191 protein-coding genes, 2 tRNA genes, 1 other RNA gene and 3 pseudogenes are annotated in these 214,303 nt (G+C 69.5%); 115 read left to right on the forward strand and 82 right to left on the reverse strand.

The genetic code is table 11. From position 1 onward, the window contains the following. Positions 1-16: 16 nt before the first annotated feature. Both CEG14_RS26775 and CEG14_RS26235 read right to left on the reverse strand, forming a co-directional pair. Positions 17-133 (reverse strand): annotated as a pseudogene (locus CEG14_RS26775) (tyrosine-type recombinase/integrase); the annotation flags it as partial. 18 nt (positions 134-151) lie between these two features. Then, entirely contained in the window at positions 152-310 is a 159-nt protein-coding gene (locus CEG14_RS26235; protein ID WP_179280530.1) for a hypothetical protein, read from the reverse strand. A 939-nt stretch (positions 311-1,249) separates the two neighbouring features. On the opposite strand from CEG14_RS26235, the gene CEG14_RS04120 reads away from it, so the two are divergent. Together CEG14_RS04120 and CEG14_RS25625 are read left to right on the forward strand one after the other, a co-directional pair. Further along, on the forward strand, positions 1,250-2,386 hold the full coding sequence (locus tag CEG14_RS04120) for a hypothetical protein (RefSeq protein ID WP_143277165.1): 1,137 nt from the start codon (positions 1,250-1,252) through the stop codon (positions 2,384-2,386). Between the two features lie 68 nt (positions 2,387-2,454). Continuing rightward, on the forward strand, positions 2,455-2,769 hold the full coding sequence (locus CEG14_RS25625; protein ID WP_373454174.1) for a glycoside hydrolase family protein: 315 nt from the start codon (positions 2,455-2,457) through the stop codon (positions 2,767-2,769). A 146-nt stretch (positions 2,770-2,915) separates the two neighbouring features. On the opposite strand, the gene CEG14_RS04125 is transcribed toward CEG14_RS25625, so the two are convergent. From CEG14_RS04125 to CEG14_RS04135, 3 genes are all read right to left on the reverse strand, one after another. Then, positions 2,916-3,245 (reverse strand): Imm58 family immunity protein, encoded by a 330-nt coding sequence (locus CEG14_RS04125; RefSeq protein WP_094825055.1) that lies wholly within the window; start codon positions 3,243-3,245, stop codon positions 2,916-2,918. A gap of 423 nt (positions 3,246-3,668) precedes the next feature. Further along, complete coding sequence (locus CEG14_RS04130; RefSeq protein ID WP_094825056.1) at positions 3,669-4,097, reverse strand: hypothetical protein; 429 nt, start codon at positions 4,095-4,097, stop codon at positions 3,669-3,671. Positions 4,098-4,110: 13 nt separating this feature from the next. Further along, a complete protein-coding gene (locus CEG14_RS04135; protein WP_094825057.1) occupies positions 4,111-4,428 on the reverse strand; it encodes a hypothetical protein in 318 nt (105 codons plus the stop codon). Positions 4,429-4,626: 198 nt separating this feature from the next. Between CEG14_RS04135 and CEG14_RS04140 the strand changes: the two genes are divergently transcribed. Next, positions 4,627-5,268: a FecR domain-containing protein gene (locus tag CEG14_RS04140; RefSeq protein WP_094825058.1), complete on the forward strand. Its 642-nt coding sequence runs from the start codon at positions 4,627-4,629 to the stop codon at positions 5,266-5,268. Here CEG14_RS04140 and CEG14_RS04145 read toward each other — a convergent pair. Next, positions 5,257-5,706: a RidA family protein gene (locus tag CEG14_RS04145; RefSeq protein ID WP_094825059.1), complete on the reverse strand. Its 450-nt coding sequence runs from the start codon at positions 5,704-5,706 to the stop codon at positions 5,257-5,259. The genes CEG14_RS04140 and CEG14_RS04145 overlap by 12 nt on opposite strands. 151 nt (positions 5,707-5,857) lie before the next feature. Beyond that, positions 5,858-6,340, reverse strand: coding sequence for a YkgJ family cysteine cluster protein (locus CEG14_RS04150; protein WP_094825060.1), 483 nt, complete (start codon positions 6,338-6,340; stop codon positions 5,858-5,860). Positions 6,341-6,549: 209 nt separating this feature from the next. Between CEG14_RS04150 and CEG14_RS04155 the strand changes: the two genes are divergently transcribed. The 3 genes from CEG14_RS04155 to CEG14_RS04165 all read left to right on the forward strand — a co-directional run bounded on the left by CEG14_RS04155 (position 6,550) and on the right by CEG14_RS04165 (position 9,689). After that, a complete protein-coding gene (locus tag CEG14_RS04155; protein ID WP_094825061.1) occupies positions 6,550-7,161 on the forward strand; it encodes a DNA-3-methyladenine glycosylase I in 612 nt (203 codons plus the stop codon). 140 nt (positions 7,162-7,301) lie between these two features. Next, on the forward strand, positions 7,302-9,392 hold the full coding sequence (locus CEG14_RS04160; RefSeq protein ID WP_143277167.1) for an AsmA family protein: 2,091 nt from the start codon (positions 7,302-7,304) through the stop codon (positions 9,390-9,392). A 221-nt stretch (positions 9,393-9,613) separates the two neighbouring features. Then, positions 9,614-9,689 (forward strand) — tRNA-Lys (locus CEG14_RS04165). Between the two features lie 101 nt (positions 9,690-9,790). On the opposite strand, the gene CEG14_RS04170 is transcribed toward CEG14_RS04165, so the two are convergent. Continuing rightward, the gene (locus CEG14_RS04170) at positions 9,791-10,246 is read right to left on the reverse strand and encodes a hypothetical protein (RefSeq protein WP_094825062.1); all 456 of its coding nucleotides are present in this window, start codon (positions 10,244-10,246) and stop codon (positions 9,791-9,793) included. 559 nt (positions 10,247-10,805) lie between these two features. On the opposite strand from CEG14_RS04170, the gene CEG14_RS04175 reads away from it, so the two are divergent. The 8 genes from CEG14_RS04175 (at position 10,806) to CEG14_RS04210 (ending at position 19,551) form a co-directional block, all read left to right on the forward strand. Next, a complete protein-coding gene (locus CEG14_RS04175; protein WP_094825063.1) occupies positions 10,806-12,047 on the forward strand; it encodes an ABC transporter substrate-binding protein in 1,242 nt (413 codons plus the stop codon). Positions 12,048-12,069: 22 nt separating this feature from the next. Beyond that, positions 12,070-12,969, forward strand: a complete 900-nt coding sequence (locus CEG14_RS04180; RefSeq protein ID WP_094825064.1) for a carbohydrate ABC transporter permease — start codon at positions 12,070-12,072, stop codon at positions 12,967-12,969. Continuing rightward, entirely contained in the window at positions 12,966-13,793 is an 828-nt protein-coding gene (locus CEG14_RS04185) for a carbohydrate ABC transporter permease (RefSeq protein WP_094825065.1), read from the forward strand. Before CEG14_RS04180 ends, CEG14_RS04185 begins: the two co-directional genes overlap by 4 nt. A gap of 11 nt (positions 13,794-13,804) precedes the next feature. Beyond that, positions 13,805-14,572, forward strand: coding sequence for an SDR family oxidoreductase (locus CEG14_RS04190; protein ID WP_094825066.1), 768 nt, complete (start codon positions 13,805-13,807; stop codon positions 14,570-14,572). Between the two features lie 6 nt (positions 14,573-14,578). Continuing rightward, the gene (locus CEG14_RS04195) at positions 14,579-15,673 is read left to right on the forward strand and encodes an ABC transporter ATP-binding protein (RefSeq protein ID WP_094825067.1); all 1,095 of its coding nucleotides are present in this window, start codon (positions 14,579-14,581) and stop codon (positions 15,671-15,673) included. A 188-nt stretch (positions 15,674-15,861) separates the two neighbouring features. Further along, the gene (locus CEG14_RS04200) at positions 15,862-16,473 is read left to right on the forward strand and encodes a glutathione S-transferase family protein (protein WP_094825068.1); all 612 of its coding nucleotides are present in this window, start codon (positions 15,862-15,864) and stop codon (positions 16,471-16,473) included. A 33-nt stretch (positions 16,474-16,506) separates the two neighbouring features. Next, on the forward strand, positions 16,507-18,594 hold the full coding sequence (locus CEG14_RS04205; protein ID WP_256985574.1) for a 2Fe-2S iron-sulfur cluster-binding protein: 2,088 nt from the start codon (positions 16,507-16,509) through the stop codon (positions 18,592-18,594). Positions 18,595-18,645: 51 nt separating this feature from the next. Next, the gene (locus CEG14_RS04210) at positions 18,646-19,551 is read left to right on the forward strand and encodes a LysR family transcriptional regulator (protein WP_094825069.1); all 906 of its coding nucleotides are present in this window, start codon (positions 18,646-18,648) and stop codon (positions 19,549-19,551) included. Positions 19,552-19,615: 64 nt separating this feature from the next. On the opposite strand, the gene CEG14_RS04215 is transcribed toward CEG14_RS04210, so the two are convergent. Beyond that, entirely contained in the window at positions 19,616-21,499 is a 1,884-nt protein-coding gene (locus tag CEG14_RS04215; RefSeq protein WP_094825070.1) for a methyl-accepting chemotaxis protein, read from the reverse strand. Positions 21,500-21,834: 335 nt separating this feature from the next. Next, on the reverse strand, positions 21,835-22,884 hold the full coding sequence (locus CEG14_RS04220; protein ID WP_094825071.1) for an NADP(H)-dependent aldo-keto reductase: 1,050 nt from the start codon (positions 22,882-22,884) through the stop codon (positions 21,835-21,837). Positions 22,885-23,143: 259 nt separating this feature from the next. On the opposite strand from CEG14_RS04220, the gene CEG14_RS04225 reads away from it, so the two are divergent. Continuing rightward, positions 23,144-23,806, forward strand: a complete 663-nt coding sequence (locus tag CEG14_RS04225; protein WP_094825072.1) for an OmpA family protein — start codon at positions 23,144-23,146, stop codon at positions 23,804-23,806. A 129-nt stretch (positions 23,807-23,935) separates the two neighbouring features. Further along, positions 23,936-24,259 carry a 4a-hydroxytetrahydrobiopterin dehydratase gene (locus CEG14_RS04230; RefSeq protein WP_094825073.1) on the forward strand — a complete coding sequence of 108 codons (324 nt, stop codon included), beginning with the start codon at positions 23,936-23,938 and terminating at the stop codon, positions 24,257-24,259. 193 nt (positions 24,260-24,452) lie between these two features. Here the strand turns inward: CEG14_RS04230 and CEG14_RS04235 are convergent, their stop codons facing one another. The 3 genes from CEG14_RS04235 to CEG14_RS04245 all read right to left on the reverse strand — a co-directional run bounded on the left by CEG14_RS04235 (position 24,453) and on the right by CEG14_RS04245 (position 27,092). Continuing rightward, the gene (locus CEG14_RS04235) at positions 24,453-25,148 is read right to left on the reverse strand and encodes a DUF6776 family protein (protein WP_179280539.1); all 696 of its coding nucleotides are present in this window, start codon (positions 25,146-25,148) and stop codon (positions 24,453-24,455) included. Between the two features lie 194 nt (positions 25,149-25,342). Further along, entirely contained in the window at positions 25,343-26,044 is a 702-nt protein-coding gene (murU, locus tag CEG14_RS04240) for an N-acetylmuramate alpha-1-phosphate uridylyltransferase MurU (RefSeq protein ID WP_094825075.1), read from the reverse strand. Between the two features lie 7 nt (positions 26,045-26,051). Continuing rightward, positions 26,052-27,092: an aminoglycoside phosphotransferase family protein gene (locus CEG14_RS04245; protein WP_256985575.1), complete on the reverse strand. Its 1,041-nt coding sequence runs from the start codon at positions 27,090-27,092 to the stop codon at positions 26,052-26,054. A gap of 153 nt (positions 27,093-27,245) precedes the next feature. Here CEG14_RS04245 and CEG14_RS04250 point away from each other — a divergent pair, with 153 nt between their 5' ends. From CEG14_RS04250 to rsmA, 3 genes are read left to right on the forward strand one after another with little or no spacing between them, the layout of a single operon-like run. After that, the gene (locus tag CEG14_RS04250) at positions 27,246-29,627 is read left to right on the forward strand and encodes an LPS-assembly protein LptD (RefSeq protein WP_094825077.1); all 2,382 of its coding nucleotides are present in this window, start codon (positions 27,246-27,248) and stop codon (positions 29,625-29,627) included. Beyond that, positions 29,624-31,180 carry a peptidylprolyl isomerase gene (locus CEG14_RS04255; RefSeq protein ID WP_094825078.1) on the forward strand — a complete coding sequence of 519 codons (1,557 nt, stop codon included), beginning with the start codon at positions 29,624-29,626 and terminating at the stop codon, positions 31,178-31,180. The genes CEG14_RS04250 and CEG14_RS04255 overlap by 4 nt, the downstream gene beginning before the upstream one ends. A 14-nt stretch (positions 31,181-31,194) precedes the next feature. Then, complete coding sequence (gene rsmA / locus CEG14_RS04260) at positions 31,195-31,983, forward strand: 16S rRNA (adenine(1518)-N(6)/adenine(1519)-N(6))-dimethyltransferase RsmA (protein WP_094825079.1); 789 nt, start codon at positions 31,195-31,197, stop codon at positions 31,981-31,983. A gap of 65 nt (positions 31,984-32,048) precedes the next feature. Here rsmA and CEG14_RS04265 read toward each other — a convergent pair whose 3' ends face one another. Continuing rightward, positions 32,049-33,191, reverse strand: a complete 1,143-nt coding sequence (locus CEG14_RS04265; protein ID WP_094825080.1) for a glycerate kinase — start codon at positions 33,189-33,191, stop codon at positions 32,049-32,051. Between the two features lie 115 nt (positions 33,192-33,306). Here CEG14_RS04265 and pyk point away from each other — a divergent pair, with 115 nt between their 5' ends. After that, a complete protein-coding gene (gene pyk, locus CEG14_RS04270; protein ID WP_094825081.1) occupies positions 33,307-34,749 on the forward strand; it encodes a pyruvate kinase in 1,443 nt (480 codons plus the stop codon). A gap of 75 nt (positions 34,750-34,824) precedes the next feature. Here the strand turns inward: pyk and CEG14_RS04275 are convergent, their stop codons facing one another. Then, the gene (locus CEG14_RS04275) at positions 34,825-36,054 is read right to left on the reverse strand and encodes a nucleoside recognition domain-containing protein (RefSeq protein ID WP_094825082.1); all 1,230 of its coding nucleotides are present in this window, start codon (positions 36,052-36,054) and stop codon (positions 34,825-34,827) included. Positions 36,055-36,189: 135 nt separating this feature from the next. On the opposite strand from CEG14_RS04275, the gene CEG14_RS04280 reads away from it, so the two are divergent. Further along, on the forward strand, positions 36,190-38,457 hold the full coding sequence (locus CEG14_RS04280) for an acyl-CoA dehydrogenase (RefSeq protein WP_094825083.1): 2,268 nt from the start codon (positions 36,190-36,192) through the stop codon (positions 38,455-38,457). Here CEG14_RS04280 and def read toward each other — a convergent pair. The 11 genes from def to glyQ all read right to left on the reverse strand — a co-directional run bounded on the left by def (position 38,411) and on the right by glyQ (position 49,431). Next, a complete protein-coding gene (def, locus tag CEG14_RS04285) occupies positions 38,411-38,944 on the reverse strand; it encodes a peptide deformylase (RefSeq protein ID WP_094825084.1) in 534 nt (177 codons plus the stop codon). The two genes, CEG14_RS04280 and def, sit on opposite strands and share 47 nt — an antisense overlap. Positions 38,945-38,961: 17 nt before the next feature. Next, positions 38,962-39,357: a lactoylglutathione lyase gene (gene gloA, locus CEG14_RS04290; RefSeq protein WP_094825085.1), complete on the reverse strand. Its 396-nt coding sequence runs from the start codon at positions 39,355-39,357 to the stop codon at positions 38,962-38,964. Between the two features lie 91 nt (positions 39,358-39,448). Further along, the gene (locus tag CEG14_RS04295; protein ID WP_255032093.1) at positions 39,449-40,447 is read right to left on the reverse strand and encodes a Bug family tripartite tricarboxylate transporter substrate binding protein; all 999 of its coding nucleotides are present in this window, start codon (positions 40,445-40,447) and stop codon (positions 39,449-39,451) included. A gap of 78 nt (positions 40,448-40,525) precedes the next feature. Then, the gene (tcuB, locus tag CEG14_RS04300; RefSeq protein WP_094825086.1) at positions 40,526-41,731 is read right to left on the reverse strand and encodes a tricarballylate utilization 4Fe-4S protein TcuB; all 1,206 of its coding nucleotides are present in this window, start codon (positions 41,729-41,731) and stop codon (positions 40,526-40,528) included. After that, positions 41,718-43,130, reverse strand: a complete 1,413-nt coding sequence (tcuA, locus tag CEG14_RS04305) for an FAD-dependent tricarballylate dehydrogenase TcuA (protein WP_094825282.1) — start codon at positions 43,128-43,130, stop codon at positions 41,718-41,720. Before tcuA ends, tcuB begins: the two co-directional genes overlap by 14 nt. 76 nt (positions 43,131-43,206) lie before the next feature. Continuing rightward, entirely contained in the window at positions 43,207-44,133 is a 927-nt protein-coding gene (locus CEG14_RS04310) for a LysR family transcriptional regulator (protein ID WP_094825087.1), read from the reverse strand. A 13-nt stretch (positions 44,134-44,146) separates the two neighbouring features. Next, positions 44,147-45,124 (reverse strand): M48 family metallopeptidase, encoded by a 978-nt coding sequence (locus tag CEG14_RS04315; RefSeq protein WP_094825088.1) that lies wholly within the window; start codon positions 45,122-45,124, stop codon positions 44,147-44,149. After that, positions 45,108-45,839: a lysophospholipid acyltransferase family protein gene (locus tag CEG14_RS04320; RefSeq protein ID WP_094825089.1), complete on the reverse strand. Its 732-nt coding sequence runs from the start codon at positions 45,837-45,839 to the stop codon at positions 45,108-45,110. Before CEG14_RS04320 ends, CEG14_RS04315 begins: the two co-directional genes overlap by 17 nt. A 4-nt stretch (positions 45,840-45,843) precedes the next feature. Continuing rightward, positions 45,844-46,383, reverse strand: coding sequence for a D-glycero-beta-D-manno-heptose 1,7-bisphosphate 7-phosphatase (gene gmhB / locus CEG14_RS04325; protein ID WP_094825090.1), 540 nt, complete (start codon positions 46,381-46,383; stop codon positions 45,844-45,846). Then, positions 46,380-48,518, reverse strand: coding sequence for a glycine--tRNA ligase subunit beta (gene glyS / locus CEG14_RS04330; protein WP_094825091.1), 2,139 nt, complete (start codon positions 48,516-48,518; stop codon positions 46,380-46,382). Before glyS ends, gmhB begins: the two co-directional genes overlap by 4 nt. Before the next feature lies 1 nt (position 48,519). After that, positions 48,520-49,431 (reverse strand): glycine--tRNA ligase subunit alpha, encoded by a 912-nt coding sequence (gene glyQ, locus CEG14_RS04335; protein ID WP_094825092.1) that lies wholly within the window; start codon positions 49,429-49,431, stop codon positions 48,520-48,522. 309 nt (positions 49,432-49,740) lie between these two features. Between glyQ and CEG14_RS04340 the strand changes: the two genes are divergently transcribed. The 6 genes from CEG14_RS04340 (at position 49,741) to CEG14_RS04365 (ending at position 56,091) form a co-directional block, all read left to right on the forward strand. Next, the gene (locus CEG14_RS04340; RefSeq protein ID WP_094825093.1) at positions 49,741-50,508 is read left to right on the forward strand and encodes a crotonase/enoyl-CoA hydratase family protein; all 768 of its coding nucleotides are present in this window, start codon (positions 49,741-49,743) and stop codon (positions 50,506-50,508) included. Between the two features lie 71 nt (positions 50,509-50,579). Further along, a complete protein-coding gene (locus tag CEG14_RS04345; RefSeq protein ID WP_094825283.1) occupies positions 50,580-52,103 on the forward strand; it encodes a fumarate hydratase in 1,524 nt (507 codons plus the stop codon). Positions 52,104-52,272: 169 nt separating this feature from the next. Then, positions 52,273-53,103, forward strand: a complete 831-nt coding sequence (locus CEG14_RS04350) for an FAS1-like dehydratase domain-containing protein (protein WP_094825094.1) — start codon at positions 52,273-52,275, stop codon at positions 53,101-53,103. Then, the gene (locus CEG14_RS04355) at positions 53,100-54,296 is read left to right on the forward strand and encodes a CaiB/BaiF CoA transferase family protein (RefSeq protein ID WP_094825095.1); all 1,197 of its coding nucleotides are present in this window, start codon (positions 53,100-53,102) and stop codon (positions 54,294-54,296) included. Before CEG14_RS04350 ends, CEG14_RS04355 begins: the two co-directional genes overlap by 4 nt. Further along, positions 54,293-55,189 carry an HpcH/HpaI aldolase/citrate lyase family protein gene (locus CEG14_RS04360; RefSeq protein ID WP_094825096.1) on the forward strand — a complete coding sequence of 299 codons (897 nt, stop codon included), beginning with the start codon at positions 54,293-54,295 and terminating at the stop codon, positions 55,187-55,189. The genes CEG14_RS04355 and CEG14_RS04360 overlap by 4 nt, the downstream gene beginning before the upstream one ends. Beyond that, positions 55,186-56,091 (forward strand): sugar kinase, encoded by a 906-nt coding sequence (locus tag CEG14_RS04365; protein WP_094825097.1) that lies wholly within the window; start codon positions 55,186-55,188, stop codon positions 56,089-56,091. The genes CEG14_RS04360 and CEG14_RS04365 overlap by 4 nt, the downstream gene beginning before the upstream one ends. 42 nt (positions 56,092-56,133) lie before the next feature. On the opposite strand, the gene CEG14_RS04370 is transcribed toward CEG14_RS04365, so the two are convergent. The 4 genes from CEG14_RS04370 to hda are packed head-to-tail and all read right to left on the reverse strand — an operon-like array spanning position 56,134 to position 59,364. Beyond that, on the reverse strand, positions 56,134-56,607 hold the full coding sequence (locus CEG14_RS04370; protein WP_094825098.1) for a 2-amino-4-hydroxy-6-hydroxymethyldihydropteridine diphosphokinase: 474 nt from the start codon (positions 56,605-56,607) through the stop codon (positions 56,134-56,136). After that, positions 56,604-57,968, reverse strand: coding sequence for a polynucleotide adenylyltransferase PcnB (pcnB, locus tag CEG14_RS04375; RefSeq protein WP_094825099.1), 1,365 nt, complete (start codon positions 57,966-57,968; stop codon positions 56,604-56,606). The genes CEG14_RS04370 and pcnB overlap by 4 nt, the downstream gene beginning before the upstream one ends. Next, positions 57,968-58,666 carry an HAD family hydrolase gene (locus CEG14_RS04380; RefSeq protein WP_094825100.1) on the reverse strand — a complete coding sequence of 233 codons (699 nt, stop codon included), beginning with the start codon at positions 58,664-58,666 and terminating at the stop codon, positions 57,968-57,970. Before CEG14_RS04380 ends, pcnB begins: the two co-directional genes overlap by 1 nt. After that, a complete protein-coding gene (gene hda, locus CEG14_RS04385) occupies positions 58,663-59,364 on the reverse strand; it encodes a DnaA regulatory inactivator Hda (protein WP_094825101.1) in 702 nt (233 codons plus the stop codon). Before hda ends, CEG14_RS04380 begins: the two co-directional genes overlap by 4 nt. 278 nt (positions 59,365-59,642) lie before the next feature. Here hda and purM point away from each other — a divergent pair, with 278 nt between their 5' ends. Next, a complete protein-coding gene (gene purM, locus CEG14_RS04390; protein ID WP_094825102.1) occupies positions 59,643-60,692 on the forward strand; it encodes a phosphoribosylformylglycinamidine cyclo-ligase in 1,050 nt (349 codons plus the stop codon). Between the two features lie 72 nt (positions 60,693-60,764). Here purM and miaA read toward each other — a convergent pair whose 3' ends face one another. Together miaA and mutL are read right to left on the reverse strand one after the other, a co-directional pair. Beyond that, complete coding sequence (miaA, locus tag CEG14_RS04395) at positions 60,765-61,703, reverse strand: tRNA (adenosine(37)-N6)-dimethylallyltransferase MiaA (RefSeq protein ID WP_094825103.1); 939 nt, start codon at positions 61,701-61,703, stop codon at positions 60,765-60,767. Positions 61,704-61,714: 11 nt separating this feature from the next. Beyond that, entirely contained in the window at positions 61,715-63,631 is a 1,917-nt protein-coding gene (mutL, locus tag CEG14_RS04400; RefSeq protein ID WP_094825104.1) for a DNA mismatch repair endonuclease MutL, read from the reverse strand. Positions 63,632-63,769: 138 nt separating this feature from the next. Between mutL and CEG14_RS04405 the strand changes: the two genes are divergently transcribed. After that, the gene (locus tag CEG14_RS04405; RefSeq protein ID WP_255032094.1) at positions 63,770-64,414 is read left to right on the forward strand and encodes a VTT domain-containing protein; all 645 of its coding nucleotides are present in this window, start codon (positions 63,770-63,772) and stop codon (positions 64,412-64,414) included. Positions 64,415-64,471: 57 nt separating this feature from the next. On the opposite strand, the gene CEG14_RS04410 is transcribed toward CEG14_RS04405, so the two are convergent. Together CEG14_RS04410 and CEG14_RS04415 are read right to left on the reverse strand one after the other, a co-directional pair. Next, positions 64,472-65,209 carry a FadR/GntR family transcriptional regulator gene (locus tag CEG14_RS04410; RefSeq protein WP_094825105.1) on the reverse strand — a complete coding sequence of 246 codons (738 nt, stop codon included), beginning with the start codon at positions 65,207-65,209 and terminating at the stop codon, positions 64,472-64,474. A 17-nt stretch (positions 65,210-65,226) separates the two neighbouring features. Next, positions 65,227-65,964, reverse strand: a complete 738-nt coding sequence (locus CEG14_RS04415; protein WP_094825106.1) for an SDR family NAD(P)-dependent oxidoreductase — start codon at positions 65,962-65,964, stop codon at positions 65,227-65,229. 187 nt (positions 65,965-66,151) lie between these two features. Between CEG14_RS04415 and CEG14_RS04420 the strand changes: the two genes are divergently transcribed. From CEG14_RS04420 to CEG14_RS04480, 13 genes are all read left to right on the forward strand, one after another. Further along, positions 66,152-66,937 (forward strand): SDR family NAD(P)-dependent oxidoreductase, encoded by a 786-nt coding sequence (locus CEG14_RS04420; protein ID WP_094825107.1) that lies wholly within the window; start codon positions 66,152-66,154, stop codon positions 66,935-66,937. A gap of 22 nt (positions 66,938-66,959) precedes the next feature. After that, the gene (locus CEG14_RS04425; RefSeq protein WP_094825108.1) at positions 66,960-69,140 is read left to right on the forward strand and encodes an alpha-ketoacid dehydrogenase subunit alpha/beta; all 2,181 of its coding nucleotides are present in this window, start codon (positions 66,960-66,962) and stop codon (positions 69,138-69,140) included. Between the two features lie 48 nt (positions 69,141-69,188). After that, on the forward strand, positions 69,189-70,481 hold the full coding sequence (locus tag CEG14_RS04430; RefSeq protein WP_094825109.1) for a pyruvate dehydrogenase complex dihydrolipoamide acetyltransferase: 1,293 nt from the start codon (positions 69,189-69,191) through the stop codon (positions 70,479-70,481). Positions 70,482-70,488: 7 nt separating this feature from the next. Then, positions 70,489-71,886 (forward strand): dihydrolipoyl dehydrogenase, encoded by a 1,398-nt coding sequence (gene lpdA / locus CEG14_RS04435; protein WP_094825110.1) that lies wholly within the window; start codon positions 70,489-70,491, stop codon positions 71,884-71,886. A 156-nt stretch (positions 71,887-72,042) separates the two neighbouring features. After that, a complete protein-coding gene (locus CEG14_RS04440; RefSeq protein ID WP_094825111.1) occupies positions 72,043-73,242 on the forward strand; it encodes an ABC transporter substrate-binding protein in 1,200 nt (399 codons plus the stop codon). A gap of 72 nt (positions 73,243-73,314) precedes the next feature. Beyond that, a complete protein-coding gene (locus tag CEG14_RS04445; protein WP_094825112.1) occupies positions 73,315-74,181 on the forward strand; it encodes a branched-chain amino acid ABC transporter permease in 867 nt (288 codons plus the stop codon). A 13-nt stretch (positions 74,182-74,194) separates the two neighbouring features. Continuing rightward, the gene (locus CEG14_RS04450) at positions 74,195-75,976 is read left to right on the forward strand and encodes a branched-chain amino acid ABC transporter ATP-binding protein/permease (RefSeq protein WP_094825113.1); all 1,782 of its coding nucleotides are present in this window, start codon (positions 74,195-74,197) and stop codon (positions 75,974-75,976) included. Beyond that, positions 75,969-76,673, forward strand: coding sequence for an ABC transporter ATP-binding protein (locus tag CEG14_RS04455; protein ID WP_094825114.1), 705 nt, complete (start codon positions 75,969-75,971; stop codon positions 76,671-76,673). The genes CEG14_RS04450 and CEG14_RS04455 overlap by 8 nt, the downstream gene beginning before the upstream one ends. A 29-nt stretch (positions 76,674-76,702) precedes the next feature. After that, positions 76,703-77,698 (forward strand): NAD(P)H-quinone oxidoreductase, encoded by a 996-nt coding sequence (locus CEG14_RS04460; protein ID WP_094825115.1) that lies wholly within the window; start codon positions 76,703-76,705, stop codon positions 77,696-77,698. Continuing rightward, entirely contained in the window at positions 77,695-78,459 is a 765-nt protein-coding gene (locus CEG14_RS04465) for an SDR family oxidoreductase (RefSeq protein ID WP_094825116.1), read from the forward strand. The genes CEG14_RS04460 and CEG14_RS04465 overlap by 4 nt, the downstream gene beginning before the upstream one ends. 51 nt (positions 78,460-78,510) lie before the next feature. Beyond that, the gene (locus CEG14_RS04470; RefSeq protein ID WP_094825117.1) at positions 78,511-79,293 is read left to right on the forward strand and encodes an SDR family oxidoreductase; all 783 of its coding nucleotides are present in this window, start codon (positions 78,511-78,513) and stop codon (positions 79,291-79,293) included. Between the two features lie 11 nt (positions 79,294-79,304). Next, entirely contained in the window at positions 79,305-80,234 is a 930-nt protein-coding gene (locus tag CEG14_RS04475; RefSeq protein WP_094825118.1) for a 3-hydroxyacyl-CoA dehydrogenase, read from the forward strand. Continuing rightward, entirely contained in the window at positions 80,234-81,169 is a 936-nt protein-coding gene (locus tag CEG14_RS04480) for a 3-keto-5-aminohexanoate cleavage protein (RefSeq protein WP_094825119.1), read from the forward strand. Before CEG14_RS04475 ends, CEG14_RS04480 begins: the two co-directional genes overlap by 1 nt. Before the next feature lie 15 nt (positions 81,170-81,184). On the opposite strand, the gene CEG14_RS04485 is transcribed toward CEG14_RS04480, so the two are convergent. Both CEG14_RS04485 and CEG14_RS04490 read right to left on the reverse strand, forming a co-directional pair. Next, the gene (locus tag CEG14_RS04485) at positions 81,185-82,258 is read right to left on the reverse strand and encodes a glycerol dehydrogenase (RefSeq protein ID WP_094825120.1); all 1,074 of its coding nucleotides are present in this window, start codon (positions 82,256-82,258) and stop codon (positions 81,185-81,187) included. A gap of 9 nt (positions 82,259-82,267) precedes the next feature. Next, entirely contained in the window at positions 82,268-82,993 is a 726-nt protein-coding gene (locus CEG14_RS04490; protein ID WP_094825121.1) for a GntR family transcriptional regulator, read from the reverse strand. Between the two features lie 124 nt (positions 82,994-83,117). Between CEG14_RS04490 and CEG14_RS04495 the strand changes: the two genes are divergently transcribed. Genes CEG14_RS04495 through CEG14_RS04510 form a run of 4 tightly spaced genes read left to right on the forward strand, consistent with a single transcriptional unit; the run spans position 83,118 to position 87,395 of the window. Further along, the gene (locus CEG14_RS04495; protein ID WP_094825122.1) at positions 83,118-83,975 is read left to right on the forward strand and encodes a transketolase; all 858 of its coding nucleotides are present in this window, start codon (positions 83,118-83,120) and stop codon (positions 83,973-83,975) included. Position 83,976: 1 nt separating this feature from the next. Beyond that, positions 83,977-84,975 (forward strand): transketolase family protein, encoded by a 999-nt coding sequence (locus tag CEG14_RS04500; protein WP_094825123.1) that lies wholly within the window; start codon positions 83,977-83,979, stop codon positions 84,973-84,975. Then, entirely contained in the window at positions 84,972-85,775 is an 804-nt protein-coding gene (locus CEG14_RS04505) for a shikimate dehydrogenase family protein (protein ID WP_094825124.1), read from the forward strand. Before CEG14_RS04500 ends, CEG14_RS04505 begins: the two co-directional genes overlap by 4 nt. A 9-nt stretch (positions 85,776-85,784) precedes the next feature. Further along, positions 85,785-87,395 (forward strand): GMC family oxidoreductase, encoded by a 1,611-nt coding sequence (locus tag CEG14_RS04510; protein WP_094825125.1) that lies wholly within the window; start codon positions 85,785-85,787, stop codon positions 87,393-87,395. 498 nt (positions 87,396-87,893) lie between these two features. Here CEG14_RS04510 and CEG14_RS04515 read toward each other — a convergent pair whose 3' ends face one another. Beyond that, positions 87,894-89,300: an N-acetylmuramoyl-L-alanine amidase gene (locus tag CEG14_RS04515; RefSeq protein ID WP_141243281.1), complete on the reverse strand. Its 1,407-nt coding sequence runs from the start codon at positions 89,298-89,300 to the stop codon at positions 87,894-87,896. Further along, a complete protein-coding gene (gene tsaE, locus CEG14_RS04520; RefSeq protein WP_094825127.1) occupies positions 89,231-89,770 on the reverse strand; it encodes a tRNA (adenosine(37)-N6)-threonylcarbamoyltransferase complex ATPase subunit type 1 TsaE in 540 nt (179 codons plus the stop codon). Before tsaE ends, CEG14_RS04515 begins: the two co-directional genes overlap by 70 nt. A 136-nt stretch (positions 89,771-89,906) precedes the next feature. On the opposite strand from tsaE, the gene fumC reads away from it, so the two are divergent. Further along, positions 89,907-91,298: a class II fumarate hydratase gene (gene fumC / locus CEG14_RS04525; protein WP_094825128.1), complete on the forward strand. Its 1,392-nt coding sequence runs from the start codon at positions 89,907-89,909 to the stop codon at positions 91,296-91,298. Between the two features lie 103 nt (positions 91,299-91,401). Here fumC and CEG14_RS04530 read toward each other — a convergent pair whose 3' ends face one another. Then, the gene (locus CEG14_RS04530) at positions 91,402-92,295 is read right to left on the reverse strand and encodes an AEC family transporter (protein WP_094825129.1); all 894 of its coding nucleotides are present in this window, start codon (positions 92,293-92,295) and stop codon (positions 91,402-91,404) included. Between the two features lie 234 nt (positions 92,296-92,529). Between CEG14_RS04530 and CEG14_RS04535 the strand changes: the two genes are divergently transcribed. Further along, on the forward strand, positions 92,530-93,510 hold the full coding sequence (locus tag CEG14_RS04535) for a tripartite tricarboxylate transporter substrate binding protein BugE (RefSeq protein ID WP_094825130.1): 981 nt from the start codon (positions 92,530-92,532) through the stop codon (positions 93,508-93,510). Positions 93,511-93,601: 91 nt separating this feature from the next. Here the strand turns inward: CEG14_RS04535 and CEG14_RS04540 are convergent, their stop codons facing one another. Then, positions 93,602-94,492, reverse strand: a complete 891-nt coding sequence (locus CEG14_RS04540) for a LysR family transcriptional regulator (RefSeq protein WP_094825131.1) — start codon at positions 94,490-94,492, stop codon at positions 93,602-93,604. Positions 94,493-94,583: 91 nt separating this feature from the next. Here CEG14_RS04540 and ggt point away from each other — a divergent pair, with 91 nt between their 5' ends. Further along, entirely contained in the window at positions 94,584-96,329 is a 1,746-nt protein-coding gene (gene ggt / locus CEG14_RS04545; protein ID WP_094825132.1) for a gamma-glutamyltransferase, read from the forward strand. 6 nt (positions 96,330-96,335) lie between these two features. Here ggt and CEG14_RS04550 read toward each other — a convergent pair whose 3' ends face one another. The 3 genes from CEG14_RS04550 to CEG14_RS04560 all read right to left on the reverse strand — a co-directional run bounded on the left by CEG14_RS04550 (position 96,336) and on the right by CEG14_RS04560 (position 100,278). Continuing rightward, entirely contained in the window at positions 96,336-97,499 is a 1,164-nt protein-coding gene (locus CEG14_RS04550) for a CaiB/BaiF CoA transferase family protein (protein ID WP_094825133.1), read from the reverse strand. A gap of 4 nt (positions 97,500-97,503) precedes the next feature. After that, positions 97,504-98,493 carry a Bug family tripartite tricarboxylate transporter substrate binding protein gene (locus CEG14_RS04555; RefSeq protein WP_094825134.1) on the reverse strand — a complete coding sequence of 330 codons (990 nt, stop codon included), beginning with the start codon at positions 98,491-98,493 and terminating at the stop codon, positions 97,504-97,506. 90 nt (positions 98,494-98,583) lie between these two features. After that, a complete protein-coding gene (locus CEG14_RS04560; RefSeq protein WP_094825135.1) occupies positions 98,584-100,278 on the reverse strand; it encodes an acyl-CoA dehydrogenase family protein in 1,695 nt (564 codons plus the stop codon). 108 nt (positions 100,279-100,386) lie between these two features. On the opposite strand from CEG14_RS04560, the gene CEG14_RS04565 reads away from it, so the two are divergent. Beyond that, complete coding sequence (locus tag CEG14_RS04565; RefSeq protein WP_094825136.1) at positions 100,387-101,286, forward strand: LysR family transcriptional regulator; 900 nt, start codon at positions 100,387-100,389, stop codon at positions 101,284-101,286. Positions 101,287-101,291: 5 nt separating this feature from the next. Here CEG14_RS04565 and purU read toward each other — a convergent pair whose 3' ends face one another. The 6 genes from purU to CEG14_RS04595 form a co-directional block, all read right to left on the reverse strand. Beyond that, positions 101,292-102,146 carry a formyltetrahydrofolate deformylase gene (gene purU, locus CEG14_RS04570; protein WP_094825137.1) on the reverse strand — a complete coding sequence of 285 codons (855 nt, stop codon included), beginning with the start codon at positions 102,144-102,146 and terminating at the stop codon, positions 101,292-101,294. Positions 102,147-102,197: 51 nt separating this feature from the next. Beyond that, positions 102,198-103,316, reverse strand: a complete 1,119-nt coding sequence (locus CEG14_RS04575) for an NAD(P)/FAD-dependent oxidoreductase (protein ID WP_094825138.1) — start codon at positions 103,314-103,316, stop codon at positions 102,198-102,200. A 13-nt stretch (positions 103,317-103,329) separates the two neighbouring features. Next, positions 103,330-103,842 (reverse strand): flavin reductase family protein, encoded by a 513-nt coding sequence (locus CEG14_RS04580; RefSeq protein WP_094825139.1) that lies wholly within the window; start codon positions 103,840-103,842, stop codon positions 103,330-103,332. 25 nt (positions 103,843-103,867) lie between these two features. Next, positions 103,868-104,503, reverse strand: coding sequence for a pyridoxamine 5'-phosphate oxidase (pdxH, locus tag CEG14_RS04585; RefSeq protein ID WP_179280540.1), 636 nt, complete (start codon positions 104,501-104,503; stop codon positions 103,868-103,870). 67 nt (positions 104,504-104,570) lie between these two features. Next, complete coding sequence (locus tag CEG14_RS04590) at positions 104,571-105,239, reverse strand: gamma-glutamylcyclotransferase (protein ID WP_373454175.1); 669 nt, start codon at positions 105,237-105,239, stop codon at positions 104,571-104,573. Next, positions 105,236-106,369, reverse strand: coding sequence for an MFS transporter (locus CEG14_RS04595; protein WP_094825285.1), 1,134 nt, complete (start codon positions 106,367-106,369; stop codon positions 105,236-105,238). The genes CEG14_RS04590 and CEG14_RS04595 overlap by 4 nt, the downstream gene beginning before the upstream one ends. 436 nt (positions 106,370-106,805) lie before the next feature. Here CEG14_RS04595 and macA point away from each other — a divergent pair, with 436 nt between their 5' ends. The 4 genes from macA to CEG14_RS04615 are packed head-to-tail and all read left to right on the forward strand — an operon-like array spanning position 106,806 to position 112,298. Next, positions 106,806-108,023 (forward strand): macrolide transporter subunit MacA, encoded by a 1,218-nt coding sequence (gene macA / locus CEG14_RS04600; RefSeq protein ID WP_094825142.1) that lies wholly within the window; start codon positions 106,806-106,808, stop codon positions 108,021-108,023. Beyond that, positions 108,020-110,017, forward strand: coding sequence for a MacB family efflux pump subunit (locus CEG14_RS04605; RefSeq protein WP_094825143.1), 1,998 nt, complete (start codon positions 108,020-108,022; stop codon positions 110,015-110,017). The genes macA and CEG14_RS04605 overlap by 4 nt, the downstream gene beginning before the upstream one ends. Beyond that, the gene (locus tag CEG14_RS04610; RefSeq protein WP_373454176.1) at positions 110,014-111,417 is read left to right on the forward strand and encodes an efflux transporter outer membrane subunit; all 1,404 of its coding nucleotides are present in this window, start codon (positions 110,014-110,016) and stop codon (positions 111,415-111,417) included. Before CEG14_RS04605 ends, CEG14_RS04610 begins: the two co-directional genes overlap by 4 nt. A gap of 5 nt (positions 111,418-111,422) precedes the next feature. Continuing rightward, a complete protein-coding gene (locus CEG14_RS04615; RefSeq protein ID WP_094825145.1) occupies positions 111,423-112,298 on the forward strand; it encodes a tRNA threonylcarbamoyladenosine dehydratase in 876 nt (291 codons plus the stop codon). Between the two features lie 16 nt (positions 112,299-112,314). On the opposite strand, the gene CEG14_RS04620 is transcribed toward CEG14_RS04615, so the two are convergent. Further along, the gene (locus CEG14_RS04620) at positions 112,315-112,947 is read right to left on the reverse strand and encodes an aminotransferase class IV family protein (RefSeq protein WP_094825146.1); all 633 of its coding nucleotides are present in this window, start codon (positions 112,945-112,947) and stop codon (positions 112,315-112,317) included. A gap of 18 nt (positions 112,948-112,965) precedes the next feature. Here CEG14_RS04620 and CEG14_RS26780 point away from each other — a divergent pair. Next, positions 112,966-113,031 (forward strand): annotated as a pseudogene (locus tag CEG14_RS26780) (hypothetical protein); the annotation flags it as partial. Between the two features lie 73 nt (positions 113,032-113,104). Here the strand turns inward: CEG14_RS26780 and CEG14_RS04625 are convergent. Together CEG14_RS04625 and uvrA are read right to left on the reverse strand one after the other, a co-directional pair. Continuing rightward, a pseudogene (locus tag CEG14_RS04625) lies at positions 113,105-114,232 on the reverse strand (aminodeoxychorismate synthase component I); the annotation flags it as partial. Next, complete coding sequence (uvrA, locus tag CEG14_RS04630) at positions 114,232-120,012, reverse strand: excinuclease ABC subunit UvrA (protein ID WP_094825148.1); 5,781 nt, start codon at positions 120,010-120,012, stop codon at positions 114,232-114,234. The pseudogene CEG14_RS04625 and the gene uvrA, both read right to left, overlap by 1 nt. 268 nt (positions 120,013-120,280) lie before the next feature. Here uvrA and CEG14_RS04635 point away from each other — a divergent pair, with 268 nt between their 5' ends. From CEG14_RS04635 to CEG14_RS26560, 4 genes are all read left to right on the forward strand, one after another. Next, positions 120,281-121,048, forward strand: a complete 768-nt coding sequence (locus CEG14_RS04635; protein ID WP_094825149.1) for an IclR family transcriptional regulator — start codon at positions 120,281-120,283, stop codon at positions 121,046-121,048. 61 nt (positions 121,049-121,109) lie between these two features. Continuing rightward, the gene (locus CEG14_RS04640; RefSeq protein WP_094825150.1) at positions 121,110-121,754 is read left to right on the forward strand and encodes a bifunctional 4-hydroxy-2-oxoglutarate aldolase/2-dehydro-3-deoxy-phosphogluconate aldolase; all 645 of its coding nucleotides are present in this window, start codon (positions 121,110-121,112) and stop codon (positions 121,752-121,754) included. Next, a complete protein-coding gene (locus CEG14_RS04645; RefSeq protein ID WP_094825151.1) occupies positions 121,747-122,679 on the forward strand; it encodes a sugar kinase in 933 nt (310 codons plus the stop codon). Before CEG14_RS04640 ends, CEG14_RS04645 begins: the two co-directional genes overlap by 8 nt. 183 nt (positions 122,680-122,862) lie before the next feature. Next, complete coding sequence (locus CEG14_RS26560) at positions 122,863-122,991, forward strand: hypothetical protein (RefSeq protein ID WP_255032095.1); 129 nt, start codon at positions 122,863-122,865, stop codon at positions 122,989-122,991. 151 nt (positions 122,992-123,142) lie between these two features. Here CEG14_RS26560 and CEG14_RS04650 read toward each other — a convergent pair whose 3' ends face one another. Next, entirely contained in the window at positions 123,143-124,147 is a 1,005-nt protein-coding gene (locus tag CEG14_RS04650) for a LysR family transcriptional regulator (protein ID WP_094825152.1), read from the reverse strand. A 222-nt stretch (positions 124,148-124,369) separates the two neighbouring features. Between CEG14_RS04650 and CEG14_RS04655 the strand changes: the two genes are divergently transcribed. Further along, positions 124,370-125,305, forward strand: coding sequence for a glycosyltransferase family 2 protein (locus tag CEG14_RS04655; protein WP_094825153.1), 936 nt, complete (start codon positions 124,370-124,372; stop codon positions 125,303-125,305). A gap of 22 nt (positions 125,306-125,327) precedes the next feature. Here the strand turns inward: CEG14_RS04655 and CEG14_RS04660 are convergent, their stop codons facing one another. The 14 genes from CEG14_RS04660 to CEG14_RS04725 form a co-directional block, all read right to left on the reverse strand. Next, entirely contained in the window at positions 125,328-126,065 is a 738-nt protein-coding gene (locus CEG14_RS04660) for an ABC transporter ATP-binding protein (RefSeq protein ID WP_094825154.1), read from the reverse strand. Beyond that, on the reverse strand, positions 126,062-127,882 hold the full coding sequence (locus CEG14_RS04665; RefSeq protein ID WP_094825155.1) for a branched-chain amino acid ABC transporter ATP-binding protein/permease: 1,821 nt from the start codon (positions 127,880-127,882) through the stop codon (positions 126,062-126,064). The genes CEG14_RS04660 and CEG14_RS04665 overlap by 4 nt, the downstream gene beginning before the upstream one ends. Continuing rightward, on the reverse strand, positions 127,879-128,925 hold the full coding sequence (locus tag CEG14_RS04670; RefSeq protein ID WP_094825156.1) for a branched-chain amino acid ABC transporter permease: 1,047 nt from the start codon (positions 128,923-128,925) through the stop codon (positions 127,879-127,881). The genes CEG14_RS04665 and CEG14_RS04670 overlap by 4 nt, the downstream gene beginning before the upstream one ends. Positions 128,926-128,949: 24 nt before the next feature. After that, entirely contained in the window at positions 128,950-130,098 is a 1,149-nt protein-coding gene (locus tag CEG14_RS04675; RefSeq protein WP_094825157.1) for an ABC transporter substrate-binding protein, read from the reverse strand. Positions 130,099-130,201: 103 nt separating this feature from the next. After that, the gene (locus tag CEG14_RS04680; protein WP_094825158.1) at positions 130,202-130,930 is read right to left on the reverse strand and encodes an SDR family NAD(P)-dependent oxidoreductase; all 729 of its coding nucleotides are present in this window, start codon (positions 130,928-130,930) and stop codon (positions 130,202-130,204) included. Positions 130,931-130,960: 30 nt separating this feature from the next. After that, positions 130,961-131,743 carry a cyclase family protein gene (locus CEG14_RS04685; protein WP_094825159.1) on the reverse strand — a complete coding sequence of 261 codons (783 nt, stop codon included), beginning with the start codon at positions 131,741-131,743 and terminating at the stop codon, positions 130,961-130,963. Between the two features lie 30 nt (positions 131,744-131,773). Continuing rightward, entirely contained in the window at positions 131,774-133,015 is a 1,242-nt protein-coding gene (locus CEG14_RS04690) for an SDR family NAD(P)-dependent oxidoreductase (RefSeq protein ID WP_094825160.1), read from the reverse strand. Next, positions 133,012-134,178 (reverse strand): thiolase family protein, encoded by a 1,167-nt coding sequence (locus tag CEG14_RS04695; protein ID WP_094825161.1) that lies wholly within the window; start codon positions 134,176-134,178, stop codon positions 133,012-133,014. The genes CEG14_RS04690 and CEG14_RS04695 overlap by 4 nt, the downstream gene beginning before the upstream one ends. Continuing rightward, positions 134,175-135,809 (reverse strand): AMP-binding protein, encoded by a 1,635-nt coding sequence (locus tag CEG14_RS04700; protein ID WP_094825162.1) that lies wholly within the window; start codon positions 135,807-135,809, stop codon positions 134,175-134,177. The genes CEG14_RS04695 and CEG14_RS04700 overlap by 4 nt, the downstream gene beginning before the upstream one ends. Positions 135,810-135,819: 10 nt before the next feature. After that, entirely contained in the window at positions 135,820-136,314 is a 495-nt protein-coding gene (locus tag CEG14_RS04705; protein WP_094825163.1) for an aromatic-ring-hydroxylating dioxygenase subunit beta, read from the reverse strand. After that, positions 136,311-137,642, reverse strand: coding sequence for an aromatic ring-hydroxylating dioxygenase subunit alpha (locus CEG14_RS04710; protein ID WP_094825164.1), 1,332 nt, complete (start codon positions 137,640-137,642; stop codon positions 136,311-136,313). Before CEG14_RS04710 ends, CEG14_RS04705 begins: the two co-directional genes overlap by 4 nt. Positions 137,643-137,650: 8 nt before the next feature. Beyond that, positions 137,651-138,625 (reverse strand): PDR/VanB family oxidoreductase, encoded by a 975-nt coding sequence (locus CEG14_RS04715; RefSeq protein WP_094825165.1) that lies wholly within the window; start codon positions 138,623-138,625, stop codon positions 137,651-137,653. 21 nt (positions 138,626-138,646) lie between these two features. Continuing rightward, on the reverse strand, positions 138,647-140,191 hold the full coding sequence (locus CEG14_RS04720) for an indolepyruvate oxidoreductase subunit beta family protein (protein WP_094825166.1): 1,545 nt from the start codon (positions 140,189-140,191) through the stop codon (positions 138,647-138,649). A 7-nt stretch (positions 140,192-140,198) separates the two neighbouring features. Next, on the reverse strand, positions 140,199-142,421 hold the full coding sequence (locus CEG14_RS04725) for an indolepyruvate ferredoxin oxidoreductase subunit alpha (RefSeq protein ID WP_094825167.1): 2,223 nt from the start codon (positions 142,419-142,421) through the stop codon (positions 140,199-140,201). Here CEG14_RS04725 and CEG14_RS26840 point away from each other — a divergent pair. From CEG14_RS26840 to CEG14_RS04755, 7 genes are all read left to right on the forward strand, one after another. Next, entirely contained in the window at positions 142,402-142,665 is a 264-nt protein-coding gene (locus CEG14_RS26840; protein WP_176461366.1) for a hypothetical protein, read from the forward strand. The two genes, CEG14_RS04725 and CEG14_RS26840, sit on opposite strands and share 20 nt — an antisense overlap. A gap of 160 nt (positions 142,666-142,825) precedes the next feature. After that, positions 142,826-143,344, forward strand: a complete 519-nt coding sequence (locus tag CEG14_RS04730) for a MarR family winged helix-turn-helix transcriptional regulator (RefSeq protein ID WP_094825168.1) — start codon at positions 142,826-142,828, stop codon at positions 143,342-143,344. 211 nt (positions 143,345-143,555) lie between these two features. Further along, on the forward strand, positions 143,556-145,127 hold the full coding sequence (locus CEG14_RS04735) for an ABC transporter substrate-binding protein (RefSeq protein ID WP_094825286.1): 1,572 nt from the start codon (positions 143,556-143,558) through the stop codon (positions 145,125-145,127). A gap of 67 nt (positions 145,128-145,194) precedes the next feature. Beyond that, positions 145,195-146,184 (forward strand): ABC transporter permease, encoded by a 990-nt coding sequence (locus CEG14_RS04740; protein WP_094825169.1) that lies wholly within the window; start codon positions 145,195-145,197, stop codon positions 146,182-146,184. Continuing rightward, a complete protein-coding gene (locus tag CEG14_RS04745; protein WP_094825170.1) occupies positions 146,184-147,098 on the forward strand; it encodes an ABC transporter permease in 915 nt (304 codons plus the stop codon). Before CEG14_RS04740 ends, CEG14_RS04745 begins: the two co-directional genes overlap by 1 nt. 7 nt (positions 147,099-147,105) lie before the next feature. Continuing rightward, positions 147,106-148,080 carry an ABC transporter ATP-binding protein gene (locus CEG14_RS04750; RefSeq protein ID WP_094825287.1) on the forward strand — a complete coding sequence of 325 codons (975 nt, stop codon included), beginning with the start codon at positions 147,106-147,108 and terminating at the stop codon, positions 148,078-148,080. Beyond that, the gene (locus CEG14_RS04755; RefSeq protein WP_094825171.1) at positions 148,077-149,066 is read left to right on the forward strand and encodes an ABC transporter ATP-binding protein; all 990 of its coding nucleotides are present in this window, start codon (positions 148,077-148,079) and stop codon (positions 149,064-149,066) included. Before CEG14_RS04750 ends, CEG14_RS04755 begins: the two co-directional genes overlap by 4 nt. 286 nt (positions 149,067-149,352) lie before the next feature. Here the strand turns inward: CEG14_RS04755 and CEG14_RS04760 are convergent, their stop codons facing one another. Further along, a complete protein-coding gene (locus tag CEG14_RS04760) occupies positions 149,353-149,886 on the reverse strand; it encodes a hypothetical protein (RefSeq protein WP_094825172.1) in 534 nt (177 codons plus the stop codon). Positions 149,887-150,029: 143 nt separating this feature from the next. Between CEG14_RS04760 and CEG14_RS04765 the strand changes: the two genes are divergently transcribed. From CEG14_RS04765 to CEG14_RS04780, 4 genes are all read left to right on the forward strand, one after another. Beyond that, a complete protein-coding gene (locus CEG14_RS04765) occupies positions 150,030-150,890 on the forward strand; it encodes a DMT family transporter (RefSeq protein ID WP_094825288.1) in 861 nt (286 codons plus the stop codon). A gap of 78 nt (positions 150,891-150,968) precedes the next feature. Beyond that, entirely contained in the window at positions 150,969-152,642 is a 1,674-nt protein-coding gene (gene ettA / locus CEG14_RS04770) for an energy-dependent translational throttle protein EttA (RefSeq protein WP_094825173.1), read from the forward strand. A 126-nt stretch (positions 152,643-152,768) separates the two neighbouring features. Next, positions 152,769-153,308 (forward strand): isochorismatase family protein, encoded by a 540-nt coding sequence (locus CEG14_RS04775; protein ID WP_094825174.1) that lies wholly within the window; start codon positions 152,769-152,771, stop codon positions 153,306-153,308. A gap of 244 nt (positions 153,309-153,552) precedes the next feature. Continuing rightward, positions 153,553-153,774, forward strand: coding sequence for a glycine zipper 2TM domain-containing protein (locus CEG14_RS04780; protein ID WP_094825175.1), 222 nt, complete (start codon positions 153,553-153,555; stop codon positions 153,772-153,774). A 107-nt stretch (positions 153,775-153,881) separates the two neighbouring features. Here the strand turns inward: CEG14_RS04780 and CEG14_RS04785 are convergent, their stop codons facing one another. The 3 genes from CEG14_RS04785 to CEG14_RS04795 all read right to left on the reverse strand — a co-directional run bounded on the left by CEG14_RS04785 (position 153,882) and on the right by CEG14_RS04795 (position 155,444). Then, positions 153,882-154,220 carry a hypothetical protein gene (locus CEG14_RS04785; RefSeq protein WP_256985577.1) on the reverse strand — a complete coding sequence of 113 codons (339 nt, stop codon included), beginning with the start codon at positions 154,218-154,220 and terminating at the stop codon, positions 153,882-153,884. 74 nt (positions 154,221-154,294) lie between these two features. Further along, on the reverse strand, positions 154,295-154,561 hold the full coding sequence (infA, locus tag CEG14_RS04790) for a translation initiation factor IF-1 (RefSeq protein WP_094825176.1): 267 nt from the start codon (positions 154,559-154,561) through the stop codon (positions 154,295-154,297). 484 nt (positions 154,562-155,045) lie between these two features. Then, the gene (locus CEG14_RS04795; protein WP_094825177.1) at positions 155,046-155,444 is read right to left on the reverse strand and encodes a GFA family protein; all 399 of its coding nucleotides are present in this window, start codon (positions 155,442-155,444) and stop codon (positions 155,046-155,048) included. A gap of 215 nt (positions 155,445-155,659) precedes the next feature. Between CEG14_RS04795 and phnC the strand changes: the two genes are divergently transcribed. Genes phnC through phnE form a run of 3 tightly spaced genes read left to right on the forward strand, consistent with a single transcriptional unit; the run spans position 155,660 to position 158,380 of the window. Further along, positions 155,660-156,487, forward strand: coding sequence for a phosphonate ABC transporter ATP-binding protein (phnC, locus tag CEG14_RS04800; RefSeq protein ID WP_094825178.1), 828 nt, complete (start codon positions 155,660-155,662; stop codon positions 156,485-156,487). Positions 156,488-156,538: 51 nt separating this feature from the next. Beyond that, positions 156,539-157,522, forward strand: coding sequence for a phosphonate ABC transporter substrate-binding protein (gene phnD / locus CEG14_RS04805; protein ID WP_094825179.1), 984 nt, complete (start codon positions 156,539-156,541; stop codon positions 157,520-157,522). A 60-nt stretch (positions 157,523-157,582) separates the two neighbouring features. Continuing rightward, the gene (gene phnE / locus CEG14_RS04810) at positions 157,583-158,380 is read left to right on the forward strand and encodes a phosphonate ABC transporter, permease protein PhnE (protein ID WP_094825180.1); all 798 of its coding nucleotides are present in this window, start codon (positions 157,583-157,585) and stop codon (positions 158,378-158,380) included. A 349-nt stretch (positions 158,381-158,729) separates the two neighbouring features. Here phnE and phnN read toward each other — a convergent pair whose 3' ends face one another. From phnN to phnF, 4 genes are read right to left on the reverse strand one after another with little or no spacing between them, the layout of a single operon-like run. Beyond that, a complete protein-coding gene (gene phnN, locus CEG14_RS04815; RefSeq protein ID WP_094825181.1) occupies positions 158,730-159,278 on the reverse strand; it encodes a phosphonate metabolism protein/1,5-bisphosphokinase (PRPP-forming) PhnN in 549 nt (182 codons plus the stop codon). Next, positions 159,275-160,009: a DUF1045 domain-containing protein gene (locus tag CEG14_RS04820; protein ID WP_094825182.1), complete on the reverse strand. Its 735-nt coding sequence runs from the start codon at positions 160,007-160,009 to the stop codon at positions 159,275-159,277. The genes phnN and CEG14_RS04820 overlap by 4 nt, the downstream gene beginning before the upstream one ends. A gap of 5 nt (positions 160,010-160,014) precedes the next feature. Further along, positions 160,015-161,214 (reverse strand): alpha-D-ribose 1-methylphosphonate 5-triphosphate diphosphatase, encoded by a 1,200-nt coding sequence (locus CEG14_RS04825; RefSeq protein WP_094825183.1) that lies wholly within the window; start codon positions 161,212-161,214, stop codon positions 160,015-160,017. A gap of 56 nt (positions 161,215-161,270) precedes the next feature. After that, the gene (gene phnF, locus CEG14_RS04830) at positions 161,271-162,002 is read right to left on the reverse strand and encodes a phosphonate metabolism transcriptional regulator PhnF (protein ID WP_094825184.1); all 732 of its coding nucleotides are present in this window, start codon (positions 162,000-162,002) and stop codon (positions 161,271-161,273) included. A gap of 183 nt (positions 162,003-162,185) precedes the next feature. Between phnF and phnG the strand changes: the two genes are divergently transcribed. The 7 genes from phnG to CEG14_RS04865 are packed head-to-tail and all read left to right on the forward strand — an operon-like array spanning position 162,186 to position 168,010. Beyond that, positions 162,186-162,650, forward strand: a complete 465-nt coding sequence (gene phnG / locus CEG14_RS04835; protein WP_094825185.1) for a phosphonate C-P lyase system protein PhnG — start codon at positions 162,186-162,188, stop codon at positions 162,648-162,650. After that, complete coding sequence (phnH, locus tag CEG14_RS04840; RefSeq protein WP_094825186.1) at positions 162,650-163,258, forward strand: phosphonate C-P lyase system protein PhnH; 609 nt, start codon at positions 162,650-162,652, stop codon at positions 163,256-163,258. The genes phnG and phnH overlap by 1 nt, the downstream gene beginning before the upstream one ends. A 1-nt stretch (position 163,259) precedes the next feature. Further along, positions 163,260-164,402 carry a carbon-phosphorus lyase complex subunit PhnI gene (locus tag CEG14_RS04845; RefSeq protein ID WP_094825187.1) on the forward strand — a complete coding sequence of 381 codons (1,143 nt, stop codon included), beginning with the start codon at positions 163,260-163,262 and terminating at the stop codon, positions 164,400-164,402. Further along, positions 164,399-165,298 (forward strand): alpha-D-ribose 1-methylphosphonate 5-phosphate C-P-lyase PhnJ, encoded by a 900-nt coding sequence (locus CEG14_RS04850; RefSeq protein WP_094825188.1) that lies wholly within the window; start codon positions 164,399-164,401, stop codon positions 165,296-165,298. The genes CEG14_RS04845 and CEG14_RS04850 overlap by 4 nt, the downstream gene beginning before the upstream one ends. Then, positions 165,295-166,071: a phosphonate C-P lyase system protein PhnK gene (phnK, locus tag CEG14_RS04855; protein WP_094825189.1), complete on the forward strand. Its 777-nt coding sequence runs from the start codon at positions 165,295-165,297 to the stop codon at positions 166,069-166,071. The genes CEG14_RS04850 and phnK overlap by 4 nt, the downstream gene beginning before the upstream one ends. Positions 166,072-166,073: 2 nt before the next feature. Further along, complete coding sequence (gene phnL, locus CEG14_RS04860) at positions 166,074-166,793, forward strand: phosphonate C-P lyase system protein PhnL (protein WP_094825190.1); 720 nt, start codon at positions 166,074-166,076, stop codon at positions 166,791-166,793. Positions 166,794-166,813: 20 nt separating this feature from the next. After that, a complete protein-coding gene (locus CEG14_RS04865; RefSeq protein ID WP_094825191.1) occupies positions 166,814-168,010 on the forward strand; it encodes an alpha-D-ribose 1-methylphosphonate 5-triphosphate diphosphatase in 1,197 nt (398 codons plus the stop codon). Between the two features lie 84 nt (positions 168,011-168,094). Here the strand turns inward: CEG14_RS04865 and CEG14_RS04870 are convergent, their stop codons facing one another. Beyond that, entirely contained in the window at positions 168,095-169,411 is a 1,317-nt protein-coding gene (locus tag CEG14_RS04870; protein WP_094825192.1) for a dicarboxylate/amino acid:cation symporter, read from the reverse strand. 565 nt (positions 169,412-169,976) lie between these two features. On the opposite strand from CEG14_RS04870, the gene fba reads away from it, so the two are divergent. From fba to CEG14_RS04940, 15 genes are all read left to right on the forward strand, one after another. After that, positions 169,977-171,041 (forward strand): class II fructose-bisphosphate aldolase, encoded by a 1,065-nt coding sequence (fba, locus tag CEG14_RS04875; RefSeq protein WP_094825193.1) that lies wholly within the window; start codon positions 169,977-169,979, stop codon positions 171,039-171,041. Between the two features lie 339 nt (positions 171,042-171,380). Then, complete coding sequence (locus tag CEG14_RS04880; protein WP_094825194.1) at positions 171,381-172,262, forward strand: phosphoribosylaminoimidazolesuccinocarboxamide synthase; 882 nt, start codon at positions 171,381-171,383, stop codon at positions 172,260-172,262. A gap of 182 nt (positions 172,263-172,444) precedes the next feature. Further along, on the forward strand, positions 172,445-172,597 hold the full coding sequence (locus CEG14_RS26250; RefSeq protein ID WP_176461318.1) for a DUF5993 family protein: 153 nt from the start codon (positions 172,445-172,447) through the stop codon (positions 172,595-172,597). A 15-nt stretch (positions 172,598-172,612) separates the two neighbouring features. Continuing rightward, positions 172,613-173,236: a hypothetical protein gene (locus CEG14_RS04885; RefSeq protein WP_094825195.1), complete on the forward strand. Its 624-nt coding sequence runs from the start codon at positions 172,613-172,615 to the stop codon at positions 173,234-173,236. Between the two features lie 87 nt (positions 173,237-173,323). Continuing rightward, positions 173,324-173,839: a 5-(carboxyamino)imidazole ribonucleotide mutase gene (purE, locus tag CEG14_RS04890; protein WP_094825196.1), complete on the forward strand. Its 516-nt coding sequence runs from the start codon at positions 173,324-173,326 to the stop codon at positions 173,837-173,839. Positions 173,840-173,928: 89 nt separating this feature from the next. After that, the gene (locus CEG14_RS04895; protein WP_094825197.1) at positions 173,929-175,119 is read left to right on the forward strand and encodes a 5-(carboxyamino)imidazole ribonucleotide synthase; all 1,191 of its coding nucleotides are present in this window, start codon (positions 173,929-173,931) and stop codon (positions 175,117-175,119) included. Next, positions 175,116-176,156, forward strand: a complete 1,041-nt coding sequence (locus CEG14_RS04900; protein ID WP_094825198.1) for an L-threonylcarbamoyladenylate synthase — start codon at positions 175,116-175,118, stop codon at positions 176,154-176,156. Before CEG14_RS04895 ends, CEG14_RS04900 begins: the two co-directional genes overlap by 4 nt. Before the next feature lie 175 nt (positions 176,157-176,331). Next, the gene (locus CEG14_RS04905; RefSeq protein ID WP_094825199.1) at positions 176,332-177,354 is read left to right on the forward strand and encodes an amino acid ABC transporter substrate-binding protein; all 1,023 of its coding nucleotides are present in this window, start codon (positions 176,332-176,334) and stop codon (positions 177,352-177,354) included. 102 nt (positions 177,355-177,456) lie between these two features. Next, a complete protein-coding gene (locus CEG14_RS04910) occupies positions 177,457-178,275 on the forward strand; it encodes an IclR family transcriptional regulator (RefSeq protein WP_094825200.1) in 819 nt (272 codons plus the stop codon). Positions 178,276-178,546: 271 nt separating this feature from the next. Then, positions 178,547-179,452 (forward strand): arginase family protein, encoded by a 906-nt coding sequence (locus CEG14_RS04915; protein ID WP_094825290.1) that lies wholly within the window; start codon positions 178,547-178,549, stop codon positions 179,450-179,452. Between the two features lie 28 nt (positions 179,453-179,480). Further along, positions 179,481-180,275 (forward strand): ABC transporter substrate-binding protein, encoded by a 795-nt coding sequence (locus tag CEG14_RS04920; protein WP_094825201.1) that lies wholly within the window; start codon positions 179,481-179,483, stop codon positions 180,273-180,275. Between the two features lie 16 nt (positions 180,276-180,291). Beyond that, positions 180,292-180,984, forward strand: coding sequence for an amino acid ABC transporter permease (locus CEG14_RS04925; RefSeq protein ID WP_094825202.1), 693 nt, complete (start codon positions 180,292-180,294; stop codon positions 180,982-180,984). Positions 180,985-180,986: 2 nt separating this feature from the next. After that, positions 180,987-181,742: an amino acid ABC transporter ATP-binding protein gene (locus tag CEG14_RS04930; protein ID WP_094825203.1), complete on the forward strand. Its 756-nt coding sequence runs from the start codon at positions 180,987-180,989 to the stop codon at positions 181,740-181,742. A gap of 197 nt (positions 181,743-181,939) precedes the next feature. After that, complete coding sequence (locus CEG14_RS04935; RefSeq protein ID WP_094825204.1) at positions 181,940-183,499, forward strand: acetolactate synthase large subunit; 1,560 nt, start codon at positions 181,940-181,942, stop codon at positions 183,497-183,499. Positions 183,500-183,593: 94 nt separating this feature from the next. Continuing rightward, on the forward strand, positions 183,594-184,037 hold the full coding sequence (locus CEG14_RS04940; protein WP_094825205.1) for a MaoC family dehydratase: 444 nt from the start codon (positions 183,594-183,596) through the stop codon (positions 184,035-184,037). 94 nt (positions 184,038-184,131) lie between these two features. Here CEG14_RS04940 and CEG14_RS04945 read toward each other — a convergent pair whose 3' ends face one another. Further along, entirely contained in the window at positions 184,132-185,325 is a 1,194-nt protein-coding gene (locus CEG14_RS04945) for an acyl-CoA dehydrogenase (protein ID WP_094825206.1), read from the reverse strand. Positions 185,326-185,409: 84 nt separating this feature from the next. Next, entirely contained in the window at positions 185,410-187,110 is a 1,701-nt protein-coding gene (locus CEG14_RS04950; protein WP_094825207.1) for a thiamine pyrophosphate-binding protein, read from the reverse strand. Between the two features lie 198 nt (positions 187,111-187,308). Here CEG14_RS04950 and CEG14_RS04955 point away from each other — a divergent pair, with 198 nt between their 5' ends. The 3 genes from CEG14_RS04955 (at position 187,309) to ybaK (ending at position 189,747) form a co-directional block, all read left to right on the forward strand. After that, positions 187,309-188,202, forward strand: a complete 894-nt coding sequence (locus tag CEG14_RS04955) for a LysR substrate-binding domain-containing protein (RefSeq protein WP_094825208.1) — start codon at positions 187,309-187,311, stop codon at positions 188,200-188,202. A gap of 100 nt (positions 188,203-188,302) precedes the next feature. Beyond that, positions 188,303-189,235 (forward strand): site-specific tyrosine recombinase XerD, encoded by a 933-nt coding sequence (gene xerD, locus CEG14_RS04960; protein WP_094825209.1) that lies wholly within the window; start codon positions 188,303-188,305, stop codon positions 189,233-189,235. Between the two features lie 20 nt (positions 189,236-189,255). Beyond that, positions 189,256-189,747 carry a Cys-tRNA(Pro) deacylase gene (gene ybaK, locus CEG14_RS04965; protein WP_094825210.1) on the forward strand — a complete coding sequence of 164 codons (492 nt, stop codon included), beginning with the start codon at positions 189,256-189,258 and terminating at the stop codon, positions 189,745-189,747. 3 nt (positions 189,748-189,750) lie between these two features. Here the strand turns inward: ybaK and CEG14_RS04970 are convergent, their stop codons facing one another. Then, positions 189,751-190,431: a GNAT family N-acetyltransferase gene (locus tag CEG14_RS04970; protein WP_094825211.1), complete on the reverse strand. Its 681-nt coding sequence runs from the start codon at positions 190,429-190,431 to the stop codon at positions 189,751-189,753. 243 nt (positions 190,432-190,674) lie between these two features. Here CEG14_RS04970 and CEG14_RS04975 point away from each other — a divergent pair, with 243 nt between their 5' ends. Both CEG14_RS04975 and CEG14_RS04980 read left to right on the forward strand, forming a co-directional pair. Continuing rightward, positions 190,675-191,253 carry a DJ-1/PfpI family protein gene (locus CEG14_RS04975; RefSeq protein ID WP_094825212.1) on the forward strand — a complete coding sequence of 193 codons (579 nt, stop codon included), beginning with the start codon at positions 190,675-190,677 and terminating at the stop codon, positions 191,251-191,253. A 99-nt stretch (positions 191,254-191,352) separates the two neighbouring features. After that, on the forward strand, positions 191,353-191,736 hold the full coding sequence (locus tag CEG14_RS04980; protein ID WP_094825213.1) for a ribbon-helix-helix domain-containing protein: 384 nt from the start codon (positions 191,353-191,355) through the stop codon (positions 191,734-191,736). A 68-nt stretch (positions 191,737-191,804) separates the two neighbouring features. On the opposite strand, the gene pbpG is transcribed toward CEG14_RS04980, so the two are convergent. After that, positions 191,805-192,917, reverse strand: coding sequence for a D-alanyl-D-alanine endopeptidase (gene pbpG / locus CEG14_RS04985; protein WP_255032098.1), 1,113 nt, complete (start codon positions 192,915-192,917; stop codon positions 191,805-191,807). A gap of 550 nt (positions 192,918-193,467) precedes the next feature. Here pbpG and CEG14_RS04995 point away from each other — a divergent pair. Continuing rightward, positions 193,468-193,542, forward strand: a tRNA-Arg gene (locus tag CEG14_RS04995). Positions 193,543-193,694: 152 nt separating this feature from the next. Here CEG14_RS04995 and CEG14_RS05000 read toward each other — a convergent pair. Then, positions 193,695-194,627 carry a response regulator transcription factor gene (locus tag CEG14_RS05000; protein ID WP_094825215.1) on the reverse strand — a complete coding sequence of 311 codons (933 nt, stop codon included), beginning with the start codon at positions 194,625-194,627 and terminating at the stop codon, positions 193,695-193,697. Beyond that, a complete protein-coding gene (locus tag CEG14_RS05005; RefSeq protein ID WP_094825216.1) occupies positions 194,593-198,000 on the reverse strand; it encodes an ATP-binding protein in 3,408 nt (1,135 codons plus the stop codon). Before CEG14_RS05005 ends, CEG14_RS05000 begins: the two co-directional genes overlap by 35 nt. Before the next feature lie 231 nt (positions 198,001-198,231). Here CEG14_RS05005 and urtA point away from each other — a divergent pair, with 231 nt between their 5' ends. The 13 genes from urtA to dnaX all read left to right on the forward strand — a co-directional run. Beyond that, the gene (gene urtA, locus CEG14_RS05010) at positions 198,232-199,503 is read left to right on the forward strand and encodes an urea ABC transporter substrate-binding protein (protein ID WP_094825217.1); all 1,272 of its coding nucleotides are present in this window, start codon (positions 198,232-198,234) and stop codon (positions 199,501-199,503) included. 69 nt (positions 199,504-199,572) lie between these two features. Further along, on the forward strand, positions 199,573-200,490 hold the full coding sequence (gene urtB / locus CEG14_RS05015) for an urea ABC transporter permease subunit UrtB (RefSeq protein WP_094825218.1): 918 nt from the start codon (positions 199,573-199,575) through the stop codon (positions 200,488-200,490). 16 nt (positions 200,491-200,506) lie between these two features. Beyond that, the gene (urtC, locus tag CEG14_RS05020) at positions 200,507-201,628 is read left to right on the forward strand and encodes an urea ABC transporter permease subunit UrtC (protein ID WP_094825219.1); all 1,122 of its coding nucleotides are present in this window, start codon (positions 200,507-200,509) and stop codon (positions 201,626-201,628) included. After that, positions 201,625-202,368, forward strand: a complete 744-nt coding sequence (urtD, locus tag CEG14_RS05025) for an urea ABC transporter ATP-binding protein UrtD (protein WP_094825220.1) — start codon at positions 201,625-201,627, stop codon at positions 202,366-202,368. Before urtC ends, urtD begins: the two co-directional genes overlap by 4 nt. Positions 202,369-202,385: 17 nt before the next feature. After that, a complete protein-coding gene (gene urtE, locus CEG14_RS05030; protein WP_094825221.1) occupies positions 202,386-203,078 on the forward strand; it encodes an urea ABC transporter ATP-binding subunit UrtE in 693 nt (230 codons plus the stop codon). 32 nt (positions 203,079-203,110) lie between these two features. Next, positions 203,111-204,340 (forward strand): formamidase, encoded by a 1,230-nt coding sequence (gene fmdA / locus CEG14_RS05035; protein ID WP_094825222.1) that lies wholly within the window; start codon positions 203,111-203,113, stop codon positions 204,338-204,340. Positions 204,341-204,350: 10 nt separating this feature from the next. Beyond that, the gene (locus CEG14_RS05040; RefSeq protein WP_094825223.1) at positions 204,351-204,683 is read left to right on the forward strand and encodes a zinc ribbon domain-containing protein; all 333 of its coding nucleotides are present in this window, start codon (positions 204,351-204,353) and stop codon (positions 204,681-204,683) included. A 268-nt stretch (positions 204,684-204,951) separates the two neighbouring features. Next, the gene (locus CEG14_RS05045; RefSeq protein WP_094825224.1) at positions 204,952-206,163 is read left to right on the forward strand and encodes an MFS transporter; all 1,212 of its coding nucleotides are present in this window, start codon (positions 204,952-204,954) and stop codon (positions 206,161-206,163) included. Next, positions 206,160-206,324: a hypothetical protein gene (locus CEG14_RS26255; protein WP_176461368.1), complete on the forward strand. Its 165-nt coding sequence runs from the start codon at positions 206,160-206,162 to the stop codon at positions 206,322-206,324. The genes CEG14_RS05045 and CEG14_RS26255 overlap by 4 nt, the downstream gene beginning before the upstream one ends. A 93-nt stretch (positions 206,325-206,417) precedes the next feature. Continuing rightward, positions 206,418-209,087, forward strand: a complete 2,670-nt coding sequence (locus CEG14_RS05050; RefSeq protein WP_094825225.1) for a PD-(D/E)XK nuclease family protein — start codon at positions 206,418-206,420, stop codon at positions 209,085-209,087. Between the two features lie 4 nt (positions 209,088-209,091). Beyond that, a complete protein-coding gene (locus CEG14_RS05055) occupies positions 209,092-212,514 on the forward strand; it encodes a UvrD-helicase domain-containing protein (protein ID WP_094825226.1) in 3,423 nt (1,140 codons plus the stop codon). Between the two features lie 328 nt (positions 212,515-212,842). After that, an RNA gene (ffs, locus tag CEG14_RS05060) (signal recognition particle sRNA small type) lies at positions 212,843-212,940 on the forward strand. A gap of 165 nt (positions 212,941-213,105) precedes the next feature. Then, on the forward strand, positions 213,106-214,303 hold a 1,198-nt coding region (gene dnaX / locus CEG14_RS05065; RefSeq protein ID WP_094825227.1), incomplete at its 3' end, for a DNA polymerase III subunit gamma/tau.

Raw genomic sequence — 214,303 nt, forward strand, 5'->3', positions numbered from 1 at the left:
CGGTCGCCAAGTGCTCGTAGCGTTCGGTATTCACCGCCGACTTATGCACCAGCACCGACTCGACCGTGTGCAAGTCGACGCCTGCGGTAATCATTGCGCTGGCAGCGCTGTGGCCCAAGTCGTGAAAGCGCAAATGGCCGAGCCCGGAGGCTCAAGCAGCCTCCTTGAATTGCTTGGACGTCCAATACTTGTCCTTCATCGGCACGCCAAGTGAGTACCAGATTTTCGGATGGACTGGCGCATGACGCGGCTCGCCGTTCTTGGTATACGCCACGACACACATTTCGTCCTTCACCACGGCGCCCAACATCGTCCATCCGCATGCCGCCGCTATAGAACGCGGGGAGGATCGCCGCTCGAGCAGACCGGCACCGACATGCGCGAGCGACGCGTACCATATCCTCTCGACTCGGAAGTTGCCGGTGCTCGTTGAGCAGAACGGGATGTGACCTTCTCTGCCGTCTCGGTATATCGGCATGATGCCAGGTACTCCGCCAGGTCTTCCTGGGTGAACACGATCCGAGTCCGATCCGGTGACAGGGGAGCGGCCCGCTTGGGGCGGCCGGATCACACTCTCGGTTTGGGTGAAGGCGCCCATCGCTGGGGATTGCAACGTGGCTTGCTTGAACGGACGCAACCCTTCGTTCCGTTCTTACGTGACCACGTTCAAGGCAACGAGGCGGGGGGACGTAGGAACAGGAGCGCATCACGCTGCCGATCGCCCAATAAATCGTCGTCAACTGGGATTGCAGTACCGGCCTGGGCTGCTCGTGGTCTTTGACTTTGGCAGCGGCACCGCCTCCGAGGCGCAAAGGATATCTGGCTGCGGACCGAATCCAAGCGAGTGAGCGGTACTGTTCGGATGGTTGGCACAAACGGCGCGACCTTCGAATTGGGCGGGTCCCGGCTCGAGCGTTGGGGGGCAGGCCACGCCATTTGAGAACAGGCCTACACTGTCGAGCTTTCTCTTTGTCAGCGGTACTGCCAATCGGGGCGCCTTTTGTTCAGATGCGCGGCATGCGCGGCACCCCGACCGTTATATTCCCGGGTGCGATTACGATTCGAGATCTCGTGGCCCGCTCAAACTTCACCGCGATGACTCCGAGCGCGGTTGGCTCCCTCATACTGAGCGCCAACGGCGGCTTTGTGGTGGCTTTCATGGGTTTCACTGGCCTGGCGATGAACCGAGGATGCGCTGCGGCGGCCTCCAACCCCCCTGGCCTCTGATTCTGTAATTTAGGAAATGAGTATGAACCTACTTAAGATATTGGTGCGGTGTTGGCTGCTGGTGGCCGCTTCCGCTGCGGTGGCGGGCGATGAGTTCTACCTGAATGTTTGCTGTCAGAATGGCAACTATCGCTTGGCACGCTTCGGGGCTGACGGCCTGCAAAATCCTCCGACACCGGTCGTGGATGGCTCCAACATCGGCAGCGGCATGATTAGTGCTGCGTGGCCCTCGGCGCTTAAAGTGGGCTCCGAGACGTGGCTTTATTCCAGCCGTCACAATGGCAGGCAATGGCACGATGTGGGACTATGGAAATCGGCCGACGGTGGGCTTACGTTCAAGTTGCACGGCTCCGTGTTTGCGCCGAATGCTTCAGAGCCTCAGGGGATTGGCCCGGCGCAGGTGTTCTATGACGGCAGTTCCGCGCGCCCGTTCAAGATGATTTATCTGGTTCGCGGCACTCCGGTGGGTACGACACTGCGCCTCGCCGATAGCACCGATGGGCAGAACTGGACGCGCGTGGGCGACGTTCTTACCTCCACCGAGCCATTCGAGGCCACGGGCGTATCCCCTAGCTGGGTATTCCAGAACGAGAACGGAGAGTGGGTGCTGCTTTACCATGCCTACGAGTCTCTGGATAAAGCTCACGCCGCAATTGCCTACGCTCCGAGCCTTGGGACTCCCTTCGCCAACAAGAAGATTATCTACAGTCCGGACGGCAAGCAGCATGCCGTAAGCGGTGCACTGAAATCGTCCAATGTCGCCACGGTGTCGGGAACTGTTCTTATCGGTCAACCGCATGTTCTGCGTGCCAACGATGGCAGCGCAATGGAACCGGTTATCCCTGTGAAGCAGGTGGGAACGACCGTCTACTTCGACCGCCCACTGTTGGCGGCATACCCGTCGGGCACGATGGCGAGTGTGCTGAGAAATAAGGTGGATCCATCCTACGTCGTAAAGGAAGCGGACGGCACGTACATGGCGTACTTCACCGGCTATGGGCAATTCCCCGGCGTGCTGAGCGAATATACAGCGCGGTTCAGGTCGCCCGCCCTGACCGGGCCATGGACGGCCGCCAAGGACGGATTCGGCTTCCAGCCTTGGGCGCCGGACTCCATCCTCAGTACCGAGAATCCTGCTGCAGTAATCCAGGCGCAATAAGGCGCCCCGACTACCTGCTTCGGCAGGTTTTTTTAAGCCCCAAGAACGGTGGGGCCGAAGCTGAGCGGATGCGGGTTTCCCGGCGGGTCCGGGAGTTCGAGCCGGGTGTTCGGTCAGTATTGCGAGCGCCAGTCACGCAGTGGCAATTCGTTGCGATGGTTTCGTTGGCCGACAACCTCGGTGTGAAGGCTTTTTCACTGTCGAAACTGACGCGGCCGGTGAATGCCGGTCAAGCTTCGGAAGGGACTGATCAGTTTCCAAGTTGGGACAAAGCCGCGGGCAAGTCCATGCGTGGGCGTCGGCGCCGCCGTGCTTCAGAACAGGCGCTGTTTCTCGGTTTCGGAATTGCCCAGGCGCTTCAGATTGAAGACAAGACCGCATGATCGCCGCCATTATTACCCACTGCCATTCGAGTACTGGACCTGGATCGCGGGCAGCATCGGCATTGTGGCCGTCGTCCTCGGCGTCCGCCGTTATCTCGATGTGAGTAGTGGGCTTTGGTCAGCCCAAGTGCGATTTCGCAGAGCTCTTAGCCCGAGCCTACGCTCACCAACTTGCCATCCTCAAATTTGAACGGTACTTGATCAAACCAGATCACGTTCTCTTCCTTCTTGATAAACGAGTGCTCAGTGCCGAGTCTTACAGAGGCTGCCTGAAGCTTCTGAAAGACTTCGCTCTCCGGCATTCCCACCCAAGCGACCTCCAAAAGCGTATTGAGCTGTCGTATTACGGAGGCATCTAGTTCGGTGCCCGCGGAAACATATGTCAATGTGATTGACCGGTCGATCCACAGGTACGCAAACAGGGTGCAGGCGCACAGAGATAACGCCAACGCGATAGCTAGAATCTTAGTTTTCATACAGGTCACCGTCCCGCATCAAACGCGTCTCTCGCAAAAGTCCGGAAATGATTGGCGCTCCACGGCTTCCGGCTGTAGCTGCCCCGGTTTCGGTCGTTCGCAACTCTCTCCGCAAGTTCGTAAACTGCGTTTTCGTCGGCATCGGGATCGCATGTCAGTTGGGGGGTGTGTGCCGTGGCCGACTTGCCGCGACAACGCCTCGTGCAGCGCATCCATCGAACGAGGAGTGGGCTGGCCGACCTTTCCGATCGCCAGGTCCGGAATCTCTACTCGGCGCACGTTACCTTCGTCTGTCGCCAGTCGAGTGCCTACTATATAGCGGACCGTCGGATCTCACCGTCCGTATTCGTAGTACCTGGTCGCGGCCGTGGAGCAATCCGATGGTGCTTGTTCGCCTGCACCGTCGGAGTTGCCGATGGGACGTCAGGGCAGGCTGCGCGCGGCGCAGTGGCTGCGGTGCGCGGCATCGGTGGCGCAGCTCATCGAATAGGCGCCGTCGCCGTCGATGTGAATGCCGGCGCTGCCCGAGGGCAGTGCCGATTGCGGCGCGCCCGCACCCGTGCCTTCGGACAGCGCGCGCCGGCGGGCTTCGGCATCGGCCGACTGCCGCAGGTGTTGCAGGCGCTGGGTTTCGCGCCGCTGCGCGTCGTCTTGCAGGGCCTTGCGCAACGCGGGGCCGAAGGCTTCCTGCGCGGGCGATGCGGGTGATGCGCCCGGGGTGTGCGGGGCTTCGACCGGTGGCCGCAACGCGCGCAACTGATCGGCATCGATCTGGACGTAGGGCGGTTGTGCGCGGGGCACGGGGCCGATGGCGCCCGCGAGCAGGATCAGGGCCAGGGTGGTAGGGGGCATCGCGGCTCCGGGGCTACATGCAACGAAAAGGGGTGGCCGTGGCGACGGCGGCGAAGCGCGACGCCGCTGCACTGCGCGGCCGGCCGCGCAGCGCCTGCCGGGCGCCGCGCGGGGCCCTGTCGGCGTCGGCGGGGCGATCCGCGCCGGGTGCCGCAGGGGATCGCCCGACGCGGTCGCCGACGCGGTCGCCGACGTGGCCGGCGGCGTGGTCACCGACCCCGGCGCGCGTATCCGTGCGGTCGGTGCCGCCGTGGTGGCGGGTGCCGGCCCGGCCGGACGGGGCGTCGCGGGTGATGCCGGCGAGCGGCAGCGTGAGGGTGCGCATGATCATGTGCTCTGAAGCTGAGAACACTCGAGCATAGGGACCGCCTCGCACGAAAGGCTCGCACAAACGCGCATCGCAAATCCGATCCCGGCCCGCGGCCGGGCCGCGCCGCAAGCGCCAGGGCTGGCGTTCCGTTGCGCGCTCGATAAAATCAGTCAGCACTGTTCGTCTTTTCAGACGTACGGGCGCCTACACGGGAAGCGCATGTCCACCATCGATCCGAACCGCTCCAACGTCGTCAAGCTGGACCGTCGCGCGCGCATCCGGCGCCGCACGATCCCGGCCGTGGTGGTCGCGGGCGTGGTGCTCGCCGTGATCGTGCTCACCTTCCTGATCGCGGGCACGATGCGCGAGCGCACGCCCAACTGGCGCGAGCGCGTGACCACCGCCACCGGGCAGCACAGCGCCGTCTACATGCCCGATGGCTCGTTCATCGCCGCCAACGGCAACACCGCGTTGCTGGCGCAGGTCTATCCGCGCCGGCGCGAGATCACGCTCTCGCAGGGCGAGGCCTGGTTCCAGGTGAGCTACGAATACATGGCGACCTTCGTGGTGCGCACCGGTCTCGAAGGGGTGGAGATCACGCCCGCCTCGAGCGCCCACGAGGACTATGCGTTCAACGTGCAGTACGTGCCCGACACGACGCTGTCGGTGCAGGTCGAGCGCGGCCCGGTAAGGGTGCGCACGCGCACGGCCGGCGCGCGCGAGTTCATCGAGCTCAAGACGGGCGAGGGCATCACGGTGGACCTGCCGGGACGCAGGCACCAGATCGGCCGCATCGATCCCGACCACGTGGGCGGCTGGCGCGACGCGAGCGCCACGCCGGCCGCGACCTCAGCGCGGTAGCGGCAGCACGGCCGTCGCCTCGATCTCCACCAGCATGCCGTCGAGCGCGAGGCGCGGCACCGGGATCAAGGTGCAGGCCGGCGCGAGCCGCTGCTCGCCCCAACGCCGCAGGACCTCCGCGCTGTAGTGCGCGAGCTTGGCCTCGTCGTGATCCACCACCAGCAGTTGCAGGCGCACGATGTCGCCCAGGCCCGCGTGCACGCCGCGCAGCGCGGTCTCGACGTTGTCGAACGCCTGGCGCAACTGCACCGCGAAGTCGGGCGAGAGCTCGCCCTGCGCGTTCTCGCCGCCCTGGCCGGCCGCCAGCACCCAGCGCGCGGGCGTGTCGGCCACGGCCACGTGCGAGTAGCCATTGGGGCGCGGGTCGTAGAGACCCGGGGGGTTGAAGAAGACCGGGCCGGGATGGCTGGCGGGCAGGGCGGTGGGGGCGATGGCCATGGTGGCGTCTCCGGGGCGGGCCGCACGCGCGGCTCGCGAATAAAGGGAGCGCCAGTATCGGACTTCAAGTGGGCTTGAGGTCAATCGCCCGCGCCGGAAAACAGTGTTCCCCGGCGTGCTCTCGGCGCGACACCGTGCTGTTTGCGCGTGCTCAGGCCGCGCGCGGGTGGCCGGGATGCAGCGGGTTGTTGGGCCCGCGCTCGTCGGGACCGTCGTCGGCGGGGCCGACGGGATCGTTGCCGGCGTCGGGGCGCGGCGCCAGCGCCGCGAGGCCGAGCGCCAGGCGCAGGCGCTGGCAGTCGGGATTGACCTCGCCGTCGGGCGCCCACACCTCGAACTCGCGGCAGGGCGTGGGCCGCAGCGGGTAGATGTCGCAGCTGATGCCGGGCTGGCCGAGCTCGCCGCGCAAGGAGACGCAGCGTCCGCCGCCTTGCTCGGTGCCTCTCATGCAGGCCCGCAACGGCCCGATCTGCGTCACCAGCTCCGGCGGCACCAGGCCGCCGTCGTCGCCCGCGATCTCACCGCAATAGAACGACACGCGGAAATGGGCGCAGCAGGCCCCGCAGGACAGACAGGGATTCGGGTCGAACGACACGCCTTCGAGCGAGGCGGGGAGGAGGGGCGGATGCGACATGGCGGGATCCTGGGAACGGCGCGGCGAGAGCGCCGGCCGGGCGCAGATCGTAGCAGGCTGGCCGGGCCGCGGGTAGCCCGCAAGTGCCTGAAATCGCGACGGAAACGCCCGGTGTTGGCGCCGTGCAACGTGCTCTCCGGGTCACGCCGGCCACGCGGCGCGCGGCGCCCGGGTTAGCATGGCGCGGCCACGCACATCGGGAGAATCGCATGAAGGCACGCACGGATTTCGCAGACGGCAAGGCGCGCTGCGGCTGGGTCGATGAGTCGGACATCTATCGCGACTATCACGATGAGGAGTGGGGCCGCCCCGTTGCCGACGAGCGCGCCCTGTTCGAGCAGCTTTGCCTGGAAGGCTTCCAGGCCGGCCTGAGCTGGCGCACCATCCTCAACAAGCGCGAGGCGTTCCGGCGCGGCTTCGCGCGCTTCGACCCGAAGAAGGTGGCGCGCTACACCGAGGCCGACGTCGAACGCCTGCTGGCCGATGCCGGCATCGTGCGCCATCGCGGCAAGATCGAGGCGGTGATCAACAACGCCCGCCAGCTGCTCGAAATGCACAAGCGCGGCGAGTCGCTGGCGCAGCTCACGTGGGCGCATGCCCACGCGCCGCGCGATCCCGCGGCGGCCTTCGAGGTCCGCGCCACCTCGGCGCAGGCCACGGCCCTGTCGAAGGCGCTCAAGAAGCTCGGCTGGTCGTTCGTCGGCCCCACCACGGTGTACGCGTTCATGCAGTCGGTCGGCATGGTCAACGACCATCATCCCGACTGCCATGCCTGCGCGCCCTGCGACCGCGAGCGCGCGGCCTTCGCGTCGCCCGCATGAAGGCAGAACGCATCCAGCAATGACGGCTGGTTGCGGTTTGTATCGATCGGCCCGCCATGGGTTTGCGAGGGGACAGGTCTGCGATACCCTGGGTTGAAACTGGGCCGGCGCGTGTCCTGACCGGCAAAGGGCGGACAGACATGACTCGAACTCGCAAAACCCTGATTGGTCTCTTGATCGTGGTGCTGCTGGTGCCGGTGATTCTGGTCGTGGTGGTGGCCACCATGGACTGGAACCGGTTCAAGCCCACCATCAATGAGCGCGTTTCCGCGGCCATCGGCCGCCCCTTCGCCATCAGCGGCGACCTGAGCGTGAAGTGGGCACGCGAGCCCGCCGAGGGCGGGTGGCGCGGCTGGGTGCCCTGGCCGCACGTCAGGGCCCAGGAGATCACCGTGGGCAACACGCCCTGGGCCGACGCGCCCAACATGGCGTCGCTCAAGGAAGTGTCGTTCCGCCTCTCGCCCCTGCCCCTGCTCGCGCACACCGTGCGCATCCGCAGCATCCAGCTCACCGGTGCGGTGGCCGATCTGCAGCGCCGTGAAGACGGCGAGGCCAACTGGGTCTTCAAGATGCCCGAGACGGGCGAGCCCTCGCCCTGGAAGATCGACATCGACGAGATCGGCTTCGACCAGGGCAAGATCCACTACAAGGACGTGCCGCTCAAGGCCGACCTCGAGGTGCTGGTCGATCCGCTCGGCAAGCCGGTGCCGTTCGCCGAGCTCGCGGGCGCCGCGGCGGCCGGCGAGCCCGGCAAGGAAACCCCGCGCGACTACGTGTTCGGCTGGAAGGTGAAGGGCAAGTACAAGGACCTGGCCGTGCAGGGCGAAGGCAAGGTGGGCGGCATGCTGGCCCTGCGCGACGGCAACCAGCCGTTCCCGGTGCAGGCCGACGTGGCCGCCGGCTCGACCAAGGCGTCGGTGGTGGGCACCGTGACCGATCCGCTCAGCCTCGGCGCGATCGACCTGCGTCTCAAGCTGGCCGGCAATTCGATGGCCAACCTCTATCCACTCACGGGCGTCACGCTGCCCGACACGCCGCCGTATTCCACCGACGGCCACCTGACCGCCAACCTGCAGGATCCGAACGGCCCGGTGTTCGACTATCGCGGCTTCAACGGCAAGGTGGGCGCCAGCGACCTGCACGGCGACCTGCGCTTCGCGCTGCAGGCGCCGCGCCCCAAGCTCACCGGCAATCTCAACTCCAAGCTGCTGCGCATCGACGACCTGGGGCCGCTGATCGGCGTGCAGTCGGGCGCGGGCACCACCGCCAAGACCGTCAAGGCCGAGGGCGAGAAGACCCGCGCGCAGCCGGCCGACAAGGTCCTGCCGGTGCAGGAGTTCCGCACCGACCGCTGGCGCGATATGGACGCCGACGTGGCGCTGAGCGCGGCCAGCATCATCCACAGCAGCAAGCTGCCGCTGTCGGGCCTGGAGACGCGCGTGGCGCTGCAGGACGGGGTGCTCAACGTCGACCCGCTCAAGTTCGGCATGGCCGGCGGCCGGCTGGACGCCGCGGTGCGGCTCGATGGCTCCAAGACCCCGATGGGCGGCCAGGCGCGCATCTCGGTGCGGCGCCTGCAGCTCAAGCAGCTGTTCCCCAACGTGGAGTCGATGCAGAAGACGCTGGGCCAGCTCAACGGCGACACCACGCTGGCGGGCACCGGCAACTCGGTCGCGGCCCTGCTCGGCACCGCCAACGGCGACCTGCGGATGCTGGTCAACGATGGCGTGATCAGCCGTTCGCTGATGGAGATCGCGGGCCTGAACGTGGGCAACTACGTGGTCAACAAGCTGTTCGGCGATGACGAGGTCAAGATCAATTGCGGTGCGGCCGACCTCAGCATCAAGTCGGGCCTGATGAAGACCAACCTGTTCGTGTTCGACACCGAAAACGCGCTGGTGACCGTCGACGGCACCGTGAACTTCAAGAACGAGACCATGGATCTCGACATCACGCCGGACAGCAAGGGCTTCCGCATCTTCTCGCTGCGCTCCCCGCTGTACGTGCGCGGCACCTTCAAGAACCCCAAGCCCGGCGTGCACGCGCTGCCCCTGGCCGCGCGCGGCGCCGGTGCCGTGGCCCTGGGCGTGGTGCTCACGCCCGCCGCCGGCCTGCTGGCGCTGATCGCGCCCAGCAACAACGACGACACCAACCAGTGCGCCGAGCTGTTCGCCCGCATGAAGCAGGCGCCCGGCAAGAAGACCCCGCCGCCCGCGCCGGCGAAGAAGTAAGCTGGCCGCCCCGGTTGTTGCGCAATGTCTGCGCAATGGTCGGGGCGCCGGGCGCAAGACCGATTTCGAGGCCGTCGCCACAAATTTGTAAATTTTCGGGGGTGAGTTGGACAGAACCGAAAATTCATGTATGATTCGGCCTCTCGCAATTGCAGCGGTTCTGCGGCGGGATCGGCAAGCAAAGCTTGTTGATCGCGAAGTTGGATAACACTGCATGCGTCGGGCTGTTAGCTCAGTTGGTAGAGCAGCGGACTCTTAATCCGTAGGTCGAGTGTTCGAGCCACTCACAGCCCACCAGAATTTCTTTGCCTCTTGCTTCGAAGAGGTGAAAAACAAAAAGCCACCTTCGGGTGGCTTTTTGTTTTGGCTCGTCCATCGTATCGGTGGCGGCCTCGCCCTCATCGCGTCTCGCTCACCGTGCAGCGCGCGGTGAAGGTGCCGCCGGTGGCGTCGTCGCGGGCGTTGGACGGGCCGTGCAGCGACGCGAGCAGGAGGCCCTGGGTGGGGTAGAGGGAATAGACCATGATCTCGGGCCCGTCGGGCACGAGGAAGGTGATGAGCGAGGGGCGGGCGTCGATGACGTCGGCGGGCTGTTCGCCGGCGGGCCGGGCCGGATCGGTGGAGGTGTGGCGGATCGTGCCCTGTTCGGGCCGGGCGCTGTCCCACACCAGCGTCCAGGTGCTGTTCCGATAGCCTGACTTTTCCTGCACGGGCTGGGTCTTGCCCTTGGGCACGTGGAAGAAGGTGCCTTGCGGCGCCTTGCATTCGGCGCTGAGTCGCGCGGCCTGGGCGGAGCCGAGGGCGGCCGTGGCGAGGCTCGCGGCGAGCAGCGAACGTATTGGCACGCGGGGCATGGTCAAAGCTCCTGTGACGCGGGGGCGTGCGGCCCCCGGGTGGGTCGACAGGGGACTTTATCACCTCGCCGCTGCGGCGCACCCCGCCCAGGAAGGCGGGCAGCTGCGGCGCGAGGAAGGCTGGCGCCTCATCGTTCCAAGCATCGCCACGCGCGCTCGCGCCCATTCGTCGCGGATGCTCCCGGCGTCGGTGCGAAGACCGGAGCAGCAGCAACGCGACAGCCGGCGCGCGCAATCGCTGCGCTTCAAAAAGTCCGAAACGGCCCCGCGTGACGTGGGGTATCGGGTCTTCCGAGAACCCCTACACCTCATAGGGTGACAGAGGAAGAAAAGCCCTTCCTGCAGGGGTTTTCCAGCATGCCGGACACCCTGGCTCCATCCTTCCCTTTGTGCGTACCATGCGCCCGTCGATGGATCGGGAAAGCGCGCGCTGCGCGTGGTGACCGGCCATCGATCGTGACCCGCCATGGCGCAGGCATGGCCCGGGTCGCTCGCAGTTGCAGCGTTTGTTGCTTTGAGTCTCAGCGGCCCATGCGAGCCGCCCATCCAGGAGATCACGATGAAACGACTGATGCAATGGGCTTTGCCTTTGATGGCGGCCTGGTTCGGTGTGTTGCTGGCCGCAGCGCCGCTGCAGGCGGGGGCAGGGGAGGTGCGCGTGACGGTGGCCGAGTACAGCGCCAAGACCGGGCCGTACTTCGCCGAGGTCAAGAAGGAATTCGAGGCGGCCAATCCGGGCATCACCGTGAAGTTCGAAGTGGTGCCGTGGGATGTGCTGCTGCAGAAACTCACCACGGACATCAGCGCCGGCACCAACGCGGACCTGTCCATCATCGGCACGCGCTGGTTGATCGACTTCGTCCGCCAGGGCATCGCCGAGCCGCTCGACGGCTTCATGTCGCCGGCGTTCAAGGGCCGTTTCATCGAGACCTTCCTGTCGCCCTCCATCCTGCAGGGCAAGACCTACGGCCTGCCGATCGCCGCCTCGGCGCGCGCCCTCTACTACAACCAGGCGCTGTTCGAGAAGGCGGGCATCAAGGGGCCGCCGGCCACCTGGGAACAACTGCGCGACGACGCGCGCAAGCTCAAGGCGGTGGGCGCGTTCGGCTACGGCATCCAGGGCAAGGAGATCGAAACCGACGTCTATTACTACTACGCCATGTGGTCGTACGGCGCCGAGATACTGGGCAAGGACGGCAAGTCGGGCCTGGACTCCCCGGGCGCGATCGCCGCGGCCAAGCTGTACAAGTCGATGATCGACGAGGGGCTGACGCAACCGGGCGTCACGTCCATGAGCCGCGAAGACGTGATGACGCTGTTCAAGCAGGGCAAGGTCGGCATGATGATCACCGCGCCGTTCCTGATGAACCAGATCAAGGAAGAGGCGCCGACGCTGCGCTATGGCGTCGCCGCCGTGCCGCGCGGCCCGACCGGTCAGCGCGCCACCTATGGCGTCACCGACTCGATCATCATGTTCAAGAACGCGAAGAACAAGCAGGAGGCCTGGAAGCTGCTGGACTTCCTGTTCACCACCCAGCAGCGCGCCAAGTTCACGCAGAACGAGGGCTTTCTGCCGGTCAACAAGGAAGAGGCCAAGCTCGACTACTACGTCAAGAACAAGGGCCTGGCCGCCTTCACCAGCCTGTTGCCGGACGCCCGCTTCGCCCCGGTGATTCCCGGCTGGGAGGAGATCGCGCAGATCACGTCCGATGCCGTGCAGAAGATCTATCTGGGGCAGGGCGACATCGAGGCCACCCTCAAGGGTGCCGCCGCGCGGGCCAACACCGTGATGAAGAAGTGAGGCGCGCAGCGCATCCCCTGCCATGAGCGAGCTTTCGATACCCGCGACCCGGCAGCGTGCGCTGCCTTACCTGCTCATCCTGCCTGCCGGGGTGCTCACCGCCCTGGTCATCCTCTGGCCCCTCCAGGAGTTGATCCAGATCGCGACGCACCAGGCAGGGCGCTTTGGCCAGTTGCACGAATTCTCCGGGCTCGAGAACTTCTTTTCGCTGTTCAACGACCCGGAGTTCATGCCCACGCTGTGGCGCACGGTCGTCTGGACGCTGCTGGTCGTCGCGGGCACCCTGGTCATCGCCATCCCCACGGCCATCCTGCTCAACACGGACTTCTACGGGCGTGGCCTGGCCCGGGTCATCATCATGCTGCCCTGGGCGGTGTCGCTGACCATGACCGCCGTGGTGTGGCGCTGGGCGCTGGGCGGGGAAAACGGCATGCTCAACGCCGCCCTGAGAGACTGGGGGCTGATCGGTCACAACATCCAGTGGCTGGCCAGCGCCACCACGGCCTTTCCGGCCCAGGTGGTGATCGGCATTCTCGTGAGCGTGCCCTTCACCGTGACCATCTTCCTGGGCGGGCTCAGCGCGATACCGGGCGATCTGTATGAGGCCGCCGCGCTGGAGGGGGCCTCGGCCTGGCAGCAGTTCAGGCGGATCACGCTGCCGCTGCTCAAGCCCTTCGTGAACATCGCCATCGTGCTCAACACGATCTACGTGTTCAACTCGTTTCCCATCATCTGGGTCATGACGCAGGGCGGGCCGGCCAACTCGACGGACATTCTCGTGACCTATCTGTACAAGCAGGCCTTCCGCATCGGCAAGCCCGGCGAGGCCGCGGCGGTGTCGCTGATCACGCTGGCGATCCTGCTCTTCTTTGCGGTGATGTACGTGCGGCTCGTGATGCGCGGCAGGGAGCAGGCGGCATGAGGGGCCGCCGGTTGCTGCGCTCGCTGCTGATCTGGCTGTTGCTCCTGCCGCTGGTCATCGTCACGCTGTTCCCCTTCGCGGTGATGTTCGTCACCGCGGTGAAGGCGCCTGCGGAGGTGGCCACGCCCTCGTGGTGGCCCGGCAGTTTCCACTGGGCCAACTTCGCCGACATGTGGGTCGCCACCGGGTTCGGCCATGCGCTGTGGAACTCGCTCTACGTGTCGGTGCTGGCCATGGTCGGGGCGCTGGTGGTGGCCACGCCCGCGGCCTACGCCATGTCGCGCTTCCGGTTCGCGGGGCAGGGCGGCTTCCGGCAGTTTCTGCTGGTCTCGCAGATGATCTCGCCCATCGTGCTGGTGCTGGGCCTGTTCCGGCTCATCGCCGCGCTGGGGCTGGTGGAGAGCACCACGGCGGTGGGCGGCGTGTATGTGGCGTTCAACGTGGCGTTCGTGGTGTGGATGCTGCAGAGCTATTTCAACGCCATCCCGCCGGAGCTCGAAGAGGCGGCCTGGATGGAAGGCGCGAGCCGCTGGGTCGCGCTGCGCAGGATCTTCCTGCCGCTGTGCCTGCCCGCCATCGCCGTCACCGCCATCTTCACCTTCATCAATGCCTGGAACGAGTTCATCGTGGCGCTGACGATGCTGCGCAGCCAGGAAAGCTACACGCTGCCCATCCGCCTGTTCGCGCTCGTCGCCGGCCGCTACACCATCGAGTGGCATCACGTCATGGCCGCCGTGCTGCTGGCGACGCTGCCTGTCGTGGTGGTGTTCTCCTGGCTGCAACGGTATCTGATACGGGGCATGGCCATGGGTGCCGTCAAGTAGCGGGCGCGAGCATGGTGCACGATGCCTTTCTTCATCGAACCGTGGTCATCACCGGCGCGGGCGGCGGCATCGGCGCCGCGCTGGTTGCGCTGTTCCACGCCCGGGGCGCGCGCGTGATCGGCTGCGACCGGACGCTGCAGGCCCTGGACGATCCGAAGATCGACGCGCGCCAGGTGTTCGACCTGAGTCGGCCCGCCGAGTCGGCACAGGCCGCCCACGCGTTGCTGGCGCGCGAGGGCGTGCCCGACGTGCTGGTCAACAACGCGGGATGGTCGCGTGCCGATACCCTGGCGGACCTCGACATGGACGCCCTGCGGCGCGAAATCGATCTGAACCTGACGGGCGTGATGGCCTTCACCAACCCGCTGGCGCAGGCGATGGCCGCGCGCGCCGGCGGCAGCATCGTGTTCGTCTCTTCGGTGAACGCCATGGCGCACTTCGGCAACCCCGCCTATGCGGCGGCCAAGGCCGGCATCAACGCGTATGCCAGGGCCCTCGCGGTCGAACTGGGCGCGGCAGGTGTGCGCGCCAACACCGTGTGCCCGGGCACCACGCGCACCCCCGCCTGGGACCATCGCATCGGCGCCCGGCCGGAGGTGCTGCGCCGATTGACGCGCCTGTATCCGCTCGGGCGCGTCGTCGACGCCGCGGAGGTGGCGCAGGCGGTGGCCTTTCTGGCCTCCGATCTTGCGAGCGGCATCACCGGCGTCGCCCTGCCGGTGGACGCCGGCCTGACCGCGGGCTGCCTGCCCTTCATCCACGACGTAATGGGAGAGTGAGTCGCCATGACCGACGTTTCAATCCGTGCACTGAGCAAGTCGTTCGGCCGACAGGCGATTCTCAAGCACATCGACCTGGATATCGCGAGCGGTGAATTCGTGGCCCTGGTGGGGCCGTCGGGGTGTGGCAAGTCCACGCTGTTGCGCATGCTGGCCGGGCTGGAGACCATCAGCGCCGGCGACCTGCTCATCCAGGGCGTGCGCGCCAACGGCATTCCACCGCAGCAACGCAACATCGCGATGGTGTTCCAATCCTATGCGCTGTTTCCCCACCTCGACGTCGCCCGGAACATCGGCTTCGGCCCCGCGATTCGTGGCGACAGCGCGGCGGTGGTCAAGGAAAAGGTGCACAAGGCGGCCGGCATGCTGAACCTCTCGGCGCTGCTGGAACGGTATCCGCGCCAGCTCTCCGGCGGGCAGCGCCAGCGCGTCGCGATGGGGCGCTCCCTGGTACGCGAGCCCGCCTTGTTTTTGTTCGACGAGCCGCTGTCCAACCTGGACGCGCAGCTGCGTGTCCAGATGCGCACCGAGATCAAGGCCATGCACCAGCGGCTGGGCTGCACCATCGTGTACGTGACGCACGACCAGATCGAGGCGATGACCATGGCCGATCGCATCGTGGTATTGCACAACGGCGAGCTCCAGCAGGTCGGCAAACCCCTGGAGCTGTACGATCGGCCCGCCAACCGATTCGTGGCCGCGTTCATCGGCTCGCCGTGCATGAACTTCCTCAAGGGCACGGTCCTGCGCGCCGACGACGGCGCGTGGTTCCAGATCGCGGGCAGTGGCGAGCGCCTGCGCCTGCCCGACGACTGTCCCGCCGCGGCCGCCGCCGGCGCGGTGGAGATCGGCATCCGACCCGAGCACTTCCGCATCGAAGACCCGTGCGGCCCGGGCGCGCGCCTGCAGGCCGACGTGGTCGAGCCCACCGGCCCCGAGACCTGGGTGTACGGCAGGCTGGGCGACAACACGGTGCGTCTGGTCGCGCGCACGCGCCTGGCCCTCAGGCCGGGGGATGCGCTGCCGGTCAGCGTTGCGCCCGCGGACATCCGCCTGTTCGACGCGGCGACGGGGCTGTCGCTGCACGGACCGGCGCCCTGAGGCCTCGCTCCGAGGCCGTAAGCGTGGCCTGCCGCGCCGGGCCACGTCCGGCCGCCCGGGGCCACCATTCTCGAAACGAGAACAATCTCTTCTCCTGGCGGCGGATTCTCTCGCGGGGTCAGGATTCTTAGACTTCCTCTCAAGCGTCGGGATCAGCCCGAGGCACCCAACCCCGAGAGGAAGTCACCATGAAGCTCTATCACCATCCCCTGTCCGGCCATGCCCACCGTGCCCGTCTGCAGCTCGCCCTGTTCGGCATTCCGCATGACCTGATCGAAGTGGACCTGGCCGCGGCCCAGCACAAGTCGCCCGAATTCCTGAAGCTCAATCGCTTCGGCCAGATTCCGGTGCTGGTCGATGGCGACGTGGTGATCTCCGATTCCAATGCCATCCTGGTGTACCTGGCCCGCAAGGCCGGCAAGACCGACTGGCTGCCGTCCGACCCGGTGCGCGAGGCGGCCGTGCAGCGCTGGCTCTCGGTGGCGGCCGGCGAAATCGCCTACGGCCCGGCCGCGGCGCGGCTGGTGACGGTGTTCGGCGCCAAGTTCAACACCGACGAGGTGATCGCGCGGGCGCACCGCATCCTCACGCTGATCGACGCCGAACTGGAGGGCCAGGACTTCATCGTCGGCGCGCGCCCGACCATCGCCGATGTCGCGCTCTACAGCTACATCGCCGGCGCGCCGGAAGGCAACGTCGATTTGTCGCACTACCCGCAGGTCAATGCCTGGCTGCGCCGCATCGAAGCGCTGCCCGGCTTCGTCGGCTTCCAGAAGACCGCCATCGGCCTCGCGGCCTGACGGCAGCGGCCGGATCCGGCAAAGGAGCGCACCATGACCATGCAGCACAGCACACCGCCCGCGGCCCCGGCCGCCACCCCCTGGCACGCCGGCGAGCTGGCGCTGCAGGACAAGGTGGGCGTGAAGGAAAAAATGGACGGCGTGGGCCGCCGCGTGGTGCGCAGCTACATGCCGGATCAGCATCGCGCCTTCTACCAGCAGCTGCCTTTCATCGTGGTGGGCACGGTCGCGCCGGATGGCGACGCGTGGGCCTCGTTCGCCTTCGGGCGCCCGGGCTTCATGCAATCGCCCACGCCGAACACGCTGCGGCTCGACACGGTGTTCGACCCGCGCGACCCCGCGAGCCTGGGCGTGGTCGATGGCGGCGGCATCGGCCTGCTGGGCATCGAGCTGCACACGCGGCGGCGCAATCGCATGAACGGCACGGTGGGCGGTGCCTCGGCCCAGGGGTTCGAGGTGGCGGTGGCGCAGAGCTTCGGCAACTGTCCGCAGTACATCCAGCTGCGCGATTTCGAGTTCGTGCGCGCGCCCGGCGTGTTTGCCGAGGCGGCGCCGCAGGAATCGACCGGGCTCGACGCGCGGGCGCGCGCCATCATCGAGCGGGCCGACACCTTCTTCGTGGCCTCGTATGTGGACGGCGAGTCGGGCCGCCAGGTGGACGTGTCGCACCGCGGCGGCAAGGCCGGCTTCGTGCGCATCGAGGCGGATGGCCGGCTGACCATCCCGGATTTCGCCGGCAATCTGTTTTTCGCCACGCTCGGCAATTTTCTCGTCAATCCGCGCGCCGGGCTGGTGTTCGCCGACTTCGAGACCGGCGACATGCTGCAGCTCACGGGCGAGGCCGAGGTCGACCTCGATTCGCTCGAGATCGCCGCGTTCCAGGGCGCGGAGCGGCTGTGGCGCTTCACGCCGCGGCGCGTGATCTTCCGCGCCGGCGCGGCGCCGCTGCGCTGGCGGTTCCAGGACGGCGGCTGGTCGCCCAACGCGCTGATGACCGGCGACTGGGACGAGACGGCCAGCCGGCTGAAGGCCGCGGAACGCGCGCAGGCCTGGCGCCCGTTCAGGGTGGCCGCGCTGGTGGACGAGAGCGCGACCATCCGCTCCTTCCATCTCGAGCCGGCCGATGGCGCCGGCCTGATTCCGCACGCGGCGGGCCAGCACGTGCCGATCCGGCTGCAGCTGCCCGGCGAGGCGCGGCCGCTCGTGCGCACCTACACGCTGTCGACCGCGCCGTCGGATGGGCGCTATCGCATCAGCGTCAAGCGCGATGGAGTGGTGTCCCGCCACCTGCACGATGCGGTGCGCGTGGGCGACGAGATCGCGCTGCGCGCGCCGGCCGGCCAGTTCACGATCGACGCGGCCGCGCCGCGGCCCGCGGTGTTGCTGGCGGCCGGCGTGGGCGTGACGCCGATGTTGGCGATGCTGCGCCACGTGGTCTACGAGGGGCTGCGCAAGCGCCGGGTACGCCCCACCTGGTTCTTCCAGTCGGCCCGTTCGCACGACGATCTGGCGTTCGGCGACGAGCTGCGCCAGCTGGAAGACGCGGCGCAGGGCGCGGTCAAGGTGGTGCGCGTGCTGAGCGACGGCGCCGACGCCGAGGCCGGGCGCGACTTCGACCTGACCGGCCGGATCGACACCGCGCTGCTGCGCAAGACGCTGCCCTTCGACGATTTCGATTTCTATCTGTGCGGCCCCGCCGGGTTCATGCAGGCGATGTACGACGGCCTGCGCGGGCTGGACGTGGCCGACGCGCGCATCCATGCCGAGGCGTTCGGCCCCTCCGGGCTCGTGCGCAACGTGGCCGTCGCCGAGCCCACGGCGCCGGCGCGCGCGCCGGCGGTCGAGGCGGTGCCCGTGGCATTCGTGGCGAGCGGCAAGGAGGCGCGCTGGCAGCCCGGCGCAGGCTCCCTGCTCGAACTGGCGGAGTCGCGCGGCCTGGCGCCGGCCTATGGCTGCCGCAGCGGCAGTTGCGGCAGCTGTCGCGCCAAGGTGGTGGAGGGCGCGGTCGCCTACGCCAGCGCGCCGTCCTTCATGGTGGCGGACGACGAGGCGCTGATCTGTTGCGCGGTGCCGGCCCATCCCGACTCGGGCGGCGGCGCGCGCCTGCTGCTCGAGATCTGAGCAGGCGGGCTGTTATGCTCTGCGCGATCGTTTTCCCTTCTTCGGGCTGACATGGACAGGCACCAGGCAATGACCACCTTCGTGACGGTGGTCGAAACGGCGGGCTTTGCATCGGCGGCGCGCAAACTCAAGGTGTCGCCGTCGGTCATCAGCCGGGTGATGGCGGAGCTGGAGGCGCACCTCGGCGTGCGGCTGCTCACGCGCACCACGCGGGTGGTGAAGGTCACCGATGCCGGCGCCGCCTATTTCGAGGATTGCCGGCGCATACTCGGGGAGATCGACGCGGCCGAGCTGGCGGTGGGCGGGGCCAACGCCACGCCGCGCGGACAGCTCACGGTGACCGCGCCTGCGCTGTTCGGCCGGCTGCACGTGATGCCGGTGGTGCAGGATTACCTGACGCGCTATCCCTCTGTGAACGTGAATTGCTGGTTCCTCGATCGCATCGTGAACCTGGTCGACGAGGGCGCGGACGTTGCGATCCGCATCGGCGAGCTGCCCGACTCCACGCTGCAGGCCGTGCCGGTGGGCAAGGTGCGGCGGCTGCTGTGCGCCTCGCCCGCCTACCTGAAGAAGCACGGCACGCCGCGCGAGCCCGCCGAGCTGGCCGCGCACACCACCATCCAGATGACCAGCCATTCCGGCGCGCCCGAATGGCGCTTCCTGAGCGCGGGCAAGACCTACCCGGTGGCGATCCAGCCGCGGCTCGTGACCACCACCAACGATTCCGCGATCGTCGCGGCGCTGGCCGGCGTGGGCATTGCGCGCGTGCTCTCGTACCAGGTCACCGACGAGCTGGCGGCGGGCGCCCTGCGCATCGTCCTCGCCGAGCACGAGCTCACCCCCCTGCCGGTGCAGGTGGTGCACCGCGAAGGCAAGCATCCCAACCAGAAGGTGCGCGCCTTTCTCGATCTGGCGATCGACCAGCTGCGCGCCCGCGCGCCGATCTGGCAGCGCTAGCGCGGCGCGGCGGTTGCCGCGCCGGCGTATCGATGCGCGGGCAGCAGCGGCCCGCGCGCCGCACTCAGAAGCTTTCCCAATCGTCGCCCGCGGGCGCCGTCTTGCCGTTGCCGGGGGCCGGCTTCGCCTGCGCGCCCAGCTGCGGGCGGCGCTTGACGGTGGCATCGGTGGCCGAGGCCGACCGGGCCGCCGGCGTGCGCGCCGTGGGCCGCGCGGCGGGGCGGGCGGTGGAGGGAGCGGCACGGTGGACCGGTGCGGCCGGCGCGTGCGCCGTGGCTGCCGGGGAGGATTCGACGCGCGCCGCCTGCGCGGGCGCGCCCGGCTGAGGGGCGACCTGCGCCGGCGCAGCCGGCAGCGTTGCGGGCGGGGGCGGCGCGGCCTTGCGCGGCGCATCGCTGCCCAGGCGGAACACGCTGACCAGCTGGACCAGCCTGGCGGCCTGTTCGTTCAGGCTGATCGCGGCGGCGGCCGATTCCTCGACCAGCGCGGCGTTCTGCTGCGTGGTCTGGTCGAGCTGGTTGATCGCATCGCCGACCTGCGAGATGCCCTGGCTCTGCTCGTGGGCGGCGGCGCCGATCTCGCCGATCAGGTCGGCCACGCGTCGCACCTGCGTCACGATGTCGTCCATCGTGCTGCCGGCCTCGGTCACGAGCTGCGCGCCGGTCTCGACCTTGCCGACGCTCTCGCCGATCAGCAGCTTGATCTCCTTGGCGGCGCCGGCGCTGCGCTGCGCCAGCGCGCGCACCTCGCTGGCCACCACGGCGAAGCCGCGGCCCTGCTCGCCCGCACGCGCGGCCTCGACCGCCGCGTTGAGCGCCAGGATGTTGGTCTGGAACGCGATCGAGTCGATCACGCTGATGATGTCGACGATCTTGCGCGAACTGGCCGAGATCTGGTCCATCGTGCTCACGACGTTGCCCACGACTTCGCCGCCGCGCGTGGCGGCCTGGCTGGCGGAGCCCGCCAGTTGCGAGGCGGTGCCGACGGAATCCAGGTTCTGCTTCACCGTGGCGTTCATCTGCTCCATCGAGGCGGCCGTCTCCTCGACGTTGGCGGCCTGTTCCTCGGTACGCTGGCTCAGGTCGGTGTTGCCCGACGAGATCTGCGTGGCGCCGGTGGCGATCGATTCGCTGGTCTGGCGCACCTGGCTCACCAGGTTCGCGAGGTTGGCGCGCATGGCCTCCATGTTGGCCAGCACGCTGGTGCCGTCATTGGCGCGCAGATCGACCTGCACGGCGAGGTTGCCGGCCGCGACTTCCTGCGCGACGCGGGCCGCGTAGGCGGGTTCGCCGCCGAGCTGACGCATGACCGAGCGCACCAGCCAGGCGCCCAGCAGGCCGCTGATCAGCGCGCACAGCGCGATCAGCACGGTGAGGGTCCAGAAGGTGCGCTTGACCGCAGCGGCGGCCTCCTCGGTGTCCTGGCGCGCCATGTCTTCCTGGCGCTTGGCGGCGTCCATCAGCAGGTTGCGCACCGCGATGTGCAGTTGGGCGGAATCCTTGTGCAGGTCGGCCATCGCGGCCGGGTCGCCGCGATCGGCCATGCCCTGGATCACGCCGACGGCGCGCTTGTACTGGGTCCAGGTCTGCGCCAGCTTCGCGCCCAGGTCCTTGAGCGCCGGGTCGGTCGATTCGGATTGCAGCAGGCGCATGGCCTCGAGCACCGTCTTTTCCGATTCCTCGTTCAGGCGCAGCTCGTTGTCGCGCGCCTTGCGGTCGGTCTGGATGATGTAGACATACATGCGGCGGAAGTGCGTCGCGCCCTGGCGGGCGGCGTCGAGCACGGTGCGCACCGGCACGACCGTGTCGGTGTACATCGCGCGCTGCTTGTTGCTGACGCTCCAGAGCTGCTGCATGGCGATCACGCCGACGGCGAGCAGGGTGGCGATGAAGAACAGAACCAGCGCGATCAAGGTGGTTCTGAGGGAAAGATTGCGTAGTTTGGCCATGGGTCACACATTTGGGGCGCGGAATGCGCCGAACGTGACCCACTAGAACATACGGTGATGCGGTGCAATATGGGGAATACGGGCCATATCCCGGGCGATGGCGGGGCGCCGCGGCGGTCTTCCCGCTATCCGGGAAAAGGGCGGCTAAGTCGTTGAATTGACGAATGACTGGTCGGTATTCGAGCGCCGGTGACCGGCGCGGATTGCATGCACTTTGACGGCCGGGCCGGCCACGCGTCCGGGCTGCCGAGCGGCGATGCCGCGGCGCATGTTGCATTGCAGCATGCGCCGCGTCGGCGGGCGCGCGGCTTCTGGCCGCCGCCGCGCCGCCGCACTCAGGGCGCGGGGTTGGGATGGCGCGTGTGGATCTCGTCGATCGCCTTCCAGAGCTCGGCATCGAAGCTGATGTCGACGCTGTCGATGTTTTCCTTGAGCTGGTCGAGGTTGGTGGCGCCGATCAGGTTGCTGGTGACGAACGGCCGCTCGTTGACGAAGGCCAGGGCCAGGTGCGTGGGCGAGAGGCCGTGCGCGCGGGCCAGCTCGACGTACTCGCGGGCGGCGGCCTCGCTTTCCGGGTTGCTGTAGCGCGTGAAGCGGGTGAACAGCGTCAGGCGGGCGCCCGCGGGTTGTGCGCCGTCGAGATACTTGCCGCACAGCACGCCCATGGCGAGCGGCGAGTAGGCGAGCAGGCCCACGCCTTCGTGATGGCTGAACTCCGACAGGCCCAGCTCATAGGTGCGGTTCAACAGGCTGTAGGGGTTCTGGATCGAGGCGATGCGCGGCAGCTTGTCGACCTCGGCATGGCGCAGGAACTGCGACACGCCCCACGGCGTTTCGTTGGAAACGCCGATGTGGCGCACCTTGCCCTGGCGCACGAAGTCCTGCAGCACCTCGAGCGTCTCGGCGATCGGCGTGGTGTATTCGTCTTCGACGTAGGGGTAGTAGGGGCGGCCGAACGTGGTGGTGGTGCGATCGGGCCAGTGCAGCTGGTACAGGTCGAGATAGTCGGTCTGCAGGCGCTTCAGGCTGGCGTCCAGGGCCTCGGTGAGGTTCTTGCGGTCGAGGTTGGTCTTGCCGCCGCGGATGTGGCCGGGGCGCTTCGGATCGCGCACCGGGCCGGCCACCTTGCTCGCCAGCACGATGTCCTGGCGCCGGCCGGTCTTGGCCAGCCAGGTGCCGATGTAGGCCTCGGTGCGGCCCTGCGTCTCGGCCTTGGGCGGCACCGGGTACATCTCGGCGGTGTCCACCAGGTTGACCCCGCGCGACAGCGCGTAGTCGAGTTGTTCGTGGGCTTCGGCCTCGGTGTTCTGTTCACCCCAGGTCATGGTGCCCAGGCCGATCAGGCTGACTTCGAGGTCGGTGCGGCCGAGTTTGCGGTATTTCAAGACGATGCTCCGTTGTGCGAAGGGGGAGGGGCCGGGCTGCCCGCCCCGCCGTGTGGACCGATCTTACTCGCGGCGACCGCCGCGCGCGGGCCATCCGCCACGCCGCGCAGGGGTTTAAGCCTGCCGACAGTTCGCCGCCGTTGCTCGCAAGACTGCGAACGCCTGCCGGATGCGGCTACAAATTGTCGCGCGCGCCGCGCACGCCGCTTGCTAGCATGATCCGGCCGGCATATGCCGGTCTTACCCCAAGGAGGTCGTCATGCATACTCGAACAATACTGGGGCGGCTTGCCGTGCTGGGCGTGGCAGGCAGCCTGCTGGCAGGCTGCGCGACGCCGCAGCAGACCAATACCGCCGTGGGCACCGGCGCGGGTGCCGCGGTCGGCGCCGGCATCGGCGCATTGATCGGGCATGGCAAGGGCGCGGCGATCGGGGCCGGCATCGGCGCGGTCGCGGGCGGCCTGGTCGGCTACAACTGGAAGGTCGTGAAAGACGACGTGCAGCAGTCGGCGCAGCAATCCGGCGCGGCCTCGCTCGGCGTCGACGTGGTGGAAATGCCCGACGGCACCCTCAAGGTCAACCTGCCGGGCAACGCCTCGTTCGACACCGACAAGACCGTGCTCAAGCCGGTCATGCTGCCGGTGCTCGACAGCGTCGCACGCGCGCTCACCCAGCATCCCGAGCTGCGCGTGAAGGTCGTGGGCCATACCGACAGCACCGGCGCGCTGGCGCACAACCAGACCCTCTCGGTCAACCGGGCCCGCTCCGTGACCGACTATCTGGCGCAGAAGGGCGTGGCGCAGACCCGCACCAGCATCGAGGGCCGCGGCCCCAACGATCCGATCGGCGACAACAACACGGCCGAAGGCCGCGCGCAGAACCGCCGCGTCGAGGTCTACCTCTACGCGGTGCAGGCACGTTGATGCAGGCGGGCCCCCGGGCCCGCCGCCCGCGACGAAGCCCGGCTCGCGCCGGGCTTGTGTTTTGCGCGGTCGCTGGCCGGTGGCGGGCGTAACATCGCAGCTGTACCTCACTCATCACCAGGAAATGCCATGGGCCTGCCCCCCGCGCGCATCGGCGCCGACTATGCACTGCCCGCCCTGCGCGGCTGGCACAAGCACACCACCCGCGACGCGCTGACCAAGCGCTATCGCTTCGAATCCTTCAACCAGGCGTTCGGTTTCATGACCCACGTCGCCCTGTTCGCGGAGCGCCTGAATCATCACCCCGAGTGGCGCAACGTCTACAACCGCGTCGACGTGCTGCTCACCACCCACGACGCCGGCGGCGTGACCGAGCTCGACGTGCGCATGGCGCAGTTCATGGACGAGGCCGCCCTGCGACTGGGCGGCGTGGGCCTGGCCGTGCCCGACTGAGGCAGGCCGGCCCGCCAAGCAAAAAGCCCGACGCGCTATCGCGTCGGGCTTTTTGTATGCGAAGAACCGTGGCGGGAGCCAGCAAGCGCGTGAGCGCAAACACTCCCGCCGCCCGGCCGCCCGAAGGCGGGAGGGCCCCCTCGGGGGGCAGCAAGCGCGTGAGCGCGCAGCGTGGGGGCTCTCTTCCCTCTCTCTACCGCACGTTATAGATCCGCATGGCGACCTGCTTGCCGGCCGGATCCAGCACCTTGATCGTGACCGAGCGCGGGGTGTACTTCTCGGGCAGCGTGAGCTGGCCCTGTGAGTGGTCGTAGCGCGCCAGCGTGAGTTCGGCCGGGTCGGAGGCGATGGTGTCGCGGCGGCCGTTGGTGTAGGTGCCGTCGACGATCAGCTCGATCTTGCCCTTGAAGGCCTGCGCGGTGGCGTTCTCGCGCATGATGAGGATCTGGTAGTTCAGCTGGCCCGGCTCCTTGCGGAACTGCGCCGAACGCACGCCGATGTCGCCGCCGCGCGGGTCGGGCGGCATGGCGTCCTGGAACAGCACCAGCTCCTGGTCCATTTCGGCGATGCGGGCCCGCGCCTTGGCCAGGTCGGCCGTGAGCTGCTCGTGGGTGGACTTGTTGTTGTCGCGCTGGGTGATGGTCTCGTCGAGCTGGGCCTGCAGGCGCTGGCGCTCCACGTTGGTGGCGCTCAGCTCGGTGTGCAATTGCTCCGATTGCTCGACGGTCAGGCGTTGCGGGCCGTAGTTGGCCTGCAGGAACAGCACGCCGCCCGCGCCCAGGCCGATCCCGACCAGCAGCAGCACGAGCCAGCGCGGCATGCGACGCTGACGCTTGCCTGGTTGATAGACCGAAGGTTTGAAAACCGATCGTTGCGAGCGTCCGAACATCCCCATGCGAGCAAACTTCCTTTGATGCGTAAAGCCGTGACGGCGCCGAGCGGCCGCCCGTGTGTTCAATAAAGTGCCAGAGGATACCGCGCAGCGGGGCGCGGGTCTTCAACTGACAATTCTGGTTTCTTACGTAGATACCGTGAAATACGGGACATACGCAGCCGGATGAAGTTCCGGACCAATCTGCCGGATCAGGGCTGCACGACCTCGCCGCGCAGCTCGGCATCGAGTCGGGCCAGCCGTTCGGGCGTGCCCACGTCGGTCCAGCGCCCGCCGTGGTGCGTGCCGGCCACCTGGCCGCGCCCCATGGCCGCGCGCATCAGGGGGGCGAGCGGCGCGGCCGCGCCGCGGGCCAGCCCCGCGAACATGGCCGGATCGTAGATGCCGATGCCGGCATAGGTCAAACGGGGCGCCTCGGCCGGCACGTCGGCCACGCGACCTTCGCTCAGGCCGAAATCGCCCTTGGGGTGCTGCACCGGGTTGTCGACCAGCAGCAGCCAGGCCTGGTCGCCGCGCTCGCGCAGGGCGCCGGCAGCGGCGTGCGCCGCGGCGGGATCCCAGTCGCACCAGACGTCGCCATTGATCACCAGGAAGGGCGGGTCGCCCAGCAGCGGCAGCGCCTGCACGATGCCGCCGGCGGTCTCCAGGGCCTGGGCCTCGGGCGAATAGCGGATGCGCACGCCCCACTCGCTGCCGTCACCGAGGCGCTGCTCGATCTGCTGGCCGAGCCAGGCGTGGTTGATCACCACGTCGGTCAGGCCCGCGGCGGCCAGGCGTTCCAGGTGCCAGACGATCAGCGGCTTGCCGCCGGCTTCGAGCAGGGGTTTGGGGGTGCTGTCGGTCAGGGGGCGCATGCGCTCCCCCCGGCCGGCGGCCAGAATCATCGTGCGCATCGGGGCCTCAGAACGTGTAGCCGACCTTCACGTCGCGGTCGTCGAGTTTGTCGAGCAGGCGCAACAGCGGCTTGAACGCGCCGTAGCGCTGCGCCACCTGGCGCACGTAGCCGTTCACGCGCGGCATGTGGGCCAGGTAATGGGCCTTGCCGTCGCGGTGATTGAGACGGGCGAACACGCCCAGGATGCGCAGGTTGCGCTGCAGGCCCATCCACTCGTAGGCGCGGTGGAACTCGGCGAAGTCGGCGTCGACGGGCAGGCCCGCCTTGCGTGCCATTTCCCAGTAGCGGATGGCCCAGTCGAGCTGCTGCGGCTCTTCCCAGGTGGTGCGCGCGTCGGTGACCAGCGAGGCCAGGTCGTAGGTGATCGGGCCGGCCAGGGCATCCTGGAAGTCGATCACGCCGGGGTTCGGGCCGTAGGCCGGCTGGTCGCAGACCATCAGGTTGGGCGAGTGGTAGTCGCGGTGCACCAGCACGGTGGGCTGGCTGCCGTTGCTCTCGGACAGCAGCACGAAGATCTGCTGCAGCGCGGCCGTGGTGGCCGTGTCCAGCGTGGTTTCGTGGTGCACGCCCACGTACCATTGCGGGAACAGGGCGAGCTCGTCGAGCAGGCGCGGGGCGTCGTAGGCGGCCAGGCCGGTGGTGGCGGCCTGCTGCATCCGGACCAGGGCGGCCAGGGCATCGTGGTAGAGCGACTGGAGCTGGCGCTCGTCCAGGCCGGCCTGGATGCGCTGGTAATAGGTGTCGCGGCCGAGGTCGGTGAGCAGCAGGAAGCCCTGCGCGGCGTCCTGGGCCAGCGCCCGCGGCACGTTCAGGCCGGCGTCCTGCAGCAGCCCGCCCACGTGCAGGAACGGCCGCACGTCTTCGTTGGGCGGGGGCGCGTCCATCACGATCAGGGTGCCGGCGGCCGCCTGGAGGCGGAAATAGCGCCGGAAACTGGCGTCGGCCGAGGCCGGTTCGAGGGTGTCCAGGCGCAGGCCGAGGTCGGCCGGCAGGCTTTGCAGCCAGGTGCGCGCGAGGGCCAGGCGGGTATCTTGGGGGGTATTCAAGGAGCCGTCTCTAGAGGGAGCAGGGGGCAAATTCGGGGCACGCGAAATCCCGTAGGCCGGGGGTCGCGCGGCTTCTCTATAATACCGGGTCATTCCAGCCCCGGTGGCCGCCTTGTGGCGGGCGGGTGTTCACTGTCGCAAGGTTTTCTACTCGTGCATATGGTCAGGTGGTTGATCCTCTCTGCTCTCGGCGTCGCCGGCGTCGTTCACGCCCAGGGCAGCCAGGATAGCGCCACGCAGGCGACGCCTGCCGCGCCCAAGCTCACCACCGCGTCGCGCCTGGAATCGGGCCTGCGCATGGACACGCGGCTGCGCATGCGCAACATCCCCGAAGACGACATCTCGGCCTTCACCGAAGCCGATGACATCCAGGGCGACCCGACCTCCGAACTGACCATGACCGGCAACGCCCAGGTGCGGCGCCACGATGGCGTCATCAAGGGCGACCGGATCCATTACGAGCACGCCACCGGCGACGTCGACATCCAGGGCAACGCGCGCCTGATGCGCGACGGCACCCTGATCACGGGCCCGTCGGCCCGGATGAACATCAATACCTACAGCGGCGAGATCGAGCAGCCCAACTTCTGGGTCGGCTCCACCGGCGCCACCGCCCGGGCCGAGCACGCCGACCTGTTCAGCAAGTCGCAGATGCGGCTCACGACCGTCACCTACAGCGGCTGCCCCTGCGACAAGCCGTCCTGGTACATCAAGGCCGACACGGTCGACCTCGATTTCGACGAAAACGAAGGCGTGGCGCGCAATGGCGTGCTGTACTTCAAGGACGTGCCGATCCTGGCGTCGCCCTACCTGACCTTCCCGGTCCGCAAGGAACGCAAGTCCGGCTTCCTGATGCCGACCTACGGCACCTCGAGCAAGAGCGGCCTGGACATCGCGGTGCCGTACTACTTCAACCTGGCGCCCAACTACGACCTGACCCTGATCCCGCGCCTGCTGGGCAAGCGCGGCATGCAGCTGGGCGGCGAGGGCCGCTACCTCGGTTCGTCGTACAACGGCTTTCTGCAGGGCACCTATCTGTCGAACGACCGCAATGCCGGCATCGACCGCTGGATGTACCGTACCTATCACCGCCAGTTGCTGGGCAACGGCTTCTATGCCGACTGGGACATCGCCGGCGTCTCCGACGACAACTACTTCCGCGACATGTCGAACATCGGCCTGAACCAGGCCTCGACCACCTACCTGACCCGTCGCGGCCGGGTAGGCTGGTCGTCCGACTACTGGCAAGCCTACGCGCAGGTCCTGAAGTACCGCACGCTGCAGGATCCGGATGCCCCGCTGGCGCCGCCCTACGACATGGAGCCCGAGATGGTGCTCAATGGCGCGCGCTACAACTGGCTCGGCGGCTTCGACACCGAATGGAACACGCAGGCCGTGCGCTTCCGCCGCGCGCTGTTCCAGGGCAGCCGCCTCGGCCCCGACGGCGACCGCCTCACGTCGTATCCCACGATCGCGTTCCCGATCGTGCGGCCGGGCTGGTACGTCACGCCCAAGGCGGGCGTGCACTACACGCAGTACCAGACCGACTGGTACCGCGAAGACTGGAACAGCATCGGCAGCCTTGACCAATACCGTCGCAGCGCCTCGCGCACGGTGCCGATCTTCTCCGTCGATGCCGGCATGACCTTCGAACGCGACACCACGCTGTTCGGCAAGTCCTCGACCCAGACGCTCGAACCGCGCCTGTACTACCTGCGCGTGCCGTACCGCAAGCAGGACGCGCTGCCCGTCTACGACACCTCGCTGGCCGACTTCAGCTACGAGCAGGCCTTCCAGGAAAACATCTACACCGGCGCCGACCGCATCTCCAACGCCAACCAGCTGACGATGGCGCTGAACACGCGCTGGCTCGACGCCAACACCGGCTTCGAGCGGCTCTCGCTGGGCGTGGCGCAGCGCCTGTATTTCGAAGACCAGCGCGTGACGCTGCCCGGCGAAACGCCGCGCGAGAACGTCCGGTCCGATTTTCTGGTGGGCGCCAGCGCGGCGCTGACCGATACGCTGAGCACCGACCTGGCGGCGCAATACGATCCCTACGACAATCGCTGGTCGCGCGGCCTGGTGAGCGCGCGCTGGTCGCCCCAGCGCCTGACCACGCTGGCGCTGGCCTATCGCTACCAGCGCGATCCGCTGCCCGACCAGATCTATTCGCCGCGCGGCCAGAACCAGGTCAGCCTGGGCGTGCAGTGGCCGTTCACGAATCGCTGGTACGGCGTGGGCCGGGTCGACTACTCGATGCGCCGCGACGAATCGCAGGGCGAATCGCCCCGCATCACGCAGGCGATCGCGGGTCTCGAATACAAGGGCGACTGCTGCTGGACCGGCCGCGTGGTCTATCAGCGTTATGCTGTGGCGGCCAACGATACCAACACCGCCATCTTTTTCCAGCTCGAGCTGACCGGGCTGGGATCGTTGGGCACCGACCCGATCAAGCTGCTCGACCGCAGCATCCCGGGTTATCAATCGGTAACCCCGCCCACCCCGGCGGGTACGACATTTGAAGGGTATGAATGATGCGTAGGTTGCATACGTCGGGCCGTTTCTGCGGCAGCCTCCTGGCCCTCGCGCTCAGCGCGGCTCTGCCCGGCATGTCCGCGGCGCAGCCCGCGCGCCCGGCCAAGCCTGCCCCCGCGAACACGGCCCCCGCGCCGGCGCCCTCCGAACAGTTCGTCGACGGCATCGCCGCCGTGGTCAACAAAGACGTGATCACGATGCGCGAGGTGCGCGAAGCGGCCCGCGAAGCGAGCGCCGACCTGCAGAAGCGCGGCATCCAGGTGCCCGACAACAACACGCTGCAGCGCCAGGTGCTGCAGCGCCTGATCTACGAGCGTCTCGAGCGCAACGAAGCCGATCGCCTCGGCATCCGCGTCGACAACGCCCAGGTCGACCAGGCCATCACCATGGTGGCCTCGCGCAACAAGATCACGCCCGCGCAGCTGCGCGCCGAGGTCGAGAAGAGCGGCATCACCTGGGAGCAGTACCGCAAGTCGCTGCAGGACGAGATCCGCATGGACCGCCTGCGCCAGCGCACCATCGACTCGGGCATCGTGATCTCCGACGCCGAGGTCGACGCCTTCCTGCGCGACCAGGAGCGCAACCCGGCTTCGATGATGAACGCGCCGCAGCAGGCGCAGCAGCCCCAGCCGCAGCAGCAACAGCAGCCCGCGCCGCAGGCCGGCGGTCCGGAGCAGGTCGCGCTGGCCCAGATCCTGGTGCGCGTGCCCGAAGGCGCCACCACGGCCGAAGCGGCCGCGCTGCGCAAGAAGGCCGAAGACATCCTCGCGCGCCTCAAGCGCGGCGACGACTTCGCCAGCGTCGCTGCCGCCGCCTCCGACGGCCCCGAGGCGCTGCAGGGCGGCGTCATGGGCGCGCGTCCGCTGGACGGATGGCCCGACCTGTTCGTGCAGGCCATCAAGTCCGTGCCCGCCGGCCAGGTGTCGGCGCTGGTGCAGAGCGGCAACGGCTTCCACATCCTGAAGGTGCTGCAACGCGTGGGCGGCAACGCCCCGGCCCAGCAGCGTCCGCAACAGCCGGCGCAGCAACCGCAGCCGCAACAGCCGCAGCAGCCCACGCTGGCCAAGCAGGGCCCGGTGCAGGTCACGCAGACCCACGCCCGCCACATCCTGATCAAGACCTCGTCGGTGATGTCCGACGACCAGGCGCGCCAGCGTCTCGAGCAGATCCGCCAGCGCCTGGTCAACGGCGCGGTCAAGTTCGAAGACATGGCGCGCCAGTACTCGCAGGACGCCACCGCGCCGCAGGGCGGCGACCTCGGCTGGGTCAACCCGGGCGAGATGGTGCCGGCCTTCGAGGCGGGCATGAACGCGCTCAAGGATGGCGAGATCAGCCAGCCCATCATGTCGCCGTTCGGCTGGCACCTGATCCAGGTGGTCGAGCGCCGCCAGCACGACGTGGCCGACGAGATGCAACGCATGCGCGCACGCCAGATCCTCTACGAGCGCCGCGCAGGTCCGGCATTCGAAGACTGGGTCGAGCAGCTGCGCAGCCAGGCGTACATCGACAACCGGCTCGAGAAGCGCGACCGCATCGAACAGAACAACCGCTAGTCCGAGAGCCTTTCATGTCCCAGCACCAGGCGCGCAAGCGCTTTGGTCAGCATTTCCTGACCGACGAGAGCGTGACCGATTCGATCGTGCGGGCCGTCGCGCCCGCACGCGACGATCACGTCGTGGAGATCGGTCCGGGCCTGTCGGCGCTCACCGCGCCGCTCCTGGACCGGCTCGACCGTCTCACCGTCGTCGAAATCGACCGCGATCTGGCGGCGCGCCTGCGCAAGAAGTATCCGGCCGAGCGCCTGACCGTGGTCGAGGCCGATGCCCTGACCGTCGATTTCGCGCAGTTCGGCGCCGGCCTGCGCGTGGTCGGCAATCTGCCCTACAACATCTCCAGCCCGCTGCTGTTCCACCTGATGGCCGCGGCCGACCAGGTGCGCGACCAGCACTTCATGCTCCAGCGCGAAGTGATCGACCGCATGGTGGCCGAGCCCTCGGGCGCCGACTACGGCCGCCTGTCGGTGATGCTGCAGTCGCGCTATCGCATGGAGAAGCTGTTCGACGTGCCGCCCGAGGCCTTCGACCCGCCGCCGCGCGTGGTCTCGGCCGTGGTGCGCATGGTGCCGCTCGGCGCCGACCGGCCGCGTCCGGTCAGCGATGCCGCGTTCGAAACCGTGGTGGCGCGCGCCTTCTCGCAACGGCGCAAGATGCTGCGGCGCGTGCTGGCCGACTGGGCCGATCAGGTGCCCTGGGAGGCCATCGACGTGGCGCCCACCGCGCGTGCGGAAGAGGTCGGCGTGCGCCAGTTCATCGCCCTGGCCGATGCGCTGGTGGCGGCCAAGGTGCTGTCCGCCTGAGCCCGCGCGCACCAAAGATCAAAGCGCCCCGCGGGGCGCTTTTTTCATGGCCGCGCCGCTCGGGCTCAGAGCCGGCGTCTGCCCGCGGCCAGCCACAGCTGCGTCACGTCGCGCGCGCGGTCGGCCAGGTAGCTGTCGGCATGATCGAGCGCGTCGGCCAGCGTGACCGGGCCGGGGCACAGGCTGAACGCGGCCGTGATGCCGTGCGCGTGCAGCTCCTGGTAGCCCGCGCCCAGCGAGCCGGCGAGGGCGATCACCGGTACGCCGCGCGCCTGCGCGATGCGCGCCACGCCCGCGGGCGTCTTGCCGCGCAGGGTCTGCGCGTCCATCCGGCCCTCGCCCGTGAACACCAGCGCCGCGCCTTCGATCGCTGCGTCGAGGCGGCCGAGTTCGGCCACCAGCTCGACGCCGGGACGAAAGCGCGCCGCGAGAAAGGCGTGGGCCGCGAAACCCAGGCCGCCCGCCGCGCCCGCGCCGGGATGTTCGCGCGCGTCGTGGCCGAGCTTGTGTCGCGCCACGTCGGCGAAGCGCGCCAGCGCGGCGTCGAGCTGCTCGACCTGCGCCGGGCTGGCGCCCTTTTGCGGCCCGAACACGTGTGCGGCGCCCTGCGGCCCGCACAGCGGATTGTCGACGTCGCACGCGACCTCGAACGTGACCTCGGCCAGGCGCGGATCGAGCCCGCTCAGGTCGATCTCGGCCAGGTGCGCGAGCGCGGCGCCGCCGCGCGGGAGCGCCTGTCCTTGCGCATCGAGGAAGCGCGCGCCCAGCGCGCGCAGCATGCCGCTGCCGCCATCGGTGGTGGCCGAGCCGCCCAGGCCGAGGATGAGGCGGCGCGCGCCCGCGTCGAGCGCGGCGCGCAGCACCTCGCCCACGCCGTGGGTATCCGCGGCGAGCGCGTCGCGGCGGGCTTCGGGGATCTGGTCGAGGCCCGCGGCCGCGGCCATCTCGATGATGGCCGCGCCGTCGGTGAGCGCGCCCCAGTGGGCGGTGATGGGCTCGCCCAGCGCGTTGTGCGCGGGGCTGTGGCGCAGCTCGCCGCCGGCGGCCGCGAGCACGGCGGACACCGTGCCTTCGCCGCCGTCCGCCATCGGGATGCACACCGTCTGCGCCGCCGGCCAGGCTTCCTGCACGCCGCGCGCAATGGCGCGGGCCGCGGCTTCGGCGGAGAGACTTTCCTTGAAGGAGTCGGGAGCAATGACGATTTTCACGTGGCAGGGTCCTGCGTAGCGGTTGCGATCAACATCCAACGATAGGCGATGATACCCGCGCCGCGCGGTCCCGGCGTACCATAGGCGTTCGACTCAACCCTGTCAGAGAGTTTCCATGCCTGTATTGCGCCGCACCAAAATCGTCGCCACGCTTGGCCCCGCAACGTCGACGCCCGAGAAGCTCGCGGCGCTGATCCGCGCGGGCATGGACGTGGCCCGGTTGAACTTCTCGCACGGCACCGCCGACGACCACCGCGAACGTGCGCGGCTGGTGCGTGAGCTGGCTGCGGAGCAGGGGCGGTTCGTGGCGCTGATGGGCGACCTGCAGGGGCCGAAGATCCGCGTCGCGCGCTTCACCGACAAGCAGGTCATGCTGCACCTGGGCCAGCCCTTCATCCTGTCGCGCGTGCATCCCAAGGATGCCGGCACCGATCGCATCGTGGGCATCGACTACCCCGAGCTGGTGCAGGATTGCCGCGCCGGCGACGAGCTGCTGCTCGACGACGGCCGCGTGGTGCTGCAGGTGGATCGGGTCGAGGGCGACGAGGTCCACACCACCGTCACGGTGCCGGGCCCGCTGTCCAACAACAAGGGCATCAACCGGCGCGGCGGCGGCCTGTCCGCGCCCAGCCTCACCGACAAGGACCGCGCCGACATCAAGGTGGCGGCCGAGCTCGAACTCGATTACGTGGCGGTGTCGTTCCCGCGCTATGGCCAGGACATCGAAGAGGCCCGCGCGCTGCTCGAGGCGGCCGGCAGCAAGGCCTGGATCGTCGCCAAGATCGAGCGTGCCGAGGCCGTGGCCGACGACGAGGCGCTCGATGCGCTGATCCGCGCCAGCGACGGCGTGATGGTGGCGCGCGGCGACCTCGGCGTGGAAGTGGGCGACGCCGAGCTGGTGGGCATCCAGAAGCGCATCATCCAGCACGCCCGCACGCTCAACAAGATCGTGATCACGGCCACCCAGATGATGGAGTCGATGATCTCCAGCCCCATGCCCACGCGCGCCGAAGTGTCCGACGTGGCCAACGCCGTGCTCGACTACACCGACGCGGTGATGCTGTCGGCCGAGAGCGCCTCGGGCCAGTACCCGGTCGAGGCGGTGCAGGCGATGGCGCGCATCTGCCTGGGCGCCGAGAAGCACCCCACCACCACGCATTCGCACCACCGCCTCGGCGAAACCTTCTCGCGCTGCGACGAGACCATCGCGCTGGCCGCGATGTACGCGGCCAATCACTTCCCCGGTGTGAAGGCCATCATCGCGCTCACCGAGAGCGGCCACACGCCGCTCATCATGTCGCGCATCCGCTCGGGCGTGCCGATCTATTGCTACAGCCCGCATCCGCTCACGCAGCATCGCGTGTCGATGTTCCGCGGCGTCTACACCATCCCGTTCGCACCGGCCGACCACGACCCGTCCGAGCTGAGCGACGCGGCCATCGAAGAGCTGCGCCGGCGCGGCCGCGTCGAGGCCGGCGACTGGGTCATCCTCACCAAGGGCGACTTCTACCGCGACAGCGGCGGCACCAACGGCATGAAGATCCTCAAGGTTGAGTGAGCGCGGCGCGCGCCGCGCAGGCTTTGCACACGGCGCCGCGGGCGCCGTTTTTCATGCCCCGGGCGGATGCCGCGTTCAGCCAAAGAACCAGTAGCACACGCCGATCGAGGCCAGCACGCCGGCCAGGTCGGCCAGCAGCGCGCAGCCCACGGCGTGGCGGGCGCGCACGATGCCGACCGCGCCGAAATACACGGCCAGCACGTAGAACGTGGTCTCGGTGCTGCCCTGCATCACCGCGGCCAGCAGCGCCGGGAAGCTGTCCACGCCGAAGTGGGTCATGGTCTCGAGCATCATGGCGCGCGCGGCGCTGCCCGAGAAGGGCTTGACCAGCGCGGTCGGGAGCGCGTCGACGAAGCGCGTGTCCCAGCCCGCGCCGCTGGCGAGCCAGCGGATGCCGTCGAGGGCGTAGTCGAGCGCGCCCGAGGCGCGCAGGATGCCGACCGCGCACAGCATCGCCACCAGATAGGGCAGCAGGCTGCGCGCGATGTCGAAGCCTTCCTTGGCGCCCTCGATGAAGGTCTCGTAGACCGGCACCTTGCGCCACGCGCCCACCAGCAGGAAGGCCAGCAGCACGCCGAACAGCGTGAGGTTGCCCAGCAGCGACGACAGCGCCGCGATGGCGGCGGCCGACATGCTGGCGAGCAGCGCCATGAAGCCGCCCAGCGCCAGCGTGAAGCCGCCGAGCCAGGCCAGCACCACCGGATCCCAGAGCCGCAGGCGCTGGCACCACGCCACCGTGAGCAGGCCCACCAGCGTGCCGATGCTGGTGGCCAGCAGGATGGGCAGGAACACCAGCGTGGGATCGGGCGCGCCCTGCTGGGCGCGGAACATGAACAGCGTGACCGGCAGCAGCGTGAGCGAGGAGGCGTTGAGCACCAGGAACAGGATCTGGGCGTTGCTGGCGGTGTCGGGCGTGGGGTTGAGCGATTGCAGCTCGCGCATGGCGCGCAGCCCGATGGGCGTGGCGGCGTTGTCCAGGCCCAGGCCATTGGCCGCGAAGTTCAGCGTGATGAGCCCGATGGCGGGATGGTTGCGCGGCACGCCCGGCATGAGGCGCGCGAACAGCGGGCCCAGCAGGCGCGCCAGCGATTCGACCAGGCCGGCCTTCTCGGCGATGCGCAGAAAGCCCAGCCACAGCGTGAGCGTGCCGAACAGCAGCACCATCACCTCGACCGACACGCGCGCCATGTCGAACAGACTCGCCACCATCAGGCGGAACACCTCGGCCTCGCCCAGGTTGAGCCAGCGGAAGACGCCCGACAGCGCGGCGATGATGAAGAAAGCCAGCCAGAGCTTGTTCAGCATGAATATCGAAAGAGGGAGCGGGAGACGGCGCCGCCCATTGTCGCAGACTCGGCGCGGCACGCGACGCGCGGATTTGACGGGCGCGGCAATTCTGGTAAGTTGCCCCTATCTGTCACGATCTGATACGAGGGCGGTATGGACTTCAACGATTGGCGCCGGCGTCGCATTTCCGAGCCGGCCTTCCGCTGGGCCCGTGCGGCCCTGCCGGGCCTGTCCGATACCGAGCGCGAGGCCATCGAAGCGGGCGATGTGTGGTGGGACGGCGACCTCTTCACCGGCAACCCCGACTGGAACCGCCTGCTCGCGGTGCCGCCGGCGCGGCTCACGGCCGAGGAGCAGGCCTTCATCGACGGGCCGGTGGCCGAGCTGTGCGGCATGCTCGACGAATGGGACATCACCTGGAAGCGGCGCGACCTGCCGCCCGAGGTCTGGGCCTTTCTCAAGGCGCATCGTTTCTTCGGCATGATCATCCCCGTCGAACACGGCGGCCTGGGCTTCTCGCCCTACGCGCATTCGGAAGTGGTGCGGCGCGTCTCCGCCTACTCGATCACGGCCGGCGTCACGGTGATGGTGCCGAATTCGCTCGGCCCCGGCGAGCTGCTGCTGCAGTTCGGCACCGACGCGCAGCGCGATTACTGGCTGCCGCGCCTGGCCGACGGGCGCGAGATCCCGTGCTTCGGCCTGACCGGCCCCGAAGCGGGCTCCGACGCCGCCTCCATGACCGACACCGGCGTGGTGTGCCGCCAGGTGGTCGAGGGCGAAGAGCGGCTGGGCATCCGGCTCAACTGGCACAAGCGCTACATCACGCTCGGCCCCGTCGCCACGGTGCTCGGCCTCGCCTTCAAGCTTCAAGACCCCGACGGCCTGCTGGGCGGCGCCGCCGACATCGGCATCTCCGTCGCGCTGGTGCCCACCGACGCGCCGGGCGTCGAGATCGGCCGCCGCCACCTGCCGTCGATGCAGGTGTTCCAGAACGGTCCGAATCGCGGTCGCGACGTGTTCGTACCGATCGAGGCGCTGATCGGCGGGCCCGCGCGTGCCGGCCAGGGCTGGCAGATGCTGATGAGCGCGCTGGCCGCCGGGCGCGGCATCTCGCTGCCTTCGCTGTCGGCGGCCGGCACGGTGATGTCGGCGCACGCCACCGGCATGTATGCGCGCGTGCGGCGCCAGTTCAACATCCCGGTGGGGCAGTTCGAGGGCGTGCAGGAAAAGCTCGCGCGCCTGGCCGGCCATGCCTATCTGGTCGAGGCCGCGCGCCGCCTCACCTGCGCCGCGCTCAACCAGGGCCACAAGCCGGCCGTGGTGTCGGCCATCATGAAATACCACGCCACCGAGCGCCTGCGCGAATCGGTCAACGACGCGATGGACGTGCACGCCGGCAAGGCCGTGATCGACGGGCCGCACAACTACCTGGGCTCGCTCTACCGCGCGCTGCCGATCGCGATCACGGTCGAGGGCGCCAACATCCTCACGCGCTGCCTGATCGTGTTCGGCCAGGGCGCGATCCGCGCCCACCCCTATCTGATGAAGGAAGTGCTGGCCCTGGGCGACGCCGACGAGCGCGAGGGCCAGCGCGTGTTCGACCAGGTCTTCTGGCAGCACATGCGCCACACCGCCGGGACCGCGCTGCGCGCCTGGGGCCGTTCCTGGACCGGCGGGCTGGTGGCACCGGTGCCGGCCGGCGCCGGCCCGGTGGCGCGCCACTACCGCCAGCTCGGCCGCTATTGCGCGGGCTTCGCGCTGCTGGCCGATGCGGCGATGGGGCTGATGGGCGGCGCGCTCAAACGCCGCGAGATGATCTCCGCGCGCCTGGGCGACGTGCTCTCCGAGCTGTACCTGCTGTCGGCCGTGCTCAAGCGCTGGGACGACGAGGGCCGCAACCACGCCGACCTGCCGCTGGTGGCGTGGTGCATGGAGGCCGGCCGCCTGCGCATCGAGCAGGCGCTCGATCAGGTGCTGTCGAACCTGCCCAACCGGCCGGTGGCCGTGTTGCTGCGCGTGGCGATCCTGCCGGTGCGCAGCGCGCGCGGGCCGTCCGATGCGCTCACGCGCGAGTGCGCGAAGTTCCTGCTCGAACCCTCGCGCACGCGCGACCGGCTCACGGCCGATCTGGTGCGCGGCGGCGCCAGCGATGCGCTGGGCCAGCTCGAAAGCGCGTTCGCCGACGTGTGCGCGGTGCAGTCGCTGCTCGACCGGCTCAAGCGCGAGGGCGTGCGCGACTGGCGCGATGCGCATCGCGGCGGCGCGCTCACCGACGAGCAGGCCGCGGCGCTGGCGGCGGCCGAGGCGGCCATCGCGCGGGTGGTGGCGGTGGATGATTTTGCGCCCGACGAACTCACGCCGCCGGGCGCGGGCTTCAGTCGTCCTGATTCGGATCCAGGTCCGGAAACAGGATTTCGGTGAAACCGAACTGCGTGAAGTCTTCGATGCGTGACGGGTAGAGCCGGCCGATCAGGTGGTCGCATTCGTGCTGCACCACGCGGGCATGGAAGCCTTCGGCCTCGCGCTCGATCGGATTGCCGTCGGGGTCGAAGCCGCTGTAGCGGATGTGCTTCCAGCGCGGCACCAGGCCGCGCAGGCCCGGCACCGACAGGCAGCCTTCCCAGCCCGACTCGCGCTCGTCCGACAGCGGCGTGATCACCGGATTGCACAGCACGGTCTGCGGCACCGCCGGCGCGTCGGGGTAGCGCGGGTTGCGCTCGAAGCCGAAGATCACGAGCTGCAGGTCCACGCCGATCTGCGGCGCGGCCAGGCCCACGCCATTGGCGTGGATCATGGTCTCGAACATATCGTCGATCAGCGCGCGCAGCTCGGGCGTGCCGAACTGCGCGACCGGCGGCGCCACGCGCAGCAGGCGCGGATCGCCCATCTTGAGGATCGGATGGATCATGGTCGGTGCGGTCGGGATCAGTCGGCGCGGCCTTTCTTCTGGATGAATTCGATCTTGTAGCCGTCGGGGTCTTCCACGAAGGCGATCACGGTGGTGCCGTGCTTCATGGGGCCGGCTTCGCGCGTGACCTTGCCGCCCTTTTCCTTGACCTTGTCACAGGCTTCGTAGGCGTTGTCGACCTCGAGGGCGATGTGGCCGTAGCCGGTGCCCAGATCGTATTTCTCGGTGTCCCAGTTGTGGGTCAGCTCGATCACGGCGCCTTCGGTCTCTTCTTCGTAGCCCACGAAGGCCAGCGTGAAGCGGCCGTCCGGGTAGTCTTTCTGGCGCAGGATGCGCATGCCCAGGACGTTGGTGTAGAAGTCGAGCGATTTTTGCAGGTTGCCGACGCGCAGCATGGTGTGGAGGAGGCGCATGGGGAAATCCTTTGTGTTGCGGAATGGAGCCAGGGCCCCAATCGTAACAAATACGCCCTCGCCACGGCGGCGCGCCGGTGCCGGATTCCGCTCAGTTCAGGCTGGCGCCCGAGTCCTTGATCGCCACCGCCCAGTTGCGGATCTCGCTGTCGATGAAGGTGCCGAAGGCCTGCTGGTGCAGATCGGCCGCGATCGCGCCTTCCTCCTGCAGGCGCTGCTGCACCTCCGGGCTGTTCAGCGCGGTGGTGAAGGCCTGGTCCAGTCTGGCCACCACGGGCTGCGGCGTGCCGGCGGGCGCCACGATGCCGTGCCACGACAGCGCCGAGAATCCGGGCAGGCCCGATTCCGCCATCGTCGGCAGGTCGGCCAGCGCGGGCGAGCGCTGCGGCGAGGTCACCGCCAGCGCGCGCAGCGTGCCGGCCTTGATGTGGGGCAGGGCGCCGGGGATGGTGGTGAACATGAAGTCCACCTGGCCGCCGATCAGGTCGGCGAGCGCGGGGCTGCCGCCCTTGTACGGCACGTGGGTGAACTTGAGTTTGGCCTGGCTGCGGTACATCTCGCCCGCCAGATGGCCCGGCGTCCCCGCGCCGGCCGAGGCCATGTTGAAGGTGTCGGGCTGCGCGTCGATGCGCTGGCTCAGCGTCTTCACGCTGTCGGCGTCGATGCCCTTGCGCACCACCAGCACGTTGGGCACCGTGGCCAGCAGCGCGACCGGGCTGAAGTCCTTGCGCGCGTCGTAGCTGATGGCGGGATAGAGCGTGGGATTGATGCCGTGCGTGCTGGCCGTGGCCAGCAGCAGCGTGTAGCCGTCGGGCTTGGCCGTGGCCACCGTCTTGGCGGCGATGCTGCCGTTGGCGCCGCCCTTGTTCTCCACGATCACGCTCTGCCCCAGCGTCTTGGCGACCTCGGCGGCCACGGTGCGGGCGAGGATGTCGGAGGTGCCACCCGCGGAATGCGGCACGATCAGCGTGATCGGGCGCTGCGGAAAGTCCTGGGCGAAGGCGCTGGCGGCGGCCAGCGTCAGGGGCGCGGCGAGCGCCGCCATACAGAAGCGCCGGCGCGCGGCGCCGACCGGGTTGCGAGTCGTCATGGTCTCCACTCCTCGTTGTTGTGAAAGCAGGGCGGCGCGCCGTCCCGCGACGGCGCGCCTGGCCAGGGGGCGCTGCGCTCAGTCGGCGCCGAGCTGCAGGCGGCTGGCCTGGCGTTTCTCGATCGCGAACTTCAGCAGCGCGGCGCTGCGGAAGATGCCGTGTGCGAACTTGCCGTAGGGCAGGGTCAGGAACAGCGCCATCACCACGCCCAGGTGGATCGCCAGCGTCAGGCCCATCAGCGCGGTGTCGCGCAGGGCCAGCAGCAGCAGGCCGGTCAGGCTGGTGAAGAACAGCAGCGCGATGAAGCCGCGGTCCATGGGCTTCTGCGCCGCGTCGCCCTGGTCGGGGTGGCGCCGCAGGTTGAGCCAGAGCAGGCCGGCCGGGCCGATCAGCAGGCCGATGCCGCCCGCGGTGCCCAGCAGCACCGGCGCGGAGAGCAGCGGGTAGGGCGCCTGCTGCCCCAGCAGGTAGTGATAGAGCGTGGCCACGCAGGTGGCGGCAAAGCACAGCATGAAGCCGTAGAAGGTGAAGTGATGGAAACGCCGGCGCCAGTGCGTGAACGCGTCGTCCGATTCGTTGCAGCCCTTGCCGTGGCCGCCGTCCAGGTACTTCAGGCGCAGCGCCGCCTGCGCGGCCTCGGCCGTCGCGCCCATGCCCGCGCCTTCGCGGCCCGGGCTGACGTCGCGCCAGAAGCGCCGCACGCCGAGCGCCAGCGCCAGCATGGCGAAGCCGAACACCGCGCCGAACATGATGGCCAGGGTGTTGTGCGGGAAGATGGCGTAGAAGTTGCCGGCCAGCGGCGCGTGCAGCAGGCCGCCGTTGATGCTGACCACCAGCACCAGGAAGAAGGCCAGGGCGGCGGCCGCGGCGAGCGACAGCGTCAGGCCGTTGCGGCGGTAGAGCTGGCCGGCGGCGCGCGGCCAGGCGTAGTCGCCATAGGTCTGGACCCGCACCCGCGCCATCGCCTGCGGCACGTTCACCGCAAACTCGTGCGGCGGCGCGTACTGACAGGCGTGCAGACAGGCGCCGCAGTTGTGGCAGAGGTTGGCCAGGTAGTTCACGTCGGCCTTGCCGAACTCGAGCCGGCGCGTCATGGCCGGGAACACCGCACAGAAGCCCTCGCAATAGCGGCAGGCATTGCAGATCTGCATGATGCGCGCCACTTCGGTTTCGTCGTCCGACAGGCTCGCCGTGGTCGCGCCGCGCACGAAGGTGAGGGGGCGGGCCGGCGTCGCCGCGCCCTCGGACTCGGCCTGGCGCGCGAGATGTTCAAGCTGCTTCACGTTGTTGCTCCGGTTGCGAACGCGCGGCGCGCGCCGCCTGGGTGCCGGCGATGCGGCCGAAGGCCGTGCCGATCGACATGCCGACGCCGGCGGTGTAGCCCTTGCCCAGCACATTGCCGGCCATCATCTCGCCGGCCACGAACAGGTTTTCGCTGGGCCGGTCGCCGAAGCGCACGGCGGCGGTCTCGTCGACCTTCAGGCCCAGATAGGTGAAGGTGATGCCGGGCCGCAGCGCGTAGCCGAAGTAGGGCGCGGTATCGAGCGGGCGCGCCCAGTGCGTCTTCGGCGGCGTCACGCCTTCAGTGTGGCAGTCGTCGAGCGCGGTGTGGTCGAAGGTGCCGACCCGGCAGGCGGCGTTGTAGCGGTCCACCGTGTCCATGAAGCGCGCCTCGTCGAGCCCGAGCGCGCGGGCCAGCTCCGGCAGGGTGTCGGCCCGCACGCCGGGAAAGACCGGCGGCATGAAGCGGCCGATCGCCTTGGCGTCGATGATGGAGTAGGCGATCTGGCCCGGCTGCATGGCCGTGAGCCGGCCCCAGATCGCGTAGCGCTTGGGCCAGAAGTCCTCGCCCTCGTCGTAGAAGCGTTCGGCGTCGCGATTGACCACCACGCCCAGCGAGACGCAGTCGATGCGGGTGCAGATGCCGCCGTCGTAGAGCGGCGCGCGCGCGTCGATCGCGACGCAATGCGACTGCGAGGGATCGCCGATGATGTCGGCGCCGGCCTCCATCATGAAGCGCAGCAGCACGCCCTGGTTGAAGCGCGTGCCGCGGATCAGGAAGTTGTCGGCCGGCCACTCGCCGCGTTCGTTCCGGCCCCAGGCCTCGCGCAGCCATTCGCGGTTGGATTCGAAGCCGCCGGCCGCCAGCACACAGGCGCGCGCCTCGATCCGTTCGCCGTTCACATAGGCCGCGCGGAAGCGGCCCTGCGGATCCAGGTCGAGCCGGTCGACGGGTGCGTCATAGCGGATCTGCACGCCCAGCGCCTCGGCGCTGCGGTAGTACGCGTTGACCAGTGCCTTGCCGCCGCCCATGAAGAAGGCGTTGGTGCGGGCCACGTGCAGCGCGCCCGACAGCGGCGGCTGGAAGTTCACGCCGTGCCGCCGCATCCAGTCGCGACAGGTGGAGGAGGCGCGGATCACCAGCCGCGCCAGGTGTTCGTTGGTCTGCCCGCCAGTGACCTTGAGCAGGTCCTGCCAGAACTCCTCTTCGGGGTAGGCCTCGACCAGCACGTCCTGCGGCGCGTCGTGCATGCAGCGCAGGTTGCGGGTGTGTTGCGAGTTGCCGCCGCGCCATTCGCGCGGCGCGGCCTCGAGCAGCAGCACGCTGGCGCCCGCTTCGCGCGCCATCAGTGCGGCACAGAGCGCGGCGTTGCCGCCGCCGATAACGAGTACGTCTGTCATGTCGCCATCCATCAATGATGGGGCGACTATAGAAAGCGGGCGGGCCCGCCGCCATCACCTCAGAGGCAACGCGTGTTCACGATTTGTGAAGACTTGCCCCGGGCCAGCGGCCTTCGCGCACCAGGTCTGCCACGGTCTGGCCCAGCAGCACGCGCACCGCCAGCGCGGCCGGCGAGAGCTCGTCGTCGGACAGGCTGGCCAGCAGATTGGTGCGCTTGAGCTGGCGGTCGGCGATGCGCCACAGCCCCAGCGGCTCGCCGTGCAGCCGCACCGCGGCGGCGCCCGGCTGGATCGTGGCGCCCACGCCGTCGCGCACCAGCTCCATCAGCACCGTGAGGCCGTCGACCTCGGCCGCCAGCCGCGGCGCCAGCCGCAGGCGCGCGAAGCCGGTGTTCACCAGCGCGCGCAGGCCGTGGCTGCCGCTGGGCAGCAGCAGCGGCACGTCGGCCAGGTCGCGCAGCCGCACCGTGTCGGCGGCGGGCAGGCCGGGCTGGTCGGGCCGGGCGATCAGGAACAGCCGCTCGTCGAGCAGCGGCAGCACGCTCCAGCGGCGCGCGGTCTCGGTGTGGAACACCACGGCCAGGTCGAGCTGGCGCGCGTTGAGCATGGTGGCGAGATGGCCCGACAGGCTCTCGACCAGCTGCACCCGCACGTCGGGATAGCGTTCGCGCATGGCGCGCATGAAGGGCAGGGCCAGGACCGAGGCGGTGGTGGGCGCGAGGCCGACGCTGACATGGCCGCTCAGGCGCGACTGGCGCGCCGCGCGGGCGGCGTCGTCGGCGTGGCGCAGCGCGAGCTGGGCCTGGCGCAGGAAGGCCAGGCCGGCGTCGGTGGGCACCACGCCGGTGGAGGTGCGGGTGAGCAGGCGGGTGGAGAGCTCGCCTTCGAGGCGGCTGATCTGCTGGCTCAGCGCCGAGGTGACGATGCCGAGTTCGGTGGCGGCGCGGCCCATGCTGCCGCATTCGACCAGCTTGGCGAAGTAGCGCAGTTGCCGCAGCTCCATGGCGCGCTCCCGCTCAGAATTGCGGCAACGTGGCCGGATCGTGCTGCTTGAGGACGCGCTTGGCCTGCTCGTAGCCCGGCAGGATGTGGCCGACCTCGCTCCAGAAATTCGGGCTGTGGTTCATCTCGCGCAGGTGCGCCAGCTCGTGCGCGATCACGTAGTCGATGATGTCCGGGCTGAAGTGGATCAGGCGCCAGTTGAGCATGACGTTGCCGTCGCTGGTGCAGGAGCCCCAGCGCGTGGTGGCCGACGACAGGCGCCAGCGGCTGATCTTCAGGCCCGAGACCTGCAGGAAGTGCGCCAGCCGCGCGCCGAACCAGCTGCCGGCGCGCTGCTGCAGCCAGGCCTGGGCCGCGTCGCGGATGCGCGAGCCCTCGGCCTCGGCCGGCAGGGGCAGCCACAGCGTGGCGCCGTCGGCCGGCGCGTCGGCGTCGCCCTCGAAGTGCGCCTGGCGCCGGTCGGCGGCCAGACCGAGCCGGATACGCTTGCCGAGATAGGGCAGCTCGCCGCCGGCCTGCCAGCGGGTCTGGGTCAGCGCCAGCTGTTCGCGGCGGGCGTGCCAGTCGCGCAGCTTGGTGAGGATCCAGCGCGCCTTCTCGCGCACGGCATCGTCGATCTGGCCCAGCGTGACCCAGTTGGGCGCCGTCACGCGCAGGCCGTCGTCGGCCACCACGAAGCCGATGCTGCGGCGGCGCGAGCGCAGCAGCACGAAGCCGATGGTCTGTTGCGGCGTGGCGACCTCGCGCCAGCGCGCGCCGTGCGGCAGCGGATCGGGGCAGGGCGTGGGGATCGGGGCCGGGCCGCCGGTGGGGGCGGTGGGCCGCAGGGTAAGCGAGGGCGTGTCGGCCGCGGGCCGGGGGCCGGCAGGCGCGGCGGGCGTGGCAGGGGCGGCGGACGGTGCGGCGGGCGCGACCGTGCCTGCGGTGCCGGGCGCCCTGGCGGGCGGCCCGGCATCGAACAGCAATTCGAGCTGGTTAACGCTGCTTTTCATACCTTTCGGGATTGAGCCGGCGCATCTCCGCTTCGATCCAGGCCTGGACCTTGGCGTTGAGCTCCTCGGCGGTGATTCCCTGCGATTCTATCGCGGGGCCGATCGACAGCGTGATCAGGCCCGGGGTCTTGACGAAGGCGTTGCGGCGCCAGCACTCGCCGGCGTTGTGCGCGATGGGGATCACCGGCGCGCCGGTGCGCGAGGCCAGCAGGGCGCCGCCCATCTTGAAACGCGCGGTCTTGCCCGGCGGCACGCGCGTGCCTTCGGGAAACAGCAGCGGCCAGCGGCCTTCGTCCAGGCGCGCCTGGCCCTGGCGCACGACCTGCTCGAAGGCGTCGCGGCCCTTGGACCGGTCGATCGAGATCATGCGCAGCAACGCCAGGCCCCAGCCGAAGAAGGGCACGTAGTTGAGCGACTGCTTGTAGACGAAGCAGACCTCGCGCGGCATGTGGGCCGGGAAGAACAGCGTCTCCCAGGCCGACTGGTGCTTGGACAGCAGGATGGCGGGGCCGTCGGGCAGGTTTTCCCAGCCCTTGACCTGCCAGCGCAGGCCGCAGATCACCTTGGCGCCCCAGATGGCCAGGCGCGGCCAGCCCACCGTGAGGCGGTAGCGCGCGTGCAACGGCAGCGGCGCCCACAGGATGCAGGCGAACGCATAGGGTATGACGGTGACGATGAGGAACAGCAGATAGACGAAGGAACGCAGCCAGGCCATGGCGTCAGGCATCCTGTAGCAGAGTGTCGACCACGGCGGCCAGGTCGGCGGCCTCGCGCGTGTTCTCGGGAATGCCGCCCTTGGCGCGGGTCTTGGAGCCGTTGCCGGTCCCGACCAGCCAGGGCTGGCAGCCGGCCGCGGCGGCGGCCTGCAGGTCGCGCAGCGAATCGCCCACGGCCGGCACGCCGGCGAGGTGGACGTCGTAGCGATGGGCGATGTCGATCAGCATGCCCGGCAGCGGCTTGCGGCAGGCGCAGCCGTCGTCGGGTCCGTGCGGGCACATGAAGATGGCGTCGACGTGGCCGCCCAGCGCCGCGAGCTCACGGCGCATCTTGCCGTGGATCGCGTTGAGCGTGGCCATGTCGAACAGCCCGCGCGCCACGCCGGACTGGTTGGTGGCCACGACCACCGTCCAGCCCGCCTGGTTCAGCCGGGCGATCGCCTGCAGGCTGCCCGGCAGCGCGATCCATTCTTCGGGGCTTTTGACGAAGGCATCGCTGTCCTGATTGATGACGCCGTCGCGGTCCAGGATGATCAGCTTCACTGTGCCAGCCTGGAGAGATCCGCGACCTGGTTCATCAGGCCGTGCAGTTGGTTGAGCAGCGCGAGGCGGTTGGCGCGCAGCGCCGGATCCTCGGCCATCACCATCACGTCGGCGAAGAACGCGTCGACCGGACCGCGCGCCTGCGCCAGCGTGCGCAGGTTGGCGGCGAAGTCGCCGGCCGCGAACTGGGCCTGGGCTTGCGGCGCGAGCTGCGCCACGGCGGCGGCCAGGGCCTGTTCGGCGGCATCGGTGAGACGGGCGGGATCGACCGCGCCGATCTCGCCCTCGGCCTTCTTCAGCAGGTTGCCGATGCGCTTGTTGGCGGCGGCCAGGCTCGCGGCTTCGGGCATCTGCTCGAAGGCGATCACGGCGCGCACCCGCTCGGCCACCTGGTGCAGCGGCGGCGTCAGGGCGATCACGGCCTCGACCGCGTTGCGCTCGTAGTCGGCGATCAGCTGGTTGCGATAGCGCTCGTAGATGAAGGCGCGCACCTCGGCGATGGTGCTGGCCTCGATCTTGCCGGCCGGGAAGCTCTGGGCGGCGAGGTCGAGCAGCGTGTCGAGCGACAGGGCGCCCGCCTCGCTGATCTTGAGCCAGCCGCCAGCGGCCAGTTGTTCGAAGGCGCTGATCACGCCGAGCGCGGCGCGGCGCAGGCCGAACGGATCGCGTTCGCCGGTGGGCGCCAGGCCGATGCTCCAGATGCCGACCAGCGTTTCGGCGCGTTCGGCCAGGAACAGCACGGCCGCGGTGAGCGTGTCGCGCGACACCGGGGCGTCGTAGCGGTTGCGGTACTGCGTGCGCAGGGCCTCGACCACGCTGGCGGGTTCGCCATCGCCGGCCGCGTAGTAGGCGCCCATGATGCCTTGCAGCTCGGGGAACTCGCCCACCATGTTGGAGCCCAGGTCGGCCTTGGCCAGCAGGGCCGCGCGATCGCTCGCGGCGACGTCCGCGCCCAGGGCCGTGGCCACGCCGCGCGCGATGGCGCGCACGCGCTCGACGCGCTCGAGCTGGGTGCCGAGCTTGTTGTGATAGACGATGCTGCCCAGCTGTTCGACGCGCGCGGCCAGCGGCACCTTGCGGTCGGTCTGGAAGAAGAACTGCGCGTCGGCCAGGCGCGGACGCACCACGCGCTGGTTGCCTTCCACGATGTTGACCGGGTTGGCGGTGTGCATGTTGCTGACGATCAGGAAACGGTGCGTCAGCTTGCCGCTGGCCGGATCGAACAGCGGGAAGTATTTCTGGTTCAGGCGCATCGTGAGGATCAGGCATTCCTGCGGCACCTGCAGGAATTCTTCCTCGAACTGGCCCACGTAGACGGTGGGATGTTCGACCAGCGCGGTGACCTCGTCGAGCAGCGCCAGCACTTCCGGATCCTCGCCCAGCGTGGCGCCCAGGCGCGTGGCCTCGGCCTGCAGCTGGCGGTCGATCTCGGCGCGGCGCGCCTCGAACGAGGCGATCACGCGGCCCTGCTCGGCCAGCGTGGCGACGTAGCGGTCGGCGTCGGCGATTTCGATGCTGCCTTCGCTCATGAAGCGGTGGCCCAGCGTGGCGCGGCCGGCCGTCAGGCCCAGCGCGGCCACCGGCACGACCTCGGCGCCGTGCAGCGCGATCAGGCCGTGCGCCGGGCGCACGAACTTGACGGTGCTCACGCCGTCGGCGAGCTGGTAGCGCATGACCTTCGGAATCGGCAGGCCGTCGATCGCGGCCAGCACGCCTTCCTGCAGGCCCTGGTCGAGGCGGGCACCGGCGGCGGTGCCGCGGGCGACGAGGTAATCCTGCTTGCCGTCGGACTCGCGTTCGAGCTGGTCCGGCGTGAGGTGGCCCAGGCCCTTGGCCGCCAGCTTCTTGGCCAGCGCCGGCGTGGCCTGGCCGTCTTCGGTCAGGCCGACCTTGGCGGGCATCAGCTTCTCGGTGTAGGCCTGGTCGGGCGCCTGCGCCAGCACGGCGGACAGGTGCACGGCGAGGCGGCGCGGCGTGGCGTAGGCGGTGACGGCGCAGCCGTCGGCCAGCAGGCCCAGGCGCGCGAGCGTGGCGCGCACGCCCTCGGCGTAGGCCTGGCCCAGGCGTTGCAGGGCCTTGGGAGGCAGTTCCTCGGTAAGCAGCTCAACCAGCAGGGGGCGGATATCGGTCGTCATGTCAGGCAGCCTCCCCGGCGGCCTTGCGGCCAGCGAGCATGGGGAAGCCCAGTCGTTCGCGGGATTCGAAATAGGCCTGTGCGACGGCGCGCGACAGGTTGCGGATGCGGCCGATGTAGGCCGCGCGTTCGGTCACGCTGATCGCGCCGCGCGCGTCCAGCATGTTGAAGGTGTGGGCCGCCTTCAGCGTGGCCTCGTAGGCCGGCAGCGCCAGCGGCACGTCCATCAGGCGCTTGGCCTCGGCTTCGTAGTCGTTGAAGTGCGCGAACAGCATCTCGGCCGACGAATGCTCGAAGTTGTAGGTCGACTGCTCGACCTCGTTCTGGTGGAACACGTCGCGGTAGAGCACGGGCGTGCCGTCCCAGCCTTCGGTCCAGACCAGGTCATAGACGCTCTCGACGCCCTGCAGGTACATGGCCAGGCGCTCGAGACCGTAGGTGATCTCGCCGGTGGTGGGCGTGCAATCGAGGCCGCCGACCTGCTGGAAGTAGGTGAACTGCGTCACTTCCATGCCGTTGAGCCAGACTTCCCAGCCCAGGCCCCAGGCGCCGAGCGTGGGATTTTCCCAGTCGTCTTCGACGAAACGGATGTCGTGCTGCGTCGGGTCGATGCCCAGCGCCTTGAGCGAGCCGATGTACAGGTCGAGGATTTCGGGGGGCGCCGGCTTGAGCACCACCTGGTACTGGTAATAGTGCTGCAGGCGGTTGGGGTTCTCGCCGTAGCGGCCGTCCTTGGGGCGGCGCGAGGGCTGCACATAGGCGGCGCGCCAGGGTTCCGGGCCGATGGCGCGCAGGAACGTGGCGGTGTGCGAGGTGCCGGCGCCGACTTCCATGTCGTACGGCTGCAGCAGGGCGCAACCCTGTTTGTCCCAGTATTCCTGGAGCGTGAGGATGATTTGCTGGAAGGTAAGCATAGAGTCCGTGGAAACGGTGCGCTGTCCCGGGGCGGGCCGCCCGGGACGGGAGACGCGCCGGCGCGGCCGCGCGGCCGACTGGCATGGAAAACCGGGCATTTTAACTGGCCCGGGCGCCCCATGGGCGGACGGGGCGGGCAAGGGCGGAAACCGGGGCCGGGGCGGGGCCGAACGCCCGTGCCATGGACCCTCTCCCGGGGCGCGGGGCGGGGCGCGCCGCAATGGTCGTATGATTGCCGTTTTCCCAAGTCTTATATAAAACCCACGCCCCGGGCTCCGGTCCGGCGGGCGTCACGGAAAGGAGCAGGCATGTCTGAATTGATCAAGGTGGAAGTCGCCGATGGTATCCAGATCATCACGGTGAACCGCCCCGAAGCCAAGAACGCCATCAACCTGGAAGCCGCGCAGGCCATGGCCGCCGCGCTCGACCAGCTCGATGCGCGCGACGACATCCGCATCGGCATCCTGACCGGCGCGGGCGGCACCTTTTCGTCGGGCATGGACCTCAAGGCCTTCGCCCAGAGCGGCCAGCGCCCGCTGATCGAGGGCCGCGGCTTCGCCGGCCTGAACGAGCGTCCGCCGAAAAAGCCGCTGATCGCGGCCGTGGAAGGCTACGCGCTGGCCGGTGGCTGCGAAATGGCGCTGGCCTCCGACCTGATCGTCGCCGCCCGCAACGCCAAGTTCGGCCTGCCCGAGGTCAAGCGCGGCCTGGTGGCCGGCGCCGGCGGCATGCTGCGCCTGCCGCGCCGCCTGCCCTATCACGTGGCGATGGAAGTGATCCTGACCGGCGACATGCTCGAGGCCGAACGCGCCTACAACTTCGGCCTGGTGAACCGCCTGACCGAGCCGGGCGAGGCCCTGGCCGGCGCGCTGGAGCTGGCCCGCGTGATCGTGGCCAACGGCCCGCTCGCCGTGCAGACCGCCAAGAGCATCGTGTCGCAGGCCACCGACTGGGAGCAGGACGGCATGTTCGACCGCCAGCGCCCGCTGATCGCCCACATCTTCAGCTCGGCCGACGCCAAGGAAGGCGCCACCGCCTTCGCCGAAAAGCGCAAGCCGGTCTGGCAGGGCAAATAAAATAGCTTCACTTCCCGGCCGTCGCCCGCGTGCGCCGGCCGGCCGATTTCCCGTTGTTTCGCACCTCGCACATCATGACCATCATCAAAGAAGAGGATCTGGTCCAGTCCATCGCGGACGGCATCCAGTTCATCAGCTACTACCATCCGGTGGACTACATCCGCCATCTCGCCCGTGCCTACGAGCGCGAGGAAAGCCCCGCCGCGCGCGACGCGATGGCCCAGATCCTGACCAACTCGCGCATGTGCGCCGAGGGCAAGCGTCCGCTGTGCCAGGATACCGGCATCGTCAACGTCTTCCTCAAGGTGGGCATGGACGTGCGCTTCGAAACCAAGCGCTCGCTGCAGGAGCTCTGTGACGAAGGCGTGCGCCGCGGCTACCTGAATCCGGACAATCCGCTGCGCGCCTCGGTGCTCGACGATCCGCTGTTCGCGCGCAAGAACACGCGCGACAACACGCCCTGTATCCTGCACGTCGACCTGGTGCCCGGCAACACCGTCGACGTGCAGATCGCTTCGAAGGGCGGCGGTTCCGAGAACAAAACCAAGTTCGTGATGCTCAACCCCAGCGATTCGCTGGTCGACTGGGTGCTCAAGACCGTGCCGACGATGGGCGCCGGCTGGTGTCCCCCGGGCATGCTCGGCATCGGCGTCGGCGGCACCGCCGAGAAGGCCATGCTGATGGCCAAGCAGTCGCTGATGGAAGACATCGACATGTACGAGCTGCTGGCCCGCGGCCCGCAGAACAAGCTCGAAGAGCTGCGCATCGAGCTCTACGAGAAGGTCAACGCGCTGGGCATCGGCGCGCAGGGCCTGGGCGGTCTCACCACCGTGCTCGACGTCAAGATCAACACCTTCCCGACCCACGCCGCCTCCAAGCCCGTGGCCATGATCCCGAACTGTGCCGCCACGCGCCACGCGCACTTCGTGCTCGATGGCTCGGGTCCGGCGCGCCTGGATCCGCCGGCGCTGTCGGAATGGCCCGAAGTCCACTGGGCGCCCGACTACAACAAGTCCAAGCAGGTCGACCTCGACACGCTCACGCGTGAGGAAGTGGCCAGCTGGAAGCCGGGCCAGACCCTGCTGCTGTCGGGCAAGATGCTCACCGGCCGCGATGCCGCGCACAAGCGCATCCAGGACATGCTGGCCAAGGGCGAGAAGCTGCCGGTGGACTTCACCAACCGCGTGATCTATTACGTCGGTCCGGTCGATCCGGTGGGCGACGAAGTGGTCGGCCCCGCCGGCCCCACCACCGCCACCCGCATGGACAAGTTCACCGACATGATGCTGGCCCAGACCGGCCTGATCTCCATGATCGGCAAGTCCGAGCGCGGCCCGGTCGCCATCGAGGCGATCCGCAAGCACGGCTCGGCCTACCTGATGGCCGTGGGCGGCGCCGCCTACCTGGTGTCCAAGGCGATCCGCGACGCCAAGGTGCTGGCGTTCGAAGACCTCGGCATGGAAGCGATCTACGAGTTCGACGTCAAGGACATGCCCGTGACGGTGGCCGTGGACGCGCAGGGCACCTCGGTGCACACCACCGGCCCGAAGGAATGGCAGGCCCGGATCGGCAAGATCCCCGTCGCCACCGCCTGAGTGCCGCGCAGCCGCGCATGAAGAACCCGCCGCGAGGCGGGTTTTTCTTTGGCCGCGCGGTCCTTCGCGGCCATAAAACCCCGTGTTGGGGAAAAACGAATTTACAAGCACGCCGCCCGGCAGGCATCCTGCATTCCTGATACCGCCACACTGAAAAGGATGCTGTTCCATGACCGACGCCAACCCTGTTGACTGGATCGGGAGTTCCGAGCGCGTGGCCGACACGCTCGACCCGGTGCATGCCGTCCGCATCGCCGCCACGCTGGGCGAACCGGCGCCGGCCGCGGGCGCGGCGCTGCCGCCGCTCTGGCAGTGGGCCTATTTCATCAAGCCGGTCGAGGACGCGGGCCTGGGCGCCGACGGCCATCCGGCGCGCGGCGGCTTCCTGCCCCCGGCCAACGATCGCAACCGCATGTGGGCGGGCGGGCGCGTCGATTTCCTGGCGCCGTTGCGCGTGGGCGTGCCGGCCGAGCGTGTGTCCACGGTGGCCGACGTGAAGGAGAAGACCGGCCGCACCGGCTCGCTGCTGTTCGTGACCGTGCGCCACGAATACCATCAGGAGGGCCGCCTCGCGATCCGCGAGGAGCAGGACATCGTCTACCGCCAGCCCTCGCCGCCCAGGCTCGAGGGCAGCGAGCCGGCGCCCGAGGCGCAATGGGCCGACACGATCGAGCCCTCGGCCGTGCTGCTGTTCCGCTACTCCGCCGTCACGTTCAACGGCCATCGCATCCACTACGATCATCCGTACGTCACCGAAACCGAAGGCTATCCGGGGCTGGTGGTCCACGGGCCGCTGATCGCCACCTCGATGGTGGCCGCGTTCCGGCGCGCCCGGCCCGACGCGCGCCTGTCGCACCTGAGCTATCGCGGCCTGCGTCCGCTCATCAGCCCGAAGCCGTTTCGCGCGGCCGGCGCCATCGCCGAGCCCGGCCTGGCGCGTCTGTGGGCCGAGCAGGACGGCACGCTGGCCCACCAGGCCGAGCTGAGGTTCGAAGCATGAGCGCCGCAGCGCAGGTCCTGCCGCTCGACGGCATCACCGTCGTCAGCCTCGAACACGCCATCGCGGCGCCGTTCTGCACCCGCCAGCTCGCCGACATGGGCGCGCGCGTCATCAAGATCGAGCGTCCGGGCGTGGGCGACTTCGCGCGCGGCTACGACGAGCGCGTGCGCGGCCTGTCCTCGCATTTCGTCTGGACCAACCGCTCCAAGGAAAGCCTGGGCCTGGATCTCAAGCAGCCCGAGGCGGCCGAGGTGATGACGCGGCTGCTCGGCCAGGCCGACGTGCTGGTGCAGAACCTCGCGCCCGGCGCGGCCGCGCGCCTGGGGCTGTCGTTCGAGGCGCTGCACGCGCGCTTCCCGCGCCTCATCGTGTGCGACATCTCCGGCTACGGCGAGGGCGGCCCGTACCAGGACAAGAAGGCCTATGACCTGCTGATCCAGAGCGAGAGCGGCTTCGTGTCGGTCACCGGCACGCCCGACGAGGGCGTGAAGGCGGGCTGCTCGATCTCCGACATCGCCGCCGGCATGTATGCCTATTCCGCGATCCTCAACGCGCTGCTGCTGCGCGGGCGCACCGGCGAGGGCAGCCGCATCGACGTCTCCATGCTGGAAAGCATGGTGGAGTGGATGGGCTACCCGATGTACTACGCGTTCGACGGCGCGCCGCCGCCGGCACGCGCGGGCGCCGCGCACGCCACCATCTATCCCTACGGTCCGTTCCCCGTGGCCGGCGGCGCCACCATCATGCTGGGCCTGCAGAACGAGCGCGAATGGAAGGTGTTCTGCGAGCAGGTGCTGCAGCAGCCCGCGCTGGCCGGCGACGAGCGCTTCGCCTCCAACTCGCGCCGCACCGCCAATCGCGACGCGCTGCGCGCCCTGATCGTGCAGGCCTTCGCGGCGCTGTCGATCGACGAGGTCACCGAACGCCTGGAGGCGGCGCACATCGCCAATGCGCGCGTGAACGACATGCGCGGCGTCTGGGAACACCCGCAGCTGGCCGCCCGCGCGCGCTGGCGCGAGGTGGGCAGCCCCGCCGGCGCATTGCCCGCGCTGCTGCCGCCGGCCGTCAACAACCGCTTCGAGCCGCGCATGGGCCCGATCCCGGCGGTGGGCGAGAACACCGAGGCAGTGCTAGCATCACTGGGGTATGCGCCCGAAGACGTGGCGCGTCTGCGTGCCGCGGAGGTGGTGTGATGACGTCAGTGATCCGTACCGCGCTGTTCGTGCCGGCAAACCGGCCGGAGCGCATTCCCAAGGCCTTGGCGGCCCACGCCGATGCCGTGATCGTCGATCTCGAGGATGCGGTCGAGCATCTGGGCAAGGATGCCGCGCGCGAGTCGCTGTGCGACTTCCTCGGCACCCACGCCGATGCGCGCGTCTGGGTGCGGATCAACGACGCCGCCACGCCCTGGCACGAGGCCGACCTGCGCGCCTGCCGCGGCCGCGCCAACGTCACCGGCATCCTGCTGCCCAAGGCCGAGAGCCTGGCGCAGGTGCGGCACGTCGCGCAGAGCGGCATTCCCGTGATTCCCATCGTCGAGACCGCGCAGGGCCTCATCGATGTCGCCGAGGTCGCGCGCACGCCCGGCGTGGCGCGGCTCGCGTTCGGCAGCCTCGACTACGCGCTCGACCTGGGCCTGAGCCCCGACACCGACGGCGCCGACGTGGTGCTCGACCACGCCCGCGTGCAGGTGCTGCTGCACAGCCGCGGCGCCGGCCTGGCGCAGCCGCTCGACGGGGTGTTCCCGGGCATCCAGGACACCTCCGGCCTGCGTGCGGCCGCCATGCGCGCGCGCGACATGGGCTTCGGCGGCATGCTGTGCATCCATCCCGGCCAGGTGCCGGTGATCCACGAGGCCTTCCTGCCGCCGCTGGCCGAGATCGACTGGGCCCGCGACGTGATCCGCGCCGCCAAGGAAAACGGGCTCGCGGCCTTCAAGCTCGACGGCAAGATGGTGGACGCGCCCGTGATCGCCCGCGCCCGCCGCCTGCTCGAGCTGGCGGGAGAGGGGGCGGCAGGCGGGCCTGCGGCAGGCGGACCTGCGGCAGGCGCTCCGGCGGCCGGCGCCCCGGCCGCGCCGCGATGAGCGCAGCGCCGCGTGCCCTGTTCGTGGGGCACACCTACATCGACGTCACCGTGCTGGCCGACCACTGGCCCACCGGCGACGAAAAGGCCGTGGCGCGCGACTACGCGGTGTCGTTCGGCGGCAATGCCGTCACCGCCGCCTTCGCCTATGCCCGGCTGCAGGGCGCGCCCGACCTCATCACGACCGCCGCGCCCGACGCGTTCGGCGAGCTTTTCACCGGCATGGCGCGCCGTCACGGCGTGACGCTGCACGAGCGGCCGGTGGCGCGCTCCTCGCTGTCGTTCATCATGCCCAACGCGGGCAAGCGCGCCATCGTGCGCGCCCGCGACGACGCCCACCTGGCCGGTTTTCCCGAGCTCGACATCTCGCCCTACCGGGCGCTGCACCTCGACGGCCACCAGCCCGACGCGGCGCTGCACTACGCCCGGGAGTGCCGGGCACGCGGCATCCTCACCTCGCTCGACGGCGGCGGCCTGCGCAGCAACACCGAGGAATTGCTCGACTACATCGACGTGGCCGTGTGCGCCGAGCGCCTGTGCGAACAGCTCAATCTCTCGGCCGAAGGCCTGCTGGCATTGTTGCGCGCGCACGGATGCCGCATCGGCGCCGTGACGCAGGGCGAACGCGGCATGCTCTGGTACGACGAGCAAGGGGTGATGTCGCGGCTGCCCGCGCTCGACGTGCCGCCCGAGCTCGTCATCGACACCTCGGGCGCCGGCGACGTGTTCCACGGCGCCTATGTGTGGTCGTACGCGGCGCGGCCCACGCTGGGCTGGGCCGAGCATTTCCGCTACGCGCGCGCCGCCTCCGCCTACAAGATCCAGCATCTGGGCAACGAGGCCGGCCTGCCGGCGCAGATCGACGTGAGCGACACGCTGGCGCGCTTCGGCGAACGCCGCTAGCGCGGCCCCCGCGGGCCGCGTCGGAATCAACGAAAAGGGGGTTCAGGCCAGCCGTTCGATCGGCTGGTCGGTGATGGCGTCGATCAGGGCGTCGAGCCGACCTTGCGCCAGCGCCAGGCCGGGCGCGAGATCGCGCAGGGGGCGCAGCACGAACGCGCGCTGGTGCATGCGCGGGTGCGGCAGCACCAGGCGCGGGTGCTCCAGCGTCACGCCCTCCACCAGCAGCAGGTCCAGGTCGAGCGTGCGCGGCGCGTTGCGGTAGGGGCGCTCGCGGCCGTGGGCCAGCTCCAGCGCCTGCAGCACGTCCAGCAGGGCGAGCGGCTCGAGCGTGGTGTCGAGCGCGGCGACGGCGTTGACGAAGTCCGGGCCCGAGGCCTCGACCGGCGCGCTGCGATAGAAGGGGGAGAGGCGCACGCCGGCGATGCCCGGCGTGGCGCCCAGTTCGGCGGCCACGCTGCGCAGCGTGGCGGCGCTGTCGCCCAGGTTGGCACCCAGGCCGACGTAGGCCAGCGTCATTCGGCGTCCGGGCGCGGGCCCGAGCGGCGGCGGCGCGGACGGCGCTTGCGCGCGCCGCCAGCGGGGCCGTCGGCGGCCTCGCGCGGCAGGTGCGCGGTGTCTTCGATCATCTCGGCGCGGGTCGCGTCGTCGGCGTTGGCCAGGTCCATCCACCATTGCGCCAGCACGCTGTCGAACTCGCCGGCGGCGGCGCGCAACTGCAGGAAGTCGCAGGCGGCGCGGAAGCGCGGCTGCTCGATCATGCGATAGATGGCCTTGCCTGCGCGGCGCTCGAAGCGCGGCTGCATGAACCAGATCTCGCGCATGTCGGAGGAGAAGCGGCGCTGGATCGCCAGCTTTTCGGTCTGCTCGTCGAGCACCGAATCGGCGGCCTGGATCAGCGACGGAATGGTGTGCTCGCCGTTGGCGCGCATCTGCTTCCAGCGCGTGTCCACCAGTTGCCACAGCAGTGCCGCGAACAGGAAGCTCGGGCTGATGCTCTTGCCGGCGCGCACGCGCGCGTCGGTGCGTTCGAGCGCCAGTTCGACGAAGTGTTCGCCGCCCGGCTGCTCCAGCACCACGTCGAGCAGCGGCAGCAGGCCATGGTGCAGGCCCTCGCCGCGCAGCTGGCGCAGACAGTCCATCGCATGGCCGCAGGTCAGCAGCTTGAGCATTTCGTCGAACAGGCGCGAGGCCGGCACGTTTTCGATCAGCGCGGCCATGGTGCGGATCGGCGCGCGCGTGGCGGTGTCGATCGTGCCGTTGAGCTTGGCGGCGAAACGCACGGCGCGCAGCATGCGCACGGGGTCTTCGCGGTAGCGCTTGATCGGGTCGCCGATGATGCGCACCTGGCGCTTCTTCAGGTCCTGCACGCCCTGGTGATAGTCGATCACCTCCTCGGTGTGCGGGTCGTAGTAGAGCGCGTTCATGGTGAAGTCGCGGCGGGCCGCGTCTTCTTCCTGCGAGCCGAACACGTTGTCGCGCAGGATGCGGCCGTGTTCGTCGGTTTCCTGGTGCTCGGAGGCCGGCGCGCGGAAGGTCGAGGTCTCGATGATTTCCTGGCCGAACACCACGTGCACCAGCTGGAAGCGGCGGCCGATGATGCGGGCGCGGCGGAACAGCGGGCGGATCTGCTCGGGCGTGGCGTTGGTGGCCACGTCGAAATCCTTGGGCTCGAGCCCGACGATCAGGTCGCGCACGGCGCCGCCGACCACGTAGGCCTCATAGCCGTGCTGGCGCAGCACCTCGCAGACCTTGATGGCGTGACGCGACACGTTGCGCCGGTCGATCCCGTGACGGTCGCGCGAGATGCGCTGCGGGCCGCCTCGGAGGGCAGGGCCGAACAGACGTCCGACGAATTTTTTTATGGTCTCGGTGATCATTAGGACTTGGCGTCTTCCATGTGGTCGAACAGATCCAGCACTTGCCAGCCGCGTTCGGCCGCAATGGCGCGCAGGCGCGGGCTGGGGTTGGTGGCAACGGGCTGCGTGACCACTTCGAGCAGCGGCACGTCGTTGACCGAATCGCTATAGAAATACGATTCGCTGAAATCGGCAAGCGTCAGGCCGAGGCCGGCAAGCCATTGGTTCACGCGCACCACCTTGCCTTCCTTGAAGGCCGGGGTGCCGTCGATGCGGCCGGTGTAGCGGCCCGCGACGTATTGCGGGTCGGTCGCGATCAGCGTGGGCACGCCGAAGGCGCGCGCGATCGGCGCGGTGACGAAGCTGTTGGTGGCGGTGACCACGGCGCACAGGTCGCCGGCGGCCAGGTGCTTTTCGACCAGTTCGCGCGGACGTGCCTGGAAGGCCGGGCGGATCACCTGCGCCATGAATTCCTCGTGCCAGGCCGCCAGCTCGAACGGCGAGTGCGCCGCGAGCAGGCCCAGCATGAACTCGGCCGCCTGCTCCGCGGTCAGCTCGCCGCGGTTGTACTGATCCATCAGGTCGTCGTTGCGGCGGCGCGCCTGTTCGGGATCGCCGGCCCGGCCGGTGCGGGCCAGGAAGTCGGCCCACTGATAGTCGCTGTCGAGCGGCAGCAGGGTGTGATCCAGGTCGAACAGGGCGATGCGGCGGGAGGTCATGTCGATGAGGAGTCGGGGTCCGCGAGCATGGCCCGCAACAGGGAAGTGGTGATCGGTCGGCCGGTGGCCAGCGAATAACGATCCAGCGCGTCGAGCAGCGCAGCCAGCTTGCGGATGTCGCGCTCGTGGTGCGTGAGCATCCAGTTGATGACTTCGGGCGCCAGCTGCAGGCCGCGGTCGGCGGCCTGGGCCGAGAGCGCCGCCAGCTTGTCGGCATCGGACAGCGGATCGAGGCGGAACACCAGATCCCAGCCCAGCCGCGTACGCAGGTCTTCGCGCAGGGGCAGCGACATCGGCGCCCGGTCGCCGGACACGGCCAGCGCGAACGCGCGATCGGTCGCGGCCGATTCGCGCCAGCGATTGTACAGGGCGAACAGCCCGGCCTGCCGGCGCTCGTCCATGCGGTGCACGTCGTCGACCGCGATGAACTTCGGCATCGGGGCGGTGGAATCGGCCTCGGCCAGCGTGCGCAGCGCCTGCAGGCCGTGCGCGGCGTCGATGTAGATGGCGTCTTCACGCGCCGTCAGGCCCCGCAGCAGATGGCTGCGGCCGCAACCAGCCGGGCCCCACAGATAGATGGCCCGGCCGGCGCGCAACGCGCGCGCGGCAGCCAGGGCCTCACCGTTGGGGCCGGCGATGTAGTTGTTCAGCGAAGGCGCTGGCGCAGGAAGTACGTCAAGCAGCAGCTGGCGGTTCATGAAATGGCGATCAATCGGGCTTCGGCGCGCGGGGCCCGCGGGGAAATCGGAGATCCGCGGCAAAAAGTGGCCTCGCGCGGCCAACCCCGAACTTTAAACCAGGGCGGGCGCGATTGTCGCGCGCGCGCCACCGCGCGCGTGCGGCTGCCCGGGGGAGAATGGGCGGAAAAGCCAGGCAGGACGGGCTTTTCCGGGGTATTCGGCGCTTTCGGCGGCTAACGTCGTAAAATCCCGAAGTCCCACCCAATCCGCAATTGTTACAACTCCACGGTTTCTCCATGACGACTCAACACACCGCCCCTCTGACCTACCGTGATGCCGGCGTCGACATCGATGCGGGCGACGCGCTGGTCGATCGCATCAAGCCCCTGGCCGCGCGCACCATGCGCCCCGGGGTGCTGGCCGGGATCGGCGGCTTCGGCGCGCTGTTCGAGGTGCCCAACAAGTACCGCGAGCCCGTGCTGGTGTCGGGCACCGATGGCGTGGGTACCAAGCTGCGCCTGGCCTTCGAATGGAACCGCCACGACACGGTCGGCATCGACCTGGTCGCGATGAGCGTGAACGACATCCTGGTGCAGGGTGCCGAGCCGCTGTTCTTCCTCGACTACTTCGCCTGCGGCAAGCTGGCCGTCGACACCGCCGCATCGGTGGTGGGCGGCATCGCCCGCGGCTGCGAGCTGGCCGGCTGCGCGCTGATCGGCGGCGAAACCGCCGAGATGCCCGGCATGTATCCCGACGGCGAATACGACCTGGCCGGCTTCGCCGTCGGCGCGGTCGAGAAGTCGGCCATCATCGACGGCAAGTCGATCAAGCCGGGCGACGTGGTGCTGGGCCTGGCGTCCAGCGGCGCGCACTCCAACGGCTACTCGCTGGTGCGCAAGATCATCGAACGCGCCGGCGCGCGCCCCGACCAGGACTTCCACGGCCAGCCGCTGGTCGACGTGGTCATGGCCCCGACCCGCATCTACGTGAAGCAGGTGCTGGCCGCGCTGGCCGCCCACGGCACCGCCATCAAGGGCCTGGCCCACATCACCGGCGGCGGCCTGGTCGACAACGTGCCGCGCATCCTGCAGAACGGCCTGTCGGCCAAGCTCTACCAGGATGCCTGGGAGCTGCCGAAGCTGTTCCAGTGGCTGCAGCAGCAGGGCTCGGTGGCCGACGCCGAAATGCACCGCGTGTTCAACTGCGGCATCGGCATGGTGCTGGTGGTCGCGGCCGACCAGGCCGACGCCATCGCCGCCACCCTCACCGCGCAGGGCGAGACGGTCAGCCGCATCGGCGAGATCGTGACCCAGGAAGACGGCATGGCCCAGACCTTCGTGGTCTGAGGGCGCGCCGGCTGCGGCCGGCCGCAATGACGACGGGCGCCTCGGCGCCCGTTTTTCTTTTGCCGCGCCGGTTCAGGCCGGGTCGAGCAGCGCGGCGGCCGCGTCGATGGTGCGCGCCACCGCGTCGGCGGCGAGACAGTCGATCACGATGCGCTCGGGTTGCGCGCGCAACCAGGTGAGCTGGCGCTTGGCCAGCTGGCGCGTGGCGGCGATACCCTGCTCGCGCGCCTGTTCCAGGTCGATCTCGCCGTCGAGGTGCGCCCACATCTGGCGATAACCCACGCAGCGTATCGACGGCAGGCCGGCGTGCAGGTCGGGGCGCGCGCGCAGGCGCCGCACTTCGTCGAGCAGGCCGGCCGCCAGCATCGCGTCGAAGCGCTGCTGGATGCGGGCGTGCAGGCCGGCGCGATCGCCCGGCTCCAGGCTGATCGTGACGTAGCGGTGCGGGCCGGGCGCGCTGCTGCCGCCGGTGAGCAGCGCCGACATGGGCTGGCCCGACAGGCGGCAGACTTCGAGCGCGCGCGAGATGCGCTGGCTGTCGTTGGGCGACAGCCGGGCCGCCGTCACCGGGTCGAGCCGCGCGAGGTCGGCGTGCAGGGCGGGCCAGCCGCGCGCCGCCGCCTGGGCCTCGATGTCGGCGCGCAGCGCCGGGTCGGCCTGCGGCAGGTCGTCGAGCCCGTCGCGCAGCGCCTTGTAGTACATCATCGTGCCGCCGGCCAGCAGCGGGATGCGGCCGCGCGCGCGGATCTCGTCGATGAGGCGCAGCGTGTCGTCGCGGAACTCGGCCGCCGAGTAGGCCTCGGCGGGGTCGCGGATGTCGAGCAGGTGCTGCGGCACCCGCGCCTGTTCGGCCGGCGACGGCTTGGCCGTGCCGATGTCCATGCCGCGATAGATGGTGGCCGAGTCGACGTTGATGATCTCGAGCGGCCAGCGCTCGGCGAGCGCCAGCGTGGAGGCGCTCTTGCCGGCCGCGGTGGGGCCGGCCAGGCACAGGATGGGCGTGGGATCCATGGCGGCCGGCTCTACTGGCCGCGCAGGAACAGCTTGTCGAGGTCGGAGATCGACCATTGCACCCAGGTGGGCCGGCCGTGATTGCACTGGTCGGCGCGCTCGGTGGCTTCCATCTGGCGCAGCAGCGCGTTCATTTCCTCGATCGTGAGCTTGCGGTTGGCGCGCACCGAGCCGTGGCAGGCCATGGTGGAGAGCAGCTCGTTGCGCTGCTCGGTGAGCAGGCGCGATTCGCCGACGGCGGCCAGGTCGCGCAGCACCGCCTGCGCCAGGCTCTCGATGTCGCCACGCGCCAGCAGGGCCGGCACGCTGCGCACCGCGATCGAGGTCGGTCCCGACGGACGCATCTCGAAGCCCAGTTCGGCGAGCTGCTCGGCATGCTCCTCGACCAGCGCCACGTCTTTTTCCTGCGCATGGAAGACCACCGGCACCAGCAGGTCCTGGCGCGGCAGCGCGCGCGCGTCGAGCGCGCGCTTGAGCTGTTCGTAGACCACGCGTTCGTGCGCGGCGTGCATGTCGACCAGCACCAGGCCGCGCGCGTTTTGCGCCAGCACATAGATGCCGTGCACCTGCGCCAGCGCCATGCCGAGCGGGTGTTCCTCGTCGGCCGGCAGGGCGGCGGCCGGCGCGCCCGGCGGGGCGGCGGGCCGCGGCGCCGCGGCGCTGGCGGGCGCCTGCCAGGCAGCCACGGGCGGGGCGCCGGCCGATTCCTCGGCCAGCGGCCGGTACAGGCTCTGCCAGTCGCGCACCGGCACGCCCTCGGGCTCGGCCAGCCGGAACGGCACCTGGCTGTGCGCGGGGCGCGGCGCCGGGGCGGGGGAGAGATCGTAGGCGGGGCGCGGGCCCGCCTCGCCTCGGGGCGCCGCGGCAAAGGGGGCCGTGGCCGCGGCGGGCGCGGCGGCGGACTCGGCCTCGTTCTCCGGGGTGGCCACGGCGCTGGCGCCGCCGGTCTGGGCCAGGGCCTGGCTCACCACCTGGTTGACGAAGCGGTGCACCGCGCCGCTGTCGCGAAAGCGCACCTCGCTCTTGGCCGGATGCACGTTCACGTCGACCGCGGCCGGGTCGATGTCGAGATACAGCACATAGGCCGGCTGGCGGTCGCCGTGCAGCACGTCGGCGTAGGCCGAGCGCAGCGCGTGGCTGACCGTGCGGTCGCGCACATAGCGGCCGTTGACGTAGAGGTACTGGCGGTCGGCGCGGGCGCGTGCCGCGGTGGGGCGCGTCACCATGCCGATCAGGCCGATGGCGCCGAAGCGCGTGTCGACCGGCAGCGCCTGGCTGGCGAACTCGCCGCCCAGCACGTCGCGGATGCGCTGGCCGTGATCGGCCGGCAGCCACTGCTTCTGCGCGCGGTCGTGGTGGAACAGGCGGAACGCGATCTCCGGATGGGCCAGCGCGATGCGCTCGAGCGCGTCGACGCAATGGCCGAACTCGGTGGCCTCCGCGCGCAAGAACTTGCGCCGGGCCGGCACCGAATCGAACAGCTGCCGCACGTCCACCGTGGTGCCGACCGGGCCGGAGGCGGGCGAGACCTCGCCGCTCGAGCCGTCGATCTGCCAGGCGTGCTCGCCGCTGCGGGTGCGCGAAATGATGGCCAGCCGCGCCACCGAGGCGATCGAGGCCAGCGCCTCGCCGCGAAAGCCCATCGAGGCCACGGATTCGAGCTCGTTGAGCGAGCGGATCTTGCTGGTGGCGTGGCGCGCCACGGCCAGCGGCAGCTCCTCGGGCGGGATGCCGCTGCCGTCGTCGGTGACCGCGATGCGGCGGATGCCGCCGCCCTCCAGCCGCACCTCGATGGCGCGGGCGCCGGCGTCGATGGCGTTCTCGAGCACCTCCTTGAGCACGGAGGCCGGGCGCTCGATCACCTCGCCTGCGGCAATCTGGCTGATCAGCAGGTCGGGGAGCTGGGCGATGGAACGGCGTTCGGACATGGGCGGTGTGGGACAGGCCGCGCGGAACGCGGCGGCAGAATCGGCAGATTGAACGATTTTAGCGCTGCCGGGAGGGGGCCGGGCCTGGGCTATAGTGAGACCCCCAAACGGGCGGCGCATCGCCCAACGAGATGGCATATGGAATTTCTGAACATGGTGCTCCACATCGACCAGAGCCTCGGCATCTGGATCGAGCAATATGGCGCGTGGGTGTACCTGGTGCTGTTCATGATCGTGTTCGCCGAAACCGGCCTGGTGGTGCTGCCGTTCCTGCCGGGCGACTCGCTGCTGTTCATCGCGGGCGCGTTCGGCGCCACGGGCGGGATCGACCCGGTCTGGATGGCGGTGCTGCTGGTGATCGCGGCCGTCGCCGGCAACAGCGTGAACTACGCGGTGGGCCGCGCCCTCGGGCCGCGCGTGTTCACAATGAACATCCGTTTCCTGGACCGCGGCGCGCTGATGCGCACCCACATGTTCTACGAGAAGCACGGCGGCAAGACCATCGTGATGTCGCGCTTCATTCCGGTGGTGCGCACCTTCGCGCCGTTCGTGGCCGGCGTGGCCGAGATGCCCATGGGCCGCTTCCAGTTCTTCAACATCAGCGGCGCGCTGCTGTGGGTGGTGGGCCTCATCACGGCCGGCTATTTCTTCGGCAACATCCCCATCGTGAAAGACCACCTCAACACCATCGTGCTGCTGGGCCTGGCCGCGGCCATCGTGCCGCTGATCGTGGCCGCCGTGGTGCGGCTGTGGCAGCGGCGCGGCGGGCAGCCCAACCGCTGAGCCGCGCGCAGGACATAAAAAAATCGGGCATCGCCCGATTTTTTTATGTCCTGCGCCTCAATCGGCCGCGTCGTCGCGATACAGGCGCAGCCGTTCGGCGGCGTTGCGCAGGTGGCGCTCGGCCGCGGCGCCCGCCGCCTGCGGGTCGGCGTCGGCAATGGCGCTGTAGATGGCCTGGTGTTCGCGCTGCACGTCGGCCATGCGCTGGGCATACATGTGGGCGGTGTTGCGGCGCGCGCTGCGGATCACGTGGCGCACGCTGCCTTCCAGGTATTCGTTGAGCGCGACCAGGTGCGGATTGTGGGTGGCCTGCACGATGGCCTGGTGGAAGGCGTAGTCCTCGTCGTCGCCCAGCTTGTCGTTGAGCACCGCGTATTCCATGCCGACCAGGCCCTGGCGGATGCGCTTCAGGTCGTCGTCGCTGCGGCGCTGCGCCGCGTAGCGCGCCGCCGTGGTCTCGATGGCCAGCATCAGCTCGAGGATGTGCTCGAGCTCCTGGTTGTCGCTGGGCGACACGGCGGCAATGCGGAAGGCGTTCTTGCGCGCGGCCGCGTCGACGAACACGCCCCGACCCTGCTGCGAGGTCACCAGGCCCTCGGATTTCAGGCGCGCAATGGCCTCGCGCACCACCGCGCGGCTCACGCCGTGGGTCTCGACCAGCTCGCGCTCCGTGGGCAGGCGGTCGCCCGGCGCGAGCACGCCCTGGTGGATCTGGTCGGCCAGCAGCGCCGCCAGGTCGGCGGGCAGCGACGGACGCGCGGACGTCGGATCAGACGGGTGCGAAGCAGCGGTCATGAAGCGTGTGAGCCCGGTCAGGAGAGATAGATGCCGCCATTGACCTGCAGCGTTTCGCCGGTGACGAAGGCGGCCAGGGGCGAGCACAGGAAGGCGATGGCGCCGGCGATGTCTTCGGCGCTGCCATGGCGGCCGAGCGGTGTGCTGGCCAGCAGCTGCGAGCCCTTCTGGCCCAGCAGATCGCGTGTCATGGCAGTGGCGATTATACCGGGCGAGACCGTGTTGACCCGCACGCGCGGCGCCAGTTCCAGGGCCAGGCTGCGCGCGAACGACAGCACCGCGCCCTTGGTGGCGGCATAGGCCGCGTGGGCGTGGCTGCCGCGATGCGCGGCCAGCGAGGCGAGCAGCACCACCGCGCCCTGGTCGCGCAGCGCGCCCTGCGCGGCGCGGCACAGATAGAAGGTGCCGTTCAGGTTGATGCCCATCAGACGCTGCCAGTCGGCATCGCTCATGTCGCGCACCAGCGCCTCCGGATAGACGCCGGCGCAGTGCACCAGGTGATCGATGCCGCCGAAGCGCGCGCCGCATTCGCGCACCGCGCGGTCGCAATCGGCCGACGACGACACGTCGCCCACCACGGTGAGCACCGGATTGCCGTGCGCGGCCAGCGCGTCGGCCGCGCCCGCCAGGCGCGCCGCGTCGAGGTCGAACAGGGCCACGGCCGCGCCGTGGGCGGCCATGAGATGCGCGGTGGCCAGTCCGATGCCGGTGGCGCCGCCGCTGATGAGCACGGTCTTGCTTGCGAACGAAATCACGTTTGTCTCCGTGGATGGCCGGTGGCCGATGGCGAGGCCGCGAAATTTGTCGTTGACAGGCTTGCGGCGCCGCTCTGATAATTTGTCTGACAACAAATATAACTCATCAGACAAGTGGCGAAAAGCCATGCCGGCAGCCCGCAGAGAGGGTCACCCTCCCGGCGCCGGGGTTGAGGTTGGAGACAAGATGCATGCACCGTATGGGACCGATCCCGGCCTCGAGGGCCGGGTCGTCGTCATCACCGGCGCCGCGCGCGGCATCGGCCGCGCCTGCGCGCGGGCCTACGCCACCGTGGGCGCCCGGCTGGCCCTGCTGGATCTCGACGCGGCCGCGCTCGAAGCGGCCTGCGCCGAGCTGCGCGGGCAGGGCGCCGAGGCGCTCGCGCTCACCGCGTCCGTGACCGACCCCGAGGCCGTCGCCGCCGCGTTCGCCCGGGTCGACGCAGCCTACGGCGCGGTCGACGTGCTGCTCAACAACGCGGGCGTGTCGGCCAACAAACCCTCGCTCGACGTGACGCCCGAGGAGTGGCGCCGCGCCGTGGACATCAATCTGAACGGCGCGTTCTATTGCGCCCAGGCCGCCGGCCGCCGCATGCACGCGCAGGGCGCGGGCGTGATCGTGAACATGGCATCGATGTATGGCGTGGTGGCCGCGCCCGATCGCGCGGCCTACTGCGCCACCAAGGGCGCGGTCGTGATGCTGACGGAATCGCTCGCGCTCGAATGGGGGCCGCTGGGCATCCGCGTCAACGCGCTCGCGCCCGGCTACATCGACACCGACCTGCTGCGCGACCTGTCCGCGCGCGGCCGCGTCGACCTGGAACGCCTGAAGGGCCGCACGCCGCTGCGCCGTCTCGGCAGCGCCGAGGAAATGGCCGCGCTGGCGGTGTTCCTGGCCTCGCGCCAGGCCGCATACCTCAACGGCCACACCCTGGTGGCCGACGGCGGCTGGAGCCGCAACGCCTATCTCTGAGACCTCACGGAGCCTTGCACGTATGTCCCGTTATGAAGCGCTGGCGCCGGCGGCGCCGTGGCGCACCCTGATCGCCGAAGATTCCGATTGGCAGGCCGCCGATCCCGCGCTGCTGGCCGCGATGTTGACGCAGCTGCACTGGATCCGCGCCTTTGAAGAGACCGTGCTCGACCTGGCCGCCGCCGGGCTGGTGCACGGCCCCGCGCACTCCTCGATCGGCCAGGAAGGCGGCGCCGTCGCCTCCGTGCTGGCGCTGGGGGCGGGCGACCAGATCAACGGCTCGCATCGCGGCCATCACCAGTTTCTGGCCAAGGCGCTGCAACACGCCGCGCCCGACCTGAGCCCCGCGGCGCCGCTCACGCCCGCGATCGACACGGTGCTGCAACGCACGCTGGCCGAGATCATGGGCCTGGCGCAGGGCTATTGCCGCGGCCGCGGCGGTTCGATGCACCTGCGCTGGCTCGAGGCCGGCGCGCTCGGCACCAACGCCATCGTGGGCGGCGGCGTGCCGCTGGCCGCGGGCGCGGCCTGGGCCCATCGTCATGCCGGCACCGACCGCGTCGCCGTCACGTACTTCGGCGACGGCGCCATCAACATCGGCTCCGTGCTGGAGTCGATGAACCTGGCGGCCGCGTGGAAGCTGCCGCTGTGCTTCTTCGTCGAGAACAACCGCTACGCGGTCTCGACCACGGTGGACGAGGCCACGGCCGAGCCGCGCCTGTCGGCGCGTGGCCTGGCGTTCAACATCCCTTCCTGGCACGTCGACGGCATGGACCCGCTCGCCACCCATCTCGCCATGCGCGAGGCGGTGGCGCACATGCGCGCCGGCCACGGCCCGACCCTGATCGAGGCGGACGTCTATCGCTTCTTCCACCAGAACGGCCCCTTCCCGGGCAGCGCGTTCGGCTATCGCAGCAAGGAAGAGGAAGCGTCGTGGCGCGCCCGCGATCCGCTCGATCATCTGGCGCGCCGCATGGTGGCGCGTGGCCTGATCGACGAGGCCGGCATCGCCGCGCTGCGGGCGCAGTGCAAGCAGGTGATGGACGAGATCGCGCAACGCCTCACCGAGGCGCTGCCCGACGGCAAGCGCCGCGTGCGCGCCGAGCTGTGGCCCAGCCCCGACTTTCGCGACGTGGGCCTGCGCAGCGACGCGTCGGAGTTCGACGGCATGCGCGTGCTGGAGGCCGCGGCGCACCCGGGCGCCACCGTCGAACGCAAGCTGGTGGACGCGGTCGCCGACGTGCTGGATCGCCGCATGGAGACCGATCCCGGCGTGGTGGTGCTGGGCGAAGACGTGCACCGGCTCAAGGGCGGCACCAACGGCGCGACGCGCGGCCTGAAGGACCGCTACCCCGATCGCGTGCTGGGCACGCCGATCTCGGAAAACGCCTTCGCCGGTCTCGGCGGCGGGCTGGCGATGGATGGGCGCTACCGGCCCGTGGTCGAATTCATGTACCCCGACTTCATGTGGGTCGCGGCCGACCAGATCTTCAATCAGATCGGCAAGGCGCGCCACATGTTCGGCGGCGACATCGACGTGCCGCTGGTGCTGCGCACCAAGGTGGCGATGGGCACCGGCTACGGCTCGCAGCATTCGATGGACCCGGCCGGCATCGTCGCCACCGCGCCCGGCTGGCGCATCGTGGCGCCGTCCACGCCGCACGACTACATCGGCCTGATGAACACCGCGCTGCGCTCGCGCGATCCGGTGCTGGTGATCGAGCACGTGGATCTGTACGCCGCGAGCGGCCCGATTCCCGAGGGCGACCTGGATTTCCACATCCCGTTCGGCCGCGCCGCGGTGCGCCGCAGCGGCCAGCGCGTCACCGTGCTGACCTATCTCGCGATGGTGGCCAAGACGCTGGCGGCGGTCGAGGCGTCGGGCATCGACGCCGAGGTGATCGACCTGCGCACGCTGGACCGCGCCAGCCTCGACTGGGAAACCATCGGCGCGAGCGTGCGCAAGACCAACAACGTGCTGATCGTGGAGCAGGGCGCGCGCGGCACCTCGTATGGCGCGATGCTGGCCGACGAGATCCAGCGCCGCCTGTTCGACTGGCTCGACCAGCCGGTCAAGCGCGTGACCGGCGGCGAGGCCTCGCCCAGCATTTCCAAGGTGCTGGAGCGCGCGGCGTTCGCGGGCGAGGAAGAGGTCGCGGCCGGACTGCGCGACGTGCTGGCCGATCTGGGAGAGCAGGCATGAGCATCGCGTCGAACCCGATTGGCGCTCTGCGCGCAGGAGGCATGCGCCATGGCTGAACTGATCAAGCTGCCCGCCGTGGCGGCCGACAGCGCGGGCGGCGCGCTGGCGCAGTGGCTCAAGCAGGAAGGCGATACCGTGCGGGCCGGCGACGGCCTGGCCGAGATCGAGACCGACAAGGCCATCGTCGAAATCAACGCGGAGCAGGGCGGCGTGCTGGCCCGCATCGTGGTGCCGGCCGGGCCGGCGCAACTGGCGGTCAACACCGTGCTCGGCGTGATCCGCTTCGCGGGCGAGAGCGACGCCGACGTGGCGCGCGCGCTGGCCGAGGCCGGCACGGCCGTGGCCCCGCAGGCGCCAACGGCGGCCCAGACGCCGGCGCCCGCCGCCACGGCAGCGGCCCCGGGCGTGGTTGCGCCCGCAACGACTCCGGCCAGCGCCGCACCCGCCAGTTCCGCCGAACCCGCCGAGTCCGCCGGGTCTGCCGAACCCGGCCGCCAGCTCGCCAGCCCGCTGGCGCGCCGGATCGCGCGCGAGCTCGGCGTGGACCTGGCCGGGGTTTCCGGCAGCGGCCCGCGCGGGCGCGTGGTCAAGCGCGACGTCGAGCATGCGGCAGCGCGCGGCGCGGCCGCGCCGGCGGCGTCTCGGAATGCAGCCAACCCAGCCGCCACGCGCCTTCCCCACAGCAACATGCGCCGCACCATCGCGCGCCGCCTCACCGAGAGCAAGCAGGCGGTGCCGCACTTCTACCTCACGGTGGACTGCCGCATGGATGCGCTGCTGGACCTGCGCGAACAGGTCTGCCGCCAGGGGCCGCGCAAGGTGTCGGTGAACGACTTCATCGTCAAGGCCGCCGCGCTGGCCCTGGTCGAGGTGCCCGAGGTGAATGTCTCGTGGGAGCCCGACGCGCTGTTGCGCCACGCCAGCGCCGACATCTGCGTGGCGGTCGCCACCGAAGGCGGACTGACCACGCCGGTGCTGCGCAACGCGGAGCGCAAGTCGCTGGTCGAGCTGGCCGGCGAGATCGCCGAGCTGGCCGGGCGCGCGCGCGAACAGCGCCTGCGGCCCGAGGAATACAGCGGCGGGTCGATGACGATCAGCAACCTGGGCATGTACGGCGTGCGCGAGTTCGCCGCCATCATCAATCCGCCCCAGGCCGCCATCCTCGCCGTGGGCGCGGCCGAGCGCCGCGCCGTGGTCGACGACGACGGCGCCGTGACGGCGGCGCGCATGATGACGGTCACCCTGTCGGCCGACCATCGCGCGGTCGATGGCGCGGTGGCGGCGCGCTGGCTGGCGGCCTTCCGCCAGCTGGTCGAAGCGCCGCTGCGCATCCTGCTCTGAGGCCGCCATGAGCACACACGATTACGATGTGGTGGTGGTGGGCGGCGGGCCGGGCGGCTACGTGGGCGCGATCCGCGCGGCGCAGCTGGGCCTGCGCACCGCGCTGGTCGAGCGCGAGGCGCTCGGCGGCATCTGCCTGAACTGGGGCTGCATTCCGACCAAGGCGCTGCTGCACAGCGCGGCCGTGCTGCGCACCTGCCGCGACGCGGCCGCCGCCGGCGTCAGCATCGCGGGCGCGGTCGAGGCCAATCTCGCGGTGATGGTGCAGCGCTCGCGCGGCATCGCCGGACAGCTCGGCCGGGGCGTGGCGCATCTGTTGAAGAAGCATGGTGTGGCCGTGATCGAGGGCGAGGCGCGCTTCGGCGCCGGCGCCGCGCTGCAGCTGGCCGACGGCACCGCCCTGCGGGCGCGCCACGTGGTGCTGGCCACCGGTGCGCGAGCCCGCGTGCTGCCGGAGCTGCCGCCGGGCGAACGGATCTGGACCTATCGCGAGGCCCTGGTGCCGCGCGCCGTGCCGGCCAGCCTGGTGGTGGTGGGCGCCGGCGCGATCGGCATGGAGTTCGCGTGCTTCTACCGCGCGCTCGGCAGCGCCGTCACCGTGGTCGAGGCCGCCGCGCAGATCCTGCCGCAGGAAGACGCCGAGATCGCCGCCGTGGCGCGCAAGGCCTTCGAGGCGCAGGGCATCCGCATCCACACGGGCTGCCGCGTGGCCGCGGCCCGGGTCGGCCCGGACGACGTCACGGTCACGCTGGCCGGCGCGGGCGCGCCGGCGCCGCTATCGGTGGAGCGGGTCATCAGCGCGGCCGGCATCGTCGGCAACGTCGAGGGCCTGGGCCTGGAACACACCGCCGTGGCGGTGCGCCACGGCCATATCGTGACCGACGCGCTCGGGCGCACGGCGCAGCCGGGCGTCCATGCCATCGGCGACGTCGCGGGCCCGCCCTGGCTGGCGCACAAGGCGAGCCACGAGGCGGTGCTGTGCATGGAGGCGATCGCCGGCCTGCCGGTGCACGGGCTGGACCCGCGCCGCATCCCGGCCTGCACCTACACCTTTCCGCAGGTGGCCAGCATCGGCCTGACCGAGGCGCGCGCCGAGGCCTGGGCCCGCGAACACGGCCGCGCGCTGCGCATCGGCCGCTTCCCGTTCGCGGCCAACGGCCGTGCGCTGGCGGCGGGCGAGGGCAGCGGACTGGCCAAGACGATTTTCGACGCGGCATCCGGCGAACTGCTGGGCAGCCACGTCGTGCATGCAGAGGCCTCCGAACTGATCGGCGCGCACGCTGTGGCGATGGGGCTGGAAGCCACCGAGGCCGACCTCATGGCGAGCGTCGCCGCCCACCCCACGCTGGGCGAGGCCCTGCACGAGGCGGTGCTGGCCGCGCAGGGGGTGGCGCTGCATGTCTAGGATCCAACGCCGTTTAGGGAAATTCCCAATTCGGGATCGGGGCACGTCCATTAGACTGGGGCGGCTCTGGTCCAATTCGATACATCATATATCATATATTTGAATGGCCCGCGGTGAAGGGTGAGGCAGTTTTCCACACAAAAACAGGAGCGAGACATGTTCAAAGTGAAGAAACTGGCGCTGGCAATCGGCGCGTGCAGCATCATGGTCAGCGGCGTTGCGCTGGCCGACATCAAGGTGGGAGCCCTGTTCCCGTTCAGCGGCGGCCTGGCCCTGCTGGGCCAGGAAAGCTATCGCGGCCTGGAGCTGGCCGTGAATGAGATCAACGCCGCGGGCGGCGTGAACGGCGAGAAGATCCAGATCATCAAGGCCGACGCGGTCGATCCCACGCAGGCCGTGTCGGAAACCAAGCGCCTGACCTCGTCGGGCGTCGTCGCCGTGTTCGGCAGCTATGCCTCGGGCGTGTCGTATGCCGCCTCGCCGGTCACCGAGCTGGCCGGCATTCCCTACTTCGAGCTGGGCGCCACCGCCCACAAGATCACCACGCGCGGCTACAAGTACCTGTTCCGCAGCAACCCCAACACCGCCCTCTACGGCGTGTCGGTGGTGAACGCGCTGCACGAGACCATCGCGCCGGGCATGGGCCTGGATCCCAAGAGTATCAAGATCGGCATCATCCACGAAGACGGCCCCTACGGCACCGACGTGGCCGCCACCGAAAAGAAGCGCGCCGCCGAGCTGGGCTACAACGTGGTCGAGGTGCTGCCGTATTCGGCCAAGACGGTCGATCTGTCGTCGCTGATCCTGCGCCTGAAGGGCGCCGGCGTGAACGTGGTGCTGCAGACGGCCTACCAGAACGACGCCATCCTCTACTTCAACCAGGCCAAGTCGGCCGGCTTCACGCCCAAGGTCGTGATCGGCGCGGGCGGCGGCTACTCGCTCGCCGACACCGCCAAGGCGGTGGGCCCGGGCATGAACGGCGTGTTCGACCTCGACTTCCCGCAGGCCTCGATCAATCCGGCCGGCGCGCCCGGCCTCGACAAATTCCTCGAGGCCTACAAGACCACCTACAAGAGCGATCCGCAGTCGGGCCACAGCCTGACCAACTACGTGGGCGCCAAGGCCTTCTTCGAGGCCATCGGCAATGCCAAGTCGACCGACGCCGACAAGATCCGCGCCGCCGTGCTGGCCTACAAGAAGCCGGCCGGCCAGAGCGCCAACGGCTGGGGCTTCGACTTCGGCGAAGACGGCCAGAACAACGCCTCGACCTTCTACGTCATGCAGTGGCAGGACGGCAAGCTGGTCACCATCGGGCCCAAGGATCTGGCCCTGGGCAAGCCGATCTTCAACAAATAAAAAACGACAAACAGGAATGCCGGGGGCTGCCGCGGGCGGCGCCCGGCCATTCCATGCTTGCGAGGCAGCACAATGGATATATTCATTCAATTGCTCATCAACGGGCTGTTGCTGGGCGGGGCCTACATCATCATCAGTCTCGGCCTCACGCTGATCTTCGGCGTGGTGCGCGTGGTCAACTTCGCGCACGGCGAGTTCCTGATGGTGGGCATGTACCTGGTCTACCTGATCGCCACCCACCTGGGCGTGCATCCCTACGCCGGGCTGATCCCGGTGGTCGTGATTCTCTTCGCGCTGGGCGCACTCACGCAGCGGCTGATCATCCAGCCCCTGCTCAATTCCGACGAGCACATCCAGATCTTCGCCACGGTCGGGCTGTCGACCATCCTGTTCAACCTGGCGCTGGTGGTGTTCGGCGCCAACGTCGTGCGCGCGCCGGCCGAACTCGGCACCGGCGTGATCTCGGCCGGCGGCTTCACGCTGGTGAGCGGCCAGGTCATCACGTTCCTGGTGGCGATCGCGCTCACCGTGCTGCTGCACCTCTTCATGCACCACACCTATCTCGGCCGCGCGCTGCGTGCCGTGGCACAGCACCGCTACGCGGCGCTGCTGATGGGCGTGAACGTGAACGCCGTGTACGTGATCGCCTTCGGCCTGGGCACCGCCTTCGTCGGCGTGGCGGCGGGCCTGCTGGCGCCGCAGTATCCCGTGTTCCCCACCGTGGGCACCTATTTCGTGCTGACCGCGTTCGTGATCGTGGTGCTGGGCGGCCTGGGCAGCCTGTATGGCGCCGTCGCCGGCTCGCTCATCATCGGCGTGGTGGACACGCTCGCGGGCTACTACATCGCTCCGGATCTCAAGGAGGTCGTGTACTTCGGCATCTTCCTGTTGATTCTCGTCCTGCGGCCGACCGGCCTGTTCGGCAACGTCACGGAATAACAAGGAGACCGACGTGCTACCCGATATCCGCAGCCCCAAAACCTACGTCAGCCTCATCCTGCTGACCGTCATGTTCATCGTGCCCGTCGTGGTGGGCACGGCCTTCTGGCTCAACCTGTTCGTCCTGCTGTTCGTGTTCGCCGCGCTGTCCACGGCCTGGAACATCGTCGGCGGCTACGCCGGCCAGCTCTCGCTCGGCCACGCCGTGTTCTACGGCATCGGCGGCTACACGGCCACGCTGCTCACGCAGAACTTCGGCATCTCGCCCTGGATCGGCATGCTGCTGGGCGCCGTCATCTCCGGCCTGGTGGCGGTGGTGATCAGCTACCCCACGCTGCGCCTGAAGGGCCCGTTCTTCGCGCTCTCCACCATCGCGATCCTGGAAGTGGTGCGCCTGCTGGTGATCCACGAGGAAAGCTGGACCGGCGGCTCCAGCGGCATCTCGCTGCCGCTGAACATCGGCTGGACCTGGATCGTGTTCCGCGACAAGGTCAACTACCTCATCATCGCCTTCGCGCTGTTCCTGCTGGTGCTGTGGGTGTCGTGGCTGATCCGCAAGTCGCGCGCGGGCCACTATCTGATCGCGATCCGCGAGCGCGAGGAAGCGGCGCGCGCGGTGGGCGTGCATACGGTCAAGATGAAGATCATGGCGGCGGTGGCCTCGGCCATGCTGACCAGCCTGATCGGCACCTTCCACATCACCTACCTCACCTTCGTCGATCCGGCCTCGGCCTTCTCGCTCGAGCTGTCGATCCAGATCGCCATGTTCGCGCTGATCGGCGGCCTGGGCACCGTGGCGGGCCCGATCGCCGGCACCTTCCTGGTGTTGCCGATTGCCGAGTTCGCGCGCGGCTGGCTCTCCAGCGTGGGCAACGGCATGCACGGCGTGGTCTACGGGGCGATCCTGGTGCTGGTGGTGCTGACCATTCCGCGCGGCCTGGCCGGCGCCTTCGGGCCCGCCATCGAGCGCTGGCTGGCGCGCCTGCCGTATCTGGGCACGCGCAAGCAGATCGCGGCGCTGCCGCCCGCGGCCACGGGCACCCAGAGCCTGAACCGCGACACGCCGGTGCTGCACGCCAAGAATCTGTTCAAGAACTTCGGCGGCCTGCGCGCCACCAACGACGTCTCGCTCACGCTCTACCAGAACGAGATCCTGGGCATGATCGGCCCGAACGGCGCGGGCAAGACCACGGTGTTCAACCTGATCTCCGGCTTTCTCGCGCCCGACAAGGGCACGGTGACGCTGCTGGACCGCGACGGCGCCTGGGTCAGCTGCAAGACGCCCGACGAGCTGGCCCACAAGGGCATGGGCCGCACCTTCCAGATCGCGCGGCCCTTCACCGGCCTGACCGTGCTCGAGAACATCATGCTGGGCGCCTTCATCAAGACCCGCAACCGCGACGAGGCCGAGCAGATCGCGCGGCGCGTGGCCGAGCAGACCGACCTGGTGAAGTCGCTCGACACCGAGGCGCGCAATCTCACCGTGGGCGGCATGAAGCGCCTGGAAGTGGCGCGCGCGCTGGCCACCCAGCCGAAGATCCTGCTGCTCGACGAGGTGATGGCGGGCCTGAACCCGGCCGACATCGAACGTGCCATCCAGATGATCCGCCGCATCCGCGATTCCGGCGTGTCGATCCTGCTGATCGAACACATGATGCAGGCCACCATGGCGCTGTCGGATCGCATCATCGTCATCAACGAAGGCGCCGTGCTGGTCAGCGGTCATCCCAAGGAGGTGGTGGAAAACCCCGCGGTGATCGAGGCCTATCTCGGCAAGGAGTACCAGGATGCTTAAGGTATCTGCACTGAGTTCCGGCTATGGCAAGACGCAGGTCCTGAACGACCTGAGCTTCGAGGTGAGGCCGGGCGAGATCGTGACCCTGATCGGCGCCAACGGCGCCGGCAAGACCACGACCCTCAAGGCCCTGTGCGGCGTGATTCCGGCCACGCAGGGCAAGGTCGAGTTCGACGGTCACGACCTCACCAACCGCACGCCCGCGCAGATCGTGGACGCCGGCATCACGATGGTGCCGGAGGGGCGCCAGCTGTTTCCGTCGTTCACCGTGCGCGACAACCTCGTGATGGGCTCGTACAAGCGCGCCGCGCGCGCCGACGCCGCCCGGCGCCTGGAAGAGGTGCTGGCGATCTTCCCGCGCGTGCGCGAACGTCTCAACCAGCACGCCGGCTCGCTGTCGGGCGGCGAGCAGCAGATGGTGGCGATCGCGCGCGGCATGATGGCCGAGCCCCGCCTGCTGGTGTTCGACGAGCCCTCGCTGGGCCTGTCGCCGCTGCTGGTGCAGCAGATGTTCGACGTGATCCGGCGCGTGACCGAACACGGCGTCACGGTGCTGCTGGTCGAGCAGAACGTATTCCGCACCCTGCGCCTGGCCGATCGCGGCTATGTGCTGGAGAACGGTTCCATCGTGTTGAGCGGCACCGGCCAGGAGCTGCTCAACGATCCCCATGTGAAGCGGGCGTATCTCGGCCATTGAGGCCGGGCCGTCCAGGAGGTTGAGGCGACATGTCGCAGACGTTCAGTTTCATCGACCACGGCAAGGGCGGCGGGCCCGAGTGCCTGCAGCTCGCGCAGCGCGCGCGCGTGGCGCCCACGGGCCGCCAGGTCGAGATCCAGGTGGCCTATGCCGGGATCAATCGCCCCGAGGTGCTGCAGCGCGCGGGCGCCTATCCGCCGCCGCCGGGCGCCTCGCCGTACCTGGGCCTGGAAGTGTCGGGCACGATCAGCGCCGTCGGCCCCGAGGTGCGCGACCGCAAGGTGGGCGAACAGGTCTGCGCGCTCACGCCGGGCGGCGGCTATGCCGAGTACTGTCTGGCCGACGAGCGCCACTGCCTGCCGGTGCCGCGCGGGCTCGACCTGCGCGCGGCCGCCTGCGTGCCGGAAAACTACTTCACCGTCTGGACCAACGTGTTCGAGCGCGGCGCCCTCAAGCCGGGCGAGACGCTGCTGGTGCACGGCGGATCGAGCGGCATCGGCCTGACCGCGATCCAGCTCGCCGCGGCCTTCGGCGCGCGCGTCTGGACCACGGTGGGCAACGCCGCCAAGGCCGAGGCTTGCCGCGCGGCCGGCGCCAGCGAAACCATTCTGTACAAGGACACCGATTTCGCCGAGGCGGTGCGCACGCTCACCGACGGCAAGGGCGTGGACGTGATCCTCGACATGGTCGGCGGCGCATACATCAACCGCAACGTGCACAGCCTGGCGCTCGATGGCCGGCTGGTGCAGATCGCCTTCCTGGAAGGCAGCAAGGCCTCGATCGACGCCATGCCGATCATGACGAAGCGGCTGACGTTCACCGGCTCCACGCTGCGCCCGCGTTCCGACGAGGACAAGGGCAAGATCGGGGCGGCGCTGGTGCAGCAGGTGTGGCCGCTGCTCGAACGGGGCCGCTGCCTGCCCGTGGTCCACGCCGAGTTCCCGCTGGCCGAGGCGGCCAAGGCGCACGCGCTGATGGAAAGCAGCGCGCACATCGGCAAGATCGTGCTCAAGGTGGCGCCATGAGCGGCCTGGCCGGCAAGACCGTGCTGCTGACCGGCGCGGCCGGCGGCATCGGCGAGGCCATCGCCCGCGGCTTCGCGCGCGAAGGCGCCCGGCTCGCGCTGGTGGACTTCGACGCCGCGCGTGGCCTGGCCCTGCGCGACGCGCTGCGCGCCGAGGGTGCCGAGGCGCACTTCGCCCAGGCCGACGTGTCGACCTACGTCGCCTGCGAGCAGGCACATGGCGAGCTCACGGCCGCGCTGGGCGGCATCGACATCCTGGTCAACAACGTCGGCATCTCGCCCAAGACGCAGGGCCGCGCGCTGCGCGTATGGGAAATGCCGCCCGCGGAGTGGGACCAGGTGGTGGCGGTGAACCTGAACAGCGCCTTCTACATGGCGCGGCTGTGCTCGCCGCACATGGTGGCGCAGCGCTTCGGCCGCGTCGTCAACATGTCCTCGGTGGCCGGCAAGGCCTATTGCGACATCGTGGCCGCGCACTACGCGGCCACCAAGTCGGCGCTGCTCGGGCTCACGCGACACTGGGCGGCCGAGCTGGGCGAGTTCGACGTCACCGTCAACGGCCTGGCGCCGGGCCGCATCAGCACGCCGCTGCTGAAGTCGGTGCCGCAGGAAATCAACGACGCGGTCGCGCGCGTGACGGCGCTGCGGCGGCTGGGCACGCCCGAAGAAGTGGCCGACGCCTGCCTGTTCTTCGCGTCCGACGAGGCGCGTTTCGTGACGGGGCAGGTGCTGGACGTGGCGGGTGGCTGGCTCATGACCTGATCCCCACGGACAGGCTGGCCATACCGTGAATGCGACAGAGGAGACGAGACGATGTTCGAAGATGTGAAGTTCGCGGGCCGCAAGGTATTGATCACCGCCGGGGCCGATGGCCTCGGGCTGGAGATGGCGCGCGTGTTCAGCGCCGCCGGCGCGAACGTGTTCGTGTGCGACGTGAACGAGGCGCGGCTGGCCGACCTCCGGCGCGAGATCCCGGCCATCCACGCCGAGGTGGCCGACGTGTCGGACGAGGCCAGCGTGGCGCGTCTGTTCGAGCGGGTGCAGCGCACGCTCGGCGGCCTGGACGTGCTGATCAACAACGCCGGCATCGCCGGCCCCACCGGCCCGGTCGAGACCCTGAGCAAGACCGACTGGGACCGCACCCTCGCGGTGAACGTGACCGGCCAGTTCCTGTGCGCGCGCCTGGCGATCCCGCTGCTCAAGGCGTCGTCCGCCGGCGTGATGATCAACCTGTCGTCGGCGGCGGGCCACCTGGGCTTTGCCGGGCGCTCGGTGTATTCGGCCTCGAAGTGGGCGGTGATCGGCTTCACCAAGTCGCTCGCCATCGAGCTGGGTCAGTTCGGCATCCGCGTCAACGCGATCCTGCCGGGCGCCGTCGAAGGGCCGCGCATCCGCGCGGTGATCGCGGCCAAGGCCGCGACGCTGAACCAGCCGGTCGACGAGGTCGCCGCGCTGTATGAAAACCAGGCCGCGCTGGGCCGCATGGTGACCGCGCGCGACATCGCCAACATGGCGCTGTTCAACGCCAGCGACGCGGCCCGCAGCGTGTCCGGCCAGGCCATCGTGGTCGACGGCTTCACGCAGAAACTCTACTGAGCGGAGGACCGATGTCCACCGTCGCCATCATTGGATGCGGCCTGATCGGGCAGGGCTGGGCCATCGTGTTCGCGCGGGCCGGTTGGCAGGTGCGCCTGCACGATCCCGACGCGGACGCGCGCGCCGAGGCGCCGCGCCTGGTGCGCCAGCAGCTCGATGCACTCGAACGGCACGCCCTGCTCGATGACGCGGCCGCGGTCGCGCGCCGCGTCGAGGTCGCGGACACGCTGGCCGACGCGCTGGCCGGCGTCGACTACGTGCAGGAGAACTCGCCGGAGCGCCTGGCTGTCAAGCAGGCCCTGTTTCGCGAGCTCGACCGACTCGCGCCGCCGGGCGCCATCATCGGCAGCTCCACCTCCAGCATTCCCACCAGCGCGTTCACCGAATCGCTGCCGGGGCGCGGCCGCTGCCTGGTCGCGCATCCGGTCAATCCGCCGTACCTGGTGCCCGTGGTCGAGCTCAGCGGCGCGCCCTGGACCGACGCCGCCACCGTCGAACGCGCGGGCGAGATCATGCGCGCGGTCGGGCAGAAGCCGGTGGTGGTGCGGCAGGAGATCGAGGGCTTCGTGCTGAACCGTCTGCAGGGCGCGTTGCTGCAGGAGGCGTTCCGGCTGGTCGAGGCCGGCATCGCCAGCGCGGAAGACATCGACGTGACGGTCAAGGACGGGCTGGGCCTGCGCTGGTCGTTCATGGGGCCGTTCGAGACCATCGACCTGAATGCCCCCGGCGGCATCGCCGATTACTGCGCCCGCTATGGCGGGCTGTATGCCTCCATCGGCGCCACGCAGCGTGACTGCGTGGCCTGGGAAGGCGAGCTGGTCGACGCGCTGCAACGGCAGCGGCGCGAACAGCTGTCCGCGTCGGACCTGCCGGCGCGGCGATTCTGGCGCGACGACCAGCTCATGCGGTTGTTGCGGCACAAACGAGAGCGGAGAGACTAATGGCAAAGGCCAAGAACAAGGTCATCATTACCTGCGCCGTGACCGGCGCCATCCACACCCCGAGCATGTCGCCGCACCTGCCGGTGACGGCCGACGAGATCGCCGAGGCCGCCATCGGCGCGGCGCGCGCCGGCGCCGCCGTGCTGCACCTGCATGCGCGCGACCCGGTCACCGGCAAGCCCTCGCAGGATCCGGCGCTGTTCGAGCCGTTTCTCAAGCGCATCAAGGCCGAGACCGACGCGGTGATCAACATCACCACCGGCGGCAGCCCGCACATGACGGTGGAGGAGCGCATGCGCCCGGCCACCACCTTCGCGCCGGAAGTGGCCTCGCTCAACATGGGCTCGATGAACTTCGGTCTCTATCCGATGCTCGACCGCTTCAAGGACTTCGAGCATGCGTGGGAGCGCGAGCACCTGGAGAACAGCCGCTCGCTGGTGTTCCGCAACACCTACCAGGACATCGAGACCATTCTCAAGCTGGGCAACGCCAACGGCACGCGCTTCGAGTTCGAGTGCTACGACATCAGCCATCTCTACAACCTCAAGCACTTCGTCGACCGCGGCCTGGTGCAGTCCAAGCCCTTCATCCAGTCGGTGTTCGGCCTGATGGGCGGCATCGGCCCGCATCCCGAAGACCTGATGCACATGCGCCGCACCGCCGACCGGCTGTTCGGCCATGACTACGAATGGTCGATCCTGGGCGCGGGGCGCAACCAGATCCCGCTCGCCACGATCGGTGCGGCGATGGGATCGAACGTGCGGGTGGGGCTGGAGGATTCGCTCTGGATCGGTCCGGGCGAGCTGGCGGCATCGAACCGTCAGCAGGTGGAGAAGATCCGCACGATTCTCGAGGCGCTCAGCCTGGAGGTCGCCACGCCCGACGAGGCCCGCGAGAAGCTGGGCCTGAAGGGCGGCGGCAAGGTCAACTTCTGACGCGGCGGCCGCGCGTCAGGCGCCGGCGTGCCGGCGCAGGGCGCCGGCCAGCTCCGCCACGCTCAGCTTGCGTGGGAAGTTGTCGGCATGACGCGCCTTGAGCGAGAGCTCGGCACACAGCGCGATCTCGGCATCGTCGATCCGGGTGGCGCCGAGCTCGCGCAGGGTGCGCGGCAGGCCCACGCGGCCATACCAGTCCTGCAGCTGCGCGTGCACGCCCTCGTCGCGCGCCTCCAGGTCGAGCTGCACCAACAGGCCCAGCGCCACCTGCATGCCATGCAAGGCTTTCTCCACCCCGCCGATCTTGGACAGCCCGCGCGTGAGCGCGTGCGCGATCGACAGCCCGCCGCTTTCGAAGCCGAGGCCGCTCATGAGGATCATCGCCTCGACCGCGCGCTCGAACGCCGGCGTGGGTTGGCCGCTGCCGGCCGCGGCCAGCGCGGCCTCGCCGTCGGCCAGCAGCACGTCCGCGCAACCGTCGGCGATCAACTGAGCGGTGGCCGTGGGCGCCGCGTCATACATGTTGAGGCCGCCATTGGCCGCGCATTGCGCCGCCTCGAACTTCTTCGAGATCGCATCGCCCAGGCCGGCGCGGAAAAACACCGGCGGCGCCGTGGCCACCAGCGCGGTGTCGACGATCACCAGCGTCGGGTTGAAGAGCATGTGCTCCACGGCGAGCAGGTTGTGATGCGCGTCGTACAGCACGTAGTTCTTGCTGGTGGGCGCGTCGTTGGACGCGACCGTGGGCACGGTGACGAGATGGCGGTGCAGGTGCCGCGCCACCGCCTTGCCCGCGTCGAGCGACTTGCCGCCGCCCACCGCGATCACCATGTCGGCGCCCAGCGACTCGGCGCGGCCGCGCAGCTGCGCCACCACCGCCGGGGTCAGGTCGCCCTCGAGCACCAGCGGGTGCAGGCTCACGCCGTGGTCGGCGCACAGCTGCACCAGGCGTTCGCCCAGCACCCCGTGCACATACCCATCGATCACGAGCGCGGCGCTGCGGCCGAACAGGGCCGCCGCGCGGCCCAGCTCATCGATGGCGCCCGGACCCTGGTAATACCGGCTGGGCGCGCCAAACACCTTCAACATGTCGTCTCCTCATTTGCGGGTCGCGCGGGGAGCGGCTTCTGTCTTGGCCGCTTCCTCCGCCTGCTCTTTCTCACGTTCGATCAGCCAATCGATCATGATCTTGCCGCCCCAGCGCAGGTCGTCCTGGATGGCCCGTGCGGCCGCCTCGGGATCGCGTGCGCGCAGGGCCTCGAGGACCGCCTCGTGGCGATGGCGGTCTTCGGAGTAATTCAGGCCGGCGGTCTTGATGTGGAACACCTTGAGGATCGGACCGGTGATGACCCAGAACGACTCCACCGTGTTGCGCAGCGTCGGCATGCCGGCCGCCTCGAGGATCGAGAAGTGGAACTTGCGGTTCAGGTAGCTGGCGCGCTTGGGATCGCTGGCGGTATGGGCCAGGAAGTCGCGCTGCAGCGACACCAGGTTGTCGAGCTGGTGCGGCGTGATCTTCTTGGCGGCCTCGGCCGCGCCCAGGCCTTCGAGCTGCACGCGGATCTGCTGGATCTCCCACAGCCGTGCGGAGTTCACGAACGGCACGTACACGGCGGTGGCCGCCTGCATTTCCAGGCCCTGTTCGCTGATCAGGCGGAAGATCGCCTCGCGCACGGGCGTGATGGACACGCCGAGCTCTGCCGCGAGCTCGCCGATGATCAGCCGTTCGCCCGGCTCGTACTGGCCGTCGATCAGGGCATTGCGCAGCTCGTTGTAGACCCTGACGGAGAGGTTTTCTTTTTTTACCGGCTTGAGAGTGGTCATTGGGGGGCAGCGAGGGGTGAAGGGAAGGGGCGGCTGGGCAAGGAATTCTACTTTGCCGCACCCACATCTCGTGCAAGTGGGTATATTATATATGATATATCCTACACCACAAAGGAACAGCGCCATGACGCATGTACCGGCATATCCCACCTCGGAGGAGATCGAGAGGTTGCGGGACAAGGCCCGCTTTGTCCGACTCGAAACGATCCGGCTCATCGAGATCGCCAAGGTCGGCCACTACAGCTCCGTATTCTCGTGCGCGGAAATCTTCGCCGCGCTCTACTACGACGTGATGCAGTTGCGCCGGGGCGAGCCGCACTGGCCCGGGCGCGACCGCTTCCTGATGGGCAAGGGCCACGCCGCCGTGGGCCTGTTTCCGATCCTGGCCGACCTGGGGTTCATCGAGCGCGAGCTGCTCGACGGCTACACCCGGCTCGGCAGCCCGCTGGGCGATCACCCCGACATGAGCAAGGTGCCCGGCGTGGACTTCAGCTCCGGCTCCATCGGCCACGCGCTGTCCAACGGCGTGGGCATGGCGCTCGGCGGCCGCCTCAACAAGCTCGACTTTCACACCTTCGTGATGCTGGGCGACGGCGAGCAGCAGGAGGGGCAGGTGTGGGGGGCGGCGCTGTTCGCCGCGCACAACCGGCTCAATCGGCTGGTCGCCATCATCGACCGCAACGGCTATCAGCTCGACGGCAAGGTCGACGAGGTGATGGGCGTGGAATCGCTGGCCGACAAGTGGCGCGCGTTCGGCTGGGAGGTGCACGAGGTCGACGGCCATGACCTGGGCGAACTGACCGCGCTGCTGCGCCGGCTGCGGGCCGACGCGACGCGCGAGCGCCCGGCCTGCGTGATCGCACGCACGGTGAAGGGCAAGGGCGTGTCGTTCATGGAAACCGAGCCGGGCTGGCACCTGGGCTATCTGGCGCCGGCCGATGCCGCGTTCGCCATCGATGAAATCATGTCGCGGGAAATCTGAAATGACCCACACCCTTTCTTCCGATTCGTGGCAGTACCGCGCGCTCAACGCCATCAACCCCGGGCTCGATTACCTGTCCAAGGGCCTCATCGCGCTGACCGAGGCCGGGCATCCGGTGGTGGCCGGCTCGGCCGACCTGCAGTATTCCAATGGCCTGAACCGCTTTGCCGAGGCCTATCCCGATCGCTACGTGCAGTTCGGCATCTCCGAGCAGAACATGGTCTCGGCCGCCGCCGGCCTGGCCACCTGCGGCCACATGCCGTTCGTCGCCACGTTCGCCTCGTTCCTGGGCCTGCTGTGCTGCGAGCAGATCCGCATGGACGTGGCCTACACGCGCCTGCCCGTGCGCCTGATCGGCCATCACACCGGCATCAGCCTGGGCTTCTACGGTACCTCGCACCACGCCACCGAAGACATCTCCACCACCCGCGCCATCGCCGGCCTGACGGTGGTGTCGCCCGCCGACGGCCCGCAGCTCACGGCCGCGATCAAGGCCTCGGCCGACTGGCCCGAACCGATCTACTTCCGCATCGGCCGCGGCCGCGATCCGCAGGTCTATGCCGACGATACGCCCTTCGTGTTCGGCCGCGCCATCGTGCACTCGCAGGGATCGGATCTCAACATCATCGCCTGCGGCATCACGCTGCACGCCGCGCTCGAGGCGGCCGCCTCGCTCAACGCCGAGGGCTATTCGGTGGGCGTGATCGACATGCCGACGATCAAGCCGCTCGACCGCGAGGCCGTGCTGGCGGCCGCGGGCCGCGCCAGCGTGGTGCTCACGGTCGAAGAGCACAACGTGCTGGGCGGCCTGGGCTCGGCGGTGGCGGAAGTGCTGGCCGAGGCGGGCACCGGCACGCGCCTGGTGCGCCATGGCATCTACGACGAATACAGCCTGATCGCGCCGCCCACCGCGCTCTACCAGCACTATCAGCTCGACGGTGCCGGCATCCGCGCAGTGGCGCTGCGCCAACTCGACAACACCAAGCGGGAAGCGAAATGAAAGAGATCACCGGCTACACCAAGGTGATGGGCATCCTGGCCGATCCCATCGAACACGTGAAGACGCCGCAGCGCATGAACGAGCATCTGGCCACGCTCGGCTACGACGGCGTGCTCGTGCCGTTCCATGTGCGGCCGCAGAACCTGGCCGCCGCGGTGCAGGGCCTGCGCGGCATCGAGAACCTCGCCGGCGTGATCGTCACGATGCCGCACAAGAGCGCCGTGCTGGCGCTATGCGACGAGGTGACGCCGGTCGCGCAGAAGATCGGCGCGGCCAATGTGATCCGGCGCGAGGCGTCGGGCCGGCTGGTGGCGCACATGCTCGACGGCGAAGGCTTCGTCGGCGGGCTGATCGAGGCCGGGCTGGACCTCAAGGGTCGGCACGCCTACCTGGCCGGCGCCGGCGGCGCGGCCAACGCCATCGGCTTTTCGCTGGTGCAGGCCGGCGTGGCGAGCCTCACGGTCTACAACCGCACGGCGTCGCGGGCGGAGGATCTGAAGGCGCGCATCCTGTCGCTGCATCCGCATGCCGACGTGCGGCTCGGCACGCGCGACCCGGCGGGCTTCGACGTGGTGGTCAACGCCACGCCGCTCGGCATGAAGCCGGGCGACGCGCTGCCCGTCGACGTGGCCAGGCTCACGCCGGAACAGTGGGTGTGCGAGGTCATCATGCAGCCGGCCGAGACGCCGCTGCTGGCCGAGGCACGCGCGCGCGGCTGCACGGTGCATCCGGGCGCGCCGATGCTGGCCTGCCAGATCGCGCTGATGGCGCGCTTTCTCGGCATCGACGCCGCACGGTAGGGACCGGCCATGACGCAGCAAGCCAGCGCTCGCTTCGACTACATCATCGTTGGCGGCGGCACCGCCGGCGCCATCCTGGCCAATCGCCTGACGGCCGACGGCCGCCATCGCGTGCTGGTGCTGGAGGCGGGCGACGCCGCCTCCAGCATGTGGATCTCCATCCCGGCCGGGTTCTCCAAGCTGCTGGTCGACCCGCGCTTCAACTGGCGCTTCACCACGGAGCCGGAAGCGGGCACGCGCGGTCGCGTGATCTCGGTGCCGCGCGGCAAGGGCCTGGGCGGGTCCAGCCTGATCAACGGCATGATCTACGTGCGCGGCCAGCCGCAGGACTACGACAAGTGGGAGCGCGGCGGCGCCACCGGCTGGGGGGCGGCGGCCGTCGAGGATATTTTCCGCGACATCGAGAACTATGCGCAGGGCGATGCCCACCGCGGCCACGCGGGGCCGATGCATATCGAGCAGGTGGCCGAACGCTATCCGGTCAGCAGCGCGTTCCTGCGCGCGGCGGAAGAAGACGGCCAGCCGCTCAACCCGGACTACAACGGCGCCGACCAGGAGGGCTTCGGCTACTACCAGGTGCTGCAGCACCGCGGCCGCCGCTGGAGCGTGGTGGACGGCTACCTCAAGCCCGCGCTCAAGCGCCCGAACCTGGTGGTGGAGTGCGGCGCGCACGTCACGCGCCTGCTGTTCGAGGGCACGCGCTGCGTCGGCGTGGAGTATCGCCGCCAGGGTCGCACGCAGCAGGCGCGCGCGGGCCGCGAGACGCTGCTGTGCCTGGGCGCGGTGCAAACGCCGCAGTTGCTGGAGCTGTCTGGTGTGGGCGATCCCGAACGCCTCAAGCAACACGGCATCAACGTGGTGCTGGCGCGCAAGGGCGTGGGCGAGAACTACATCGACCACTACGCCACGCGCATGAACTGGCGCGTGCGCAACGCCGTCACGCTCAACGAAATGTCGCGCGGCGTGCGGCTGGCGAGCCAGGTGGCGCGCTATTACGCCAGCCGGCAGGGCATCCTCACGCTGGGCACGGGGCTTGTGCATGGCTTCGTGCGCACCCGGCCCGAGCTCGCCACGCCCGACGTGCAGTACTTTTTCGTGCACGCGAGCTATGCCAACGCGGCCGAGCGCATCCTCGACCGCGCGCCCGGCATGACGCTGGGCGTGGCGCAGCTGCGGCCCGAGTCCATCGGCAGCATCCACATCAAGTCGCCCGACCCGCTGGCCGCGCCGTCGATCCGCCCCAACTTCCTCGCGGCCGAGGAAGACCGGCGCAGCCTGGTCGAAGGCATGAAGCTGGCGCGCCGCATCGTCGGCCAGCCGGCGCTGGCGCGCTACGTCGCGTTCGAGATGAGCCCGGGCCCCGAGGTGCAGAGCGACGAGGCGTGGCTCGACTTCGCCCGCGCCAACGGCCAGACCATCTACCACCCGATCGGCACCTGCCGCATGGGCTCGGACGCCGACGCGGTCACCGACCCGCGCCTGCGCGTGAACGGCATCGCCGGCCTGCGCGTCGTCGACGCCTCCGTCATGCCATCGATGGTGTCCGGCAACACCCAGGGCGCGGTGATGATGGTGGCCGAGAAGGGCGCACGCATGATCCTCGAAGACGCCCGCCGCTGACGCCCCGGCAAAGGCGACCCGACAAAGGCGACCCGACAAAGGCGACCCGACAAAGGTGTCAGACTGCAATTTCAAAAAAAGGAGTCAGACTGCATTTTTCAACAAAGGAGTCAGACTGCATTTTCGACTAGCGTACCGGCCAAAAAAAAATGAGTCAGACTGCATTTTCTCTCTCACGAGCGAAAGCCAAAAAGGAGTCAGACTGCATTTTTCGCGGCTCCGCCCGGCGTGGTGCGGCGTCCGCCCTGGCTCGCTCCGCCCGAAAAATGCAGTCTGACTCCTTTATCGAAATTGCAGTCTGACACCTTTGTTTGGCGCGCCGGGCCAGGGGAAATTGCAGTCTGACTCCATTAGCAAAAATGCAGTCTGACACCTTTGTTTTGGGGGTGTGACGGGAGTGCGCGGGCTTCGTGGGCTGGCGGGGGCGCAATGCAAGAGACCTGCCCGGGGGCAGGTCTCTTTTTGCTGCTGCTGTTGCTGCTGTTGCTGTTGCTGTGTTCAGCCCGCGTCGCCCAGGCGGGCCAGGGGCGGGTTGGCGGTGAAGTAGCGGTCGATGCCCGTCATCATGGCCTGTGCCAGCGCATCCTGGTGCGAGTTCGAGCGCAGCTTGGCCTCCTCCTGCGGATTGCTGATGAAGGCGGTCTCGACCAGGATCGAGGGGATGTCGGGTGCCTTCAACACGGCGAAGCCGGCCTGCTCCACGCTGTTCTTGTGCAGGCGGTTGATCTTGCGGATCTCGTCGAGGAACGCGGTGCCGACCTTGAGCGAATCGTTGATCTGCGCCGTGGTGGAGAGGTCGAGCAGCACGCGCTGCACCTGGCGGTCGTGGCTGCCGAGGTTGACGCCACCGATCAGGTCGGCGGCGTTTTCCTTGTCGGCCATCCAGCGCGCCTGCGCACTGGTGGCGCCGCGCTCGGACAGCGCGAACACCGACGAGCCATTGGCCGAGGGCTTGACCCAGGCATCGGCGTGGATCGAGATGAACAGATCGGCGCGCACGCGCCGCGCCTTCTGCACGCGCACGTGCAGCGGCACGAAGTAGTCGTCGTCGCGCGTGAGGTAGGCGCGCATGTAGGGCTGCGCGTCGATCAACGCCTTCAGGCGGCGCGCGATGCGCAGCACCACGTCTTTCTCGCGCAGGCCGCTCGAGCCGATGGCGCCGGGGTCTTCGCCGCCGTGACCCGGGTCGAGTGCGATCGTGAGCATGCGCTTGCGGCCGGCCGAGGCGCGGCCCGGTGCGGGCTGCGGCTTGGGCGTGGGCGCGGGCAGGGCGGGAGCCTGCTGCTGGCCGCGCGCCAGCGGCGCCGGCGCGGGGGCCTGCTGGCCGGCGCTCGGCGTGACCGGGTTGCGCGAGATCTCGTCGAGGATGCGCGCGAGCGGATCATCGACATCGGGGCCCGCGCCCTGCTTGTTGAGGATGGCGACCAGCGGATCCTGCGCCACCTTGGGATACAGGTCGAGTACGAGGCGGAACTGGTAATCGGCCACGGGCTTGAGCGTGAACACCTGGGGCGCGACGGCCTGCTTCAGGTCGAACACCATGCGCACCACGTTGGGCCGGTTCTGCGCCACGCGCAGGCCCTGGATGTAGGGGTCGTCGGGCCGGACCTTCGAAACCAGGTCGTTGAGCGCCGGGCTCAGCGTCAGGCCTTCGATGTCGACCACCAGCCGGTGCGGATTCTCGAGCGTGAATTGCTCGGCCTTGAGTTCGTGGTCGAGTTCGAGGGTGACGCGGGTGTATTCCTCGGCCGGCCAGGTGCGCACCGCGAGAATGGTGGCAGCGCGGGCCAGGCGCGGAATGACCGGGAGAACGAGCAGGGTGGCGGCGACGCTGATCAGGCGTCGACGGGTGGCGGAGCGGGGCGAGGGTGCGCCGCTTGAAGAGGAGCCATCGCGTTCAACCATTTTTGTCCTCGGGCGGTAAAGGCAGACAATTCAGCGTTCCGTCCCTGGCCCGCGTAATCCAGGGAAATCGCAAGGTCCGGCAGGGGCAACAACCCCCCCGCGCGCTCGGGCCATTCGATCAAAACCACCGCGTCGTCACGCAGCAAATCTCGGAATCCGGCGTCCAACCATTCGCGCGAATCGCTAAATCTATAAAAATCAAGGTGATAGAAGTATAAGTTAGAAAGTTTATAGGATTCAAGCAGGGCGTAGCTCGGGCTTTTGATGCGGCCCTTGATGCCGCTGGCGCGCAACAGTGCCCGGCTGAACGCCGTTTTGCCCGCGCCGAGGTCGCCGTGCAGGTGGATATGTCCCCCGACATTGCCCTCGCGTCCGTCGAGATACGGGGCCAGATGCTGGGCGAGCGCGTCGGTCGCGGCTTCGTCGGGCAGGTACAGGGCCAGCGTGGACAGCGGGGCGGGAGAGGACATGGGTCGGGTGCCGGTGGTAAAACGATGGACGGTGCCAATTATAGAAAGTGAGTTTCTGGTACGCTTTTAGTTGCAAGTAATTCTTATTACATCGCCTCGCCCGCGCGGGGCTCATCGCCGCAATGGAGCAGCTTTCATGAAGACCCGCACCGAAAAAGACACTTTCGGCCCGATCGAAGTCCCGGTCGACCATCTCTGGGGCGCGCAGACGCAGCGCTCGCTGCATTTCTTCGCGATCTCCACCGAGAAGATGCCGGTGCCGCTCGTGACCGCCATGGCCCGCCTCAAGCAGGCCGCGGCCAAGGTCAACGCCGAACTGGGTGAGCTCGATGCGGGCATCGCAGACGCCATCTCGCGCGCGGCCGACGAAGTGATCGAAGGCAAGTGGCCCAACGAGTTCCCCCTGTCGGTGTGGCAGACGGGCTCGGGCACGCAGAGCAACATGAACATGAACGAGGTGCTGGCCAACCGCGCCTCCGAGCTGCTGGGCGGCGAGCGCGGCGAAGGCCGCAAGGTCCATCCCAACGATCACGTCAACCGCGGCCAGTCGTCCAACGACACCTTCCCGACCGCCATGCACGTGGCCGCCGCGGTCGAGGTCGAGCAGCGCCTGCTGCCGGCCCTCAAGGCCCTGCGCGCCACGCTGGCCGCCAAGAGCGCCGCGTTCTACGACATCGTCAAGATCGGCCGCACCCACCTGCAGGATGCCACGCCGCTCACGCTGGGCCAGGAGATCTCGGGCTATGTGGCCCAGCTCGACCTCGCCGAACAGCAGATCCGCGCCACGCTGCCCGGCCTGCACCAGCTCGCCATCGGCGGCACCGCGGTCGGCACCGGCCTGAACGCCCATCCCGAGTTCAGCAACAAGGTCAGCGCCGTGCTGGCCCACGCCACCGGCGCCGCCTTCGTGTCGGCGCCCAACAAGTTCCAGGCGCTGGCCTCGCACGAAGCGCTGCTGTTCGCGCACGGCGCGCTCAAGTCGCTCGCTGCCGGCCTGATGAAGATCGCCAACGACGTGCGCTGGCTGTCGAGCGGTCCGCGTTCGGGCCTGGGCGAGATCAGCATTCCGGAAAACGAACCGGGCAGCTCGATCATGCCGGGCAAGGTCAATCCCACGCAGTGCGAAGCGCTCACGATGCTGTCCGCGCAGGTGCTGGGCAACGACGTCGCCATCAACATCGGCGGCGCCAGCGGCAACTTCGAGCTCAACGTCTACAAGCCGCTCGTGATCCACAACTTCCTGCAGTCGGTGCGCCTGCTGGCCGATGGCATGCACAGCTTCGACGAGCACTGCGCCAAGGGCATCGAGCCCAACCGCGAGCGCATCACCGAGCTGGTGCAGCGTTCGCTGATGCTCGTGACCGCGCTGAATCCGCACATCGGCTACGACAAGGCCGCGCAGATCGCGAAGAAGGCGCACAAGGAAAACCTGTCGCTCAAGGAATCGGCGCTGGCGCTCGGCCACGTCACCGAGGCCGAGTTCGACGCCTGGGTGGTGCCGGGCGACATGACCAACGCCAAGCGCTGACCCGCCTGGCGCGGGTGCATCAGGCCGCGTCCCGCAAGGGCGCGGCCTTTTTCATGGCCCGCGCTCGTGCAAGCCGCCGCGCCCGCAACGGCGCGGCCGTTGCTCATGGCGCCGCGAGCAGCCAGAGCGGAATCGTGACGGCCGAGAGCAGCGTGCCGAGCGAGATCAGCACGGCCACCATGCGGCCGTCGCCGCCCATGCGCATCGCCAGCACATAGGCCGCCGAGGCCGTGGGCAGGGCGCCGAACAGCAGCAGCATGCGCGCGGCAAGCGGGTCGAGCGCGAGCAGCCAGGCCGCGCCCAATGCCACCAGCGGCATCAGCCCCAGCTTCACGGCCAGCATCCAGCCGATCAGCCCGCCGTAGCCCTTGCCGCCCTCCCACGACAGGCTGGCGCCCACGCAGATGATGCCCAGCGCGATGGCGGCGCTGCCGAGACGGCCGAACACCACGTCGACCGGTCCGGGCAGGTGCAGGCCCGCCAGGTTGCACACCAGCGCGAGCACCGTCGACACGACCAGCGGATTGCGCAGCAGCTCGCCGAACAGGTTCTTGCCGTTGTGGCGCGCGAGGCCGTACACCGCGGCCACGTTGGCCATGGGCACGGCGAAGCCGATGATGAGCGCCATCACGGTCTGGCCGGCCTGGCCGCCGAGGCTGGCCGCGAGCGCGAGGGCGATGTAGGTGTTGAAGCGATAGCCGCACTGCGCCGCCGAGGCCAGCGCGATCGGCGCGGGCCGCAGCAGCGGCGCGGCCAGCCAGGAGAGCACCACGCCGGCGCCGATCATGAGGGCGGCGGCCTGCAGCAGCAGCACCGCGTTGCCCGCGCTGATGGGCGTGCGCAGGATGGACTGGAACAGCAACGCGGGGAACAGCACAAAGTAGACCAGCCGCTCCGTGCCGGCGAAGAATTCGCGGGCAAAACCCAGTTTGTGGCGCAATGTCCAACCCAGCGCGACCAGCAGAAAATCCGGCAAGACCAGCAGTGCAACCGACATGATGTTCCGTCTATATCTCGGGGAATGGGCTCGCCCGGGATGCTACCGCAATGGTCCGATTTGCTGCTATTCTCCGAGGTTCAGACGTGGCGGGGCCCGCCCTGGGTCAGCTCGAGACACACCGCAATACCGCGTCAGCTAACAATTCATAGAGATCGCCCGTCCACAGATGGGCGAACGGCACATCGGCCTTTCTTACGCGGGGGGCCGTCAATACTAGGAGGAAACACACCCATGATCAAAGTCCGCACCCTGGTCCAGGCCATTGCCATGGCCGCCGGTCTGGCCGCCGTTTCGGGCGCCCACGCCGCCGACTTCCCGACCAAGCCGATCCGCGTGATCGTGCCCTTCGCGCCGGGCGGTTCGACCGACATCATCGCGCGCATCGTGACGCAGCGCATGAGCCAGGAACTCGGCCAGCCGATGGTCGTCGAGAACAAGGGCGGTGCCGGTGGCGCCATCGGCGCGGCCGAAGCCGCTCGTGCCGCGCCCGACGGCTACACGCTGTCGATCGCCACGGTCTCGACCATGGCCGTGAACCCGGCCTGCCGTCCCAACGACCTGCCGTACGATCCGCTCAAGGATTTCCAGCCGGTCACCAACTTCGCCAACACGGCGAACGTGGTCGCCGTGAACCCGAAGTTCCCCGCCAAGGACTTCAAGGGCTTCCTGGAAGAGCTCAAGAAGAACCCGGGCAAGTACTCCTACGGTTCGTCGGGCACCTGCGGCGTGCTGCACCTGATGGGTGAGTCCTTCAAGATGGCCACCGGCACCGACATCGTGCACGTGCCCTACAAGGGTTCGGGCCCGGCCGTGGCCGACGCCGTCGGCGGCCAGATCGAAATCCTGTTCGACAACCTGCCGTCGTCGATGCCCCAGATCCAGGCCGGCAAGCTGCGTGCCATCGCCATCGCCTGGCCCCAGCGCATCGACTCGATCAAGGACGTCCCGACCTTCGCCGACGCCGGCTTCCCGGTGCTGAACCAGCCCGTCTGGTACGGCCTGCTGGCGCCCAAGGGCACCCCGATGGAAGTCGTGAACAAGCTGCGCGACGCCGCCGTGATCGCCCTGAAGGACCCGAAGGTCATCAAGACCCTCGACGACCAGGGCTCGGCCCCGTCGGGCAACACCCCGGAAGAATTCGCCAAGGAAATCAAGGCGCAATACGACTGGGCTGCCGACGTCGTGAAGAAGCAGAACATCAAGCTCGACTGATGCCGCTGCGGCCCGCCTCGTGCGGGCCCCGGATCACGATGAGGCGCCTGCGGGCGCCTCATTTTTTTTGCGCTTTCTGGCGCGGGGCGCGCTAGGCGCTGTCGTTGGTGCGGCAGGCCTCGCGCAGCCGCTCGATGAAGTCGCGATGCAGGCCGGACAGGGCCTCCTGGCTGCGGGTCAGCAGGCTGACCGGCACGCGCAGGGGCGGATCGAGGCGGCGCAGCACCATGCCCGGGCGCAGCATGGCGCGCGCGGTGTAGGCGTCGACGATGGCCTCGCCGCAGCCGGCCTCGGCCAGCGCGCAGGCCACGTAATGGGTCTGCACCTGGATCGCCACCGGGGGCGTGAGCGCCTGCGCGTCCAGCGCCATCTGCAGCATGGCGCCGCTGGCGTCGCGCGCATCCAGCACGATCAGTGTTTCGCCGGCCAGCTCGGCGAGCCGCACCGGCGCGTCGTCGGCGGGGGCGGGCCGGCGGCCCAGGTGCACGAGTTCGGTGTGGCCCAGCGGCGTGCGGGTGAGGCCGGGGTAGTCGTTGGTGTCGAACGTGATCGCCAGGTCGAGCTCGCGCGCGAGCAGGCCCTGCACCAGCTCGGCGCTGTGGTGGGTGTGGATGTCGAAGGTGATGCCGGGCTGGTGGTCGCGGCTGGCGCGCACCACGCCGGGCAGCAGGCCCAGGCCCATGGCCGGCGCGCAGCCCACGCGCAGGTGGCCGTTGGGGCTGTCGCGCAGGCTCGCGGCCAGGCGCCGCACGCTGTTGAGGTCCTGGCTCAGGCGCGCCACCTCCGGCGTGAGGATCTCGGCCTCGCGCGTGGCGACCAGCCGGCCCTTCACGCGTTCGAACAGCTTGAAGCCCAGCTGCGATTCCGCATGCGCGAGCAGCTTGCTCGCCGCGGGCTGCGAGATGTGCAGGGCGGCGGCGGCTTCGGTGAGCGAGCCGGTGCGGCGGATGGCTTCGAAGATTTCGATGTGGCGCAGGCGCATGGGAGCAAGAGAGGGCGGGGCAATGCCCGATTCTATGCGAGAGCGCGCCGCGCGCTTCGCTATCATGAGGGCCATCGATGAGGAGAGGGCGATGACGCGACGCATGAATCTGCTGGCCTGCCTGGCGCTGGCCGCCGCCACGACGGGGCTGGCGCAGGCCCGCACACCGGCGGCCGATATCAATCCCGAGGGCGCGTCGGGCTACCAGGCCAAGGCGCTGGTGCACGCGCGCCAGGAGATGATCGCCACCGCCAATCCGCTGGCCAGCGCGGCCGGCGAACGCATCCTGCGTGCGGGCGGCAGCGCGATCGACGCGGTGATCGCCGCGCAGCTGGTGCTCAATCTCGTCGAGCCGCAGTCGTCGGGCATCGGCGGCGGCGCCTTCATGATGCACTACGACGCCGCCAGCGGCGAGCTGGTCAACTACGACAGCCGCGAGACCGCGCCGGCCGCCGCGCGGCCCGACCGCTTCTGGCGCGACGGCAAGCCGCTGTCGTTCGCCGATTCGGTCAACAACGGCATGGCGGTCGGCACGCCGGGGCTGCTGCGCGGCCTCGAGCTGGCCCACCGCGAGCATGGCAAGCTGCCTTGGGCCGCGCTGTTCGCGCCCGCGATCGCGCTGGCCGAGCAGGGCTTCGCCGTGTCGCCCCGCTTGCACGAGGTGTTGCAGCAGACGCCCGCGCTGGCGCGCCAGCCGGCCGCCGCCGCCTACTTTTTTGATGCGGCCGGCAAGCCCTGGCCGGTCGGCCACGTGCTGCGCAATCCGGACTTCGCGGCCGTGTTGAAGCGGGTCGCCGCCGAGGGCGCGGACGCGTTCTACCGCGGCCCGATCGCGCGCGACATCGTGGCGGCGGTGCGGGCCCATGCCACGCCGGGCGACCTCACCGAGGCCGACCTGGCCGGCTACCGCGCGCAGGCCGAGCAGCCGGTCTGCGGCCGCTATCGCGGCTATCGCCTGTGCGGCCCGCCGCCGCCGTCGAGCGGGCCGCTGGCGGTGCTGCAGATCCTCGGCATTCTCGAACACACGCCGATCGCGCGGCTCGCGCCCGACAGCGCGGCAGCGGTGCATTACTTCGCCGAGGCCGGCCGGCTGGCCTATGCCGATCGCGATTTCTACGTGGCCGACCCGCGCTACGCCGACGTGCCGGTGGCGGCGATGCTGGCCCCGGCATACCTGCGGGCGCGCGCCGCGCTGATCCGGCCCGAGCGCAGCATGAAGACGGCGCTGCCGGGCGACCCGGCCGGGCTGCTGGCCTCGCGCGCGCCGGACACCGCGCTCGAGCTGCCCTCCACCACGCATCTGGTGGTGGTCGACGCGGCCGGCAACGTGGTCTCCATGACCTCCACCATCGAGTCGGCGTTCGGCAGCAAGATCTTCGTGCACGGCTTCCTGCTCAACAACGAGATGACCGATTTTTCGTCGTCCTGGCAGGACCCGGAGGGCCGCCCCGTGGCCAACCGCGTCGAGGGCGGCAAGCGGCCGCGCAGCGCGATGGCGCCCATGATCGTGTTCCGCGGCGGCAAGCCCTATCTCGCGGTGGGTTCGCCCGGCGGCAGCGCCATCATCAACTACGTGGCCAAGACGCTCGTGGGCGTGCTCGACTGGCACCTCGACATCCAGCAGGCCATCGCGCTGCCCAATCGCGGCAGCCGCAACAAGGCCACCGAGATCGAGGCCGGCAGCCCGCTCGAGGCGGTGGCGCCACGGCTGCGCGCCATGGGCCACGAGGTGAAGTTCGAGTCGTTCCCGAGCGGGCTGCAGGGCATCGTGATCCTGCCCGACGGCCTGCAGGGCGGCGCCGACCCGCGCCGCGAGGGCGTGGTGCTGGGCCGCTGAGGCGGCTCAGTCGTCGTTGGCGGCCGGCGCGCCAATGCCGGCGTTGTGCTCGCCCAGGGCCGGCGGCAGGCGCCGCAGCGCGGCCGGCGTGCGCGACAGCTTGATCGGCGAGCCGATGCCGCGATAGGCGCCGTCTTCGAGCACCATGCCGCGATGGCGCGTGTGCGGATGGGCCAGCACCTGCGCCACGTCCTGCACGGCGGCGGCCGGCACGCCGCGCGCGAGCAGCGTCTCGGCGAAGCCGGCGGCCTCCTTCCCGGCCAGCAGCGCGGTCAGCGCCGCGTGCAGCTGCGGCCGGTGCGCCAGCCGCGCCGCGTTGTCGGCGAAGCGCGCGTCCTGCGCCAGCGCCGGCGCATCCAGCGTGCGGCACAGGGCCTCGAACTGGCGGTTGTTGCCCACCGCCAGGAACAGCGTGCCGGCCGCGGTGGCGAAGGTCTCGTAGGGCGCGATGTTGGGATGCGCGTTGCCGCTGCGGCCCGGCACCTTGCCGCCATAGAAGTAGTTGGGCGCGTGCGGATGCAGCAGCGAGATCGCGCAGTCGTACAGCGTGATGTCGAGAAACTGGCCGAGGCCGCTGCGCACGCGCTCGTTGAGCGCCAGCAGGATCGCCACCGTCGCGTTCAGCCCGGTCACCATGTCCACCACCGGCAGGCCCACGCGCGTGGGCTCGCCGTCGGCGTCGCCGTTCACGCTCATCAGGCCGCACATGGCCTGCGCGCAGGCGTCGTAGCCCGGCAGGCCGCCCAGCGGACCGTCGGCGCCGAAGCCGCTGACGCGGCAATGGATCAGGCGCGGGAACGCGGTCTTGAGCGTGTCGTAGCCCAGGCCCCACTTCTCCATCGTGCCGGGCTTGAAGTTCTCGACCAGCACGTCGGCGTCGGCCAGCAGGCCGCGCAGGAACGTGCGGCCCACCTCCTGTGCGAGGTCCAGGGCCAGGCCGCGCTTGTTGCGGTTGACGCCGACGAAGTAGGCGGCGGTGTCGCCGGCCACGCCCGCCGCGAAGGGCGGGCCCCAGCCGCGCGTCTCGTCGCCGCCGGGCGGCTCGATCTTGATCACGTCGGCGCCATGGTCGGCCAGCACCTGCGTGCTGTAGGGGCCGCCCAGCACGCGCGACAGGTCGATCACGCGGCAGCCGGCCAGCGCGCCGGCGGAGGGGGGAGTCTGTGTCATGGCGTCAGTCGATCTTGATGTTGGCGTCGCGGATCACCTTGCCCCACTTGTCCACCTCGGCATCGATGAACTGGCCGAGGGCGGCGGGCGTGCGGTCGGTGGCGGGCACGATGCCCTGCTTGGCGAGCGTGTCGCGCACCGCCGGCGAGTCCAGCGTGGCGACGAAGGCGCGGTTGAGCTTGTCGACCACGGCGGGCGGGGTGTCCTTGGGCGCGACGATGCCGAAGAACACGCTCACGTCGTAGCCCGGCAGGCCCTGCTCGGCGATGGTGGGCAGCTCGGGCAGCGCGCTGGAGCGGTCGGCGCTGGCCAGGCCGAGCGCGCGCAAGCGGCCGGACTGCACCAGCGGCAGCGCGGTCAGGATGTCGGTGAACGACATCGACACCTGGCCGCCCAGCAGATCGTTGAGCGCCGGGCCGGTGCCCTTGTAGGGCACGTGCAGGATGCGCGTGTCGGCCATGCGGTTGAACAGCACGCCGGCCAGGTGCGACGAGGCGCCGTTGCCCGACGAGGCGTAGCTGAGCTGGTCGGGATGCGCCTTGGCGTAGGCGATCAGCTCCTGCACGTTGTTCGCCTGCACCGACGGATGCACCACCAGGATGTTGGGCAAGTGGCCGATGCGCACGATGGGCGCGAAGCTTGCGCGCGGGTCGTAGCCCTGGTTGCGGTACAGGCTCACGTTGATGGCCAGCGGGCCGGAGGTGCCGAACAGCAGGGTGTAGCCGTCGCCTTTGGCGCGCGACACGTATTCGGCGCCGATGTTGCCGCCGGCGCCGCCACGGTTTTCCACCAGCACGGTCTGGCCCAGCTCGGCCTTCAGGCCCTCGGCCAGCCGGCGCGCCATCGCATCGGTGGGGCCGCCGGGCGGGAAGGGCACGATCAGGGTGACCGGGCGGTCGGGGTACTCGGCCTGGGCGGTGCCGGCCAGCAGGCCGGCGCCGAGCAGCATGGCCGCGCCAAGGCGGGCGATGCGGTGAATCAGGGGCTGCGTCATGGTGGGATGTCTCCTGTGGTTATGGCACGCGGCGGATCGAGCCGCCGGTGATCGGGCGGGCGGCGGCCAGGAGGCCGCCGCGTCAAGAAATCACGGTTGCGCCGCCAGCACGCGGCGGTGCGTGTCGTCGTCGTCTTCCGGGATGCCGCAGGGGGCGCGCGGCATCAGGCGGTGGCGCAGCACCTGGTCGGCGAGCAGGGCGCGGCCCGCCAGGCCCTCGCCGCGCGCCTCGTGCCGCAACGCGGCCAGCGACAGCGCGTGGTAGAGGCCGGAGGCGGCCTGGCGCGCCAGCGCGTCGCGGCCGCTGTCGGCGGCATGCGCGGCCAGCGCAAAGGCCGCGTCGAGCGCCGCGTCCTGTTGCGGGCGCAACGATGCGGGGCAGGGTACGCCATCGCGCAGCAGCGCGTCGACGTGGGCGCGCAGCGCGGGCAGCGCCTGCTCGCGCCGGATCGCGCGCAACACGTCGAGCGCCACGATGTTGCTGGTGCCCTCCCAGATCGAGCCCAGGTGCGCGTCGCGCATCAGGCGCGGCTCGACCCACTCCTCGATGTAGCCGCAGCCGCCGCGCACCTCCATCGCGTCGCCCGTGACCTTGCGGGCATCGCGGCAGGCGCGGAACTTGATCAGCGGCGTCATGATGCGGGGCAGGGCCGGGTCGCCCTCGCCGGCCTCGGCGCGCGCCAGCGCCTGCGCCGTCTGGAACATCACGCTGCGCGCCTGCTCGGCCCACAGCATCATCTTGGCCAGCTGGCGCCGCATCAGCGGCATGTCGGCCAGCGGCTGGCCGAACGCGCGGCGCTCGCGCGCCACGTACATCGCCTCGGCGCATGCGCGCCGCATCAGGCCGGCCGCGCGCATGCCATTGGACAGGCGCGAGTTGTTGATCATGTCGGCCATCTGCTTGAAGCCGCGGCCGCGCTCGCCCACCAGCCAGGCGCGCGCGCCTTCCAGGCGGATCTCGCCGCTGGCCATCGAGCGCGTGCCGAGCTTGTCCTTCAGGCGCAGGATGCGATAGTGATTGTGGCTGCCATCGGGCAGGTCGCGCGGCAGCAGGAACAGCGATACGCCCTTGAGCCCCGGGTCCGGCTCGCTGCGCGCCAGGACCATGGCAAAGCCCGCGTCGGGATTGGAGCAGAACCACTTGTCGCCGGTCAGCGTCCAGCTGCCATCGGCCGCCTCATGCGCCTCGGTGGTGGTGGCGCTGACGTCGGAGCCGGCGCCCTGTTCGGTCATGAACATCGCGCCCTGGCGCAGGCTGTCGAAATCCAGGCTCGTGACCTGCGGCACCACCTGCGCCACCAGCGCCGGATCGCCGTAGCGGCGCAAGGTGCGCGCCAGCGAGTCGGTCATGCTGACCGGGCAGCACAGGCCGAACTCGGCCTGCACGAACAGATGGCTCAACGCGTATTTGGCGGCGGCGGGCATGGGCTCGGGCCAGCCGAGCACGCCGCCCCGGTGCGACAGCGCCGCCAGCCCGAACTCGCTGTAGGCCAGCCGTTCCAGCGCGACGTAGTCGGGGTGCTTGTCGATGCGCGATTCGTCCACGCCGGTGCGGTGGCGCACCGACAGCGTGGGCGGGTGCTGGTCGGCCGACATGGCGAGCGCGTCCATCGCGCCGCCGGCCAGCGCGCCCAGACGGCTCAGATGCGGCTGCAGGTGGGCGTTGAGCGCGGGCGGCAGGTAGCGCGCCGCCATGGGCGCCGCGTACGGGTCGCAGTCGTACAGGTTCTGGCCGCGCGAGTCGGGCACCGCCGTCGGGGCGGGCAGGGGGGCAGGCGTATCCATGGCGTCTCCGGTGTTCTGGTTTTGCGGGTCATGGTGCGCGCGCCGATTGATCTATACAAATACCGTTTTCGTGTTGAACAATACACAGAAAATATGGATGGAGACGGAATGGACCTCGAACCGCGCCTGCTGCGCTACTTCATCGCCGTGGCCGAGGAGCGCCATTTCAGCCGCGCCGCGCAGCGCCTGCACATCTCGCAGCCGCCGCTGTCGTATGCGATCCGGCAGCTCGAGGAGCAGCTCGGCGCCCGGCTGCTCGAGCGCACCAGCCGCCACGTGGCGCTCACGCCCGCCGGCCACACGCTGTACGGCCAGGCGCGGGCGCTGCTGCGGCAGTCGGAAGAAATCGGCGTGCTGGTGCGGCGCGTCGACGCCGGGCTGCAGGGGCGCTGCCGCATCGGCTTCGTCGGGTCGATGCTGTATCGCGGCCTGCCGCGTCTGCTCGCCGAGCTGCGCGCGGCGATGCCGCAGGTCGAACACGTGCTGAGCGAGCTCAATTCGCACGACCAGATCGAGGCGGTGCGCCGGGGCGAGCTCGACCTGGGCTTCGTGCACGCCAATCCGCTGCCCGCGCAGGTCTGCGGCCAGGACCTGATGGCCGAGCCCTTCGTGGTGTGCCTGCCGCAGGATCATGCGCTGGCGGGGCGGCGCAAGGTGGACCTGGCGGCGCTGGCCGATGAGGATTTCGTGTTCTTCGCGCGCGAGGCCTCGCCCAGCTATCACGAAACCGTGCTGTCGCTATGCGTGGCGGCGGGGTTCCGGCCGGCGGTGCGGCACGAGGTGCGGCACTGGCTCAGCGTGTGTTCGCTGGTGTCGCAGGGGCTGGGCGTGTCGATCGTGCCGGCCTGCCTGCGCCGCAGCGGCCTGGCGGGCACGCGTTTCGTGAACTTCGATCACACGGCACGCTCGCAGAGCCAGCTGATCTGGCCCGCGGGGCCGCTGTCGCCGCTGGCCGAGCGGGCGCTCGGCAGCGTGCGCCGGCACTTCGGTGCGCCGGCGCGGGGCTGAGCGGATCAGCGGAAGACGACGGTCTTGTTGCGGTTGAGCAGGATGCGGTGTTCGACGTGGCTGCGCACGGCGCGCGACAGCACCAGCGATTCCACGTCGCTGCCGACCTGGGTCAGGGCCTGCGCGGTCATGGTGTGGTCCACGCGCTCGATGTCCTGCTCGATGATCGGGCCTTCGTCGAGGTCCGAGGTCACGTAGTGGGCGGTGGCGCCGATGATCTTCACGCCACGGGCATGCGCCTGGTGATAGGGGCGCGCGCCCTTGAAGCTGGGCAGGAAGCTGTGGTGGATGTTGATCGCGCGGCCGGTGAGGGCCTGGCACATCTCGGCCGACAGGATCTGCATGTAGCGCGCCAGCACCACCAGGTCGATGTTTTCGCGCTCGACGATCTCCAGCACCTGGCGCTCCTGCGCCGCCTTGGTGTCGGGCGTGACCGGCAGGTGGTGGAACGGGATGCCATACGAGGCGGCCAGGCTGGCGTAGTCGTTGTGGTTCGACACGATGGCGGCGATCTCGGCCGGCAGCTGGCCGCTGCTCACGCGGAACAGCAGATCGTTCAGGCAGTGACCCTGCTTGCTCACCATGATGAGCAGGCGCGACTTCTGGCGCGCGTCGTGGATCTGCCAGTCCATGGCGTAGTCGCCCGACAGGGCGGCGAAGCGCTCGCGCAGGGCGTCGGCGCCGATCGCGGCCGGCAGGTCGAAGTGCACCCGCAGGAAAAAGCGGCCGGTCTCGTCGTCGCCGAACTGCTGCGAATCCAGAATGTTGCAACCCAGCTCGAACAGCAGCCCACTGACGCGATACACGATGCCCGTGCGGTCGGGGCAGGAAAGGGTAAGGATGTAGTCGTTATGCTGCATGTTCGATTGAGAAGAGCGATGAACGCCGGAAAGAGGAACTGGGACGGGATTTTAGCCCGAGAGCCGCGCCAGGGTTTCCTCGGCCAGCGCGAGGCTGGAGGTGAGGCCGGGCGACTCGATGCCGTACAGGCCCACGTAGCCGTCCACGCCATGGCTGGCGGGGCCGGCGATCATGAAGTCGGCGGCCGGTTCGGTGGGCCCGGAGATCTTGGGCCGGATGCCGGTGTAGCCCGGCGCCAGCGCGTGGTCGGGCAGGCCGGGCCAGTAGGTGCGCACGGCCTCGTAGAACACCTCGGCGCGTTGCGGCTCGAGTGTGTAGTCTTCGGTCTCGATCCACTGGGTATCGGGGCCGAACTTCGCCTGGCCGCCCATGTCGAGCGTGAGGTGCACGCCCAGGCCGGCATGCTGCGGCACCGGATAGATCAGGCGGCTGAACGGGGCCCGGCCCGAGAGGGTGAAATAGCTGCCCTTGCACAGGTATTCCTGCGGAATGCTGTCGGCGGGCAGGCCCTCGATGCGGCGCGCCAGCGTGGGCGCGTGCAGGCCGGAGGCGTTGATGAGCGTGTGGCAGGTGAGCGACATCGGTTCGGCACCGCCGAACGACAGCGAGAATCCGCCCTGCGGCAGCACCTCGCCCCGCACCAGCGGGGTGTGGAACACGAACTGGGCGCCGGCCTGTTCGGCGTCGCCCTGGTAAGAGAGCATCAGCGCATGGCTGTCGATGATGCCGGTCGAGGGCGACACCAGGGCCGCCGTGCACGACAGCGCCGGCTCCTCGGCCTTGGCCTCGGCGCCTGCGATCAGCCGCATGTCGTCCACGCCGTTGGCGGCCGCGCGCGCGGCGATGCCTTCGAGCAGGGCGGCCTCGGCCGCGCTGGTGGCCACGATGAACTTGCCCAGCCGCCTGTGCGGCAGGCCGCGCTGGGCGCAGTAGTCGTAGAGCAGGTGCTTGCCGCGCACGCACAGCCGCGCCTTCAGGCTGCCGGCCGGATAGTAGATGCCGGCGTGGATGACTTCGGAGTTGCGCGAGCTGGTGCCGGTGCCGATGGCCTCGGTGGCCTCGGCCACCAGGACCTCGCGGCCCTGCAGCGCGAGCGCGCGGGCGATGGCCAGGCCGACCACGCCGGCACCGATGACCACGCAGTCGATGTCTTTCTGTGCTGAGCTCATGAATGGCGGGGAATCAGGGTTGGCGTTCGCGCGCGGGGGTCAGGTCGAACCCGCCGGCATGGAACACGAGCGGATCTTCGTTCGAATGACCGCAGGCCTCGACCTCGCCGACCATGATGATGTGGTCGCCTTCGACGTAGCGGCTGCGGTTGCGGCACTCGAACCAGGCCGCGTTCAGGCCGTCGAGCATCGGTGTGCCGCCCGGGGCGTTGACCACGGGCAGGCCGGCGAAGCGCTCGGCCGTGCGGCCCGTGGCGAAGCGGCGCGCCAGCGCGATCTGCTCGGCCGACAGCACGTTGATGACGTAGCGCTCGCACTGCTCGAATGCCGCCAGCGACGAGGACGCCGCCGACAGGCTCCACAGCACCAGCGGCGGCGCGAGCGACACGGAGTTGAACGAAGAGACGGTCAGGCCGATGCGCTCGCCGTCCAGCCCGGTGGTGCTCACCACCGTCACGCCGGTGGCGTAGCGGCCCAATGCGGTGCGGAAAAAGGCGGCGTCGAATGCAGGGGATGCAGCGGACATGCGGATGGCGGCTCGTGGATGGCGGTCAGGGCGACAGGCGGTCGAGCGTCCAGCCCGAGGCGGCATTGCGCTGGTAGCGCAGGCGATCGTGCAGGCGCGAGGGGCGGCCCTGCCAGAATTCGAAGCGGGTGGGCACGAGGCGATAACCGCCCCAGTGCGGCGGGCGCGGGGGCGCGTCGCCGTAGCGCGCCTTGAATTCGCGTTCGCGCGCTTCCAGCGCCTCGCGCGTGATCGGGCGGCTCTGCTCGGAGGCCCAGGCGCCGATGCGCGAGCCCACCGGTCGGCTATGGAAATAGGCGTCGGATTCCTCGCCGGCCACGCGTTCGACCACGCCCTCGATGCGCACCTGGCGCTCGAGCGGCTGCCAGAAGAACAGCAGCGCGGCGCGCGGGTTGACGAGCAGGTCCTCGCCCTTGCGCGACGCGTAATTGGTGAAGAACGTGAACCCGCGGTCGTCGTAGCCCTTGATCAGCACGATGCGCGCCGAGGGCTGGCCATCGGCGTCGGCCGTGGCCAGCGTCATGGCATTCGGCTCGGCGCCGCCCCCCACCAGGGCTTCGTCGAACCAGAGCTTGAATTGATCGAAGGGGGACGCGGCGGCCTGGCTTTCGAGCAGGACGCCCTTGTCGTAGCTTTGACGCAGATCGGATACGGACATGATGTGCGAACCGGCGGTTGAGGGTAGCTCCCAGTGTACCCCGCAACCCGGGGCCACTCAGGGATAGCCCTCACTCCTCGGCGTAGGCCTTGTCGTCGCGTTCGAGTTCGCGGGCGATGGCGTCGAGGCGGGCGTCGTGGATGCCGGCCGCGCGCAGCGCCTGGGCGGTCTGCACCACGTATTCCGTGCAGGGGCCATAGCGGCCGGCGGCGCGCCGCACGATAGCCAGCAGTTCCGCCTCGGGCAGGGCGCTGATGTAGGCCGGATTGGCGCGGTTCATCACGAACACCAGCGCGCGGACCGGGCCCTGGTCGGTGGCGCAGTTGATCCAGCGCGGCAGGTAGGCGCCGGTCGACATCTCGCGGTCCCACAAGGCCGGGAAGTAGTCCGGCACCTGCTTGCCGCACAGGCGGTAGACCACGCCGCGGCAGGAGCCGCCCCGGTCCAGACCGAACACCAGGCCCGGGCACTCCGGCGTGCCGCGATTGACGCGCGACCACAGACACAGCGCCCGGTGATGGCCGCGCAGGGTGGCGAGGCGGCGTTCGAGGAAATCGAAGTCGGGGCGCCAGATCAGGGAGCCGTAACCGTAGACCCAGACGTCCTGGTCGCTGCGCCAGTCGGACAGCGCGGCGTCCATGGACGCACGCCGTTCGTCGGCGGTCCAGAGGCGGAACGGCGTGTCGGCGCCGGAAACCAGGGGAACGGAGGAAGGCGGGGAGGAAGACTGCGTGTTCACGACGGGTGTTCGGACTCTTGCGGCGGATTGCGGTTGGCCCAGCCGCCCGCCATCAAGGCGAGCGCGTAGGCCCAAAAGAGGGGGGTAACCCCAATTACCGCACCGAGCGCGCCGAAGGTCAATGGCAGCGACACCTGCGAGCCGTTGATCAACGCCATCCGCAGGCCCACCGCCTCGGCCGCGCGCCCCGGCGGCGAGTACTGGTGCAGCAGCGCCAGCATGCTGGGCTGACAGCAGCCCAGGGCCAGGCCCAGGATGAAAGACAGCACGATCAGGACGGTAACGTCGGTGAACAGCGGGTAAAGCATGAAGTCGCACGCGGCGGTCGCCATCGCGACGCGCACCAGCGTCCAGGACCGCACGCGATTCTGGATGAAGGGGAGAAGCAGGCGGATGAAGAAAGTTGCCGCCGCGAACGAGGCAAGAATCAAGCCGATCGTGGTGGCGGACAGGCCGATCGCCACGCCGAAGATGGGCACCACGAAGAGGTGGGTGTCCCATGCGCCCGACAGGATGGTGTTGACCATCAGGATGCGGCGCAGGGGCGGCACGGCCAGCAGCTCGGTCACGCGGCGGCGCTGCTGTTCGCGCGCGCCGCTGCCGCGCAGGTGGTCGTTGACCGCCCGCAGCTTGTGCCGCATCAGGTACAGGCCGCCCAGCGAGAGCAGGGGGCCCAGCGCCAGCAGGCCGAAGGCCAGGCGATTGCCCAGATGGTCGATGGCCAGCCCCGCGATCAGCGGGCCCGAAAAGCCCGAACCGGCCAGCGCCAGCGACATCCAGGAGAAATTGCGCAGCCGCTGAGCGGGCTCGGCGTGGCCCAGCAGGTCCTGGGTGGCGACCTGGTGCAGCATGAAGCCGATGCCGATCGAACAGGAGGCGACCAGCAGGGCGAACGGGTCGGGCGAGAGAAACGGCAGAACGGTGCCGAAGGACACCAGCGAACTGCCGATCACCAGCGGCCGCAGGATGCCGACCTTGTCGACCCAGCGCCCGGCGTGCACCGAGGCGAACATGGGCAGCACGGCGAATACCGCCACCAGCATTCCGACCTTGAAGGTGGACAGGCCGATCGTGAGCGCCGTGAGCGAGACGGTGATGCGTCCCCCCGTAAGCGCCACGTGGTTCAGCATGGCCAGCACGCACAAAAACGCCGCCCCTGAAAATTCAGGGGCAGTGTGCTTGGAAGAGGGGGAAGAGGCGAGGTTCGGCACGGTGTAACAGTGACGATTCTGTGCCTAACTTCTGGCTATGTCGAGACGCCATCGCAGGGTGCGTTGCGGCATAAGACGTCATCTTCCGAATTATGGAACCGCGATATGGGGGCCGGTTGGGCGCCGGTTGGCGCCAATTCCGGGGCGGTTCGGCGCAGCTTGGCGTAAACCGCTTACGCGCACGGGGTGCCGCAAAAATAAAATTGGACGGCTGTGTCAGGTTTGCAACGCCGGTGGCGCCGGGGCCATTCACGATCTTCCTACAGTTGCTATACGGATTTTCACAGTTGCACAGGGCCGCCCCAGTAGAATCGATGCTCGAATGGCCCCTTTTTTCGGTATTCCTGGACGCTGAATGACGACTGCACGCGCAGGCAAGAGCAAGAAAAAACGATATATCTGGATCGCCATCGCGCTGATCCTGCTGGTCCTGGTGGCGCGCGGCCTGTTCTTCGGCAAGCCGCCGGCACCGGCCTTCGCCACCGCCGAGGTGCGGGTGGCCGACATGGAAAACAGCGTGCTGGCCTCCGGCACGCTCGAAGCGGTGCGGCAGGTCAGCGTGGGCGCGCAGGTGTCCGGCCAGCTCAAGTCGCTCAAGGTCGAGCTCGGCGACGAGGTCAAGCAGGGCCAGCTGGTGGCCGAGATCGACGACATGACCCAGCAGAACGACCTGCGCAACGTGCAGGCCGCCCTCGAGACGCGCAAGGCCGAACGCCGCGCCAAGGTCGCCACCCTCAAACAGGCCGAGCTCGCCTTCCGCCGCCAGCGCGACATGATCGCCCGCGACGCCAGTTCGCGTGCCGACTACGAGCAGGCCGAGGCCACGCTGGCCGTCACGCGGGCCGACATCGCGGCGCTAGACGCGCAGATCGCCCAGGCCGAGATCGAGGTCGACAAGGCCACGGTGAACCTCGGCTACACCCGCATCAGCTCGCCGATGGACGGCAAGGTGGTGGCCATCGTCACCAAGGAAGGCCAGACGGTGAACTCGCTGCAGACCGCGCCCACCATCATCAAGGTGGCGCAGGTCGACACCATGACCGTGAAGGCGCAGATTTCCGAAGCCGACGTGACGCGCGTGCGGCCGGGCCAGAAGGTCTACTTCACCATCCTGGGCGAGCCCGACAAGCGCTACGACGGCACGCTGCGCGCCATCGAGCCCGCGCCCGACTCGATCCAGCGCGACGAAAGCACCTCGGCCCTGACCGGCACCAGTTCCAGCAGCGCGTCGAGCTCGGCCGTGTACTACAACGGCCTGTTCGACGTGCCCAACCCCGACCAGACCCTGCGCATCTCCATGACGGCGCAGGTCTTCATCGTGCTGGGCGAGGCCAGGCAGACCCTGCAGATCCCCTCGTCGGCCCTGGGGCGCCGCGGCGCCGACGGCACCTATACCGTGCAGGTCGTGGACGCCGACGGCAAGCCCGCGCCGCGCCAGGTCAAGGTCGGCATGAACAACAACGTCAGCGCGCAGATCCTCGAGGGCCTCACGGCCGGCGAGAAAGTGGTGTCGGCCGAGGCGGCCGGCCTGCCCGGCCAGAGCGGCCAGCCGTCCGGACCCCCGCCCCAATGACGGTGCAGGACACGCATTCCGGCAGCACCACGGGGTCGCCGCTGATCACGCTGAACGATGTCTGGCGCGAATTCGCCGCGGGCGACCAGACCGTGGCGGTGCTGCGCGAGGTCAATCTCACCATCAACGCCGGCGAAATGGTCGCCATCGTCGGCGCCTCGGGCTCGGGCAAGTCCACGCTGATGAACATCCTTGGCTGCCTCGACCGGCCCAGCCGCGGCGTGTATCGGGTCGACGGCCGCGAGACGGCGGCGATGGAGCCGGACGACCTGGCGGAGCTGCGCCGCGAGCATTTCGGCTTCATCTTCCAGCGCTATCACCTGCTGTCGGACCTCACCGCGCAGGGCAACGTCGAGATGCCCGCGGTGTACGCGGGCCTGGGCCGCGGCCCGCGCCACGCGCGCGCGCAGGCTTTGCTCGAACGGCTCGGCCTGGGCGAACGGCTCGACTACCATCCGGGCCAGCTCTCGGGCGGGCAGCAGCAGCGCGTGAGTATCGCGCGCGCCCTGATGAACGGCGGCCGCATCATCCTCGCCGACGAGCCCACCGGCGCGCTCGACACCCACACCGGCCAGGAGGTGCTGCGCATCCTGGAAGAGCTCAATGCCGCGGGCCACACCATCGTGCTGGTGACCCACGACATGAACGTGGCGCGCCACGCGCGCCGCATCATCGAGATCAGCGACGGCCGCATCGTGGCCGACCGCAGCAATCCGGATGCACCGGCACGGCCGCAGGCGAGCGCGCCCGCGCCGCAGGCCCCGGGCCGCGGCGCGCGGCCCTGGCGGGCGCTGGTCGACCGCGCCAACGAGGCGCTGCGCATGGCGCTGCTCGCGATGAACGCGCACCGGCTGCGCACCTTCCTCACCATGCTGGGCATCGTGATCGGCATCGCGGCGGTGGTGTCGGTGGTGGCGCTGGGCGAGGGATCGCGCCAGAAGATCCTGGCCGACATCAGCGAGATGGGCACCAATACGGTAGACATCTACCCCGGCAAGGATTTCGGCGACGAGAAGGCGGCCACCATACGCACGCTGGTGCCGGCCGATGCGGCCGCCCTGGCGCGCCAGAGCTACGTCGACAGCGTGACGCCGGCGGTCAGCACCAGCGCCTCGCTGCGCTATCGCAACGTGTCGGTGAACGGCTCGATCCAGGGCGTGGGCGAGCAGTTCTTCCGCGTGCGCGGCCTCAAGCTCTCGCAGGGCCAGTTCTTCGACGCCGACGGCGTGACGCGGCGTGCGCAGGAGGCGGTGATCGACGAGAACACGCGCAAGGCGCTGTTCGGCAATCACACCGAGCCGGTGGGCCAGGTGATCTTCCTGGGCACGGTGCCGGTGCGCGTGATCGGCGTGACCGAGCGCAAGGAGAGCATGTTCGGCAACGCCGAGTCGCTCAATGTCTGGATCCCGTACACCACGGCGCTGAGCCGGGTGCTGGGCCAGCAGCACCTGCGCAGCATCACGGTGCGCGTGAGCGACGCGGTGCCGACCAAGGCGGCCGAGCAGGCCATCACCCGCCTGATGACGCAGCGCCACGGCACCAAGGATTTCTTCGTGTTCAACACCGACACGATCCGCCAGACCATCGAACGCACCACCGCCACCATGACGCTGCTGGTCTCGGCCATCGCCATCATCTCGCTGGTGGTGGGCGGCATCGGCGTGATGAACATCATGCTGGTGTCGGTGACCGAGCGCACCCGCGAGATCGGCGTGCGCATGGCCGTGGGCGCGCGGCGCGGCGACATCATGCAGCAGTTCCTGATCGAGGCGGTGCTGGTGTGCCTGATCGGCGGCATGCTCGGCATCCTGCTCTCGCTCGGCCTCGGCGTGCTGGTGTCGCAGGCCACGCGCGGCGCCTTCCAGTTGATCTACTCCAGCACCTCGATGGTGGCTGCGTTCGTGTGCTCCACCCTGATCGGGGTGGGCTTCGGCTACCTGCCGGCGCGCAACGCCGCCCGGCTCGATCCCGTGCAATCCCTGGCCCGAGAATGATGCCTTTCCTGTTTCCCGCGCGCCGTGCCGCCCTCGCCGGCCTCCTGACCCTGCCCCTGCTGCTCGCGGGCTGCGGCCTGATGCAGACCGACTACCAGCGGCCCGCCGTCCAGGCGCCGGCCGCGTGGCAATACGCCACCCAGCAGGACCTGGCCGCCGGCGGCCAGTGGTGGCGCCATTTCGACGATCCGGTGCTGTCGCAGCTGGTGACGCTCGCGCTCGAACGCAACAACGACCTGGCGGCCGCCGCGCTGCGGGTGCGCCAGGCCCAGCTGCGCGCCGGCCTGGCCCGCTCGGATCAGTTTCCGACCGTGGGCGCCAACCTCGACCTGTCGCGCCAGCGCCAGCTCGACGGCGACCGCACCATCGTGCGCAACAACACCGCGCAGCTGTCGGTGAGCTACGAGCTGGACCTGTGGGGCCGGCTCGACAGCCTGACCGACGCGGCGCAATGGGAGGCGCTGGCCACCGAGCAGGACCGCGCCAGCGCCGAGCTCAGCCTGATCGGCACCACCGCCACGCTGTACTGGCGCACCGCCTTCATCAACCAGCGCATCGCCACCAGCGAAGAGAGCATCGCGTACGCACGCCGCACGCTGGAACTGGTGCAGGCGCAGTACGACGCCGGCGGCGCCTCGGCGCTAGAGCTGGCCGAGGCGCGCCAGAACCTCGCCAGCCAGCAGGCCGCGCATACCGAGCTGGTGCAACTGCGCGTCGAATACATCAACGGCCTGACGATTCTGTTCGACGGCCCGCCCGACCGCATCATGGCCGACCCGGCGCGTCTGCCCATGGCCACCGTGCCGGCGGTGCCCGCGGGCCTGCCCGCCGACCTGCTGGGGCGGCGGCCCGACCTGCGCGCCGCCGAGTTGCGCCTGCGCCAGGCGCTGGCCGAGACCGACGCCACGCGCGCCAGCTTCTATCCGCCCATCACGCTCACCGGCGCGGTCGGCAGCACCAGCACGGCGCTGGGCAATCTGCTGCAGAATCCCATCGGCACGCTGGGCGCCGGCCTGACGCTGCCGTTCCTCAACTGGAACCAGATGCGGCTCTCGATCCGCGTGTCGGAGACCGAGTACGCGCTGCGCGTGGTGCAGTTCCGCCAGGCCCTCTACCAGGCCATGGCCGACGTGGAGAACGCGCTGTCGGCGCGCACCCAGCTGGCGCGGCGCGCCGAGCTGCTCGAGGCCTCGCTGGCCGCCGCCCGCCAGGCGGAAAGCCTGTACGAGGTGCGCTATCGCGCCGGCGCGGTGTCGCTGCGCTTCTGGCTCGACGCGCAGGAACAGCGCCGCAACGCCGAGGTCGCGCGCGACCAGAACACGCTCGACCGGCTGCTCAACCAGGTCACGCTGTACCAGGCGCTGGGCGGCGACATGGTGGTCGCGCCCGTGGGACAATAGCGCCCATGACGATTGCCCCTCCCGACCTCCCGGCATCCTGCGACATCGATGCCGAACGCCGCTTCGGCGGCCTGTCCCGGCTCTATGGCCCCGACGGCCCCGCGCGCCTGCGCGGCGCGCACGTGGCCGTGGTCGGGCTCGGGGGCGTGGGGTCCTGGACGGCCGAGGCGCTGGCGCGTTGCGGCGTGGGCGCGCTCACGCTGGTCGATCTCGACCACATCGCCGAGTCCAACGTCAACCGCCAGATCCATGCGCTCACCGACACGCTGGGCCAGGCCAAGGTCGAGGCCATGGCGGCGCGCATCGCGGCGATCAATCCCGAATGCGTGGTGACCCGCATCGACGATTTCGTCGATCCGGCCAACGTGGCCCAGCTTCTGGCCGGCCATTACGCGATGATCATCGACTGCACCGACCAGGCCGCCGCCAAGATCGCGATGATCCTGCACGCGCGCACGCGCGGCATCCCGATGCTGTTGTGTGGCGGCGCGGGCGGCAAGACCGACCCGCTGGCGCTGCGCGCCGGCGACCTGTCGCAGGCGCTCAACGACGCGCTGCTGTCCAAGCTGCGCAACAAGCTGCGGCGCGAACACGGCTACCCGCGCGCCAGCGACCGCAATGGCAAGGCGCTCAAGCGCGTGCCGCGCATGGGCGTGCGCGCGCTGTGGTTCGACCAGCCGGCGATCCTGCCGGCCGCCTGGACCCGCGCCGACGAAACGCAGGATGCCATCGGCGTGGACGTGGCGCCGGCGGCGCCGCAGGGGCTGTCGTGCGCGGGCTACGGCTCGGTCGTGATGGTGACGGCCGCGATGGGCCTGGCCGCCGCCAACGAGGCGGTGCAGGCCATCCTGGCGCCGGCCGACAAGGCGCAGCGCGCCTGACGCGGATGCGGCGCGCTCAGGCGTCGCGCAGCACCACGTCGAACCAGCCCCGCAACGCATTCGACAGGCGGATCGCTTCGGCCTCGCGCAGGTCGTGCGCGCTCAGCACGCGCTCGTGCGCCTCGCCGGCCTCCAGCAGCGCGGCGCGCTGCACGCCCGGCAGGCAGCCGCTCTCCACCGGGGGCGTGTACCAGCGGCCGTTCTTCTTCACGTAGACATTGCTGCGGCTGCCCTCGCACAGCTCGCCGCGCTGGTTGAGATAGACCAGGTCGAAGATGTGCGGATGCGACGGCAGCCATTCGATGGTCTGGGTGTACCAGGGGCGGTGCGTGGTCTTGTAGCGCAGCAGCGGCTCGCTGGCGTCCAGCGGCTCGGGCGCGATCAGGATCTCCTGCACCAGCGGCAGCGGCAGCAGCGGCGCGGTCTGGATGGTGCACTGACCATTGCGCTCGAGCAGCAGGCGCAGGCGGTGCGGGCCGGCTTCGCGCAGGGCCTGCGCGGCGGCGCGCACCTGCGTCTCGACCAGCATCTCGTCGCAGCGATAACCGAGGTCCTGCGCGCTGCTGGCGAGCCGCACCAGATGACGGCCCAGCAGCGGCATGTCGCGCGTGCCGGTCACGAGGATGGTTTCGATCAGTTCGGGCGACATGGCGGGAAACTCCAGATGATGGGCGCGGATGTCAGGCGGCGGGCGAACCTGCGGCGGGCGATCCTGCGGCAGGCGATCCTGCGGCAGGCGATCCTGCGGCAGGCGAACCTGCGGCGGGCGGACCCGCTGCGGGCGCGGCCGCGACGGGCACTCCCGCAAGGATACGCGCTTTCCAATGGCATTCGTCCCACTCGTTGGCCGGGTCCGAACCGTGCACGATGCCGCCGCCCACGTGGTAGACGCCCGCGCCCTGCGCGTCGAGCACCAGGGTGCGGATCGCCACGTTGAGCGAGAAGTCGCCATCGGGCGCGAGCCAGCCGATGCTGCCGCAATACAGGCCGCGCGGCGCCATCTCCATCTGGCGGATGCGGCGCATCGCGGCGATCTTGGGCGCGCCGGTGATGGAGCCGCACGGAAACAGCGCGGTCAGCACGGCGTCGAGGCCGGCCGCCGGCACGCGCGCGCTCACGGTGGAGGTGAGGGTCCAGACGGTGGGGTATTGCTCCAGCGTGAACAGGGCGTCGACCCTGACCGACCCGGTCTCGGCCAGCTGGCCGAGGTCGTTGCGCAGCAGGTCCACGATCATGAGGTTTTCGGCGCGGTCCTTCTCGCTGGCGAGCAGGGCGCGGCCCAGGCGCGCGTCTTCGGCGGGGTCGGCCGCGCGCGGCGCGGTGCCTTTCATGGGCCGCGTGACGAGGCGGTCGCCCTGGCGCGCCACGAACAGCTCCGGCGAGAACGACAGCACGGTGCGCTCGCCGTCCTCGATATAGGCCGCGTGCGCCACCGGATTGCGCGCGGCGATGCGGCGATAGAGCGCGGCGGGCGCGCCCGCGATGCGCACGTCGAGCGGCTGGGTGTAGTTGACCTGGTATTGCTCGCCGGCGCCGATCTGCTCGCGCAGGCGTGCGATCGCGGCCAGGTAGTGGTCGCGCGCCATGCGCGGCGTCACCGACACCACGCCGGCCCGCGGGTCGGGGTCGCCGGGAGCCTGCCAGCACGGGCCGTCGATGGCGCGCGCGAACACCAGCGCGGTCAGGCGCGCGCGCCCGTCATCGGCGGGCGCGGGGCAGGGCCCGTCGGGGGCGGCGCCCAGCGCATCGGGCAGCAGCCATTCGCCCAGCTCGTAGTCCAGCAGCAGGGCGATCCAGTGGCCGGCCTGGCGTGCGGCCTCGATCTCGCGCCACACGCGCGGCAGGTCGGCGCGCGCACGCGCCTCGATACGGCCGACCGGATCGGCCAGGCGCCTTGCGCGCCCGGCCAGGCGGTCTTCGAACCAGCATTCCATTATTTCTTTGCGGCTTCTTCGAGGAATTCCTTCAGCACGCGGCCGGTGTGCGAGCGTTCGGCGTGGGTCATCACCTCTTCGGGCGAGCCCTGGGCGACCAGCTGGCCACCGCCGGTGCCGCCCTCGGGGCCCAGGTCGAGCAGCCAGTCGGCCTCGGCGATCACGTCGAGGTTGTGCTCGATCACGACCACCGTGTTGCCCGCCTCGACCAGGCGGTGCAGCACATGGATCAGCTTTTCCACGTCGGCCATCGACAGGCCCACGGTGGGCTCGTCCAGCACGTACAGCGTGTGCGGGATGCGCGACGCGCGGCCGGTCTTGATGACGCCGTCGGTGAGGCGCGCCTTCGACAGCTCGGTGACCAGCTTGATGCGCTGCGCCTCGCCGCCCGACAGCGTGGGCGAGGGTTGGCCCAGCGTCAGGTAGCCCAGGCCGACGTCCTGCATCAGCTGCAGCGGACGATGGATCTTGGGATGCGCGGCGAAGTAGCCCAGCGCATCGTCGACTTCCATCGACAGCACCTCGCCGGCATTCTTCTCGCGCATCTGCACGCTCAGCGTGTCGGCGTTGAAGCGCGCGCCGCCGCAGGCGTCGCACGGCACCTTCACGTCGGGCAGGAAGCTCATCTCGATGGTGCGCATGCCCTGGCCTTCGCAGATCGGGCAGCGGCCGTCGCCGGTATTGAACGAGAAGCGGGCGGCGCCCCAGCCGCGCATGCGGGCCTCGCGGGTGTCGGCGAACTGCTTGCGCACGTCGTCCCAGAAGCCCACGTAGGTGGCCGGACACGAGCGCGGCGTCTTGCCGATCGGGGTCTGGTCGACCTCGAGCACGCGGTCGATGGCCTCCCAGCCGGAGATGCGCGCGCAACCATGCCAGTGGGGCGCCTTGCCCTGCGACACGGCGTGGATCAGGTTGTCGAGCAGCACCTCGCGCGCGAGCGTGGACTTGCCCGAGCCCGACACGCCGGAGACCACCGACAGGCGGCCGATCGGCAGGCGCGCGTCGACGTTGCGCAGGTTGTGCAGGTGCGCGCCGGTGATCTCGATCATGGGCGTGTCGGCCTCGACCGGGCGGCGGCCCTGCAGCGGGTGCGCCAGCGGCTTGGCCAGGTAGCGTCCCGTGACCGATTCGGGCGCCGCGATCAGGTCTTCGGCGGTGCCCTGGGCGACCACGCGGCCGCCGCGGATGCCGGCGCCGGGGCCGATGTCGATGATGTGCGAGGCGCGCTTGATGGTGTCGTCGTCGTGCTCGACCACCACCAGCGTGTTGCCGTTGCCCTCGAGGCGCGCGAGCGCGTCGAGCAGGATGCGGTTGTCGCGCGGGTGCAGGCCGATGGTGGGCTCGTCGAGCACGTAGCACACGCCCTGGAGGTTGGAGCCGAGCTGCGCCGCGAGACGGATGCGCTGCGCCTCGCCGCCCGAAAGCGTGGGCGCGGCGCGGTCGAGCGCGAGGTAGTTCAGGCCCACCTCCTGCATGAAGTCGAGGCGGCCGCGGATCTCGGCCAGGATGTCGCGCGCGACCTCGCCTTCGCGGCCGCGCGTCACCAGCCCGGTGAAGAAGGTGTGCGCGTCGGACACCGGCAGCGAGGCCAGTTCGGCGATCGAGCGGTCGCGCCAGCGCACCGCCAGCGCGGTGCGGTTCAGGCGCTGGCCATCGCACACCTTGCAGGTCTGCGCCTCGCCTTCGTACCAGGCGTTCCAGGCGGTTTCCTCGCCGGTCTGCTCCTCGTCGAAGCCGCTGAGCTGCAGGCCGGTGCCGAAGCAGCCGGTGCACCAGCCGTGCTTGGAGTTGTAGGAGAACAGGCGCGGATCCGGTTCGGGGAAGCTGATGCCGCACGAGGGGCAGGCGCGCTTGACGGAGAAGTGCTGCTGCGCGGGCTGTTCGGCCAGGCCCGCATCGCGGCGCTCGGCCAGCGAGCCGTCGGCCTGGGTCAGGCCGGTGAGCACGCTCATGGTGCCCTGGCCGAACTCCAGCGCGGCACGCACCGCCTCGCGCAGCGAGGCCTCGTCGGCCGGATCGACCAGCACGTCGGCCACCGGCAGCTCGATGGTGTGTTCCTTGTAGCGGTCCAGGCGCGGCCACGGCGACACGGGGATGAACTCGCCGTCGACGCGCAGGTGGCTGTAGCCCTTGCCCGAGGCCCACTTCGCCAGGTCGGTGTAGTAGCCCTTGCGCGCGGTGACCAGCGGCGCCATCACGCCGATGTGCTGGCCCTTGTGCTCGCGCAGCAGGCGCGCCACGATCTGGTCGGTGTTCTGCGGCTCCACCGGCACGTTGCAGTCGGGGCAGTATTGCGTGCCCAGCTTCACGTACAGCAGGCGCAGGAAGTGATGGATCTCGGTCATGGTGGCCACGGTCGACTTGCGGCCGCCGCGGCTGGTGCGCTGCTCGATCGCCACCGTGGGCGGGATGCCGAAGATGGCGTCCACGTCGGGCTTGCCGGCCGGCTGCACGATGGCGCGGGCATAGGCGTTGAGCGATTCGAGATAGCGGCGCTGTCCCTCGTTGAACAGGATGTCGAAGGCCAGGGTCGATTTGCCCGAGCCCGACACGCCCGTGATCACGGTGAACTTGTCGCGCGGGATCTCCACGCTGACGTTCTTCAGGTTGTGCTCGCGCGCGTTCTTGATCTCGATGGCGCGGCTGGCTTCGCGGCGGCGGCGCAGGTGCGACTGCAGCGGCACGCCGGCGTCGTAGTCGGCGCCGGGCTCCGCCACGCGGGCGACCAGGCCCGCCTGCTCGGCCTCCATGCGGTCGGCGTCGGTGCTGACCACCACGTCGGCCGGCAGGATGCTGACCTCGTAGTCGCGCAGCGCGGCGCCGGTGTACGAGCGCGGGTTGTCCATCAGGTCTTGCGGCGTGCCCACGCCCACCAGCTCGCCGCCGGCGTCGCCGCCATCGGGACCGAGGTCGATCAGCCAGTCGGCCGCGCGGATGACGTCGAGGTTGTGTTCGATCACCAGCAGCGTGTGGCCGGCGGCCAGCAGCTTGCGGAACGCGCGCATCAGCCGCGCGACGTCGTCGAAGTGCAGGCCGGTGGTGGGCTCGTCGAACAGGAACAGGCTGCCCTTCTTGGCGACCTTGGCGGTGGAGATGCCGGCGCGCGCCGCCTCGGCCAGGTGGCCGGCGAGCTTGAGCCGCTGCGCCTCGCCGCCCGAGAGGGTCGGCACGGGCTGGCCCAGCCGCACGTATTCGAGGCCCACGTCGGCCAGCGGTGCGAGGCCGGTCTGCACGTCGCGCAGGCCGCGGAAGAACTCGAGCGCCTCGCTCACGGTCATTTCGAGCACCTGGTCGATCGATGCGCTCTTGCCCAGGTGCTCGATCTTCACTTCCAGCACTTCGGGGCGGAAGCGCTTGCCGTCGCAATCGGGGCAGCGCAGATACACGTCGGAGAGGAACTGCATCTCGACGTGCTCGAAGCCGGTGCCGCCGCAGGTCGGGCAGCGGCCGTCGCCGCTGTTGAAGCTGAAGGTGCCGGCGGTGTAGGCGCGTTCTTTCGAGACCGGCGCCTGCGCGAACAGCTTGCGGATCGCGTCGAACGCGCCCACGTAGCTGGCCGGGTTGGAGCGGGCCGTCTTGCCGATCGGGGTCTGGTCGACCATCACCACGTCGGCGATCTGCTCGGCGCCGAGCAGGCGGTCGAACTCGCCGGGCGACTCGGACGGCTTGCCCTGGTACTTCAGCAGGGCGGGGTAGAGCACGTCCTGCACCAGCGTCGACTTGCCCGAGCCGGACACGCCGGTCACGCAGACCAGCCGGCCCAGCGGCAGCTCGATCGAGACGTTCTGCAGGTTGTGCGCGCGGACGCCTTCGAGCAACAGGCGCGGCGTATTGGCCGCCACCGGCATCGGCCGCGGCGCCTCGACGCGCTGGCGCGCGCCGAGATAGTCACCGGTGAGGGTGGGCGCGGCGCGCAGCTGCGCCGGCGTGCCGTCGAACACGATCTGGCCGCCGCGTTCGCCCGGCCCCGGGCCGATGTCGATGATGCGGTCTGCCGCGACCATCACCTGCGGGTCGTGCTCCACCACCACCAGCGTGTTGCCGGCATCGCGCAGGCGATGCATGACCTCGACCACGCGATGCATGTCGCGCGGGTGCAGCCCGATGGAGGGCTCGTCGAGCACGAACAGGGTGTTGACCAGCGAGGTGCCGAGCGCGGTCGTGAGGTTGATGCGCTGCACCTCGCCGCCGGAGAGCGTGCGGCTCTGGCGGTCGAGCGTGAGATAGCCCAGGCCCACGTCGCACAGGAAGCGCAGGCGCGCGCGTGCCTCGGTGAGCAGCAGGTCGGCGGCCGCGTCGAGCGCGCCCTCGAACCGGAGATTGTCGAAGAAGGTGCGCACGCGCTCGATCGGCAGCAGCATCACGTCGTGCACCGACAGGCCGTCGAGCTGTTCGAGCTGCTCGCGCGACCAGCTCACGCCGGCCGGCATGAAGCGGCGGTAGCGGCCGTCGTCGGGCGGCAGCACCGTGTCGGCCTCGGCCTTGCTGCCCAGGCGCCACAGCAGCGAGTCGGGCTTGAGCCGCGCGCCCAGGCAGGTGGGGCAGGGCGTGTAGCTGCGGTACTTGGACAGCAGCACGCGCACGTGCATCTTGTACGACTTGGTCTCGAGCCAGTCGAAGAAGCGGCGCGTGCCGTACCACTGGTTTTTCCAGGCGGAATCGCTGCCCTTCCAGTCGGGCGTGCCGTTGATGACCCAGGCGCGCTGCGCGTCGGTGAGCGACTTCCAGGGCACGCCCAGCGGGATGCCGGCCTTGGGCGCGTACTTCACCAGGTCGTCCTGGCATTCCTTGAACGAGGGCGTCTGCCAGGGCTTGACGGCGCCTTCGAGCAGCGTCTTGTTTTCGTCGGGGATGACCAGGCCGTAATCGATGCCGATCACGCGACCGAAGCCGCGGCACGAGTCGCAGGCGCCCAGCGGCGAGTTGAACGAGAAGCTGCTGGGCAGCGGATCGCTGTATTCGATGTCACAGTCGGCGCAATGCAGGCGGCTGCTGTATTTCCACACCGCCGCGTCGGCGCCGTCGTCGCCCATCACGTGCACGGCGAGGTGGCCGGCGCCCATGCGCAGCGCGGTGTCGAGCGCTTCCATCACGCGGTCGCGCTCGGCGCTGCCCAGGCGCAGGCGGTCCTGGACCACGTGCAGCACGCGGCGCGCTTCGGTTGCGCCCGCATCGGCTTTCTTGCCCTTGCCCCTGGCCTTGGCGGGCGCGGCGGCGGGCGCCGCATCCTCGGCGTGCACGCGGGTGTAGCCCTGGCCTTCAAGGAAGCCCTTGACCTCGTCTTCGGTGAAGTTGGCCGGCACCGCGATCGGGAAGGTGATGACCAGGCGCGGGTCGCCGGCCTCGGCGGCGCGGTGCGTGAGCGCGTGGAAGATCGATTCCGGCGAGTCGCGCCGCACCACCTTGCCGCAGCCACGGCAATGCAGCTTCGCGCCGCGCGCGAACAGCAGCTTGAGGTGATCGTTGAGCTCGGTCATGGTGCCGACCGTGCTGCGCGAGCTGCGCACCGGGTTGGTCTGGTCGATCGCGATGGCGGGCAGGATGCCCTCGATGCGATCGACCTGCGGCTTGTCCATGCGGTCGAGGAACTGGCGCGCGTAGGGCGAGAAGGTTTCGACGTAGCGGCGCTGGCCCTCGGCATACAGGGTGTCGAACGCGAGCGAACTTTTGCCCGACCCCGAGACCCCGGTGACGACCACGAGTTCGCCGGTGGCGATATCCAGGTCCAGGTTCTTCAGGTTGTTCTGGCGGGCGCCAACGATGCGGATGTGGGAGCTCATGAGGCGTAATCGTAGCCGAGGGGGTGGGCCGGCCTGCCGCGGCCGCGCAAGATGTGGCCGGGAAGGATACTGTGGAATAATTGGCTATATCGTGAACGCCATGCCCATATTGTGGGCATAACCTGTGGCAGATGAGGGCGCTCGAGCCAGGATCAAGGGGCGGACCGCAAGCCCCGCGCCTGGCGGGCGGGTCACGACAAGCTGTATGGATAAACAGTATCGCAGATTTTGCGCAGCGCCGCGCTGACGGCGTGCGCATGGGGAAGACATGTCAGAGTCCACCGTCGCGGGTACCGCGGCGTTTGCCAAATTCATGGCGGTGCTGCAGGCCGTGGCCGATGCCGCCGAGCCGCCTTCCGTGGCCGCGCTGGCGCGCGCCTGCGGCTATCCTCGTTCCACCGTGCACCGCATCGTCGCGGCCCTTGCCGAGCAGGGCATGCTGCGCGAGGTCGGCGGCGGCTTCGGCATCGGCACCCGCGTGCTGGGGCTGGCCAGCCGGGCCTGGTCGCAGTTCGAGGTGCGCGACGCGCTCGCGGCCGAGCTGCGCGCGCTGCGCGACGCCACCGGCGAGACCGTGCACCTGGCCGTGCCCACCGGCCGCGCCATGATGTATATCGACAAGCTCGAGAGCCCGGGTCCGCTGCGCATGGTGTCGCGCGTGGGCGCGACCGTGGCCGCGCACCGCAGCGCCGTGGGCCGCGCCTGGCTGGCTGCGCTCGACGCCGAGCGCTGCGCCAGCAGCCTCGCGGCGCTGCCCGATTGCGACGGCGCGGCGCGCGACTTGCTGTTGGGCCAGACGCTGCCGCAGGTGCGGCTGCGCGGCTACGCGCTCGACGACCAGGAAAACGAAGCCGGCATCTGCTGCTACGGCGTGGCGCTGCGCCGCGCCGATGGCGAGGTGGCGGCCTGCGTCAGCGTCAGCGTGCTGTGTTTCCGCGCCGCGCCCGATGCGGCGCGCGCCTATGTGGCGCCGCTGCTCGCGCTGCGCGACCGGGCCCAGTCCGCGCTCGGGCTGATGCCGCCGCGCGCGGCCTGAGGCCGGCGCTTCATCGATCACCGTTGTTCCGATTGCTGCCATTCCCCACAGAGGTTGAACCGTGACTGCCAAACCCGACCATCCTGCTCTCGCCGCCCTGCTGGCCGCCCGTGTCGTGCCGGTGCTGCGCTACGACAACGCCGCCACCGCCGCCTATGCCGCCGAGGTGGCCTACAACGCGGGCTGCACCACGCTCGAACTGACCTGGACCATCCCCGGCGTGACCGAGCTGGTGCGGGCGCTGCGCGACAAGCACGGCGACCGCCTGGTGATCGGCGTGGGCACCATCCTCGATGAAGACCAGGCGCGCGAGGCCCTGACCGCCGGCGCCGATTTCCTGGTGTCGCCCGGCCACACGCCCGGCATCGTCGAGCTGGCGCACGCGGCGGGCGCGCTGTGCCTGCTGGGCGCCTTCACGCCCACCGAGGTGCTGCAGGCCGCGCGGGCCGGCGCCGACATCGTGAAGATCTTCCCGGCCGACACGGGCGGTCCGCGCCATCTGGCTGCGCTCAAGGCCGTTTATCCCCACGTGCCGTTCTGCCCGACCGGCGGCGTCACCGCGCAGAATATGGGCGAGTATTTCGCGGCCGGCGCCGCGCTCGTGGGCATCGGCAGCAACCTCTACGACAAGACCGCCTTCGCCGCGCGCGACACCGGCACGCTGGTGCGGCAGATCGTCCAGACGCTGGAGGCCGCCCGTGCCTGACTTCGACATCGTCGGTCTGGGCGAGGCCCTGATCGAGTTCAACCAGACCGTGCCCGGCGAGCGCCAGTATCTGCAGGGCGTGGGCGGCGACACCTCGAATGCCGTCATCGCCGCGGCCCGCCAGGGTGCGCGCTGCGCCTATCTGAGCCGGGTCGGCGCCGACACCTTCGGCGAACAGCTGCGGGCGCTGTGGCAGGCCGAGGGCGTCGACACCTCGGGCGTGCTGACCGACGACACCGGCCACACCGGCATGTATTTCGTGCAGCACGGACCCGACGGCCACGTGTTCAGCTATCTGCGCGCGGGCTCGGCGGCGAGCCGCATGCAGCCCGCCGATCTCGACCTCGGCCTGGTCGAGCGCGCCCGCTTCCTGCACGTGTCGGGCATCAGCCTCGCCATCAGCGCCAGCGCCTGCGACACGGTGTTCGCGGCGATGGCGCGGGCCCGCGCGGCCGGCACCCAGATCAGCCTCGACTCCAATCTGCGCCTGCGCCTGTGGCCGCTGGCGCGGGCGCGCGCGATCCTGCGCGAGGCGCTGACGCAGGCGGATCTGTTCCTGCCCAGCATGGACGACCTGCGTCACCTCACCGGCCACGAAGACGCGCAGCGCACGCTCGACTGGATCCGCGACGCGGGTGCGCCGGGGGTGGTGGTGCTGAAGCTGGGCAAGGACGGCGCGGTGATCGACGACGGCAAGACGCGGCGCCCGGTCGGCGGCCATCCGGTCAAGGCGGTGGACGCCACCGGCGCGGGCGACTGCTTCGCGGGCAACCTGCTGGCGCGGCGCTGCCTGGGCGACGACTGGCCCGAGGCCGTCACCTACGCCAACGTGGCGGCGGCGCTGTCGACCCAGGGCTATGGCGCCGTCGAGCCGCTGCCCACGGCCGAGGTGGTGCTGGCGCGCTTGGCCGAAAGCCGGGCCTGAAGACGGGGACGGAACGGCGGCCGGCGATTTGCCGGGCCGCCGCGAAACCGGCTAGAATGCCAAGTTACCTGAATTTCGCCGCACGCCCGTATCCTGCCGGATGCAGGTGTCGCTGAACTGGATCACCCGGTTGCGCGGCGGCTTTTCGAATCAACCCGCGAACTTTAAACCGGAGTCATCATCATGGCAGAACGCAAGCGCGTGCGTCGCAACACCCTGGAACGCCGTTGCCTGGGCAAGAGCTTCAAGCGTCTTTTCGTCAAGTCGCCCAAGGGCGTCTTCAAGATGCTGGAAAAGATCAAGCGCGTGTAATGGCTTGATCGGGGCGTCCGCCAGGGCGCCCGATCCCAGGATCCGCAACGAGGCCGACAGGGGCGCAAGCCCGGTCGGCCTCGTTGTTTTCGAAGCCGGCGCGCGCGCATGCCCCGCCGGCTTCGTTGCGCAGGGCTGCGCCGCGGGCGGCTCAGCCGGGATTGTCGGTGACCGGGTCGGCGCGGGGCGCGCGGCGCTGCATGGCTTCCACGGTCTCGCCGCTGGGCTCCACCGGCGCGCCGGCGGGCCCGAGCTGCGGCCGGATGAAGTCCATGAAGGCGCGCGTCTTGGCGGGCAGGATGCGCGACGGGAAGCGCGCATAGATCGAGATCGGCTGCACGCGCCAGTCGGGCAGGATGCGGCGCAGCGAGTTGCGCTCGATCACCGGGTCGAGCGCCTGGCAATAGGGCAGGCGCGTGATGCCCAGGCCCAGGCCGGACAGCGTGCCCATCACACTGATGTTGTTGCCGGCCACGCGGCCCTGCACATCGACCCGTTCGGTGTGCGTGCCGTCGTTCAGGATCCAGAACGAGTGCGCGTCGTCGATGGCCGTGCGCAGGCATTCGTGCCGGCTCAGGTCGGCGGGATGGGTGGGCTCGCCGTGGCGCTCGAGATAATCGGCCGAGGCGTAGAGATAGGTGTCGAGCGAGATCAGCTCCAGCTCGACGCTGCCCGGCGCCTCCGGTTCGCCGTCGCCATCGCGGCCGAAGCGCAGCATCACGTCGAATGGCTCGCCTTGCGAGTCGGCGGTCGACTTCATGCTGAGATCGAACTCGCATTCGATGTCGGGATAGTCGTCCATGAAGTCGCGCAGCGACGCGGGCAGCAGCCAGATCGCCAGGCTGTACGGGATCGAGATGCCGAGGCGGCCCTTGGGGCGGCTCGACAGCGAGCGCAGCTGTTCGTGCGCGAGCCGGGCCTCGTCGATCAGGCCCTGGCAGCGGCGCAGATAGATATTGCCGGCATCGGTGAGCTCGAGGCGCCGCGTGTTGCGGTTGATCAGGCGCAGGCCGATCGCGCGTTCGAGCTGGCTGATGCGGCGCGACAGCGTGGAGGTGGGGATGTGCAGCGCCCTGGCGGCCAGGCTGAAACTCTTGCGCTTGGCCACTTCCACAAACAGGGCGATGTCATTGAGCTGGACGTTACTCGGTTCCATGGCGAGGCGGGGCGAGGGCAAGGCGGCAGTGTACCCGTTTGGCCGGGGCGGCCGCACCTGCGCACCGCAGGTCGCGCGGCCCGCCGCGAACGATCTGGCAAATCGTGACATATTCGTTTGCAAAATCCGCGCAAGCCCGCATATCGCGGCCCAGGGGCTTTACGTACACTCGAATCGAAAGCCCGGGGTTGGCCGGGCCACAACCCAAGACCGTCCCGCCGCATGATCGAACCCGCTTATCGATTTACGGTCCTGACACCCACGTTCAACCGGGCCTCCACGCTGGGCCGGGTCTATGAATCCCTTTGCCGCCAGACCCTGCGCGACTTCGAATGGGTGGTGGTCGACGATGGCTCCACCGACAACACCCGCGAGGTGGTGCTCGCCTGGCAGGCCCGCGCCGATTTCCCGATCCGCTATTTCTGGCAGAACAACCAGCACAAGAAAACCGCCTTCAATCGCGGCGTGCGCGAGTCGCGCGGCCAGTTCGTGGTGGCGCTCGACAGCGACGACGAGATCCCGCCCGACGCGCTCGCCGTGCTCGATGCGGCGTGGGAGGGCATCCCCGACGCCCAGCGCGATTCGTTCGTGGCCATCACCGGCCTGTGCGCGCGGCCCAACGGCAGCATCGTGGGCGAGCGCTTCCCGCGCGACCCGCTCGACGCGACCGCGGTCGACATGTATTTCAAGTACCGGGTGAAGGGCGAGAAATTCGGTTGCATGCGCACCGATGTGCTGCGCGCCTTTCCGTTTCCGCAGAATGTCGCGGGCTTCGTGCCCGAAAGCCTGGTGTGGTGGGCCATCGCCCGCGCCGGCTTCAAGACCCGCTTCATCAACCGCGTCGTGCGCATCTATCACGACACGCCGGGCGGCCTGATGAACAGCGGGGTCTCGATCCGCAACAACGTCCAGGGCCTGTACCTGCTCGCCTGGGACATGCTGCAGCATCACATGGACCACGTGCTGGACCGGCCGCGCGAGTTCGTGCTGGCGGCCGCGCGCTACACGCGCTTCCGCCTGCACCTGCAGAACTCCGGGCTGCCCACCGCCGTGTCGGATTTCAGGCTCACCAACGGCTGGGCCTGGGCGCTGGTGGGCATCATGTGGCCGGTCGGCTATCTGATGTACCGGCGCGACCGGCGGCGCGGCCTGGCCTGAGGCCGGGGCCCGCGCGGCGGCCTCAGGCCGCGTGCGCGTGCCCCAGGCCCAGGTACACCTCCACCACGCGCGGATCGCGCGCCAGTTCGGCCGCGGGCCCCGAGATCGTGACCTTGCCCATTTCGAGCACGTAGGCGTGGTCGGCCACCTGCAGCGCGGCGCGCGCATTCTGTTCGATCAGCAGGATCGACACGCCGCGGCGGCGCAGCTCGGCCACGATCAGGAACACCTCGCGCACGATGCGCGGCGCCAGCCCGAGGCTGGGCTCGTCGAGCATGAGCAGGCGCGGCTTGGCCATGAGGGCGCGGCCCACCGCCAGCATCTGGCGCTCGCCGCCGGAGAGCGTGCCGGCGAGCTGGGCGCGCCGCTCGCGCAGGCGCGGAAACAGCTCATAGACCTCCGCGATGCATTCCTGCTGGTCGCGCAGACCCATGCGATAGCGGTGGAAGCCGCCCAGCATCAGGTTGTCTTCCACGCTCATTTCGGCAAACAGCTCGCGCTTCTCCGGCACCAGGTTCATGCCGGCCGCGACCATGTCCTCGACCTCGGCGTGCGCGTGCGCGGCGCCGTTGAAGCGGATCTCGCCGCGCGAGGGCAGCACGCCCATGATGGCCGACAGCAGCGTGGTCTTGCCCGCGCCGTTGGGGCCGATCACGGTCACGATGCGGCCTTCGCCCACTTCCAGGTCGACGCCGCAGACGGCCTCGATCTTGTCGTAGGCCACATGCAGGTCGCGGACTTGCAGCAGCGGGGCGCTCATGCCTTCACCTCCATATCGATGCCGTTCTCGACGCCGCCCAGATAGGCCTCCAGCACCGCCGGGTCGCGCTGGACCTCGGCCGGCAGGCCTTCGGCGATCTTCTGGCCGAAGTCCATCACCACCACGCGGTCGGCCAGGCCCATCACGAATTCCATGTCGTGCTCCACCAGCAGGATCGCCATGCCTTCGCCGCGCAGGCGGTCGAGCAGCGCGGCGAGCTCGCGCTTCTCCTGGTAGCGCAGGCCCGCGGCGGGTTCGTCGAGCAGCAGCAGGCAGGGGTCGGCGGCCAGGGCACGCGCGATCTCCAGGATGCGCTGCTGGCCGAGCGCGAGCGAGCCCGCGGCATCGAGCAGGTGCGGACCCAGGCCGACGCGCTCGATCTGGCGCGCCGCCTCCGCCAGCAGGCGGTCCTCCTCGGCGCGATCGAGCCGCCAGGCGGCGCGCAACACGCCGCTGTGGCCGCGCAGGTGCGCGCCGATGGCGACGTTCTCGAGCGCGCTCATGCGCTTCATCAGCTTCACGTGCTGGAACGTGCGCGACAGGCCCATGCGGGCGATGGCGCGGGCGCCGACGCCGGCCACCTCGCGGCCCAGGAAGGTCACGCTGCCGGAGGTGGGCGTGTCCACGCCGGAGAGCTGGTTGAACATGGTGCTCTTGCCCGCGCCGTTGGGCCCGATCAGCGCCAGCACTTCGCCGGCGCGGATCTCCAGGTTCATCGCGTTGTTCGCCACCAGGCCGCCGAAGCGGCGGGTCACGTCGCGCGCCACCAGCACCACCTCGCCGCGCGGCGGCATCTCGCGCCGCGGCAGGGGAGCCGCGCCGGTGTCGATGCGGCGCGCGGCCTGCCTTACCGGCACCAGCCGCGCCAGCGCCGGCCAGATGCCGCCGCGCCAGCGGTGCAGCAGCAGCACCATGCCGAAGCCGAACACGATCACCTCGAAGTTGCCGGTCTGGCCGAGCAGCCGGGGCAGCCAGTCCTGCAGCCATTGCTTGAGCACGGTGAACACGCCCGCGCCGACCAGCGCGCCCCAGACGCTGCTGGCGCCGCCGATCACGGTCATGAACAGGTATTCGATGCCCATCTGCAGGCCGAACGGGTTCGGGTTCACGAAGCGCTGCATGTGGGCATAGAGCCAGCCGGAGGCGCAGGCCTGCAGCGCGGCGATGATGAAGATCACCATGCGCGCGCGTGCCGTGTCCACGCCCATCGACTCGGCCATCACGCGCCCGCCCTTGAGCGCGCGGATGGCGCGGCCCTCGCGCGAGTCCAGCAGGTTGCGGGTGGTCCAGATGCCGATCAGCAGGAAGGCCCAGATCAGGTAATAGATCTGGCCGCCCTGCGTGAGCGCCTTGCCGAACACCGGGATCGCCGGGATGTCGGTCAGGCCGGTGTGGCCGCCCAGGCCCTCGACCGAGCCGAACGCGAAGTACAGGCTCAGGCCCCATGCGATCGTGCCCAGGGGCAGGAAGTGGCCCGACAGGCGCAGCGTGAGCGCGCCCAGCAGCCAGGCCACGGCCAGCGTCAGCAGCAGGCCGGCCGCCAGCGCGAGCCAGGGCGAGGCGCCCAGCCAGGCAAGGGCGGCAGGCAGCGTGTCGGCGCGGCTGGTCAGCACCGCGGTGGTGTAGGCGCCCAGGCCCACGAACGCGGCCTGGCCGAAGCTGGTCAGGCCGCCGACGCCGGTGAGCAGCACCAGGCCGATGGCCACCAGCGCGTACAGGCCGATGTAGTTGAGCAGGGTGACGTAGAACGCCGGCAGCCCGAGCGGGGCCAGCGCCAGCAGCACCAGGAAGACGGCGAGAAGGCGCGGCGGCGTCATGCTTCGTCCTCCTCTTCTTCGACCGTGTGGCTCTTGAGCGAGCGCCACAGCAGCACGGGAATGATCAGCGTGAAAACAATGATCTCCTTGTAGGCGCTGGCCCAGAATGCCGAGAACGCCTCGATCAGGCCGACCAGCACCGCGCCGGCCGCGGCCACCGGATAGCTCACCAGGCCGCCGATGATGGCGCCGACGAAGCCCTTGAGGCTGACCAGGAAGCCCGAGTCGAAATACATGGTGGTGATGGGCGCGATCAGGATGCCCGAGACCGTGCCGATCAGGCCGGCCAGCAGGAAGGTGATGCGGCCGGCGAACACCGGCGAGATGCCCATCAGGCGCGCGCCGGCGCGGTTGAACGCCGCGGCGCGCAGCGCCTTGCCGTACATGGTGCGCTCGAAGAACTGATACAGCACGAGGATCAGCACCAGGGATACCGCCAGCACCCACAGTGCCTGGCTGTTGACGTTCATCGGCCCCAGTGCGAACTGCGCGTCGGAGAACGGCCGCGTGCGGGCGCCCTCCGCGCCGAACGCCAGCAGGCCCAGGCCGACCAGCGCCAGGTGCACCGCCACCGACACGATCAGCAGCACCAGCGTGGAGGCGCCGGCGATGGGCTGGTAGAACAGGCGGTAGAGCTGCGGACCGAGCGGCACCACGATGGCCAGCGTGAGCAGGGCCTGCAGCGCCATCGGCAGCTCGGCCAGCGGCAGGGCATGGACCAGGCCGGCCACGACGAAGGGATAGACCAGGCGCGCGATCCAGCGCCACCCGGGCCGCGGACGGCCGTAGCGGCGCCGCTGCGCCAGCAGGTCGGCCAGCGCCTCGGCCACGGCGAACGCCACCACCAGCCAGACCAGCAGCACGGGCTTGCCGGCCTGCACGGCGGCCATGGTGAGGGCGCCGAAGGCGACGAACTCGCCCTGCGGGATGAACAGCACCCGCGTGACGGTGAAGACGAGCAGGATGGCCAGGGCCAGCAGCGCGTAGATCGCGCCGTTGGTCAGGCCGTCCTGCCCCAGGATCAGGGCTATCTGAGCATTCATGCGTCGTGGTTCCGGCCCGGCTGCTTACTTGACCAGCGTCCAGTTGCCGTCACGCACGGTGATCAGCTCGCGGCCGCGTTCGTCGAAGCCGCTGTGGTCGGCCGGCGTCATGTTGTAGACGCCCTGCGTGCCCACCAGCTCCTTGGTCTGCTCCAGCGCATCGCGCAGCGCGGAACGGAATTCCTTGGTGCCCGGCTTGCCGGCCTTCTCGGCCAGCGGCACGGCCTTCTCGAGCAGCAGGCCGGCGTCGTAGACGTTGGCGCCGAAGGTGGCGGGCACCGAGCCGTGCAGCTTCTGGTAGGCGGCGATGTAGTCGGAGGCGACCTTCTTCGACGGGTTGCTGTCGGGGATCTCGGGCAGCACCAGCATCAGGCTGGCCGCGAGAATGGTGCCCTCGACCTTCTTGCCGCCGAGCTTGATGAAGTCGGGCAGCGCCGCGCCGTGGGTCTGGTAGAACTTGCCCTTGTAGCCCTGGTCCACCAGCGTGGTCTGCGGCAGCACGCTGGCGGCGCCGGGCGCGGCGACCAGCACCGCGTCGGGCTTGGCCGCGAGGATCTTGAGCGCCTGGCCGGTGACCGAGCTGTCGAAGCGCAGGTAGCGTTCGTTGGCGGCGATCCTGATGCCCTTCTCGGCGGCCATGGCCGAGAACACCTTGTACCAGTTCTCGCCGTAGGGATCGTTCAGGCCGATGAAGCCGACGGTCTTCACGCCGGTCTTGGCCATGTGGTCGACCAGCGCGCGGGCGATGATGTCGTCGTTCTGCGTGGTCTTGAACACCCACTTCTTCTGGTCGTTCATCGGCAGCACCACCGCCGCGGTGCCGACCGGCGCGAGCATCGGCACGCCGGCCTCGGCCGCGAACTGGATCACGCCCATGGCGTTGGGCGAGCCCGAGGGGCCGATCAGCGCGTCGACGTTCTGTTCGGAGATCAGCTTCTTGAAGGCCGTGACCGACTGGGTCGAGTCGCTGGCGTCGTCGAGCGAGATGTATTCGACGGCGAGGTCGCCGATCTTCTTCGGCAACAGCGGCACCGAATTCTTCTGCGGGATGCCGACCAGGGCGGTCGGGCCGGTGGACGAGGTGACGACGCCGACCTTGACCTGCGCCAGGGCGGGGAAGGTCAGCAGGGCGGCGACGGCCGCGGCCGCCAGGGAGAGCTTGTTCGACGACATGGCAATTCCTCCGTGCTTTGGAGAGAGTGGTTGCTGCTCGGATTGCGGCGTGGCCGACGGCCCGCCGCGTTTCATGGCACTGCGTTTGTTGTTGTGCTGCCGGTCAGATGGTGATCGAGCCCACGCTCGCGCCGCCACAGACATACAGCGTCTGGCCGGTGACGAAGCTGTTGGCGCGATCGGAGAAGAACATGACGGCACGCGCGACGTCGTCGGCGCGGCCGATGCGCTTGACCGGGATGCTGTTGGCCAGCGCCCGTTCGCGCTCGCTGCCCGCATCGATCACCTCGTAGAACATGTCGGTCTGGATCGGGCCCGGCGCCACCACGTTGACCGTGATGCCGCTGGGCGCCAGCTCCAGCGCCCAGGTGCGCGCCATGCCGATCATGCCGGCCTTGGTGGCCGAGTAGGCGGTGCGCGTGGGCAGGCCGAGCGCGCCGCGCGACGACAGCAGCACGATGCGGCCGAGGCGCCGTTCCTGCATGCCGGGCAGCACCGCCTGCACCAGCGCGATGGCCGCGCCCAGGTGGATCTGCGTCAGGCCCTGCAGCTCTTCCTGCTTCACCTGCGGCAGCAGATTGGGCCAGATCACGCCGGCGTTGTGGATCACGTGGCTCACCGGATGCTGCGCGGCGATCTCGGCCGCGGCCTGCGCGGTCGCGTCCGCGTCGAGCAGGTCGACCTGCACGTGGCGCAGCCGCGCATGGGACAGCTCGCCGGTGCGGCGCGCCAGCGAGATCACCTCGTAGCCGGCGTCGAGCATGCTGCGGCAGATCTCGGCGCCGATGCCGGCGCTGCCGCCGGTGACGATCGCGACATTCTGGTCGGACATGGATTCCCCTTTTTTATGTGGCCGCGCGGCTCAGGCCGGCGTCATGGCGAGCACGCGCAGCGGGCTGCCCGAGCCGTTGCGGATCTTCAGCGGCGCGGAGAAGATCACCGCGCCCTTGGGCGGCAGCTGGTCCAGGTTGGTCAGGCACTGCAGGCCGTAGCGGTTGTTGCCGTGCATGAAGTAGTGGCAGGGGTAGGGCGGGTCCAGGTGGGCGGCCTGGCCGGCGTCGGTGCCGACCGATTCGGTGCCGAAGCCGTGCACGTCGCGCTCCTTGACCAGCCACGGCACCACCTCGGCATCGGGTCCGGGCGAGTGCGCGCCGTCGGCCTGCATGTTGAGGTAGTCGGCCGGCTTGGCGCGCTTGGACCAGTCGGTGCGCATCAGCACCCAGGCGCGCGCCGGGATCTCGCCGTGTTCGGCCTCCCAGCGCTTGACGAAGTCGATGGTGAGCAGGAAGTCGGGGTTGTCGCGCGACTCGCGCGAGCAGTCGATCACGCAGGCGTTGGCCACGAAGGCCTCCACCGGAATGGTGTCCACCGTGTTGTCGGGCTGGTCCTTGCCGCTGATCCAGTGCGCCGGCGCGTCGAAGTGGGTGCCGGTGTGTTCGGAGCAGGAGAAGTTGTTCCAGTACCAGGCCGGGCCGCGCTCGTCGTAGCGCGAGATCTCCTCGATGCGGAACGGCCAGGCCTGGCCGAACTCCGGCGGCAGCTGGATGGTGGGGAATTCGGGCGTGAGCGTTTCGGTCAGGTCGACCACGCGGATCCGGCCGGCGGCCAGGTCGGTCACGAAACGGGCGAGGGTGTCAGCACTCAATTCAGGCTCCTTGTCGAGGGCGCGGCGGGCTCAGGCGCCCAGCTCGCGTTCCAGTCCCTTGGGGTTGTCGGCCAGGCGCGCGAGGAATTCCTCGGCCACGTCGCCCACGTAGACGTCTTCGATGCCGGCCTCCAGCGCGCGCACGATGGCGCTGGCGATGGCCTTGGGCGCCACGCGCGGCGGCGGCGTGCGCTGCTCCCATTCGTGGTCCACCGGACCGGGGAAGACATTGACCACGCGCACGCCGGCCGGGCGGAATTCGGCGCGCAGGCATTGCGCCAGCGACAGCGCGGCCGCCTTGCTGGCCGACCATACGCCGCGGCCCGGCAGGTTCATCTGGGCATAGATGCTCAGCACATTGACCCAGGCGCAGGCGCTGTTCACGCCATCCGAGGCGCGGGCGGCCATGCCGGGGCCGAAGGCCTGCGCCAGGCGCATCAGGCCCAGGCAGTTCACGTCGAGCGCGTCGCGGGCGCGGTTGACGTCGCGCGCGCCCAGCAGGCCGCCCTCGCGTTCGTAGTCGGCGGTGTTGATCAGGATGTCGACCTTGCCGCCGATCGAGCCGGCCGCGCGGTCGATCGCGTCGGTGTCGGTCACGTCGAGCGGCAGCGTGCTGACGCGTTCGTCCTGGCGCAGCCGCTCGAAGGCCGGATCCTGGCGCCAGGCCTGCGGGTCGCCCACGAACACGTGGGTGGCGCCGGCCTGCAGCAGCGCGGGCACCAGCGCCTGGCCCACGGCCGACTTGCCGTCGGTCACCAGCACGCGGCGCAGCTTCGGGGTGCACGAGGTTTCGCGCAGCGTTTTGTCGTCTTGCATGTCGGGCGTGTCCTCGGGGGGCAGGGCGATCAGCACGGCCTGGCCGCTGCGATCGAGTTTGAGGGCAAGTCGCACCGGACCGCCATCGGGGCAATCCTGGTGCAGGTGGGCCACCACGCTGGGGCCGGCGTTCATCACCACGGTGCCGACCTGCCAGGGCAGGCGCTCGCGGAAATAGAGATCGTTGCTGTGCTGCAGGGTGGTGCGCGCGATCAGCGTGCCCAGCGGCGATACCTCGCGCCAGGGCAGCTCGTGATGCAGGCAGGCGCCGCAGACCTCGCGCGGCGGGTACTGCACCGTGCCGCAGGCCGCGCACACCTGCATGCGGAAGCGGCCCAGCGCGGCGGCGGCCGTGAGGCCGAGCGCGGCGCGGCTGCGGGCGCCGGGCGGCAGGGTGGGCTGGCGCGTGCGCGCCACGGGATCCTTGCGCGGCGGGCGCTTGAGCGGTTCGGTCATGCCGTGCTCCCCAGCAGCGCCGCGCCGGTGCACAGGCCGCGGTCGTAGTTGATCATGCCGAAGCCGCTGACCAGCGCGGTGCGGGCGCGGGCGACCTGGCCCGCGCCGCTCTGCCCGGTGAGCTGGCGCAGCGCCTCGACCATGCCGAGATAGCCGCCGGCCGCGCCGGCCTGGCCCACGGAGAGCTGGCCGCCGTTGGTGTTGAACGGAAAGCTGCCGTCCACCGTGAACGTGTGGCGCCGCACGAAGGCGGGGCCTTCGTTCTTGGCGCAGAAGCCCAGGTCTTCCAGCTGCATGAAATTGATCACCGGATAGTCGTCGTAGGCCTGCATCAGGTCCACGTCGGCCGGGCCGCGGCCCGCCTGGGCGTAGAGGTCGTCCACGTCCAGGGTCCAGCCGCCGCGCGTCTGGATCGCGTCCTCGCTCCAGGCGTTGTGGCGTTCGATCGTGCCCAGCACCTGCACGTGGGCCAGGCCGAGCTGGCGCGCGCGGTCGGCGCTCATCACCAGGAAGGCGTCGGCGCCGGCGCAGGGCATCACGCAGTCGAACAGGTGGATCGGGCTGGCGATCTCGCGCGCGCCCAGGTACTGCTCGAGCGTGAGCGGTTTCTTCATCAGCGCGTGCGGATAGCGCAGCGCGTTGTCGCGCTGGGCCACGCAGAGCTTGCCGAAGTCGGCGCGGGTGGCGCCGCTCTCGCGCATGTAGTGGTCGGTCAGCAGCGCGAAGCTCGCATTCGGGCCGCCCGCGCCGTAGGGGTAGACGCCGTCCTGCGCAAAGCGCGAGAACTGGCTCACGGTGTTGCGGAACGAGTCCACGTGGTTGGTGTCGCCGGCCACGCAGGCGATCACGTCGGCGTCGCCGGCCTGCACCGCGCGCGCGGCGCGGCGCAGCGCCACCACGCCGGAGGCGCCGCCCATCGGGATGTGGTCGAGCCAGCGCGGCTGCATGCCGAGATGCTGCATCAGGCCCACGGCGCTGTCGGGCGCCAGCGTGAAGCTCGACACGCACACGCCGTCGATGTCGTGCTTGCGCAGCCCCGCGCCCTGGATCAGTTGCGCCAGCGCGCGTCCCAGCCACCAGTGCGCCGCATGGGTGCTGTAGCGCACGTAAGGCACCGATACCGGCACCGCCACCGCCACGCCGTCGTAGCCGCGCCGGCTCATGCGGCGTGCTCCTGGCGCTTCTTCAGCGCGCGGGTATCGACGCAGCGCGCCGTGCCCGGCAGGGTCGGCGCCCAGGTCTTCATCTCGCCGCGCTGGATCTTGTTGGTGGTGGTGAGCGGCAGGGCGTCGACGAAGGCGACGTAGCCGGGCGCCTTGTAGTAGGCCAGCTGCTCCAGGCACCAGCCCACCAGTTCGCGGGCGGCGGCCTCGCGCGCGGCGGCATCGGCCGGCTCGGCCTCGGCCACCACGCACACCAGCACCTCGTCGCCGCGCACGGCGTCGGGCACGGCCGCCACGGCCGCCGACTTCACCAGCGGATGGCGCAGCAGCACCGCCTCGACCTCGACGGCGGAGATGTTCTCGCCGCTGCGGCGAATCACGTTCTTCTTGCGGTCGACGAAGCGCAACGCGCCGTCGGCGTCGCGGCGCACGATGTCGCCGGTGTGGAACCAGCCGCCCTCCCAGGCCGCGTCGGTAGCCTCGGCGTCCTTGAGGTAGCCGGCGAAGAAGCCGTAGCGCGGATCGTCGCCGCCATGGCGCACCAGCAGCTCGCCCGGCTCGCCGGCGGCGGCGTCGCTGCCGTCGTCGGCCACGATGCGGACCTGCACTTCGGCGCCTTCGCGGCCGAAGCAGTTCGAGCCGATGTGACGCGGCTCCTCGTTGGCGATCACCACCGCGCCCGCGCCGGTCTCGGTCATGGCCCAGGCCTCCAGCAGCGGAAAGCCGAAGCGTTCCTCGAAGGGGGCATGCAGGCCGCGCTCGACCCCGGCGCCAAAGCCGAAGCGCACCTGGTGGTCACGGTCGCTCTCGGCGGCGGGCGCCTTCATCAGCATGGCGGGCATCACGCCCAGGTAGTGCAGCACGGTGGCGCGCGACGCGCGCACGCTGTCCCACCAGGTGCGCGGATGGAAGCGGTCCAGCGTGATGAGGCAGCCGCCGGTCAGCACCATCGCCATGGCCGAGTACGCCATCGCGTTCATGTGCACCAGCGGCAGCGGCGTGAGCATGCGCTCGGCGCCGGGCCGCAGCGACACCAGGCCGCCGCTCTCGGCGTACCAGCGGCCCGCGTGCAGGAAATAGCGGTTGGGCAGGATGCAGCCCTTGGGCCGGCCGGTGGTGCCGGACGTGTACAGCAGCGCGCATTCGGTCTGCTCGTCCAGCGGCTCGCCGGCGCGCGGCGGCGCGAAGGGCGCCGGCGGCACGGTCTCGTCGGGGCCGATCACCACCAGCTCGCGCCCGGCACGCCGGGCGGCCGCGCGCAGCTCGTCGTGGCGCTGCGGCAGCGCCACGGCCAGCGCGATCTCGGAGTGGCCGGTGAGATACTCGAGCTCGGCGGCGCGCAGGTCCTGGTTGATCGGCACCACCGACACGCCGAGCGCGTTCAGGGCGAACCAGTGCAGGAAGAACGCGGGGCGGTTCTCGAGCAGCAGGCCGGCGCGGTGGCCGTGGCCATAGCCGGCCTTCTCATAGGCGGCCCGCAGCGTCTCGATGCGGGCGGCCGCGTCGGCGTAGCTCAGTTCGCCGGCGTCGATGCCGTAGATGCCGGCCGTTTCGGGCAGCACGCAGACGAAGGCATGCTGCGGCCACTGCCGCGCGCTCTCGATGTATGCCTGGTAGACGGTGGTACTCACGCCGCGCTCCTCACATGAACAGTTGAATGTTGCCGAACGCGGCGTCGCAATTGAGCAGGTCCACGCGCTTGAGCCGGATGCGCAGCGCGCCGTCCTGCTCCACCAGGTGATGGGTGGTCCAGCCCGCGTACAGGGTCTGCTCGTCCTGGCGCGCCTCGACGTAATGGAACGCGGTGCGCACCACGTAGCGGCCCGCCTCGGGCGCGTGTTCGGGGTGGCCGCGCTCGATCGTGGGCGCCTGCAGCAGGTGGTGCGAGCGGCTGCGCGGCTGCTGCGAGAACGTGCGATTGCCCGCCAGCCGTTCCACCCGCACCTTCAGCAGCAGCAGGTCTTCGTACATCAGCGAGGCGTGCAGCCGCGCGTCCTGCTGGTCGTGCGCCAGCGGCATCCAGTAATGGCCGTCGTCGGTGTAGAGCGCGAGCCAGTCGTCGAAGCGCTGCTCGTCGAGCATGCGCGCCTCGGCATAGACGAAGTCGGTCAGGCGTTGGTCGATCGGCGCGCTCATGCCCGGGCCTCCATGCTGTCGGTGAGGTAGCGGGCCCATGCGCGATACTGGTTGCGCATCTGCCATTCGTTGGTGCCGTTGGTCACGACGTTGCGCTGCTCCGCCTCGCCGGGCGTGTACAGCCGCGCCACGTTGACCCAGTCGTGCGCGCGCGAGGCCAGGCCCTGCTGGGCGCGCTCGTACATCTCCAGGTCGTCGTGGCCCACCACCGAGGTCGGCGCGTTGATCAGGCGGTTGTACATGAGCGTGCGTTCGAGCAGCAGGTCTGGCGCGCCCACCAGGCGGAACGTCCACGACTCGACCAGGGTGCGGTCGGCGGCGAGCGGCTTGAAGATGCGCAGGGTCTGGATCGGGCCCTTCACCATGATGTTGGGAAAGTACACGGTGTTGTGCCGCACCTCGCCCAGGATCGCGTGCGCGCGCTCCTCGCCGTAGGCGGCCACCATGCTGTCCCAGTAGCCGGGGATCGTCGAGTAGGCGGCGTGGATCGAATCGGACACGCCGGTGTGACCGTGGCCGTTCTCCCACACGCGGATGCCCATGTTCTCGAAGAACTCATAGGGCGAGATGAAGGGCGCGAACAGCTCCACCGCCATGGGCTTGGGCGTGCCTTCGGGCGCGGCCTCCCACACCTTCACCGCGGTGCCGGCCGACGATTCGTGCGCCACCATCGGGTGACACGTGTCGGTCTGGTTGTCGACCAGCATCTTCCAGTTGCAGCGGTGCACGTAGCGGAACACGCCGCCGGCCACCTCGAGCCTGCCCTCGGGCGAGCGGTCCACCATGTTGTCCAGCGTGCTGAGCGATTCGCCGAAGAACTCGGCGAAGCCCTGGCCCTCCGGGTTCAGGCGGCAGAAGATGAAGCCGCGATAGTTTTCCATCGCGCCCACCGCGGCCATGCCGGTGCTGGCCTCGCACGCGGACAGCACCTCGGGGTCGTAGCCTTTCTTGAGCGGGATCGACAGCAGGCTGCCGTCGGTCTTGAAGGTCCAGGCGTGATACGGGCAGCGGAAGAACTTGCCGGTATTGCCGCAGGCATCGCCCGCCACCATCGTGCCCTTGTGCGGGCAGCGGTTGTACAGCACCCGCACGCTCTTGTCGCTGTGGCGCACCATCACCACGGGCTGCAGGCCCACGGTGGTCGTGATGTAGTCGCCGCTGTTCGGCACCTGCGACTCATGGCCCACGTAGACCCAGGTCGCGGCGTAGAGATGCTCCATCTCCAGGTCGAACAGCTCGGGGCTGGTGAACAGATCCTTGTGCACCTCGGTCTCGCGCACCAGGGCGCGGACGGCAGCGGGATTGTCGCGGTATTGCGGATTCGCCATGGTTGCCTCTACAGGTCCAGCACCAGCCGCGCCGACTTGCAGCGCGAGATGCACATCTGGATGACCGTGCCGCTGGCCTTCTCGGCGGCCGACAGGTAGTAATCGCGGTGATCCGGCTCGCCCTCGAGCACGGTGGCCTGGCACACGCCGCACTCGCCGCGCTTGCAGTCGTAGAGCGGATCGCAGCCCGCCTCTTCGAGCACGTCGACGATGGTCTTGTCGGCCGGCACGGTCAGCACCTTGCCCGACTGGCGCAGCTCCACCTCGAAGGGCTGGTCGCCGGCCTGGGCCGCCGCGGTGGTGAACAGCTCGAAATGCACGTGGGCCGGCGGCCAGCCGCGTTCGGCCGCCTTCGCGATCACCGCGTCGATGAGGCCCTTCGGGCCGCACACGTACAGGTGCTGGTGCGGCGTGCTCGCCGCCAGCAGGGCGTCCAGGTCGAAGGCGCCGCCCTCGTCGTCGGCATACAGGCGCAGCGCGCTGCCGGCCAGCGTCTCGAGCTCCTGCGCGAACGCCAGCTGGCTGCGGCTGCGGCCGGTGTAGTGCAGCGAGTAGGGCCGGCCGGCCGCGGCCAGCGCCGTCGCCATGGCCGCGATCGGCGTGATGCCGATGCCGCCCGCGATCAGGATCACGTCGGGCTCGTCGGCCGGGGCCTCGTGCAGCGGAAAGTCGTTCTTCGGGCCCTCGGCCTCGAGCTCGTCGCCCACGGCCAGCGCGTGCATGTGGCGCGAGCCGCCCTGGCTGTTGTCTTCGAGGCGGATGCCGAGGCGGTAGCGCGCCGGCGTGGCGAAGTCGGCCGCCGCGCCCGCGGTCGCGATCAGCGAGTAGCAGCGCGGTTCGGACAGCCCCGGGACGCGGATCTTGAGGTGGGCGCCGGGCCCGAAGGCGGGCAGCGGGCCGCCGTCGGCGCGCTCCAGACAGACCGAGCGGATCAAGGGCGATTCTTGGCGGATGTCGCGTACGACGAGTTTCAGCGATGCCACGATGGATCTCGATGTAGGGAGTCAGGCAGGGACGTGTTCGGCGGCCTGGCGCTCGAGCGGCGCGCAGCTGGCCTGCGACAGCGCCAGCTCGCGCAATTCGCGCAGGCGGGTCGCCGCGCCGGGCTGGCCGTTGAGCCGGCCGGCCGCGTCGATCAGGGTGCGGTACTTGCTTTCGCCGCGCGCGTGCGTGTCGCTGTAGCCCTTCACCAGGCGTCGGCACAGCGTGGTCTCGACCGCGAGCGCGTAATCGGTGGGCGCGATGCGCGCGATCAGGTCCAGCCAGGTGCGCAGGGCTTCGGCCTCGACCTGGTGCCGCAGCAGGCCGCGGCGGAAGCGCCGCATGCCGGCCAGGCCGTAGAAGGCCAGAAAGCCGCCCAGCGTGCCGAGCCGCATGCGCTTGCCGCGCGCCAGCCGCTTCTGCACGAAGCCGCCGAAGGCGCGCGAGCCCTCGAGCCAGCGGCCGAGGCGCACGGGCAGGGTGCCGCAGATCTCTTCGAGGCGCGGATGCACGAATTCGGTGGTGTAGACGAGCTGGTCGGGCCTGGCGCCGACCTCGTCGCGCACGCGGGCGTCGCGGCTGCCGCGGGTCTTCAGGTCGGCCACGCGGATCACGTCGTCGTAGGCCATCGCCACGGCGAGGTGGCGCGCGGCCGCACAGGTGAGCGCCCAGCCGGCGCCGTCGCCGCCATGCACGCGATCGAGCGCGGCCAGGCGGTCCATGTGGTCGAGGTACTCGGCGGCATAGGCCGGGTCCTGGTAGTCGATCAGGCGCCGCAGCGCCGCCACCATCAGGGGCTGCGCGGCGCCGGGAAAGTCGCGCCGCACGCGGTCGAGCAGGGCCTGCGTCGCGGCGGTGGCGGCGCGCTCGGGCACTTCGGGCAGGTGGTCGTGCGCCACGATCGGGTCGGGCTGGGCCGGCGCCTGGGCGGCGGCCGCATAGCCGGCGCCGAAGGCGCGCAGGCTGGCCTGCACGCCCACGCCGGCGCGTTCGATGGTGGCCTCGAAGGCCTCGCGCGCGAAGGGTAGGGCGCCGCTGCCGGCCACGGCGCCGAACAGGCTGGCGCTGATCACGCTGCCGTTGCGGTCGGCCAGGTCCTGCAGGTCGAAGCAGAGGAAGCGGCGCGCGCTGTCGCGGCCGGCCTCGAGCACCTTGTTCGGATCGGCGATGCCGTTGCCCGGGGCCGACTTCTCGCTCACCGCATAGCTGCGGTGCGACGAGCTGATGAGCGTGGTGCGGTCGGGCGTGACGAGACCGCGCGTGATCGCTCGGCCGCCTTCCATCAGCTCGGCCGCCACCACGAGGTCGACGTCGCCCGGCGTGGGCATCAGGGCCAGCGCGGGCGGGCGGCCGGCGCGCGCGACCTCGGTCTCGGGCAGCAGCTCGAGGTAATAGATGGTGGCGCCGGTGCGCTGCGCCACGCCCGGCACGGAGGTGGTCTGGGCCCACCAGCCGGCGTGTTCGGCCAGCTCGACGATCCAGTCGGCGAGCACGCCGCCGCCCTGGCCGCCCATGGCCAGGATGGCGATCTTGATCGGCTGGACGCGGGGGGATTCGGTTTGGCTCATGATGCGCTCACAGGGCGTAGCGGGTCAGGCGGGCGGCGCGGCGGCGCTGCAGGAAGCCGATCACGCCGCGGCGCACGCGCGCCAGGAAGCGGTCGCCGGCCGTGGGGTTGTGCACGATGTCGGCGCGGTAGAACGACGGGCACAGCACGGCGGCGTGCGCCACCTCGCCGCAGTTGCCGCAGCCCACGCAGCTGCTCTCCACGTGTGCGACCGGATCGGGCTTGAGCGGGTCGCCGCTGTCCTTGACCGACAGCGACGGACAGCCCGAGAGCCGGATACAGGCGTGGTCGCCGGTGCAGACGTCGGGGTCGACCCCGAAGCGCTCCTTCACCATGCGCTTGCCTTCCTTCACGGCGCGGTTGAATTGCGGCTTGATGCGGCGCTGCTTGTTCAGCATGCATTCCGACTGCGCGATGATGACCTTGGGGCCGCCCTCGCTGGTGGTGAGCGCCTCTTCGAGCACGGCGCGCACGCGCGCCACGTCGTAGGTATGGTCGATCGTGCGCACCCACTTCACGCCCACGCCGCGCACGGCGGCGTCGATGGGGTTGTTGGTGGAGCGGTCGGGATTCTCGGCGCGCGACGACAGGATGTCCTGCCCGCCGGTGGCCGAGGAATAGAAGTTGTCGACGATGACGATCACGCCGTCGTACTTGTTGAACACCGCGTTGCCGATGCCCGAGGCCAGGCCGTTGTGCCAGAAGCCGCCGTCGCCCATGATCGAGATCGGCCGCTTGGCCGCCGGCACGTTGAACGCGGCCGCGCTGGACGCGCCCAGGCCGTAGCCCATGGTGGTGGCGCCCAGGTTGAAGGGCGGCAGGATCGAGAACAAATGGCAGCCGATGTCACAGGAGATGTGGTGCTGGCCGAGTTTTTCCTGCGCCAGCGTCAGCGCCGAGAAGATCGGCCGCTCCGGACAGCCGGTGCAGAAGCCCGCGGGCCGCGGCGGCACCACGGCGGCCAGCTCGGCCGCGTGGCGCATGAAGGTGATCGGCTTTTCCTCGGCGCGCGGCGCCTCGCGACGGCGCGCCACCTCCGTGATCTCCAGCTGGCGTTCGCCCTGGGCGTCGGCGGCGGCCGGCGCGTGCGTGGCCAGCATCTCGGGTGCCTGCGTCTGCAGGAAGCGGCGGATGCCGTCGCGCATCACCTGCGTGGTGTACTCGCCCGCCATCGGCAGCACGTCCTTGCCGGACAGCTGCGTGCTCACGCCGGCGCGGCGCAGCACGGCGTGCAGGTTCTGTTCGATGTAGTCGGGCTGGCCCTCTTCGAGCAGCAGCACGGCGCGCTTGCCGCGGCAGAAGTCCAGCACCTCGTCTTCGATCACCGGATACGTGACGTTCATCACGTAGATCGGGATGCGGCTGTTGCCGAAGTGGTCGGCCAGGCCCTGCAGCTGCAGCGCGCGGATCACGCCGTTGTAGAGGCCGCCCTGGATGATGAGGCCGATGTCGTCGCGCTCGCCCTCGAAGAATTCGTTGAGCTTGCGTTCCTTGATGAACGAGATGGCGGCCGGCCAGCGCTCCTTGATCTTTTCCTGCTCGTGCAGGAACGAGGCCGGCGGCAGCACGATGCGCGAGGTGTCGCGCTGCGGCTGTTCCAGGGCCTGCGCCAGCGAATAGGCCGGCCGTTGATTGTCCTTGGCGATGAAGCGGCCGTGCACGTGGCAGCCGCGGATGCGCAGCTGCAGCATGACCGGGGTCTTGCTGGCCTCCGACAGCGAGAAGCCGTCTTCGACCGCCTTCACCATGCTCTCGAGGTTGGGACGCGGGTCCAGCAGCCAGATCTGCGACTTCATCGCGAAGGCGTGCGAACGCTCCTGCATGATGGAGGAGCCCTCGCCGTAGTCTTCGCCCACGATGACCAGCGCGCCGCCGGTCACGCCGCCCGAGGCCAGGTTGGCGAGGGCGTCGGAGGCGACGTTGGTGCCCACCGTGGATTTCCAGGTGACGGCGCCGCGGATCGGGTACATCACGGAGGCCGCCAGCGTGGCGGCGGCGGTGGCTTCGGAGGCGCTGGTCTCGAAGTGCACGCCGAGCTCCTGCAGGATCTCGTTGGCATCGGCCAGCACGTCCATCAGGTGCGAGATCGGCGAGCCCTGATAGCCGGCGACGTATCCGACGCCCGACTGCAGCAACGCCTTGGTGACCGCAAGAATGCCCTCGCCGCGGAACTCTTCGCCCGCGCCGATGCGCAACTGCTGGACTTCTTTCTTGAACGACCTTTCCGCCATCGAGAAACCCCTTGAGTACAGGCCTTGGGCCTGTCATGGGATGTTGCGTGGCAACACGCACATCCTGTTTTTCTGGTGCCGCGAAAATACTTTAGAAGTCAACCTTTTAGCTGTCAATAAAAAATATGAATTTTCATTGAAAGAAAAAAATATCACGCAAAAACAAGGGTGTATATACTCGTTGTCCAGCGATGCAAGCGCCGTCCGCGTGCCTGAAACTGGTGCAAAAACGGCTTTGATTTGAGGGCAAACCCTATGCTGCGCAACAGCATCGGGATGCGCTTTGGTGCATGCGTGGCAGAGAGCAGCACCGCGCTGGTGCGCAGGGTGTTGCAGCGCATGAATCGCGTTCCGCGCGCCGCTGTTTGTCCGGCGCAACGATGAAGCACACGGACCCAGGGACCATGAAGAAGAACATTGCCTTCGATAGCGCGCCCGCCACCGACGCGGGCCGCGCGCCGCGCTTCGTCGACAACTACCTGGCCTATCTGCTGGCGCAGGCCAGTCATCGCATCTCGGCCGAGTTTCACCTGCAGGCGCGCGCCGCCGGGCTCTCGGTGACCGAGTGGCGGGTGCTCGCCAGCCTGGAAGGCAGCCCCGGCGAAACCATCGGCGCGCTGGCGGCCGCGGCCCTGACCAAGCAGCCCACCCTGAGCAAGGTGGTGCAGCGCATGGAGGCCGAGGGCCTGCTCGCGCGCACCGGCGTGCGCAGCGACCGGCGCCAGACCCGCGTGCGCATCACGTCCAAGGGGCATGCGCTGGTCGCGCGCCTGTGCGACGCGGCGCTGGCGCACCAGGAAGCCGTGTTGCGGCCCTTCGGCCACGAGCGCGCGGCGCAGCTGATGGACATGTTGCGTGCGCTGATGGGCCTGCCGCTGGGCGCGGCCGAGGCGCTCGAGCCGGAAGACGACGCGGAAGACTGAGGGGCTGGGCGGGTGCTCGGCGGGCTGGCGCCGCGGCCGCGGCCCCCGCGCGGACCCGGGCGCGAGCTGCCAACGGCGGCTACCAGCCCGTCCCTCATTGCACAACATTGAGCTAATAACCGCTCCATATCGGCACAAACCCCTAATTGACGGCGCTGTCGGGGGTAGGCAATATCCGCCCGTTTTATTCAGATACTTGTCAGGAGCTATGATGCGCCGCACCTTGATTGCTATCGCGATCGCCGCCGCTGTGGCTGCCCCCACGATCGGGCACGCCAAGACCTTCCGCTGGGCAGCACAGGGCGACATCCTCACGATGGATCCGCACTCGCAGAACGAGGGCATGACCATCGCGGCCAACAGCTACGTCTACGAACCCCTGGTCGATTACGACGCCACGTTCAAGGTCGTCCCGCGTCTGGCCACCGAGTGGGAGCAGGTCTCGCCCACGCTGTATCGCTTCAAGCTGCGCCAGGGCGTGAAGTTCCACGACGGCGCGCCGTTCACGGCCGACGACGTCGTGTTCTCGGTGCATCGCGCGATGGCGCCCACCTCGAACTACAAGGCCTACACCACCGGCATCAAGGAAGCGCGCAAGGTCGACGACTTCACCGTCGAGATCGAAACCTCCGCGCCCAACCCCGTGCTGCTGCGCCAGCTGCCCAACGTGTTCATCATGAACAAGGCGTGGTCGGAAAAGAACAACGTCACCAAGCCGCAGGACTTCGTCAACAAGGAAGAGACCTACGCGGCGCGCAACACCAACGGCACGGGCCCCTACCAGCTCAAGTCGCGTGAAGTGGACGTGCGCACCGTGTTCGCACAGAACGCGAACTGGTGGAACAAGGACAAGAAGGTCGGCAACGTGACCGAGGTCGTGTTCACGCCGATCAAGCAGAACGCCACCCGCACGGCCGCGCTGCTGTCGGGCGAGATCGATTTCGTGCTGGACCCGGCCGCCCAGGATCTGGACCGCCTGCGCCGCGAGGCCAAGGTGGTCGAGGGCAACGAGTACCGCACCATCTACATCGGCTACGACCAGAAGCGTCCGGAGCTGCTGTATTCGAACATCAAGGGCAAGAACCCCTTCACCGACGTGCGCGTGCGCGAGGCGCTCTACCGCGCCATCGACGTCGACGCCATCAAGCGCGCCGTGATGCGCGGCCTGTCGGCGCCCACCGGCACGATGATCGCGCCGCAGGTGCACGGCTGGACCGAAGCGCTGCACAAGCGCGTGCCCTACGATCCCGAGAAGGCCCGCGCGCTGCTGAAGGAAGCCGGCTACGACGGCACCCTGAACTTCACGCTGGACTGCCCCAACAATCGCTACATCAACGACGAGGCCATCTGCCAGGCCGTGGTCGGGATGTGGGCCAAGGTGGGCGTGAAGGCCTCGCTCAACGCGATGCCGCGCGCCACTTACTTCCCCAAGGTGCAGAACCGCGACACCAGCGTGTATCTGTTCGGCTGGGGCGTGCCCACCTTCGACGCCATGTACACCCTGCAGAACCTGATCCGCACCAAGGGTGAGGGCGCCGACGGCATGTACAACCTGGGCGACTACAGCAACAAGGAAGTCGACGCCATCATCGATCGCGTCAAGACCGAGACCGACGTGGCCAAGCGCGACGCCGACATCCACAAGGCGCTGGAGATCCACGCCAAGGAATTCGGCCACATCCCGCTGCACGACCAGGTCATTCCCTGGGCGATGCGCAAGAACGTCAGCGTGACGCACCGCGCCGACAACCGTCTCGTGGCCGATTGGGTCAAGGTCGACTGACCTCCGCGGCTTTCCCTCCCCGGCGGCGGCGTCGTGAGACGCCGCCGCGTCCTGCTTTCATCTCCCCATGTTCGCATTCATCCTCCGCCGCCTGTTGCAGGCCGGCGCGGTCATGCTTACGGTGGCCCTGTTGGCGTTCGTGCTGTTCCAGTATGTGGGTGACCCGGTCACCATCATGCTGGGCCAGGACGCCACGGACGCCGAGCGCGTGGAACTGCGCCACAAACTGGGCCTGGACGATCCCGCGCCCGTCCAGTTCGCGCGCTTTGTCGGCAACGCCGTGCAAGGCGACTTCGGCATTTCGCTGCGCCAGAGCGAGCCCGTCTCCAGCCTGATCCGCAGCCGCCTGCCGGCCACGCTCGAGCTCTCGTTCGCCGCGGCCATCCTCGCGCTCGTGGTCGGCCTGCCGCTCGGCGTCTACACCGCGCTGCGCCGCCACGGCATGCTGTCGCAGCTGGTGCTGGCCGGCTCGCTGCTGGGCGTGTCGCTGCCCACCTTCCTGATCGGCATCCTGCTGATCCTGGTGTTCTCGGTGCAGCTCGGCTGGCTGCCCAGCTATGGCCGCGGCGACACGGTCGCGCTGGGCTGGTGGACCACCGGCCTGCTCACGCCCACGGGCTGGAAGCACCTGATCCTGCCGGCCATCACGCTGTCGCTGTTCCAGATGACGCTGATCCTGCGCTTGGTGCGTTCCGAGATGCTGGAGGTGCTGCGCACCGACTACATCAAGTTCGCCCGGGCCCGCGGCCTGAAGCGCCGCGCCATCCACTTCGGCCACGCGCTGAAGAACACCATGGTGCCGGTGATCACGATCACCGGCCTGCAACTGGGCGGCATCATCGCGTTCGCGATCGTCACCGAGACGGTGTTCCAGTGGCCCGGCATGGGCCTGCTGTTCATCCAGGCGGTGCAGTTCGCCGACGTGCCGGTGATGGCGGCCTACCTCTGTCTGATCGCGCTCGTGTTCGTGCTGATCAACCTGGTGGTCGATCTGCTGTATTTCTTTGTGGACCCGCGCCTGCGCTCGGGTCTGGGCGGCGCGCGGGGAGGTCACTGATGCAAGCCACGCTCAAACGCTGGTGGAACAGCGACCTGCTCTGGTCCTGGCGCCACGCCCCGGTGGCCATCGTCGCCACCGTGATCCTGTTCCTGCTGCTGGTCGGCTCGTTCGGCGCGGCCTGGGTCGCGCCGCACAATCCCTTCGACCTGACCACGGTGGAGCTGCTCGACGCGCTGCTGCCGCCGGCCTGGGAAGACAACGGCTCGACCAAGTATCTGCTGGGCACCGACAGCCAGGGCCGCGATCTCTATTCCGCGCTGCTGTACGGCACCCGGGTCTCGCTGCTGATCGGCCTGGCCTCGGTGGCGCTGTCGATGCTGATCGGCATCGTGCTGGGGCTCCTGTCGGGCTATGTCGGCGGCCGCGTCGACGCCTTCATCATGCGCGTGGCCGACGTGCAGCTGTCGTTCCCGGCCATCCTGATCGCGCTGCTGATCGACGGCGTCGCCCGCGCCGCCGTGCCGCGCGAGCTGCACGAGGTGATCGCGTTCCCGGTGCTGATCGGCGCCATCGCGCTGGCCGGCTGGCCGCAATACGCGCGCACGGTGCGCGGCTCGACCCTGGTCGAGAAGAACCGCGAATACGTGCAGGCCGCGCGCGTGATCGGCGTGTCGACGCCGGTCATCATGTTCCGCCACGTGCTGCCCAACGTGATGGGGCCGGTGCTGGTGCTGGCCACGGTCCACCTGGCCACCGCCATCATCACCGAGGCGACGCTGTCGTTCCTCGGCGTGGGCGTGCCGCCCACCGCGCCCTCGCTGGGCACGCTGATCCGGATCGGCAACGATTTCCTGTTCTCGGGCGAATGGTGGATCACCATCTTCCCGGGGCTGGCGCTGGTGCTGCTGGTGCTGTCGGTCAACCTGCTGGGCGATTGGTTGCGCGATGCGCTCAATCCCCGCCTGAATTGAGGTGGCCATGAGCGCACTATTGGAAGTGAAAAACCTGTCGGTGGAGTTTCCTACCCGGCACGGCACGCTCAAGGCGCTGGACGACGTGTCGTTCTCGATCGCGCCGGGCGAGGTGCTGGGCGTGGTCGGCGAGTCCGGCGCCGGCAAGTCCCTCACGGGGGCGGCCATCATCGGCCTGCTGGAGCCGCCGGGCCGCGTGAGCGGCGGCGAGATCCTGCTGTCGGGCCGGCGCATCGACAACCTCGGCGACGAGCAGATGCGGCGCGTGCGCGGACGCGAGATCGGCGCGGTGTTCCAGGATCCGCTAACCTCGCTCAACCCGCTCTACACGGTGGGGCGCCAGCTGGCCGAGACCATCGTCACGCACCTGCCCATGACGTGGAGCCAGGCGCGCAACCGCGCCATCGAGCTGCTGGCCTCGACCGGCATTCCGGCGGCGCGCGAGCGCATCGATCACTATCCGCACCAGTTCTCGGGCGGCATGCGGCAACGCGTGGTGATCGCGCTGGCGCTGGCCGCCGAGCCCAAGCTGGTGGTGGCGGACGAGCCCACCACCGCGCTCGACGTGTCGATCCAGGCCCAGATCATCGACCTGCTCAAGAAGCTGTGCCGCGAGCAGGGCGCCTCGGTCATGCTGATCACGCACGACATGGGCGTGATCGCGGAGACGGCGGACCGCGTGGCGGTCATGTACGCCGGCCGCCTGGCCGAGATCGGGCCGGTCGCCGACGTGATCCACCAGCCGCGCCACCCGTACACGGTGGGGCTGATGGGCTCGATCCCGAGCATGAAGGGGCATGTGGAGCGGCTGGTGCAGATCGACGGCAGCATGCCGCGCCTGAACGCCATTCCGCCGGGCTGTGCCTTCAATCCGCGGTGCGGCCGGCGCATGCCGCGCTGCACGCAGGAGCGCCCCGAGTTGTTGCCGGCGGGCACGTCCCGCGCGGCCTGTTGGTTGCATGATGTGGAGGAGGCGGCATGACGGCCCCCCTGGTTTCCGTACGCGACGCGGCGCGCTGGTTCGACGTGTCGCAACCCTGGCTCGAACGCGTGCTGGCGCGCAAGCCGCGCCAGATGCTGCGCGCCGTGGATGGCGTGTCGTTCGACATCGCCCGCGGCGAGACACTGGCGCTGGTGGGCGAGTCGGGCTGTGGCAAGTCCACGGTGGCGCGCATGCTGGTGGGCCTGTATGGGCTGACGCGCGGCGAGATCGCGTTCGACGGCCAGCCGGTGGCGCGCATGCAGGGCCGTTCCGGCCGGGCGCTGCGGCGCCGCCTGCAGATGATCTTCCAGGATCCCTTCGCCAGCTTGAACCCGCGCTGGCGCGTGGGCCGCATCATCGCCGAGCCGATGCTCACGCACACCAGCATGAGCGCGGCGGAACGCGAGATCCGCGTGGCCGAGTTGCTGACCCAGGTCGGCCTGGACCCGGCCGACCAGCATCGCTATCCGCACCAGTTCTCGGGCGGCCAGCGTCAGCGCATCTCGATCGCGCGCGCGCTCGCCGTGCGGCCCGAGTTCCTGGTGTGCGACGAGCCGACCTCCGCGCTCGACGTGTCGGTGCAGGCGCAGGTGCTGAACCTGATGAAGGAACTGCAGCGCGAGCTGGGCCTGACCTACCTGTTCATCTCGCACAATCTGGCCGTGGTGCATCACGTGGCCGACCGCGTCGGCGTGATGTATCTGGGCCGGATCGTGGAGGTGGCGTCGCGCGACGACCTGTTCGCCCAGCCGCGTCATCCCTACACCCGCATGCTGCTGGAAGCGATTCCGGACCTGGAGGGCACGGGCAAGCGCCGCACGGCCGTGGCCGGCGAGGTGCCCAACCCGCTCAACCCCCCGCCCGGCTGCACCTTCCACCCGCGCTGCCCCCACGCCAACGACCGCTGCAAACGCGAGGTGCCGGTCGCCCTGCCCACAGGCGCCGGCGTGGTGGCCTGCCATGCGGTGGAGGAACAGCGGATCTAGACTCCACGCTGCGCCTTGATGCCCCCCCGCGGGGGCGCCTCGAAAAACAAAGGTGTCAGACTACATTTTTGGTGGTTGCCGTCCGCGGAAAATGTAGTCTGACACCATTGTTGGAGTGCCCGTCTGCGGAAAATGCAGTCTGACACCTTTGTTGAAAAATGCAGTCTGACACCTTTGTTCTGGCGACGCGCTTCGCGCTTGCGGTGCTTGCAAAACAAAGGTGTCAGACTACATTTTTGCTGGTGCCCAGCAGCGAAAAGCCCGCTTTGGAAGCGGGCTCTTTCATTCAATGCCGGTGCGGGCTGGGCGGGACGGCGCGGCGCAGGGCGTCGTCGTCGGGGTCGTCCTGGTTGTCGTCGTCATCGTCGTCTTCGTCGTCCTCATCCTCGTCCTCCGGCGCTTCATCGGAGAAGGCGAAGGGCAGCATGTCTTCGAGCTCGTCCGACCAGGCGCATTCCTCGCCTTCCTGGTCGAGCTTGACGAAGCGCTCGCCCTCGACGAGCGTGATCTGCACCGCCCAGAGGTAGACGCAGTCGTAGGCCTGGCTGGCGCTGTCGGGCAGGCCGCCGCGGCCGCCGAGCAGGCGGGCGCCGGGGCCGCCCATCTGCACGTGCGGCTGGTCGTCGTCGGCCTCGTCGCCGTCGGTGTCCAGCGCCACGCCGAAGGTGGCCCATTCGGTGCCTTCCTCGGCCTTGCCCACCTCGACCAGCACCGGCCGGCCCAGGTACGCGGACATGGCGTCGGCCGTCTTGGCGAGCATGTCGAGTTCGGTCGTGCTGAACACGGAGAGCGAGGCGGGGGGCTGGTGCGTGGCGGACATGGCGGATCTGGGTAAGGGTGGAACGGGACCGGCGGTTCCCGCGTGCCCGGCAGGGTCACCGGGCGGGGGGCGGGTCCGAGAGCGTACTATGCGCGGGTTTTTTCCAGAATTTTGCCATGACCGCCGCCGCCTCACCCCGATTCATGCTGTATCCGCTCTTTGCCGCCCTGATCTGGTCGGTCAATATGGTGGTGACCAAGATGGCCGCCACCAGCATCTCGCCGGCGGCCATCGGCTTCTATCGCTGGGTGTTGGCGGCCGTCCTGCTCGCGCCGTTCGCCCTGCCGGGCACGCTGCGCCAATGGGACCGGATCCGGCCCAATCTGTGGCGGCTGGGCGTGCTGGGCGCGCTCGGCATGGCGCTCTACCAGGGCCTGGCCTATGTGGCCGCGGCCAGCACCACCGCCACCAACATGGGCATCATCACCGCGATGGTGCCGCTGCTCACCATCGGCGTGGGCTCGCTCGTGTTGCGCGAGCGGCCGGCGGCCACCGCGCTGATCGGTGCCCTGGTATCGCTGTTCGGCCTGGCCCTGCTGCTGGGCAAGGGCGACCCGATGCAACTGCTGCGCGCCGGCGTGAATGTCGGGGACGGGCTGATGGGCCTGGCGGCGCTGGCCTACGCGCTCTACGGCATCCTGTTGCGCAAGTGGTCGCTGCCGATCGGGCCGTGGCAGTCGCTGTTCGTGCAGGTGCTGTTCGGCGTGCTGTTCCAGATCCCCACCTTCACGCTGGCCGCGCCCTCGCCGCTGAATGCGGAAAACATCCCGCTGGTGCTGTACGCCGGCATCTTCCCCTCGCTGTTCGCGCCCTTTCTGTGGATGCAGGGCGTGCGTCATCTCGGGCCCAATCGCGCCAGTCTGTTCCTCAACCTGATGCCGGTCGGCACGGTCGCGATCGCCGTGGTGGCGCTCGACGAGGTGCCGCATCTGTACCACGTGGTGGGCGGCCTGCTGGCGCTGGCCGGGGTCAGCCTGGCCCAATGGCGGGGGCGGCGCGCCTGAGCGCGCGGGGTCGCGGGCGGGCCGGCCCCAGGTGGCCTACAATCCAGTCTTTCGCAATCTTCGTCCGTTTCAGAGTCCATGGCCCAATACGTCTACACCATGAACCGCGTGGGCAAGATCGTGCCGCCCAAGCGGCAGATCCTGCGCGACATTTCCCTCTCTTTCTTCCCCGGCGCCAAGATCGGGGTGCTCGGCCTGAACGGCTCGGGCAAGTCCACGCTGCTCAAGATCATGGCCGGCGTCGACAAGGAGATCGAGGGCGAAGCCATCCCGATGCCGAACCTGAACATCGGCTACCTGCCGCAGGAGCCCGAGCTCGACCCGACGCACACCGTGCGCCAGTCGGTCGAGGCCGGCCTGGGCGCCGTGTTCGCCGCCAAGCAGCGCCTGGACGAGGTCTACTCGGCCTACGCCGAGCCGGATGCCGATTTCGATGCGCTGGCCGCCGAGCAGGCCAACCTCGAAGCCATCATCGCCGCGGCCGCCTCGAGCGGCTCCGACGACATCGCGCACCAGATGGAGATCGCCGCCGACGCGCTGCGCCTGCCGCCCTGGGACGCCATCGTCGGCAACCTGTCCGGTGGCGAAAAGCGCCGCGTGGCCCTGTGCCGCCTGCTGCTGTCCAAGCCCGACATGCTGCTGCTCGACGAACCCACCAACCACCTGGACGCCGAAAGCGTGGAGTGGCTGGAACAGTTCCTGCACAAGTTCCCGGGCACCGTCGTGGGCGTGACCCACGATCGCTACTTCCTCGACAACGCGGCCGAGTGGATCCTCGAACTGGATCGCGGCTACGGCATTCCGTGGAAGGGCAACTACAGCTCCTGGCTCGAGCAGAAGGAAGACCGCCTCAAGCAGGAAGAGGCTTCCGAATCCGCGCGCCAGAAGACCATCAAGAAAGAGCTGGAGTGGGTGCGCCAGAATCCCAAGGGCCGCCAGGCCAAGGCCAAGGCGCGTATCGCCCGCTTCGAAGAGCTGTCGTCGTACGAATACCAGAAGCGCAACGAAACCCAGGAAATCTTCATCCCCGTGGGTGAGCGCCTGGGCAACGAGGTGATCGAGTTCAACAACGTCAGCAAGGCCTACGGCGACCGCCTGCTGATCGACAACCTCAGCTTCAAGGTGCCGCCGGGCGCCATCGTCGGCATCATCGGCCCCAACGGCGCCGGTAAGTCGACCCTGTTCCGCATGATCGCCGGCCGCGAGACGCCCGATTCGGGCGAGGTCAAGCTGGGCCAGACCGTCAAGCTGGCCTACGTCGACCAGTCGCGCGATTCGCTGGCCGATGGCAAGACCGTGTTCGACGCCGTCTCCGATGGCGCCGACCTGATCACCGTGGGCAAGTTCGAGATGTCGTCGCGCGCCTACCTCGGCCGCTTCAACTTCAAGGGCGGCGACCAGAACAAGATCGTCGGCCAGCTCTCCGGCGGCGAACGCGGCCGCCTGCACCTGGCCAAGACGCTCGTGGCCGGCGGCAACGTGCTGCTGCTCGACGAACCGTCCAACGACCTGGACGTCGAAACGCTGCGCGCGCTCGAAGACGCGCTGCTGGAGTTCCCCGGCAGCGTGATGGTGATCAGCCACGATCGCTGGTTCCTGGACCGCATCGCGACCCACATCCTGGCCTTCGAAGGCGACTCGCAAGCCGTGTTCTTCGATGGCAACTACCAGGAATACGAGGCCGACAAGAAGCGCCGCCTGGGCGAGGAGGGCGCCAAGCCCAAGCGCCTGCGCTACAAGGCGCTGAAGTAAGCCTCGCCCTTCGCGGCGGGTTCGAGAGGAGGCCGGCATGTCCGGCCTCTTTCTTTGGCGGCGCGGCCTTGGGGTACGCTCTGGGGAGGCCGTCCGCCGGGCGGCGATCGCACCGGAGTCTTCTTCATGAGCAAGCTGTTGCAGGCCGATGCGGCCACCCTCTTGATCGTGGACATGCAGTCTCGCCTGATGCCCGCCATCGACCGCGGCGAGGCGGTGCTGGCCGCCGCCCACAAGCTCGCCCAGGCGGCGCGCCTGCTCGACGTGCCGGTGGTCGCCACCGAGCACCACAGCCGCATGCTCGGCACCACGGTCGCGCCGCTGGCTGACACGCTGCAGTCCACCTTCCAGAAGATGCACTTCTCGGCGATGCGCGAACCCGGCTTCGAGGCCTGGCTCCCGCCCGCGCGCAAGACCATCCTGGTGGCCGGCTGCGAGGCCCACATCTGCGTGCTGCAGACCGTGATCGGGCTGGCCGAACAGGGCTACCGCGCGGTGCTGGTGTCGGACGCATCAGGCTCGCGCCAGCCCGCCGACCATCATGCGGCGCTGCGCCGCGCCCGCTCGGCCGGCGCCGACATCGTCACCACCGAGATGGCGATCTTCGAATGGCTCGAGACCTGCGAACATCCCCGGTTCCGCGACGCGTTACGCCTGGTTAAATAGGGGCGCATGGCTTGCAACAATCCCCGGGGTGTGCCCGTCATTTCCCATGGATGGACACAAAAATTGGGCAAACTTCACAGCAAATCGGGGACCCTTTTGCGATCCTGAAGGCTCTGAATCTATAGGGGCAACGCATGCCGCCATGGGGGCGGGATCGAAACTTGCGGGAGTCCACACCACCGCGTAACGGTCCGGCCGCCATCGGCAAAATGCGCGGTCCCTGGCACAACAATAGGAGCCGATCATGAAACTCGCTACCCTGTCCAAAGTCAGCCTTGCCGCCATCCTGGCGGTCACCATGGCCGGTTGTTCCTCCTGGGACGGCATGAGCCATCGCCAGAAGAGCGCCGTCGGCGGCGCAGCGCTGGGCGGTGTGGCCGGCGCAGTCATCACCAACGGCGGCGTGCTCGGCACGGTCGGTGGCGCGGCCCTGGGCGGCGTGATCGGCGACCAGGTCGGCAAGTAAGACGCCCCGCGTCTGCGCCCAAGCACAATGCCCCGTCCGGCGCGAGCCGGACGGGGCATTGTTTTTTGGGAGGCGGGCGGCCGGGGAGGGCCGGATGGGCGGGGCGCTCAGTCCTGGCGGGCCAGGTCGGCGCTGTCCTGCATGTCGGCGACGGCGCGCTGGTACAGGCGCTGTGCGTAGTCGACCTCGACGTCGAGCGACTTCAGGTGATATTCCTGGTCTTCGACGCAGTTGTCGTATTTGATCTTCGCTTCGTAATAGCTCAGGCCGGTGTTGCGCAGGCTATTGATGAAGGCTTCGCGCGAATTGCGCAATACGTCGAGGTTCTTCTCGCCGTAGTCGTAGATGTAGCGGGCCCGGGTGAGGCGGTCGGCGGCCTGGCGCAGCTGTTCGCGCAGCGCCTGCCCCCTGTCTTGCGTCACGTCGGAAAGATCCTGGTCCATCATGCCGCGCATCATACCCAAACGGGTCGACGTCCGTTCGGCAGGACAGAGCCAGGATTCCGGGCCAGAGCGCCCGATCAGCGGCGATGCTGGGGACGGGAAGCCGGGGGCGGACCGCCGCGCTCGTCTTTGTGACGGAAGTTGATGCGGCCCTTGGTCAGGTCATAGGGCGACATTTCCAGGGTCACGCGGTCACCCGCCAGGATGCGGATGCGGTGCTTGCGGATGCGGCCGGATGCGTAAGCACCCACTTCGACGCCATTGTCCAGCGTCACGCGGTAGCGGCTATCGGGCAGGACTTCGTCTACCACGCCATTCAGTTCGATGAGTTCTTCTTTCGCCATCTTGTATATCTCCTTGTCAAGCGCGGCGGGGCGGTGGCAACCGCGAGTGCTACGCAGCGATCCCAGACGGGGGACAGATTGAATCCAAGCGCAAACGCCGGATACCGACTCGGGTACGGGCCATGGGACCTGACCGGAGCCAGGAGGGGGCGGGTACTCGCCGCTGGGGCAGTGTGCGCCAGGTGGCGCGGCTAGGTCGCGACGGAAAAAACCAACCGTCGGAAGAAGCTGTGGAGATGCCGGGTAACGGTAAAACCGCCGCGAGGCATCCTGGGAAAGCCGCCAATGCTGCCTCGGCGACCGCGTAAAGACACGAACCGGGTAACGGCAGAAAAACGGCTTCCTGCGGAAAATCAACACCTTATTGTAGCGTGGATACCACGTTTTCGCCACCCAGCGGTCATTCCTGACCGCAATGTGGGCGGATCCGTGGCGTCACTGCCACACCGGCCGTCTTCCGGGCCGGGGAAGGCGCCGGCGCGGCTCAGGGCAGCGGTCCGGGATGCTGCGGCAGATCGTCGGTGATCTCGTACCAGGGCGCCTTGCTGGCCACGTGCACATGGCACGCCGGACGCACGCCCGGGTCGTCGTCGAGCGCGCCCAGCGGCAGCCCGTAGGCCTCGGGATGGGCATCGAAGCGCGACAGCAGGGGCGTGCCGCAGGCGCTGCAGAAGCCGCGGTAGGTGCCCGGCGAGGAGCTGTACCAGGTGATGTCGCTTTCGCCGCGGGTCCACTTGAACGCGTCCGTCGGCACCGAGGCGTGGCTGCGGAACGCGCCGCCCTGGGCCTTGCGGCACATCGAACAGTGGCAATTGAGCGCATCCGAGAGCGCGCCGTCGATCTCGTAGGCCACGCGGCCACACAAGCAGGATCCATGCAACATGATGTAGACGTCCGGTACGGAAGTGGATCGATGCAATACATGGTGACTATACCGAGAACCGCGCCAGCCGGGGCTCGCGGCCGATTGTGACGGCCAGGTTTCAAGACCTGTTCCGACCCTGTCATTTTTCTGGCATCGGACATGCGCGGCGTCATCAGCCGGTCACTCCCCGCCCACAAAATGCCCAGCGTCAACGAACACCAAGGGGTCGTGCCATGCCGAACTACGCCATCGAAGTCGAAGGCCTGTCCAAAACCTTCGCCGGCAAGCCGGCGCTGCAGCGCATCGATCTGCGCATCGAGGAGGGCGAGATGGTGGCCCTGCTCGGCGCCTCCGGTTCGGGCAAGTCCACGCTGCTGCGCCACCTGGCCGGCTTCGTGGCGGGCGATGCCGGCTCGGGCCGCGTCACGGTCAACGGCACGCTGATCCAGCAGTCGGGCCGCATGAGCCGCGGCGTGCGCCGCGCCCGCGCCGGCATCGGCTTCGTGTTCCAGCAATTCAACCTGGTGGGCCGCCTGCCCGTCATCACCAACGTGCTCACCGGCATGCTGCCGCGCGTGCCGCTGTGGCGCAGCCTGCTGCGCGTGTTCCGCCGCGACGAGATCGCGATCGGCTGCGAGGCGCTGGCGCAGGTCGGCATCGGCGACCACGCCTGGCAGCGCGCGTCCACGCTCTCGGGCGGCCAGCAGCAGCGCGCCGCCATCGCCCGCACGCTGGTGCAGAACGCCCGCGTGATCCTGGCCGACGAGCCCATCGCCTCGCTCGATCCCGAATCGTCGCGCCGCGTGATGGACACGCTGGCCCAGATCAATCGCGACCGCGGCGTGGCCGTGGTGGTGTCGCTGCACCAGGTCGATGTGGCGCTGCGCTACTGCCCGCGCGTCGTGGCGCTGCGCCACGGCCGCGTGGTCTACGACGGCCCGGCGCGCAATCTCACGCAGGCCATGCTGCAAGACCTCTACGGCGCCGACCTCGGCGAGCTGCTGCCGGCCCAGCCGGGCACGCGCGCGCCGCTGGTCGAGCCGGCGCTGGCGCTCGCCTGATCCGCAATCTTCCGCTGTTCTCACCCACCGGCTTACCTACGGAGCCTCTTCATGCTGCGCAGAACCTTCTGCTTCCTGCTGGCCTCGGCCGCCCTCTCCGCCGGCGCTCACGCGCAGGACAAGACGCTGAACTTCGGCATCATTTCCACTGAATCGTCGAGCAACCTCAAGTCGGCCTGGCAGCCGCTGATCGACGACCTGAGCAAGACCCTCGGCGTGCCGGTCAAGCCCTTCTTCGCCTCCGACTACGCCGGCATCATCGAAGGCATGCGCTTCAACAAGGTGCAGGTCGCCTGGTACGGCAACAAGTCGGCCATGGAAGCCGTGGACCGCGCCCAGGGCGAGGTGTTCGCCTCGGTGATCGACAAGGACGGCAACCCCGGCTACTGGTCGGTGCTGCTGGTCAACAAGGCGAGCCCGCTCAACAGCGTCGAAGACGTGATCAAGCAGGGCAAGTCGCTCAGCTACGGCGCCGGCGACCCCAACTCGACCTCGGGCACGCTGGTGCCGGGCTACTACCTCTGGGCGCACAACAAGGTCGATCCCAAGACCCTGTTCAAGAACGTGCGCGTGAGCAACCACGAAACCAACCTGCTGTCGGTCATCAACGGCCAGGTCGACGTGGCGGTGGCCAACACCGAGGCGCTCGAACGCTACCGCATCGCCTCCGGCAAGAATCCGCAGGACCTGGTCAAGGTGCTGTGGAAGTCGCCGCTGATCCCGGCCGACCCGCTGGTCTACCGCAGCGACCTGCCCGCCGACACGAAGACCAAGCTGCGCGACTTCTTCGTCAACTACGGCAAGGGCGCCAACGCCGAGAAAGAGCTCGCCGTGCTCAAGGGCCTGACCTACAAGGGCTTCCGTCCTTCCGACAACGGCCAGCTGGTGCCGATCCGCCAGCTGGAATATGCCAAGGAAAAATCGCGTCTCGAGGCCGACACGGCCATGAACGCGGGCGAGAAGTCCAAGCGCATCGCCGACCTCGACCAGAAGCTCGCCGCGCTCGAGAAGCAGGCCGCGACCGTCAAGCAATAAGCGCCGGGGCCCGCGCCGCGACGACGGCGCGGGCCCGTCGCACCACCGGAAGAATCCTCCATGTCCCTGGCTGCCTCCAGCACCGTCTCCCTCACCGCCGGTCCCCGTTCGTCCCTGCCCATGATGCTTGCGTGGGCGGTCCTGCTCGCGCTGCTGATCGGCTCGTGGAACGGCGCCGACATGCGTCCGCTCGACCTGCTGCGCGACTCGGGCAACATGGCGCAGTTCGCCGCCGACTTCTTCCCGCCCGACTTCCGCGACTGGCGCATGTACCTCGACGAGATGGTCGTGACGGTGCAGATCGCGGTGTGGGGCACGTTCCTCGCCGTGGTGTGCGCGGTGCCGCTGGCGCTGCTGTGTTCGTCGAACATCGCGCCGCCCTGGGTCTACCAGCCGATGCGCCGCCTGATGGACGCCTGCCGCGCCATCAACGAAATGGTGTTCGCGATGCTGTTCATCGTGGCCGTGGGCCTGGGCCCGTTCGCCGGCGTGCTGGCGCTGTGGGTGCACACCACCGGCGTGCTGGCCAAGCTGTTCTCCGAGGCCGTCGAGGCCATCGACCCGCGTCCGGTCGAAGGCGTGCGCGCCACCGGCGCCAATGCGGTCGAGGAAATCGTCTACGGCGTGATCCCGCAGGTGTTGCCGCTGTGGATCTCGCTGTCGCTCTATCGCTTCGAGTCCAACGTGCGCTCGGCCTCGGTGGTCGGCATCGTCGGCGCCGGCGGCATCGGCACCCTGCTGTGGGAAATCATCCGCAGCTTCCGCTACGCCGAGACCTGCGCCATCATGCTGATCGTGATCGCCTTCGTGGCGGTGATCGACATCATCTCCGCCCGCATCCGCGCCATGCTGATCTAGGCACCGGGCCGAAGGCGCGCCGTCGGCGTGCGCCACACACCCGAAAGGCCCCGCGCAGGGGCCTTTCTGCTTTGCGATGGCGGCCTTGGCCGGGCCGGATACATTCGTTTGCCGATCGGCGGGGCCCTTGCCACGCGACTGTCATCTGCGCCGCGCACACTGCCTTTCCCGGATCCGCGCACGCCTCGGCCGACGCGCCCCGATCCGCCCGAATCATTGCCGCGCCAACGCATCGGCGCGGCCACTCATGTGGCGTCCTTGCCAGGGTCCTGGCGGGACGCCACTTTTTTTCACTTGGGGAAGGCGCGCGGCCGGCCCGCAACGGGGCCGGCCGCGGCGCGCCGAAGCGCTAGCTCTCGAGCGCGCGCAGCAGGGCCTCGGCCGCGTGCTGCGGCTCGCTGTTGTTCAGGATGACCACGTGACGGCAGCCCGGCGGGACCGGGTAGTCGGTGGCGGCGCGCGCCAGGCGCTCGGCGATCTGGTCGGCGTCTTCGCGGCCGCGGCCCAGCAGGCGCGCGCGCAGCACGTCGGCGTCGACGCGCAGGCTGATGGCGGTGAGCCCGGGATAGCGGCGGTGGGCCTGTTCGAGGTGGGCGCGCGAGCCATTGACCACGACGGTGGCGCCGATGGCGAGCCAGGTGTCGATCTCGATCCCGATGCCATAGCGCAGGCCGTGGCTGTCCCAGTGCAGCGCAAAGCAGCCGAGGCGGGCGCGGCGTCCGAACTCGTCGGCGGGCAGATACAGCGAGGCCTCGTCGGCGCCGCCCGGCCGCGTGATGTAGCGGTGCGCCACCAGCAGGGGGCGGCGCGCCGGCTGGCGGTCGCGCAGCAGGCGCAGCACGGTGTCCTTGCCGCTGCCCGACGGACCCATCAGGTAGACCAGGCCGTCGCCGTTCATGTCGCGACCATCGCGGGCAAGAACCGCGCACCGGCGCCATCGTGGGTCGTGCCGTCGAAGCCGTAGTGGCGCGCCACCAGGAAATCGGCGCCCGGCTCGGGCTGCACGTACAGGCTCACGGCGCCGGCCGGCATCGGTTGCGCGCACAACGGTGCGCTCAGGCGGGCGAGGGCGTCGGCGGCCGCGGCCAGCGCGGTGTCCTCGAGCATGCCCGTGAGCGTGATGTGGAAGCGGAAGGTGTCGAACGCATAGGGGTAGCCCCATTGCGCCAGCATCGCGCGCTCGGGCTCGGGCAGACGCTCGGGCCGGCGGCGTGCGAGCTCGGCCTCGGTGGCCGGCGCGCGCAGCGGATCGAGCGCACGCACCGCGTCGTCGGCCAGCGCCTGGATGGCGCGTCGGCCGTCGGTGTCGTCGTCGGCGATGCACCAGGCCAGGAAGCCACGCAGCTGGCGCAGCGCCAGGCGCAGCGCGAAGGGCCGGTGGCGCGCGGCCAGCGATCGCAGGGCCTGGTCGAGCACCGCCGCGTCGCTGCCCTCGGCCAGCCGCAGCGGCGCCTTCAGGGTGGCGTGCAGGCCGTACAGCCGGGGCGCGGCGGTCCAGGCGGCGGGCGCCTCGGAAGCGAGCGCCGCGCCGGTGTCGGCGCAGCGGCCGAGCCAGCGGCTGCCCTGGTCCCACCAGGCGCCTTCCGGCGCCAGGTAGACCGCATAGCGATGGGCGGGGGCGTGGGCCATGGCGTTCAGGCGGCCAGCGCGGCCGCGCGTTCGCCTTCGAACTGGCGCGAGGCGTAGCGCAGCACGCCGCCCACGACCGCCGCGCACACGCGCGGCATGCCGGGCACGCTGTCGTCGACCACGATCAGGTCGGCGATGCGGCCGGGGGCCAGGCTGCCGCGGTCGCGCAGGCCGGCCGCGCGGGCCGGATTGGCCGACACCAGGGCCCAGGCTTCTTCGAGCGGCAGCACGCCGGTCTGGGCCAGTTGCAGCGCCGCGAGCAGCGGGGCGGGGTAGTAGTAATCGGAGGTGAGCACGTCGCACAGGCCGGTGCGCACCATCTCGGTGGCACCCGGCGCGCCGGTGTGGCTGCCGCCGCGCACCACGTTGGGCGCGCCGAACACCACGGCGTTGCCCAGGTCGCGCGCCACGCGGGCGGCCTCGGGCGTGAGCGGGAATTCGGCCACCTCGCAGCCCAGCCCGTGGTAGTAGCGGCGCGTGGAGGCATCGGGATCGTCGTGCGAGGCCACCTTCAGGCCGGCCTCGTGCGCGCTGCGCACCAGGTCGCGCATGGCGCTGGCGACGCGGTCGGCGCCGCTCATGGCCTGGCGGATGCGGTCGCGGAAGGTGTCGAGGTCGCACTCGGCGCGGTCGGCGTATTGCAGCAGCTTGCGGTCGTCGCCCAGGCGGCGCGCCATGCCGGGCAGGTGATCGTTGAGCGCCAGGAAGCGCACCCGGCCGGCGCGGATCCAGTCCTGGGCGATCGCCACGCCGTCGAGGTGATGGGTTTCGAAGCGCAGGTGCACGTAGTGGCGCGCGGCCAGTTCGTCGCGCAGCGCGTCGAGCGTGTCGAACATGCGCTCGGCGTAGGGCTCGCCGCGCAGCCCGCCTTCCCACGACAGCGTGACGCCGTGGAACTCGGTGGTGATGCCGTTGGCCAGCAGCTGGCGGTCGACGTCGTGCAGCGCGTTGCCGTACGGGAACGCCACGCCGGGGCGCGGCATCACGGCGCGCTCGAACGCGTCGCCGTGCAGGTCGACGATGCCGGGCAGCACCAGCAGGTTGCCGGCGTCGAGCCACTGACCGTTGCGGCGGGCGTGGCCCCCCGCGTCATCGATGAGGCCCGCGTGAAAGCGCAGGCTGGCGACGCCGGGCCCGGAGGGCGTCAGGATCCGCTGGCCGGTGATACCAGCCAGCATGGGCGCGGAAGCGGAAGAAGGATTCATGCGGCGTACCTTACCCATGGCACATTACAGCTAAATGTCTAGACGAATCGGGCGGGTCATGGAACGGCCGTTTCGTCGCTGATGACCAGCTGCACCCAGTCGCCGACGAAGCGCGTGAGGCTGTATTGCAGCGGCACGCCGGCCTGGTCCACGTTGAGCGATTCGATCTGCAGGATGGGCCGGGTCTTGGGTTGGCCCAGGATGCGCGTGACCTCGGCGCTGGGCAGCGCGGCGGTGATGCGCGACCACTTGCGGGTGTAGTCGCCCACCCCGAACCTGGCGTAGACCTTCGACACCGAGCGCTGTTGCGCCAGTTCGTCGGCGAAGCCCGGAAAGCGGCGCTCGTCGAAATAATGCTCCGACACGTTGATCGCGGTGTCTTCGGCCTTGCCGATCAGTTGCACGCGCAGCAGCGGATGGCTGCGCGGCAGGCCCAGGTGGCGGGCGATCTCGGCATTGCGCAGGACCAGGCTGTCGAGCACCTCGACGTGGCCGTGCAGGCCCTGGTTGCGAAGGTTCTCGGAGAAACGGGTGCGGCGGCCGATCACATAATCGATCGCGTGCTCCTGCACGAAGGTGCCGCGGCCCTGCTCGATGCGCACCAGGCCGTGCTGCTCGAGCTCGGCCATGGCGCGCCGGATGGTGTGGCGGTTCACCGAGAAGCGGGCGGCCAGCTCGGGCTCGGGCGGCATCTGTTCCCCGGCGGGATAGCGTTTCTTGCGGATGTCTTCGGCCAGCTGTTCCCCGATCTGGCGCCATACCGCAATGCCGGAACCTCGTTCTACCATGGTCTTGTACCTGTCATGAGCACTACATATCGATTCGCTGAGATTGTGCACCATCGGCGCGCCCCGCGGCCGGCGCCGGGGCGTGCGCAGGTCCTTGTCATCAAAGCTTAATCCGGCTCTGGTCAACTGCCCGCATTGCTGCTTCAATTTGGATCTAGTCATCTAGACGTTTAGAGGATAAACATGCAATCGACGCCGACCTCGAACGAGCCCGCCGACCGCGCCGCCTGGATGCGCGTGCTGGCGCTGGCCGACCCCGACCGCCTCGACGTGCTGTACGACGCGCTCGAGCCCCTGCCCGACTACCGCGTGCTGCGCGAGCCGCAGACCGGCATGGCGATGGTGCGCGGCCGCAGCGGCGGCACCGGCGACCCCTTCAACCTGGGCGAAGTCACCGTCACGCGCTGCGCGATCACGCTCGATCCGGGCGTGATGGGCGTGGCCTACGTGCAGGGACGTGGCCGCCGCCATGCCCGCCAGGCCGCCGTGGCCGATGCGCTGATGCAGCTGCCCGACTGGCGCGCCCGCATCGAGCGCGACCTGCTCCAGCCCCTGGCGCGCGAACAGGCCGAGCGCGCCGCCCGCCGGGCCGGCGCCGCCGACCAGTCGCGGGTCGAGTTCTTCACCATGGTTCGCGGAGACGACTGATGGACACCCTCCTGCAATCCCGGGCCGCCGTGCCGCTGGCCGGCTTCGCCGATCCGGTGGCCGATGCCCAGCAGACCTTCCGCGCCGCGCTGCAGGCCATGGCCGCGCCGGGCCGCCTGTTTGCGCTCGCGCCGAGTTGCGCCGTGCCCCAAGGGCTGGGCGCGGCCCTCACCGCGCTGCTGCTGACACTGGCCGACACCGACACGCCGGTGTGGCTGCCGCCCGGCGCCAGCGCCGAGGCGCTGGCCTTCCTGCGCTTTCACTGCGCCAGCCCGCTGGTGCCGGAGGCCGACGCCGCGCGCTTCGTCGCGGTGCCCGCCGGTGCCGCGGCGCCGGCCCTGACCGAGCTCGACGCCGGCCAGCCTGAGTTTCCCGACCGCTCCGCCACGCTGATCCTGGAAGTGGCGCAACTGGGGCAGGGTGCGCCGGTGACGCTGCGCGGCCCCGGCATCCGCGACACCCAGCCCCTGCGCGTGGCGGGCCTGCCCGACGGTTTCTGGCGCGAGTGGCGCCGCAATCACGCCCGCTTCCCGCTCGGCGTGGACGTGTTCCTGACGTGCGGCACGCAGTTCTGCGCGTTGCCCCGCACCGCCATCGTGGAGGAATGACATGTACGTTGCCGTGAAAGGAGGCGAACGCGCCATCCTGAATTCCTACCGTCTGCTCGACACCTATCGCCGGGGCGACACCGCGTTGCCCGAGCTCAGCGTGGCGCAGGTGCGCGAGCAGATGCCGCTGGCGGTGTCGCGCGTGATGGCCGAGGGCGCGCTGTACGACCGCGATCTCGCGGCGCTGGCGCTCAAGCAGGCCGCGGGCGACACGCTCGAGGCGGTGTTCCTGCTGCGGGCCTATCGCACCACGCTGTCGCGCTTCGGCTATACCGAGCCGGTGGATACTGGCCGCATGCGGCTCGAGCGCCGCATCTCGGCCACCTTCAAGGATCTGCCCGGCGGGCAGATGCTGGGCCCGACCTACGACTACACCCAGCGCCTGCTCGACTTCTCGCTGATGGAACCGCGCGACACCGACCCGGTCGAGGCCGCGCCACTCACGCCGCCCGCGACCCCGCGCGTGACCGACCTGCTGGCGCACGACGACCTGATCGATCCCGAGCTGCCCGATCCCGACGCGCCGCCGCCGTTCGACCTCACCCGCGAGCCGCTCACGTTCCCCGCGCCGCGCTCGGCGCGGCTGCAGAACCTCGCGCGCGCCGACGAGGGCTTCCTGCTGGCGATGGGCTATTCCACGCAGCGCGGCTACGGCAACACCCACCCCTTCGCCGCCGAGATCCGCTATGGCCAGGTCGAGGTCGAGCTGATGGTCGAGGAGCTGGGCTTCGCGGTCACGATCGGCGAGATCGAACTCACCGAATGCCAGATGGTGAGCCAGTTCAGCGGCGCGCCGGGCGAGGCGCCGCGCTTCACCCGCGGCTACGGCCTGGTGTTCGGCTACGGCGAGCGCAAGGCCATGTCGATGTCGCTGGTCGACCGCGCGCTCAAGGCGCGCGAGCTCGGCGAGGCCGCCGATTCGCCCGCCAACGACCACGAGTTCGTGCTCTATCACAGCGACAACGTCGAGGCCTCGGGCTTCGTGCAGCACCTCAAGCTGCCGCACTACGTCGATTTCCAGGCCAACCTCGAACTGGTGCGCCGCCTGCGCGCCGAGCACGCCCAGGCCCGGGCCGACCGGCAGGCGCCGGCCGAGGCCGGCAGCGCCGCGCACCCCACCCCTGCCACGGAGGCCACCGCATGAGCCACGCCGACCCCCGCACCGACGGCGAATACAACTTCGCCTATCTCGACGAATCGACCAAGCGCATGCTGCGCCGCGCGCTGCTCAAGGCCGTCGCCATTCCCGGCTACCAGGTGCCGTTCGGCGGCCGCGAGATGCCGCTGCCCTACGGCTGGGGCACCGGCGGCATCCAGGTCACCGCCGCCATCATCGGCCAGGACGACGTGCTGAAGGTGATCGACCAGGGTTCCGACGACACCACCAACGCGATCAACATCCGCCGCTTCTTCGCCCGCGTCACCGGCGTGCAGACCACCGAGTCCACGCGCGCGGCCAGCATCATCCAGACGCGCCACCGCATCCCGGAAACGCCGCTGGCCGAAGGCCAGATCATGGTCTACCAGGTGCCGATCCCCGAGCCGCTGCGCTGGCTCGAGCCGAGCGAGACCGAGACGCGCACCATGCACGCGCTGGCCGAATACGGCGGCATGCACGTGAAGCTCTACGAAGACATCGCGCGTCACGGCCACATCGCCACCACCTACGACTACCCGGTGATCGTGAACGACCGCTACATGATGCGGCCGTCGCCGATCCCGAAGTTCGACAACCCCAAGCTCGATGCCAGCCCGGCGCTGATGCTGTTCGGCGCGGGCAGGGAGAAGCGCGTCTACGCCGTGCCGCCCTACACCCGGGTGCGCAGCCTGGACTTCGACGACCACCCCTTCGAAGTCGAGAAGTGGGACGGCGCCTGCGCCCATTGCGGCGCGACCGACAGCTATCTCGACGAAATCATCCTCGATGACCAGGGCACGCGCCGCTTCGTGTGCTCCGACACCGAGTATTGCGCCACGCGCCAGGCCGACGGCCACGTCGGCGCCGACGCGGCGCTGGCCCAACCGGAGCATTCGGCATGAGCGCCCATCCCTTGTTGTCCGTCCGCAACCTCACGCACACCTGGGACGGCGTGCACGGCTGCCGCGACGTGAGTTTCGACCTGTGGCCCGGCGAAGTGCTGTGCGTGGTGGGCGAGTCGGGTTCCGGCAAGAGCACCTTGCTGCAGGCGCTCTCGTGGCAGGTGGCGCCGCAGGAGGGCAGCATCTGGTTCGACACGCGCGACCAGGGACCGGTGTCGCTGGCCTCGCTCACCAGCGCGCGCCTGCGCCTGCTGGCCCGCACCGATTGGGGCTTCGTGCGCCAGAATCCGCGCGACGGCCTGCGCATGCGGGTCAGCGCGGGCGCCAACGTGGCCGAGCGCCTGATGGCCATCGGCGACCGCCACTACGGCGAGCTGCGCGGCGCGGCCGCGGAATGGCTGCGCAAGATGGAAATCGACGTCGAGCGTCTCGACGACGCGCCCACCCGGTTTTCCGGCGGCATGCAGCAGCGGCTGCAGATCGCCCGCAACCTGGTCACGCACCCGCGCCTGGTGTTCATGGACGAGCCCACCGCCTCGCTCGACGTGTCGGTGCAGGCGCGCCTGCTCGACCTGCTGCGCCAGCTGGTGGCCGACCTGGGCCTGGCCGCCATCATCGTGACGCACGACCTGGCCGTGGCGCGCCTGCTGGCGCATCGCACGCTGGTGATGCGCGGCGGCCGGGTGGTCGAAAGCGGCCTCACCGACCAGATCCTCGACGATCCGCAGCATCCCTACACCCAGTTGCTCGTGTCCTCCATCCTGCAGAGCTGACCATGACCGATCTCCAGAGCGGCCAGCGCACCCTGATCGCGGTGCGCGGCCTGAGCAAGACCTTCACGCTGCACAACCAGGGCGGCACGGCGCTGCCGGTGCTCGACGCCGTCGACTTCAGCGCGCACGCCGGCGAATGCCTGGTGCTCGATGGCCCGTCCGGCACGGGCAAGAGCACGCTGCTGCGTTGCCTCTATGGCAACTATCTCGCCAGCGCCGGCTCGATCCAGGTGCGCGACGGCGACACCCTGACCGAGCTCACGCAGGCGCCCGAGCGCGAGGTGCTGCGGCTGCGGCGCGACGTGATCGGCTATGTCAGCCAGTTCCTGCGCGCGGTGCCGCGCGTGAGCGCGCTCGACGTGGCGGCCGAACCGCTGCGCGCGCGCGGCGTGGCGGCCGGCCCGGCGCGCGACGCCGCCGCGGCGCTGCTGGCGCGGCTCAACCTGCCCGAGCGTCTCTGGTCGCTGCCGCCCGCCACCTTCTCCGGTGGCGAGCAACAGCGCGTGAACATCGCGCGCGGCTTCATCGGTGGCCACCCGATCCTGCTGCTCGACGAGCCCACGGCCTCGCTCGACGCCGGCAACCGCGAGGTGGTGGTGGCGCTGATCCGCGATGCGGTCGCCGCCGGACGCTGCCTGGTCGGCATCTTCCACGACGAGGCGGTGCGCCAGGCCGTCGCCACGCGCCTGCTGTCGCTGCGGCCCGCCGCGGTGGCGGCCTGAACCGAAGCAAGGAGCTGAACATGAGCAAGCGATACCTGACCGGCGCGCGCGTCGTGTTGCCCGATGCGGTGCTGAACGACGCCGCCGTGCTGATCGAGGACGGCGTCATCCGCGCCATCGATCCGGACGGCGCCGGTGGCGGCGTGGAGGAAGTGCGGCTCGATGGCCAGACCCTGATGCCGGGTCTGGTGGACCTGCATTGCGACGCCATCGAGAAAGAGGCCGAGCCGCGCTCGAGCGTGCTGTTTCCGCTCGACTTCGCGGTGGCCCAGGTCGATCGCCGCAACGCCGCCGCCGGCATCACGACGCCGTTCCACGCGATGTCGTTCGCCAACAAGGAATGGGGCGTGCGCAACAACGAGACGGCGGCCACGCTGATCCGCACGGTGCACGCCTTCCGCGGCCGCAGCCTGGTCGACAATCGCATCCACTGCCGCTACGAGGTCACCGACGCGGCGGCCGTGGACCTGCTCATGGCGCTGATGCGCGAAGGCGTGGTGGACCTGCTGTCGGTGATGGACCATTCGCCGGGCCAGGGCCAGTTCAAGACGCTCGAGGCCTATCTGAAGTACGTGATGGGCAACCATGCCATGACGCGCGAGGAGGCCGAGGCCGCCGCGCGCGCCAAGCTCGACGGGCAGGCGGGCGCCAGCGCGCGCGTGGAGCAGCTGCTGGCCGAGGCGCGCTCGCGCAACATCCCCACCGCCAGCCACGACGACGATTCGGTGCATCGCATCGCCACCATGCGCAACCTGGGCGTGGCCATGAGCGAGTTCCCGATCAACCTCGACACGGCCAAGGCGGCGGTGTCGTGCGGCCTGCCCACCATCCTCGGCGCGCCCAACGTGCTGCGCGGCCAGAGCCAGAGCGGCTCGATGCGCGCCATCGACGCGGTGCGCGCCGGGGTCGCGAGCTGCCTCTGCTCGGATTACCAGCCGTCCACCCTGATCGCCTCGGCGTTCAAGGTGATCGAGCAGAGCGACCTGACCCTGCCGCAGGCGGTGGCCCTGGTCAGCAGCAATCCCGCCCGCGCCTGCGGCCTGGACGACCGCGGCCGCATCGAACCCGGCCTGCGCGCGGACCTGGTCGCGGTCACGCTGGTGGGCGGCATGCCGCTGGTGAGCCACACGTGGTCCGCCGGCCGGCTGGTCTTCAGCTCGCACTATCCGGCGCTGCCGGTCGCGCCGGCGCGTGCCGAGTGTGCGGTGGCGGCGTGAAGACGTCCCGGGCCTGAGGCGGCGGACAGCGCAAACGAAGAAGGCACCCTCGCGGGTGCCTTCGTTTCCTGTGCCGGCCGGGGTTCAGGCCTGGCTGCGCGGGGCCGGGGCGGGGGCGGCGCCGTCGGCGTCTTCCGCATCCTCGGCCGAGGCGGCCTCGATGTCGTCGGCGCCGGCGCGCGCGCCCTCGAGCTTGGAGATCACGGCGGTGGCGAGGCTGTTGCCGACCACGTTGGTGGCGGTGCGGCCCATGTCGAAGAACTGGTCGATGCCCATGATGAGCAGCAGGCCGGCCTCGGGCAGGTTGAACATCGGCAGCGTCGCCGCGACCACGACCAGCGAGGCGCGCGCCACGCCGGCCATGCCCTTGCTGGTCACCATCAGCACCAGCAGCAGCATCAATTGCTGGCTGAAGCTCATGGGGATCTCGTAGGCCTGGGCGATGAACAGCACCGCGAACGACTGGTACATCATCGAGCCGTCGAGGTTGAACGAGTAGCCCAGCGGCAGCACGAAGCCCGAGATGCGCTTGGGCACGCCGAAGCGGGTGAGCGCCTCGATGGTCTTGGGGTAGGCCGATTCGCTGCTGGCGGTCGAGAAGGCGAGCAGGGTCGGCTCCTTGATGAGACCGCCCAGGCGCTTGACGTCGCGGCCCAGGAACAAATAGCCCACGCCGAACAGCAGCGCCCACAGCAGCACGAGGCCGAGATAGAACTCGCCGATCAGCAGGCCGTAGCCGACCAGCACGCCCAGGCCCTCGGTGGTGATGGCGGCGGCCATGGCGGCGAACACGCCCAGCGGCGCGAAGCGCATCACGTAGTCGGTCACGCGGAACATCACCTTGGCCAGCTCGTCGATGGCATTGATGATGGTGGTGTGGCCCTTGCCGCGCACATAGCCCAGCGCCGCGCCGAAGAACAGCGAGAACACCAGGATCTGCAGGATCTCGTTGGTGGCCATGGCCTCGATGATGCTGCGCGGGAACACGTGCGTCAGGAAGCCCTTGAGCGTGAAGTCGCCGGTCTTGAGCGCCGTGCTGGCGCCCGCGTCGGGCAGCGTCAGGTTCATGTGGGTGCCGGGCGCGAACACGTTCACCAGCAGCAGGCCCAGCAGCAGCGAGGCCACCGAGGCGAGTACGAACCACACCATGGCGCGCAGGCCGATGCGGCCCACCGCGCTGGAGTCGGTCATGCCGGCCAGGCCCGACACCAGCGTTGCGAACACCAGCGGCGCGATGATCATCTTGATCAGGCGCAGGAAGATGTCGGTGATCATGCTGAAGTAGCCCGCCAGCTGTTTGGCGTGGGCCGCGTCCGTGGCCGTGCGATTGCAAACGTATCCCACCACAATGCCCAGCACCATGGCGATGCCGATATAGCGGGTCAACTTCTTGGTATTCATGATTGGCGAAACTCAGGGTTTGTTGCGGCTCGCCGGACAGAACGCAGACCAGAAACGCTGCGGGGCCGGCGACGGGAGCGGCCCGGCAGGGCGGCTGGCGTCCGTCGCGTGGACGCGGCCAGGGTGGCCGGGCGCGATGATAAGCGGGTCCACCTGACAGAAAGTTGTCAGTTCCAGGCAACGGAATCGGGGCCGGAAGTGGCCGCCGGGCGGCAGCGCCGACCACTGCGCGAGGGGGGCCGCGGGCCGCCGCGCCCGCCCCGCCGCAGTAACAACCGATGACAATAAAGCCGGGCGTAGCCCGACGTTAGGGGGGCGGATGCCGCGCAATGCGGGCCGTTGCGCCGTCGCCGCCAACACCCGCGAGCCCCTGGGTCGGCGCCGCCGACCCTGCCCGGCCGTGGCGGTGCGCGCGGGCGTGGAGGGTGCCGACGTCCCCCGGGGCGGGTTTGGTTACGCCTTGTCGGCTCGTGCACAAGACCTGGTTTGAAACCACGGCTAAAATCTCGCCATTCAGCGGTATTTCAAACATCACAATCACCCGGTAATCCAAGGAGGTCCTTTCATGGCCCTAGTTTCCATGCGCCAGTTGCTCGACCACGCCGCCGAGCACGGTTATGGCATCCCCGCGTTCAACGTCAATAACCTGGAACAGGTCCAGGCCATCATGGAAGCGGCGGCCGAGACCGACAGCCCGGTGATCATGCAGGCGTCGGCCGGCGCGCGTAAGTACGCGGGCGAAGGCTTCCTCAAGTACCTGATCCAGGCCGCCGTCGAGTCGTATCCGCACATCCCCGTGGTGATGCACCAGGATCACGGCCAGTCGCCCGCTGTCTGTCAGGGTGCGATCAACCTCGGCTTCTCCAGCGTCATGATGGACGGCTCGCTCAAGGAAGACGGCAAGACCATCGCCGACTACGACTACAACGTCGACGTGACCCGTCGCGTGGTCGAGATGGCCCACAAGCTCGGCGTGACCGTCGAAGGCGAACTGGGCTGCCTGGGCTCGCTCGAGACCATGGAAGGCGACAAGGAAGACGGCCACGGCGCCGACGGCAAGCTCACGATGGACCAGCTGCTGACCGATCCGGAACAGGCCGCCGACTTCGTGCGCCAGACCCAGCTCGACGCCCTGGCCATCGCCATCGGCACCAGCCACGGCGCCTACAAGTTCACCCGCAAGCCCACCGGCGACATCCTGTCGATCAAGCGCATCAAGGAAATCCACGCCCGCCTGCCCAACACCCACCTGGTGATGCACGGCTCGTCGAGCGTGCCGCAGGAGCTGCTGGCCGAGATCCGCGAATTCGGCGGCGACATGAAGGAAACCTACGGCGTGCCCGTCGAAGAGATCCAGGAAGCCATCAAGTTCGGCGTGCGCAAGATCAACATCGACACCGACATCCGCCTGGCCATGACCGGCGCGATCCGCCGCTTCTTCGCCGAAAACCCCGGCAAGTTCGACCCGCGCGAATACCTGAAGCCCGCCCGTGCCGCCGCCAAGGCGATCTGCGTGGCGCGCTACACCGAGTTCGGCACCGCCGGCAACGCCAGCAAGATCAAGGCGCTGCCCCTGACCGAGATCGCGCAGCAATACGCCAGCGGCAAGCTCGCCCAGGTCGTGCAGTAAAAACCGCCCGGCCCGCGCCGTCGCGAGGCGGCGGGCCGCCAGCGCAAGCCGCCCCTCGGGGCGGCTTTTTCCTGGGCGCTGCTCGCGCGCGGAGGGTGGCCGGGGGGAGCTGCCGGCACGACACGCCGGGCGCCAGGGGGCGCGCCGCCGCGCGCGGCCACCCGCCTGGCGGCGGCGCGGCCGCCCGTCCAGCCGGGCAGGGCGGGCGCATTTGCAGTAACCTATCGCCTGCGCGAGCCGCGCCCGCACGCCGGGCAGCCGCGGCAGCCCCCCGATCGTTTTCTTCCCGCCCGGCGCGCGCGCAGGCGGGAAGCTTCATTTTTGCCATAGGCCATCTCCGTGACTTCCGCTTTGCACGAATCCAGCATCAAGTCCTTGCCGCTCCTGGGTCGCGGCAAGGTGCGCGACATGTACGCCGTCGGCGACGACAAGCTGCTGATCGTGGCGTCCGACCGCATCTCCGCGTTCGACGTCATTCTTGATGATCCCATTCCGGGCAAGGGCCAGGTCCTCACCGAGCTCACCGAATTCTGGCTGCAGAAGCTCGCGCACATCCTGCCGAACCACTCCACCGGCATCCGTCCCGAAGACGTGGTCGCGCCCGACGAGGTGGACCAGGTGCGCGGCCGCGCGGTGGTCGTCAAGCGCCTCAAGCCGATCCTGGTCGAGGCCGTGGCGCGCGGCTACCTGATCGGGTCGGGCTGGAAAGACTATCAAACCACCCGTTCGGTGTGCGGCATCACGCTGCCGGCCGGCCTGCAACAGGCCAGCAAGCTGCCCGAGCCGATCTTCACGCCGGCCGCCAAGGCCGAGTTCGGCATGCACGACGAAAACGTCGACTTCGCCCACGTGGTCAAGGAAGTCGGCCAGGAAATGGCCGAGCGCATCCGCGACGTCACGCTGCGCCTGTACACCGAGGCCGCCGCCTTCGCCGCGACCAAGGGCATCATGATCGCCGACACCAAGTTCGAGTTCGGCCTCGACGCCGACGGCACGCTGCACCTGATGGACGAGGTGCTCACGCCCGATTCGTCGCGCTTCTGGCCCGCCGACGGCTATCGCGTGGGCATCAGCCCGCCGTCCTTCGACAAGCAGTTCGTGCGCGACTGGCTCGAGACCCAACCCTGGGACAAGACGCCCCCCGCACCGCGCCTGCCGCAGGACGTGCTCGAGAAGACCGCCGCCAAGTACCGCGAAGCGCTCGACCGTCTCACCGCCTGAGCATTTCTGCTCACGCCGCCCGGACGCGTTCCGGGCAAACATGGACCCCGCCCTGGAGGCGGGGTTTTTGTTGTCCGCGACGATTGTCGACACGGCTCAGAAAATTTCGTCCAGTCACATATATTTCCGATTGTTACGTTATACTCGGTCGCGTTCTCGCGCTGAGGAGGCTGATTTTGTTGATGATTTTGCCTTTCCTGACGGGTGCTCTGGCCATGTGGTACGCCATCCTGGGCCGGCGCAGTCCGTGTTTCACGCTATGGCTGGTCACGTTGGGCCTGTTTCTGGTCGGGTCGGGCGCCGCGATGCGGGGCCCCTTGCCGCTCATCTTCTGAACGCCGGGTCCGCTCATGATCTTCCTGCAGAACCTGGCCGTGGGATCGCGCCGCCTCAACGGTCTTTTTCTCATCCTGATCAGCGTCATGCTGCTCGGCAGTCCGGCGCTGTACTGGCTGGCCGGGCAGGTCCCGCCGCCGCTCGCGCTACTGCAGCAGGCCGCCTATGTGATGGCGGGCATCGGCCTGGTGCTGAACATGCGGCTCGGCCCCTCGCCGCTGCATTACGCCATGGTGATCATCTCGGCGATCGGCGGCCTGGCCGCCAGCGCCTGGATGCTGCTGCAGGGCCACGCCGCGCTGCGCGCGCCCTGGGGCGGCCTGCGTGCCGACACCTGGCATTTCCTCGCGTGTGCGGCGCTGGTGCTGTTCGCCGTGGTGATGCAGGCGCGCGACCGCAAGTGGGGCGACAACGCCATGAAAAAGCCCGTGTCGCTGCAGACCGGCATCGTGATGGGCGTGTTTTCGCTGGCCGTGCTGGCGCAGCTGGCCGACACCGGCTACCGCTGCCGCGCCTCCAATTGCCTGGGGACGCGGGTCGCCGTGCCGGCGGCCCGGACGGTGACGCCGGCGCCCGGATCGGGCCCGGCGGCGCCCGCCGCCGGCGCGGTGCCGGCGACCGGCAGCCAGGGCGGGTAAAATACCGGGTTTCGCGGCTCACCGCCGCCAAACCCGCACGCGCGCCGGCCCTGCGCCGCGCATGCCGCGTGCCAACCCGCAACGGTCATGAACAACAAGGTTTTTGCAACGGGCGCTCCCGTCGTCGGCGTCATCATGGGCTCTTCCAGCGATTGGGAGGTCATGAAAAATGCCGTGGCGATGCTCGAGTCCTTCGGTGTGCCCCATGAGGCGCGCGTGATCTCCGCGCACCGCATGCCGCAGGACATGGCCGACTACGGCGCCGAGGCGCGTTCGCGCGGCCTGCGTGCCATCATCGCCGGCGCCGGCGGCGCCGCGCACCTGCCGGGCATGATGGCCGCGCTCACCGAAGTGCCGGTGTTCGGCGTGCCCGTGCCCTCGAAATACCTGCGTGGCGAAGACTCGCTGCTGTCGATCGTGCAGATGCCCAAGGGCGTGCCGGTGGCCACCTTCGCGATCGGCGAAGCCGGCGCCGCGAACGCCGCGCTGCACGCGATCGCCACGCTCGCCTGCACCGACGATGACCTGCACGCCAGGCTGGTGGCCTTCCGCGCCGCGCAGACCGACGCCGCGCGCAACATGAAGGTGCCGCCCGAGGCCTGATCCGCGGCCCGGCCGGTGCCGGGCCTTCTATTCTCCGCGCGACCCGCGAGGGTCCGTTCTGCTATCCCCCACACTAGGGGTCGTGATCCATGTCGCAACACCACACTGCAATCGTCGCCCCGGGCGACTGGCTGGGCCTGCTGGGCGGCGGCCAGCTCGGCCGCATGTTCTGCCACGCCGCGCAAAGCCTGGGCTACCGGGTCGCCGTGCTCGACCCGGCCGATGAATGCCCGGCCGGCATGGTGGCCGACCTCCACATCCAGGCCGCCTACGACGACGCCACCGGCCTCATGCAGCTGGCCGAGCGCTGCCGCGTGGTCACCACCGAATTCGAAAACGTGCCGGCCGACAGCCTGCGCCTGCTGCAGCAGCACTGCCGCGTCAGCCCGGCGGGCGACGCCGTGGCCATCGTGCAGGACCGCATCGCGGAGAAGTCGTTCATCGCGAGCCAGGGCATCGCCGTGGCACCGCACGCCGCGGTGCGCGCCGAGGCCGACCTCGTGAACGCGCCCGACACGCTGTTTCCCGGCATCCTCAAGGTGGCGCGCCTGGGTTACGACGGCAAGGGCCAGGCCCGCATCGCCACGCGCGAGCAGGCGCTCGAGGCCTTCCGCGAATTCGGCGGCGTGGCCTGTGTGCTGGAAGCGCTGATGCCGCTCGATCACGAGATCTCGGTGGTGCTGGCGCGCGGCTTCGATGGCGCCGACGTGGTCTTCCCGATCGCGCGCAACGAACACCGCGACGGCATCCTGGCCGTGTCCACGGTGGCGCAGACCGCGCACGATCCCGACGGCCTGCAGGCGCAGGCCACGGTGGCCGCGCAGAAGATCGCGGCCGGGCTGGGCTATCACGGCGTGCTGTGCGTCGAGTTCTTCGTGCTCACCGACGGCCGCCTGATCGTCAACGAGATCGCGCCGCGCCCGCACAACAGCGGCCACTACAGCATGGACGCGTGCGTCACCAGCCAGTTCGAGCAACAGGCGCGCGTGATGGCCGGCCTGCCGCTGGGCAGCACGCAGCTGCTGGCGCCGGTGGTCATGCTCAACATCCTCGGCGACGTGTGGTTCGACGAAGGCAGCGACAGCGCGCGCGAGCCCAACTGGTCGGCCGCGCTGGCCGTGCCCACGGCCAAGCTGCATCTGTACGGCAAGCGCGATGCGCGCCGCGCCCGCAAGATGGGTCACATCAACATCACCGGCACCACGCTGGCCGAGGCGCAGACCGGCGCCGCGCGCGTGGCCGCCGTGCTGGGCATCGCCGCCGCCGAGCCGCACGCATGAGCACGCCCGCCGACGCCCACGAGATCGCGCTCGCGGCGCAGCGCCTGCTCGCCGGCGAGCTGGTGGCGTTTCCCACCGAGACGGTCTACGGGCTCGGCGCCGATGCCGAGAATCCGGCCGCCGTGGCGCGCATCTATGCCGCCAAGGGCCGGCCTTCGAATCACCCCGTGATCGTGCACATCGCGCCGGAAGGCGACGTGGGTTACTGGGCGGCCGAGGTGCCGGCCGAGGCGCGGGCGCTGATGCAGGCCTTCTGGCCCGGTCCGCTCACGCTCATCCTCAAGCGCGCGCCGCACATCGGCGACACGGTGAGCGGCGGCCAGGACAGCATCGGCCTGCGCTGCCCCTCGCATCCCGTGGCGCAGGCGCTGCTGCGCGCCTTCGCCGCCGCCATGCCGAACGGGCAGGGCGGCGTGGCGGCGCCGTCGGCCAATACCTTCGGCCACGTGTCGCCTACCCAGGCCGAACACGTGCGCAACGAATTCCCGCGCGAGGTGGCCGAGGGCATGCCGGTGCTCGAAGGGGGCGCCGCCGAGGTCGGCATCGAATCCACCATTCTCGATCTGTCGCGCCTGGCGCAGGGCGTGGGGCCGGTGCTGCTGCGTCCGGGCCACGTGAGCGCGGCGCAGATCGAAGCGGTGCTGGGCGTGCCCGTCGGCCGTCCCGACGCCGCCGCGCCGCGCGCGTCCGGCACGCTCAAGGCGCACTACGCGCCGCGCACGCCGCTCGAGCTGGTGGAGGCCGCGCAGCTGGGCGAGGCCGTGGCCGCGCGCGCGCCGCAGGGCCGGCTGGCCGTGGTGGCGTTCGGCGCGCCCGCGCAGGCGTTCGACCGGGTCGACTGGGTGCAGGTGCCGGCCGATCCGGCGCGCTATGCCCAATCGCTGTACGCGCGCCTGCGCGAGCTCGACCGCGAGGGCTATGCCCGCATCCTGGTGCAGGCCCCGCCCACCGATTCGGCCTGGGACGCCGTGAATGATCGCATCGGCCGCGCCGCCGCCGCGTTCACGCTCGACACCACCGACCTGCCGGGCACCTGATGCCCGGGGCCGGTGCGAACCGGCCGTTTCCCCACATCTCCTAGGGTAGCCGCGCATTGTGAGCGATGCGCGGCGGGCGTAAGCTGCCCGCGCCAGGCAGATTCCGCCTGTCGAAACACCGCCGGCCGGCAGCCCCATCCGGGTGCCGTGTCCGGATTCACCCAGGAGACGATTCATGAAGCGGCAATTTGCCATGGTGGCGGGCGCCATCGCCCTCGCGTGTGCGGCACAGTCGGCCGTCGCCGGTCCCACGCTCGACGCGGTCAAGAAAAAGGGATTCGTGCAGTGCGGCCTGACCGACGGCGTGTCCGGGTTCAGCGCCACCAACAGCAAGGGCGAATGGGAAGGCATGGACGTCGACATCTGCCGCGCGGTGGCGGCCGCGGTGTTCGGCGATGCCAGCAAGTTCAAGGGCACGCCGCTCTCCACCCAGCAACGCTTCACCGCGCTGCAATCGGGCGAGGTCGACGTGCTGTTGCGCACGGTCACGCTCACGCAGACGCGCGATACCTCGCTCGGTCTCGCCGCGGTGGCGCCGAGCTTCTACGACGGGCAGGGCGTGCTGGTGCGCAAATCGCTCAACGTGAAGTCGGCCAAGGAGCTCAACGAAGCCACGATCTGCGTGCAGCCCGGCACCACCACCGAGCTCAACCTGGCCGACTGGTTCCGCGCCAACGGCATCAAGTTCACGCCGGTCGTGATCGACAAGGTCACCGAGGTCGTGCGAGCGTTCGAGTCGGGCCGTTGCGATGCCTTCACCGACGACGCCTCGCAGCTGGCCGCCGTGCGCGCCACGCAGGTGGGCAATCCGAACGACTTCGAGATCCTGCCGGAGCGCTTCTCCAAAGAGCCGCTCGGCCCGATGGTGCGCCAGGGCGACGAAAACTGGCTCGGCATCGTGCGCTGGACGCTGTTTGCGCTGATGGAGGCCGAGGAGTACGGCATCACGCAGAAGAACGTCGACGAGATGCTCAAGAGCAGCAACCCCAACGTGCTGCGCATCCTGGGCGTCACGCCCGGCGCGGGCAAGAACATGGGCGTCGACGAAAAGTGGGCCTACAACGCCATCAAGGCGGTGGGCAACTACGGCGAGATCTTCGAGCGCAACGTGGGCAAGGGCAGCAAGCTCGGCCTGGAGCGCGGCGTGAACGCGCCCTGGAACAAGGGCGGCGCGATGTACGCCTGGCCGGTGCGTTGATGCGATGAGGCCGCGCCGGGCATCCGAGTTGGATCGCCTGGCGATATGCGCGATTCGGAATGCGGTACGCTATGCGCACCCAAACCGAATCGCGCATTTTTCATGGCCGCCTCCGAGGACTCCCCGCTGTTCGTCGCCGCCCTGGCGCGCGGCATCACCCTGCTGACCGCCTTCAGCGAAGCGCGGCCGGCCATGACGCTGCCCGAGCTGGCCGAGGCCACCGGCCTCACCAAGAGCGCGGTGCAGCGCTTCGCCCACACGCTGTGGGTGCAGGGTTATCTGCGCAAGCATCCGCAGACCAAGCGCTTTTCGCTGGCGCCGCAGTCGCTCGAGCTGGGCATGCGTTACGCCCAGACCAGCCCGCTCGTGCTGGGCGGCAATCCCTTCCTCCATTCGCTCAATCGGACCAGCCAGGAAACCTGCAGCCTGGCCGAGCCCGACGGGCTCGACATGGTCTACGTGGCGCGTTTCGCCACGCACAAGCAGATGTTCGTGCACATGCCGGTGGGCATGCGCCTGCCGATCCACTGCACCGCTGCCGGGCGCGCCGTGTTGTCGCGCCTGCCGCCCGAACGGGCCGCCGAGCTGTTGCAGCGCGGCGAACGCCGCGCCTATACCAGCCAGACCATCGTCGCGCTGGATGCGCTCATGGACGAGCTCGAATTCGCGCGGCGCGTGGGATATGCGCGCGCCAACGGCGAGTTCTACCAGGGCGACATCACCATCAGCGCGCCCGTGCTGGATCCGGCGGGCACGCCGGTTGGTGCAGTGAACATCTCGGTGCCGTCGAGCCGCTGGAGCTTCGAACAGGCGCAGACGGTGTTCGGTCCGCAGGTGCTCGAAACCGCCCACGCCATCAGCGCCTCCCGCACGATCGGCGTCACACAGCCCTTCTATGCCATGGAGCCGCCGCGCGCCTGAAGGTCGCGCCGCCCGCGCTCGAACCCGGCCCCGGCCGGGTTTTTTATTGCATCGCACAAAACCTCGAGCCGCGTTCGCGGTGGCGGGGAATCCCTAGTACTCAGGCGGTGGCGGTCGGATTAATCTATTTACGACACGAGCGTATCGCTGTGCGATATGACAAATAAAACATACGCTACGAGATCCCGCGTGGATCAGAGGGAGTTGTGCTGTGCAGCAAATTGATTCGGCCCTGGTGGACCCCGCCGTCTTCGCCCCCGCCGCCGGCTTCATGGGCCTGGCCGCGCCGGGCGCCGGGCAGGCGGCGCCGCGGGCCTGCGTGATGGGGATTCCCTTCGACTGCGGCACCCATCCGTTCCGGGTGGGTTCGCGCCAGGGGCCCGACGCCATCCGCGAGCAGTCGCGCCTGCTGCGCCCCTACGATCTGTTCCGGCGTGCCGGCCAGGACAACCCGCCGCAGTTCCTGCGCGCCGCCGACGCCGGCAACGTGGTGTGCTGGCCCGGCGATCCCGAGCGTTCGTATCCGCAGATCGAGGCGGCCGTGGGCCGCGTGCTCGATGCCGGCGCGATCCCGATCACGATGGGCGGCGACGGCGCGGTGACGCTGCCGCAGCTGCGCGCGGTGGGCAAGCGCCATCCCGGCGTGGTGGTGCTGCATTTCGACTCGCACACCGACACCTATCCGATCGCCGGCTACAACACCGCCACCACCTTCACCCGCGCCGCCGAGGAAGCCGTGGTCGACGTGGCGGCGAGCTATCACGTCGGCACGCGCGGCAATTCGTTCATGGGCGGCGTGGTCGAGTACGGCCGCGAGGTCGGCTACACCGTGATCCCGTTCGACGAATTCGACCGCGACCAGGGCGCGGTGCTCGACGAGATCAAGCGCCGCGTGGGCGCGCGCCCGGTCTACCTGTGCTTCGACATGGACATCTTCGATCCCTCGTGTGCGCCGGGTGTCTGCACGCCGGAGTGGGGCGGCCTGTCGGCCAAGGAAGGGCTGGCGCTGCTGCGCCGGCTGCACGGCATGAATTTCGTCGCGTTCGACGTGAACACGGTGTCGCCGCCGCAGGACGTGGGCGGCGCCACGGCGTTTCTCGCCGCGACCGTGATGCAAGAGTTCTTCGCCCTCGCCGCCAGCGCGGTGCAGGCGTATCCGCAAGGCCGGCCCGCCTGACGGGCCCATCTCGACTCAAGGGGAAAACATGAAAATCAGCAAACGCATCGCCGGCCTGCTGGCCGCCACCGGCCTGGTCTGCGCGCTCGCGCCGGCCCACGCCCGCAGCCTCGACGAGGTCCGCGCGGCCAAGAGCCTGAACGTGGTCACCACCGCCTCGGCGCCGCCGCACGGCTTCAAGAATCCCGCCAGCAACAAGCTCGAGGGCATCATGGTCGACGTGGCGCGCGGCGTGGCCACGCACATGAAGCTCGACATGAAGCTGGCCGACGTGCCGTTCTCCGGCCTCATCCCCACGCTCACGTCGGGACGCGCCGACCTGATGTCGGCGCCGCTGTTCATCACCGAGGAGCGGGCGCGGGCGATCGACTTCACCGCGCCGGTCTACGAGTGGGGCGAAGGCATCGTGGTGAGCGACAAGAACACCCGCACCTACGCGAAGTTCGAGGACATGAAGGGCCGGCGCGTGGGCGTGCTGGTCGACTCGGTGCAGTTCAACATGATCAAGGACATGCCCGACACCAAGGTCTCGACCTACCAGGACTACGCCACGCTGCTGGCCGACGTGCGCGCCGGCCGCATCGACCTCGGCATCGTCGATCCGCCCAGCATCGTCTACCAGATCACCACCAAGAACATCCCCGGCGTGAAGCTGCACACCGAGTACGTGCCGCAGAAGAAGTGGCAGGTGGGCATGGCGGTGGAGAAGGGCAACCAGGCGCTGCTCGACGCGGTCAACGCCGCGCTGGCCGACATGAAGAAGAGCGGCGAGCTGGCCGAGATCGGGCGCAAGTGGGGCGTGGCCGATCTGATGAGCAAGTAACGGACGGGATGCGACGATGGACCTCACGACCCTGCGCATGTATCTGACGCCGCTGGCCGAAGGCTCGCTCTGGACCCTGGCGCTGTTCTTCTGCTCGGCCTTTCTCGCGGTGGCGGTGGGCCTGGTGGTCTGTCTGTGCCGCCTGTCGAAATCGCCCGTGCTCTCGCGCGCGGCGCGCTTCTACATCGAAGTGATCCGCGGCACGCCGCTGCTGCTGCAGCTGTTCTACATCTACTACGGCCTGCCGGAGATGGGCGTGGTGATCGACGGCTTCACGGCCGGCGTGCTGGGCCTCACGCTGAACTTCGGCGCCTATCTGGCCGAGCTGTTCCGCAGCGGCATCCAGTCGGTCGACGCCGGCCAGTACGAGGCGGCGCGCGCGCTCGGCCTGAAGAAGGTCGACCGCCTGCGCCGCATCGTGCTGCCGCAGGCGCTGCGCACCATCTTCCCGGCGCTGGGCAACTACGCGCTGGTGCTCATCAAGGAAACCTCGCTGGTGGCGGTGATCAGCGTCTACGAGCTGATGCGGGCGGGCGAGATGCTTGCCGGCGCAACCTTCCAGGCGCTCACCGTCTACACCATGGTGGGGGTGATCTACTTCGCCATGTGCAGCGTGCTGTCGTATCTGTTCCGCCGCTCGGAGAAACGGCTTGCCGTGCCGGGCTACTGGAACGGCGGCGGCGAAAACCACGACATCACGAAGGCCTGACCATGCAAGCCACGCATACGACCGAACCCGTCATCCGCCTGCGCGGCGTGAGCAAATGGTATGGCGAATTCAAGGTCATCGACGACCTGTCGCTGGACGTGCATCCGGGCGAGAAGCTGATCCTGTGCGGGCCCTCGGGCTCGGGCAAGTCCACCACCATCCGCCTCATCAACCGGCTCGAGGAACACCAGGAGGGCACCATCGTCGTCAATGGCGTCACGCTCGACGACCGGCTCGAACAGATCGAGCGCGTGCGCGCCGACGTGGGCATGGTGTTCCAGCACTTCAATCTGTTCCCGCACCTCACGGTGCGCGAGAACTGCACCATCGCGCCGCGCCTGGTGAAGGGCGTGAGCGAGGCGGAGGCGGATGCGCGCGCCATGCAGTTTCTCGAGCGCGTGCACATCCCGCAGCTGGCCGACAAGTATCCCGGCCAGCTGTCGGGCGGACAGAAGCAGCGCGTCGCGATCGCGCGCGCCCTGTGCATGCAGCCCAAGGTGATGCTGTTCGACGAGCCCACCTCCGCGCTCGATCCGGAGATGGTGAAGGAGGTGCTGGAGACAATGGTGGAGCTGGCTCGCGAGGGCATGACGATGATCTGCGTCACGCACGAGATGGGCTTCGCGCGCGAGGTGGGCGATCGCGTGGTCTTCATGGATGCCGGCCGCATCGTCGAGAGCGCGCCGCCGCAGCGCTTTTTCTCGGCGCCGCAGACCGAGCGGGCGCAGGCCTTCCTGGGCCAGTTGCTGCCGGCCTGAGCGGCACGCGCCGGCGTCGCGCGCGTGCCCTAGGGTCTACCCTAGGGTGCCGCCGCGCGGTGCGCAGTGGTTCCATGAAGCTGCCAAAAACTGGACCTAGCAGAGGTGCCGGTCTATCCCTATGATGTTCCGCATCCGCGCGCACGGCGCTGCCGTGCGCGTGCCTCCATTCCCTCCCCAAAGATCCACGACACACCATGAACGGCGCCGATAGCCTTTGCGACACCCTGCTGGCCAACGACATTGATGTCTGCTTCGCCAATCCCGGAACCTCCGAAATGCACTTCGTGGCCGCGCTCGACCGCAAGCCGCGCATGCGTTGCGTGCTGGGCCTGTTCGAAGGGGTGGTGACCGGCGCCGCCGACGGCTACGCACGCATGGCCGACAAGCCGGCCGCCACGCTGCTGCACCTGGGCCCGGGCCTGGGCAACGGCCTGGCCAACCTGCACAACGCGCGCCGCGCCCGCACGCCGATGGTGAACGTGGTCGGCGATCACGCCACCTACCACGTGCAGTACGACGCGCCGCTCACCAGCGATGCCGAGGGCGTGGCCCGGCCGATGTCGCACTGGGTCGATCGCATCACCGACGCCGCCTCCGTGGCGCGCCAGACGGGCGAGGCGATCCGCGTCGCGCGCAGCGCGCCGGGCAACATCGCCACCCTGATCCTGCCGGCCGACGCCGCCTGGACCGACCTGCCCGCGAGCACGCCGGCGCCGGTGGCCGTGACGCCGGATGCGCCCAAGCCGGCGCAGGCCGATGCGATCCGCGCGGCCGCCGCCGCGATCCGCTCGGGCGAGAACACCACGCTGCTGCTCGGCGGCACCGCGCTGCGCGGCCGCGCGCTCGAGGCCGCCGGCCGCATCGCGCAGGCCTTCAACGTGCGCCTGGCGAGCGAGACCTCCAACCGCCGCCTCGAACGGGGCGGCGCGCGCGCGCCGGTCACGCGCCTGCCGTATCCGGTCGACATGGCGGTGGCGTTCCTGAAAGACGTGCGCCACCTCATCATGGTGGGCGCGCGCACGCCGGTGGCGTTCTTCGCCTACCCGGGCAAGCCCAGCCTGCTGGCCGCCGAGGGCAGCAACCAGATCGTGATGGCCACCGTCGAACAGGACCTGACGCAGGCGCTCGAATGGCTCGCGGAAGAGCTCGGCCTCAAGGCCAATGCGCCCGGCCTGGTCGCCAAGCCGCTCACCGACGCCGCGCCCGCCAGCGGCAAGCTCACGGGCCTGGCCATCAATCGCATCGTGGCCGGGCTGATTCCCGACAACGCGATCATCGTCGATGAATCGATCACGCAGGGCCGAGAATTCGGGGGCTTCAGCGAGGCCTCGGCACCGCACGACCTGCTGCAGCTCACCGGCGGCGCGATCGGCATCGGCCTGCCCATGGCGGCCGGCGCCGCCGTGGCCTGCCCCGACCGCAAGGTCATCACGCTGCAGGCCGACGGCAGCGGCATGTACACGGTGCAGGGCCTCTGGACCCAGGCGCGCGAGAACCTCGATTGCCTGACGGTGATCTACGCCAATCGCACCTATGCCACGCTGCATGGCGAGATGAAGAACGTCGGCGTGGTCGAGCCGGGCGTGAACGCGCGCCGCATGCTCGACCTCGACCAGCCCGAGCTCGACTGGGTGTCGCTGGCGCGCGGCATGGGCGTCGAGGCGGTGCGCGTGGATTCGATCGAGGCTTTCACCCGCGCCATGCAGGCCGGCCTCGCGCGCAAGGGTCCGTATCTCATCGAAGCGCTGATCTGACCGTTGCATGGCTCATCGGGGCGCGCGCCCATTGGAGCGCGGCCCCGCCTGGTCTATCCTGACTGCAAGATCACGCGTATCGAAGGGAGCGCATATGAAGTTCGCCGAGTTTCGTCAGGGCATGGTGATCAAGGGCGGTCCGATCACCTTGACGCAGGAAGAGATCCTCGAGTTCGCCCGGCGGTTCGATCCCCAGTGGTTCCACACCGACGTCAGGCGCGCCGAAGAGGGCCGCTGGGGCGGCCTGATCGCCAGCGGCTGGCACACCTGCGCACTGGCCATGCGCATGGCCGTGGACGCCGTGCTGCACGACTCCGAATCCTTCGGCTCGCCCGGCCTGGGCGAAGTGCGCTGGCGCGTGCCCGTTCGGCCCGGCGACACCCTCACGCTGCACATGCGCGTGCAGGGCGCCCGCATCTCCTCCTCGCGCGAAGACCTCGGCATCGTCACGTGGTTCTGGATCGTCTACAACCAGCACGACGAAGCCGTGCTGGAGCTCGACGCGACCAGCCTGTTCGACCTGAGCGGAGAGAGTTGAGCGGCGCGCCTGGCGCGCTCATGAAGAAAAGGCCCGGTGCTCTGGCGAGCACCGGGCCTTTTTTTTGGTGCGCTCGGGCTTGCGCCCGATCGCATCAGAAGAACGCTTGCAGGCCGGTCTGGGCGCGGCCCAGGATCAGCGCGTGCACGTCGTGCGTGCCTTCGTAGGTGTTCACGACTTCGAGGTTCACCAGGTGACGGGCGACGCCGAATTCATCGGAGATGCCGTTGCCGCCGAGCATGTCGCGCGCGAGGCGGGCGATGTCGAGCGCCTTGCCGCACGAGTTGCGCTTCATGATCGAGGTGATCTCGACGGCGGCGGTGCCTTCGTCCTTCATGCGGCCCAGGCGCAGGCAGCCCTGCAGGCCCAGCGTGATCTCGGTCTGCATGTCGGCCAGCTTCTTCTGGATCAGCTGGTTCTGCGCCAGGGGGCGGCCGAACTGCTTGCGGTCCATCGTGTACTGGCGGGCGGTGTGCCAGCAGGCTTCGGCGGCGCCGAGCGCGCCCCAGGCGATGCCGTAGCGGGCCGAGTTCAGGCAGGTGAACGGACCCTTCAGGCCGGACACGCCCGGCATCATCTGGTCTTCGCTCACTTCGACTTCGTCCATCACGATTTCGCCGGTGATCGAGGCGCGCAGGCCGACCTTGCCGTGGATCGCCGGCGCGGTCAGGCCCTTCATGCCCTTGTCGAGGATGAAGCCGCGGATCTTGCCGTCGTGCTCGCCGCCCACGACCTTGGCCCACACCACGAACACGTCGGCGATGGGGGAGTTGGTGATCCACATCTTGTTGCCGCTCAGCTTGTAGCCGTCGGCGACCTTGGTGGCGCGGGTTTCCATGCCGTTGGGATCCGAGCCGTGGTTGGGTTCGGTCAGGCCGAAGCAGCCGATCCACTGGCCGCTGGCCAGCTTGGGCAGGTACTTCTGCTTCTGGGCTTCGCTGCCGAACTCATTGATCGGCACCATCACCAGCGACGACTGCACGCTCATCATCGAGCGGTAGCCGGAGTCGACGCGCTCGACTTCGCGGGCGATCAGGCCGTAGCTGACGTAGTTCAGGCCGGCGCCGCCGTATTCGGTGGGGATGGTGGCGCCCAGCAGGCCCAGCTCGCCCATTTCGGCGAAGATCGCCGGGTCGGTCTTTTCGTTGCGGAAGGCGTCGAGCACGCGCGGAGCCAGCTTGTCCTGGGCGTAGGCCAGGGCGGCGTCACGCACCATGCGTTCTTCTTCGGTGAGCTGCTGGTCGAGCAGCAGGGGATCTTGCCAGTGGAAAGAGGGCATCGAGGACATGCGGTACTCCGGTACGGGATACGAAAGTTTAAATATAAAGTATTTCGGTGCTGGCGGCGCGCGGGGTTTACCCGCGCGCGCCGTTTACTTCGCGGCCTGCTGCGCGGCCGCGCGGATCTTGTCCAGCGTGGTCGACGGCGTGATGGTCTGCGGATCGATCAGGCAGTGCAGGATGGCCGGCTTGCCGCTGGCCAGCGCGCGCTCGTAGGCCGGGCCGAATTCCGCCGCGGTCTCGACGCGTTCGCCGTGGCCACCGAAGGCGCGGGCGTAGTCGGCGAAGTCGGGATTCTTCAGCTCGGTGGCCGAGACGCGGCCGGGATAGTGCTTCTCCTGGTGCATGCGGATGGTGCCGTACATGCCGTTGTCGACCAGCACCACGATGATGGGCAGGTCGTATTGCACGGCCGTGGCGAACTCCTGGCCGTGCATCAGGAAGCAGCCGTCGCCGGCGAAGCAGACCACGGTCTTGTCGGGCCAGACGCGCTTGGCGCCCACGGCGGCCGGCAGGCCGTAGCCCATCGAGCCCGAGGTCGGCGCGAGCTGCGTGCCGAAGCGGGTGAAACGGTGGAAGCGGTGCAGCCAGGTGGCGTAGTTGCCGGCGCCGTTGGTCATGATGGCGTCGGCCGGCAGCTTCTCTTCGAGATAGGCCATCACCTCGCCGAGCTGCAGGCGGCCCGGCGTCTTGATGGCGGCCGGGTCGCTCCACTTCAGGTAGCTCTCGCGCATGGTGCGGGTGCCGTCGGCCCAGACCGGCTCGGTCTTGGGGGCCGGGATGGCGGCCAGCGCGGCGCAGAAGGCGTTGGGCGACACGTTCACGGCCAGGTTGGGGCGGTAGACGCGCGCCAGCTCGCCGCTGTCGGGATGCACGTGCACCAGCTTCTGGCGCGGCACCGGGATGTCGAGCAGCGTGTAGGCCTGGCTCGGGTTCTCCGACATGCGGCCGCCCACCAGCAGGATCAGGTCGGCGTCGGCCACGCGCTGCAGCAGCGCCGGATTGATGCCGAGGCCCACGTCGCCGATGTAGCAGGGGTGGTCGGCCGGGAACAGCATCTGGCGCCGGAACGACACCGCGGTGGGCAGGGCGTGGGCGCGGGCGAAGTCGGCGAACTGCTGCACGCCGCGCGCATCCCAGCGCGTGCCGCCGAGGATCGCGACCGGGTTCTTCGCGGCGGCCAGCATGCCGGCGAGTTCGTCGATCTGGCCCGCGGCGGGCGCGGCGTCGATCACCTCGTAGCGGGGCGCGTCGGGCACCGAGGCGTATTCCACCAGCATGTCTTCGGGCAGCGCGATCACCACCGGGCCCGGACGGCCCGAGGTGGCGATGTGGAAGGCGCGCGAGATCAGTTCGGGGATGCGCTCGACCTGGTCGATCTCGGTGACCCACTTGGCCTGCGTGCCGAACACGGCGCGGTAGTCCATTTCCTGGAAGGCCTCGCGCTCGCGCATGCCGCGCTCGATCTGGCCCACGAACAGGATCAGCGGGGTCGAGTCCTGCTTGGCGATGTGCACGCCGGCCAGCGCGTTGGAGGCGCCAGGGCCGCGCGTGACCATGCAGATGCCGGGTTCGCCGGTGAGCTTGCCGTGCGCGTCCGCCATCATGGCCGCGCCGCCTTCCTGGCGGCACACGGTCACGTGGATGCTGGCGTCGTGCAGGCCGTCGAGCACCGCGAGGTAGCTCTCGCCGGGCACACAGAACACGTGCTTGACGCCATGGGCGGCCAGTTGGTCGACCAGGATGTGGCCGCCCATGCGGGCGGCGGGAGTGGTGTTGGTTTCAGCGTTCATCAGACAGGCCACGGGAGAATATCTCGCGAGGATAATGTTCCTCACTTGCACAAAGCAATTGATAAAATTGCACATCATGTTGACCTGCCGGCACGTCCCGCGGTGTTGCGATGCAGCATCCGGGCGAGGCCGTTCGGGTGACGCATCGCCCGGGCATGGGCATGCAGGAAAGCGAGGAGGGGCCCACGGGCCACGGCGATGAGAAACGGAATTCCCAACCTGAGCGCCCTGCAGGCGTTCGAGGCCTCGGCGCGGCTGGGCAGCTTTTCGCGCGCGGCCGAAGAGCTGTCGCTCACCCACAGCGCCGTCTATCGGCAGGTGGCCAGCCTGGAGGCGCGGCTGGGCGTGGCGCTGTTCACCCGGGTCAGGCGCCGCATCGTGCTCACCGACCACGGCGCCGAGTACGCCGGCCGCATCCGCCATCACCTCGACCAGATCGAGAAAGACACCTTCGGCCTGGTGAGCCGCACCGGCATGGGCCGCAGCATCCACATCGCCGTGGTGCCCACGCTGGCCACCACCTGGCTGATCCCGCGCCTGGCGCAGTTCCAGCAGGCCCATCCCGACATCACCGTGAGCCTGTCGGTGCGCACCTTGCCGTTCCAGTTCAAGGACCAGCCGTTCGACGGCGCGCTCTACCATGGCGACGGCATCTGGCCGGGCACGCAGGGCGCGCTGCTGTTCCCCGAGCGCGAGCTGGTGCCGGTGTGCGCGCCGCCGCTGGCGGGCGCCGTGGCCGCCGAGGCACGCGCCGGCCTGCCGCTGGCGGGCCTGACCCATCTGCACCTGGCCTCGCGTCCCGATGCCTGGCGCCAGTGGTACACGGCCAACGGTCACGCCTACGGCCCGCAGGCGGCCGGCGGGCCGCGCTACGAGCTGTTCACGATGGTGATGGCGGCGGTGCAGGCCGGCCTGGGCGTCGGCCTGATGCCGCGCTTCCTGGCGCAGCCGGCGCTCGATGCCGGCACGCTGGCGATGCCGGTGCCGCAGGCCCTGGCCGTGAGTCAGGGCTATTATTTCGGTTATCCCCAGCGCAGCGAGCGGTCCGGCGCCCTCAAGGTGTTCGAAGACTGGTTGCGCGCGCAATCCTGAGCCGCGCCCCGCTCGACGTAGAATGGGCGGGCCCCGGTCGACGGGGGCTGGCTCCTCCGAACGGGCACGTCGTGCCGGCCACGCTGTTTTTCCTATTGCCATGACTGACGCCGCGCCCCTGGCCTCCCAGCCCGACATCGACGCTTTCATCGACGCCGTCTGGCTCGAGGACGGCCTGGCTGCCAATACCCTGGCGGCCTACCGCCGCGACCTCAGCGCCTTCGCCCACTGGCTCGAGCATCCCGAGGAGCATCAGGGCCAGGCGGCCGCCGCCGCGCTGCGGCAGGTGGGCGCGGCCGACATTTCCGCCTGGTTCGCGGCGCGCCACGAAGAGAGCCGTCCCACCACCGCCAACCGGCGGCTCGCGGCGCTGCGCCGCTTCTACGCCTGGGCGCTGCGCGAACACGTGGTGTCCGCAGACCCCTGCCTCACGCTGGTGGCCGCCAAGCAGCCCCTGCGCGTGCCCAAGACCCTCTCGGAAGGGCAGGTGGAGGCGCTGCTGAACGCGCCGGACGTCAAGACCGCGCGCGGCCTGCGCGACCGCGCCATGCTCGAAACCCTCTACGCCACCGGCCTGCGCGTGAGCGAGCTGGTGGGCGTGAAGGTGCTCGACGTGAGCCTGAACGAGGGCGTGGTGCGGGTGCTGCAAGGCAAGGGCGGCAAGGACCGGCTGGTGCCGCTGGGCGCCGAGGCCGCGCACTGGCTCGATCAGTATTTGCGCGAGGGCCGCCCCGAGCTCGCGGGCGGCCGCGCCGCCGACGCCATGTTTCTCACCGCGCGCGCCGAGGCCATGTCGCGCCAGGCCTTCTGGCAACTGGTGAAGAAGTACGCCCTGCTGGCCGACGTGCGGGCGCCGCTGTCGCCGCACGTGCTGCGCCACGCCTTCGCCACCCACCTGCTGAACCACGGCGCGGATCTGCGCGTGGTGCAGCTGCTGCTGGGGCACGCCGATATCTCCACCACCCAGATCTACACGCACGTCGCGCGGGAACGCCTGCGCGCGCTGCACGCCGCGCATCATCCGCGCGCCTGATCCCCTGTCCCGTCATCGCCATGAGCAAGAGCCGCCACGTCTCGGAAACCCCCGCCACCCAGTTCCTCAAGCAGCACAAGGTGGCCTACAGCGAACACACCTACGAGTACGTCGACCACGGCGGCGCGCGCGAATCGGCGCGCCAGCTCGGCGTGGACCCGCATGCGGTGGTGAAGACGCTCATCATGGAAGACGACGCGGCGCGGCCGCTCGTGGTGCTGATGCATGGTGACCGCGAGGTCTCGACCAAGAATCTGGCGCGCCAGGCGGGCCTGAAGAAGGTGGCGCCGTGCCAGCCCGAGGTGGCGCAGCGCCATTCGGGTTATCAGGTGGGCGGCACCTCGCCGTTCGGCACGCGCAAGCGCATGCCGGTGTTCGTCGAGGCCACCGTGCTCGACTACCCGCAGATCTATATCAACGGCGGGCGGCGCGGCTACCTGATCGGCATCGCGCCGCAGGTGCTGGTCGACCTGCTCGGCGCCACCCCCGTCAGCGTCGGCCTCGAACAGTAGACCTCACAGCGGCAGCGCCAGCGGCGTGCGCGCGCGGCCATCGGCGCCGAAGTTGCGTTCGTCGAGCCAGCCCGCCAGGCGCTCGCGCTGCGCCGGCCACTCGGCGGCCAGCAGGCCGTGCCAGGCCACGTCGCCGCGCCGGCCCTTGACCCGCGCGGCCGAGCGCCAGATCCCTTCGGGGCGGAAGCCGTAGCGGCGCGCCGCGTGCAGCGAGCGCGTGTTGTCGGTGAGGCTGCGCCACACCAGCCGCTCGAAGCGCAGGTCTTCGAACACATATCGCAGCAGCAGGAACACGGCCTCGGTGCCGGCGCGCGTGCGTTGCAGCGCGGGTCCGAACCAGATGCCGCCCAGTTCGAGGCTGGCGTCGGTGAGCGACCAGTCGCACAGCGACAGCCAGCCTTCGGCGCGGCCGCTGTCGTGGCGCCGCACGGCCCAGTAGAGCGGCGAGCTGCGGCTCACCAGGCTGGCCACCTGCTCGGCCAGCGCGCGCCGGCTCGCGAACGGCCCGTAGTTCAGGTAGCGCCAGCTGTCCTCCGCATCGTCCATCGCCAGCCAGAGCTCGTCCACGTGCGCCTGCGACAGCGGCTCCAGCGTGGCCGCGCGGCCGGCGAAGCCGATGCGGCGCGGCAGGCGCGGGCCGGTGGCGCGGGGCGCGGACGGGGCAGGGCCGGAGATCGGATGCATGGGAAACCTCGGGATGACGAGGGGCCACGGTGTGCGGCCCTGCATCGGTGGACCGGGCGCGCGCGGCGCGGGTTCCGCCCGAAACGTGAGCAGGCGTTGCCGCAAGCGCCTTGACAGCTCTGTTGCAGCGCTGCGGTATCGGGCTACCACCCGCGGCCGGCGCCGGCCGCGCACAATGGGCCACAAGCACAAGAACAGCGCGCCGCCTCCCGCGGCCCCGCATGTCCTCTACCGGAGACGATCATGAGCAAAACCCTGCTGATGCTGGTCGGCGACTACGCCGAAGACTACGAAACCATGGTGCCGTTCCAGACCCTGCTGGCCGTGGGCCACAAGGTGCACGCGGTGTGTCCCGACAAAAAGGCCGGCGACAGCGTGGCCACCGCGATCCACGATTTCGAGGGCGCGCAGACCTACAGCGAAAAGCGCGGTCACAATTTCGCGCTGAACTACGACTTCGCCAAGGTCGAGCCGCAGAACTACGACGGCCTGGTGATCCCGGGCGGACGCGCGCCGGAATACCTGCGGCTCAATGAGCGCGTGCTGGAGATCGTGCGGCACTTCGACCAGGCCAACAAGCCCATCGCCGCCGTCTGCCACGGCGCGCAGCTGCTGGCCGCCGCGGGCATCCTCGAGGGCCGCACCTGCTCGGCCTACCCGGCCTGCGCGCCGGAGGTCCGGCTGGCGGGCGGCACCTATGCCGAGATCGCCATCGACCAGGCCCACACCGACGGCAACCTGGTCACCGCGCCGGCATGGCCGGCCCATCCGGCCTGGCTGGCGCAGTTCCTCGCCGTGCTGGGCACGCGCATCTCGCACTGATCCGCGCCGCGGGCAGGGGGACGGCGGCGCCGGCCCCCATTGCCCTGCGCGTGGCGCCGGCCTAAAGTGTGGAGTCACCGGGCCACGGCGGGAGTCACCATGTGCGAGATCTTCGTGCGCGCCAACGCGCAATCCTATGCCACCGAGGCACGCTCGCTGCGCCTGCACGGCGTGGCCACCAGCGTGCGCCTCGAAAAACTCTTCTGGAACGTGCTCGAGGAGCTCGCCGCGCGCGACGGCATGCGCGTCACGCAACTGATCGAGCGGCTCTACGACGAGCTGATGGACTATCGCGGCGAGGTGCCCAACTTCACCTCGTTCCTGCGCGTGTGCTGCCTGCGCTACCAGATGCTGCAGGCCGAGGGCCGCATTCCGCGCGACGCGGCAGTCCCCATCCGCGGCCTCGATGCCCGCACCGTGTTCCAGGGCCTGCGCCCCGACCTGTTCGACGAGCGGCCGCTGCCCGAGCGCGCCACCGCCTGAAACACCCCTGCGCAAAAAAAAACGCCGCTGTGTGAGCAGCGGCGATTCTTTTTATTGAGCCCGTGGTCTTAGAGCATGGCCACGTCGCTTTGCAGGATGCGGCGGATGCGTACCGCATCGCCGATACGCGAGAGCTTGCCCTGCGAGTCCAGCAGCACGATGGCCACGTCGCGGCCGTTGATGCGCGCCAGCATCACCAGGCATTCGCCCGCCTCGTTGATGAAGCCGGTCTTGGACACCTTGATGTCCCAGTCGGGCTTGCGCACCAGCAGGTTGGTGTTGCGGAAGGTCTGCGTGCGGTTGTTGATCTCGACGTCGTACTCCGTGTCGGTGGAGTAGCGGTGGATCAGCGGGCGCTGCGCGGCGGCGCGCAGCAACCGCGCCAGATCGTGCGGCGACGATACGTTTTCGCTCGACAGGCCGGTGGGCTCGATGAAGTGCGTGCTCAGCATGCCGAGCGAACGCGCCTTGGCGTTCATCGCGGTCACGAAGGCATTCAGGCCGCCCGGGTAGTTGCGGCCCAGCGCGTGCGCGGCGCGGTTCTCCGAGGACATCAGCGCCAGGTGCAGCATGTCGCCGCGCGTCAGGCGCGTGCCCACGCGCAGGCGCGAGGTGGTGTGCTTGAGCGTGTCGACGTCGTCGTCGGTGACCTCGATCACCTCGTCCATCGGCAGGTTGGCGTCGACCACCACCAGTGCCGTCATGAGCTTGGAGATCGAGGCGATCGGGCGCACCACGTTTTCGTTCTTGGCGAACATCACCGTGGAGGTCTCGAGATCCTGCACGTAGGCCGTGGTCGAGCGCAGCGCGCGCGCTTCGGCGGCGGGGGAGGACGCCAGCGGCGGCATGGCCGCGTCGCCTGCGGCGGCCGTGGCGGCCGCCTTCTTGCGGGTGCTTGCCTTGATCTTGGTGGTGTTGGTGTTCTTGCCGGCGGAAGCCGACTTGGCGGGGGCGCTCTTGCTGCCGGTCTTGGCCGAGGACTTGCTGGAAGACTTGCTCGCGGGCTTGGCGGCCGTGGTTTTCTTCTTGCTCTGGGCGGCCTTGCAGGCGGACGACTTTGCGTTGGTCTTGCAGGGATCCTTGGCGGCGGCCGCTTGCGCGGTCAGGGGCAGGAGCGCGGCCGCGGCCAGCGCCAGGGGCGCCAGTGCCGTGGAAATTGCTCGCATCCAGGGAAATGCCATGGGATTACAAACCTTGTCTGAATCTTCAGAGATCTTGCCTGGCCTTGTTTCGGATGAGGTCCAAAAAAGTCCAGTTGAATTAGTGGGTTACGCGCCAAATTTAAACAGTAATTTGAACTCGGACGCAAGCGGAACTTGTAGGCTGTCCGGAGAAAAATAAAGGGACAGGTTGACAGGCGCGCGCCCAGGCGTTCCCGAGTAACCGCGAAGCGTATCTTGGATTGGCCTGCAGCAGGCTGAACGCACCGGCGACCTGGGGAATCTCCCGAAAAGGGACGGGGCCGTGCGGGGGCGGCAGGGCGCTGCGCTTCCGGCTGCCCGATCCCCCGGTCAGCGAGCGCGTCGCCGGGTGGCGGCGCGCAGGCAGTCGGGGTCGCGGCAGGGCCTGCCGGGCCTGCCGTCGCAGTCTGGACCGCGCAGGACGCGCGCGCCGATGACGACGCCGGAACCGCTCAAAGTGGCACTGCGATCGGCACCGCCCGCGCCCGGGCGAGGCGGGCGGCGAGCGCGAACCGGCGCTACAAAAAGCGATACAATCCGCGCTCGGCGTGTCTCCGTAGTTCAATGGATAGAACAAGGACCTCCTAAGTCCTAGATACAGGTTCGATTCCTGTCGGAGACGCCAGCTCCTGCCGACCCGACGCCGGACGGTTCTCGTCCGGGCGCACCCCCAGCCAGCAGTCCCCGCGACGCCCGCGTCCATCACGCCGCGCGCAGCCGTGCGCATCGGCGCGCAACACGCCTTACCATCCCGTTCGCCGCGCGGTACGCGCCGGCTCAGCGCAGCATTCCGTGCCGCGCCGCGATCCCGGCCGCCGCCGCGCGCGTCTCCACGCCCAGCTTCACGAAGATGTGTTCCAGGTGCTTGTTGACCGTGCGTGGCGCCATGCCGAGGATGTCGGCGATGTCGCGGTTGGTCTTGCCCTTGGCCAGCCACTGCAGCACGTCGCACTCGCGCGGCGTGAGGCCGTACAGCGCGGCCAGCGTGCCCGCGCCCTCGGCCGGGCGCGCGCGTTCTTCCAGCAGCAGCAGGGTTTCGCCGGAGCGGCGCGAGGCGGACAGGCTCAGCATCAGCCGGCCCGCCGCGCCCTCGATCACCAGCGGCTCGGCCGCGGGGCCGCGCGCCAGGTTGTGCGCGATCCAGTCGGCCAGCGGCGCGGGCAGGCCCGGCGCGTCCTCGTCGCAGCCCAGGTAGTCGGCCAGCCAGAGGCGGGCGCGGCCGGTCTTCCAGATCGCGTGGCCGCGCGCGTCCAGCGCCACCACGGCGCGCGCCGCCGCGTCGAGCGCGTCGAAGGCCGCCGACAGGTGGCGCGCGTTGCGCAGGTGCGTGTCCAGGCGCGCCAGCACCACTTCGGTGTCGAGCGGCTTGGTCACGTAGTCCACGCCGCCGCTGCGAAAGCCGCGCAGCACGTGCTCCGGCTCGGTCAGGCCCGTCATGAACACCACCGGCACCTGCGCCGCCACGGGATGGGCCTTGAGCCGCGCGCAGGTCTCGAAGCCGTCCATGCCGGGCATCACCGCATCCATCAGCACGATGTCGGGCACCACGTAGTCGACCCGCTCGATCGCCGAGGGGCCGTCGGTGGCGATGAGCACGCGGTAGCCGGCCTCGTCGAGCGCGCTCGACAGCATGCGCAGATTGTCGGGCGCATCGTCGACCAGCATGACGAGGTTCTTATCGGGGCAGGGCATGGTGGTGGCGCTGTACATGGTCTTTGAGCAGGCGGTTGTATTCGGCCAGCTGGAACTCGCTGGCGAGCAGATGCAGGTGGCGCGTCAGGCGCGCGGCGTGGGGCTGGCGCTGGCCGATCTCGTCGAGCCGCGCCAGGATGCCCTTGATGTAGCCCATCGCGCCCAGTTCCAGCAGCGATTCGGCGTCCTCGCGTTCGAGTGCCACGCCGTGAAGCTCGCCCTCCTGCGGGACCTCGGCGGGCGGGGCGGCCGCGCTGAGCCAGCGCAGCCGCAGATGCGTGCCGATGCGCGCCAGCAGGTCGTCCATGATGACGGGCTTGGCGATGAAGTCGGTGTGGCCGCTGTCGGCGTTGTCCTTCGGGTCCATGCCGTGCACGTTGGCCGACAGCATCACGATCGGCACCGCCACGCCCTGCGCGCGCAGCGCGCGGCACACGTCCCAGCCCGCCATGCCCGGCATCGACACGTCCATCAGGATCAGCGCGGGCCGCAGCGTGTGCACCACGGCCAGGCAGGCCTGGCCGCCGTTGGCCTCGTGCACCTCGAAACCCAGCGGCGTCAGCATGTCGCGCACCAGCCGACGCTGCGAGGGCTGGTCGTCGACCGTCAGGATGCGCAGCCGCTCGCCCTCGTAACCGATCACCGGGCCGACCGGACGGATGTCGCCGCGCGGCGACCGCATCTCCGGCAGGAAGAGCTTGAGCGCGAACACGCTGCCGCGCCCGACCTCGCTGCGCACCGTGATCTCGCCGCCCATGATGTTGGTCAGCATGCGGCAGATCGTCAGGCCCAGGCCGGTGCCGGTGTCGGCCTGCTCGGCCGCGGCCCAGCTGCGCTCGAACGGCAGGAAGATGCGTTCCATGTCCGCGGCGGGGATGCCCATGCCGCTGTCGCTCACCTCGAACAGCACCATGTCGGCCGCGTGCTTGACGCGCAGCGCCACCTCGCCCTGCTGCGTGAACTTGACCGCGTTGCTCAGCAGGTTGATCAGGATCTGGCGCAGGCGCTTCTCGTCGATGTGCACGATCTTGGGCAGGTCGGCCGCGCGCTCGTAGCGGAAGTCCAGCCCATTGAGCGCGGTCTGCGGCCGGAACATCTGCACAATCTGTTCGAGGAACTCGGGCAGCCGCAGTTCGGTGTTCTCCAGCCGCAGCTTGCCGGCCTCGATGCGGGCGATGTCGAGCAGCCCGTCGATCAGGCCGACCAGGTGCTTGCCGCTGCGATGGATCACGTCGATGGCCTCGCGCCGCGCGGGCGGCAGCGCCGGGTCGCGCTGCAGGATCTGCGCGTAGCCCAGGATGCTGTTGAGCGGGGCCCGCAGCTCGTGGCTCATGCCGCTCATGAACCGGCTCTTGGCGAGGTTGGCGCTCTCCGCCGCCTCCTTGGCCTTCTGCAGCTGGGCATCGGTCTGGCGGTGCGCCTGGATCTCGCGCAGCAGCAGCGTGGTCTGGCGGTCCGACTCCTCCTGCGCCACGCGCCGGCTCTCCTGCGTCAGCACCAGCCACCAGGCGGCCACGCCGGCGATCAGCAGCAGCGCGGCGTACAGCTTGGCGAAGGTGGCGCGCAGGCCGGCGAGCTCCAGCCCGGCCTGCCGGTAGCTCACCGCCTCCTGGAAGTAGATCAGCCCGAGGATCGCCGCCAGCAACAGGCCGATGCTGGTGACGATGAGCAGGTAGTGCACCAGCCGCGTGTGCAGCACCCGGCTCATGCGCGCCGGCAGGATGCGCTGCAGGGCCGCGCCGAGCTGGTCCTGCACGCGCGAATGCGGCTTGCAGCGGTCCTGGCAGCGGGCGTCGAGCGTGCAGCACAGCGAGCAGATCGCGCCGTTGTAGGCCGGGCAGTGCGCCATGTCGGGCTGCTCGAAGCGGTTGGCGCAGATCACGCAGCGCTGTTCGTGTCCGCCCGCCGCGGGCTCGGGCTGGCGCGCCAGGTTGTAGCGGCCGCCCGTGGCCCAGGCGATCACCGGCGCGCTCACGAACGCCGCGATCAGCGCCACGAAGGGCGAGAGCGCCTGCGCCAGCGCGCCGGCCGTGCCGGGAAAGGCCCCCGCGTAGGCCAGCAGGGCCAGCACGATCGCGATCAGCATGCTGCCCACGCCCACCGGGTTGATGTCGTACAGATAGGCGCGGCGGAACTCGATGCGCGAGGGCGACAGGCCGAGCGGCTTGTTGACCACCAGATCGGCGACCAGCGCGCCGATCCAGGCCAGCGCCACGTGCGAGAACAGCGCCAGCACGTGCTCGAGCGCGCCGAACACGCCCATTTCCATCAGCACCACCGCGATCAGCACGTTGAACACCAGCCACACCACCCGCCCCGGATGGCTGTGCGTGACGCGCGCGAAGAAGTTGGACCAGGCCAGCGAGCCGGCATAGGCATTGGTCACGTTGATCTTGATCTGCGACACCACCACGAACAGCGTCACCAGCGCCAGCGCCAGCCCGGCGTGGTCGACCACGTAGCCGTAGGCGATCAGGTACATGTGGTTCGGATCGCCGGCCTTCTCCACGCTCACGCCATGCCCGAGCGCGAGGTAGGCGAGGAAGGCGCCGCCCAGGATCTTGGCCGCGCCGGGCAGGATCCAGCCCGGGCCGGCGCACAGCAGCGCGGCCCACCAGCGCTTGCGGTTGGCGCGGGTGGGCGGCGGCAGGAAGCGCAGGTAGTCGACCTGCTCGCCGATCTGGGTCACCAGCGAGGCGGCCACCGCCACGGCCGCGCCGAACATCAGCAGGTTGAAGTGGCCGCCGCGCTCGTCGTAGCCATCGAACTGCAGGAAGGCGGCCACCGAACCCGGATCCTTCCAGAGGATGAAGCCATAGGGCAGCAGCAGCAGCGCCAGCCACAGCGGCTGGGTCCAGGCCTGCAGCCGGTTGATGAAGGTGATGCCGTACATCACCAGCGGGATCACCACCAGCGCGCACACCAGATAGCCGATCGACAGGGGCAGGCCGGTGGCGAGCTCGAGCGCGAGCGCCATGATGGCCGCCTCGAGCGCGAAGAAGATGAAGGTGAACGACGCGTAGATCAACGAGGTGATGGTGGAGCCGATGTAGCCGAAGCCGGCGCCGCGCGTGAGCAGGTCCATGTCCAGGCCGTCGCGGGCGGCGTAGTAGGCGATCGGCAGGCCGGTCAGGAACACCACCAGCGCCACCGCCACGATGGCCCAGAACGCGTTGGCGAAGCCGTAGTTGAGCGCCAGCGCGCCGCCGATGGCCTCGAGCGCCAGGAACGACACCGCGCCCACGGCGGTGTTGGCGACGCGGAACTCCGACCACTTGCGAAACGACACCGGGGTGAAACGCAGGGCGTAGTCCTCGAGCGTTTCGTTGGCGACCCAGGTGTTGTAGTCGCGGCGGATCTTGACGATGCGTTGCGGTGCGCTGGCGGACAAGAGAGGACTCCGGCGGGCTCTGACGGGGCGGCGCCGCGCCGGGCGCCGGCCGGCGGGATGCGTCATTCGACGTACGGCTCTTTGTAGCGCCCCGGGCGGGCCGTGCCTGTACGTCAATCGACGTATGTTGCAGTGCGGCATGCGCTCCTAGTATGCCCCCAAGCTCCGGGCCGCGGTCACCGCCGCACATGCTCGGTTTCCCTGGTCGTGATCCATTCTCAGGAGTCACCGATGTCTGGCAAATCCCCCTTCGACCGAGCCGGCGACGGCCCCGCCTCCCTCGCGCGCCGCCGCGTCGCCATGACGCTCGCCGGCCTGCCGCTCTTGGGCGTGCCGATGCTGTCGCGCGCCGCCGCGCCCGCCACCTCGGCCATCAACACCACCGGCCTGGCCATCACCGACACCGAAGTCACCGTGGGTCAGCTGCACTCCGCGACCGGCACCATGGCCATCAGCGAGACCGGCTCGATCCAGTCGGAGCGCCTGGCCATCGAGCAGATCAACGCGATGGGCGGCATCCTGGGCCGCAAGATCAAGATCGTGCAGGAAGACGGCGCCTCCGACTGGCCGACCTTCGCCGAGAAGGCGCGCAAGCTGCTGGTGAGCGACAAGGTCGCCACCGTGTTCGGCTGCTGGACCTCGGCTTCGCGCAAGGCGGTGCTGCCGGTGTTCGAGAAGGAAAACGGCCTGCTCTACTACCCGACCTTCTACGAGGGCCTGGAGCAATCCAAGAACGTGTTCTACACCGGCCAGGAGGCGACCCAGCAGATCCTGTCCAGCCTGGACTGGCTGGCCAAGGAGAAGAAGGCCAAGTCGTTCTACCTGATCGGCTCCGACTACATCTGGCCGCGCACTTCCAACAAGATCGCGCGCAAGCACATCGAGAACGTGCTCAAGGGCGAGGTGGTGGGCGAGGAGTACTACCCGCTGGGCCACACCCAGTTCGGTTCGCTCATCAACAAGATCAAGCTGCGCAAGCCCGACGTGGTGTTCGCGGTGGTGGTCGGCGGCAGCAACGTCTCGTTCTACAAGCAGCTCAAGGCCGCCGGCGTGACCGCCGACAAGCAGAAGCTGCTGACGATCTCGGTCACCGAAGACGAGCTGCTGGGCATCGGCGGCGAGAACGCCGAAGGCTTCTGGTCGTGCATGAAGTACTTCCAGAGCCTGGACAACCCCAACAACAAGAAATTCGTCGAGGCCTTCAAGGCCAAGTACGGCGCCAACGCCGTGATCGGCGACGTGACCCAGGCCGCCTATCTCGGCCCGTGGCTGTGGAAGATGGCGGTCGAGAAGGCCGGCAGCTTCGACGTGGACAAGGTGGTGGCGGCCTCCGCCGACCTCGAGTTCAAGGAGGCGCCCGAGGGCTACGTCAAGATCGATCCGAACCATCACCTCTGGAGCCGCACGCGCATCGGCCAGATCAAGAAGGACGGTCAGTTCGACGTGATCTTCGAGACGCCCGACCTGATCCGCCCGGATCCGTTCCCCAAGGGCTACCAGTAAGGCGCGGCGCCTGTGGGTCCCGTGCGCGCCGGCCGGCGCGCACGGTCTGTTTCATGCCGGGAGTGCGATATGGAATCCTTCTCCGACCTCGGGGCCATCCTGCTGATGCAGGGGTTCAACGGCCTGTCGGTGTTCAGCGTGCTGTTGCTGATGGCCCTGGGCCTGGCCATCATCTTCGGCCAGATGGGCGTCATCAACATGGCGCACGGCGAGTTTCTCGCGGTGGGCGCCTATTGCACCTACCTGCTGTCCGACCTGGTCCAGCAATACGCGCCCGGCCTGATGCCGGTGTACTTCTTCGCCGCGATCGCGCTGGCCTTCGCCGTGACCTTCGCGCTGGGCTGGCTGGTGGAGTGGGCCATGATCCGCCATCTCTACCGGCGCCCGCTCGACACCCTGCTGGCGACCTGGGGCCTGTCGCTGATCCTGCAGCAGTCGCTGCGCTCGATCTTCGGCCCGCGCGAGGTCAGCCCCACGCTGCCCGAGTGGCTGATGGGCTCGTGGCAGCCGCTCGACGGCGTGGACATCCCGCTCAACGGCCTGTTCGTGATGTCGATCACGCTGTTGCTGACCGCGGGCCTGCTGCTCGCGATGTTCCGTTCGACCTGGGGTTTGCACGTGCGCGCCACCGTGCAGAACCGCGCCATGAGCGGCGCGGTGGGCATCGACACCAAGCGGGTCGACCGCGTGACCTTCGCGCTGGGCTGCGGCATCGCCGGCATCGCCGGCGCGGCCTTCACCACCATCGGCTCCACCGGCCCCACCAGCGGCTCGCTCTACATCGTCGACACCTTCCTGACCGTGGTGTTCGGCGGCGCGGCCAGCCTGTTCGGCACCATCGCCTCGGCCTTCGCGATCGCCCAGACCCAGTCGATCTCGGAGTTCTTCATGACCGGCTCCATGGCCAAGGTGCTCACGCTCTCGGCGGTGGTCATCATCCTGATGCTGCGCCCGCAGGGCCTGTTCAGCGTTAAGGTCCGCAAGTGAACCGGAGGACACGCACATGAAAAGCCTCTATCGCAACGTGCTGGGCGGACGCCACGGCATGATCGGCCTGGCGCTGCTGGCCGGCCTGATCTTCGTGGTGTTCCCGCTGGTGCTCGACGTGTTCCGCCTCAACCTGGTCGGCAAGTACCTCACCTACGCTTTCGTCGCGCTGGGCCTGGTGCTGTGCTGGGGCTACGGCGGCATCCTGAGCCTGGGCCAGGGGGTGTTCTTCGGCCTGGGCGGCTATTGCATGGCCATGTTTCTCAAGCTGGAGGCCTCCACGCCCGAGGCCACCAGGATCCAGTCCACGCCCGGCATCCCCGACTTCATGGACTGGAACCAGCTCACCGAGCTGCCGTGGTTCTGGGTGCCGTTCAAGAGCTTCTGGTTCACGCTGATGGCGGTGCCGCTGGTGCCCTGCCTGCTGGCGCTGGTGCTCGGCCTGGCGATGTTCAAGCGCCGCGTCGGCGACACCTACTTCGCGATCGTGACGCAGGCCGTGGCGCTGATCCTGTCGGTGCTCATCATCGGCCAGCAGGGCTGGACCGGCGGCGTCAACGGCATCACCGACCTCAAGACGCTGCTGGGCTGGGACATCCGCACCGATGCGGCCCGCATGACGCTGTACTTCGTCAACGGCGCGCTGCTGTTCGGCTGCATCCTGCTGGCGCGCTACCTGCTCGCCTCCAAGCTGGGCAAGCTGCTGATGGCGATGCGCGACAAGGAGGAGCGGGTCCGCTTCTCGGGCTACGACGTGGCGAGCTTCAAGGTATTCGTGTTTTGCGTGGCGGCGATGTTCTCGGCCATCGGCGGCGCCATGTTCACGCTGCAGGTCGGCTTCATGTCGCCGTCGTTCGTGGGCATCGTGCCCTCGATCGAGATGGTGATCTTCGCCGCGGTGGGCGGGCGGCTCTCGCTGTTGGGCGCCGTATACGGTACGCTGCTGGTGAACTTCGGCAAGAGCTACTTCTCGGAGAGCTTCCCCCAGCTCTGGCTCTTCCTGATGGGCGGTCTGTTCATTGCGGTGGTGATGGCGTTTCCCAACGGCCTGGCCGGCTTGTATGGCCAGTACATCAAGCCCCGGCTGGCGCGCAGGCGCAAGCCCGAGGCGGGCGGCGGTGTGACGGAGGCAGCATGAGCACGCAAGCGTTCGCACTCTATATCGAGAGCCTGACCGTCTCGTTCAACGGCTTCGTCGCCGTCAACGACCTCAACCTCTACGTCGACCAGGGCGAGCTGCGCGTCATCATCGGCCCCAACGGCGCCGGCAAGACCACGCTGCTCGACCTGATCTGCGGCCGCACCCGCGCCACCTCCGGCTCGATCCGCTTCAAGGACACCGAGCTCACCGACCTCGCCGAGTACGAGATCGTGCGCGCCGGCGTGGGCCGCAAGTTCCAGACCCCCTCCATCTACGAAACGCTGAGCGTGCGCGAGAACCTCGAAGTGTCGTTCCCGCGCGGGCGCAGCGTGTTCGGCGCGCTGACCTTCCGCCGCACGCCCGACGTGGTCGAGCGGGTCGAGCAGGTGGCCGAGGAGATCTTCCTGTCGGGCATGCTGGACCGCTCCGCCGAGCTGCTGTCGCACGGCCAGAAGCAGTGGCTCGAGATCGGCATGCTGCTGATGCAGGAGCCCGAGCTCATGATGCTCGACGAGCCGGTGGCCGGCATGAGCGTGTCGGAGCGCGAGCGCACCGCCGAGCTGCTCAACCGCATCAGCCGCAACCGCTCGCTCATCGTGATCGAGCACGACATGGAATTCGTGAAGAACATCGCGCACAAGGTCACGGTGCTGCACCAGGGGCGCGTGCTGGCCGAGGGCAGCATGGACCACGTCCAGTCGGACCCGCGCGTGATCGAAGTCTATCTCGGCCACTAGGCCGACTCGGAGGCAATATGTTCAACGTATCGGGCCTGATGTCGGGCTATGGCCAGAGCCGGGTCATCCACGGCGTGGACCTCGTGGTGCCGCAGGGCGAGATCGTGGCCGTCATGGGCCGCAACGGCATGGGCAAGACCACGCTGTTCAAGACCATGATGGGGCTGTTGCCCACGATGCAGGGGTCGATCCGCATCGACGACACCGAACTGGGCCGGCTCGAAAGCCACCAGCGCGTGCGCCACGGCGTGGCCTACGTGCCGCAAGGCCGCATGATCTTCCCCACGCTCACGGTCGAGGAAAACATCCGCACCGGCCTGCGCGGCCGCGCCCTGCGCGATCCGATTCCCGACGACATCTATGCGCTGTTTCCGGTGCTGCACGACATGCGCGCGCGCCGCGGCGGCGACCTGTCCGGAGGCCAGCAACAGCAGCTCGCCATCGCCCGCGCGCTGGTGACCGAGCCCAAGGTGCTGCTGCTCGACGAGCCGACCGAGGGCATCCAGCCTTCCATCATCAAGGACATCGCGCGCAGCCTGCTCGAGATCCGCCAGCTCAAGAACCTGGCGATCCTGGTGTCGGAGCAGGTACTCAGTTTCACCATGCAGATCGCCGACCGCCTGATCGTGATCGACAAGGGCCGCTTCGTACACGAAGACCTGCGCGAGAACGTCGACGAGCGTTCGATCAGCAAGTACCTGTCGGTCTGAACCGACGCCGTTCATCCCCAAAGGAGCATGTCATGCCTGATACCTTGATCAAGGTCGACCTGGCGCAATCGCCGTACGAAAACGAGATGGTGCACAACCGCTGGCACCCCGACATCCCGCTGGCGGTGTGGGTCAAGCCGGGCGACGATTTCGTGCTGGAAACCTACGACTGGACCGGCGGCGCCATCAAGAACGACGACGACGCCTCCGACGTGCGCGACGTGGACCTCTCCACCGTGCACTTCCTGTCGGGTCCGGTCGGCGTGGAAGGCGCCGAGCCCGGCGACCTGCTGGTGGTCGACCTGCTCGACATCGGCGCCAAGCCCGAGAGCCTGTGGGGCTTCAACGGTTTCTTCAGCAAGAAGAACGGCGGCGGCTTCCTCACCGATCACTTCCCGCTGGCGCAGAAGTCGATCTGGGACTTCGAGGGCATGTTCACGCGTTCGCGCCACATTCCCGGCGTCAACTACGCCGGCCTGATCCATCCGGGGCTGATCGGCTGCCTGCCCGACCAGGCCATGCTCGACACCTGGAACCAGCGCGAGCAGGCCCTGATCGACACCGAGCCCGACCGCGTGCCGCCGCTGGCCAACCCGCCGGCGCCCAAGACCGCCCACATGGGCAAGCTCAAGGGCGAGGCGCGCGACCGCGCCGCCGCGCAGGGCGCGCGCACCGTGCCGCCGCGCGAGCATGGCGGCAACTGCGACATCAAGGACCTCTCGCGCGGTTCGCGGGTGTTCTTCCCGGTGTACGTCAAGGGCGGCGGCCTGTCGGTGGGCGACCTGCACTTCTCGCAGGGCGATGGCGAGATCACCTTCTGCGGCGCCATCGAGATGGCGGGCTGGGTCCACATGCGCGTCTCGCTGATCAAGGGCGGCATGGACAAGTACGGCATCCGCAACCCGATCTTCAAGCCCAGCCCGATCGTGCCCAACTACAAGGACTACCTCATCTTCGAGGGCATCTCGGTCGACGAGGGCGGCAAGCAGCATTATCTCGACGTGCACATCGCCTATCGCCAGGCCTGCCTGAACGCCATCGAATACCTGAAGAAGTTCGGCTATTCGGGCGCCCAGGCCTATTCGATCCTGGGCACGGCGCCGGTGCAGGGCCACATCAGCGGGGTGGTCGACATCCCCAACGCCTGCGCCACCCTGTGGCTGCCGACCGAGATCTTCGAGTTCGACATCCAGCCGTCGGCCTCGGGGCCGGTCAAGCACATCAAGGGCGGCATCGACATGCCGATCGCGCAGGATCTCTGAGGAGCGCGCCATGCCACTCTACGATTACCGTTGCGAGACCTGCGGCGAGTTCGCCCTGCTGCGCCCGCTGGCGCAGTGGCGCGACCCCGCCGCCTGCCCCGATTGCGGGGCGGCCTGCGAGCGCTACGTCAGCGGCGCGCCGGCGCTGTCGGCGCTGTCGTCCGCGGTCAACCGGGCCCATGCGCTGAACGAGCGCAGCGCCGCCGAGCCGCGCAGCTCGCGCGCCGGCCACGGCATGAACTGCGGCTGCTGCAAGGGCGGCAAGCTGCCGTCCAAGACGCGCCACACGCCCGACGGCGGCAAGACCTTCGCCGGCGCGCGGCCCTGGATGATCAGCCACTGACGCGCTGAGCGGCCAGGCCCGGGAGGGCGGTTCCGGCGACGGGACCGCCCTTTCTCATTGGCGCGGCGGGGAGTGCCGCGATCGGGCCACGGCTGTCACCACCGGACACGCGCGGGCCCCTGCCCGAAGCGGGCCGACAGGTCTATGATGGTGCGGTCACGCAGACACGGACGTGACCGCCCGCGGGAGAGGAGGGGGCGCATACCAACAGCGGCGGTCGCCGGCCGGTCCGGCGCCCAGCCCGATAACACGCGAGACACGCCTGCTTATGTCGAACACAGAAGCGGTTTCCGTACGCACGATCGTCACCGGCACCCTGGTGGTGTTGCTGGCCATGGGGGTGCGCGCCACCTTCGGCCTGTTCCTGCAGCCCATGGGGCTGGACAAAGGCTGGGACCGCGAGATCTTCTCGTTCGCCTTCGCCCTGCAGAATCTCGTCTGGGGCATCTCCTGTATTTTCATGGGCATGCTGGCCGACCGCTGGGGATCGGGGCGCACCATCGCGCTCGGCGCCTTGCTCTACGTGCTGGGCATGATCGGCACGCGCTACGCCGCCGACCCCTTCACGCTCTGCTTCATGAGCGGGGTGGTGGTCGGGCTGGGCCAGGCCGGCACCACCTTTCCCGTGATCCTGCCGGTGATCGCGCGCGCGGTGCCGCCGGCCTATCGCAGCACCGCGATGGGCATCGCCAGCGCCGGCGGCTCGATGGGGCAGTTCCTGGTGGTGCCCGCCACCCAGCAGCTCATCCTGCATGTCGACTGGACTGGCGCGCTGTGGCTGCTGTCGCTGCTGGTGGCCATCGCGCTGCCGCTGGCGTGGTTCCTGCGCGGCCGGCCGGCGCCGCACAGCGGGCCGCAGGCGCTGGGCTTCGCGGTGCGCCAGGCCATCACCCACCCCTCGTTCCATTTCCTGTTCGGCAGCTATTTCGTCTGCGGCTTCCATACCGCGTTCATCACCCTGCATCTGCCGGCCTTCGTCACCGACGCGGGCCTGTCGGCCGGGCACGGCGCCACGGCCATCGCGCTGATCGGGCTGTTCAACGTATTCGGCTCGTTCTATGCCGGCAAGCTGGGCGGGCGCTACAGCAAGAAATGGCTGCTCGCCGCCGTGTACGGCATGCGCGCGCTCGGCATCGCGCTGCTGCTGGCGCTGCCGCTCACGCCCTGGGTGCTGTACGGGTTCGCCGCCTGGATGGGGGTGTTCTGGCTCGGCACGGTGCCGCTCACGCAGGGGCTGATCGGCGAGATCTACGGGCTGCGCTACGCCGCCACGCTTTCCGGTATCGTGTTCCTTGGACACCAGATCGGCAGCTTCATCGGCGTCTGGCTGGGCGGCTATGTCTATGCCCAGACCGGCGCCTACACCCTGATCTGGTGGATCGGCCTCGCGCTGGCGGTGATCGCCGCGCTGCTGTGCCTGCCGGTGCGCGAGCGCCCGGTCGGCGCGGCCCACTCCCCCGGATTGGTACGCAGCCTGTGAACGACGTCTCCCGCCCCCTCTCGCATCCTCCCGCGCGCGCCCGCTGGCGCTGGGCCGGCTATGGTCTGCTGGCGGCCGTGCTCGCGCTGGGCTTCTGGGGCTATCTGAGCCCGTCGATGCGCCTGAATTGGGAAAGCCTCGCCGCCATGTGCGGATTCTGAGGCCGGCTTTTCGGTATCCTAGGGCCCGTATCCCGGGCCCCGCCCGGCTTTCTCCCCTGTCCCCGGCACGCCGGGGCCGACCGAGCCGCATTCATGCAGGACGACCTGCTTTCCCTCCTGCCCGCCTGCCCCTCGCAGGCCCTGGGCGAACTGCCCCCCGACGGCACCCTGGTGCTGACGGTCAACAACCGCCTCGCGCGCCGCCTCACGCTGGAGGTGGCCGCGCGTCTGCGCCACGAGCGCCAGGTGAGCGAGCTGCCGCGCATCCTGCCGCTGTCGGCCTGGCTGGTCGAGGCGGCCGCCGAGCTGGCGTTCGAACCCGAGACGCCGCTGCCCGCCTACCGGCTGGGCGCGTTCGCCACCCAGCTGGTCTGGCGCGAGGCCATCCTGCACGAGCAGGGCGAGCACGTGCTGCTCGACACCGACCAGGCCGCGCGGCTCGCGCTCGACGCCGACCTGCTGTGCGACGAGTGGCGCCTGAACGTGCCCGAGCCGGCCCAGACGGATGAGTACCGCGGCTTTCTGCGCTGGCGCGCGCGCTATCGCACGATGCTGGCCGAGCTCGACGCCGAAGACGCCAACCAGGGCTACGCGCGCGTGGCCGCGGCGGTCGCGCAGGGCGAGCTGCGGCTGCCCGAACGGGTGGTGCTGGCGGGCTTCGGCGAGGTCTCGCCGCGCTTCGCCGGCCTGCTCGAGGCCCTGCAGGCACAGGGCGTGTCGCTCTCGGTCTGGCGCGAGGCGCAGCGCGAGGCCGCGCCCGCCGGCCGCTACGAGGCCCACGACCGCGGCGCCGAATGGCGCGCGGCGGCGGCCTGGGCGGCGCAACGTCTGCGCGCGCAACCACAGGGCCGCTTCGCCATCGTGTCCGCCTCGCTCGAAGCCGAGGCGCCGTTCGCGCGCCGGGTCCTGAGCCAGGCGCTGGCGGCCACGGCGGATCAACCCGCGCTGGCCTACAACGTGGCCGTCGGCCGCTCGCTGATCGAATGGCCTGCCGTGCATGCCGCGCTGGCCTGGCTCGAGGCGCTGGCCGCGTTCGCGGCCGAGGGCCATGTCGAGGCGCCGGTGCTGGGCGCGGCGCTGCTCGCCGGCCATTGCGCCGGTGACCGCGCCGAAAGCGCGCGCTTCGGCGCGATCGACGTGCGCTGGCGGCGCCAGGGCCGGGTGCGCGTCACCGCCGAGGGCTGGAACAAGGATCTCGAACTGTCGCCGCGGCTCGCGCAGGCCTGGGAGGCCGCGCTCGCGATCTGGCGCGACGGCCCGAACCGCGCGCCCTGCGACGTCTGGGCGCCGCGCATCAAGGCCACGCTCAAGGCGCTCGGCTTTCCGGGCGAGCATCCGCTCGACAGCGTGGGCTACCAGGTGATGGGCGCGTTCGGCGAGCTGCTGGGCGACTTCGCCGCGCTGGCCCCTGCCGTGGGCCGCATCAACGGCAAGGGCGCCGTGCGCCTGCTGGCCAGCGCCGCGCGCGCCGGCGCGTTCCAGCCGCAGCGCGACCCGAGCGCGCGGCTCGACGTGCTGGGCCTGCTCGAAGCCGAGGGCGGCGCGTGGGACGGCGTCTGGATGCTGGGCCTGACCGACGACGTGCTGCCCGCCTCGCCCAAGCCCAATCCGCTGATTCCGCTGGCGGTGCTGCGCCAGGCCGGCGCGCCGCGCGCCACGCCCGAGCGCGAACGCCTGTGGGCCGACACGATCTACGACGCGCTGTCGCGCTGCGCGCCCGAGCTGGTGGTGAGCCATGCCGAGATGGACGGCGAGCGCGAGCTGCGGCCGTCGCCGCTGATCGCGCAGGTGCCGCTGCTGGACTGGCAGCCGCCCGCGGGCGATGCGCTGGCGGCCTGGCCGCAGGAGTCGCTCACCGACGAGCAGGGGCCGCCGCTGGCCTCAGACAACACCAGCACCGGCGGTCTCGACGTGCTCGACACGCAGGCGCGCAATCCGCTCTGGGCGTTCGTGCGGCACCGGCTCGGCGCGCGCGCGCTGGCCGCCTATGCCGACGCGGCCAGCGTGAACGTGCGCGGGCAGTTCCTGCATGGCGCGCTCGAAGTGATCTGGCGCATGCTGCCCGACCAGGAAGCGCTGCACCAGGCCATGACCGAGGGCCGCCTGGCCGAGCTGATCGCCGCCGCGGTGGCGCAGGCGGCCGACCTCGAGCTCAAGGCCTATCCGCCCGCGCTGCGCGAACTCGAATGCGATCGCGCGCGCACCGTGATCGCGCGCTGGCTCGACGTGGAGGCCAGCCGCCTGCCGTTCGCGGTGGCGCAGGTCGAGGAGAATCACCAGTGGCGCCGCGGCGCGCTGGCGCTGATGGTGCGGCTCGACCGCATGGACACGCTCGACGACGGCCGCGCCGTCATCATCGACTACAAGACCGGCGCCAATGCTGCCCGGCCCGAGTCGGATTGGGCCCGTGCGCGCCCGGTCAACCTGCAACTGCCGTTCTACGCCTCCGTGCTGGCGGGCGACGCGCCCGGCACCCGCGTGGCCGGGCTGCTGCTGGCCCAGATCCATGCGCGCCAGGTCAGCGCGCAGGGCCTGGCCGAAGAAGACCTCGGCATCGAGGGCGTCACCGAGGCCGCCGACAGCAAGGCCTTCGGCGGCCGCGCCTGGCCCGACATCGTCGAGCACTGGCGCCGCGCCATCGAGATGCTGGCAGACGAATACGCCACCGGTCACGCCGCCAACCTGAGCTGGCGGCGCGACGACCTGAAATACTGCGATGCCGGGCCGTTCCTGCGCCTGGATCTGGAAGACGAGGACGCCTGAGCGCATGGCACATCAAGAAGAACGCCTGCCGCAGGACTACGCGGCCCGCCTGCGCGCGCTCGACCCGCAACGCTCCTATCTGGTGCAGGCCCCGGCCGGCTCCGGCAAGACCGAGCTGCTGACCGACCGCATCCTGGCCCTGCTCGCCACGGTGAACAAGCCCGAGGAGATCGTGGCCATCACCTTCACGCGCAAGGCCGCCTCCGAGATGCACGCGCGCGTGCTGCAGAAGCTGGCGCGCGCGCGGCCCGGCGAGCCCGAGCCCCTCGTGCCGCACGAGAAGCGCAGCTGGGACCTGGCGCGCGCGGCGCTCGCGCGCGACGCCGAGCGCGGCTGGCACCTGCTGCAGCATCCGGCGCGGCTCGCGATCCGCACCATCGACTCGTTCTGCGCCGGCCTGGTGCGCGGCATGCCCTGGCTGTCCGGCCTGGGCGGCATGCCCGAGATCGCCGACGACGCCCGCGTGCACTACGAGGCCGCGGCGCGCGCCACGCTCGCGCTGGCCGACCAGCACGAGGCCGTGCGCGCGCTGCTGGCCCACCTCGACGTGGACGTGCAGGCCGCGCAGCAGGCCATCGCCGACATGCTGGGCCAGCGCGACCAGTGGCTGCCGCTGCTGCATCACGGGCTCGACCGCGAGGGCCTGGAGCGCGCCATGGCCGAGACCCTCGCCGCCGAACTGGCGGGCCTGGACGACAGCCTGCCGTTCGGCTGGGACGAGACCCTGTGCGGCATCGCCCGCCTGGCCGCCGCCCAGCTCGGCGACCTGGGCGACGCGCGCCTGCAGGCGCTGTGCGACTGGGACGGCCCCATCGAGGTCGACGCCGCGGCGCTGCCGCAATGGCGCGCCCTGGCGCATCTGCTGCTCACCGGGCAGGACGAGCTGCGCAAGCCCAAGGGCATCAACAAGAATCTCGGTTTTCCGGCAGGTTGCGCGCACAAGGATCCGTTCGTGGTGTGGCTGGGCGACTTCGACGGTAGCGAGCCGTGGGTGCGCCGGCTGGCCTCGGTGCGCACCATGCCCGATGCCCGCTTCACCGATGCCCAATGGGACGTGCTGTCATCGCAGCTCATCACGCTGGCGCTGGCCGCGGGCGAGCTGCAGAAGGTGTTCGGCGCGGCCGGCGAGGTCGACTTCATCGAGATCGCGCAGCGCGCCGCGCGCGCGCTCGGCAGCGCCGACGATCCCGGCGAGCTGCTGCTCAAGCTCGATGCGTCGATCCGCCATCTGCTGATCGACGAGTTCCAGGACACCAGCCAGACCCAGATCGAACTGCTGCGCACGCTCACGGCGGGCTGGCAGCCGGGCGACGGCCGCAGCCTGTTCCTGGTGGGCGATCCGATGCAATCGATCTACCGCTTCCGCAAGGCCGAGGTCGGGCTGTTCCTCGAGGCCGCCGCCAACGGCGTGGGCGAGGTCGGCCTCGACTTCCTGCAGCTGACCGACAACTTCCGCTCCCAGGGCGGCGTGGTGGACTGGGTCAACGCCTCGTTCGCGCGGCTGCTGCCGCCGGCCAACGATCCGCAGGCCGGCGCCATCAAGTACAGCGCGTCGGCCGCCTTCCATCCGGTGCTGCCCGGCGCGGCCGTGCGTTTCCATCCGGCCTGGAGCCCCGACGGGCTCGCCTCCGGCGACGCGCAGGCCGAGGACATCGCCGTGCAGCTGGTGCGCGAGGCCCTGGCCGAGCATGCGGGCGCCGCGCACCCGGTCGCGGTGCTGGTGCGCGCGCGTTCGCACCTGGGCAGCCTCACGCGCCGGCTGGCGCAGGAGGGCATCCCGAGCCGCGCGGTCGAGCTGGTGCCGTTGGCGCAGCGGCCGGTGGTGGCCGACCTGGTGCAGTTGCTGCGCGCGCTCACGCACGCGGGCGACCGCATGGCCTGGCTGTCGGTGCTGCGCGCGCCCTGGTGCGGCCTCACCCTCGACTCCCTGACGGCGCTGTTCGGCGCCGACCACGTCACGCCCGTGCCCGATCTGCTGGCGCGCAGCCTGCGGCCCCAGGCCGAGCCGCGCGCGCAGGGCGGGCTGTTCGACGAAGATCCGGCGCCGCCTTTGGCTACGCAAGGCGACGCGCCCGCGCGCCAGCGCCTCGCGCCGGACGAGTTCGACCGCCTCGCGCGCGTGGCGGCGACCCTGCTCGACCGCGCCAACGCCTCCGGGGCGATGCCGCTGGCGGCCTGGCTCGAGACCGTCTGGCGCCGTCTGGGCGGCCCGTGCCTGTATGGTGGCGGCGCCGCCGCCACCGATGCCGAGAGCCTGTTTCAGCTGGTCGAACGGCTGGCGCCGCACGGCGCGCTCGACATGACGGCGTTCGACACCGCCGTCGCGCGCCTCTTCGCCGCGCCCGACGCGAGCGGGCAGGGCGGTGCGGTCGAGATCATGACCATGCACAAGTCCAAGGGCCTGCAGTTCGAATCGGTGATCCTGTACGGCCTGCATCGCGCGCCGCGCGGCGACCAGGCGCCGCTGGTGCGTTTCGAACACCAGGGCGGCCAGGTGCTGCTGGGCCCGATCAAGCCGCGCGCCGAATCCGAGGCCGACCCGGTGTCGCGCTATCTCGGCGCCCGCGAGGCGCGCCGCGCCGCGTACGAGACCGACCGCCTGCTCTACGTGGCCGCGACCCGCGCGCGCAAGCGCCTGCACCTGATCGGCAACGTCGCCCTCGACCGCAACACCGGCGCGGTGCGCGAACCCGCCGCGGCCAGCCTGCTGGCGCGCCTCTGGCCCTACGTGGGCGCAGTGCAGCCGCCCGAAGGCGTGGCGCCCGACGCGCAGGACGAGGGCGCCCAGCCGCAATGGCGCGGCGAACCGCTGCGCCGTGCCGATTCGGCCGCGCTGCGCGCGGCCACCGCCCCGATCCTGCCGGCCGGCATGGCCGCGCCCGGCGCGCAGGCCGGCGAACATCCGGCCTGGCAGCTCGACGCCGGCTACGAAGCCGCCGTCGGCACCCTGGCCCACGCCTGGCTCGCCCGCATGGGCGAGGAGGGCGCCGCCGCCTGGTCCGCCACCCGCCTCGCCGCCAGCCTGCCCGCCATGCGCCGCCAGCTCACCCGCGCCGGCATCCCCGACAGCCAGGCCGACGAGGCCGCCGACGCCGTGCTGCACACGCTGCAGGCCACGCTGGAAGACGAACGCGGCACCTGGCTCCTGGCCCAATCCCGCGCCCGCCGCGAATGGCCCCTCATCGACGCCGCCGGCCGCGTCTCCGTCATCGACCTGGCCCTCTCCACCGACGCCGGCTGGCTCATCGTCGACTACAAGACCGGCCAGCCCCACCCCAGCGAATCCCCCGACGCCTTCGCCCACCGCATGCGCCAACGCCACGCCGACCAACTCGCCCGCTACTGCGCCCAAGTCACCGCCCTCGACCACCGCCCCGCCCAGGCAGCCCTCTACTTCCCCAGAGCCAAAGCCTGGATAGAACTGTAAAAAAACAAAGCAAAACAGCGAACCAGCAACCCCGTGCAAGCGAGCGCCCCCGGGGGGGGCGCAAAGCGCAAAAGAAAAAAAACAGTGCAAGCGAGCGCCCCAGGGGGGGCGCAAAGCGCAAAAGAACCAGAAACGGCCAAGCGGGCAACGCCCGCGAGCCGTTTCCCACTCCAGGCGCAAGCGGGCGCAGCCCGCAACGCGCCCCAACCCCAAATACCCTCCCTCTCGGAGGGAGGGTCAGGGAGGGAGCCCACCATCGCGCCCCCTGGGGCCCGCCAACCGAGAGGCTAGCGAGCGGGCTTTCGCCCGCTCTGCTAGAATCTCGGTTGGCGGGCCCCTTCGCATGGTTCGACGGTGAACCTGGTCAGGTCGGGAACGAAGCAGCCATAGTCGTTTAGGACCAGTGCCGGAGTAAGGCTCGCCTCCGGTTTCCCCAAAAGAGGGGCGCCGCGAGCGGAATCCTCGATGCCATGCATCGAGCCGGTTTCGCCCGCGGCGCCCCTTTTTTGCATTCAACGCGTCCCCATCTACGACACAGGCACCAGGCCGCCGTCGGTGGCCCGGGGCGCCCAGAGGCTCTACAATCCCGGCATGACTTATCTGGTACTGGCCCGCAAGTGGCGCCCGCGATCGTTCGATACCCTGGTAGGCCAGGATCACGTGGTGCGCGCGCTCACCCATGCCCTGGATACCCAGCGCCTGCATCACGCCTGGCTGTTCACCGGTACGCGCGGCGTCGGCAAGACCACGCTCTCGCGCATCCTGGCCAAGTCGCTCAACTGCGAAACCGGCATCACCTCGCGCCCCTGTGGCCAGTGCCGCGCCTGCACCGAGATCGATGCCGGCCGCTTCGTCGACTATCTCGAGCTCGATGCCGCCTCCAATCGCGGCGTCGACGAAATGACCCAGCTGCTGGAGCAGGCCGTCTACGCGCCCGGCGCAGGCCGCTTCAAGGTCTACATGATCGACGAAGTGCACATGCTCACCGGGCACGCGTTCAACGCGATGCTCAAGACGCTCGAAGAGCCGCCGCCGCACGTCAAGTTCATCCTCGCCACCACCGATCCGCAGAAGATCCCGGTCACGGTGCTGTCGCGCTGCCTGCAGTTCAACCTGAAGCAGATGCCGCCCGAGTCGATCGTGGGCCACCTGCAGGCCGTGCTCGGCCAGGAAGAGATCGGCTTCGACATCCCCGCGCTGCGCCTCATCGCCCAGGCCGCCGGCGGGTCGATGCGTGACGCGCTCTCGCTCACCGACCAGGCCATCGCCTACAGCGCCAGCAACCTCACCGAAGACGCGGTGCGCGGCATGCTGGGCACGATCGATCAGCGCCATCTGGTGCGCCTGCTCGATGCCCTCGCCGCCAACGATGCCGCCGGCGTGCTGGCCGTCGCCGATGAGCTGTCGATCCGCGGCCTGTCGTATGCCGGCGCGCTGGCCGACCTCGCCGTGCTGCTCTCGCGGGTCGCGATCGAGCAGCGCGTGACGGGCGTCACCGCCGCCGACGATCCGCTCTCGGCCGACATCGCCCGCCTGGCCCTGGCGCTGCATCCCGACGCGGTGCAGCTTTTCTACTCGGTCGCGGTGCACAGCCGAGGCGAGCTCACGCTCGCGCCCGACGAATACGCCGGCTTCATCATGGCCTGCCTGCGCATGCTCGCGCTGCATGGCGACGCGGGTCCGGCCACGCAGGCCCAGGCGCCCGCGCGCGTCGCGCCGGTGCCGCGCGCCGAGCCGGCCGCCCTGGCAGCGCCCGTGCCGGCGCCCGTGCCTGCGCCGGCCGTTGCCG

The organism is Bordetella genomosp. 1, from assembly GCF_002261335.1.
Classification (GTDB): Bacteria; Pseudomonadota; Gammaproteobacteria; order Burkholderiales; family Burkholderiaceae_B; genus Bordetella.

Bases quoted from the DNA above. Each gene is read 5' to 3' on its own strand.
- CEG14_RS04680 (WP_094825158.1), bottom strand. From the start codon at position 130,930: ATGTCCGACCAGAATGTCGCGATCGTCACCGGCGGCAGCGCCGGCATC.
- fumC (WP_094825128.1), top strand. From the start codon at position 89,907: ATGAAGACCCGCACCGAAAAAGACACTTTCGGCCCGATCGAAGTCCCG.
- CEG14_RS04350 (WP_094825094.1), top strand. From the start codon at position 52,273: ATGACCGACGCCAACCCTGTTGACTGGATCGGGAGTTCCGAGCGCGTG.
- CEG14_RS04970 (WP_094825211.1), bottom strand. From the start codon at position 190,431: ATGCATCCGATCTCCGGCCCTGCCCCGTCCGCGCCCCGCGCCACCGGC.
- CEG14_RS04595 (WP_094825285.1), bottom strand. From the start codon at position 106,369: ATGCTGAACCACGTGGCGCTTACGGGGGGACGCATCACCGTCTCGCTC.
- CEG14_RS05055 (WP_094825226.1), top strand. From the start codon at position 209,092: ATGGCACATCAAGAAGAACGCCTGCCGCAGGACTACGCGGCCCGCCTG.
- CEG14_RS04795 (WP_094825177.1), bottom strand. From the start codon at position 155,444: ATGTTGCATGGATCCTGCTTGTGTGGCCGCGTGGCCTACGAGATCGAC.
- CEG14_RS04455 (WP_094825114.1), top strand. From the start codon at position 75,969: ATGCTTAAGGTATCTGCACTGAGTTCCGGCTATGGCAAGACGCAGGTC.
- CEG14_RS04580 (WP_094825139.1), bottom strand. From the start codon at position 103,842: ATGTCCGCTGCATCCCCTGCATTCGACGCCGCCTTTTTCCGCACCGCA.
- CEG14_RS04315 (WP_094825088.1), bottom strand. From the start codon at position 45,124: ATGAAAAGCAGCGTTAACCAGCTCGAATTGCTGTTCGATGCCGGGCCG.
- tcuA (WP_094825282.1), bottom strand. From the start codon at position 43,130: ATGACAGACGTACTCGTTATCGGCGGCGGCAACGCCGCGCTCTGTGCC.
- CEG14_RS04710 (WP_094825164.1), bottom strand. From the start codon at position 137,642: ATGGCGAATCCGCAATACCGCGACAATCCCGCTGCCGTCCGCGCCCTG.
- CEG14_RS04170 (WP_094825062.1), bottom strand. From the start codon at position 10,246: ATGCCCCGCGTGCCAATACGTTCGCTGCTCGCCGCGAGCCTCGCCACG.
- CEG14_RS04205 (WP_256985574.1), top strand. From the start codon at position 16,507: ATGACCATGCAGCACAGCACACCGCCCGCGGCCCCGGCCGCCACCCCC.
- CEG14_RS04130 (WP_094825056.1), bottom strand. From the start codon at position 4,097: ATGCCCCCTACCACCCTGGCCCTGATCCTGCTCGCGGGCGCCATCGGC.
- CEG14_RS04935 (WP_094825204.1), top strand. From the start codon at position 181,940: ATGAACGGCGCCGATAGCCTTTGCGACACCCTGCTGGCCAACGACATT.
- CEG14_RS04690 (WP_094825160.1), bottom strand. From the start codon at position 133,015: ATGACCGAACCGCTCAAGCGCCCGCCGCGCAAGGATCCCGTGGCGCGC.
- phnL (WP_094825190.1), top strand. From the start codon at position 166,074: ATGACCGATCTCCAGAGCGGCCAGCGCACCCTGATCGCGGTGCGCGGC.
- CEG14_RS05000 (WP_094825215.1), bottom strand. From the start codon at position 194,627: ATGTACAGCGCCACCACCATGCCCTGCCCCGATAAGAACCTCGTCATG.
- CEG14_RS04485 (WP_094825120.1), bottom strand. From the start codon at position 82,258: ATGTTGAAGGTGTTTGGCGCGCCCAGCCGGTATTACCAGGGTCCGGGC.
- CEG14_RS04490 (WP_094825121.1), bottom strand. From the start codon at position 82,993: ATGACCACTCTCAAGCCGGTAAAAAAAGAAAACCTCTCCGTCAGGGTC.
- pbpG (WP_255032098.1), bottom strand. From the start codon at position 192,917: ATGGCATTTCCCTGGATGCGAGCAATTTCCACGGCACTGGCGCCCCTG.
- CEG14_RS04380 (WP_094825100.1), bottom strand. From the start codon at position 58,666: ATGACCTCCCGCCGCATCGCCCTGTTCGACCTGGATCACACCCTGCTG.
- CEG14_RS04885 (WP_094825195.1), top strand. From the start codon at position 172,613: ATGATCTTCCTGCAGAACCTGGCCGTGGGATCGCGCCGCCTCAACGGT.
- CEG14_RS04955 (WP_094825208.1), top strand. From the start codon at position 187,309: ATGAGAAACGGAATTCCCAACCTGAGCGCCCTGCAGGCGTTCGAGGCC.
- CEG14_RS04225 (WP_094825072.1), top strand. From the start codon at position 23,144: ATGCATACTCGAACAATACTGGGGCGGCTTGCCGTGCTGGGCGTGGCA.
- CEG14_RS25625 (WP_373454174.1), top strand. From the start codon at position 2,455: ATGCGGGTTTCCCGGCGGGTCCGGGAGTTCGAGCCGGGTGTTCGGTCA.
- CEG14_RS04135 (WP_094825057.1), bottom strand. From the start codon at position 4,428: ATGATCATGCGCACCCTCACGCTGCCGCTCGCCGGCATCACCCGCGAC.
- CEG14_RS04920 (WP_094825201.1), top strand. From the start codon at position 179,481: ATGAAAATCAGCAAACGCATCGCCGGCCTGCTGGCCGCCACCGGCCTG.
- rsmA (WP_094825079.1), top strand. From the start codon at position 31,195: ATGTCCCAGCACCAGGCGCGCAAGCGCTTTGGTCAGCATTTCCTGACC.
- CEG14_RS04620 (WP_094825146.1), bottom strand. From the start codon at position 112,947: ATGTCGCCCGAACTGATCGAAACCATCCTCGTGACCGGCACGCGCGAC.
- CEG14_RS04925 (WP_094825202.1), top strand. From the start codon at position 180,292: ATGGACCTCACGACCCTGCGCATGTATCTGACGCCGCTGGCCGAAGGC.
- pcnB (WP_094825099.1), bottom strand. From the start codon at position 57,968: ATGATCACCGAGACCATAAAAAAATTCGTCGGACGTCTGTTCGGCCCT.
- CEG14_RS04510 (WP_094825125.1), top strand. From the start codon at position 85,785: ATGACGCAGCAAGCCAGCGCTCGCTTCGACTACATCATCGTTGGCGGC.
- CEG14_RS04945 (WP_094825206.1), bottom strand. From the start codon at position 185,325: ATGTCCTCGATGCCCTCTTTCCACTGGCAAGATCCCCTGCTGCTCGAC.
- CEG14_RS04320 (WP_094825089.1), bottom strand. From the start codon at position 45,839: ATGGCCTGGCTGCGTTCCTTCGTCTATCTGCTGTTCCTCATCGTCACC.
- CEG14_RS04730 (WP_094825168.1), top strand. From the start codon at position 142,826: ATGAAGAAGAACATTGCCTTCGATAGCGCGCCCGCCACCGACGCGGGC.
- CEG14_RS04930 (WP_094825203.1), top strand. From the start codon at position 180,987: ATGCAAGCCACGCATACGACCGAACCCGTCATCCGCCTGCGCGGCGTG.
- CEG14_RS04550 (WP_094825133.1), bottom strand. From the start codon at position 97,499: ATGACACAGACTCCCCCCTCCGCCGGCGCGCTGGCCGGCTGCCGCGTG.
- CEG14_RS04670 (WP_094825156.1), bottom strand. From the start codon at position 128,925: ATGAATGCTCAGATAGCCCTGATCCTGGGGCAGGACGGCCTGACCAAC.
- CEG14_RS04185 (WP_094825065.1), top strand. From the start codon at position 12,966: ATGAGGGGCCGCCGGTTGCTGCGCTCGCTGCTGATCTGGCTGTTGCTC.
- CEG14_RS04340 (WP_094825093.1), top strand. From the start codon at position 49,741: ATGTCTGAATTGATCAAGGTGGAAGTCGCCGATGGTATCCAGATCATC.
- CEG14_RS04475 (WP_094825118.1), top strand. From the start codon at position 79,305: ATGTCCACCGTCGCCATCATTGGATGCGGCCTGATCGGGCAGGGCTGG.
- glyQ (WP_094825092.1), bottom strand. From the start codon at position 49,431: ATGCTTACCTTCCAGCAAATCATCCTCACGCTCCAGGAATACTGGGAC.
- CEG14_RS04230 (WP_094825073.1), top strand. From the start codon at position 23,936: ATGGGCCTGCCCCCCGCGCGCATCGGCGCCGACTATGCACTGCCCGCC.
- CEG14_RS04295 (WP_255032093.1), bottom strand. From the start codon at position 40,447: ATGACGACTCGCAACCCGGTCGGCGCCGCGCGCCGGCGCTTCTGTATG.
- purM (WP_094825102.1), top strand. From the start codon at position 59,643: ATGACGACTCAACACACCGCCCCTCTGACCTACCGTGATGCCGGCGTC.
- CEG14_RS04150 (WP_094825060.1), bottom strand. From the start codon at position 6,340: ATGTCGCATCCGCCCCTCCTCCCCGCCTCGCTCGAAGGCGTGTCGTTC.
- CEG14_RS04820 (WP_094825182.1), bottom strand. From the start codon at position 160,009: ATGGCCCACGCCCCCGCCCATCGCTATGCGGTCTACCTGGCGCCGGAA.
- CEG14_RS04740 (WP_094825169.1), top strand. From the start codon at position 145,195: ATGTTCGCATTCATCCTCCGCCGCCTGTTGCAGGCCGGCGCGGTCATG.
- urtD (WP_094825220.1), top strand. From the start codon at position 201,625: ATGAGCACGCAAGCGTTCGCACTCTATATCGAGAGCCTGACCGTCTCG.
- CEG14_RS04120 (WP_143277165.1), top strand. From the start codon at position 1,250: ATGAACCTACTTAAGATATTGGTGCGGTGTTGGCTGCTGGTGGCCGCT.
- CEG14_RS04785 (WP_256985577.1), bottom strand. From the start codon at position 154,220: ATGATGGACCAGGATCTTTCCGACGTGACGCAAGACAGGGGGCAGGCG.
- phnF (WP_094825184.1), bottom strand. From the start codon at position 162,002: ATGGTAGAACGAGGTTCCGGCATTGCGGTATGGCGCCAGATCGGGGAA.
- CEG14_RS04845 (WP_094825187.1), top strand. From the start codon at position 163,260: ATGTACGTTGCCGTGAAAGGAGGCGAACGCGCCATCCTGAATTCCTAC.
- CEG14_RS04145 (WP_094825059.1), bottom strand. From the start codon at position 5,706: ATGGCCATCGCCCCCACCGCCCTGCCCGCCAGCCATCCCGGCCCGGTC.
- pyk (WP_094825081.1), top strand. From the start codon at position 33,307: ATGCCTGTATTGCGCCGCACCAAAATCGTCGCCACGCTTGGCCCCGCA.
- CEG14_RS04825 (WP_094825183.1), bottom strand. From the start codon at position 161,214: ATGAATCCTTCTTCCGCTTCCGCGCCCATGCTGGCTGGTATCACCGGC.
- CEG14_RS04750 (WP_094825287.1), top strand. From the start codon at position 147,106: ATGAGCGCACTATTGGAAGTGAAAAACCTGTCGGTGGAGTTTCCTACC.
- fba (WP_094825193.1), top strand. From the start codon at position 169,977: ATGGCCCTAGTTTCCATGCGCCAGTTGCTCGACCACGCCGCCGAGCAC.
- CEG14_RS04190 (WP_094825066.1), top strand. From the start codon at position 13,805: ATGGTGCACGATGCCTTTCTTCATCGAACCGTGGTCATCACCGGCGCG.
- CEG14_RS04675 (WP_094825157.1), bottom strand. From the start codon at position 130,098: ATGTCGTCGAACAAGCTCTCCCTGGCGGCCGCGGCCGTCGCCGCCCTG.
- CEG14_RS04180 (WP_094825064.1), top strand. From the start codon at position 12,070: ATGAGCGAGCTTTCGATACCCGCGACCCGGCAGCGTGCGCTGCCTTAC.
- CEG14_RS04470 (WP_094825117.1), top strand. From the start codon at position 78,511: ATGTTCGAAGATGTGAAGTTCGCGGGCCGCAAGGTATTGATCACCGCC.
- CEG14_RS04515 (WP_141243281.1), bottom strand. From the start codon at position 89,300: ATGGTTGAACGCGATGGCTCCTCTTCAAGCGGCGCACCCTCGCCCCGC.
- CEG14_RS04505 (WP_094825124.1), top strand. From the start codon at position 84,972: ATGAAAGAGATCACCGGCTACACCAAGGTGATGGGCATCCTGGCCGAT.
- CEG14_RS04655 (WP_094825153.1), top strand. From the start codon at position 124,370: ATGATCGAACCCGCTTATCGATTTACGGTCCTGACACCCACGTTCAAC.
- macA (WP_094825142.1), top strand. From the start codon at position 106,806: ATGACGACTGCACGCGCAGGCAAGAGCAAGAAAAAACGATATATCTGG.
- urtC (WP_094825219.1), top strand. From the start codon at position 200,507: ATGAAAAGCCTCTATCGCAACGTGCTGGGCGGACGCCACGGCATGATC.
- CEG14_RS04440 (WP_094825111.1), top strand. From the start codon at position 72,043: ATGTTCAAAGTGAAGAAACTGGCGCTGGCAATCGGCGCGTGCAGCATC.
- CEG14_RS04540 (WP_094825131.1), bottom strand. From the start codon at position 94,492: ATGCGCCTGCGCCACATCGAAATCTTCGAAGCCATCCGCCGCACCGGC.
- CEG14_RS05045 (WP_094825224.1), top strand. From the start codon at position 204,952: ATGTCGAACACAGAAGCGGTTTCCGTACGCACGATCGTCACCGGCACC.
- urtA (WP_094825217.1), top strand. From the start codon at position 198,232: ATGTCTGGCAAATCCCCCTTCGACCGAGCCGGCGACGGCCCCGCCTCC.
- CEG14_RS04460 (WP_094825115.1), top strand. From the start codon at position 76,703: ATGTCGCAGACGTTCAGTTTCATCGACCACGGCAAGGGCGGCGGGCCC.
- CEG14_RS04735 (WP_094825286.1), top strand. From the start codon at position 143,556: ATGCGCCGCACCTTGATTGCTATCGCGATCGCCGCCGCTGTGGCTGCC.
- CEG14_RS05050 (WP_094825225.1), top strand. From the start codon at position 206,418: ATGCAGGACGACCTGCTTTCCCTCCTGCCCGCCTGCCCCTCGCAGGCC.
- CEG14_RS04495 (WP_094825122.1), top strand. From the start codon at position 83,118: ATGACGCATGTACCGGCATATCCCACCTCGGAGGAGATCGAGAGGTTG.
- CEG14_RS04160 (WP_143277167.1), top strand. From the start codon at position 7,302: ATGACTCGAACTCGCAAAACCCTGATTGGTCTCTTGATCGTGGTGCTG.
- ggt (WP_094825132.1), top strand. From the start codon at position 94,584: ATGACGCGACGCATGAATCTGCTGGCCTGCCTGGCGCTGGCCGCCGCC.
- CEG14_RS04410 (WP_094825105.1), bottom strand. From the start codon at position 65,209: ATGACCGCTGCTTCGCACCCGTCTGATCCGACGTCCGCGCGTCCGTCG.
- CEG14_RS05040 (WP_094825223.1), top strand. From the start codon at position 204,351: ATGCCACTCTACGATTACCGTTGCGAGACCTGCGGCGAGTTCGCCCTG.
- CEG14_RS04310 (WP_094825087.1), bottom strand. From the start codon at position 44,133: ATGGAGCTGCGGCAACTGCGCTACTTCGCCAAGCTGGTCGAATGCGGC.
- CEG14_RS04745 (WP_094825170.1), top strand. From the start codon at position 146,184: ATGCAAGCCACGCTCAAACGCTGGTGGAACAGCGACCTGCTCTGGTCC.
- CEG14_RS04975 (WP_094825212.1), top strand. From the start codon at position 190,675: ATGAGCAAAACCCTGCTGATGCTGGTCGGCGACTACGCCGAAGACTAC.
- CEG14_RS04915 (WP_094825290.1), top strand. From the start codon at position 178,547: ATGGGCCTGGCCGCGCCGGGCGCCGGGCAGGCGGCGCCGCGGGCCTGC.
- CEG14_RS04500 (WP_094825123.1), top strand. From the start codon at position 83,977: ATGACCCACACCCTTTCTTCCGATTCGTGGCAGTACCGCGCGCTCAAC.
- CEG14_RS04535 (WP_094825130.1), top strand. From the start codon at position 92,530: ATGATCAAAGTCCGCACCCTGGTCCAGGCCATTGCCATGGCCGCCGGT.
- CEG14_RS04465 (WP_094825116.1), top strand. From the start codon at position 77,695: ATGAGCGGCCTGGCCGGCAAGACCGTGCTGCTGACCGGCGCGGCCGGC.
- CEG14_RS04195 (WP_094825067.1), top strand. From the start codon at position 14,579: ATGACCGACGTTTCAATCCGTGCACTGAGCAAGTCGTTCGGCCGACAG.
- CEG14_RS04610 (WP_373454176.1), top strand. From the start codon at position 110,014: ATGATGCCTTTCCTGTTTCCCGCGCGCCGTGCCGCCCTCGCCGGCCTC.
- CEG14_RS04555 (WP_094825134.1), bottom strand. From the start codon at position 98,493: ATGACGCAGCCCCTGATTCACCGCATCGCCCGCCTTGGCGCGGCCATG.
- CEG14_RS04725 (WP_094825167.1), bottom strand. From the start codon at position 142,421: ATGGCGGAAAGGTCGTTCAAGAAAGAAGTCCAGCAGTTGCGCATCGGC.
- miaA (WP_094825103.1), bottom strand. From the start codon at position 61,703: ATGGATCCCACGCCCATCCTGTGCCTGGCCGGCCCCACCGCGGCCGGC.
- CEG14_RS04940 (WP_094825205.1), top strand. From the start codon at position 183,594: ATGAAGTTCGCCGAGTTTCGTCAGGGCATGGTGATCAAGGGCGGTCCG.
- CEG14_RS04355 (WP_094825095.1), top strand. From the start codon at position 53,100: ATGAGCGCCGCAGCGCAGGTCCTGCCGCTCGACGGCATCACCGTCGTC.
- def (WP_094825084.1), bottom strand. From the start codon at position 38,944: ATGATCCATCCGATCCTCAAGATGGGCGATCCGCGCCTGCTGCGCGTG.
- CEG14_RS04430 (WP_094825109.1), top strand. From the start codon at position 69,189: ATGGCTGAACTGATCAAGCTGCCCGCCGTGGCGGCCGACAGCGCGGGC.
- lpdA (WP_094825110.1), top strand. From the start codon at position 70,489: ATGAGCACACACGATTACGATGTGGTGGTGGTGGGCGGCGGGCCGGGC.
- CEG14_RS04210 (WP_094825069.1), top strand. From the start codon at position 18,646: ATGGACAGGCACCAGGCAATGACCACCTTCGTGACGGTGGTCGAAACG.
- phnH (WP_094825186.1), top strand. From the start codon at position 162,650: ATGGACACCCTCCTGCAATCCCGGGCCGCCGTGCCGCTGGCCGGCTTC.
- CEG14_RS04280 (WP_094825083.1), top strand. From the start codon at position 36,190: ATGGACTTCAACGATTGGCGCCGGCGTCGCATTTCCGAGCCGGCCTTC.
- CEG14_RS04720 (WP_094825166.1), bottom strand. From the start codon at position 140,191: ATGAGCCAAACCGAATCCCCCCGCGTCCAGCCGATCAAGATCGCCATC.
- CEG14_RS04705 (WP_094825163.1), bottom strand. From the start codon at position 136,314: ATGAGCGCGCCGATCGACCAACGCCTGACCGACTTCGTCTATGCCGAG.
- purU (WP_094825137.1), bottom strand. From the start codon at position 102,146: ATGCAGCATAACGACTACATCCTTACCCTTTCCTGCCCCGACCGCACG.
- phnC (WP_094825178.1), top strand. From the start codon at position 155,660: ATGCCGAACTACGCCATCGAAGTCGAAGGCCTGTCCAAAACCTTCGCC.
- phnD (WP_094825179.1), top strand. From the start codon at position 156,539: ATGCTGCGCAGAACCTTCTGCTTCCTGCTGGCCTCGGCCGCCCTCTCC.
- CEG14_RS26250 (WP_176461318.1), top strand. From the start codon at position 172,445: ATGATTTTGCCTTTCCTGACGGGTGCTCTGGCCATGTGGTACGCCATC.
- CEG14_RS04370 (WP_094825098.1), bottom strand. From the start codon at position 56,607: ATGACGCTGGCCTACGTCGGCCTGGGTGCCAACCTGGGCGACAGCGCC.
- CEG14_RS04635 (WP_094825149.1), top strand. From the start codon at position 120,281: ATGTCAGAGTCCACCGTCGCGGGTACCGCGGCGTTTGCCAAATTCATG.
- CEG14_RS04665 (WP_094825155.1), bottom strand. From the start codon at position 127,882: ATGACGCCGCCGCGCCTTCTCGCCGTCTTCCTGGTGCTGCTGGCGCTG.
- ybaK (WP_094825210.1), top strand. From the start codon at position 189,256: ATGAGCAAGAGCCGCCACGTCTCGGAAACCCCCGCCACCCAGTTCCTC.
- CEG14_RS04850 (WP_094825188.1), top strand. From the start codon at position 164,399: ATGAGCCACGCCGACCCCCGCACCGACGGCGAATACAACTTCGCCTAT.
- CEG14_RS04775 (WP_094825174.1), top strand. From the start codon at position 152,769: ATGAGCAAGCTGTTGCAGGCCGATGCGGCCACCCTCTTGATCGTGGAC.
- CEG14_RS04140 (WP_094825058.1), top strand. From the start codon at position 4,627: ATGTCCACCATCGATCCGAACCGCTCCAACGTCGTCAAGCTGGACCGT.
- CEG14_RS04910 (WP_094825200.1), top strand. From the start codon at position 177,457: ATGGCCGCCTCCGAGGACTCCCCGCTGTTCGTCGCCGCCCTGGCGCGC.
- CEG14_RS04765 (WP_094825288.1), top strand. From the start codon at position 150,030: ATGCTGTATCCGCTCTTTGCCGCCCTGATCTGGTCGGTCAATATGGTG.
- uvrA (WP_094825148.1), bottom strand. From the start codon at position 120,012: ATGAGCTCCCACATCCGCATCGTTGGCGCCCGCCAGAACAACCTGAAG.
- CEG14_RS04445 (WP_094825112.1), top strand. From the start codon at position 73,315: ATGGATATATTCATTCAATTGCTCATCAACGGGCTGTTGCTGGGCGGG.
- CEG14_RS04200 (WP_094825068.1), top strand. From the start codon at position 15,862: ATGAAGCTCTATCACCATCCCCTGTCCGGCCATGCCCACCGTGCCCGT.
- CEG14_RS04425 (WP_094825108.1), top strand. From the start codon at position 66,960: ATGTCCCGTTATGAAGCGCTGGCGCCGGCGGCGCCGTGGCGCACCCTG.
- CEG14_RS04575 (WP_094825138.1), bottom strand. From the start codon at position 103,316: ATGAGCTCAGCACAGAAAGACATCGACTGCGTGGTCATCGGTGCCGGC.
- phnN (WP_094825181.1), bottom strand. From the start codon at position 159,278: ATGAACGGCGACGGCCTGGTCTACCTGATGGGTCCGTCGGGCAGCGGC.
- CEG14_RS26560 (WP_255032095.1), top strand. From the start codon at position 122,863: ATGGCAGAACGCAAGCGCGTGCGTCGCAACACCCTGGAACGCCGTTGC.
- CEG14_RS04235 (WP_179280539.1), bottom strand. From the start codon at position 25,148: ATGTTCGGACGCTCGCAACGATCGGTTTTCAAACCTTCGGTCTATCAA.
- murU (WP_094825075.1), bottom strand. From the start codon at position 26,044: ATGCGCACGATGATTCTGGCCGCCGGCCGGGGGGAGCGCATGCGCCCC.
- CEG14_RS04365 (WP_094825097.1), top strand. From the start codon at position 55,186: ATGAGCGCAGCGCCGCGTGCCCTGTTCGTGGGGCACACCTACATCGAC.
- gloA (WP_094825085.1), bottom strand. From the start codon at position 39,357: ATGCGCCTCCTCCACACCATGCTGCGCGTCGGCAACCTGCAAAAATCG.
- fmdA (WP_094825222.1), top strand. From the start codon at position 203,111: ATGCCTGATACCTTGATCAAGGTCGACCTGGCGCAATCGCCGTACGAA.
- CEG14_RS04565 (WP_094825136.1), top strand. From the start codon at position 100,387: ATGGACCTCGAACCGCGCCTGCTGCGCTACTTCATCGCCGTGGCCGAG.
- tsaE (WP_094825127.1), bottom strand. From the start codon at position 89,770: ATGTCCTCTCCCGCCCCGCTGTCCACGCTGGCCCTGTACCTGCCCGAC.
- mutL (WP_094825104.1), bottom strand. From the start codon at position 63,631: ATGTCCGAACGCCGTTCCATCGCCCAGCTCCCCGACCTGCTGATCAGC.
- CEG14_RS04870 (WP_094825192.1), bottom strand. From the start codon at position 169,411: ATGAATACCAAGAAGTTGACCCGCTATATCGGCATCGCCATGGTGCTG.
- CEG14_RS04480 (WP_094825119.1), top strand. From the start codon at position 80,234: ATGGCAAAGGCCAAGAACAAGGTCATCATTACCTGCGCCGTGACCGGC.
- phnG (WP_094825185.1), top strand. From the start codon at position 162,186: ATGCAATCGACGCCGACCTCGAACGAGCCCGCCGACCGCGCCGCCTGG.
- infA (WP_094825176.1), bottom strand. From the start codon at position 154,561: ATGGCGAAAGAAGAACTCATCGAACTGAATGGCGTGGTAGACGAAGTC.
- purE (WP_094825196.1), top strand. From the start codon at position 173,324: ATGAACAACAAGGTTTTTGCAACGGGCGCTCCCGTCGTCGGCGTCATC.
- CEG14_RS04255 (WP_094825078.1), top strand. From the start codon at position 29,624: ATGATGCGTAGGTTGCATACGTCGGGCCGTTTCTGCGGCAGCCTCCTG.
- CEG14_RS04660 (WP_094825154.1), bottom strand. From the start codon at position 126,065: ATGAGCGCCCCGCTGCTGCAAGTCCGCGACCTGCATGTGGCCTACGAC.
- CEG14_RS04695 (WP_094825161.1), bottom strand. From the start codon at position 134,178: ATGAGCCGGCGCGGCTACGACGGCGTGGCGGTGGCGGTGCCGGTATCG.
- CEG14_RS04605 (WP_094825143.1), top strand. From the start codon at position 108,020: ATGACGGTGCAGGACACGCATTCCGGCAGCACCACGGGGTCGCCGCTG.
- phnE (WP_094825180.1), top strand. From the start codon at position 157,583: ATGTCCCTGGCTGCCTCCAGCACCGTCTCCCTCACCGCCGGTCCCCGT.
- CEG14_RS04155 (WP_094825061.1), top strand. From the start codon at position 6,550: ATGAAGGCACGCACGGATTTCGCAGACGGCAAGGCGCGCTGCGGCTGG.
- phnK (WP_094825189.1), top strand. From the start codon at position 165,295: ATGAGCGCCCATCCCTTGTTGTCCGTCCGCAACCTCACGCACACCTGG.
- CEG14_RS04420 (WP_094825107.1), top strand. From the start codon at position 66,152: ATGCATGCACCGTATGGGACCGATCCCGGCCTCGAGGGCCGGGTCGTC.
- CEG14_RS04275 (WP_094825082.1), bottom strand. From the start codon at position 36,054: ATGCTGAACAAGCTCTGGCTGGCTTTCTTCATCATCGCCGCGCTGTCG.
- CEG14_RS04215 (WP_094825070.1), bottom strand. From the start codon at position 21,499: ATGGCCAAACTACGCAATCTTTCCCTCAGAACCACCTTGATCGCGCTG.
- hda (WP_094825101.1), bottom strand. From the start codon at position 59,364: ATGAACCGCCAGCTGCTGCTTGACGTACTTCCTGCGCCAGCGCCTTCG.
- glyS (WP_094825091.1), bottom strand. From the start codon at position 48,518: ATGACGACCGATATCCGCCCCCTGCTGGTTGAGCTGCTTACCGAGGAA.
- CEG14_RS04980 (WP_094825213.1), top strand. From the start codon at position 191,353: ATGTGCGAGATCTTCGTGCGCGCCAACGCGCAATCCTATGCCACCGAG.
- CEG14_RS04760 (WP_094825172.1), bottom strand. From the start codon at position 149,886: ATGTCCGCCACGCACCAGCCCCCCGCCTCGCTCTCCGTGTTCAGCACG.
- CEG14_RS04905 (WP_094825199.1), top strand. From the start codon at position 176,332: ATGAAGCGGCAATTTGCCATGGTGGCGGGCGCCATCGCCCTCGCGTGT.
- CEG14_RS04175 (WP_094825063.1), top strand. From the start codon at position 10,806: ATGAAACGACTGATGCAATGGGCTTTGCCTTTGATGGCGGCCTGGTTC.
- urtB (WP_094825218.1), top strand. From the start codon at position 199,573: ATGGAATCCTTCTCCGACCTCGGGGCCATCCTGCTGATGCAGGGGTTC.
- CEG14_RS04405 (WP_255032094.1), top strand. From the start codon at position 63,770: ATGGAATTTCTGAACATGGTGCTCCACATCGACCAGAGCCTCGGCATC.
- CEG14_RS26235 (WP_179280530.1), bottom strand. From the start codon at position 310: ATGTTGGGCGCCGTGGTGAAGGACGAAATGTGTGTCGTGGCGTATACC.
- CEG14_RS04650 (WP_094825152.1), bottom strand. From the start codon at position 124,147: ATGGAACCGAGTAACGTCCAGCTCAATGACATCGCCCTGTTTGTGGAA.
- CEG14_RS04865 (WP_094825191.1), top strand. From the start codon at position 166,814: ATGAGCAAGCGATACCTGACCGGCGCGCGCGTCGTGTTGCCCGATGCG.
- CEG14_RS04755 (WP_094825171.1), top strand. From the start codon at position 148,077: ATGACGGCCCCCCTGGTTTCCGTACGCGACGCGGCGCGCTGGTTCGAC.
- CEG14_RS04780 (WP_094825175.1), top strand. From the start codon at position 153,553: ATGAAACTCGCTACCCTGTCCAAAGTCAGCCTTGCCGCCATCCTGGCG.
- ettA (WP_094825173.1), top strand. From the start codon at position 150,969: ATGGCCCAATACGTCTACACCATGAACCGCGTGGGCAAGATCGTGCCG.
- xerD (WP_094825209.1), top strand. From the start codon at position 188,303: ATGACTGACGCCGCGCCCCTGGCCTCCCAGCCCGACATCGACGCTTTC.
- CEG14_RS04895 (WP_094825197.1), top strand. From the start codon at position 173,929: ATGTCGCAACACCACACTGCAATCGTCGCCCCGGGCGACTGGCTGGGC.
- CEG14_RS04900 (WP_094825198.1), top strand. From the start codon at position 175,116: ATGAGCACGCCCGCCGACGCCCACGAGATCGCGCTCGCGGCGCAGCGC.
- CEG14_RS04615 (WP_094825145.1), top strand. From the start codon at position 111,423: ATGACGATTGCCCCTCCCGACCTCCCGGCATCCTGCGACATCGATGCC.
- CEG14_RS04125 (WP_094825055.1), bottom strand. From the start codon at position 3,245: ATGAAAACTAAGATTCTAGCTATCGCGTTGGCGTTATCTCTGTGCGCC.
- CEG14_RS04560 (WP_094825135.1), bottom strand. From the start codon at position 100,278: ATGGATACGCCTGCCCCCCTGCCCGCCCCGACGGCGGTGCCCGACTCG.
- urtE (WP_094825221.1), top strand. From the start codon at position 202,386: ATGTTCAACGTATCGGGCCTGATGTCGGGCTATGGCCAGAGCCGGGTC.
- CEG14_RS04950 (WP_094825207.1), bottom strand. From the start codon at position 187,110: ATGAACGCTGAAACCAACACCACTCCCGCCGCCCGCATGGGCGGCCAC.
- CEG14_RS04530 (WP_094825129.1), bottom strand. From the start codon at position 92,295: ATGTCGGTTGCACTGCTGGTCTTGCCGGATTTTCTGCTGGTCGCGCTG.